This window comes from Pseudomonas sp. F-14 TE3482 (genome assembly GCF_053629455.1).
The window spans coordinates 4,950,748-5,179,152 of sequence record NZ_JBRJII010000001.1; the positions used below are offsets into that span (position 1 = coordinate 4,950,748).

Annotated in this window: 210 protein-coding genes and 2 pseudogenes (1 of these 212 only partly in view); 115 read left to right on the forward strand and 97 right to left on the reverse strand. The window is 58.2% G+C overall.

Translation table 11 applies throughout. From position 1 onward, the window contains the following. Positions 1–81: 81 nt before the first annotated feature. The 8 genes from pnuC to AB7M26_RS22265 all read left to right on the forward strand — a co-directional run bounded on the left by pnuC (position 82) and on the right by AB7M26_RS22265 (position 6,847). Positions 82–645 (forward strand): nicotinamide riboside transporter PnuC, encoded by a 564-nt coding sequence (gene pnuC / locus AB7M26_RS22230; protein WP_123496744.1) that lies wholly within the window; start codon positions 82–84, stop codon positions 643–645. Further along, on the forward strand, positions 642–1,166 hold the full coding sequence (locus tag AB7M26_RS22235) for an AAA family ATPase (protein WP_123496746.1): 525 nt from the start codon (positions 642–644) through the stop codon (positions 1,164–1,166). Before pnuC ends, AB7M26_RS22235 begins: the two co-directional genes overlap by 4 nt. 479 nt (positions 1,167–1,645) lie before the next feature. Then, the gene (locus AB7M26_RS22240; protein ID WP_123496748.1) at positions 1,646–2,086 is read left to right on the forward strand and encodes a hypothetical protein; all 441 of its coding nucleotides are present in this window, start codon (positions 1,646–1,648) and stop codon (positions 2,084–2,086) included. Position 2,087: 1 nt separating this feature from the next. After that, positions 2,088–2,660 (forward strand): adhesin, encoded by a 573-nt coding sequence (locus tag AB7M26_RS22245; protein ID WP_123496751.1) that lies wholly within the window; start codon positions 2,088–2,090, stop codon positions 2,658–2,660. Between the two features lie 51 nt (positions 2,661–2,711). After that, on the forward strand, positions 2,712–4,007 hold the full coding sequence (locus tag AB7M26_RS22250; protein WP_123496753.1) for a heme utilization protein: 1,296 nt from the start codon (positions 2,712–2,714) through the stop codon (positions 4,005–4,007). A 62-nt stretch (positions 4,008–4,069) separates the two neighbouring features. Beyond that, positions 4,070–4,750 carry a C39 family peptidase gene (locus AB7M26_RS22255; protein ID WP_123496755.1) on the forward strand — a complete coding sequence of 227 codons (681 nt, stop codon included), beginning with the start codon at positions 4,070–4,072 and terminating at the stop codon, positions 4,748–4,750. Positions 4,751–4,782: 32 nt separating this feature from the next. Beyond that, a complete protein-coding gene (locus AB7M26_RS22260) occupies positions 4,783–5,520 on the forward strand; it encodes a hypothetical protein (RefSeq protein ID WP_123496757.1) in 738 nt (245 codons plus the stop codon). A 46-nt stretch (positions 5,521–5,566) separates the two neighbouring features. Next, positions 5,567–6,847 (forward strand): transporter, encoded by a 1,281-nt coding sequence (locus tag AB7M26_RS22265; RefSeq protein WP_123496759.1) that lies wholly within the window; start codon positions 5,567–5,569, stop codon positions 6,845–6,847. Between the two features lie 68 nt (positions 6,848–6,915). On the opposite strand, the gene AB7M26_RS22270 is transcribed toward AB7M26_RS22265, so the two are convergent. Continuing rightward, on the reverse strand, positions 6,916–8,241 hold the full coding sequence (locus AB7M26_RS22270) for a sigma-54 dependent transcriptional regulator (protein WP_123496761.1): 1,326 nt from the start codon (positions 8,239–8,241) through the stop codon (positions 6,916–6,918). 342 nt (positions 8,242–8,583) lie between these two features. Here AB7M26_RS22270 and AB7M26_RS22275 point away from each other — a divergent pair, with 342 nt between their 5' ends. The 3 genes from AB7M26_RS22275 to nhaB all read left to right on the forward strand — a co-directional run bounded on the left by AB7M26_RS22275 (position 8,584) and on the right by nhaB (position 11,996). Continuing rightward, complete coding sequence (locus AB7M26_RS22275; protein ID WP_123496763.1) at positions 8,584–8,847, forward strand: hypothetical protein; 264 nt, start codon at positions 8,584–8,586, stop codon at positions 8,845–8,847. Positions 8,848–9,126: 279 nt separating this feature from the next. Beyond that, a complete protein-coding gene (locus tag AB7M26_RS22280; RefSeq protein ID WP_123496765.1) occupies positions 9,127–10,416 on the forward strand; it encodes an NHL repeat-containing protein in 1,290 nt (429 codons plus the stop codon). A 77-nt stretch (positions 10,417–10,493) separates the two neighbouring features. After that, positions 10,494–11,996 carry a sodium/proton antiporter NhaB gene (nhaB, locus tag AB7M26_RS22285; RefSeq protein ID WP_123496766.1) on the forward strand — a complete coding sequence of 501 codons (1,503 nt, stop codon included), beginning with the start codon at positions 10,494–10,496 and terminating at the stop codon, positions 11,994–11,996. 115 nt (positions 11,997–12,111) lie between these two features. Here the strand turns inward: nhaB and AB7M26_RS22290 are convergent, their stop codons facing one another. From AB7M26_RS22290 to gnd, 3 genes are read right to left on the reverse strand one after another with little or no spacing between them, the layout of a single operon-like run. Continuing rightward, on the reverse strand, positions 12,112–12,933 hold the full coding sequence (locus AB7M26_RS22290) for an HAD family hydrolase (protein ID WP_123496768.1): 822 nt from the start codon (positions 12,931–12,933) through the stop codon (positions 12,112–12,114). Next, positions 12,930–14,453 carry a glucose-6-phosphate dehydrogenase gene (gene zwf / locus AB7M26_RS22295; RefSeq protein ID WP_123496770.1) on the reverse strand — a complete coding sequence of 508 codons (1,524 nt, stop codon included), beginning with the start codon at positions 14,451–14,453 and terminating at the stop codon, positions 12,930–12,932. Before zwf ends, AB7M26_RS22290 begins: the two co-directional genes overlap by 4 nt. Next, entirely contained in the window at positions 14,450–15,430 is a 981-nt protein-coding gene (gene gnd, locus AB7M26_RS22300; RefSeq protein WP_123496772.1) for a phosphogluconate dehydrogenase (NAD(+)-dependent, decarboxylating), read from the reverse strand. Before gnd ends, zwf begins: the two co-directional genes overlap by 4 nt. Positions 15,431–15,702: 272 nt before the next feature. Between gnd and AB7M26_RS22305 the strand changes: the two genes are divergently transcribed. After that, the gene (locus AB7M26_RS22305) at positions 15,703–15,885 is read left to right on the forward strand and encodes a DUF6026 family protein (protein ID WP_008069248.1); all 183 of its coding nucleotides are present in this window, start codon (positions 15,703–15,705) and stop codon (positions 15,883–15,885) included. A 197-nt stretch (positions 15,886–16,082) separates the two neighbouring features. Beyond that, entirely contained in the window at positions 16,083–17,828 is a 1,746-nt protein-coding gene (locus AB7M26_RS22310) for a phosphoethanolamine transferase CptA (protein ID WP_123496774.1), read from the forward strand. A 189-nt stretch (positions 17,829–18,017) separates the two neighbouring features. On the opposite strand, the gene AB7M26_RS22315 is transcribed toward AB7M26_RS22310, so the two are convergent. The 7 genes from AB7M26_RS22315 to AB7M26_RS22345 all read right to left on the reverse strand — a co-directional run bounded on the left by AB7M26_RS22315 (position 18,018) and on the right by AB7M26_RS22345 (position 23,916). Further along, the gene (locus AB7M26_RS22315) at positions 18,018–18,509 is read right to left on the reverse strand and encodes a GNAT family N-acetyltransferase (RefSeq protein WP_123496776.1); all 492 of its coding nucleotides are present in this window, start codon (positions 18,507–18,509) and stop codon (positions 18,018–18,020) included. A gap of 116 nt (positions 18,510–18,625) precedes the next feature. Next, entirely contained in the window at positions 18,626–19,207 is a 582-nt protein-coding gene (locus AB7M26_RS22320; protein ID WP_429376675.1) for a DinB family protein, read from the reverse strand. Positions 19,208–19,225: 18 nt separating this feature from the next. Then, complete coding sequence (gene zapE, locus AB7M26_RS22325) at positions 19,226–20,344, reverse strand: cell division protein ZapE (protein ID WP_123496780.1); 1,119 nt, start codon at positions 20,342–20,344, stop codon at positions 19,226–19,228. Between the two features lie 182 nt (positions 20,345–20,526). Then, entirely contained in the window at positions 20,527–20,868 is a 342-nt protein-coding gene (locus AB7M26_RS22330; RefSeq protein ID WP_007897370.1) for a nuclear transport factor 2 family protein, read from the reverse strand. A 53-nt stretch (positions 20,869–20,921) separates the two neighbouring features. Further along, positions 20,922–21,638, reverse strand: a complete 717-nt coding sequence (locus AB7M26_RS22335; protein ID WP_123496782.1) for a helix-turn-helix transcriptional regulator — start codon at positions 21,636–21,638, stop codon at positions 20,922–20,924. Between the two features lie 205 nt (positions 21,639–21,843). Beyond that, positions 21,844–22,803: an agmatinase gene (gene speB, locus AB7M26_RS22340; RefSeq protein WP_123496784.1), complete on the reverse strand. Its 960-nt coding sequence runs from the start codon at positions 22,801–22,803 to the stop codon at positions 21,844–21,846. 21 nt (positions 22,804–22,824) lie between these two features. Further along, positions 22,825–23,916 (reverse strand): polyamine ABC transporter substrate-binding protein, encoded by a 1,092-nt coding sequence (locus AB7M26_RS22345; RefSeq protein ID WP_123496786.1) that lies wholly within the window; start codon positions 23,914–23,916, stop codon positions 22,825–22,827. Positions 23,917–24,017: 101 nt separating this feature from the next. Here AB7M26_RS22345 and AB7M26_RS22350 point away from each other — a divergent pair, with 101 nt between their 5' ends. Continuing rightward, on the forward strand, positions 24,018–24,911 hold the full coding sequence (locus AB7M26_RS22350; RefSeq protein ID WP_123496788.1) for a LysR family transcriptional regulator: 894 nt from the start codon (positions 24,018–24,020) through the stop codon (positions 24,909–24,911). 214 nt (positions 24,912–25,125) lie between these two features. Further along, positions 25,126–25,599 carry an LEA type 2 family protein gene (locus AB7M26_RS22355; protein WP_008069225.1) on the forward strand — a complete coding sequence of 158 codons (474 nt, stop codon included), beginning with the start codon at positions 25,126–25,128 and terminating at the stop codon, positions 25,597–25,599. A gap of 3 nt (positions 25,600–25,602) precedes the next feature. On the opposite strand, the gene AB7M26_RS22360 is transcribed toward AB7M26_RS22355, so the two are convergent. Both AB7M26_RS22360 and AB7M26_RS22365 read right to left on the reverse strand, forming a co-directional pair. Then, positions 25,603–27,180 (reverse strand): alkaline phosphatase D family protein, encoded by a 1,578-nt coding sequence (locus tag AB7M26_RS22360; protein ID WP_123496790.1) that lies wholly within the window; start codon positions 27,178–27,180, stop codon positions 25,603–25,605. Positions 27,181–27,248: 68 nt separating this feature from the next. After that, a complete protein-coding gene (locus tag AB7M26_RS22365) occupies positions 27,249–28,172 on the reverse strand; it encodes a carbon-nitrogen hydrolase family protein (RefSeq protein ID WP_123496792.1) in 924 nt (307 codons plus the stop codon). Between the two features lie 85 nt (positions 28,173–28,257). Here AB7M26_RS22365 and AB7M26_RS22370 point away from each other — a divergent pair, with 85 nt between their 5' ends. Further along, on the forward strand, positions 28,258–29,196 hold the full coding sequence (locus AB7M26_RS22370) for a LysR family transcriptional regulator (RefSeq protein WP_123496794.1): 939 nt from the start codon (positions 28,258–28,260) through the stop codon (positions 29,194–29,196). On the opposite strand, the gene AB7M26_RS22375 is transcribed toward AB7M26_RS22370, so the two are convergent. Next, the gene (locus AB7M26_RS22375) at positions 29,189–29,440 is read right to left on the reverse strand and encodes a hypothetical protein (protein WP_007897387.1); all 252 of its coding nucleotides are present in this window, start codon (positions 29,438–29,440) and stop codon (positions 29,189–29,191) included. The two genes, AB7M26_RS22370 and AB7M26_RS22375, sit on opposite strands and share 8 nt — an antisense overlap. 166 nt (positions 29,441–29,606) lie before the next feature. Here AB7M26_RS22375 and AB7M26_RS22380 point away from each other — a divergent pair, with 166 nt between their 5' ends. Together AB7M26_RS22380 and AB7M26_RS22385 are read left to right on the forward strand one after the other, a co-directional pair. Next, positions 29,607–29,924: a DUF883 family protein gene (locus AB7M26_RS22380; protein ID WP_123496796.1), complete on the forward strand. Its 318-nt coding sequence runs from the start codon at positions 29,607–29,609 to the stop codon at positions 29,922–29,924. A gap of 117 nt (positions 29,925–30,041) precedes the next feature. Beyond that, on the forward strand, positions 30,042–31,220 hold the full coding sequence (locus AB7M26_RS22385) for an integrase core domain-containing protein (RefSeq protein ID WP_123501468.1): 1,179 nt from the start codon (positions 30,042–30,044) through the stop codon (positions 31,218–31,220). A 110-nt stretch (positions 31,221–31,330) separates the two neighbouring features. On the opposite strand, the gene AB7M26_RS22390 is transcribed toward AB7M26_RS22385, so the two are convergent. After that, positions 31,331–32,371, reverse strand: coding sequence for an Ldh family oxidoreductase (locus AB7M26_RS22390; RefSeq protein ID WP_123496798.1), 1,041 nt, complete (start codon positions 32,369–32,371; stop codon positions 31,331–31,333). A 267-nt stretch (positions 32,372–32,638) separates the two neighbouring features. On the opposite strand from AB7M26_RS22390, the gene AB7M26_RS22395 reads away from it, so the two are divergent. Both AB7M26_RS22395 and AB7M26_RS22400 read left to right on the forward strand, forming a co-directional pair. Continuing rightward, the gene (locus tag AB7M26_RS22395; RefSeq protein WP_123496800.1) at positions 32,639–37,465 is read left to right on the forward strand and encodes a dermonecrotic toxin domain-containing protein; all 4,827 of its coding nucleotides are present in this window, start codon (positions 32,639–32,641) and stop codon (positions 37,463–37,465) included. Between the two features lie 272 nt (positions 37,466–37,737). After that, entirely contained in the window at positions 37,738–38,739 is a 1,002-nt protein-coding gene (locus AB7M26_RS22400; RefSeq protein WP_123496802.1) for a FecR family protein, read from the forward strand. A gap of 55 nt (positions 38,740–38,794) precedes the next feature. Here the strand turns inward: AB7M26_RS22400 and pvdQ are convergent, their stop codons facing one another. Next, positions 38,795–41,140, reverse strand: a complete 2,346-nt coding sequence (pvdQ, locus tag AB7M26_RS22405; RefSeq protein ID WP_123496804.1) for a bifunctional acylase PvdQ — start codon at positions 41,138–41,140, stop codon at positions 38,795–38,797. A gap of 234 nt (positions 41,141–41,374) precedes the next feature. Here pvdQ and AB7M26_RS22410 point away from each other — a divergent pair, with 234 nt between their 5' ends. Then, positions 41,375–41,746: a fe2+ zn2+ uptake regulation protein gene (locus AB7M26_RS22410; protein WP_123496806.1), complete on the forward strand. Its 372-nt coding sequence runs from the start codon at positions 41,375–41,377 to the stop codon at positions 41,744–41,746. 19 nt (positions 41,747–41,765) lie between these two features. Here the strand turns inward: AB7M26_RS22410 and AB7M26_RS22415 are convergent, their stop codons facing one another. Beyond that, entirely contained in the window at positions 41,766–41,954 is a 189-nt protein-coding gene (locus tag AB7M26_RS22415; RefSeq protein ID WP_007901365.1) for a hypothetical protein, read from the reverse strand. A 564-nt stretch (positions 41,955–42,518) separates the two neighbouring features. On the opposite strand from AB7M26_RS22415, the gene AB7M26_RS22420 reads away from it, so the two are divergent. The 5 genes from AB7M26_RS22420 to AB7M26_RS22440 all read left to right on the forward strand — a co-directional run bounded on the left by AB7M26_RS22420 (position 42,519) and on the right by AB7M26_RS22440 (position 49,631). Continuing rightward, complete coding sequence (locus AB7M26_RS22420) at positions 42,519–43,760, forward strand: MFS transporter (protein WP_429386222.1); 1,242 nt, start codon at positions 42,519–42,521, stop codon at positions 43,758–43,760. A 21-nt stretch (positions 43,761–43,781) separates the two neighbouring features. Beyond that, complete coding sequence (locus tag AB7M26_RS22425; protein WP_123496810.1) at positions 43,782–44,912, forward strand: LuxE/PaaK family acyltransferase; 1,131 nt, start codon at positions 43,782–43,784, stop codon at positions 44,910–44,912. Position 44,913: 1 nt separating this feature from the next. Beyond that, positions 44,914–47,316, forward strand: a complete 2,403-nt coding sequence (locus tag AB7M26_RS22430; protein ID WP_123496813.1) for an aldehyde dehydrogenase family protein — start codon at positions 44,914–44,916, stop codon at positions 47,314–47,316. Between the two features lie 63 nt (positions 47,317–47,379). Further along, entirely contained in the window at positions 47,380–48,669 is a 1,290-nt protein-coding gene (locus AB7M26_RS22435; RefSeq protein WP_185022124.1) for a phenylacetate--CoA ligase family protein, read from the forward strand. Next, the gene (locus AB7M26_RS22440) at positions 48,669–49,631 is read left to right on the forward strand and encodes a GNAT family N-acetyltransferase (RefSeq protein WP_123496816.1); all 963 of its coding nucleotides are present in this window, start codon (positions 48,669–48,671) and stop codon (positions 49,629–49,631) included. The genes AB7M26_RS22435 and AB7M26_RS22440 overlap by 1 nt, the downstream gene beginning before the upstream one ends. On the opposite strand, the gene AB7M26_RS22445 is transcribed toward AB7M26_RS22440, so the two are convergent. After that, positions 49,620–50,546: a LysR family transcriptional regulator gene (locus tag AB7M26_RS22445; RefSeq protein WP_123496818.1), complete on the reverse strand. Its 927-nt coding sequence runs from the start codon at positions 50,544–50,546 to the stop codon at positions 49,620–49,622. The two genes, AB7M26_RS22440 and AB7M26_RS22445, sit on opposite strands and share 12 nt — an antisense overlap. 117 nt (positions 50,547–50,663) lie before the next feature. Here AB7M26_RS22445 and AB7M26_RS22450 point away from each other — a divergent pair, with 117 nt between their 5' ends. After that, a complete protein-coding gene (locus AB7M26_RS22450) occupies positions 50,664–51,659 on the forward strand; it encodes an aldo/keto reductase (protein ID WP_123496820.1) in 996 nt (331 codons plus the stop codon). Positions 51,660–51,708: 49 nt separating this feature from the next. On the opposite strand, the gene AB7M26_RS22455 is transcribed toward AB7M26_RS22450, so the two are convergent. Then, a complete protein-coding gene (locus AB7M26_RS22455; protein ID WP_008069187.1) occupies positions 51,709–52,239 on the reverse strand; it encodes a hypothetical protein in 531 nt (176 codons plus the stop codon). Positions 52,240–52,691: 452 nt separating this feature from the next. On the opposite strand from AB7M26_RS22455, the gene AB7M26_RS22460 reads away from it, so the two are divergent. The 3 genes from AB7M26_RS22460 (at position 52,692) to AB7M26_RS22470 (ending at position 54,660) form a co-directional block, all read left to right on the forward strand. Then, positions 52,692–53,138, forward strand: a complete 447-nt coding sequence (locus AB7M26_RS22460; protein WP_123496822.1) for a DUF411 domain-containing protein — start codon at positions 52,692–52,694, stop codon at positions 53,136–53,138. Beyond that, complete coding sequence (locus AB7M26_RS22465; RefSeq protein WP_123496824.1) at positions 53,138–53,572, forward strand: YqaA family protein; 435 nt, start codon at positions 53,138–53,140, stop codon at positions 53,570–53,572. The genes AB7M26_RS22460 and AB7M26_RS22465 overlap by 1 nt, the downstream gene beginning before the upstream one ends. Before the next feature lie 122 nt (positions 53,573–53,694). After that, positions 53,695–54,660: an alpha/beta fold hydrolase gene (locus AB7M26_RS22470; RefSeq protein WP_429386230.1), complete on the forward strand. Its 966-nt coding sequence runs from the start codon at positions 53,695–53,697 to the stop codon at positions 54,658–54,660. 8 nt (positions 54,661–54,668) lie between these two features. On the opposite strand, the gene AB7M26_RS22475 is transcribed toward AB7M26_RS22470, so the two are convergent. After that, entirely contained in the window at positions 54,669–55,436 is a 768-nt protein-coding gene (locus AB7M26_RS22475) for a hypothetical protein (RefSeq protein ID WP_429386232.1), read from the reverse strand. Positions 55,437–55,584: 148 nt separating this feature from the next. On the opposite strand from AB7M26_RS22475, the gene AB7M26_RS22480 reads away from it, so the two are divergent. The 11 genes from AB7M26_RS22480 to AB7M26_RS22530 all read left to right on the forward strand — a co-directional run bounded on the left by AB7M26_RS22480 (position 55,585) and on the right by AB7M26_RS22530 (position 62,387). Then, positions 55,585–55,902 (forward strand): hypothetical protein, encoded by a 318-nt coding sequence (locus AB7M26_RS22480; protein WP_429386235.1) that lies wholly within the window; start codon positions 55,585–55,587, stop codon positions 55,900–55,902. 434 nt (positions 55,903–56,336) lie between these two features. Next, positions 56,337–56,723, forward strand: a complete 387-nt coding sequence (locus tag AB7M26_RS22485) for a Rap1a/Tai family immunity protein (RefSeq protein WP_429386237.1) — start codon at positions 56,337–56,339, stop codon at positions 56,721–56,723. Between the two features lie 801 nt (positions 56,724–57,524). After that, positions 57,525–57,677, forward strand: a complete 153-nt coding sequence (locus AB7M26_RS22490; protein ID WP_429386240.1) for a hypothetical protein — start codon at positions 57,525–57,527, stop codon at positions 57,675–57,677. A gap of 83 nt (positions 57,678–57,760) precedes the next feature. Then, entirely contained in the window at positions 57,761–58,270 is a 510-nt protein-coding gene (locus AB7M26_RS22495) for a hypothetical protein (RefSeq protein WP_429386242.1), read from the forward strand. A gap of 54 nt (positions 58,271–58,324) precedes the next feature. Next, positions 58,325–58,531 carry a hypothetical protein gene (locus AB7M26_RS22500; protein ID WP_429386244.1) on the forward strand — a complete coding sequence of 69 codons (207 nt, stop codon included), beginning with the start codon at positions 58,325–58,327 and terminating at the stop codon, positions 58,529–58,531. Beyond that, positions 58,528–58,875 carry a phage baseplate plug family protein gene (locus tag AB7M26_RS22505; protein WP_429386247.1) on the forward strand — a complete coding sequence of 116 codons (348 nt, stop codon included), beginning with the start codon at positions 58,528–58,530 and terminating at the stop codon, positions 58,873–58,875. The genes AB7M26_RS22500 and AB7M26_RS22505 overlap by 4 nt, the downstream gene beginning before the upstream one ends. Further along, on the forward strand, positions 58,875–59,045 hold the full coding sequence (locus AB7M26_RS22510; protein ID WP_429386249.1) for a hypothetical protein: 171 nt from the start codon (positions 58,875–58,877) through the stop codon (positions 59,043–59,045). Before AB7M26_RS22505 ends, AB7M26_RS22510 begins: the two co-directional genes overlap by 1 nt. Positions 59,046–59,062: 17 nt before the next feature. Beyond that, complete coding sequence (locus AB7M26_RS22515; protein ID WP_429386251.1) at positions 59,063–59,272, forward strand: hypothetical protein; 210 nt, start codon at positions 59,063–59,065, stop codon at positions 59,270–59,272. A gap of 107 nt (positions 59,273–59,379) precedes the next feature. Further along, positions 59,380–59,829, forward strand: a complete 450-nt coding sequence (locus tag AB7M26_RS22520; RefSeq protein WP_429386254.1) for a hypothetical protein — start codon at positions 59,380–59,382, stop codon at positions 59,827–59,829. Between the two features lie 98 nt (positions 59,830–59,927). Beyond that, entirely contained in the window at positions 59,928–60,341 is a 414-nt protein-coding gene (locus AB7M26_RS22525) for a hypothetical protein (protein WP_454238992.1), read from the forward strand. A gap of 876 nt (positions 60,342–61,217) precedes the next feature. Beyond that, positions 61,218–62,387: a hypothetical protein gene (locus AB7M26_RS22530; protein ID WP_429386259.1), complete on the forward strand. Its 1,170-nt coding sequence runs from the start codon at positions 61,218–61,220 to the stop codon at positions 62,385–62,387. A gap of 108 nt (positions 62,388–62,495) precedes the next feature. Here the strand turns inward: AB7M26_RS22530 and AB7M26_RS22535 are convergent, their stop codons facing one another. Next, positions 62,496–62,777 carry a hypothetical protein gene (locus AB7M26_RS22535; protein WP_429386262.1) on the reverse strand — a complete coding sequence of 94 codons (282 nt, stop codon included), beginning with the start codon at positions 62,775–62,777 and terminating at the stop codon, positions 62,496–62,498. 841 nt (positions 62,778–63,618) lie between these two features. On the opposite strand from AB7M26_RS22535, the gene AB7M26_RS22540 reads away from it, so the two are divergent. Genes AB7M26_RS22540 through AB7M26_RS22600 form a run of 13 tightly spaced genes read left to right on the forward strand, consistent with a single transcriptional unit; the run spans position 63,619 to position 71,224 of the window. Beyond that, positions 63,619–64,407, forward strand: a complete 789-nt coding sequence (locus tag AB7M26_RS22540; protein WP_429386265.1) for a phage baseplate protein — start codon at positions 63,619–63,621, stop codon at positions 64,405–64,407. Then, complete coding sequence (locus AB7M26_RS22545; RefSeq protein WP_429386267.1) at positions 64,404–65,327, forward strand: hypothetical protein; 924 nt, start codon at positions 64,404–64,406, stop codon at positions 65,325–65,327. The genes AB7M26_RS22540 and AB7M26_RS22545 overlap by 4 nt, the downstream gene beginning before the upstream one ends. A 35-nt stretch (positions 65,328–65,362) precedes the next feature. Beyond that, positions 65,363–66,076 carry a Gp138 family membrane-puncturing spike protein gene (locus AB7M26_RS22550; RefSeq protein ID WP_429386270.1) on the forward strand — a complete coding sequence of 238 codons (714 nt, stop codon included), beginning with the start codon at positions 65,363–65,365 and terminating at the stop codon, positions 66,074–66,076. Positions 66,077–66,136: 60 nt separating this feature from the next. After that, on the forward strand, positions 66,137–66,379 hold the full coding sequence (locus AB7M26_RS22555; RefSeq protein ID WP_429386271.1) for a hypothetical protein: 243 nt from the start codon (positions 66,137–66,139) through the stop codon (positions 66,377–66,379). Continuing rightward, complete coding sequence (locus AB7M26_RS22560) at positions 66,379–66,606, forward strand: hypothetical protein (protein WP_429386274.1); 228 nt, start codon at positions 66,379–66,381, stop codon at positions 66,604–66,606. The genes AB7M26_RS22555 and AB7M26_RS22560 overlap by 1 nt, the downstream gene beginning before the upstream one ends. After that, a complete protein-coding gene (locus AB7M26_RS22565) occupies positions 66,597–66,821 on the forward strand; it encodes a hypothetical protein (protein ID WP_429386277.1) in 225 nt (74 codons plus the stop codon). The genes AB7M26_RS22560 and AB7M26_RS22565 overlap by 10 nt, the downstream gene beginning before the upstream one ends. A 59-nt stretch (positions 66,822–66,880) precedes the next feature. Further along, positions 66,881–67,279, forward strand: a complete 399-nt coding sequence (locus AB7M26_RS22570) for a hypothetical protein (protein WP_429386279.1) — start codon at positions 66,881–66,883, stop codon at positions 67,277–67,279. A 6-nt stretch (positions 67,280–67,285) separates the two neighbouring features. Next, on the forward strand, positions 67,286–69,544 hold the full coding sequence (locus tag AB7M26_RS22575; RefSeq protein WP_429386282.1) for a PspA/IM30 family protein: 2,259 nt from the start codon (positions 67,286–67,288) through the stop codon (positions 69,542–69,544). Between the two features lie 60 nt (positions 69,545–69,604). After that, positions 69,605–69,856: a hypothetical protein gene (locus AB7M26_RS22580; RefSeq protein ID WP_429386285.1), complete on the forward strand. Its 252-nt coding sequence runs from the start codon at positions 69,605–69,607 to the stop codon at positions 69,854–69,856. 4 nt (positions 69,857–69,860) lie between these two features. Further along, positions 69,861–70,163, forward strand: coding sequence for a hypothetical protein (locus AB7M26_RS22585; protein WP_429386288.1), 303 nt, complete (start codon positions 69,861–69,863; stop codon positions 70,161–70,163). Next, on the forward strand, positions 70,156–70,614 hold the full coding sequence (locus AB7M26_RS22590; protein WP_429386290.1) for a hypothetical protein: 459 nt from the start codon (positions 70,156–70,158) through the stop codon (positions 70,612–70,614). The genes AB7M26_RS22585 and AB7M26_RS22590 overlap by 8 nt, the downstream gene beginning before the upstream one ends. 16 nt (positions 70,615–70,630) lie before the next feature. Then, the gene (locus AB7M26_RS22595) at positions 70,631–70,927 is read left to right on the forward strand and encodes a hypothetical protein (RefSeq protein WP_429386292.1); all 297 of its coding nucleotides are present in this window, start codon (positions 70,631–70,633) and stop codon (positions 70,925–70,927) included. Between the two features lie 15 nt (positions 70,928–70,942). After that, positions 70,943–71,224, forward strand: a complete 282-nt coding sequence (locus tag AB7M26_RS22600; protein WP_429386294.1) for a hypothetical protein — start codon at positions 70,943–70,945, stop codon at positions 71,222–71,224. 332 nt (positions 71,225–71,556) lie between these two features. Here the strand turns inward: AB7M26_RS22600 and AB7M26_RS22605 are convergent, their stop codons facing one another. Then, positions 71,557–72,144 carry a hypothetical protein gene (locus tag AB7M26_RS22605; protein WP_429386297.1) on the reverse strand — a complete coding sequence of 196 codons (588 nt, stop codon included), beginning with the start codon at positions 72,142–72,144 and terminating at the stop codon, positions 71,557–71,559. A 1,082-nt stretch (positions 72,145–73,226) separates the two neighbouring features. Here AB7M26_RS22605 and AB7M26_RS22610 point away from each other — a divergent pair. Next, on the forward strand, positions 73,227–73,925 hold the full coding sequence (locus AB7M26_RS22610) for a recombinase family protein (RefSeq protein ID WP_429386299.1): 699 nt from the start codon (positions 73,227–73,229) through the stop codon (positions 73,923–73,925). Between the two features lie 755 nt (positions 73,926–74,680). Here AB7M26_RS22610 and AB7M26_RS22615 read toward each other — a convergent pair. Both AB7M26_RS22615 and AB7M26_RS22620 read right to left on the reverse strand, forming a co-directional pair. Continuing rightward, positions 74,681–75,103 carry a hypothetical protein gene (locus AB7M26_RS22615; protein WP_429386302.1) on the reverse strand — a complete coding sequence of 141 codons (423 nt, stop codon included), beginning with the start codon at positions 75,101–75,103 and terminating at the stop codon, positions 74,681–74,683. Positions 75,104–75,267: 164 nt separating this feature from the next. Next, the gene (locus tag AB7M26_RS22620) at positions 75,268–75,579 is read right to left on the reverse strand and encodes a hypothetical protein (protein WP_429386305.1); all 312 of its coding nucleotides are present in this window, start codon (positions 75,577–75,579) and stop codon (positions 75,268–75,270) included. 560 nt (positions 75,580–76,139) lie between these two features. Here AB7M26_RS22620 and AB7M26_RS22625 point away from each other — a divergent pair. Then, positions 76,140–76,721 carry a hypothetical protein gene (locus AB7M26_RS22625; RefSeq protein ID WP_429386307.1) on the forward strand — a complete coding sequence of 194 codons (582 nt, stop codon included), beginning with the start codon at positions 76,140–76,142 and terminating at the stop codon, positions 76,719–76,721. 95 nt (positions 76,722–76,816) lie between these two features. On the opposite strand, the gene AB7M26_RS22630 is transcribed toward AB7M26_RS22625, so the two are convergent. Beyond that, positions 76,817–78,367, reverse strand: coding sequence for a recombinase family protein (locus tag AB7M26_RS22630; RefSeq protein ID WP_429386310.1), 1,551 nt, complete (start codon positions 78,365–78,367; stop codon positions 76,817–76,819). 44 nt (positions 78,368–78,411) lie between these two features. Here AB7M26_RS22630 and AB7M26_RS22635 point away from each other — a divergent pair. From AB7M26_RS22635 to AB7M26_RS22690, 12 genes and pseudogenes are all read left to right on the forward strand, one after another. Further along, positions 78,412–78,699: pseudogene (locus AB7M26_RS22635) on the forward strand (alpha/beta fold hydrolase); the annotation flags it as partial. 40 nt (positions 78,700–78,739) lie between these two features. Further along, a pseudogene (locus AB7M26_RS22640) lies at positions 78,740–79,051 on the forward strand (alpha/beta fold hydrolase); the annotation flags it as partial. A 13-nt stretch (positions 79,052–79,064) separates the two neighbouring features. Continuing rightward, on the forward strand, positions 79,065–80,018 hold the full coding sequence (locus AB7M26_RS22645; protein ID WP_123496828.1) for a D-2-hydroxyacid dehydrogenase family protein: 954 nt from the start codon (positions 79,065–79,067) through the stop codon (positions 80,016–80,018). Positions 80,019–80,614: 596 nt separating this feature from the next. Then, the gene (glgA, locus tag AB7M26_RS22650) at positions 80,615–82,201 is read left to right on the forward strand and encodes a glycogen synthase GlgA (protein WP_123496830.1); all 1,587 of its coding nucleotides are present in this window, start codon (positions 80,615–80,617) and stop codon (positions 82,199–82,201) included. A 13-nt stretch (positions 82,202–82,214) separates the two neighbouring features. Continuing rightward, a complete protein-coding gene (gene treZ / locus AB7M26_RS22655) occupies positions 82,215–84,011 on the forward strand; it encodes a malto-oligosyltrehalose trehalohydrolase (protein WP_123496832.1) in 1,797 nt (598 codons plus the stop codon). Then, complete coding sequence (gene malQ / locus AB7M26_RS22660) at positions 84,008–86,086, forward strand: 4-alpha-glucanotransferase (RefSeq protein ID WP_123496834.1); 2,079 nt, start codon at positions 84,008–84,010, stop codon at positions 86,084–86,086. The genes treZ and malQ overlap by 4 nt, the downstream gene beginning before the upstream one ends. Then, positions 86,083–88,881 carry a malto-oligosyltrehalose synthase gene (locus AB7M26_RS22665; RefSeq protein WP_123496837.1) on the forward strand — a complete coding sequence of 933 codons (2,799 nt, stop codon included), beginning with the start codon at positions 86,083–86,085 and terminating at the stop codon, positions 88,879–88,881. The genes malQ and AB7M26_RS22665 overlap by 4 nt, the downstream gene beginning before the upstream one ends. Positions 88,882–88,902: 21 nt before the next feature. Beyond that, positions 88,903–89,247, forward strand: coding sequence for a DUF2934 domain-containing protein (locus AB7M26_RS22670; RefSeq protein WP_123496839.1), 345 nt, complete (start codon positions 88,903–88,905; stop codon positions 89,245–89,247). A gap of 128 nt (positions 89,248–89,375) precedes the next feature. Beyond that, a complete protein-coding gene (gene glgX, locus AB7M26_RS22675) occupies positions 89,376–91,535 on the forward strand; it encodes a glycogen debranching protein GlgX (RefSeq protein ID WP_123496841.1) in 2,160 nt (719 codons plus the stop codon). Positions 91,536–91,897: 362 nt separating this feature from the next. Then, positions 91,898–92,656, forward strand: a complete 759-nt coding sequence (locus tag AB7M26_RS22680; RefSeq protein WP_123496843.1) for a PIG-L deacetylase family protein — start codon at positions 91,898–91,900, stop codon at positions 92,654–92,656. 239 nt (positions 92,657–92,895) lie between these two features. Then, positions 92,896–93,696 (forward strand): endonuclease/exonuclease/phosphatase family protein, encoded by an 801-nt coding sequence (locus AB7M26_RS22685; RefSeq protein WP_123496847.1) that lies wholly within the window; start codon positions 92,896–92,898, stop codon positions 93,694–93,696. A 427-nt stretch (positions 93,697–94,123) separates the two neighbouring features. Beyond that, positions 94,124–95,191, forward strand: coding sequence for an autotransporter domain-containing protein (locus AB7M26_RS22690; RefSeq protein WP_123496849.1), 1,068 nt, complete (start codon positions 94,124–94,126; stop codon positions 95,189–95,191). A 134-nt stretch (positions 95,192–95,325) separates the two neighbouring features. On the opposite strand, the gene glgB is transcribed toward AB7M26_RS22690, so the two are convergent. From glgB to AB7M26_RS22705, 3 genes are all read right to left on the reverse strand, one after another. Further along, entirely contained in the window at positions 95,326–97,557 is a 2,232-nt protein-coding gene (gene glgB, locus AB7M26_RS22695; RefSeq protein ID WP_123496854.1) for a 1,4-alpha-glucan branching protein GlgB, read from the reverse strand. A gap of 2 nt (positions 97,558–97,559) precedes the next feature. Next, a complete protein-coding gene (gene treS / locus AB7M26_RS22700; protein WP_123496856.1) occupies positions 97,560–100,901 on the reverse strand; it encodes a maltose alpha-D-glucosyltransferase in 3,342 nt (1,113 codons plus the stop codon). Between the two features lie 204 nt (positions 100,902–101,105). After that, positions 101,106–103,103, reverse strand: a complete 1,998-nt coding sequence (locus tag AB7M26_RS22705) for an alpha-1,4-glucan--maltose-1-phosphate maltosyltransferase (protein ID WP_123496860.1) — start codon at positions 103,101–103,103, stop codon at positions 101,106–101,108. A 216-nt stretch (positions 103,104–103,319) separates the two neighbouring features. On the opposite strand from AB7M26_RS22705, the gene AB7M26_RS22710 reads away from it, so the two are divergent. After that, positions 103,320–103,505, forward strand: coding sequence for a hypothetical protein (locus AB7M26_RS22710; RefSeq protein ID WP_123496862.1), 186 nt, complete (start codon positions 103,320–103,322; stop codon positions 103,503–103,505). Here AB7M26_RS22710 and AB7M26_RS22715 read toward each other — a convergent pair whose 3' ends face one another. Further along, positions 103,506–104,012 (reverse strand): MgtC/SapB family protein, encoded by a 507-nt coding sequence (locus tag AB7M26_RS22715; protein ID WP_123496864.1) that lies wholly within the window; start codon positions 104,010–104,012, stop codon positions 103,506–103,508. It abuts the gene before it with no gap. Positions 104,013–104,140: 128 nt separating this feature from the next. Between AB7M26_RS22715 and AB7M26_RS22720 the strand changes: the two genes are divergently transcribed. From AB7M26_RS22720 to mapR, 3 genes are all read left to right on the forward strand, one after another. Then, positions 104,141–104,374 carry a DUF3203 family protein gene (locus tag AB7M26_RS22720; protein WP_429386318.1) on the forward strand — a complete coding sequence of 78 codons (234 nt, stop codon included), beginning with the start codon at positions 104,141–104,143 and terminating at the stop codon, positions 104,372–104,374. Positions 104,375–104,569: 195 nt separating this feature from the next. After that, positions 104,570–106,000, forward strand: a complete 1,431-nt coding sequence (ccoG, locus tag AB7M26_RS22725; RefSeq protein ID WP_123496868.1) for a cytochrome c oxidase accessory protein CcoG — start codon at positions 104,570–104,572, stop codon at positions 105,998–106,000. A 185-nt stretch (positions 106,001–106,185) separates the two neighbouring features. Then, entirely contained in the window at positions 106,186–107,595 is a 1,410-nt protein-coding gene (gene mapR / locus AB7M26_RS22730) for a GntR family transcriptional regulator MpaR (RefSeq protein WP_123496872.1), read from the forward strand. A gap of 150 nt (positions 107,596–107,745) precedes the next feature. Here the strand turns inward: mapR and AB7M26_RS22735 are convergent, their stop codons facing one another. The 8 genes from AB7M26_RS22735 to AB7M26_RS22770 form a co-directional block, all read right to left on the reverse strand. Then, positions 107,746–108,492 (reverse strand): SDR family oxidoreductase, encoded by a 747-nt coding sequence (locus tag AB7M26_RS22735; RefSeq protein WP_008069154.1) that lies wholly within the window; start codon positions 108,490–108,492, stop codon positions 107,746–107,748. Positions 108,493–108,777: 285 nt separating this feature from the next. Continuing rightward, positions 108,778–110,859: a putative bifunctional diguanylate cyclase/phosphodiesterase gene (locus AB7M26_RS22740; RefSeq protein ID WP_123496874.1), complete on the reverse strand. Its 2,082-nt coding sequence runs from the start codon at positions 110,857–110,859 to the stop codon at positions 108,778–108,780. A 369-nt stretch (positions 110,860–111,228) separates the two neighbouring features. Continuing rightward, positions 111,229–112,722 (reverse strand): efflux transporter outer membrane subunit, encoded by a 1,494-nt coding sequence (locus tag AB7M26_RS22745; RefSeq protein WP_123496876.1) that lies wholly within the window; start codon positions 112,720–112,722, stop codon positions 111,229–111,231. Beyond that, positions 112,719–115,826, reverse strand: a complete 3,108-nt coding sequence (locus AB7M26_RS22750; RefSeq protein ID WP_123496878.1) for an efflux RND transporter permease subunit — start codon at positions 115,824–115,826, stop codon at positions 112,719–112,721. Before AB7M26_RS22750 ends, AB7M26_RS22745 begins: the two co-directional genes overlap by 4 nt. Next, positions 115,823–118,927 (reverse strand): MdtB/MuxB family multidrug efflux RND transporter permease subunit, encoded by a 3,105-nt coding sequence (locus AB7M26_RS22755; protein ID WP_123496880.1) that lies wholly within the window; start codon positions 118,925–118,927, stop codon positions 115,823–115,825. The genes AB7M26_RS22750 and AB7M26_RS22755 overlap by 4 nt, the downstream gene beginning before the upstream one ends. Then, on the reverse strand, positions 118,924–120,240 hold the full coding sequence (locus AB7M26_RS22760) for an MdtA/MuxA family multidrug efflux RND transporter periplasmic adaptor subunit (protein WP_123496882.1): 1,317 nt from the start codon (positions 120,238–120,240) through the stop codon (positions 118,924–118,926). The genes AB7M26_RS22755 and AB7M26_RS22760 overlap by 4 nt, the downstream gene beginning before the upstream one ends. A gap of 441 nt (positions 120,241–120,681) precedes the next feature. Beyond that, a complete protein-coding gene (gene tpx, locus AB7M26_RS22765; RefSeq protein WP_123496883.1) occupies positions 120,682–121,182 on the reverse strand; it encodes a thiol peroxidase in 501 nt (166 codons plus the stop codon). A gap of 230 nt (positions 121,183–121,412) precedes the next feature. Further along, positions 121,413–121,856, reverse strand: a complete 444-nt coding sequence (locus tag AB7M26_RS22770) for an SRPBCC family protein (RefSeq protein WP_123496884.1) — start codon at positions 121,854–121,856, stop codon at positions 121,413–121,415. 181 nt (positions 121,857–122,037) lie between these two features. On the opposite strand from AB7M26_RS22770, the gene AB7M26_RS22775 reads away from it, so the two are divergent. Beyond that, positions 122,038–122,463, forward strand: coding sequence for a YciI family protein (locus AB7M26_RS22775; RefSeq protein ID WP_123496885.1), 426 nt, complete (start codon positions 122,038–122,040; stop codon positions 122,461–122,463). A gap of 75 nt (positions 122,464–122,538) precedes the next feature. Here AB7M26_RS22775 and AB7M26_RS22780 read toward each other — a convergent pair whose 3' ends face one another. The 5 genes from AB7M26_RS22780 to AB7M26_RS22800 form a co-directional block, all read right to left on the reverse strand. After that, the gene (locus AB7M26_RS22780; protein ID WP_123501467.1) at positions 122,539–123,510 is read right to left on the reverse strand and encodes an IS110 family RNA-guided transposase; all 972 of its coding nucleotides are present in this window, start codon (positions 123,508–123,510) and stop codon (positions 122,539–122,541) included. 492 nt (positions 123,511–124,002) lie between these two features. Then, positions 124,003–124,674: a DUF3313 domain-containing protein gene (locus tag AB7M26_RS22785; RefSeq protein ID WP_123494358.1), complete on the reverse strand. Its 672-nt coding sequence runs from the start codon at positions 124,672–124,674 to the stop codon at positions 124,003–124,005. A 263-nt stretch (positions 124,675–124,937) separates the two neighbouring features. After that, complete coding sequence (locus tag AB7M26_RS22790) at positions 124,938–125,906, reverse strand: hypothetical protein (protein WP_123494356.1); 969 nt, start codon at positions 125,904–125,906, stop codon at positions 124,938–124,940. A gap of 225 nt (positions 125,907–126,131) precedes the next feature. After that, entirely contained in the window at positions 126,132–126,626 is a 495-nt protein-coding gene (locus AB7M26_RS22795) for a DUF934 domain-containing protein (protein WP_123494355.1), read from the reverse strand. Further along, on the reverse strand, positions 126,623–128,296 hold the full coding sequence (locus AB7M26_RS22800; protein ID WP_123494354.1) for a nitrite/sulfite reductase: 1,674 nt from the start codon (positions 128,294–128,296) through the stop codon (positions 126,623–126,625). The genes AB7M26_RS22795 and AB7M26_RS22800 overlap by 4 nt, the downstream gene beginning before the upstream one ends. A 378-nt stretch (positions 128,297–128,674) precedes the next feature. On the opposite strand from AB7M26_RS22800, the gene ccoN reads away from it, so the two are divergent. After that, positions 128,675–130,102, forward strand: coding sequence for a cytochrome-c oxidase, cbb3-type subunit I (gene ccoN / locus AB7M26_RS22805; protein ID WP_123494352.1), 1,428 nt, complete (start codon positions 128,675–128,677; stop codon positions 130,100–130,102). 15 nt (positions 130,103–130,117) lie between these two features. Beyond that, positions 130,118–130,339, forward strand: a complete 222-nt coding sequence (locus AB7M26_RS22810; protein ID WP_123494351.1) for a cbb3-type cytochrome c oxidase subunit 3 — start codon at positions 130,118–130,120, stop codon at positions 130,337–130,339. A gap of 174 nt (positions 130,340–130,513) precedes the next feature. Here AB7M26_RS22810 and AB7M26_RS22815 read toward each other — a convergent pair whose 3' ends face one another. After that, positions 130,514–131,008 (reverse strand): hypothetical protein, encoded by a 495-nt coding sequence (locus AB7M26_RS22815; protein WP_123494350.1) that lies wholly within the window; start codon positions 131,006–131,008, stop codon positions 130,514–130,516. Between the two features lie 252 nt (positions 131,009–131,260). Here AB7M26_RS22815 and AB7M26_RS22820 point away from each other — a divergent pair, with 252 nt between their 5' ends. From AB7M26_RS22820 to AB7M26_RS22835, 4 genes are all read left to right on the forward strand, one after another. Further along, positions 131,261–132,769 carry a hypothetical protein gene (locus AB7M26_RS22820; RefSeq protein ID WP_123494348.1) on the forward strand — a complete coding sequence of 503 codons (1,509 nt, stop codon included), beginning with the start codon at positions 131,261–131,263 and terminating at the stop codon, positions 132,767–132,769. 79 nt (positions 132,770–132,848) lie between these two features. Continuing rightward, positions 132,849–133,052 carry a hypothetical protein gene (locus AB7M26_RS22825; protein WP_185022037.1) on the forward strand — a complete coding sequence of 68 codons (204 nt, stop codon included), beginning with the start codon at positions 132,849–132,851 and terminating at the stop codon, positions 133,050–133,052. Then, the gene (locus AB7M26_RS22830; RefSeq protein ID WP_123494347.1) at positions 133,049–133,519 is read left to right on the forward strand and encodes a DUF2599 domain-containing protein; all 471 of its coding nucleotides are present in this window, start codon (positions 133,049–133,051) and stop codon (positions 133,517–133,519) included. Before AB7M26_RS22825 ends, AB7M26_RS22830 begins: the two co-directional genes overlap by 4 nt. A gap of 116 nt (positions 133,520–133,635) precedes the next feature. Further along, positions 133,636–134,328: an aspartate/glutamate racemase family protein gene (locus AB7M26_RS22835; RefSeq protein ID WP_123494345.1), complete on the forward strand. Its 693-nt coding sequence runs from the start codon at positions 133,636–133,638 to the stop codon at positions 134,326–134,328. 145 nt (positions 134,329–134,473) lie between these two features. On the opposite strand, the gene AB7M26_RS22840 is transcribed toward AB7M26_RS22835, so the two are convergent. Then, positions 134,474–135,001, reverse strand: coding sequence for a GNAT family N-acetyltransferase (locus tag AB7M26_RS22840; protein WP_123494343.1), 528 nt, complete (start codon positions 134,999–135,001; stop codon positions 134,474–134,476). A gap of 375 nt (positions 135,002–135,376) precedes the next feature. Between AB7M26_RS22840 and AB7M26_RS22845 the strand changes: the two genes are divergently transcribed. Next, positions 135,377–135,526, forward strand: coding sequence for a hypothetical protein (locus tag AB7M26_RS22845; protein WP_185022035.1), 150 nt, complete (start codon positions 135,377–135,379; stop codon positions 135,524–135,526). Between the two features lie 124 nt (positions 135,527–135,650). On the opposite strand, the gene AB7M26_RS22850 is transcribed toward AB7M26_RS22845, so the two are convergent. Together AB7M26_RS22850 and AB7M26_RS22855 are read right to left on the reverse strand one after the other, a co-directional pair. Beyond that, entirely contained in the window at positions 135,651–136,628 is a 978-nt protein-coding gene (locus AB7M26_RS22850) for a LysR family transcriptional regulator (RefSeq protein WP_123494341.1), read from the reverse strand. Positions 136,629–136,713: 85 nt separating this feature from the next. Beyond that, the gene (locus tag AB7M26_RS22855; RefSeq protein WP_123494339.1) at positions 136,714–137,154 is read right to left on the reverse strand and encodes a carboxymuconolactone decarboxylase family protein; all 441 of its coding nucleotides are present in this window, start codon (positions 137,152–137,154) and stop codon (positions 136,714–136,716) included. Positions 137,155–137,359: 205 nt separating this feature from the next. On the opposite strand from AB7M26_RS22855, the gene pdxR reads away from it, so the two are divergent. Together pdxR and AB7M26_RS22865 are read left to right on the forward strand one after the other, a co-directional pair. Continuing rightward, a complete protein-coding gene (pdxR, locus tag AB7M26_RS22860) occupies positions 137,360–138,793 on the forward strand; it encodes a MocR-like pyridoxine biosynthesis transcription factor PdxR (RefSeq protein WP_123494338.1) in 1,434 nt (477 codons plus the stop codon). 123 nt (positions 138,794–138,916) lie between these two features. Further along, the gene (locus tag AB7M26_RS22865; RefSeq protein WP_063343499.1) at positions 138,917–139,210 is read left to right on the forward strand and encodes a putative quinol monooxygenase; all 294 of its coding nucleotides are present in this window, start codon (positions 138,917–138,919) and stop codon (positions 139,208–139,210) included. Between the two features lie 238 nt (positions 139,211–139,448). Here the strand turns inward: AB7M26_RS22865 and AB7M26_RS22870 are convergent, their stop codons facing one another. Beyond that, positions 139,449–144,356 carry an NAD-glutamate dehydrogenase gene (locus AB7M26_RS22870; protein ID WP_123494336.1) on the reverse strand — a complete coding sequence of 1,636 codons (4,908 nt, stop codon included), beginning with the start codon at positions 144,354–144,356 and terminating at the stop codon, positions 139,449–139,451. Positions 144,357–144,858: 502 nt separating this feature from the next. On the opposite strand from AB7M26_RS22870, the gene AB7M26_RS22875 reads away from it, so the two are divergent. The 10 genes from AB7M26_RS22875 (at position 144,859) to AB7M26_RS22920 (ending at position 158,105) form a co-directional block, all read left to right on the forward strand. Next, positions 144,859–145,212 carry a hypothetical protein gene (locus AB7M26_RS22875; RefSeq protein WP_123494334.1) on the forward strand — a complete coding sequence of 118 codons (354 nt, stop codon included), beginning with the start codon at positions 144,859–144,861 and terminating at the stop codon, positions 145,210–145,212. A gap of 289 nt (positions 145,213–145,501) precedes the next feature. Then, on the forward strand, positions 145,502–146,461 hold the full coding sequence (locus AB7M26_RS22880) for an AAA family ATPase (RefSeq protein WP_008067939.1): 960 nt from the start codon (positions 145,502–145,504) through the stop codon (positions 146,459–146,461). 5 nt (positions 146,462–146,466) lie between these two features. Next, on the forward strand, positions 146,467–147,411 hold the full coding sequence (locus AB7M26_RS22885; RefSeq protein ID WP_123494332.1) for a DUF58 domain-containing protein: 945 nt from the start codon (positions 146,467–146,469) through the stop codon (positions 147,409–147,411). Continuing rightward, complete coding sequence (locus tag AB7M26_RS22890; RefSeq protein WP_123494331.1) at positions 147,408–147,902, forward strand: DUF4381 domain-containing protein; 495 nt, start codon at positions 147,408–147,410, stop codon at positions 147,900–147,902. Before AB7M26_RS22885 ends, AB7M26_RS22890 begins: the two co-directional genes overlap by 4 nt. Then, positions 147,895–148,989: a vWA domain-containing protein gene (locus tag AB7M26_RS22895; protein ID WP_123494329.1), complete on the forward strand. Its 1,095-nt coding sequence runs from the start codon at positions 147,895–147,897 to the stop codon at positions 148,987–148,989. The genes AB7M26_RS22890 and AB7M26_RS22895 overlap by 8 nt, the downstream gene beginning before the upstream one ends. Next, entirely contained in the window at positions 148,986–150,722 is a 1,737-nt protein-coding gene (locus tag AB7M26_RS22900) for a vWA domain-containing protein (RefSeq protein WP_123494327.1), read from the forward strand. Before AB7M26_RS22895 ends, AB7M26_RS22900 begins: the two co-directional genes overlap by 4 nt. Then, positions 150,719–152,368, forward strand: coding sequence for a BatD family protein (locus AB7M26_RS22905; RefSeq protein ID WP_429376773.1), 1,650 nt, complete (start codon positions 150,719–150,721; stop codon positions 152,366–152,368). Before AB7M26_RS22900 ends, AB7M26_RS22905 begins: the two co-directional genes overlap by 4 nt. A gap of 261 nt (positions 152,369–152,629) precedes the next feature. Further along, the gene (locus tag AB7M26_RS22910; RefSeq protein ID WP_123494323.1) at positions 152,630–153,874 is read left to right on the forward strand and encodes an exonuclease SbcCD subunit D C-terminal domain-containing protein; all 1,245 of its coding nucleotides are present in this window, start codon (positions 152,630–152,632) and stop codon (positions 153,872–153,874) included. Continuing rightward, positions 153,871–157,512, forward strand: coding sequence for an AAA family ATPase (locus AB7M26_RS22915; RefSeq protein WP_429386335.1), 3,642 nt, complete (start codon positions 153,871–153,873; stop codon positions 157,510–157,512). The genes AB7M26_RS22910 and AB7M26_RS22915 overlap by 4 nt, the downstream gene beginning before the upstream one ends. Further along, positions 157,509–158,105 (forward strand): glutathione S-transferase, encoded by a 597-nt coding sequence (locus tag AB7M26_RS22920; RefSeq protein WP_429386337.1) that lies wholly within the window; start codon positions 157,509–157,511, stop codon positions 158,103–158,105. Before AB7M26_RS22915 ends, AB7M26_RS22920 begins: the two co-directional genes overlap by 4 nt. A gap of 156 nt (positions 158,106–158,261) precedes the next feature. On the opposite strand, the gene AB7M26_RS22925 is transcribed toward AB7M26_RS22920, so the two are convergent. The 9 genes from AB7M26_RS22925 to AB7M26_RS22965 all read right to left on the reverse strand — a co-directional run bounded on the left by AB7M26_RS22925 (position 158,262) and on the right by AB7M26_RS22965 (position 165,201). After that, positions 158,262–158,519, reverse strand: coding sequence for a hypothetical protein (locus AB7M26_RS22925; protein WP_429386339.1), 258 nt, complete (start codon positions 158,517–158,519; stop codon positions 158,262–158,264). Next, complete coding sequence (locus tag AB7M26_RS22930; protein WP_429386341.1) at positions 158,516–158,728, reverse strand: hypothetical protein; 213 nt, start codon at positions 158,726–158,728, stop codon at positions 158,516–158,518. The genes AB7M26_RS22925 and AB7M26_RS22930 overlap by 4 nt, the downstream gene beginning before the upstream one ends. A 115-nt stretch (positions 158,729–158,843) precedes the next feature. Next, complete coding sequence (locus AB7M26_RS22935; protein ID WP_007901166.1) at positions 158,844–158,969, reverse strand: hypothetical protein; 126 nt, start codon at positions 158,967–158,969, stop codon at positions 158,844–158,846. 205 nt (positions 158,970–159,174) lie between these two features. Beyond that, positions 159,175–159,354: a hypothetical protein gene (locus AB7M26_RS22940; protein WP_123494314.1), complete on the reverse strand. Its 180-nt coding sequence runs from the start codon at positions 159,352–159,354 to the stop codon at positions 159,175–159,177. 156 nt (positions 159,355–159,510) lie between these two features. Next, positions 159,511–160,680, reverse strand: a complete 1,170-nt coding sequence (locus AB7M26_RS22945) for a lactonase family protein (RefSeq protein ID WP_185022042.1) — start codon at positions 160,678–160,680, stop codon at positions 159,511–159,513. Further along, complete coding sequence (locus AB7M26_RS22950; protein WP_123494377.1) at positions 160,673–160,969, reverse strand: DUF5629 family protein; 297 nt, start codon at positions 160,967–160,969, stop codon at positions 160,673–160,675. The genes AB7M26_RS22945 and AB7M26_RS22950 overlap by 8 nt, the downstream gene beginning before the upstream one ends. 165 nt (positions 160,970–161,134) lie before the next feature. Further along, positions 161,135–162,715 carry an aldehyde dehydrogenase (NADP(+)) gene (locus tag AB7M26_RS22955; protein ID WP_429386343.1) on the reverse strand — a complete coding sequence of 527 codons (1,581 nt, stop codon included), beginning with the start codon at positions 162,713–162,715 and terminating at the stop codon, positions 161,135–161,137. A gap of 10 nt (positions 162,716–162,725) precedes the next feature. Beyond that, complete coding sequence (araD1, locus tag AB7M26_RS22960) at positions 162,726–163,718, reverse strand: AraD1 family protein (RefSeq protein ID WP_429386345.1); 993 nt, start codon at positions 163,716–163,718, stop codon at positions 162,726–162,728. Between the two features lie 160 nt (positions 163,719–163,878). Then, on the reverse strand, positions 163,879–165,201 hold the full coding sequence (locus tag AB7M26_RS22965; RefSeq protein ID WP_429386347.1) for an MFS transporter: 1,323 nt from the start codon (positions 165,199–165,201) through the stop codon (positions 163,879–163,881). Positions 165,202–165,394: 193 nt separating this feature from the next. Here AB7M26_RS22965 and AB7M26_RS22970 point away from each other — a divergent pair, with 193 nt between their 5' ends. The 3 genes from AB7M26_RS22970 (at position 165,395) to AB7M26_RS22980 (ending at position 172,990) form a co-directional block, all read left to right on the forward strand. After that, entirely contained in the window at positions 165,395–167,131 is a 1,737-nt protein-coding gene (locus AB7M26_RS22970; RefSeq protein WP_007901147.1) for an IlvD/Edd family dehydratase, read from the forward strand. Positions 167,132–167,335: 204 nt separating this feature from the next. Beyond that, positions 167,336–168,052 (forward strand): FadR/GntR family transcriptional regulator, encoded by a 717-nt coding sequence (locus tag AB7M26_RS22975; RefSeq protein ID WP_032830095.1) that lies wholly within the window; start codon positions 167,336–167,338, stop codon positions 168,050–168,052. A gap of 126 nt (positions 168,053–168,178) precedes the next feature. Next, on the forward strand, positions 168,179–172,990 hold the full coding sequence (locus AB7M26_RS22980; RefSeq protein WP_429386351.1) for a dermonecrotic toxin domain-containing protein: 4,812 nt from the start codon (positions 168,179–168,181) through the stop codon (positions 172,988–172,990). A 79-nt stretch (positions 172,991–173,069) separates the two neighbouring features. Here AB7M26_RS22980 and AB7M26_RS22985 read toward each other — a convergent pair whose 3' ends face one another. The 9 genes from AB7M26_RS22985 to norR all read right to left on the reverse strand — a co-directional run bounded on the left by AB7M26_RS22985 (position 173,070) and on the right by norR (position 183,718). Next, positions 173,070–175,454: an efflux RND transporter permease subunit gene (locus AB7M26_RS22985; protein ID WP_123494299.1), complete on the reverse strand. Its 2,385-nt coding sequence runs from the start codon at positions 175,452–175,454 to the stop codon at positions 173,070–173,072. Between the two features lie 28 nt (positions 175,455–175,482). After that, entirely contained in the window at positions 175,483–176,550 is a 1,068-nt protein-coding gene (locus AB7M26_RS22990; protein ID WP_429386354.1) for a WD40/YVTN/BNR-like repeat-containing protein, read from the reverse strand. A 324-nt stretch (positions 176,551–176,874) separates the two neighbouring features. After that, the gene (ubiT, locus tag AB7M26_RS22995; RefSeq protein ID WP_429386356.1) at positions 176,875–177,345 is read right to left on the reverse strand and encodes a ubiquinone anaerobic biosynthesis accessory factor UbiT; all 471 of its coding nucleotides are present in this window, start codon (positions 177,343–177,345) and stop codon (positions 176,875–176,877) included. Beyond that, positions 177,339–178,229, reverse strand: a complete 891-nt coding sequence (locus AB7M26_RS23000) for a U32 family peptidase (protein WP_429386359.1) — start codon at positions 178,227–178,229, stop codon at positions 177,339–177,341. The genes ubiT and AB7M26_RS23000 overlap by 7 nt, the downstream gene beginning before the upstream one ends. Before the next feature lie 10 nt (positions 178,230–178,239). Next, entirely contained in the window at positions 178,240–179,235 is a 996-nt protein-coding gene (ubiU, locus tag AB7M26_RS23005) for a ubiquinone anaerobic biosynthesis protein UbiU (RefSeq protein ID WP_063340218.1), read from the reverse strand. Positions 179,236–179,449: 214 nt separating this feature from the next. Continuing rightward, entirely contained in the window at positions 179,450–180,685 is a 1,236-nt protein-coding gene (locus AB7M26_RS23010; RefSeq protein WP_123494289.1) for a molybdopterin molybdotransferase MoeA, read from the reverse strand. After that, complete coding sequence (gene moaB, locus AB7M26_RS23015; RefSeq protein WP_123494287.1) at positions 180,682–181,236, reverse strand: molybdenum cofactor biosynthesis protein B; 555 nt, start codon at positions 181,234–181,236, stop codon at positions 180,682–180,684. The genes AB7M26_RS23010 and moaB overlap by 4 nt, the downstream gene beginning before the upstream one ends. Positions 181,237–181,462: 226 nt before the next feature. Continuing rightward, the gene (gene pdxH / locus AB7M26_RS23020) at positions 181,463–182,110 is read right to left on the reverse strand and encodes a pyridoxamine 5'-phosphate oxidase (RefSeq protein WP_030130723.1); all 648 of its coding nucleotides are present in this window, start codon (positions 182,108–182,110) and stop codon (positions 181,463–181,465) included. A 78-nt stretch (positions 182,111–182,188) separates the two neighbouring features. Then, complete coding sequence (gene norR, locus AB7M26_RS23025; protein WP_123494285.1) at positions 182,189–183,718, reverse strand: nitric oxide reductase transcriptional regulator NorR; 1,530 nt, start codon at positions 183,716–183,718, stop codon at positions 182,189–182,191. A gap of 154 nt (positions 183,719–183,872) precedes the next feature. Here norR and ytfE point away from each other — a divergent pair, with 154 nt between their 5' ends. Then, positions 183,873–184,547: an iron-sulfur cluster repair protein YtfE gene (gene ytfE / locus AB7M26_RS23030; RefSeq protein ID WP_008075057.1), complete on the forward strand. Its 675-nt coding sequence runs from the start codon at positions 183,873–183,875 to the stop codon at positions 184,545–184,547. A 75-nt stretch (positions 184,548–184,622) separates the two neighbouring features. Here the strand turns inward: ytfE and AB7M26_RS23035 are convergent, their stop codons facing one another. Then, positions 184,623–185,060 (reverse strand): hypothetical protein, encoded by a 438-nt coding sequence (locus AB7M26_RS23035; protein ID WP_123494283.1) that lies wholly within the window; start codon positions 185,058–185,060, stop codon positions 184,623–184,625. Positions 185,061–185,088: 28 nt separating this feature from the next. Further along, on the reverse strand, positions 185,089–186,279 hold the full coding sequence (locus AB7M26_RS23040) for an NnrS family protein (protein ID WP_123494281.1): 1,191 nt from the start codon (positions 186,277–186,279) through the stop codon (positions 185,089–185,091). Positions 186,280–186,871: 592 nt separating this feature from the next. On the opposite strand from AB7M26_RS23040, the gene AB7M26_RS23045 reads away from it, so the two are divergent. Together AB7M26_RS23045 and AB7M26_RS23050 are read left to right on the forward strand one after the other, a co-directional pair. Then, entirely contained in the window at positions 186,872–187,555 is a 684-nt protein-coding gene (locus AB7M26_RS23045; RefSeq protein WP_008075049.1) for a Crp/Fnr family transcriptional regulator, read from the forward strand. 5 nt (positions 187,556–187,560) lie between these two features. After that, positions 187,561–187,752 carry a protein DnrP gene (locus tag AB7M26_RS23050; protein ID WP_123494376.1) on the forward strand — a complete coding sequence of 64 codons (192 nt, stop codon included), beginning with the start codon at positions 187,561–187,563 and terminating at the stop codon, positions 187,750–187,752. A gap of 23 nt (positions 187,753–187,775) precedes the next feature. On the opposite strand, the gene AB7M26_RS23055 is transcribed toward AB7M26_RS23050, so the two are convergent. The 6 genes from AB7M26_RS23055 to AB7M26_RS23080 form a co-directional block, all read right to left on the reverse strand. Continuing rightward, a complete protein-coding gene (locus AB7M26_RS23055; protein WP_123494277.1) occupies positions 187,776–189,617 on the reverse strand; it encodes a nitric oxide reductase activation protein NorD in 1,842 nt (613 codons plus the stop codon). 78 nt (positions 189,618–189,695) lie between these two features. Then, a complete protein-coding gene (locus tag AB7M26_RS23060) occupies positions 189,696–191,123 on the reverse strand; it encodes a cbb3-type cytochrome c oxidase subunit I (protein ID WP_123494275.1) in 1,428 nt (475 codons plus the stop codon). A gap of 3 nt (positions 191,124–191,126) precedes the next feature. Then, positions 191,127–191,567, reverse strand: a complete 441-nt coding sequence (locus AB7M26_RS23065; RefSeq protein WP_038982840.1) for a c-type cytochrome — start codon at positions 191,565–191,567, stop codon at positions 191,127–191,129. A 315-nt stretch (positions 191,568–191,882) separates the two neighbouring features. Then, the gene (locus tag AB7M26_RS23070) at positions 191,883–192,140 is read right to left on the reverse strand and encodes a cytochrome C oxidase subunit IV family protein (RefSeq protein WP_123494273.1); all 258 of its coding nucleotides are present in this window, start codon (positions 192,138–192,140) and stop codon (positions 191,883–191,885) included. Between the two features lie 11 nt (positions 192,141–192,151). After that, positions 192,152–192,739 carry a cytochrome c oxidase subunit 3 gene (locus AB7M26_RS23075; RefSeq protein ID WP_123494271.1) on the reverse strand — a complete coding sequence of 196 codons (588 nt, stop codon included), beginning with the start codon at positions 192,737–192,739 and terminating at the stop codon, positions 192,152–192,154. After that, positions 192,723–193,505, reverse strand: coding sequence for a CbbQ/NirQ/NorQ/GpvN family protein (locus AB7M26_RS23080; protein WP_412548329.1), 783 nt, complete (start codon positions 193,503–193,505; stop codon positions 192,723–192,725). The genes AB7M26_RS23075 and AB7M26_RS23080 overlap by 17 nt, the downstream gene beginning before the upstream one ends. Before the next feature lie 208 nt (positions 193,506–193,713). Between AB7M26_RS23080 and AB7M26_RS23085 the strand changes: the two genes are divergently transcribed. From AB7M26_RS23085 to AB7M26_RS23135, 11 genes are all read left to right on the forward strand, one after another. Then, positions 193,714–195,405 (forward strand): nitrite reductase, encoded by a 1,692-nt coding sequence (locus AB7M26_RS23085; RefSeq protein WP_123494267.1) that lies wholly within the window; start codon positions 193,714–193,716, stop codon positions 195,403–195,405. 24 nt (positions 195,406–195,429) lie between these two features. Next, positions 195,430–195,744 carry a c-type cytochrome gene (locus tag AB7M26_RS23090; RefSeq protein WP_063340230.1) on the forward strand — a complete coding sequence of 105 codons (315 nt, stop codon included), beginning with the start codon at positions 195,430–195,432 and terminating at the stop codon, positions 195,742–195,744. 16 nt (positions 195,745–195,760) lie between these two features. Beyond that, positions 195,761–196,087 (forward strand): c-type cytochrome, encoded by a 327-nt coding sequence (locus AB7M26_RS23095; protein WP_008075032.1) that lies wholly within the window; start codon positions 195,761–195,763, stop codon positions 196,085–196,087. After that, complete coding sequence (locus AB7M26_RS23100; RefSeq protein ID WP_123494266.1) at positions 196,084–197,262, forward strand: cytochrome D1 domain-containing protein; 1,179 nt, start codon at positions 196,084–196,086, stop codon at positions 197,260–197,262. The genes AB7M26_RS23095 and AB7M26_RS23100 overlap by 4 nt, the downstream gene beginning before the upstream one ends. Position 197,263: 1 nt before the next feature. After that, a complete protein-coding gene (locus AB7M26_RS23105) occupies positions 197,264–197,722 on the forward strand; it encodes an Lrp/AsnC family transcriptional regulator (protein ID WP_123494264.1) in 459 nt (152 codons plus the stop codon). Then, positions 197,719–198,234: a siroheme decarboxylase subunit beta gene (gene ahbB, locus AB7M26_RS23110; RefSeq protein ID WP_123494262.1), complete on the forward strand. Its 516-nt coding sequence runs from the start codon at positions 197,719–197,721 to the stop codon at positions 198,232–198,234. Before AB7M26_RS23105 ends, ahbB (AB7M26_RS23110) begins: the two co-directional genes overlap by 4 nt. Then, a complete protein-coding gene (locus tag AB7M26_RS23115; protein ID WP_123494260.1) occupies positions 198,227–198,670 on the forward strand; it encodes an Lrp/AsnC family transcriptional regulator in 444 nt (147 codons plus the stop codon). The genes ahbB (AB7M26_RS23110) and AB7M26_RS23115 overlap by 8 nt, the downstream gene beginning before the upstream one ends. Then, positions 198,645–199,148, forward strand: coding sequence for a siroheme decarboxylase subunit beta (ahbB, locus tag AB7M26_RS23120; protein WP_123494258.1), 504 nt, complete (start codon positions 198,645–198,647; stop codon positions 199,146–199,148). Before AB7M26_RS23115 ends, ahbB (AB7M26_RS23120) begins: the two co-directional genes overlap by 26 nt. A 24-nt stretch (positions 199,149–199,172) precedes the next feature. After that, entirely contained in the window at positions 199,173–200,351 is a 1,179-nt protein-coding gene (gene nirJ, locus AB7M26_RS23125) for a heme d1 biosynthesis radical SAM protein NirJ (protein WP_123494256.1), read from the forward strand. 70 nt (positions 200,352–200,421) lie between these two features. Beyond that, on the forward strand, positions 200,422–201,261 hold the full coding sequence (gene cobA / locus AB7M26_RS23130) for a uroporphyrinogen-III C-methyltransferase (protein ID WP_123494254.1): 840 nt from the start codon (positions 200,422–200,424) through the stop codon (positions 201,259–201,261). After that, positions 201,258–202,751, forward strand: coding sequence for a cytochrome D1 domain-containing protein (locus AB7M26_RS23135; RefSeq protein WP_123494252.1), 1,494 nt, complete (start codon positions 201,258–201,260; stop codon positions 202,749–202,751). The genes cobA and AB7M26_RS23135 overlap by 4 nt, the downstream gene beginning before the upstream one ends. An 891-nt stretch (positions 202,752–203,642) precedes the next feature. Here the strand turns inward: AB7M26_RS23135 and AB7M26_RS23140 are convergent. The 10 genes from AB7M26_RS23140 to AB7M26_RS23185 all read right to left on the reverse strand — a co-directional run bounded on the left by AB7M26_RS23140 (position 203,643) and on the right by AB7M26_RS23185 (position 215,705). Continuing rightward, positions 203,643–204,386, reverse strand: coding sequence for an SDR family NAD(P)-dependent oxidoreductase (locus AB7M26_RS23140; protein ID WP_123494250.1), 744 nt, complete (start codon positions 204,384–204,386; stop codon positions 203,643–203,645). Between the two features lie 115 nt (positions 204,387–204,501). Beyond that, positions 204,502–205,026, reverse strand: a complete 525-nt coding sequence (locus tag AB7M26_RS23145) for a nitrous oxide reductase accessory protein NosL (protein ID WP_123494248.1) — start codon at positions 205,024–205,026, stop codon at positions 204,502–204,504. Between the two features lie 31 nt (positions 205,027–205,057). After that, positions 205,058–205,888, reverse strand: a complete 831-nt coding sequence (locus tag AB7M26_RS23150; protein ID WP_063340241.1) for an ABC transporter permease — start codon at positions 205,886–205,888, stop codon at positions 205,058–205,060. Continuing rightward, positions 205,885–206,808: an ABC transporter ATP-binding protein gene (locus AB7M26_RS23155; protein ID WP_123494246.1), complete on the reverse strand. Its 924-nt coding sequence runs from the start codon at positions 206,806–206,808 to the stop codon at positions 205,885–205,887. The genes AB7M26_RS23150 and AB7M26_RS23155 overlap by 4 nt, the downstream gene beginning before the upstream one ends. Next, a complete protein-coding gene (locus AB7M26_RS23160; protein WP_123494244.1) occupies positions 206,805–208,094 on the reverse strand; it encodes a nitrous oxide reductase family maturation protein NosD in 1,290 nt (429 codons plus the stop codon). The genes AB7M26_RS23155 and AB7M26_RS23160 overlap by 4 nt, the downstream gene beginning before the upstream one ends. A 27-nt stretch (positions 208,095–208,121) precedes the next feature. Then, positions 208,122–210,041: a TAT-dependent nitrous-oxide reductase gene (gene nosZ / locus AB7M26_RS23165; protein ID WP_123494242.1), complete on the reverse strand. Its 1,920-nt coding sequence runs from the start codon at positions 210,039–210,041 to the stop codon at positions 208,122–208,124. A 55-nt stretch (positions 210,042–210,096) separates the two neighbouring features. Further along, entirely contained in the window at positions 210,097–212,277 is a 2,181-nt protein-coding gene (gene nosR / locus AB7M26_RS23170; RefSeq protein ID WP_185022034.1) for a transcriptional regulator NosR, read from the reverse strand. A gap of 109 nt (positions 212,278–212,386) precedes the next feature. Further along, positions 212,387–213,775 carry an oxygen-independent coproporphyrinogen III oxidase gene (gene hemN / locus AB7M26_RS23175; protein ID WP_123494239.1) on the reverse strand — a complete coding sequence of 463 codons (1,389 nt, stop codon included), beginning with the start codon at positions 213,773–213,775 and terminating at the stop codon, positions 212,387–212,389. 22 nt (positions 213,776–213,797) lie between these two features. Further along, positions 213,798–215,144 (reverse strand): oxygen-independent coproporphyrinogen III oxidase, encoded by a 1,347-nt coding sequence (locus tag AB7M26_RS23180; protein ID WP_123494237.1) that lies wholly within the window; start codon positions 215,142–215,144, stop codon positions 213,798–213,800. A 117-nt stretch (positions 215,145–215,261) separates the two neighbouring features. Beyond that, entirely contained in the window at positions 215,262–215,705 is a 444-nt protein-coding gene (locus tag AB7M26_RS23185) for a CopD family copper resistance protein (RefSeq protein ID WP_038982768.1), read from the reverse strand. Positions 215,706–215,921: 216 nt separating this feature from the next. Between AB7M26_RS23185 and AB7M26_RS23190 the strand changes: the two genes are divergently transcribed. Beyond that, on the forward strand, positions 215,922–216,608 hold the full coding sequence (locus AB7M26_RS23190; RefSeq protein WP_123494374.1) for an SOS response-associated peptidase family protein: 687 nt from the start codon (positions 215,922–215,924) through the stop codon (positions 216,606–216,608). Positions 216,609–216,707: 99 nt separating this feature from the next. Further along, positions 216,708–217,124: a CBS domain-containing protein gene (locus AB7M26_RS23195; RefSeq protein WP_123494235.1), complete on the forward strand. Its 417-nt coding sequence runs from the start codon at positions 216,708–216,710 to the stop codon at positions 217,122–217,124. A gap of 195 nt (positions 217,125–217,319) precedes the next feature. On the opposite strand, the gene AB7M26_RS23200 is transcribed toward AB7M26_RS23195, so the two are convergent. The 3 genes from AB7M26_RS23200 to AB7M26_RS23210 form a co-directional block, all read right to left on the reverse strand. Beyond that, on the reverse strand, positions 217,320–217,574 hold the full coding sequence (locus tag AB7M26_RS23200) for a hypothetical protein (RefSeq protein WP_123494233.1): 255 nt from the start codon (positions 217,572–217,574) through the stop codon (positions 217,320–217,322). 170 nt (positions 217,575–217,744) lie between these two features. Beyond that, on the reverse strand, positions 217,745–218,050 hold the full coding sequence (locus AB7M26_RS23205) for a hypothetical protein (RefSeq protein WP_123494231.1): 306 nt from the start codon (positions 218,048–218,050) through the stop codon (positions 217,745–217,747). Between the two features lie 120 nt (positions 218,051–218,170). After that, entirely contained in the window at positions 218,171–218,365 is a 195-nt protein-coding gene (locus tag AB7M26_RS23210; protein WP_063340250.1) for a hypothetical protein, read from the reverse strand. 188 nt (positions 218,366–218,553) lie between these two features. Here AB7M26_RS23210 and AB7M26_RS23215 point away from each other — a divergent pair, with 188 nt between their 5' ends. Continuing rightward, a complete protein-coding gene (locus AB7M26_RS23215) occupies positions 218,554–218,748 on the forward strand; it encodes a hypothetical protein (RefSeq protein ID WP_123494229.1) in 195 nt (64 codons plus the stop codon). A 263-nt stretch (positions 218,749–219,011) separates the two neighbouring features. Here AB7M26_RS23215 and AB7M26_RS23220 read toward each other — a convergent pair whose 3' ends face one another. From AB7M26_RS23220 to AB7M26_RS23235, 4 genes are all read right to left on the reverse strand, one after another. Further along, positions 219,012–219,242, reverse strand: a complete 231-nt coding sequence (locus tag AB7M26_RS23220; RefSeq protein ID WP_123494227.1) for a hypothetical protein — start codon at positions 219,240–219,242, stop codon at positions 219,012–219,014. 85 nt (positions 219,243–219,327) lie between these two features. Continuing rightward, positions 219,328–219,663 (reverse strand): hypothetical protein, encoded by a 336-nt coding sequence (locus AB7M26_RS23225; RefSeq protein WP_008074995.1) that lies wholly within the window; start codon positions 219,661–219,663, stop codon positions 219,328–219,330. Positions 219,664–219,737: 74 nt separating this feature from the next. Further along, entirely contained in the window at positions 219,738–219,974 is a 237-nt protein-coding gene (locus AB7M26_RS23230; RefSeq protein ID WP_123494225.1) for a hypothetical protein, read from the reverse strand. A 103-nt stretch (positions 219,975–220,077) separates the two neighbouring features. Next, complete coding sequence (locus AB7M26_RS23235) at positions 220,078–221,304, reverse strand: RtcB family protein (RefSeq protein WP_123494223.1); 1,227 nt, start codon at positions 221,302–221,304, stop codon at positions 220,078–220,080. A gap of 91 nt (positions 221,305–221,395) precedes the next feature. Between AB7M26_RS23235 and AB7M26_RS23240 the strand changes: the two genes are divergently transcribed. Both AB7M26_RS23240 and osmE read left to right on the forward strand, forming a co-directional pair. Further along, positions 221,396–221,635 (forward strand): hypothetical protein, encoded by a 240-nt coding sequence (locus AB7M26_RS23240; RefSeq protein ID WP_052964464.1) that lies wholly within the window; start codon positions 221,396–221,398, stop codon positions 221,633–221,635. A gap of 11 nt (positions 221,636–221,646) precedes the next feature. Further along, entirely contained in the window at positions 221,647–222,009 is a 363-nt protein-coding gene (gene osmE, locus AB7M26_RS23245) for an osmotically-inducible lipoprotein OsmE (RefSeq protein WP_123494221.1), read from the forward strand. Positions 222,010–222,062: 53 nt separating this feature from the next. Here osmE and AB7M26_RS23250 read toward each other — a convergent pair whose 3' ends face one another. Further along, positions 222,063–222,266 carry an SPOR domain-containing protein gene (locus tag AB7M26_RS23250; protein ID WP_123494219.1) on the reverse strand — a complete coding sequence of 68 codons (204 nt, stop codon included), beginning with the start codon at positions 222,264–222,266 and terminating at the stop codon, positions 222,063–222,065. Positions 222,267–222,488: 222 nt separating this feature from the next. Between AB7M26_RS23250 and AB7M26_RS23255 the strand changes: the two genes are divergently transcribed. Next, complete coding sequence (locus tag AB7M26_RS23255; RefSeq protein WP_123494217.1) at positions 222,489–222,851, forward strand: NUDIX hydrolase; 363 nt, start codon at positions 222,489–222,491, stop codon at positions 222,849–222,851. A gap of 43 nt (positions 222,852–222,894) precedes the next feature. On the opposite strand, the gene AB7M26_RS23260 is transcribed toward AB7M26_RS23255, so the two are convergent. From AB7M26_RS23260 to catA, 6 genes are all read right to left on the reverse strand, one after another. After that, complete coding sequence (locus AB7M26_RS23260; protein ID WP_123494215.1) at positions 222,895–223,668, reverse strand: 1,6-dihydroxycyclohexa-2,4-diene-1-carboxylate dehydrogenase; 774 nt, start codon at positions 223,666–223,668, stop codon at positions 222,895–222,897. Positions 223,669–223,859: 191 nt separating this feature from the next. After that, entirely contained in the window at positions 223,860–224,873 is a 1,014-nt protein-coding gene (gene benC / locus AB7M26_RS23265) for a benzoate 1,2-dioxygenase electron transfer component BenC (protein WP_008012365.1), read from the reverse strand. A 9-nt stretch (positions 224,874–224,882) separates the two neighbouring features. Further along, positions 224,883–225,371 (reverse strand): benzoate 1,2-dioxygenase small subunit, encoded by a 489-nt coding sequence (benB, locus tag AB7M26_RS23270; RefSeq protein ID WP_007895555.1) that lies wholly within the window; start codon positions 225,369–225,371, stop codon positions 224,883–224,885. After that, on the reverse strand, positions 225,368–226,732 hold the full coding sequence (gene benA / locus AB7M26_RS23275) for a benzoate 1,2-dioxygenase large subunit (protein ID WP_008072149.1): 1,365 nt from the start codon (positions 226,730–226,732) through the stop codon (positions 225,368–225,370). Before benA ends, benB begins: the two co-directional genes overlap by 4 nt. 253 nt (positions 226,733–226,985) lie before the next feature. Next, a complete protein-coding gene (locus AB7M26_RS23280) occupies positions 226,986–227,945 on the reverse strand; it encodes an AraC family transcriptional regulator (protein WP_123494213.1) in 960 nt (319 codons plus the stop codon). Positions 227,946–228,063: 118 nt separating this feature from the next. Beyond that, positions 228,064–228,405 carry the end of a catechol 1,2-dioxygenase gene (gene catA, locus AB7M26_RS23285; protein ID WP_007895548.1) on the reverse strand. The gene runs 588 nt beyond the window's last position, so 342 of the gene's 930 nt are visible here — the last part of the coding sequence; its start codon lies off the right edge, out of view — the gene reads right to left on this strand; the stop codon is at positions 228,064–228,066.

The following is a 228,405-nucleotide window of genomic DNA, read 5'->3' on the forward strand; positions in this document are numbered from 1 at the left end:
CCCCCTTCCCCACAACAAGCCCATTCCCCCGCAATCCGGGTACAATTCGCCCCCTCATTTTTACGACACCAAGGAACCTCCATGTCCGGGCTTGAACTGTTTGCTGCCGCCCTCGGCGTGATTGCCGTCTGGTTGACGGTCAAACAGAACCCTTGGTGCTGGCCGATCGGGCTGGTCATGGTGCTGCTGTATAGCTGGATCTTTTTCGAAGTGAAGCTGTATTCGGACATGCTGCTGCAAGTGATCTACGCCGGTTTGCAGATCTACGGCTGGTGGCAGTGGACCCAGGGGACCGCGACTCATGGCAAGCGGCATGTCAGCCTGCTCGATGGCAAATCCGTTGCGCTCGGACTGGCCGTCGGCGCAGTCGGCAGTTTGCTGCTGGGCTCCGCGATGGCCCACTGGACCGATGCCGCGCAGCCCTGGCTCGATGCGGCACTGACCGGTTTCAGCCTGGTGGCGCAGTTATGGATGGCGCAAAAACGTCTGCAATGCTGGCCGCTGTGGATCGCGCTGGACATCATTTTTGTTGGCCTGTTCATCTACAAAGAGCTGTACCTGACCGCGGGCCTGTATGGGGCGTTCGCACTGCTGGCAGTGCATGGCTGGCGGACATGGCGCACCGATCCGGCGTTGCGCACATGAAAGTTCTGGTACTGACGGGGCCTGAGTCCAGTGGCAAGAGCTGGCTGGCCGCCGAACTGCAACAGCAATTCGGCGGCGCTCTGGTGGGCGAATACGTGCGCTGGTTCATTGACCAGGAGGCGCGCGACACCTGCCCGGCCGATATTCCCGAAATCGCTCGCGGTCAGCTGCAATGGGAGGACGACGCCCGCGCCCTGGGGCCGTCGTTGCTGATTCTCGATACTCACTTGTTGAGCAATATGCTCTGGAGCGAAACCCTGTTTGGCGATTGCCCGGCCTGGCTCGAGCAAGCACTGCTGGCTCGACACTATGACTTGCACTTGCTGCTGTCGCCCGAACAAGTCGACTGGACCGATGACGGTCAACGGTGTCAGCCCGAGTTGGAGGAACGCCGGGCTTTTTTCAACGCGACTCAAGCATGGCTGGAGCAGCATCGACAACCTGTTCAAGTGCTTCAGGGCGATTGGGCCGAACGCCGGCTTCAGGCATTGCAAGCGGTCACGCTGCTGCTCGGGCGCTGAGCCGGACAACACCCAGATCCCTGTGGAGGGCTTGCCTGCGAAGACGGCGGCACAGTCAATATTGATGTCGCCTGACACACCGCTTTCGCGGGCAAGCCCGCTCCCACAGGGATTGCGCTTGACTTGACTGGCTTGCACACGCCTCCAGCATTTGTTGCAGTATTTTTGCAAATACGTCCGCTTCTGAAACACCGTCCCCTCTCGAACAACCCATTTCAACGCCGGTCATCGTCTTGTCATGCGATGTGTTAGAACGCTGATACATCCCGCCATAAAGCTTGGATCCAGTGCTATTGCAATCTCTTATCAATATTGCCCTCCCACTGGCTGTCTCAGACCTGAAACACCCTTTCATCGATCCACTAGCGTTGATCGATAACCCTCTGAATCAAAACGACAATCGAAAACCGGCACAGCTTTCGCTCGCTCCTTCGAAACGTTGATTGGGACCCGCCCACATCAAAGAAGGAATTGCCGCCGTGGGGACATTTGATAACAGCATCTTTAGCCTGCTACTGATCGGATGTGCACTGGGCTCAAGTGTCAGCCTGCCCGTACAGGCTGACAACGGCATCATTATTATCAAACGTGATGTCCAACCGCGCATGGCAACGCGTGCACCGGTGATTCCCGACCCTAGCCCCACGACCGCCAATGCCAACCCGTCCAGACAAGTCCTCAGGCAAACGAACGAGTTGAGCGACGGCGACTTCGCCAACGTCGCCAGCGGTGCCGGTATCTCCCGCCTGGTCACTCAAGGCACCCACAACAACCTGGGCGGCAATATCACCAACCAGACCCAGCTTTCCAACCTCCCCGCTGGACGTTCGGGAAACTCGGGCAACGGTATTGCCAACATGGTCAATTCAAATGTCCAGCAAGGTCTGGGTGCTCTGAGAGTTGTAACGGGAGACCGTTGAGATGAATCGTACGCTGCTGCTGTTGGCCCTGTTTTGCAGTGCATCGACCTTTGCCCAGCCTCCCGTCATCAATAACGCCGAAATCGACGGTTCGGGCATGCAGCACCAGGGCAACCTCTCGGTCAACCAGGCGGCGGGCGATCAGCAGCAACAAGCCAACGCCCGGGCCATCGCCATTGGCAACAACGCCAGTGCTACCACACAGATTCGCCAACGGCTGCGTACGCAGGTCGACCCCAGGATCGATGCTCGATCCAGCATTCAAGGCAACTCCTTCAGCCACGGCAACGGCGTACTGGGCGTCAACCAGAGCGCAGGCGCCAGCAACCAGCAAGCCAATGCCCTGCGGATAAGTATCAGTACACAGCCGCAAAGTATCGACGACAGCGTCCTCATGCAGCAGAACGTGACGCTGATCCACAACTCCGATCCAACTGACTCTGCACCAGGCAATCGCCAGGTCGCTACCAGCGATCAGGCCTTCACCGGTAGCCGTGGGGTGATCCAGTTGAATCAGAGCTCCGGGGTGGGAAACCGAATGGCCAACACCCTGAGCGTACGGGTCACGGATTGATCCAAACAGGTAGACACAACACTTAACCTAAAATAAGTACGGAGAATCACCATGAAACCTTCGATGGCACTCAAGCCTCTGGTTTTCGCAATTGCTGCGGTCATGGCTGTTGCTGTACAAGCTGGGCAGAACGATTGGCGTGACAATGACCACCACCATGGTCATAAACCCCCTCCTCCAACAAAGATCCCTGTCTATGCGACGGCCAATGCGTGGGATAACCAGAGCAGTACCGGCAACCGCATCCGTAATGAAGGGACTATCAACGAAGCCGAGATGAGCAGCTCTGCCACAGGCGCCAGCGGTAACGTCGGCGTCAACGTGGCGGCAGGTAGTGGCAACCAACAAGACAACGCGTCCGCCATCGCCAATGCTGCCTCAAACTCCAGTCAGGACAACAGCTTCGTGTTCGGCACTGCTGAAGCCACCGCCGACGTCACGCAATACAGCAACAACAACAGAGTCAACAACTTCGGTAGTACAGCCTCTGCCGTGATGAACGGATCGGGGAATGGTGGCAGCGGCAATATGGGTATCAACATTGCTGGCGGCGACCTTAACCAACAGAAAAACACCATGGCCATTGCCAACACCAATGCCCCGCTCGGTAACGCAATAGCCACCGCTTCTGCCGATCAACAAGGTCCTGGCCTGGTAGTGAATAACAACGCCGATCGGACAACTCGCCTGGATACGATAACCGTTACCACAACGGCCAGCGGTAGTTCCTCTCGCGACAAGTCTTCCGATTTGAGCGTCAACAAAAGCGCTTCTTCGAGCTTCGATGTGAGTGGTTCCAGGAGCGCTGATGCGAGTGGTTCCAGAAGCTCCGATGCGAGCGGCTTCAGAAGCTCGGACAGCAGCTCCAGCCGCAGTGCTTCTTTGAGCGCTGCTTTGGACGCGTCTGCGAATGCCACCAGAACTGTTACCTGGAACAATGGCAATGGCGATCGCACCCGCACCAGGACTGTCGACGTATCGGTTGACGCATCGATCGATGCAGATTTCGACGCATCGCGTGAAAGATCGAGCGACTCCTCGTTCGAAAGATCGTTCGATAAGTCGTGGGAGAGCTCGTCGGCCTCCTCGTTCGAAAAATCGGGCAGTAAAGAGTCCGAATCTTCGTACGACAAATCGAAAAGCTACAGCGAGAGCAGTTCTTTTGATTTGAGCAACACCTATTCCTATCAAGTGCTGACTCCAACTGGCTGGGCCAACCCTGTAACCAACACCGCAACCCTGAACGGCTCGGTAAATGGTGGCAGTGGCAACCTGGGCGTCAACGTGGCTGCGGGTGTGGGCAACCAACAAAGCAACTCGTTGGCCATTTCCAACAACTCGTTCTAATTGCTGTCTCTGGAGGCCCCCTTACGGGGGCCTGTTTCAACACAACCAGAAGGCGTCCTTCCATGCGCATTATTGCTTTGGCATTTTTGCTGTGCGTGGCCAGTGTGAGCGAGGCTGCACAAATGCCGCTGTCCGTCCTGCCGGGTGGCGCGGTGGTGTACAAGCCGATCCAGAGCATTCGCGAGCGTAAGTTTGCCGACCTGGTGCAACAGAAAACCGACTTCAGTTGCGGCGCAGCTGCGCTGGCAACCATATTGCGCCAAGCCTATTGGCTGGACGTGAATGAAGAACAGATCATCGAAGGCATGCTGGCACATTCCGATCAAGACCTTGTCCGTGTCCAGGGCTTCTCCATGCTCGACATGAAGCGCTACGTGGAAAGTATCGGCATGCGGGCACGTGGCTACCGGGTAGCGCCGCAAACGTTGAGCGACATCAGAATTCCGGTTGTGGTGCTTCTGGATATCCGTGGCTACAAACATTTTGTGGTCATGCAAAGAGTTCACAAGGGCTGGGTCTATATCGGAGATCCGGTACTCGGTCATAAACGCTACAAAGTTGACGACTTTGTAAAAGGCTGGAACGGCATCATCTTTGCGGTCATCGGCCAAGGCTACGACAAAGCCAATGCATTGCTCGACCCACCCATGCCACTGACCGCCAAGAACCGCATCAACGCCTTCACTCCGGTGCGAGACGCAGAATTGATGGATTTCGGCTTCATTCAAAGCGACTTCTTCTGATAACAAGGAGCACGACGCTCCGGGAGCATCACATGAAGACTCCACTCTGGCTGGCCGTGGTTTGCCTGGCCGCCAGCCTCCCGACCCAGGCACAGACGTTCAAACCCATTGAGCTGAAGGATCAGGAATTGGCGACCCTGCGCGGGCGCTATGTCATGCCGGGGCGGATCATCAGTTTCGGCATTGTCATGACCAGCACTTGGCAAAATGCCAACGGTGAAGTGATCGGGGCAACGTCCTCGATGCAAATTCAACAATCGACCATCAAGCCACAGTTCTATGTATCGATGATCAATGAAAAGGGTAATGGCTCAACGACTTCGCAAGGCACCGGCACCGTCACTGGCGGCAATGGCCTCAACAGCACCGAAGGCGTCACTCAAGTCGTGCGTGCTGCCGGCGACCATAACAGTGCCTACAACAACGTTCAGATCAACGTCACAAAGGCGAGCCAGGCGCCAGCAACGCAACAGCAGGGCCAGGCGTTGGCCGCAGGCTCGACGTTGGTCGGCGCCAATGGCGCGGGCGCGTTGAGCGTTTCCTCGACCTCTACGGGTATGCAACTCAACATCGTGGCCAACAACAACCAGGGCAGCACCGAACAACGCCTGGCCCAAGGCGGGCTGATGCAGAACACGACGTTGCTCGGTGGTGGTAACCAGGTCAACAACCTCACGTCACTCAATGTCGTGCTGCGTGACAACGCGGCAGCCGGGTCGCTGAACGGCAACCTGGATCAGCTCAAAGGTCTTCGCACTCAAGGATTCTGATCTACGCTCAGTGTCACCCGATGTAGTCAGAAGGGACGGCTAACCCATGCACCGATCGTTGACGTTCAGAGCTATCGTTTGTTTGAGTAGCCTGGCCCCGGTCCCACTGTTGTACGCAGCACCGGACCCCCAGGTCGAAGCACTAAAACAAGAACTCATGGAGTTGAAACAGCGTTACGAAGCACAACAGAACGCGCTTATGGTACTCGAGCAGCGCATTCGCCAAGTCGAAGAAACACCTGCGACGCCTGCCCCCAAACGCCTGACCAAATCCCCCGCAGAAACGCCCGGCAGTGGTCAGACAGTGGCTGCCGGTGCGCCGGGAACCACGGGCAGTTCATACGGCCAATCGCTCAAGGATGATTCGCAGCCTGCGCAAAGCGTTTCCAACCTGTATGACGAAGCCAGCGGCTTCTTCGGTGGCGGCAAGTTCAGCTTCGAGACCGGTCTGACGTACACGCACTACGATACCCGTGCATTGGTACTCAACGGCTTTCTGGCACTGGACTCGATTTTCCTTGGCAACATCAACCTCGACCGTATCAAGGCGGATAACTGGACCCTGGACCTGACCGCCCGCTACAACGTGGCACAACGTTGGCAGTTCGACATTAACGTCCCCGTGGTGTATCGCGAATCAACGTATTCCTCCGGTGGCGCCGGTGGCGCAGGCCCGGTGACGTCGGACGCAACCGTGACCCGCGACCCGACCATCGGCGATATCAACGTTGGCGTTGCCTACAAGTTTCTGGATGAGTCGGCCAATCTGCCCGACGCGGTCTTTACACTGCGCGTCAAGGCGCCGACCGGTGAAGACCCTTACGGCATCAAGCTGGTCAATGACCCGAACAACGATAACCTCTCGGTACCCGAGGAGTTGCCTACCGGCAATGGTGTCTGGTCGATCACTCCGGGTCTCTCACTGGTCAAGAGCTTCGACCCGGCCGTACTGTTCGGCAGCCTGGCCTACACCTACAACATGGAAGACTCTTTCAGCGACATCAGCCCTCAGGTCAACTCCAAGGTGCCCGGGGATGTGAAACTGGGGGATTCCTGGCAGATCGGCGCCGGTATTGCCTTCGCCTTGAACGAGAAGATGAGCATGTCGTTCTCGTTCACCGATCAGTTTGCCAGCAAGAGCAAGATCAAGCCGGACGGTGGCGACTGGCAATCGATTTCCAACAGCGATTACAACTCGGCCAACTTCAACATCGGCATGACCCTGGCCGCGACCGATAACCTGACGATCGTTCCCAACCTCGCCATCGGCCTGACCGACGACTCGCCGGACTTTTCTTTCAGCCTGAAATTCCCGTACTACTTTTAACCGTTTCACCCCCATGGAAAAGGCCCGCTGCGATGGAAGTCGCAGCGGGCCTTTTCGTTTCACCCGCCCTAGCGGATTTGGTGCTTATGCAGCAATCGGTAAAAAGTCGGCCGCGACACCCCCAGAACTCTGGCGGCGACACTCAGGTTATCGCTGTGCCGGTTCAACACATCGCACAACGCCTGACGCTCGGCGCGGGTCTTGTAGTCTTCAAGGGTGCCCATCGGCGAAGCGGTGGCGTGTTGACTGAGCAACCCCAGGTCTCGCGCCTCGATCTGCCGTCCTTCGGCCAGAACCAGCCCCCGCCGTACCCGGTTGGCTAGCTCGCGGACGTTGCCCGGCCAGTCATGCTTACCCATGGCGATCAGCGCGTCTTCGCTAAAGCTGCGCGGACGACGACCGGTTTCATGGCTGTAGAAATGGGAAAAGTGATTGGCCAACATCGAGAGATCACCATGGCGCTCGCGTAGCGGCACGGTGATGACTTGCAGGACGTTCAAGCGGTAGTAAAGATCTTCGCGAAAGCGTTTCTTCTCGATGGCCGCTTCCAGGTCGACGTGCGTCGCCGCCAATACCCGCACATCCACCGGAATAGGCTGGTGGCCCCCTACACGCTCAATGTGTTTTTCCTGCAGGAAGCGCAGCAGATTGGCTTGCAGTTCCAAGGGCAAATCACCGATTTCATCGAGAAACAGCGTTCCGCCGTTAGCCGCCTCGATCCTCCCGACCTTGCGCTGATGAGCGCCGGTAAAGGCGCCCTTCTCGTGGCCAAACAGTTCGGACTGGATCAAGTGCTCGGGGATCGCCCCGCAGTTGATCGCCACGAACGGTTTGCTGTGACGCTGGGATTGTCGATGCAGCGTGCGAGCGACCAACTCCTTGCCGGTCCCACTTTCACCGCGAATCAGCACCGGGGATTCGGTGGGTGCCAGTTTGCTCAGCAGTTTGCGCAGTTCGCGAATCGGTTTGCTGTCGCCGAGCAGTTCATGTTCAGGCTGATCGATATGAACCGTGCCCTGGCCGCGCAAGCGTGCCATACCGAACGCTCGGCCCAGAGTGACCTGAACCCGTGAGACATCGAACGGCAGGGTATGGAAGTCAAAAAACCATTCACAGACGAAGTCTCCGACATTTTGTAATCGCAGGACTTCTTGATTCAGCACTGCAATCCACTCGGTACCACTACGGGTGATCAATTCCTTGACGGCTTCCGGGCGCTCCAGATGAAAGGGCTGCAAACGCAACAGGCCAACATCGCAGGTTCGTTCAGTGGCGTTTTCCAGCGTACAGCTGTCAACATCCCATCCAACGGCGCGTAAACCCGGCAACAAGCGGTGGCAGTCGTCGCAAGGATCCACTACTAAAAGACGTCGTAAGGCAGGCGCTTCGATCATGACTGTTCCTTGACGCCAAATTTAGGAAATATTAGTAAAAACAGTCATTTGGCGGGCTTCGATGTAACACTAGCAAGAATTTGACGCGAGCTTGTATCGATTGCTTATAGGGTTGTTTGCTTATTAGTTATAAGAAGTCAGTTGGTTAGTTGCCTAACGGGTTAAACCTTTCATTCAGCTTTCAGAAACGGCCTGAATATCGAATCAATCAAAGAAAGTTAAAATTTCTTTCGATTGTGTGTGACCTAAACCCCGGTTGCGGACATCAGTACAAGTAACCAGCCGAACGGTAAGCCCAACCGACGGCACATCACTTGTTTGGGCATATAGAGAGAAGATCCCATGAACGCCCCGCTCCGTATCAACGAAGCACTTTTGATTGCCGACCGCGCATTCCAACCCTTTCAATGCGTGGCCTGGGCTCTACAAGACGGTAGCGAACTAAACCTGGCCATCATTGATCGCACCAACACGCGCATCAGCCGCAAACAAATTCCAAGCAGCGCCTACTCCGATCCGGCGCAACTTGAACATGTGCTGGAAGAAGCCCGTGCCGAGTTGAGCCAGGAAGGTTACACACTGCAATCATGGTCCATGCCGCACTAAATGTTTTCGCGGATTGCCTTCCGGCAATCCGCGCCCCCTTCTTTTTAGTTGACGATTTTCTACAGTCAGCTGCGCAAACCCTCCCCTGTTTCAACTTCTAACCGCCGGTTTACTTGGCAGGCTTTTCAGTGGTTCGAAAAGACACTGTTCTGGCACAAAACGCCCCCCCTCCGGCTCATGAAAACAGTTGTGCGCCGAGTCATTCAGGGATTGAATGTTTTACTCAGGCGGTCACCTTCCGGGCACCCGGATCAGGACGACTGGCAAGGAGATGCATGCATGTCACCCCAGACTGCTTTTGCCTTACCTGCAACCGTGAATGGCGCCGAACGGCTCGATGCGAGTTTCGCTGGCACCGGCAAGACTCAAGTGTATTTTTCCGGCAGTCTCTCCAGCATGGCCAATGACATTGCGATTGACCCTGTCGGCCGGTTGCTGGTGGCGGCAAAAGTCGGTACGCCGGGCGGCCATCGCTTCGGCCTGGCCCGTCTGCTTGCAGATGGTTCGGCGGATCTGGCATTTGGCAAACAAGGCAGCATCAGCGGGCAGTTCGCCCACGGCTTCGAAGCCATGGCCGGCAAAGTGCGGGTGTTGGCCGACGGGCACATTCTGGTGGCCGGCCTGCATTACGAAAATGCTCACCGTACGCTGCCTGCCCTGGCGATGTTCGATCAGCAAGGCTGCCCGGTCCAGGGGTTTGGCGACAATGGATACTGCGTGGTGCGCCTGCCGGGTGATCTTTCCCGGGGCGCTCGCGATGCCTGGTTACCGCGCGGCATGCCGGGCACTGAAGCCTGTGATGTCTGCGTGCAGGACGACGGTCGAATCCTGCTGCTGGCCAATCATCACTTCGACCTGGCCGATCACGCCGGCATGCTGATACGACTCAACGCCGACGGTTCGCTGGACGATAGTTTCAACGGCCGTGGTTTCGTCATGGTCCGGCACCTGTTAATGAACACCTGGCTCTGCAGCTTGATGGTGCAGCGCGATGGTCGGATCCTGGTGAGCGGAACAATCAATGTTCCCGAGGAAGGTCTGCTGGCGCGTTATCACCCGGATGGCCGGCTGGACGACCGCTTCGCCGTGGATGGTTTCATGACCTTCAAGGCACGCGAGCACAGCGCTCGGGTCTGCCAGATCGTCCAGCATGAAAACGGTGACTTGCATTGCTTTGGCAGCAGTCGCGACCCGATGCTCTGCCTGTCTCTGAAAGTTCACAGTAATGGCCGGCCGGATTTTCATTGCCACGGTGGCCAGCCAAAGCTATTGGGAGTCGGCCGCAGCGACTGCCACTGGACCGCCGCCGGGGTTCAGCCGGACGGGCGAGTGCTGACCGTCGGAGCGACAGTCGGCGGGGTCGAAGCTGATCTCGTTTTTGCCCGATATTTACCCAGTGGACAGCTGGATCGCAGTTTTGCCAAGGGCATCGGCTGGTGTCGCACACACCTGAGTCGCGGTTCGCATACTGCCACTTCATTGGCCATTCAGGCCAACGGTTGCATTGTCATAGGCGGCTATTCACTGGACGGCAACTGCCGCGCAGTCGTCGCGCGTTATCGGTGTTAGGCCAACGTCATTTTCCGCACTTGATCTTCTGTTGTTCTTACGGCAACTTGCGCGCTTCTTAATACAAGGAGTAGCCGATGTCTGGTTCAATGGCCCAAGCCTTCGCGCATAATTTTCTCGGGCACTCACCTCGTTGGTACAAGGCGAGCATTGTCGGCTTCCTGATTCTCAACGCTCTGGTGTTGTGGACAGTCGGTCCGGTGGCGGCCGGCTGGTTATTGGTGCTGGAGTTTATTTTCACCCTGGCCATGGCGCTCAAGTGTTATCCGTTGATGCCCGGCGGGTTGCTACTGGTCGAAGCATTGCTGCTGAAAATGACCACGCCCCAGGTGCTCTATGATGAGCTGGTGCACAACTTCCCGGTGATCTTGCTGCTGATGTTTATGGTGGCAGGCATCTATTTCATGAAAGACCTGCTGCTGTTTCTCTTCTCGCGCTTGTTGTTGGGGGTTCGCTCCAAGGCCCTGCTGGCGTTGATGTTCTGTTTCCTGTCCGCGTTTCTCTCGGCGTTTCTCGATGCGTTGACCGTGACTGCGGTGATTATCAGTGCGGCGGTGGGTTTCTATTCGGTGTATCACCGCGTCGCCTCGGGTGGCGATCCGCGTCAGGACAGCGAAATCAGCGATGACCGGCACTTGCCCACGCTCCATCACGCCGATCTCGAACAGTTCCGCGCCTTCCTGCGCAGCCTGCTGATGCACGGTGCGGTTGGCACCGCGTTGGGCGGTGTGTGCACGCTGGTTGGCGAGCCGCAGAACCTGTTGATCGGCCATGAAATGGGTTGGCACTTCGCCGAATTCTTTTTGAAGGTCGCACCGGTGTCGTTGCCGGTATTGGCAGCGGGTCTGGTGACTTGCGTACTGCTGGAGAAACTGCGCTGGTTCGGCTATGGCACGCTGCTGCCGGACAACGTGCGTACGGTGCTGGCCAACTACGCCGCCGAAGACAACGCCGCACGCACTGCACGTCAGCGCGCTGCGTTGATGGTTCAGGGCGCGGCAGCGCTGATTCTGATTGCCGGCCTCGCGTTTCACGTCGCCGAAGTCGGCTTGATCGGTTTGATGGTGATCGTGCTGATCACCGCATTCACGGGCATTACCGATGAGCATCGCCTTGGCAACGCCTTCAAGGATGCCATGCCGTTCACGGCGCTGCTGGTGGTGTTTTTCGCAGTGGTGGCGGTGATTCAAGACCAGCAACTGTTCACACCGCTGATCCAGTGGGTGCTGGCGCTACCGACAAGTCAACAGCCGGGCATGTTGTTTATTGCCAATGGCTTGCTGTCGGCCATTAGCGACAATGTGTTCGTGGCGACCATTTACATCACCGAAGTGAAACAGGCGTTCCTCGCCGGTCACATGAGCCGCGAACAGTTTGAAACCCTGGCGATTGCGATCAATACCGGCACCAACCTGCCGAGCGTGGCGACGCCCAATGGTCAGGCGGCGTTCCTGTTCCTGCTGACCTCGGCGATTGCACCGCTGATTCGCCTGTCGTACGGGCGGATGGTATGGATGGCGCTGCCTTATACCGTGGTGATGGGCGTGTTGGGCTGGTATGCGGTGAGCTACTGGCTGTAACACCGGCCAAATGTGGGAGCGGGCTTGCTCGCGAAGGCGATATGTCATTCAACAACGATGTTGAATGTGACGGCCTCTTCGCGAGCAAGCCCGCTCCCACATTGGTTTTGTGTCGTTATCGAGGGAGGATGTATTGCTCGATCGCCTGGGCCGCGCCGTCTTCGGTATTGGCTCCGGTCACCACGTCGGCCTGACGCTTCACCGCCTCTTCCGCCTGCCCCATGGCGATCGCCAACCCGGCCCGGTGAAACATCGCCGGGTCATTGCCACCGTCACCCAGGGCGGCGGTCTGTTCCAATGACACCCCGAGAAACTCCGCCAGTGTCGCCAATGCCTCGCCCTTGTTAGCCAGCATCGCCGTCACGTCCAGATAGATCGGTTGTGAACGCGAAACCTGCGCCTGCCCTTCGACCTTGGGCAGCAACTGCGCTTCCAGTGCGATCAACAGTTCGGCGTTGTTGCTGGCCGCGACGATTTTGTCGATACGTGCAAGGTAAGGCTCGAAATTCTCGACCACCACCGGCGGATAGCCGAGGCCATGCTGTTCTCGAGGAACCATCGGGCCGTACGGATCTTTCAACAGCCAATCGCCACCACTGAACACCCAGACTTCAATGTCCGGCTGATCGGCAAACAATGTCAGCGCCGTCAGCGCCGCCGTTGCCGGCAAATAATGTGCAACCAGCACACTGCCGTCCGGGTTTACGAGGGTGCCGCCATTGAAGGCCGCCGTCGGCAGATCGACACCCAGGGCCTCGATCTGCTGCAGCATGGCTTTGGGCGGACGCCCGGTGGCCAGGCTGAACAGTACGCCAGCCTCGCGCAAGGCGCGGACCGCTTCGATCGTGCGCTGACTGAGGCTGTGATCAGGGAGCAGTAACGTGCCGTCCATGTCGCTGAGCAGAAAACGGATGGGCTGTTGCGTTATCTCACTCATCCGACGCTGTGCCAGACGCGGCCGTCGCGGGTGAGCAGCTCATCAGCAATCTGAGGTCCGTCTTCGCCGGCCGCGTAGTTCTCCACCGTTGCGTCCTGCTGCCAGGCATCGAGGAATGGCTGCACGGCGCGCCAGCCGTTCTCGATGTTGTCGGCGCGCTGGAACAGCGTCTGATCGCCGGTCAGGCAGTCGTAGATCAGGGTTTCATAGCCGGTCGATGGCTGCATCTCGAAGAAATCCTTGTAGGCAAAACCCAGCTCGATATTGGCCATGTTCAACGCCGGCCCCGGCCGCTTGGCCAGCAGGTCGAACCACATGCCTTCGTTGGGTTGAATCTGGATCCGCAGGTAGGTCGGCTGCAACTCATCGACCTCGGTGTCGCGGAACTGCGCATACGGCGCCGGCTTGAAGCAAATGACAATCTCGGTGTCGCGCGCGCTCATACGCTTGCCGGTGCGCAGGTAGAACGGCACGCCGACCCAGCGCCAGTTGTCGATCATGACTTTGAGCGCGACATAGGTTTCGGTCGTGCTGTCGGGCGCCACATTGGCTTCCTGGCGATAACCGGGCAGCGGCTCGCCACCAATCTCGCCGGCGGTGTATTGGCCGCGCACCGAGTTGGCTCGCGCTTCCTCGGTCGACCAGGGGCGGATCGCGCCGACAACTTTGGCTTTTTCGCCGCGTACCGCATCGGCGCCAAAAGCAGCCGGTGGTTCCATGGCCACCATCGCCAATAATTGGAACAGGTGATTGGGCACCATGTCCCGCAGGGCGCCGGTGACCTCATAAAAACTGCCACGGGTTTCCACGCCGACGGTTTCGGCGGCGGTGATTTGCACGTGGTCGATGTAATGGTTGTTCCAGAAGGCTTCGAACAGGCTGTTGGAGAACCGGCTGACCAGAATGTTCTGCACGGTTTCCTTGCCCAGATAGTGATCGATCCGGTAGATCTGCTTTTCCGTCATCACTTTGAGCAAGCACGCGTTCAAGGCTTCTGCGGTATGCAGATCAGAGCCGAAAGGCTTTTCGATCACCACCCTTCTGAAGGCATCGGGGGTTTCTTGCAGCAATCCGGCAGCACCGAGACGCCGCACCACTTCGCTGAAAAAGCGTGGCGCGGTGGCCAGATAGAAAATCGCATTGCCCGTGCCGCTGTCGGCGATTTTCGCCGCCAGCGCTTCGTAGGTGCGTTCGTCAAGGAAGTCGCCCTGGACATAGCTGATGTGCTTGGCCAGTTTGGCCCACAACGCCGGATCAAGGGCTTGATCGCCCTTGCCAACCTTGGCCGCCACTTCCACCCGAATGAAATCTTCGAGCTTTTTGGCGAAGGCTTCGTCACTGATAGCGTTGTGATCAACGCCGATGATCCGCAGTCCATTCCCCAGCAAACCGTCGCGACTCAGGTTGTACAGCGCCGGCATCAGCAAGCGCTTGACCAGATCACCATGGGCACCGAACAGAAACAGCGTGGTAGGCGGTGCGGGTTCTGCCTTGGATTTCCTGCGGATCACATGGGTCATTTTTTCGGGGTCTCCACATGGCCGCCGAAGCCGAAGCGCTGGGCCGAGAGAATCTTGTCGCCAAAGGTGCCTTGCCCGCGCGAACGGTAGCGCGAGAACAGCGAGTTCGACAGCACCGGTACCGGTACCGATTGCTCCATGGCCGCTTCGATGGTCCAGCGACCTTCACCGCTGTCAGCCACCGAGCCTGAATAGCCGTCGAGCTTCGGATCGCTGGCCAGTGCGTCGGCGGTCAGGTCAAGCAGCCAGGACGACACCACGCTGCCACGACGCCAGACTTCGGCGATGTCGGCAACGTTCAGGTCGAAACGCTGATCTTCCGGCAGGTTGGTGCTGGCTTTGGTCTTGAGGATGTCAAAGCCTTCGGCGAAGGCCTGCATCATTCCGTATTCGATGCCGTTGTGAATCATTTTCACGAAGTGGCCAGAACCAGCCGGGCCTGCATGGATGTAACCGCGCTCGGCGCGATCGTCATCGGACTGGCGATCCTTGGTGCGCGGGATATCGCCCATGCCCGGGGCCAGCGTTTCGAACAGCGGGTCAAGACGCTTAACAGTGTCGGCATCACCGCCGATCATCATGCAGTAGCCACGCTCCAGGCCCCAGACGCCGCCGGAGGTGCCGACGTCAATGTAGTGCAGGCCTTTTTCCGACAAGGTTTTGGCCCGGCGGATGTCATCCTTATAGAAGGTGTTGCCGCCATCGATGATGGTATCGCCCGCTTCAAGCAAGGTACTCAGGGTGTCGATGGTGTCTTCGGTCGGTGCGCCGGCGGGCAGCATGACCCACACCGCGCGTGGTTTGGCCAGGCCAGCGACCAGGGCTGGCAAATCGGCAACACCGGTGGCGCCTTCTTCAGCCAGGGTATCGACAAAGGCGCTATTGCGGTCGTAAACAACGGTGGTATGTCCGTTGAGCATCAGGCGCCGTGCAATATTACCGCCCATGCGGCCCAGTCCAATAATCCCGAGTTGCATGTACTGATGCTCCCTACTACAAATAAAGTGTGTCAAAGGTTATAGCCCAACGCGACTCATTCGAGTTAGTCCAGCGTATGGGGATGAAGTTTCCGGGCATTGTGCCCGATCCAGACTGATAACGTCGGGAATCGTACCGAAGACACAACGACCATGAAAAATAAAAAAGTTCCCTTCGGGGGCAAAAGAAATCAAAATCGGCGCCGATAGTAAGTGAGCACCCGAAATCGGGAGCGAACTTACAGTTGAGACAGCCATTTGCGAGGTGAGCAATGGGCACCGTACACACAGCACTGCCAGCACAAACCCTTTACGTCACGATCCGTCGCGATGAACTGCGCCAGTTGAAAGATGAGCGCGACCAGTTGAAGCGGGAAGTCGCCCAATTGCGCCTGCTGACCCAAGGCAATCAGGCTCAGCCCTTGCCCGTCACCCAACGCGCCCCCCACGCCTGACCCCTCGTTTGGCTCGGAAGCAGCCGCTGCTGTTTCCGACTCGCTGCAACCCTGCCAGCTCTGGCAACTCACAAAGTTTTCACACCTTCTTGTTGATACTCCGGATCATTGTGGCCGCTCGGTATCCACGCGGCGCCCGTTCGTCTGCGACAAGGAGAGTGCCGACGGCCGAAGTAATTATCAGGCTGGAGTGCTGAATGGCTTTGTTTAAACGCAGCAAAACGTCTGCGAAAGGTTTTGATTGGGCAGGATTTCTCTGGTTATTTCTGTTCTTCTGGTATTTTTCGGGCATTACCCAACTGCTGATTCAACTGACAGGTACTTCCGGTTTTGCCGGGTTCCGCCAGGCCTTTGTGATGAGCGCCATCTGGCTCGCGCCGATGCTGCTGTTCCCCAGAAAAACACGGGTGATGGCCGCACTGATCGGCGTGGTGCTGTGGGCCTGTTCGATGGCCAGCCTCGGTTATTTCTTCATCTATCAGCAGGAATTTTCCCAGAGCGTCATCTTCATCATGTTCGAATCGAACGTGTCTGAAGCCGGCGAGTACATGACCCAGTATTTTGCCTGGTGGATGGTACTGGCGTTCCTCGCCCACACCGCGTTCGCGTATTTCCTGTGGACCCGTTTGCGCCCGGTATACCTGCCACGCGGCCAGGCATTGGTCGCGGCGACGGCAATTCTGCTAGCCGTGGTCGGTTACCCGCTAATCAAGCACACCGCACGCAGCGGCAGCCTGGCGGGCGGCTTCGAGAAGTTCGAAACCCGCATCGAGCCCGCCGTGCCTTGGCAGATGGCCGTGGCCTATCACCGTTACCTCGATACCCTGGCCGGCATGCAAGACATGCTTCACAGCGCCAGCAAAATTCCACCGCTCAAGAACCTCACCGATTCGATGGCCAATCAGCCGGCGACCCTGGTACTGGTAATCGGTGAGTCCACCAACCGTCAGCGCATGAGCTTGTACGGCTACCCTCGGCAAACCACGCCGGAGCTGGACAAGCTCAAGGATCAACTGGCGGTTTTCGATAACGTCATTACCCCGCGTCCCTACACCATCGAAGCGTTGCAGCAGGTATTGACGTTCGCCGACGAAGAAAACCCCGACCTCTACCTGTCCACTCCGTCGGTAGTCAGCATGATGAAACAGGCGGGTTACAAGACTTTCTGGATCACCAACCAGCAGACCATGACCAAGCGCAACACCATGCTCACAACGTTCTCCCAGCAGGCCGACGAGCAGGTGTACCTGAACAATAACCGTAACCAGAATGCCGCCCAGTACGATGGCGATGTGATCGAACCGTTCAACAAGGCTTTGGCTGACGCGGCACCACGCAAACTGATCGTTGTGCATTTGCTCGGCACGCACATGAGCTACCAGTACCGTTACCCGCCGACATTCAACAAGTTCACTGACCGCAAAGGCGTTCCGGACGGCGTGCGTGACGATCAGGTGCCAACGTACAACAGCTATGACAACGCAGTGCTGTACAACGACTTCGTGGTGTCGAGCCTGATCAAGGACTACGCCAAGTCTGATCCGAACGGCTTCCTGCTGTACCTCTCCGACCATGGCGAAGACGTCTTCGACTCCGTTGGCCATAAAACCCTGGGCCGCAACGAGAGCAAGCCGACGGCGCCGATGTACACCATTCCGTTCATGGCTTGGGCCTCGCCGAAATGGCGCGAAACCCATGACTGGAGTTTTGCCGGCGATCTGAGCCGGCCGTACAGCAGCTCGCAACTGATTCACACGTGGGCGGATCTGGCCGGCCTGAGTTTCGATGAACTGGACCGCAGCAAAAGCCTGGTCAGCGACAGCTTCAAGCCTCGGCCATTGATGATCGGCAACCCTTATGCACGTAAGCAGAGGCCGTTGATCGACTTCAGCCTGATGAAACCCAAGGGCGCACCTATCACGCCGGAAGTCGTTCAGCAGTAATTGCACATGTGGGAGCGGGCTTGCGTGGCGAGGGAGCTTGCTCCCGCTCGACTGCGAAGCAGTCGTAAACCTTTTATATGCGGTTTAATTTTAAAATGCAGGGGTCGCTGCGCGACCCAACGGGAGCAAGCTCCCTCGCCACAAAAGCCCTCATTCCACAACAAGCTCGCTCCCAAAATGGACTGCGAATTAAAGCGCCTTGGTCCAGAACAGCATCCGGCCATGCGCCGGGTCGAACATGCCTGGCGCAAAACCGAATTTGCCATAAGCCCCCTGAGCCACCGCGTTGCCTTCCAGTACTTCCAGAGTGATTTTGCAGCAGCCGCGCTGGCGCGCGATATCCTCGACTTTGTGCAGCATCTTCTGGCTCAATCCCAACCCGCGAAACTTCGACACCACCGCCACATCGTGCACGTTCACCAATGGCCGGCAGGCGAAGGTCGAAAAACCTTCAAAACAGTTGACCAACCCTGCCGGCTCGCCGCCGACAAACGCCAGTACGCTGAAGGCATGGGGACGTTTGGCCAGTTCCCCCGGCAGTTGTCGCAATCTATCGGCGGGTAACGGGTGACCGCCGCCCATTGGGTCTTCGGCGTAGTGGTTCAATACAAGACAAATCGCCTCGGCATGCACCGGGTTGGTGTAGCTGGCCTGAAGCACAAGAATTTCTGCGGATTCCATTTCCACCCTCAATCACACAAGTTGCCCCAGCTCGCTTCTTGCGCGCTGAAAGGTCTGACGACCTTATCGCGAGTGCCGGGGTGCCGACAACCGGATCCTGTTGTGATCGCTCTCTCTCAAACGCCCCAGATCAATGCCTCGGTCCATCCCAACTCGGCAAAATCCTCAGCCCTCAGTTTTGCCTCACCGGCACAGAAAAACTCGTCCAGTTGCGGCGGCTTGACCGAGGTGCCACTGAGCATCGCGTGAACCTGCCCGCGATGATGAATCTGATGCTCGAACAAATGGGACAGCATGCGCAAACGGCTGTCATGTTGCGGGGTGTCGCGCGCGATGGTCACGAGCCGTCCGAGGTCTGCGTCGCGCAGTTGCTCGCAGTAGGCAATCAGTCGACGGTCCACCAGGGCTTGCTCGCGTTTAAGATCGATGCCATGGGTGAATGGCTCGTCTTCGTTGAAAAACACGTAGCAATCGGGATGCGGTTCGTCACCGCGCAACTCCCGCTCCAGTGCATCCACATAGAACCAGTCACAGGTCAGGATGTGATTCAGGGTCGCGCTGAGGCTGGGAAAGAAACTGACTCGCGGTGCCGCCAGTTCGGCCGGGCTTAGCTGAAGCCAAGCCTTGGCCAGTCGGTGATTGGCCCAGGCGTTCTGATAGGCCATGGTCAGCAAATGGTGGGACAAGGGCTGATTCATGTTCTCTCCTCCCGGATATCAAACCTCGGCGAAACGTTTGAGCTGCATTTCCTGCAGACGACTAAGGGTGCGACGAAACGGAAACTCCAGATAGCCCTCGGTGTACAACGCCTCCATCGGCACCTGCGCCTCGAGGTACAGCGGCACCTTGCGGTCGTAGCATTCGTCCACCAGGGCGATGAACCGCCGCACGCCATCGTCATGCACCGACAACTGCGGCAACTCGCGATCCCCCGCCGCCACCCGTTCGACGCCGTCTTCAGTGCCGCGGGCGATGCGCCCTTCTCGTTTTTGCGCGCTGAGGTTGGGCACGTCACTCAACAGAATAGCGCTGAAGGTGTCGCACAGGGCCATGAAGTCCATGGCGGCAAACGGCTGTTCGCAGAGTTCGGTGTAACGGCACCAGAGCACGGTTTGACTGGCCTTCATGACATTGACCGAACGGTAGCCGATCTTGACCGGATCGCTGGACAGCGACTGGCCGACGGTCAAGGCTTTGAACACCTCGCTCAGCGCGCCGGGCTGACCCGGTACGTTCACCCAGTAACGCTGCAGACCGGCGCCAGGATGCAGACGATGATCTTCCCCACCATCCACCGCAATCACTTGCATGTGTTGTTTGATTGCAGCAATAGCCGGCACGAACCGGTCACGATTGAAGCCATCTGCATACAGCTGATCCGGCGGTTGATTGGAGGTGCAGACCACCACCACACCCTGCTCGAACATCACCTGAAACAAACGTCCGAGAATGATCGCGTCACCGATGTCGTTGACGAACAGTTCATCGAAACACAGCACCCGCACTTCCTGGCTCAGCTCGCGGGCCAGCGCTTTCAATGGGTCGGCGGTGCCGGTCAATTGAAAGGAGCGCTGATGCACCCAGCCCATGAAATGATGAAAGTGCTGACGTCGGGCCGGGACGCGCAGGTTTTGGTAGAACTGATCCATCAACCAGGTCTTGCCCCGCCCGACCGGCCCCCAGAGGTACACACCGGTAATGGACGCGCGGTCTTCATGCAAGGCTTCATGGCATTTTTGCAGCGCCCACACGGCATGTTCCTGAGCTTCGTCCTGGACGAAGCCCTTCTGTTCGATGGCGTGTTGCCAGGCGCTTAAGGGAGAGTCGACATTCATGCGCGGCAGTATACGTCTCTGGGGCTGCTGGTGAAGCCTGATGCCAGTAGGTCAAACACACCCCCTGTGGGAGCGGGCTTGCCGGCGATGAGGCCGTGTCAGTCGCCATGCATGTTGGATGACACACCGCTTTCGCGGGCAAGCCCGCTCCCACAGGTTCCGCGCCGCGACACAACACCGGGTTACAGCGAGATGTCCAGCCGAGCGATCTTGCCCTGTTCATTGAGGCGGAACATGTAGCGCAGTTCCAGCGGGCTGCCAGGGAACGTTCCGGAGATCAGGTTGTGCACCAGCACTTTGCCGGTGCGCAGTTGAACGTCGAGTACCTCGACCCGGGGCTGATAACGTTGTGCGGTGTCTTGCATCCATTGGGCGATGGCTTGTGTGCCGACCTGATGCTGCCCCTCATCGAACACGTTGGCATCCTCAGCGAAAAAACTGGCAACCCTCGACGTGTCACGAGCATTGGCAGCGGCAATGTAGGCGGCGATGGCGGGGGCCAGTGAAGAGGCTGGATTGGACATGTTTACGGCTCCTTTTTGGGTTGATTCTGGTGCCATGCTAAAACAAGCCTGTGTCAATTCTTGTCAGGAGTGAAACGCCCTGCTTCGTCCAGTTGCATCTGCTTGCGCCAGGTGCGCAGCAGGTCGCTGCGCCGCCCCGGATAGCGTTCGCCCTGCTCGCTGGCGGCCGAGATCCGGTCGGTGCGAAACGTGCGATAGGCACTGCGCAACTCACACCAGGCGACGATGATCCGCACCTCGTTGAGAAAGCCCAGGGCCAGTGGCCAGATCAGCCGCTGACTCGGCACCTGATTGGCGTCCGCGTAGTCGATGTGCAGCTTGGCCTGATCGCGGATGGCTTGGCGAAACACGTTCAAAGGCACGGCATTTTGCGGATAGCCATAACCCGGCGGCCCCGGCAGCACCGTCGGGTTGCGCAAGGCCTCCTGGGCCGTGGGGTCGAGTACCGCAGCGATTTTTGCCAGGGCATCGGCCGCGGCTTTGCCCAACACCTCATCGCCACGCTGATCCACGTAACGCAAGCCAAGCACGATGGCTTCGGTTTCGTCGGCATTGAGCATCAAGGGCGGCAGAAACAGACCGCTGCGCAACACATAGCCGATCCCCGCCTCGCCAAAAATCGGTGCGCCGAGCGCGGTGAGTTCAGCGATGTCGCGGTACAGCGTGCGTTCGGAAATCTCCAGTTCGCTGGCCAATGTCGCCGCCGTCACCGGACGACTTTTGCCCCGCAGCACTTGTAACAAAGTCAGTAAACGGCTGGTTCGCGACACGGTCGGCAGGCTCTTTCCTGAAAAGTCGTCGGAGCTTAGCAGAGGCTGTTGTCAGAAACTGGCAGGAGCGATTGGTCGGTCTGAAAAGCTTCGCGGGCAAGCCTCGCTCCTACAGGTACAGCGATTGCCGCGTGATTTGGGCACGACACAAAACCTGTAGGAGCGAGGCTTGCCCGCGAAGGCGCCATACCAGACACCACAAAAACTACCGATCGACCTTATGCCTGGCCGCATACAAACACAGCATCTCCATGGCCAATGTCGCCGCTGCCAGTGAGGTAATGTCCGCGCTGTCGTAGGCCGGCGCCACTTCCACCACGTCCATCCCCACCAGGTTGATCCCGCGCAAACCGCCGAGAATCTCCAGCGCCTGCACCGTGCTCAAACCGCCGCACACCGGCGTTCCGGTGCCCGGCGCAAAGGCCGGGTCGAGGCAGTCGATGTCGAAGGTCAGGTACACCGGATGATCACCGACCCGGGCACGAATCGCCTCGACGATCGCTTCGCACCCTTGCCGATGCACCTGCCGCGCATCCAGTACCTGAAAGCCCTGATGATCGTCATTGGTGGTGCGCAACCCGATCTGTACCGAGCGCGACGGATCCACTAACCCTTCTTTGGCCGCATGCCAGAACATCGTGCCGTGATCGACGCGCTTGCCCTCTTCATCCGGCCAGGTGTCGCTGTGGGCGTCGAAGTGAATCAATGACAACGGGCCATGCTGACGGGCATGGGCCTTGAGCAGCGGATAACTGACGAAGTGATCGCCGCCAAACGTCAGCATCGCGCAACCGCCGCTCAAGATGTGCTCGGCGTGGGCTTCGATGCTGTCCGGCACCGACTGTGGCGTACCGTAATCGAAGGCGCAATCGCCGTAGTCGATCACCGCCAAGTGATCGAACGGGTCGAACGTCCACGGCCAATGGCGTTCCCAGGCGATCCCGGTGGATGCCGCCCGAATGCCGCGCGGTCCGAAACGCGCGCCGGGACGGTTGCTGGTGGCAGTGTCGAACGGTACGCCGCTGACCACCACATCGACGCCACGCAAGTCGCGGCTGTATCGGCGGCGCATGAAACTGGTGATGCCGGCGTAGGTGCTTTCGGCGGCAGTCCCGTAAAGACTGTCGCGGGTCATGGCCTGATCGTTCTGTGCAGGGACGTCCATGGTCTATTCCTTGTTATTGGCTTATTGGCGGCTACGGAAAGTGGTCCACAAGCGGGTGCGCTGACGCATGTCCTTGAGGCTCATGCTGCGGTCGGCGTACAGCCGCTCACGCACCTCGCTCTGCGGGTAGATGTCGGGATCGCTGCGCACTGCCTCATCCACCAACGGCGTCGCCGCCCGATTAGCCGTGGCGAAGAACAGCGTATTGGTCAGCGCTGCAACGGATTCGGGACGCAACATGAATTCGATGAAGGCCCGGGCGGCTTCGGGGTGCGGTGCGTCCTTGGGAATCGCCAGGTTGTCCTGCCACACCAGCGTGCCCTCCCGCGGAATGCGGTAGGCCACTTCGAACGGCTTGTTGGCCTTGCGCGCCTGATCGGCGGCCATGCTCGCGTCACCGTTGTAGGTCAATGCCAGGCAGACGCTCCCATTGGCCAGATCGTTGATCTGCCGCCCGGTGGCGACGTACAGCACCGATGGCTGCAACTGACGCAACAGTGCGTCGGCGGCTGTCAGATCAGCCTTCTCGGTGCTGTAGGGATCTTTACCCAGATAGTGCAGCGCCAGGCCGATCACCTCTTGGGGCGAGTCGAGAATCGCGATGCCGCAATCTTTCAACTTGCTGGCGTATTCGGGTTTGAACAACAGGTCCAGGCTGTTGAGCGGTGCGTTGGGCAAGCGCTGCTGCACTGCTTCGACATTCATCCCCAACCCGAGCGTGCCCCAGGTGTAAGGCACGCCATACCGATTGCCGGGGTCGACCGCCGCCAGCTTTTCCAGCATGTCCGGGTCAAGGTTGGCGTACCCCTTGAGGCCATCGTGAGGAATTTCCTGCAGCGCACCCGCCGCCAGCCCACGAGCCAGAACGCTGGACGACGGCACCACCACGTCGTAGCCACTGCCGCCGGTGAGCAGCTTGGTTTCCAGCACTTGCGGTGTATCGAACGTGTCGTAGCGCACGTGGATGCCGGTTTCCTTTTCGAACCGCCGCAAGGCGTCGGGCGCGACGTAATCGGCCCAACTGTAGAGATTGAGGACTTTTTCCTCGGCCTGGGCCGGCACGGCCATGGCGAGGAACAGTGCGGGTAAACACAGCTTGAAGAGCGGAGCCATGACGAACACCTGACCGGAGGAAGTGGTTGCAGGATGCGTCGTCGGTTACATTGGAAAAATACCAAGTTAATCATCCTGACTTTATTGCGGAGTAATGTTTGATGCTCGGTCAACTTCATGACCTCGACCTGCACCTGCTGCGCCTGTTTGTCAGCGTGGTGGAATGCGGTGGTTTCAGCGCGGCTCAGGGTGAGTTGGGGCTGAGCCAGTCAAGCATCAGTCAGCAGATGGCCAGGCTCGAAACCCGGCTTGGTTATCGGCTGTGCAGTCGCGGCAAGGGCGGGTTCAAAGTCACCCCCAAGGGCGAGCAGCTGCTCCTTGCCATTCGTGCCTTGTTCGAGTCGATCGAAGCGTTCCGTCATCAATCCAACGGCGTGGCCGGACGCTTGATCGGCGAAGTGCGCCTGGGCTTGTCCGAAGCACTTGATCAATCGGTGCTGCAACGGGTTGCCGAGGCGATCCGGCGCTTTCGCGAACGGGATGAATCGGTGCGTATCGAGTTGATCAGCGCCATGCCCGGCGAAATGGAGCGGCTGTTGCTGCAACAACGGCTGGACCTGGCGATCGGCTATTTCTCGCAGGCGCAAAGCGCTTTTGACTACCGCGAACTGTTCACTGAAACCCAGCACCTGTATTGCGCCCCGGGGCATCCGTTGTTCACCGATGAGGCGCCTGACGATCAGGCGCTTCAGGCCTGCGACCGGGTCGATCACCCCTACCGCTTCCTGCGCAGCGACGAGCCGTTTCAGGGGAAAATGTGTTCGGCCCGTTCCGAGCAGGTCGAAGGCACCCTCGCCTTTATTCTTTCCGGCAAGCACGTTGGCTACCTGCCCGATCACTTCGCCCGCAGTTGGGAAGACAAAGGGTTGCTGCGCGCCGTGCGCCAGGGCGACATGAGTTTTGAGGTGGCGTTCCATCTGGCCCGCCATCGCGCACAGGTGCCGGGGGATGCGCAAAAAGCCTTTGAAGAGGATTTGCTTGCGGCGTTTGCTTGAAGATCAAAAGATCGCAGCCTCGTTGCACTCGACAGCTCCTATAGGGTAAACCCATGTAGGCGCTGCCGAAGGCTGCGATCTTTTGACCTTGCTTGGTTCACCGGCGTGGAGAGTGAACCCGCATCACCTGCGGCTGTCGCACAGTTGAACCGTGCGTAATGCTCAAGAGCCGAGCCACGAGCGGCTCGGCCTTTTTCTTTACGAGAACCTGTCCATGCGCAGATTGTTTGCCCTGTCTCTGTCCCTCCTGTTGCTCTCCCTGAGCGCCTGCGCCCTGTTCCCCCAACACGACCCGCTGAACATCAACGTGGTCGGTATCGAGCCACTGCCAAGCCAGGAACTGGAAGTGCGTTTCGCGGTAAAACTGCGCGTGCAGAACCCCAATGAAACGGCGATCGACTACAACGGCGTGGCCCTGGATCTGGAGGTGAACGGTCAATCCCTCGCCTCTGGTGTCAGCGACCAGTCGGGCTCGATCCCGCGCTTTTCCGAGGCGGTGATTGTGGTGCCGGTGAGCGTTTCGGCCTTCTCGGTGCTGCGTCAGACCCTCGGGCTGGGTCAGACGCAGACACTGAACAATCTGCCTTACGTGCTTCGGGGCAAACTGGCTGGTGGCGTGTTCGGCACGATGCGTTTCCTTGATCGCGGCAAACTCCGCCTGCCGGAGCCGACCACCGGCACGTGGTAATGCTCACGGCTCGGCTCGCGGCTTAACCGGATCGATCACCTGGGTCACACAATGTTTGAGGCCTTCTATGTGCCAGTTGGCCCACAGCCGACTTTTGCCGGTGCTGTCTTCGTCCGGCTCTATCGCCAGCCAGTTTCGAGCGGCGATCAGGTAACGTCCCCGTGCACCGATGGGCAACATGGTTCCGGTGATGGCGTAGTCGATCTGTTCCTGGTGCTTGCCAATGGACTCCAGAAACTGCACTGCCAGCACCGGCGGTGCAGGATGCACGACCCCGGTCGAAATCAATTGGTAAATCAATCCCGAACCATCGTTGCGATGCCGGGACAACGTTGATTCGATCACGCAAGCCCCCGCCACATGAACATCACCGGACACCAGCGTGACCTTGCATGACTCGGCATGGGCGAAATCCAGCAGACGCATGATCAGCCGCTTGCGTTCGTCCCGGTGGGGCAGGCTTCGCCAATGATCGCGCAAATCGTCCTCGAGTTCCTGTTGCCCCGAAATCAGGTCCAGTGCCTTTTCCGCCGCCTGCAAATCAAGGTAACCCACGGGAATACTCGACATCAGCAGCAAGTGCTTATGCCCCTTGGCCTTGCCCAGCCAGGCATAAATCGCATCCCAACTGACGGGCGAAATGATCCGGGTTCGCCGGGCCGGCGCAGTCGTCAAATCCGGTGCACGTTCACTGCGCAAGTCGGGAACCAGCAATGCCAATTCACCCAAGCCGGTAAACCCCAGGTGAAAGCCGTCAGCGGTATCGGGAATCGCACAAGGGTGGGTATCAGCGGACGGTTTGAGGTGAGGATGAGTCTGGATCAGTTGTTGCTGGAAAATCCTGAAATAGCGTTTGGCCGTGGCAAACAACCCCTGGAACACCGGGCTTGAATGCAGAATCTCATCGTAGGAACCCCAGCCATCGATGATGTCGTGGTCATCCCACATCATTACCGTCGGAACGGCGCTGAGCAGCTTCGCGACCTCAGGCTGTTTCCAGCGCTCCAGGTAAAGTCTGGCGAAGAACTTGTCCAGATCGGCTTCGATCACCTTGCTGTAGACCGCCTTTCGACGGTCGGCGAAGGGTTTGGCAAACCATGTTTTCATCGACGACACACTGCTACGCATATCGTCGCTGTAAACCTGATCGCCCCCCATCAACAACAGGTGATAGGGCTTGCTTTGATGAGCCCCCCACATGTGCTCCCAGCGCTCATGGTTTCTGTCTACCTTCTCCATGTCCTTGGGGTTCGAAAAGCCGTTGCACGACACATAGGCCATGCGCGGCGACTGCCCCTCGGCCGGAACGACGAAGTTGGCCTGCGCACCCTCTATCTTGATCGTGTAAGTGCTGGCAACGGCCTGGTCTTGCAGCGCTTTTAAATCGATGCGCCAGACGCGGTACTGAGGACTGAGCAACGGGATATCGGCGATGGCCAACGGTTTGCCGGCAGTGACACCGTCGGGGACTTTTACGCTGGGTGATGACCCGCCCAAGGGTAAAACCACTAGGGCAGACACGTTATAGACATTACTGTTGATGCCACGAAATTGCAGAATCGGGCCGAGTAACAAACTCATGGACAGTCCATCCGTTGACAGGGGTGTGAACGCCTGGAGACTAGACGACAATCACACCCCCCGACGGATTATGCGTTGAACCGCACGCCCGGTTTGGCCCGCTCATCCACCGTCAATTCAAATATGTCCGGGCGCGCGTAGTGCCCGACCACGTCGTAGTCATAACGGGCGCGGATCAGATCGTCAGTATCGATTTCGGCGCACAGCAAACCCGCCTCGTCACGCAGCGGCCCGGCGAGAATGTCGCCCATGGGCCCGACAATCACGCTGCCGCCGGCAATCAACGGGCGCTCCGCCGGCCAGTTGGCGATGTCCACGCCCAAGGCTTGCGGTGAGGCCTGGACCTGACAGGCGCTGACGACAAAGCAGCGTCCTTCATGGGCGATGTGGCGCATGCTCACCTGCCACATTTCCCGCTCGTCCACGGTCGGCGCACACCAGACCTCCACGCCTTTGGCGTACATCGCGGTGCGCAGCAGCGGCATCATGTTTTCCCAGCACACCACGGCGCCGATTCGCCCGACCTGGCTGTCGATCACCGGCAAGGTCGAGCCATCGCCCTTGCCCCAGATCAGCCGTTCGGTACCGGTGGGCATCAGTTTGCGATGCTTGGCGACCAGTCCGGCCTGCGGGTCGAAATACAACGCGGTGCAATATAACGTGCTGCCCGCGCGCTCAATCACGCCGATCACCAGATTGGCCCCGGTGCGTGAGGCCAACCCGGCCAAGGCTTCAGTCTCGGCACCGGGCACGTCTATAGCGTTGTCGAAATACCGCGCAAACGCTTCACGACCTTCCGGCAGTCGATAGCCGAGCTGCGTACCGAATCCTTCGCCTTTGGGGTACCCGCCGAGCAACGCCTCCGGCATGACCACCAGCGCGGCACCGGATTCGATAATGGCGGTTTCCCAGGAGAGGATTTGATCGAGGGTTTCAGCCTTGCCGCCGGGCAAGGCGCCGATTTGCAGCGCAGCAACGATGGACTTGGGCATCACGATGACTCCGTCAGTAATGAGGTGTTGCTCATTCTCCGGCGCCACAGGATCATGAATAAAGCCCGACTCACTGCTGAATGATATGAACCAAATGAATATCGCTGCCGTCGATCTCAATCTGCTCAAAGTCTTCGAAGCCCTGCATGAGGAATCCAGCGCCAGCCGTGCCGCACTACGTCTGGGCGTGACGCAATCGGCGGTCAGCGCGGCGTTGCGTCGATTGCGCGAGGTGTATGGCGATCAATTGTTCGTGCGTACCGGCCGAGGTCTTGCGCCGACGCTCAAGGCCAACCAGTTGAAACCGGTGGTCAGCGATGCGCTGAACAAATGCCGCCAGAGTCTGGCGATGGTCGATCCGGCGGCGAATCATTACGACGGACGTTCGGTGACGGTGGGTTTGTCGGATGATTTCGAAATCGCCTACGGGCGACGATTGATTGAAGAGATCGCGGACCGCGCGCCGAAACTGCGGCTGATCTTTCGCCAGACCCACAGCCAGATCGTCGCCCAGGCCTTGATGGAGCGCAGCATCGATCTGGCGATCACGGCAGGCGGGTTTGCCGAGCGTTTGCTCAGTCGTCAGGTGCTGGGTGAAGGGGATTATCTGTGCCTGGTGGACCCCCTCAGTCTGGCCGAGGGACAAGAGACTCTCAGCCTTGAGGCGTTCGTCGCCCGCGAACACATTCTGGTGTCATCGGGCGGTTTTATCGGGATTACCGATGAAGGCTTGGCGGCGTTGGGGCTGAGTCGGCGGGTATGCGCGTCAACCACGCACTTTGCCGCGTTGCCGCATCTGCTCAAGGGCAGTCAGGCGGTTGCGACTATTCCAGCCCATGCGGCTCGAAGTATCGCCGCGCTCAGCGGATTGGCGCTGCTGCCCTGCCCTTTGGCGCTGCCACGCTATCCGATCGAGCTGGGCTGGCGCACCAGCACGCAGCTCGATCCGGTGGTGTTGAAAGTGCGCGAGGCGATAATCGCGACCTTTTCCCAACAGGGGAATCGTGTCTGGACGTTTATTTAGCGGCCATCAGGCGATTGACTTCGCTGCGCACCATGTTCGCGAATTCAGGGGGCGACATGCCGTCGAGTTCGGCGCGGACCCACTCGGCCCATTTGCCTTTGCGCTTGGCACGCTCACCGAACAACCGTGCGGCTTCGCCCTTGGATTTACCCAGGTTGTTTTGCCAGAGTTCGAACAGACGGGATTTTTCATCTTCAAGCGCCGCGCGCTCGGCAAGGGGTTTGTCGGCCAGATTGAAGCTCATGGAAGATTACCTGCTGCGTAAAATAGGCGACATCTTACACTGTAGGAGGAAATGTCCTGTCGTGGATTTTTCTTCAGAGTGGAGTCGCCACGCAAAATGACTGCAACTTTTGCCAGGGCGCCAGACTCCATTGTTCACTGCCCGTTTATCTGCAAGGAGTACTCTAATGGCCCGCAAAATCATCGATCAAGTCGCCGATGATCAAATCAAGGATCAGGTCTTCAGCGAACTTCAGGCCCTGATCGAAGAGTCGGAAAAACTGCTCAAGAGCAGTGCTTCACTGGTCGGTGAAGAAGCGGACACCCTTCGTGGGCAAATCGCCCAGAAGCTCCAACAGGCGCGGGGTTCAGTTTCCAGTATGCGTGACCGGACCAGGCCCGCGGTCGAAGCCAGTGAAATCTACATCGGCGGTCATCCCTGGCAAACCGTGGCCATCTCCGCCGGATTCGGTTTGGTGGTGGGGCTGTTGTTGGGTCGTCGTTAAGCCAAGCGCAACCTATGTGGGAGCGGGCTTGCTCGGGTAGAAACCGGAGACATCCTTTACGTTTTAAACCGGAGACATCGTTTACAGGTATGAAATACGGTCAGGAGGTGCCTGACCATGCCCTGGAATCGAGAGTCCCCAATGGATCAGAGAGTGAAACTCGTAGGCGACTGGATGTCCGGCGCCTATTCCAAATGTGAGCTGGCACGGCATTACGGTGTCAGCCGGCCCACTTTGGACAAGTGGCTAGCGCGCTATGCTGAACGTGGCATCGACGGGCTCAAAGAGCTGTCCAGACGTCCGCACCACAGCCCCCATCAAATCAGTGAGCATGTCCTTGAGTTGCTGATCGCTTATAAGCGCGAGCATCCGAGTTGGGGACCTGAGAAGTTGGTTCACAACCTTAAAAACACGCACGCGGAGCTGCCTTGGCCCGCGTTGAGCACCGCTGGCGAATGGCTCAAGCGTGCAGGTTTGGTGCAAAAACGACGTTTCCTTAATCGCCCACCGACGGGGCCTATTCCATTACGCGAAGCCACAGAGCCCAATCAAACATGGGCGGCGGATTTCAAAGGCGACTTCGCCCTGCAATCAGGTCAGCGCTGCTTTCCTTTGACGATCTCCGATCATGTCAGTCGATTCCTCTTACTTTGTCGGGCGCAAAGCAGTGTGGCTGGGGCGCGCGAAGGATTTGACTGGGCTTTTCGAGAGTATGGGTTGCCCAATGTCATTCGCACGGATAACGGTTCACCTTTTGCCTCGACCGGCGTGTCGCGCATCTCCAGTCTGGCGGCGTGGTTCATACGTTTGGGTATCTATCCCGAGCGTATCCAGCCCGGACGCCCTGACCAGAATGGCCGCCATGAACGAATGCACCGAACCCTCAAGGCTGCGCTGCTTCAGACACCTGAGCATAATTTGGTACAGCAGCAGCTGGCGTTTGAACGGTTTCGCCACGAATACAACTACGAACGCCCTCACAAGGCCCTGGCAATGAAGGTTCCGGCGGATGTTTATGTGCCATCCAGCCGCCTCTACGACGGACGTGTGCCGGAGGTGAATTACCCTTCACAAATGCTGGTCAGAAAAGTCCGGCAAAACGGTTCAATGAAGTGGAAAGGTGGAATGGTATTTGTCAGCGAATCGCTGGTGGGTGAGGCACTAGGGCTGAAGGAGGTGGAAGATGAGGTCTGGGAAGTGTATTTGTGCAATTACCTTTTAGGTCGTTTGAAAAGCGGTGAAAACCGCCTTTCAAACCCACAAAAACGTAAAGGATGTCCCCGGTCTCGATTGTAAAGGATGTATCCGTTTCTACATCGCGAAAGCGGTGTGTCAGGCAACATCAATGTTGACTGTGCCGCCGCCTTCGCGAGCAAGCCCGCTCCCACAGGTTCCGTTTTCAGGGTTCAGAGCCCGGCCAGTTCCCGCAGATCTGCCAGCGTCTGAGCATCGAGCGCAATACCTTCGACCTTGGCCTTGGCGCGCTGTCGGTGACGTCGATCACCCGGTAACCGCTTGAGCCCCACACCGTGCATCTGCCGGACCAGTTCCTGGCTGCGCTCGGCAAAATTCTGCCCCGCCGATTTGCTCGGATCGATCACAATCAGCAGTTGACCGGTCCAGGGTGTTTTCGCCCCCGGATGGTTCGACCAGTCGAACTCAAAAGAAAAATTGCCCCCCGTCAACGCCGCCGCCAACAGCTCCACCATCATCGACAGCGCCGAGCCCTTGTGTCCGCCAAACGGCAGTAAGGCGCCGCCTTCAAGGATTGCTTTTGGATCCTGGGTCGGCTGGCCGAGGCTGTCCACCCCCATGCCTGGCGGCAAACGCTCGCCTTTGCGGGCGGCGATCTGTACATCGCCATGGGCGATGGCGCTGGTCGCCAGGTCGAAGACGATCGGAGCACCGTTGGCCCGAGGGGCGGCGAAGGCTATCGGGTTGGTCCCGAACAACGGACGATCGGCACCGTGCGGCACCACGCAGGTCATGCTGTTGACCACACTCAGCGCCACCAGCCCTTCATCGGCAAACGGCTCGACGTCTGGCCACAAGGCAGCGAAATGGTGGGAATTACGGATGGCCAGTACCGCAATGCCGGCGCTGCGGACTTTTTCGACCAGCAATGGCCGCGCCGCCGCGAGGGCCGGTTGGGCAAAGCCATTACCGGCGTCAACCCGGACAAACCCCGAAGCCACGTCCTCGACCACCGGTACAGCTTGACCATTGACCCAACCACTTTGTAACGTCGATACATAACCGGGAATGCGGAACACACCGTGACTGTGAGCCCCGTCGCGCTCGGCGCCGGCGCAGTTGAGGGCCAGGGTTTTGGCGACATCGGCCGAGGTGCCGTGGCGCAGGAAGATCTGCTCGAGCAACGCCGTCAGCGCTTCGAAGGACAGGTTTTGCGAGATAGCAGTAGACACAGGATCGTGTGGCGCAGACATCTGAAGCTCCAGAATAATTATTGGAGGGGGCAACAGCGTATGAAAACCAACCGATTAACAACGGGCGACGAGCAGCCTGTCAACCTTTCGCTTGAACCGGAGCATCTGATCAGAACCGATTGAGCCGAAAAGACGCTTTGGCGCATGTTTGCACAAACATCGGGCGGCCATGTGGTAACTATCTACCACCTTCGACTCCCCCGCGACTTTTAGTCTTGAGCCTCAACCCACAGGCGCATTCAGCAGCGCCCTGAACGAGACTCGACGATGTCCACACCTCCCGCTCCGCTGTTTTTCCCCCAAGCCCTGCACTCGCCCGGCCACTGGAATGATCTGGGTAAAACCCATGGGCTGACGCGCAAGGATTTCGAATGGTTCAGTCATCTGGAACTGGCCAGCCAAACGTTACGCAGTCAACAGACTCCGCCCATGTTTGCCGAAAAAATCCTGCTCAATGCGCAAGACCTGACCTCCATCCCCTTGGCCGGCAGCTTCGTGTTGAGCCTCACTCCAGATGACAACGGTGAGATTCTCTACACCCCGTACGCCGGCATAAAGAAGTTCCATAGCCGCGAAGCCTTGATCGAACAGCTTGAACGTCAGCTCAAAGGCGCGACCGAAGACGACGACCTGCTGGCTTTCATGTCGTTGTCTGCGCGTAAAACATTGGCGGCTGCGGCCAACATTCAGGTGAGCTTTCAGGCCATCGAGGGCGACATATTCGAAGACCAGCGCACCGTCATCGCCAATAACCAGCGAATGAACGAGCAGGCCATGCTGGACGAGTTGTTCAAGCTGCCAACGCTCACCTCGCTGCTCACTACGCTGCTTGATGAGTTGCTGCAGTCGTCATTCCCGGGCCTTGATCAAAGCCAGACCCGACTCAACTTCTACTCCATTGCACCGGCCCATGACGACAACCAGGAAAGTGCCCCGCCCCGGCGCTGGATCAACTCCATGTCCCTGAGTGACGCGGTACTGTCGTACTACCGCCATCAGCGATGGCCGATCGGGCAGTCTCATGAATTCTCCCATCCGGAAAAAAAGCCGACGAGCACTGACCAACACCAATGGGAAACCGCGGTAAAGACCGCTTCCAGCAAACTGATCAGCCTGCTTTCCGGGAAACTGCAGCGCTACTGGGACAATGCGGCGGCTGATGGGGCATCCCGCCGCGTTTTTTTCAGCCGGGCCATCCGTGAAAAGGCGCGCGCAGAGTTCCTGATCAAGCGTGAGGCCGAGATCATCAGCCCTGAACAAAGCCAGGCCTTGCACTCGTTGATTCAGCCGACGGCGAGTACGTCCTCGGCACTCAGCCTCGAGACGGTGCGCCTTTGGGAACACGCAGCCAATTATGTCGAACTGGCGGGCGCACTAATGATCAGTCACGCCAATTCCAAGGCCTTTCTTTACACCCCTACGCAAGGACTCCAGGTGCTGAAGGACTATCAGGACCTCAAAGATACCTTGCTGAGCAAATTCAGCGCGGTCGGCCACGAAGATGAGCTCTACGGCCTGCTAAGCCTGGAGGAGCGTAACCGGTTCATCGGTTTCAATCAGCCTCAGGTCTCCGGCGAGGTAATTTCAGGCTCGATATTCAAAACGCTGTTTGAGGCGATCATCACCAAGCAACGGCAAAACATGGAATACGTTCTGCAGGTTTTCCGTCACAGCGACGGCACCGTGGACCTCCATGCCTTATTCGACAAGGCACTGGATATCCGCGCCATGATCAGCGATCAATTACTGACGCTGGATGTTCAGGGACGCTGGAGTACCCGGCCGGTGTTGTCTGGCAACCAGTTGCCCTCCATGGTCTTGGCGGATAGAGCCGCGGCTTTCGTAAAAACCTTCAGCGATGTCGATTCGCTGATCAGCGCGGAATTCGCCTCCCAGCCGATCGCCTCTGGGGCCCTGCAGCGCATTTACCTGGAGAATCTGAAACCGCGCCTGGCCCACGCGCTTTCCGTGGGTGTACGGGGAGAAGCCAGCCTTCGAGTGCTCAACGCCACGCTGCGGGACGCCGACCGGGCCATTGTCGATACAGTGTTCAACCCGGATCAACCGGATCGAGAAACGCGCCTTGCCCTCAATGGTTTCAGGCCTGACGCTTATTCACTGCTCCTTGAGTGCTCCAGGCAGAAGAATCCGCTGCCCTTGGCCAATTGCGTACTGTTGACCGAACGTGGCGGGCTCGATGTTCAACATTCCGGCCGGGCAATTCTGTGGACGCCTGCGACCGGACTGGAAGTCTTCGCGACGGTCAGTAGCGCAACGACGGAATTGAACCGGCGCCTGCTCGACGCCAACAAACGCCTGGAATTGCTGGAAAATCTCAACCCCGCCCAGCGCACATTCCACCAGCGCTATACGCTCAACTCGTTGCGACTGATTGAGGGCAACGTCCTGCGGCGCCTTGCGCAATCCTCCATTGACCACTTCCTGGCCCGTTGCGAACACCTGCGCGGCCTGAAGCTGGACGCCGCACAAAAGATCAAAGCGCTTAACGAAATGACGCAACGGGTCATCGACACCAACTTGCAAAGAGCCAGGTTGATCTCGCAGGCCATCACCCGACAGCAGTCCCTGCCTGCATGGCTTGGCATGGCCCCTGTCGAAGAACAGCAGTTACACATTGAACTGCTGGAGCAATACCACAACAGTGTCTCCGACGATAAAGACTACCTGCACGGCGTCCAGACCCTGAAGTCCTATGTGCATGACCGATTGGTGTCATTGCTCGGCAGCCGATTCACAGGAACGCGACTGAACCCCGACCACATCAAAATCACGCCCAACCTGGCCCTGGCCGGGCCGGCGCGTAGCCTGACCGAGTTTGCCCTGAACCCTGTCAACGCAGCTCAAGGCATCGGCTTCAAGATTGCCTCGACAACCTCGACGGCCCTTCCCGATCGCCTGGATCAGAACGCCGTGCGCCAGCTTGTTCAGTCACTGAATATCCACAGCGATTATGCAACGCGGGTGACGGATGCGTTGACTAAAGCCGGCACCGATACCGACAAACGAAAGCAGCGTTTTATTCAGCAACTACCGTGGCAACTGTTGCAACACGCTCATGCACTGAAACTGCAGCAACATCTCAGTGCCAGCGCTTTCGACTTGATCTGGCAGGTTCTCGACATGCCGGACGCCATTGCCCGCGCGGCTGTAACAGGTGCCCACGCCATCGTCAGGCCGCTGGAACTGATCAAGACCACAGGCGCCGCGGCCGTTAAAACCCTGGGTCTGTACCTGATCGGCCCCGGTGTCGGACATCAAGGGCCGCAAATCCTGTATGCGCCCTATCACACAGGCTCCGTATTCACCGAATTCGAGAACGAAGCCAGCGTTATATCTGCGATCAATGCGCCAGGGGCACTGCAGAATCTGATCATTCGTCGGCTTCCCGAGGGTGAGCAAACCTTGTTCGGCAACCTGCTCAAGTCCACCGTCGGACAACAAAGCGAAATCACCCTCGCGTCCACCCCCATTAACGGCAACCTGCTTGCACAACTGTTCAGCGATAATGTCGGCCTTCTATCAAAAATGCTGGGCAGCCAGTCAGAGATCACCGGCCAGGCCGACTGGGAAACCGCCAAAAACCTGTTCAGCGCCGGCATCAAACTGATTTCGGGCCTGTTGCCGGGCAAACTCGCCTATGGGCAGTTACTGTGGCAAAGCTACAAGGACTTCAAGAACTCCGCCGAAGCGCTACAGGATCATCACTGGAAACAGGCATTGCAGGCGTTTATTGCCGGCACCGCGCAAATGGTGACGTTGGGCAAGTTGTCGCTGGAGGCTTCAGCGCCCCCTGCGCAAGCGACCTCCACCGCGCCTGTTGCCAAACCGGTGGCCGCCCTGCAATGGTCAAAAGTGAAACCGACGGCTCTGATGCGCACGGTGTTGCAGCCTTTCGAGACCACAGACGTTGCGTTAAAGGATCTGAAGAAGAGCAGCACCAATGGAACTTACCTGGACTCGACCAGCAATCGTACGTACGCCCCCGTCGAGGGAAAGGTTTACCCCGTGGTCAAAACCGGGCCGGTCTGGCGAATGATCAAAGACCGACAGCAGGGTCCCGCGTTGCTGGCGGCTTCCGGCCAGCAGCTAGTGATCGATCCGGACATCCACACGGTCCATTACGGCAAAGCCCTGTCGAAAATGCACAATCAATTTGTTGTTGATCGCACGGCTCGAGACATTCTGAATATCGAAGCGCGGGGAATGGAAGACATTCGGACAAAACACCCGGAAAAAGCACGCATGATCTTGCAGGCCATAGACTTGGCTCGCTATTACGCGTTTAACAGTCTGCATAATCTGGCGCAGCTCAGACACCTGAATCCGGGGACGCGGCTGGATACCTTTCTTAAAGCCTTTTTTGATGCTGATCACCTCGACGCCAGCCTCCTGGACAAAATCAAAAAGGTCATCGTTCCCATTTGCACAGCGCTGGTGGACCCAAACGAGGACTTGATGAACACCGAACGTTTTGTGGTCGGTTCAAACAAATACGAGACCAATAGCACGATCGCTTTTGTTGTGCATGACGATGCACAGAAGCGTGTGCATTTCACGGAGATGTTTTTTGACCCGCAACTCGATTGGTACAAGTCCTGTTTGACTGAACCTTTCGACGTCGACGGCCATGCCAGGGCCGCAACCCTGATTCATGAGTTCTCCCATATTTTTTCAAACACCGTAGATATTGCAACGCTTGAGGCAAGGCGTCCGTTCACCGATCTGATCGCCACCGTCATTGGTTTCGGTACGCAAACCAAACAGACTCAGCAGGACTTCCAGCGAGAGGCACTGTCCCTGGAGACCCCGAGGGAAGAACTGTTTGCCCGCTGGAACGAAACATTGCAGTCATGGATCAGTCTGGACTCGATTGAGGGGTTGGAGCATGTGGGTAAGGACATCCTCAAAACGACGAGCTGCAAAACGCTGGATGAGGCCCGCAACGCCTTCCTGAATCCACGGAAGGTGGACCTGCGAGCCGACATCATTTTGCGCAACGCCGACTCGATCGCTCACTTGATCTGTGAAATGGGTCGACAACTGGATCCGGTGCCAGCCCCGCCCACTGCCTGACATTCCGGGCGTAGCAGCTGCCGAGCTCCAACGAGGCTGCTACGGCCTGATGCAGCCTCGCTGGGGCTCGACAGCAGCTACAGTCCGGGACGGCGGGATCAGTCCTGGAGGTCTTGACCCTTTTTTCACTCCATTTATGGATACTGGCTGGTGACACCCGGCTTTCAGAGCGTCCATGTGAAAATAAGTTGTTCTTTGATGGGCAAATGCCATGACGGTTGTTCTCGCAGACTTCCCCTCAAGGTTAGAATGCAGGAAATCAGGATGAGTCAATGACCGACCACTCTCTCTCCCAAGCACAATACGACGCCATCACCGATGCCGCTGCGCACTGGTGCATGCGTTTGCATGCCATCGACTGCACAGCCGAAGAGCGTCAGGCGTTCGAGCAATGGCATGATGCCCATCCCCTGCACGCTTTCGAGTACGAAGCCATGCTGGAAATCTGGGAGGTTGCGGGCGATTTGCCTCGTCCCGAATCTCCCGCGCCGGCTGTTCGCGGCAAACCGACAATGCCTTGGCGCACTTTCGGCATTGCCGCCACCGTCTGCGCCTTGGCGTTGCCGCTGGCGGCCTATACCGGATGGAACCTGGGTTGGCTGCCCAATGCCTATCAGCATTTCGAAGCGACCGACAATGTTCGTCAGGTCACGCTGAGCGACGGCAGTCAAGTGGAGCTGAATCTGGGCACTGAACTGACGTTCAGCAATTACAAGGATCAGCGTCGTGTCATGCTGAAAAAAGGCGAAGCCTTCTTCAGCGTCAGTCATGACCTGCAGCATCCATTTATCGTCAAGGCAGCCGATGGCAGAATTCGCGTCACCGGTACCCGATTCAATGTCTGGATGTATGAAGACCAGGTACGCGTGAACCTGATCGAAGGGGCCGTGCTGGTGACCAGCAACGGTGCCTTGCCCGGCGAAGGTTCACGTCTTGAACCTGCCATGCAGGCACGTTATCGACACGGCGACTTCACGCCGCAAATCAGCCAGGTCTCTGCCGATGACCACTCGCTGGCGTGGCGCAGCGGCAAACTGGTGCTCGATGATCTGACGCTGACCGACGCCCTGCCCTTGATCAATCGTTATTTGAACAAGCCCGTCATGATCGCGGACCACAGCACCGGCTCGATTCGCCTCGGTGGTGTCTACAACATCAAAGAGCTCAATAGCCTGGTGGCTTCGTTGCCCAAGGTGCTGCCGGTCTATCTGACCCGCAACAAGGACGGCAATCCGGTCCTCAATTCGATCCCGCAACAAGCCCCAAAAAGCTGAAGGCCGCCACCCTTGCGAGGTGCGGCCTTCATGTTTCATTCGAACGCTATCGCTATTACTGCGCGGCGATCTTCCCTGCCTTCTCATCCTGCTCGCGAATCGTCTGAGCCTGATACTGCGGATCGGACGTGATCTGCTGCTCGGTGAACGGCAACACACTCAACTGCTTCTTCGAAAAGGCCAGTGTCTGGTCCCGGGAGTACTTCGACGCCGGGTCACTGGACAATGAGAATGCCAACAAACCTTGAGCCTGCGGCCCCTCGTCATCGAAAGTCACCACCTGCAAATAGCTGGTGCCACTGACGACTTCGCGCTTGCCGTCGGTTCTCGGCACGCTTTGGATCGCGTTATACACACCCAGCGTGCCCGGTCCGCCGTGAATTGGCGTTTGCTGCCCGCCACTGCTGACCACCTGGATATCGCCCCAGCGGCTATCGGCTTTCAGGCCAAGGGTTTTTACCTGTTCGACCGAGGCCAGCATCGCCGCCCGAATCGCTTTGGCGACGTCTGGCTGTTCAATTGCCAGGCCACGTGGAGTGTGTTGCGGATCCTTCGGATCGAACGCGACACGCCAGATGCCAGGGATTTGCTGCAACGGCCCCATGACATTTTGAAAATGCACAAAGCCCAATCCACTGTCCAGATTCACCCGGCGATCCCAAGCCTTGAGGCTGGCACACAACGGCGTAAGCGTCGGCGCATCGGCGCCAAGATCCGCGGCGCAGAATTGCAGCAGGTCCGGCATCACCTGGGTCGCCTGATACACCTGATCGTCCATCACCATGTGTTGCAGATCTGCCGCAGCGACAGGGCCGGCCTTGCTCAAGGTGCCCAGACGCTCCAGTGCGAAGCGCGAACGCAGCCCCAACGGTTGATTGTCCTGACTGATCAATGGCGAGAAGCCGGTAAGCGGTTGTGCCGGGTTGGCCATCCAGGCCGAATCGTTGGAATGTTGTACAAAGTCTTTGCGCAACAGTTGCGGCAACTTGTCTGCCGCATAAATACCTTTTTGCGCAGCGTGCGGGTCGATGTCCCAGGCACAGGCGCTGTTGGAACCGTCGAGCAGGATCATCTGTAATCCGGCCCGAGGATCGCTGCACTTGGCCAGCTTGTCGGCATTGACGTTCGGCACCACCGACAGGTTCATGTAAAGCGTCTGCCCCTGATCGTCCACCGCCAGGGTATTGACCCACGGAATCCCCTGAATCTTGTGCACCGATGCCTGAAAATCCTTGAGGCTGGCGGCACGGTTCATCGCATACCACTGCTGCAAGACCCGGTCGTTATCCAGATTGGCATCGCGCAGGCTATAGGCGAACTGGTTGTTCCAGTCCAGCTTGCCGGGCCATTGCACAATCGGGCCGAATTGCGAGCTGTAGACCACATGGGAAATCTGCCGGGTCTGACCATCGGCTTGCTTCACGTTCACCGCCAGCGTCTGCTTTTTCATCGGCAAGGACTTGCCATCCAGCAGGTAACGGGTCGGATCCTTGGGATCGAGTTGCAGACGATACAGCGTGAAATGCTTGGACGAATCCACCGTGTGGGTCCATGCCAGGTGCTGGTTGAAACCAATATTGATCATGGGCAGGCCGGGCAACGCGGCGCCCATGACGTCCAGTTTGCCGGGAATAGTCAGGTGCATCTGATAGAAACGCATCCCACCGACCCAAGGAAAGTGCGGATTGGCCAGCAGCATCCCGCGTCCGTTGAACGAACGTTCGCTGCCGACCGCCACGGCGTTACTGCCGCGATCCAGGGCGAAACGTTGCATGCGTGAAGCCGCCAGCTGGAACGATGCCGGATCGCCCACCACCTGCGCGACGGTTTTCGGTGGGGTAGCGCCGGCCAATGCTTCGGCAAACTGCCCCACGCCGCCTTCGACCAGCAGACGTCGGGTCAGCTTGATCACATCCTGCGCAGTGATCGCGCGCACCCATTCGCCCTGGCATTGCTGCGGCAAACCCTGGACCTGGCGCTCTGTCAGCGAACGGTTGTAACCGGCCACATAACCGTCGATGAGCTCACGAACTTCAGGCGTTTGCGCCTGCCAGAAAGCGCCGACTGCCTGCGGGGTGTTCAGCCAGTTGAAAAACAGATCGCTGGCCAGGTTCCCGCGCTCTTCGACGGTAAACTGGTCGGGGCCGAAATACCGGGAGCGCTCGCCATTGACGGTGACAATCTCATTGGCCAGCAAGCACAGATTGTCTTGAGCGTAGGCATAGCCAATGCCATAGCCGAGCCCGCGCTCGTTGTCGGCACGAACATGCGGCACGCCGAAACTGGTTCGACGAATCTCGGCTGTCGCCGGCTCTGGCTGGCTGCGCGCGTTTGCCGCAAGACTCAGCCCCAGAAACACACCCGCAAGGCTCAACCTGGTTAACTGCCTGGAAATAATCACGCTCGCTCCTGATCGAAAAGACGTATGACACGCAATGCGCCTTCCCTTAAAACGAAGCAAACAGCAAAAATTTAAGCCTTTGAGGGTGCCCCCACGCCCGGCTCACGGGCCGCTGACGTACTGGCGACAAATTTTCTACATACGGGTCTTCATTATTTGCCTGGCTCGTTCGTCTTATTGATTGAGAGCACCCATCACATTTTTCCTGATCAGGCTCTGAAAAGGAGTTTTTGCATGTACAACCCGCAACTGCCAACGGACGGTAGCCATGCGCCAAAGGCCAGCACCCTGGGCTCCGGCGTTTTCAATCAACCAGCCGAACGCCACGGCAACGAACGGATCAGGTTTCTGCTCAAGAGCTTTGGCCTGCGAACCAGTCTGATTCGCCTGAAAGTGATCGACGCCTTGCTGACGGCCGCCCAAAGCGACCGCAGCCTGGGTGTGCGTGGCGTGCACAGTCACTTGCTGGACCTGGACATTCCCCTGTCCTTTCTCAGTGTCCGTGAAGTGTTGAAACGCTTATGCGGTGAAGGCGTGATCACCCTCAATCCGGACAAAAGCTACAGCCTGCATCCACAGGCTGCCGCCGTCCTGTTTAACGAGTAATCCGGCCATGGGGCGTCGCTCAAGGCTTGACCTTGCGACGCATCACGCCATTGATCACCACCACGAGCACCGCCACGCCAATGGCGATGTACTGGAACAGCTGCTCTGTGATGATCCCTGCATTTTGCAGCCAGGAAAGGCCGAACATGATCCCCAGTACCACCAGGGAAATCAGTATCGAGTATTTCAAACGTTGCGACTGGGTCATTGCGGGTTCCTGAACCAAAAAATGTATCCGACTTGTATTCGATTGCATGCCAAGCCACTACCGATCTGCGGGAATGAGGGGCTGCAAGCGAGGTCGTATGTTACAGCCGATGACGAAATTTGACTTCATTGCGGCGATAACCATGAGGATTTTGAAATGTTTCGTCGAATCACACAGCCGATTCCCTTGCTTGCTCTCCTGACCCTGAGTGGCTGCATCGTTTTCCCCCACGGCGGCTGGCATGGCGATCGTCATTATGACCATGGCGCGCCGAGTTATAATCAGCCTCGATAACATTGGCTGGCCGGTTATATAACCGACTTATTCGCCAACACCAAAAACTTACCCCTCAAACCTCCGTATAAATGTCTGCTTTATAGCGGGCATTTTTCGTGCAGAGGATTTATTACGAACTTCCAGTCTCTTTTTCCTGAAAACCCCAATCAGACACACAATGAAAAATAGTGAAGCTTTTTGCCTCAAATAAGCACATGAAAATCCTCATGGGCCATGGTTATTCTTGTTCTGCCGTCTTATCAGACTTCCGGCATCAACAGGAACATCATGCACAAACCGTTAATAGATATAAGTTCGCCTCGACTCCTTGGCTTTTGCCTTGCAATCACTCTTTTTGAACTTCTGACTTATATGGCCAGCGATATGATCATGCCGGCCATGTTGACCGTAACCCATCAATTGAATGCCAGTGCGAGTCATGTTCCCTACGCCTTCAATCTTTATTTGGCAGGGGGCATTCTTTTGCAATGGCTTATCGGTCCGCTGTCCGATCATTTCGGTCGTCGCAGAATGCTGCTCATCGGTTGTGCGGTATTCGCTCTAGCCTGTGCTGCGGCGTTTTACGTGCAGAGCATCTTTGTCTTCAATGGTTTGCGCCTGATTCAGGGCATGGGATTGGGATTTGTCATCGCGGTCAGTTATCCAGCCCTGCAAGAAGTCTTCTGTGAAGCCGACGCTGTAAAGATCATGGCATTGCTGGGTAACGTGGCACTGCTCTCGCCGCTGCTGGGTCCTTTGCTCGGCAGCCTGATGTTGGAATGGCTCTCCTGGCGGGAGCTGTTTTTACTGTTAGGGGTCGGCGGTGCGATGGTCTGGTTGGGGCTTTACTGGTACATGCCGGAAACGGTGGGCACCTTGCGTCAGGACGATCAACGACTGGCTGCCGTACCCTTTGAATGGGGCGGCACGGTGCGCCGCTACGCCGCTTTGCTCACCAACACGCAATTCCTGCGCGCCACCGTCGCCTTGGGACTGATGAGCCTGCCGTTGATTGCCTGGATCGGGCTGGCACCTCTCTTGCTGATCCAGAACCAGGGACTTTCCACCCTGCAGTACGGCCTGTGGCAGATCCCGGTATTTGCGGCAGTCATTCTCGGCAATCTGATACTCAACCGATTGATTGCCAACATTGAACTGCCCCAACTGATTCGATACGGGCTCTGGCCGTTTTGCGGTGGGCTCATCGCATTGGCCGCCATCACTTTCACCGGTGCCTCGACGCTCCTGTTGGTCAGTTGCCTGTCGCTTTACGCCATCGGTCTTGGCATGAGCAACGCCGCGCTGTACCGGCTCGCGCTGTTTTCCAGCGATGACAGTAAAGGGCTGGTCTCAGCCGCGATCGGCATGATCTCCATCGCTGTCATGGGTGGTGGTGGCTCGATTATCGCAGCCCTGGGTGCCGGTGACAGCCTTGAGGCCTTCGCTCTGATGGCCTGTCTCATGGGGCTATTGTGCCTGGCGCCCTTGAGACTGTTTCTGCGTCGTTCTCACCTCCCGCTTGCGATCTGACACCAACCAGTAGGTCTTTTGATGATCCATCTACCCCATACCGATGCGCTTTGTGCGTTAACGCAACCCTATTGCCTGGATTCCGTGCCGGACGGTCTGTTCGACCGGGCCATGAGCGAAATCAGCCTGTTTCATTGTCATCACACACCCGGATACGAACGCTGGTTGAATGCTAATGATCTTGATGCCAACGCCCTGGAGACGCTGGATGACTGGTCAAGGTTGCCGCCGATTTTCGCCAATTACTTCAAACGTCATCTGGTGTTCGGTCCCACAGGCGAAGACGCGCTGGAGCTGACATCATCCGGCACCAGCGGCCAAAAGAGTCGCATGCGCTACGACCATCGCAGCATGGCCGCGGCACAAGGCATGGTGAACCACATTTTCCGGCATTACGGCTGGGATACACCGGCCAGCCCCTGCAACTATCTGCTCCTGAGCTATGAGCCCGAGGCCGCCATCACCCTGGGCACTGCCTATACCGATCAGTTTCTTTGCAGCTACGCCCCCGTCAACCGTGTCGCTTACGGCTTGCGCCTCACTGGCAAAGGTCATGAGTTCGATCTTTTTGGTGTGATTCGAGCCTTGCAAGAATTTGCCGAGGAAGGATTGCCCGTTCGCATTCTCGGTTTTCCGGCGTTCCTTTCCCATGCCCTTCAATGCATGGAAGACACCGGCGTGGCTGATTTGCAGTTGCCTGCCCAATCATTGGTGTTTCTGGGGGGAGGCTGGAAAACCCAGGCGGCACAGGAGATTCCCCTGCATCAATTGTATGCCCGAATCCATCGGCAATTGGGTATCGACCTGCCCCGCTGTCGGGACGGCTATGGCGCCGTAGAACATGCAGTGCCTTATATCCAGTGTGCCCACCATCATTTTCATGTACCGATCTATTCGAAGGTTTTCGTGCGTAACCCATCCGATTTCACTGTCCAGCCATACGGCAAGCGCGGCTTGCTGGAATTCGTCTCGCCGTACATTTCGTCAAGCCCTGCCCATGCCGTGGTCATGGGCGATCTGGCAACATTACATCCTGGCGCCAGTTGCGGATGCGGTCTGCCAACCGATTGGTTCGAGCTCCATGGCCGTGCCGGCACCTCCGCCAGTCGCAGTTGTGCCATGGCCGCTTCCGAACTGATCGGAGGCGCTTGATATGTACCTGATCAATGGCCAGTTGCGTGATGACATCACCCCGGAAAGTGCCCTCGAACTCCTTAAGAAACCATTGCCCCGGCTGCTTTCTTCACCGATCGATAGTGAGACCGTTATCGAGTCTGCTGTGCGCTTTGCCACGAAGTTGCAATCTCGTAGCCAGGATCTGTCCCTTGACGATGAGCAGTATCAGGGGCTGATCGATTTCTGCCAGCGCAGCAACCTGAGCACAAAACTTGAGCGAGAGCTGGGCCTGCAACCGCGTTCGCTGCGACGTATCGACTATCGACAGCCATGTTTCGAAAGCTGGCATCCATTAGGCTTGGTGGTGCATATCACCCCAGGCAATGCGCCATTACTGGCGTTCTGCGCAATACTCGAAAGCCTGCTGGCCGGCAATATCAACTGGTTGCGCCCCAGTGCCAGCGATCAGGGGTTGACCGCACAGTTGCTGGCCGCCCTTGTGCAATGCGACAGCAGCGGCAGACTGGCCGAATTCGTAGCAGTACTGCCGGTTGACACCTCACGGATAGCTCAACTTTGCGCCACGGCAGACGGAGTATCGGCCTGGGGTGGTGTCGCAGCGCTCAAGGCGATTCGTCAGCAGATTCCTGTGGGATGCCGCTGGATCGATTGGGGGCACAAGATCAGCTTCGCCTATCTGTCACCTGAAGCGGCAGAGCCCGCCGCGCTCGATGCCTTGGCAGATGAAGTCTGTCGACTGGATCAACAAGCGTGCTCCAGCCCTCAATGGGTGTTGGTGGACAGCAACGATCCGGCGGTCCTGCACGACCTCGGAGAGCGTCTGGCCGAAGCCTTCAAACGTCGCGCCCAACAGTGGCCTGCGCTAATGCCGACAGATCAGGAAGCTTCGGAAATCACCACACGCACTGCCATGGCGCAGCTTGATCAGTGCTTTACCCATCAGACCGGCCAGGTGTGGACCGGCTCCGGGTGGCGTGTCATCTGGGAGCATCATCAGACGCTCGCGCCGTCGCCGCTGTTTCGTACAGTGCTGCTCAAGCCAGTCCCACAGCACTTGCTTGCCGAATCACTGTTGCCCTGGCGAAACGTCCTGCAAAGCTGCGCACTGATAGCTTCCCCGGCAGCGACACCCGAGCTTGTTCGTACACTGGTCAATGCCGGCGTCACGCGCATTGCTCCTTGCCAGACGATTCATGATGGCTACGCCGGCGAGCCTCACGATGGTGTTTATGCGCTGTCGCGTCTGAGTCGCCGCCTCTCCGTGAGCCTGGCCGCTGATGTCTCGATTGGCCGCTCAACGCTCGACCCGGTGCCGCCTGCCCCTGACACAGCCCGTGGCCCGATCATGGACAAAGACACCTTCACGACCCAGCCGATCAGCACCACGGCACAGCTGTATTTTCGCTCCGGCGGTAGCAGCGGCACTCCGGCCCTGGCAGGTTTCAGCTACCGAGACTTCCAACGACAAATGCGCGCCGCGGCTGATGGCATGTTCGCTGTCGGGCTCGATCCGTCACAGGACCGGGTGATGAACCTGTTCTATGGCGGGAACCTGTACGGTGGTTTTTTCAGCTTTTCGAGCATTCTTGAACAGATGGGCGTTGCACATTTGCCTATGGGGGCTCCCCAGGACGACGACTTCAGCGAAATCGCCCGACTGATCGTGGAGCAACGAGTCACCGTGCTGATTGGCATGCCCAGTACGCTGCATCGCCTGTTTTTCAAGGAGCAGGCCCGACTTCGCGACTATGCCGGTATTGGCAAAGTGCTCCTTGGCGGCGAGCATCCGGGCGAGGCCAGTCGACACCTGATGGAAAGTTGTGGAGTGTCGACGATTCGTTCTGCTCTCTATGGATCCGTCGATGCAGGCCCACTGGGTCATGCCTGCCGGGCTACCGCGGACGGCGTGTTCCACTTGATGTGCGAAACCCAGTATCTGGAGATCATCCAGTTCGAACAGGATGTGCCGGTGCAAGCCAATGAGATCGGCCGTCTGCTATTTACCTCCCGCGCCCGGCAAGGTCAGCGCGTTCACCGATATGACATCGGCGACACCGGCCGCTGGCTCCCCGGAGCCTGCCCTTGTGGACTGGAAACGCCGCGATTCGAACTGCTGCAGCGGCACGGCAAGCTGGTGCGGATTGGTACGGAGTTCATCTCGCCTTCGGCGCTGGAACACAGCGTAGGAGTCCCCATTCAAGTTGTTCTGGATTACACCGCCAGTGGCGTCGAACGAATGCAGGTTCGAACGGATGCCGATACCGCCTGGGTACGAGAAAAATTGCTGACCCATGAAGCATTGGCAAATGCCACAGCCGCGGCCCTGTTAATTGTCGAAGTTACCGCCTGCGCTGAACATGAATTCATACGAAACAAACACAGCGGAAAAGTCCCACTGATTGTCGATCGAAGAATATAAAAACAGAACGTTTCAACGACCGTGTTTTTCAAACCAAAACGCCTGATTAGAAAAGAGAATCCAGTGAAATCAATTCATTCGCTCGAACAACTCGTGTCTTTTGTACGACAACACTCAAACTACTACAGCGCGCATCTGAAACATTTACCCACCACAGGTATTACGTTAAAAGATTTACCGTTAACCAATGTGACCAATTATTGGACCGGCAGCAATGATTTGAATCATTGGTCGGTCTTGACGGGAAATGTTGATGACGCGTTGGTGTTTAAAACCGGAGGTTCGACCAGCCAGGGGAAACTTGCGGTTTACTCCTACGAGGAATGGCAAACACTGGTCAGTACATTCGGAAACAGTCTCTCTTCTCAATTGAACAATGGCGACCGCGTCGCCAATCTGTTCTTTTCAGGGGATCTCTACGCCAGTTTTCTGTTTGTCCACGATTCCCTGGCCCATGTCGGACGATCCATCTGTGAGTTTCCGTTTACCGGAGACATCGAACCGGACGTACTGGCGGATGCGATCGCACGACATCGAATCAATGTTCTGGCCGGGGTGCCCGCACAGTTGCTTCGATTCGCGGCCTACCTGACGCAGCATCGGCGTGTGTTGTGCGGGGTCGAGACGCTGCTGTATGGCGGCGAAAGCCTGTTTGCCCCGCAGTTGGCAATCCTCGGCGAAGTATTCCCCAACGCCCGTATTGCCTCTATCGGCTACGCCAGCGTAGACGCGGGGCTAATAGGGGCCAGCACTCGCGACTGCGCATTGGGCGAGCATCGGGTATTCGAACAGCAAACCTTGCTGCAAATCATCGATGAACACACCGGTGAAGTGATTGAAGAATGCGATCGTGTCGGAATGCTAGTGCAGACCAATCTGACACGCCGGCTCATGCCGCTGCTGCGTTACCCGGTGGGCGACCGTGCATGTTGGCGTGAACCGACCGCCACCCCGAGGCGTAAATTCGCCCTCAAGGGGCGTAGCGCCCACAGTCAGCGGGTACGAGTCGGCGTGCTGTCGCTGTTTACCGAAGAAATACACGAGATCATTCAGCGCGTAGCGCACAGCGAGCAATGGCAATTGCTGATCGAACAGACCGGCCCCAAGGATCTGTTGAGCGTGAAGTGGGTGCCCGAACCTCAGTCACAAGCCGTCGAGCCGGTACTCCGCGCATTGCGTGAAGCTTTGCTTGCCCACTACCCTGCCATCGACGACCTGAGCCGCGAGGGGCTGCTGGAGTTTCGAGTACTCTGCTGCGCAACCACAGACCTGCAGCTTCACCCTCGCTCGGGCAAACAATTGCGAGTGCGGGATTTGCGAGTGTATGACGTCTGCTCGCAGGAGCTCGCGTAATGACCCGGTTGATATTTCGCCCCTACCGTTCTTCCGACGCAGATGCCGTGAGCCGGTTGTTTCGAGAGGTCTACGGCGATCTTTACGCTCAGCCGGATGTTTACCTGCCGAACATGATCAGTCAGCACAACGCCGAAGGCCGCTGGCAATCGATACTGGCCGTGGATGGCGCGCGGGTGCTCGGGCATGCCGCGCTGTGCCGCGACTCGCCTTCGAATACCGCGGAATTGGCGCTCACCGTGGTACATCCCATCGCCCAAGGGCAGAATCTCGCGACCCATCTGTGCCTGGAACTACTGAGGCAGTCGCGTTTTCTGGGGCTCAAGAACCTCTCGATCAAGCAAGTGACCCATCATCCCTACACTCAACGCATGGCAGGCAAAATCGGCTTCCACAGTACCGGGCTGCTTCCCGATTATGTCCCTTCGCCATTCGCTGAACCACTTCCGGAAACCATCGTGATGGGCTGTCACCTGATCGATGGACACACGCGCCCGCTCCCCGACATCCCTTGGCCCGCAAGCTGCCGGACGTTTATGCAGCATCTGTGTTCGGTGTTTGGAACCCGGCAAGACAAGGCATCACGACCCGCGATGCCCTTGCAAATAAAGCAACATCAGCATCGGTTCGACATTGTCATCCGGCGTTTGAACAGACGTTTGCTTGAGCAGATCAGCCAATTACCCCAGCACTGGCTGATCTCGGCACGGCTGGAACTGTCCCGGCACTTTGCCCGGGACATGCACAGTTTTTCGGCTCTGGGCTTCGCCTTCACCGGCTTGATGCCCACGCCAGATGATAATGGCTGGTTCGCCCTGTTTCATCGAGGCGTCCAGTCTCGCCCCCTCAACCTGCACTGCGCGCACATGCAACGATTGCATGACGACTTACAGCAAAACGCAAATGCCACGAGAACCCACCGGTACGTCGACGCCCGTACCGGTTCCCGCTCAGCCGCTTGAGTGTTTTCTATAAAAGTCACTGCTCGGCTGCGCGCAAAGCTCCACCAGCCAATCGACAAACACCCTCACCCGTCGAGACAACTGGCGGTGCGGTGGATAGAGCGCCGTCAACGGAAACGCCGGTGGCGGCACTGCCTTCAGGACTTCACACAAACGGCCTTCGTCCAGTTGTCGGGCGACGTGATAATACGGGGTCTGGACCAGACCATAGCCCGCTTCGCAAGCGGCGAGATAGCCATCGGCGCTGTTGACCGAAACCTGTTTGGGCAGATCGATCGGCTGCACCTGACCATCCACCACAAACTCCAGTCCGTAACGCTTGCTGGTGCTGCTGGAGAAATACTCCACCATCTGGTGGCCATCGAGATCGGCCAGACACTGAGGCGTTCCGTGACGTTGCAAATATTGCGGGCTCGCGCAGGTGACCTGGTCCATCATGACCAGCGGCCTTGCCACCAGTGAATCGTCCAGGGCCGAGCCTCCCCGCAACACGCAATCGACACCTTCGCGGATCAGATCCACAGGCCGGTCATTCAACCCGATTTCCAGTTCGATCAAGGGATACCGGGCAGTGAATTGCGGCAATGCCGGAATCACAATCAAACGTCCCACTCCCGCCGGCATATCCACTCGCAGCAGACCTTTGGGGTTTTGGTGAGCAGCGGAAAACACCGCTTCGGTCTCCTCCAGATCCGCCAGCAGCCGCACGCAACGCGGGTAATAGGCGGCGCCATCGAGCGTCAGGCTGATCTGGCGGGTGGTGCGTTGCAGCAGTTGCACGCCCAGATGAGCCTCAAGTTGCTTGATCAGAATGGTCACCGAAGCCCGGGGCAATTGCAGGCTGTCCGCCGCTTTGGCGAAGCCGCCCAGTTCGACGATTCGGGTGAATACGCGCATGGCGTTGAAACGGTCCATTGCTTTGGCTTACCGGCTGATTATTTAGAAATTACAAATAGTGATAGCAGTTTTAGCCGGTTTATCTTGTTTCTGTCGAGGTCAACAATGGGATTCAATTCACAGGGAGCTGATTTCATGCAAACACGTCAACTGGGCAAAAACGGTCCGCAGGTGAGTGCGATCGGTCTGGGCTGCATGGGCATGACCGATTTCTACACCACCGGCGTGGACACCCGCGAAGCCACGGCCACTTTGCACCGCGCGCTGGAACTGGGAATCAACCTGCTCGACACGGCAGACATGTACGGCCCACATACCAATGAAGAGCTGATCGGCAAGGCCATTATCGGCAAGCGTGAGCAGGTGTTTCTGGCCAGCAAGTTCGGCATTGTCCGTGACCCGTCCAACCCCGGTGCACGGGGCGTCAACGGTCGACCGGAATACATTCGCGACGCTATCGACGGCACCCTCAAACGCCTTGGCGTGGAAACCCTGGATTTGTATTACCAGCACCGCATTGATCCGCAGTTGGCCATCGAGGAAACCGTCGGCGCCATGGCAGAACTGGTGAAGGCCGGCAAGGTGCGTTACCTGGGATTGAGTGAAGCATCGGTCACCACGCTGGAGCGAGCGAACAAGGTTCACCCGATCAGCGCACTGCAAAGTGAATACTCGCTATGGAGCCGCGACCAAGAGGAGAACGGCTGCCTGGCAGCTTGCCAGCGTCTGGGTGTTGCTTTTGTGCCTTACAGTCCGTTGGGCCGGGGCTTTTTGACCGGAGCTCTGAGAAGTCCGGATGATTTCGCAGCCGACGACTACCGTCGCTTCAGTCCACGTTTTCAAGGGGAAAACTTCGCAAAAAACCTGTTGCTGGTGCAGCAGGTTCAGGCCCTGGCCGCCGACAAGGGGGTGACGGCGGGCCAGCTGGCGTTGGCATGGGTCTTGGCCCAAGGGGATTACCTGATTCCGATTCCAGGCACCAAACAGCGTAAATACCTGGAAGAAAATGTGGCCGCGCTGGACGTGAAACTGAGCCGCGAAGAATTGCAGGCCCTGGAAGGGATTTTCCCGGCCAATGCCACGGCAGGCCTGCGTTATCCGGAAGAAGTCATGAAGTTGCTTGACCGATAACAGCTGCCCGGCCCGTTCGATGGTTCGAGCGGGCCAACGCGGCCAAACATCACGCCTTGGCGTTAACGCCCTTGTCATTAGGAACCGTCGTACCGTTGCCCTTGCCGTAAGCTTGCAAGTTCTGCAGTACGTAGATCGCCGTCTTGTATTCAGGGATCAGGCCAACGGCGTACTTGTCACCCTTGATACTGTTGTTCTGAATGGTGTCCAGTTGCGTGGCGAAATACTCTAGCGCATTGAACTTCGCATCCGGGTCTTTCTGTACACCAAAACGATCAAACTTGTCACCGGCATTAAGCAAGGTCATCGAAGTAATATCGGAAATCAGGCCTTTGCCTCTCAAGAAAGCACTGAGATTGCCCAGTTGCTTGGCGGATACATTTTCCGGGTCGAAGCCCTTGATGTTCCTGTGCAGTTTCTGTTCATCCATTTTCGCCGTATTCAGCGCATTGGGATTGCTTCCCACCAATGCCAGCATCTGCTTGACCCTGGCGCTGTGGGTGACAGGCTTGCCGCTGCCGGTATCCTTGACCAGTAAACCTGCCTTGCTCGTCCATGCGCCTGTATAGCCGATTGTCATGACCGGGCTCCCGACTGCGTGACGGGATGCCGATCATCCAAAACACACAGACGTCCTTGTGAGGCGACCATAAAAGTTCCTTGTTTAACCGAGATAGGTGCGGGCGAGTATCGATGTGTGCTCTAACGTCACCAACAAATATTTCCATTTTTTACAATTCTCATACATTTACGGTACATACCAGAAAGCGTCTTGTTTCATTGGTCTACATGATCTTTCGATATTGGCGAATATCACTAATCAAGCTCATGTACGCCTTGGTTAGTTATTTGTGCGTGCCGGGCAAACCAATTTGCTGGTGCTTAATGTTCGTTGATCGCAACAGGCTGGCATGGCCCCCTCGCCACAGGGGTTTATCCAACGCTGTATCACTTCGAAACAATCCGCTGTCTCTTTGTTGGGTAAACGGGTCAAAATGCATCTTTTTGGCCACAACCCGAGACGAGATCCCCATGCGAACCCACCTGCGTCTGGCCGCCCTGAGCGCCCTTTTCATCTCTTCCCTGGCCCAGGCTGCCGAGCTGATTCCCATCGAAGTTCATCGCGATGCCAACTGCGGTTGCTGCAAAAAATGGGTCAGCCACCTGGAAGCCAACGGTTTTAAGGTCGCAGACCATGTTGAAGCCGACATGAGCCAATTCAAGCAACAACACAGTGTGCCACCTCGGCTCGCGTCGTGTCACACCGGCCTTATCAACGGCAAATTCGTCGAAGGCCACGTGCCGGCCGATCAAGTACTGGCCTTGAGCAAGCGTGACGATTTGTTGGGGGTTGCAGCCCCTGGCATGCCGATGGGCTCGCCCGGCATGGAAACGGACGGCATGAGCGATGCCTATCAAGTGATCGGTTTGAAAAAGGACGGCACTGACGTGGTGGTGGCGGACTACCCCGCCCATTGATGTTCGGCGCCTACATCGGGCTGTTTCTCGCGGCGTTCGGTGCCGCGACGCTGCTGCCACTGCAATCCGAAGCAGTGCTGGTGGGGTTGTTGCTCAGCAATCAGGATTGGCTCTGGTCGTTGTTGGCCGTCGCAACGCTGGGCAATGTGCTGGGCTCGCTGCTGAACTGGTGGTTGGGGCGCGGCATCGAGCGGTTTCGCGAGCGGCGCTGGTTTCCGGTCAGCCCTCGCCATCTCGAGCAAGCCCAAAAGCACTACCAGCGTTATGGCCATTGGTCGCTGTTACTCAGTTGGGTGCCCATCATTGGCGATCCACTGACGCTGGTGGCTGGCGTCATGCGCGAACCGATGGGGCGTTTCCTGGTGATCGTGACACTCGCCAAGGGCGCCCGCTATGGTGTGTTGGCCATGGCTACGCTGGGATGGATGGGTTGAATGATCAGGGCCATGGCGGCGCTCCCACATGATTTCGCTCGGCACTACAGCCATGACCTAATGTTTAATGTCACCCTAATCATGCCAGTCCAGCATCGGCGGATTTCCTGTGGAGCTTACCCATGTCGCCCATCCTCTCCCGCTGGTTACCCGGCCTGCTGCTGACAGCGGCTCTGCCCGTTCTCGCTCACGCCCAGAACCAGAATCAGAACCAGGCCGAAACGCCGGAATACGGCCCGCAACTTCAGGGTTTCGAGTACCCCTACACGGTCAAGTACTTCGACTTTGAGTCCCAGGGCAAATCCCTGCAGATGGGTTACATGGACGTTGCCGCCCAAGGCAAGGTCAATGGACGCAGCGTGGTGCTGATGCACGGCAAAAATTTCTGCGGCGCGACCTGGGACAGCTCGATCAAGGCGCTGAGCGAGGCCGGTTACCGGGTCATCGCGCCGGACCAGATCGGCTTTTGCACCTCCAGCAAACCGGACCACTATCAATACACTTTCCAGCAACTGGCAGCCAACACCCAGCAACTGCTCAAAACCCTGGGCATCCAGAAGGCCACCCTGCTCGGCCACTCCACCGGCGGCATGCTCGCCACCCGCTATGCGTTGCAATACCCCGATCAAGTCGAACAGTTGGCCCTGGTCAATCCAATCGGCCTGGAAGACTGGAAAGCTCTTGGCGTGCCCTATCTCACGGTTGATCAATGGTATGAGCGCGAGCTGAAAGTCACGGCGCAAGGTATCCACGACTACCAACGCAACACCTATTACGATGGCCGCTGGAAGCCGGAGTTTGATCGTTGGGTGAACATGTACGCGGGCCTGGCCAAAGGGCCAGGCAAAACAGCGGTGGCTTGGAACTCGGCGCTGATTTACGACATGATCTTCACCCAACATGCAGCAATGCTGGGATTATCCTACAGACCACGTAACAGGCAGTCAATTGAGGACATCATCCAAGCTATAGAGGTAGAAAAGCCCGCTTGCGGGGCGGGCTTTCGTTTATCAGTATGGGACGATCTGAGCATTTCAAAGGTCCAGTACATCGTAGATTCACGGTGCTACCAGACTCCCTCGGCCTGACGCCTCGTTCAGAGCGGCAAATAAGACATGTCGAAATCTGGATGAAGTACGTACTCACGACCGTCTGGAGATAAAGAAACAATCCTGTAGCCGTTGACGTAGTACTCCTGAACAAGCTTGCGTTTCACCAGCACATCAACGGCACCATCCGCTTGAACCTTCGTAAATTTGATCCTTTCACTGAGGTCTACCACATAGCACTTCTCGCCGGAATTGTCGTAATACGCGATAGCAGCAAGGGCTCTACGTTGATGCTCGGTAAGCGGTTGCACCTTGGGAGCCTGTAGGTCAGCAATCGTCACTTGGGCAATAACCAGTTCCATATTGGCAGTGTCCAGTTTGTTACGAGTGGCGATCAGTTTTGAATTGGCAGCACTCAACTCTTTGTTGGCCGCGTTCAGCTTTGCATCTACAGAGTTCAGCTCAACGTTGGCGTCTCTCGCTTTCGCATATGCCTTACTCAGTTCCGTCTTGGTGGCTTTCAGTTCTGTGTTCGCTTCGTAGATCCCCCAGATTCCAGTTGCCGCTATGAATCCCATACCGACTGTGACTGCGACAAGCACCCATAGCTGCATCGGGAAGGACTGGCTTAGCCAAGTGCCCACGCTCAGCATCCAGCCCCCAATCGCAGCCATTGATGAGCTGAAAAACGACACGTCGTAATAACTCTCCGCCAGCTTTGTGGCGGGAACCCCCAAGCCGGGTACAAGTGCCCATTTCCCTATCGTTTTGATCAGCTTCAATCCAGAGCCCTGCTTTGCGTTGTCCGTCTGCATGTCTTCACCTGTACCTGCCCAATGTCGCGGATGTTAGCTGAGTCGTTCGTCTGAAAGCCAACCGAAACGGCCCATCTGAAGGACACAACTCTTGAAGCTTGGCGAGCCCAGATATACTGTATGCACATACAGTATTCGGTATGACGCGATGAAAGACGATTTGATAGACGACATGGGCTTTGAACTTGGAATGCCAACGCATGCCGAAATGCTTCAGCACTACAACTGTCTGTTAGAAGCTGAGCTAGAGACGACTCGTCGTGATTTACGCAAGGCGCACAGGAACATTGCCGGGTTGATCGTGATGTACCGAGACAACTCTAAAGAGCTTGCAGCTCTGAAGCTGGAGCACGAGCGTCTACGTTGGACATTGAGCGATATGTATAGACGTGAGAGTGAGAGGAAAACCGCACGCATGGGCTACCAGTACGGCGACCACAGCAAGCGACAGGAACAGCCTAACTGATAGAGGCTAGTCGTATTTCTTCCCGGTAATCACCAGAGCGGATGGCCCCCATTTCTTCAGGAACGCCTCTCCCTCTCTCGTGGTGAGGCATTGAGTCTTAACTTGAATGTTAGATACCCCGATACCAAGGGTTTGTGCCTCCGCATTGAGATTCTCGACAGTCGTCTTCTCAACCGTGCTAGCAGCAGAGTAGCAACTGACCAAACTTGAGTACATTGTGTCGATCAGCCTCTCTGACTCGCATGCCGCTGGCATGCCCATAATCGAAGCACATACACTGAAAACTACGTGATAAAACATCTCGCACCTCTCCTTCTAGTGGCCAAACGATGCCAGCCTGATTCGAGCCTAGCAGAAGAAACTCACCGGGATGGCAGATTGCCGCGATGTGTAGTTGAGCTAACATCAACTGACCAGAATCTGAGGAAACCATCATGAATGCATGGACGGCGTTGTTTGGTGTGCTTGTTGGCGTATGCGTTGTTGAAGCTAGGGCTGATGAAACTAGCGGAAATGAGCAGCTTGAAATGTGTACCAAAGCACTGATGATATATGAGAGAGGTGCAGGTGCTAAGAATGTCCTTGAAGGCATGATGTTTGGAGAATGCTTGGCACACATAGAAGGCGTAAGGGATACGATGATCAACTACAATAATCAGCTCCCCAAAAGTTCTCAAACCTGCTTCCCGAAATCAGGAGGGACCAATGGGCAATCTGTGCGTATTGTGTTGAAGTATCTTAACGAGCACCCAAAAGACTTGCATGAAAATCGAACACTACTAACTATAAACGCACTGCACAGCGCCTACCCATGCAAGTAATATTACAAACTACTCTCATCATTTTATAAATAAATGATTTGCAATTAACACTCAATAGTGTTGACAAGTAAGGGTTTCATGGTACAATAGTCTATAAGGTAGAGTAAAAGATTACATAAAACTCTAACACTAATTTCCCCTTCAATAGTTGTCTCTTCTCGGTTACACACTATTGTCTTCTGTCAGGCTCATTCATGGCCTTCCTTAAGCTCCCCCGGTAGCTAGACAGACACCGGGTTATATTCTCAATTCTGTTGTCACCATTTAGCGATTGTCACAACTGAAAGACCAAAGGTCATTGGCCCGCGAAGCCGTGCAACCTCTTCAACACTTTCTCTGTAGTGTGGTCGAAACAGAGCCTCCTATTCCACGCCAAAACATCAACTCCCTCCATGGGTTGAGGTTTCCTCACGCTTCGCTTGTAGTGTGGCAAATACAAGTAGACTTACATACTAGGTGCGTGGTTGTTCTCTGGTGTGCATAAACTCTCGTCCGGGAGAGAGTCGAACCGGAACTACTTCAGAGCATGGCCCCGATATCGGTAGCGCCAGTTCAACACTAATACCAATGAGAGCGGGTATGAAGGGGCTGAGAAATTGGCCCCTTTGTTTTGTCTCGACTCTCAACCTGCACACTTTTGGTATACCTCGCAACACAATGTGACATCAGTCACGCCCTCTCTCAATATAAGGTAACAAAAACAATGATTACATTCGCTCTAATGCTTGCATGTGCTGTATCCATCGGTCTGTTCGCTTATGGCGCTCCGTCCCTCATCGCTCTATTCAGAGGCACACGTTGATGGATGCTGAAGTAATGGCTTTTATGCAAGCTTACATAAACACTCTCGACGTGCAAAAGTTTCTTGAAGCTGAAGATGTCGAGTGCTTAGGTCTTCTCCCAGATGAAGAAGACGAAAATCCATACGCTGATTTGTATGAGGACATTATCTAATGGAAGCGTTCTTCATGGCTACAGCGTTCATCCTACTAATCTCGTTTTAACAAACCCTACTCTCATATAAGGAATCAAATCAAATGACTATCCAATCCGTTCCAACCAAAGCACAAATCCAAGAAGCTAAAGACGCTGCAACGTTTGCATACCTCAACCGTCTAGACGGTATTAGCGAAGACTATAGTGCTGAGCCAAACGCTCGTGGCGATTACCCACGTAAACGTTTCATGGGCGCTCTTGAAAGCTTCACATATCCTTACGTTGACGCAATGGTTCGTGACCTTGCCGTTAAGCTGTCTGAAGGTTATACGCTGTCTGAAGTGGTTACACAGTCTGTTGGTGTTGTGCAAATCATCGTTCTTACAAAACCTGAAGCTTTAGTCGCCGAAGCACTGAAGATTATTCAAGCAGAGGCTGAAGCTGAGTTGAAATCCAAGATGTTGAAGGCTGCTAACAAGCAAATCGAAGTTGAGATTCAAGCTGCTATCGCTAAACAGATTGCTGAAGAAGAAGCTTCTGAGCAAGCCGCTAAAGCTGCTCAACGTACCCGCATTGAACGTGACATCCGTACAGCTCACGGCCTGAAATAATTAAGTTGAATGGGCTCGCATAGAGCCCTCACAGAACACAAGGAAAATATGAACATGACAATCCAAGACACTCCAGTTATTGAAATCACCGTAACCTCTGCCAGAACTGTAGAAGAGCTTATGAAAGAAATCGGCCCTGTTATTCAGTACGAAGTCAACAAGGCGGCACTCCAAAACATCACCATTGCCCACGGCATGGGTGGTGACATTCGTGTAATCAAGGGTGAGATTACAAATCTCGTTGTTGGTGACGCAGCATGAGTACCGTATTCGTTCAACTGCCTTTGCACTCTGACTTGAGCTATCGCTACAGTGCATCCCTTGAAACCGTTTCTCTTCAGTTCAAATTCTACTGGAACGAACGAGCCACACAGTGGCTTATGGATATCCGCCTAGAAGATCAAACACCAGTTATCTTGGGATACGCTCTAGTGTCTCAATTCCCAATGCTTGCAGATACAACACTAGAGTCTGTCGGCCTGAGTGGGCACTTTGAGCTAATGCCTGTGAACATCGCGGTAGCCTCTTCTATTACACTAGAATCTTCTGTAGTTCCCGAGTTCTTCAAACTCTATTACGTCTACGACGTGGAGGACGCAGCATAATGAAAAACATTTCTGACCTAGCCATTTACATTGCACAGAACGCAGCTCTGTCTGCTCGCGTGCAAGAACTGGCAGATGAAGTAAGCCTGTTGACAGAACAGCGTGACGGTTTACTTGATCTTCTAGAAGCTACAGTGCAATACACTACCAACATTCTCGAAGCAATCTGACATAAGGATATGAACGCGTGAATCACACTTCCCATTCCATCATTTACAAAATCTCGGCAATCCAAAATATTGCTAATGCAGCTGATACTCTGGTGATGGAATACAAGGAAGCTGGTTTCATGCCTGACATCCCCGGAATCAATCCTGAAGAGCTTATGACAGTTGCCCAACACGAGCGTCTAACCGCTCTGGCGATTCGTAATGCTCTCAGAGCTTCAACCATCTAACACAGCAACACGCCCAACTCTATCAAGGCTCAGGGCTTAACAACTCTGAGCCTTTTCTTTTGGTCTGGGAAAAATTTCCCCCACCCCCAAATTCAAGGAGACATTCAATGTCCAAAGCAAGAGCACTACCCGACTACATCAATGCAGTCGCTGACCCAACCCTAGACAAATACGCTGCTTATCGTTTGGTAGGCTGCAAAGACATTTCTGAAATCTTCTACGACCTGAAGAAAGTCCTCAAGATTCGCCTAGGTTCTGAAGCCTACAAGTTCCGCTACTTCTGGCTTAACACATCCATCGGTATCGTTGCCGCTTTCTCTGGTGACGCAAGGGTATTGGAAATCATCGCCAATCGCCTGTGTGATCGTAGTAGCCACTTCACACGAGCTGAACAGCTTCACAGTGGCGGTGGCCCTGTTCGTTTCAAATCCTACATGCAAGAGATTGAAATGATGTACCAGCCAATCCCACGCACACGTTCTTACTCTGGCTCTGCTGTTCAAACGAAAGCTAAGCCCCGCCAAGCTCGTACAAGCTCCGCCTCCCCTAACGTCTAAGGGCTTAGCCGCAAGGCTGGCTCTCACGCCGTACAGGCTCATATAGAGCCTTCAATACAGCCGAAAGGCTCACCCACCACAGAAAGGAACCTAGGACCATGCGAAGTCTGTCAGAGATTCTAGCGGCCTGTATCCGTTGGTTTCGTAAACACTTCGGAATGTTGGTTCTTACATTTCTCATGCTCGTTCAACACTCCTGCACTGCTCAACAGATTGAGACTGTGAGACAAGAGGCTGATTACAAGATTACTCAGCAGGCTTTGCTCATTCGCAAACAGCTTCAAGACTATCAGCAGGAAACAGCAACCGTGCTACGCGATGTAAGTAGGGCTCAAGTGAATATTGGAAAGGTTAGCAACACAACGATCAATGACCATTCCCGTATGGAGATTGGAAACGTCAACGTCAAGGTAGAGGCTCCAAACTTCGGAACTCAGACCAGAACAGAACCAACTTCCATTATCTACAAGCCAAGACCAAACACCGAAAAGCCCAAAGAGGCTAAGCCTTGATTCAAGGTTGAAGAACAACACCAATACACCCCACCACAAGAGGAATCCAAGAAATGAAAAACTGCCAATGTTGCACCCGTCGTCTAGGTGCTAGCGTTATTAAAGGTAAGTTCTGCTCTGCTCCGTGCGTATTCAAGTGGAGTCTTGTGCAGACTCTAAGACCCGACGCACGCCAGACAGTGAGTTAACATGAATAGCCCTTATAGCAACTCTCATAACATCTATGACCCCCATAGCGCTCTACAAGGTGTGCTAGCAGTTCTCGGCATTCACGCTAGTGCAATCACCTTACAGGAGCGTGTACGCATCGCTATGGAGCTTATAGAAGCTCTGAATATAAGCTTTGACGCATCAGAACGCCCGCAAGAAGACACACAAGATGGAATGCCAAGGTTAACTACTCGTGAGCAATGGGCGTTGAACAAACAATCTAGGCCACCAGTTGAACCACGAGCAACACTACGGCGTGATCCTTCAGAGTCTGGATACTCGCAATACTATGACTAACAAGCTTAGCCGACTTACAGCAACCACTACCGTTCGTCGGCATTAGTATATATCTGGCATAGATATTGATTAATTGTCCCTTGGAGGGGTTTACAACTAAGGGGTCCATGGTAATATATACATGTAGGGGAACAGCAATTGTTTCTCTCTCATCGCAATACAAGCAACACCTTCTGCTACACCAAACCCCAAATGAATCAATTCACCATCCCGATGGAGGTATTTCTATGTCCGCCAAAACCTGCACTTGCCGTAATTGCGGCAAAGCTCATGCAAAGGCTCGCCCTTCTGCATTCTGCTCTAGTGCATGCCGTAAATCTTTCAACACAAAAGCCAATCCCCCAGCAATCCTGACAGGAGCTATTCAGCATGACATCCCAAACCCAAACCGTTGTTAAAACATCTGCTACACGTCGCCCGACTTGCAAACACTGTAAAAAACGTTTCACCACTTCTGTAAAGACAGCAAAGTTCTGCTCTCGTGAATGCAAACAGGCTGGCGCCAACGCCAAGGTCAGAGTTGACCCAATGGACAAGGCAATGAAGTGTGCATTCTTCTACTACCTGGCCCGTGAGTGTATGCGTGCTGGTACGCTGGAAATCCTACGGGGTCACACCGTTGAAACCCTCTCTGCTCTACACGAACTCTACAAGGCGAACATGCGTTACAACGGCTACGGCGACCGTAACGACTACGAGCTGTCTCACATTGCCCCGGTTAAAGGTCACGCCTTCATCGGTCTTCTGTTCGCTGACAACCTTATCTCTGCCCCTAAAACCTTGAACCGCTCTCACGGAACAAAATACTTTGGTCACGGTGCCTCTATCAGCCGTGCCACCCTCGACACAAAACACGCAGTGAACAAAGAGATTGAGCAAGAATCTGAAGTTGTTACTCGTGTTCTCGCCTATATCGGCAAGGCAACCATCCTAGAAACAATCAAGGCGTGCAAGATCAAGCCTACCCAACGTTGCCAGCTAACACAGTGGATCGCCAACCACTACGACGAAAGCAACCCTGAACACGTCGCAGCCCTTCCCAACGTTGAAATGATTGAAACCCTCAAGACCAAGGCACTCCAGAACATTAAGACCCTGATGACTGGTAAAGACGCTAGCGGCTACTTCGCTTGTGAAGCTTCTCGTGTTGAAGTTGTGATGTCTCGTGAACTGACCCGCCTCTCTGAAGTTCGTCCTGAACTCGCTGTCTACGCATACGCATTTGAAGACGCTATCACCTCTCAGAAGAATTCCAGTCTGTTTACCGAGCATCATGCACAGATGTTGTTTGACGTGCTGCACGGTAAGTCGATTGCTGTTATGGGCGACACACTAGAAATGGTTATCGCTGAAAACACCGCCTACAAACACATCCACTACACAAACGGTTGGGCTGAAGCCTTTGACACTTCGCTTGCTGCATTCAAAGCGTCTGTTGTTGCTCCTGTTCGTGCTGCTGTAACTATCGAAGACTTCAACATGACTCGTGGTCCTGTTGTTTCTATTCCAATGAATCAATACAGCGACACACCTTTCTGATATTGAAACAAACTAGAAGCCCTGACCTTGCGTCGGGGCTTTCTCGTATGCGAAGCAATCATAGAAAACACTGCTGCTATAGGAGAGATTCTAATCCTCTCCGCATGCCTACAAGTCACGTTTTATAAGGGCTACACCCTGTTTTAACCTGACACATTTAAGTGTGCGACATGCATTGAAAGACATTGCCATCAGAGTCGCTTCACGTTTTGGGAAGATGTACATTGGACGGCTGGTTGAATCCTTCCCAATATAGCTGCCGCAAAAATTTGAGGCGGCTGTTTCACCAAGGGTAGTCACAACTTTCTTCATGAAGTGAGCGTGTTGAATCTCAACATATTTACTGGCTGCGCCACTGGCGTACAGGGCTGCTCGTTCCTTGTTGATCATCTCAACAATTTCCAGTGATGTGGCTCCTGACGGAGCTTATGCATGGTGTTCTGCGGGCTGATCTGGGTATGCAGAAAATTCTGCTGACCCTCTTCTCCCAAAACAGACACCAGAGATTTCTATGCTCTCTCCTATACGCTGACCTGCCTTATGACTTACAGCGACTCACATGCTTTCACAAGAGCTTACATCTTACACTCATGAAACAACTCTACACCTCCTGTATTCACTGACTAAATCACCTAAATTAGTTACACACTTAGTATTGACAATACAGCATATATTCATTGACAGAAGTGCATATGCATGAGACAATAACTTGTAGTAGAGATGAAGCTTTCTAGTACACACTGAGACATTGCTTTACCCTCCTAAGTGCCCTCCCAATCGGGTTTATAGATTGGCTCCCTCATTTAAAGAATTCCATATACTGCTTTATGGAACACTGCCCGTCTGTCTGTGACGCAAACACAACAGCGGGCTCCATTCAAGGGTTGATGAACTAGATTCATCCTCTTAGCTACATATCCTACATCGCTAGAAATTTATACTAAGGGCCAGTATACGACGGCCCTTTTTCATATTCGTTTCGCCTACCTGTACACAACGTTTAATCCCTGCACACATTACATATCCTGATAATTCAAAGGAGTCTTTACCATGCCTGTTCGCCGCACTCGTGCCCGTGTTTGTGAGTGCAAATACTGCTCACGCACATTCAACACATTCTCTACACAAACCCTCTGGTGTTCTGGCTCTTGCAGATTGAGAGCATATCGCCAGAAGAAAGCAACTGAGTAATCCCGCTACAACCCTCCCCTCTCATACAAGGAAAATTTAAATGACTATCGCAATCCGCCGTTTTAACGGGGATATTCTATGGTTCGACGCAGTTGAAGGTTTTGGTGAACAATACCAAGGTCAAACCAGCAAGCACCCTCTGGGTTCTGGGGCATTCGTCACAGACCATTACGTTATTGAAAACCCACGCTTCTCTCTGAAAGCTGTTCTATCTGATGCTGACTTTAACCTTGACCGTCCACAGCTATCCGCAACTACAGAAGAATACGAAGGCTGGCAATCTGTTACTACCAAAAAGCAGTACGTGAATAACACGCCAGTTAGTAGCCCTGTGTCGATCAACAGCAGCAAGAACACATTCAAGAGCTTCCTGCCTGAATCTATTTCTCAATTCGCATCCACCAGCATTCCTGAAGTTGTTGTAACTGAACAGCCTAAAGTAAGGTCTGCTCAAGCCATTAAGATGCAAATGGTGGCAATGCAAGAACAGAAGGAAGTATTTACGCTTGTAGATTTTAATGACAGCTATATCCGTAAGAGCTGGGTGAATTGTATTTTCACTGCATTATCTTTCAATGAAGATGCTGACACAGGTGAAGGTGTATTCCCGCTCATGGAGATTGAGCAAATCACTTTCGCAGAAGTCAGAGCTATTAAAGTCCGAATTAAGAATCAGACATCTAACAAAGGACGTCAACAAACAGACGCTTCTAAGCGTGCCGCCGTCGCTAGTGATAAACCGGACACCAACCCTACCGATTACGCCTCCCAGTCTGCATCGCAACGTGTGAACTCTCAGGGTGCTCAAAGCGGAGCATCCACGCCATGATGCTTTATGAACGTGCATATGTCCTGACAATTGGAAACTATAAGACAGGGGATGGGATTCAGCTTAAGAGCGATGGATGGGACGAAGAGTCGCAGTCTTTCACTCGTGGCCTCAACATTGCCTTCTCTTTCGCTAAAGACTCTGACAACAGTCGTACAACAAACAGTGCTGAAATCTCTGTGTTCAACCTCTCTAGGGATCAACGCAAGCTTATTGATGGAGACTTCACAGAACTAACCTTAAGCGTTGGCTACAAAGACACCGGGGCTCAGCTCATGGTGCAAGGTAATGTAGTTGAAATGTCCCATGAGAAATCTGGCCCTGACTGGATTACAACAATCAAAGTAGGTGAAGCCTACAGCGCCCTTAACCACAGAAAAGTGAAGGCGTTAGTGTCTGCTGGCAAGACTATCGAAGACTGCATTGATGTTGTCCGTGAAGCAATGGGTGGAGCTATTACCAAAGGCACATACAGGGGCGATGGATTGAAGAAGCCTGTTGTCTCTGGAATGTCTCTACACGGAACACCGAAAGAACAGCTCATCCGTCTTTGCAAGGCTAATGACCTTGAATGGAACATCACAGGAAACGTCTTAAATATCACCGGTAAGAATCAGCCATCCAGTAAATCTACAGTTAATGCTACGGTGTTGAATGAGGACACTGGACTAATCAATGTTCCTTACTACACATCTGCCGAAGGCAAGAAGCTACCAAAAGATAAGACTCGTAAACGCGGCGTCAAGTTTGAAGCTCTTTTGAATACCGCTCTTGTTCCCGGCTCAATCGTCAAACTAGAAGACCCTGACATTAGTGGTTTCTTTCGCGTTAACACATCCCATTTCTCGGGTGCGTATCGTGGGGATACATGGCAAGTCGAGTGCTTCTGTTCTGAAGTCAATGCAGAGGAACTAGTCTAATGCGAGCCCCATCTAGCGAAGACACACTAAATAGTATGATCGATCAGAAGCAAGCACGGATGTTTACATCTATGCCTGCTGTTATCACAGGCGTTAACTTGGATAGCATGAGCGTTAACGTGCAACCCGCCATTAATGAACTGTATTCTGATGGTGAAGTTGAAGAGTTTCCAGAAATTCTAAGCGTTCCACTTATCATGCCGGGTAGCCGTAAAGCTCTCGTAAGTTTCCCTGTTGAGGTTGGAGACACAGTAATGCTGATCTTTGCCCAACGCTCTATGGACAACTTCAAGCTAGGCAACGGACGTCCTACGCAGCCTAACGACTATCGCAAGCACGACATGCAAGATGCTATTGCGATCCCCGGCCTATTCACTTTCGGTAACAGTGCTAACAAGCCGTCTAGTCGTAAGTGGTCACACAATACGAAAGACGTTGTGATTGTTGCCAACATCGGCGGCAATGAAGCTGAGATTCGAATTGCTGAATCTGGCGATATCACAATGAACACTGAGTTCAAAGTAAATGTAAACGCCAAAGACATCAACCTGACCGCAACCAACGCTATTGCTATCAAAGCCGCGTCTATGTCTATCGAAGTCCCAACCACTACATGGCTTGGTGATTACTCCCAGACTGGCAATTACGACCTTACAGGCGAAGCAACATTCAACGGTATTGCGTTCTCTACACACCGTCACACAGGCGTTACACCGGGTAGCGGCACATCCGCTGGCCCTATCGCTTAAACCCTCTTATATGGGCTCTCAGGAGCCCGCAACACCCTATTCAATACAAGGAACCACACTATGAACATCCGCAAACAATTGCTCACCAATCACTTCCCTGAAGAAGTAACAGAAGCAATCTTGAAGGCTGCTGAAGAGTTTCCAGCCGATCAGTTCTACGCTACGTACAAGTTCTTGATGGCAGAGAAAGCAAGCCTTACAGAGATTTACAAGAGAGCCTTACAAGAAGAGGCTCAGGCCAATGCCTCTAATAGTTTCGATCTAACAACACAAATCCTTAAAGCAAGATATGGAAAGAAGTAATGGCTAAGCCAGTCCTGACCCTGAAGAAAAAGAAGCAAGAACCAACACAAGCACCAGCTCCCGAACTAAAACAAACAATTGAAGACATTCCGGTCAATCCTCTTACAGCGATTGAAGTGGCTAGCTGGGATTACACACCAGAAGAAGAACACTTCCAACCGCGTCAACGCAAGCGACGAAAAGATAGAGAAGTTGAGCAATACCGTAAAGAGTCTAAATGGCAATGACCGTTACCTACGAATCTGAGCCTAGTCACAACACGTTCCAAGATATGAGCCTTTCCTACTACACCAAGACTTATAACGAAGACCGCCGTGTAATGCAGGCTCGAATCTTTGAGCTTGAAATCCTTCTTTCAAACCAAGCTGAAGCTTTCGACCAAGTGCTAGAGCGAATGGAATCTGTTTACACAGACATTATTCGCTCTCTCATTTCTGAATAATCCTTTGTAACGCAGTTACAGCCCCTCTCTCATATCCCAATATTCTAGGAGTCACCTTAATGGATATCAATCCAAAGACGCTAGCCTATGCTCAAAGCATTCTAGGCAATCGCACCAGCTACTACATTGGCTACCTTATTGGTAGTTGCCCAATCAGTAAGCTGATTCAAGACATTCGTAACACAATCAATAGCAAGACTCGCAACCTTGGTCGATTCAGATACTTCTGGATTCTGACAGACAAGGGCTTAGCGTTTGCTATCGGTGGTGACGCTGCCTCTGTAGCCGCTGCTAAACAATACCTGAATACAAGTGAAAGGTTTGACTGTGCTACAGCCTATGAAGGCAAGCATGGCCGCCCAATGGGCAAGGCTCTAATCAAAGCAGTTGAAACCCACGTCACTCTCCCAACTAAAAGAACTTTCGGCGGTTCTCAAGTCCCGAAAGACAGCGAGTAATCAACCATGAGTAATGAATCTATCGGCAAGTTCTTTGGTGAGCTAGGTTTCAAAGTTGACTTCACTGGCATCAATGCTTTTGAACGTCGCATGAAAGCCCTCACCGGCAAGATCAATGCAATGGGCAATCAGTTGCAAAAGGCTTTGAATGTTAAGCCAGCAATGGCTTCCCAAACTGCACAACTGAAATCTATGCAAGGTATTGCTGCCAAGATGCAGAAGGCACAGCAAGCCGCTGCAAAGTTCAATCTGGCAGCCAACCAACAAGCCGCTAAACTCGGCCTGACACAATCCAAGGTAGCCGCACAGAACGCAAAGACTCAACAGGCGTCTTCAATGCACGCTCTGAAAATGAGTCACCAGCAACTACGCAATCAGAGCGCTAACACGCAACATCTGACACAACAGCAACGGCTACAGAAGGCTACGCATCAAACACAGCTCAGCTCCATGCGTGTAAATCAGGCAATGAACGCGGCTCAAACGAAGCGTGCAATGTCTGGTGGTCTTGGTGGCCTGGCTGGCGCCAAGGCTCACGGTTTCCAGATGCCAGCTCTTGGTGGGTTTGCTGGTGCCGTGAGCGCTGCTGCTGGTGGTGCGATGGCTCTCACGGCGGCTATGGCTGCTGCTGCATTCGCAATGAAGACATTCGTTGATGCTGCTGTAACCGCTGGTCAGACACAGCAAGCCCGGATCGGTAACTTCGCTGCTATCTACGACGATGGCAAGAACAGCAAAGAACAGGTTCAAGCAAAGGGCAAACAGGCCAACTTCAGATTCCTAGGCGTTGCCGATGAACTCGGTTTGAACGCTTCTGATCTGGGTTTGGACTATGCGAAGAACGTAACCACTATGCGTGGTGTTGGTCTGGATGAAAAGCGCTCTGAAACCATGATGCACGGCTTGCTATCTTACGCCAAAGGTACAGGCATTTCTAATGACGCTCTCAAAGGCGTTACGAAGGCAATGTCTCAATCCTTGAGTAAAGGCAAACTGTCTCAAGAAGAACTTAGACAACAACTCGCAGAACACTTGCCGGGTTCTGGTGCAATCGCTGCTGAAGCCTATCAGAAGTCCACAGGCGGTAAACTCACTGGAACGGCTGCAATGGCAGCTCTTGAAGCGGCTATCACTAAAGGCGTCAAAGGTGAAGCGAACGTCAAGTTCTGGGAAGCAATGACCCAAATCATGGAACGAGACGCTAACAAAGGTGGTCGTCTTGATGTTGCTAAGAGCAATGCTGAATCCCAAACTAACCGTCGTGCAAACGTAAGTAGCCAAGTGCTGGCTAATGCCTATACATCCGATAACGGTGCAATGGGTAAAGCTCTTGCTGAAAACAGCAAAGCTCAGATTGATCTTATCTCTAAGTTGGGTCCACTCGCTGACAAACTCGCTGGCTTTGGTACGAAGGGCATTGAAGCTTCTACTGATTTGCTCCGTGGTATTGAAAGGCTCATTCCAGCTATTGAAGGCTGGTTGAATGGTGTAGACGGTGCTGGCGTTAAGCTAGAAGCTGCTATGAAGTCTGTGACCGATGGAATCAAGGTATTCACTGATGGCTTCCAAGAAACTTTCCGCTCCATTGGTATTGATAAATGGATTGAGAAAGTTGGTGGTTTGTGGGATGCAATGGTTAGACTCAATACAGCCCTAGAACCTATCAAAGCGTTGATTGGGCTCATTGCTGGTGTAGCTGCTACGTTGGCATCTATGGGGCTTCAAATCGCTCTAACGACGCTCACAGGAGCTATTAACCTCCTTGCCGATGGCATCAACTACATCGCTGGCAAAATGGGATATGTAACGCAAGCTGAGAAGGCTAATAACGCATATAACGAAGCACACCCTAACCGTCTAGTGGATGGTAGTGGACTCAAGCCTTCTGTTATGGCTCCAGTTGCTAATGATAACGTGGTGCTTTCTCAAATGGCTAACAGCCCAATCATGGGCGGACTATTGAAGCTCCATGAGAGTAAAACCTTTGAGCGTATGCAGAATGCGACCATGCCGCCTGTAGGTGTTATGCCAGCTAGCCCAGCTACTACTGCTCCTGCTGCCCCTTCTGTCACAACAGTTAACAACGACATTAAGCTTGGAGATATGAGCTTCAATATCACATCTACAGCAACTAATGCCGCTGACCTGATGAAAGAAGTAGGGCCATTGATTCAGCAACAAGTCAAAGAGGCTGCCAAGACTGGCGTTAATAATGCTCAGTCTCGCTCTGGCACTGCTGGCATTTTTGTTAACGACGTCCGCTAACAATCCATAGCCCTTGCCCTACTCACGCAGTAGGCAGGGCTTCTATTGGAGACAATTTAAATGCTATCCAAACATACAGGAATGGTGCTGACGTTTCTGTTAACTGTGCTGCTAGGTTATACACCACTTGCACAGAACGCAGCTCAATACACACCCATCCAACAACAAACAGAATTCAGGCTTGCTCTGGTTCATCAATCCCAAGCTATCGACACGAGTATTAGTGATGCTTTGGCTCTTGCAAGAGAAGCCAGAGTATTAGCAGAGCAACTATGCATTAGTTCTGTCGGTGCTGCCAACTGCCAAAGGTGAACCCATGCAACTAACACTCAAACAACTCAAGCAAGTTTTTATCGGCCTAGGTGCCGGCCTAGCTCTACTGTTCGTAGTTCATACCGTCACAGGGCTACAAGACGCACACAATCAAGTGCGTGAGATTCCTGTCCTCATTGCTCGCGTTGAAAAACTAGAGAGCGTTGTCACCGCACTAGCAGAATCTCAGATTGCCACAAAGAAGTCTCAACAAGAAGTTGTAGAGATTACAGGACAACTTCAGGAGGCTGTCTTTCTGCTAACCCGCATTGCTGGCAAGACAGTAGGAGTAGAACAAGATGATTAAACTAGACCTTAAAGGGCTCTACTCTTTGAAGAAGAGGTTGATAGCTCTTGAGAAACGAGACGTGAAAGTTGGGTTCTTTGATGATGTATACGACGATGGTATGTCAGTTGCTCAAGTGGCAATGCTGAACAACTACGGTACACACGACATCCCGGAACGCCCATTCATGGAAGACACATTCTTGAACAAGCTCAACAAGGCACGCATTAAAGCAGCGTTGAAGGACGTATTCAAATCCGTAGCCAAGGCTAACGGTGCTTCCCAGAATGCTCTCAATAAGCTAGGTGACACACTCACTGAAATCATGAAAACAACTATTGATGATTACCCGGGACACAACAGCAAATCCACTATCGCACGCAAAGGCTTTGATGATCCTCTTTACGACACAGGCAAGATGCTTGCTTCTGTCAAGTTTGTCATTGATTCATCCAAACAACTAACGTCATAACACAAGGAACTAAACAGTGAACCGAAATTTCTACCGTGGATACACAGTAAATCCTGACGCAACCCCATTCGGATATATCCCGCCCTTCAGCAACCTGAGCATTGCAATCAACTTCACAGCTTGTCGTTCTCTGCAATCCCGTCAAGGCGACATCATCACACAGCTTGAGAATCATCTAGTCACCACACATCTAAGTGTGCTTGGTGGTGCTGGCTGGTTTGGCCCTCTGGCTATTGAAGCTCAGGCATTCCTAGACACGATTGCCCCCAGTGCAATACTCACTTCCATCTTTAACGATGGCTACGTTAAATAACACAGGAGATTAATAGTGCATTACATCCCAACTCCGGAGAAGGCTGTAGCTTATGAAGCTCTGAGTCTTCAGGAAGATCATATTGAAGCTTGTGGACATTACATCGCCAAGACATACGGCATTGACTACGTGCTAGCGTTTCCTAACACCACACGTAAGTTGTTCGATCTTGTGTTGAGCGGCTTCAATGAAGAGCAATCTCAGATGCAGCTCTATGCCTGCTTTGGTTTCCCACTCCCTGTAAAGGTGGCTGAAGTTGCTCCAGCTCCAAAGCCTAGAGCCAAACGCAAAGCCTAACCAACATCGAACACATCAACGAACATTTTCAAGAGGATTCACATAATGAGAATCAACACATGTGAGCACTGTCTGAAAGTGTTCGCTGCTAACAGATTCAAACGTCTATGCAAGCCTTCATGCATTCCCCTAGAAGCTCTTACAAGCCCGCAGGAGACGCTAGAAGCCTTCCATATAGGCAATGGCAACACTCGCACTTTGAAGCCCGTGCAATCACCTTACAGCAGCTTCTGTGCATATAGAATTCAGACACTTTCATCCTGTCCCTGTCTGAATACGAGAAAGCCCCGACATCTATAACGATGGCCGGGGCTTTGTTGTCTCCGCTGCAATCACTTCACCTCTAAGAACACCCACCCTCCGTTCTCATATCGAGCGGCATTCTCTACAACATACCCCTTTCCCTTCGCGGTAAGTTCAACACTATTACCTAAATAATAGTTTCTATGAATTTGCACAAAATCATTCTCAAAGAGCTGATTGACTGCATGATCCACAGTCAATTTATCAAGCCCGATTGATGCGTGTATCACTTTCAAACTTACAGATTCTTGTACATCATCGGCATTCGCAAGAAAGGCTAACACCTTCTTCTGCTCATCCGTCGTTTCACGAAACGACTCAGGTGCAAGTCTGCTGGATATTGAGAAGGGTAAAGGCTCCGCAGGCGTCACTTTTACTCTCTCAAGCTTCTGATTTGTTGCAATCACGACAGCTCGAAGTACGACGCCAGCGATTACCAATGCAGCGACGATTACCAGCCAAAGCTGAACTCCTACAGGAGCTACCAACATCGCTGGAATATTCGAGAGATATTTGATAACTCCTTGGACAAAAGCAGTCTCCCAATACTTATCTAAAGCTACCGTGAAGACCGCCAGTAACAGCGCCCCGGTAATTTTCCAGAATTTACCGCTCATTACCACCGCCCCGACTCTGCCCGCGTTTGGAGCTGAGTATATCGACTCGCCTGCACAGTGACCACGCAAAGGAATCACCCTCCCTTCTAGGGTACAAAGTAATCCGCTCTAAATCGCTGAGAGCCGTAGCCCGTAAGGGCTAGAGGGTGTTTTCGTCTGACATATTTCACTAGGTAAGCGTGAGCTTACAGCTTGATCCCCTCTGAACTACGTTCAAGGCTTAGCACGGGGTAAGGCGTGAGCCTTGAGAGCATCCGTCTTGAGCTTTTCCCTCTTGAAGTAGGTATCACAATTAATTAATAAATTGGTTATCAGATTCAAAGGGGATTCACTATACGACCGTAGGTCAAGAGGTATTCACTCTGTGTCGGCAACGACACATTAATAGCCATAGAACGATAGATAACAGCTTCTAGAAACTCCTGATTACCATCAATCAACTACCTGTAAACCGTAGGTTTGATAGAACAACCTTGTGACTAAGTAAATCCCAATATATGGGACTCTAATAAGTATCAACATCATATTCCATAAGGGTTTGAATAGGATAAATGCGAGACAACTACTGACATCACTCAGATAGCAAGAATGCATGTAATACAGCTCTCTCTCCTTTTCACCTGTTGTTTACCCTGACTGGTTAAGCAAGTGCTTTTATCACAGTCAACACATATTTTCACTTTTTCATAAAATGTGTATTTGATGTCAAGGCGAGTCGCATAGGTCAAGGGATATTACATACATCCGACAAATGGTTATTGAAGCACGCCAGTAGCCCTTTCAGGTCTTTAGACCAGTCCCTTCAATATGCTGTCTCGCACTCGCTCTAGGGGAGATTCTAATCCCCGCATTTGAGCTACAGCCCTTATGCTACGTGGCGTAGAGGGGTATTCCAGATGACATAATTCGCACCTTACAGTGCTTCAGGCTGGACTTGGTGAAAGTAAAGGTATTGACGGTGTGTGCAATGTCTGAATGTGAATACTCAACACACAACCCATAACATTGTATAGACGGACGTCGCAGTGTGTTATGACTTCATGTAGAATACTTTCACACACAACGTTATGAAGGACTCACTCATGAAGCTTGTAGCCTACTACCGTGTTTCTACTCGTGCTCAAGGTGAGAGTGGTCTAGGTCTTGAAGCACAGAAGGCTTATGTAGAGACAGCCTGCAAGACTCATGGTTGGGAAGTGGTGGCTGAGTACATTGAGACTGTAAGCGGCTCCATCGTTCCCCTAGAGCGTCCTGAGTGTGCTAAGGCACTGGCTCATGGCTTGCCTATCATAGTAGCTAAGCTGGATCGCCTATCTCGTGACGTTGAACACATCGCATCCTTGATGAAACGTGTGTCTCTCAAGGTGGCGACCATGCCCCAAGCTGACAACTTCCAACTTCACTTGTTTGCAGCTCTGGCTGAGCAGGAACGAGCCTTCATTTCCCAGCGTACCAAGGAGGCTCTACAGGCTCTCAAGGAACGTGCTAACGCTGGATGTGAGGTGAGTATTCAGAAGATCGCTAATCGTTCTGCTGTGAAGCCTGAAGGCTCTAAGAACCTGGCCCTAGCTACAGCTCGTGCAGCACGTAGTGATAAGGCCAACGCCTTTGCCGTGACAGTAGAAGCAACCATTGCCCTTGCTCAGTCCAAGGGACATAGCACACTCAATGCACTTGCTCAGTTCATGAATGATCGTAAGGTCTTCACAGCCCAAGGTGGAGAGTGGTCTTCTATGCAGGTGAGCCGCGTTCTGAAGCGTTTAAACGTTGATGCTGCATGAGAGAGCATCTTTGAACTAACACGACTCCTGCAAGCTCTCAGGGCGGCCTAGTGTTATTTCTGTTTCCCGCAGCTTTTATATTTGGCCCCTTCTGTCTTGCTAAGTGAGTGTAGCCAGAAAGCCGTTTCCAGAATGACCCCCACAGTCCAGACGATTCTGAGGATGGGCCACCCCCCCCCCTCTGTGTGAAAGTGTCCATAAAAAATTTGGGCGACTGGGGAATCCTCTCAGGAACGCTCTACAGGCAACGCCATACATTATTTTCCCCAGTCACTGCATAGAACAGTGTCGAGCTGTAAGGTCTGAAAATCCGGCGACTGGGGAATGGCTACGGCGATGGTGATGTAAAAGCTAGGTCACCGGGATGTCGGTGCCCTATATTCCAGACACAAAGAAGCCCGCTCTACTTCTAGGCGGGCTTTAGGCATTCATCGTTTTAAGCTGGTTTTCCGCCACTCTTGAAACCATCAATAATCCATACGACTAATCGGATTAGGAAGTGAATAGATACAAGATAGGCAATAGTACCGCCAACCCACGCATAGACATATTGGAAGTAACGCCAACTATGGAATTCGTATATTGCAAGGTAGGCCACAAATATAGCCATCACCAGCCCAAATACCACTGGCCCTATCCTTAACACCTGGGCCAGACGCCAATAGCCCTCATGCTTGAACCAGTCAGGCCGCTTGAACAGAAAGTTTTTCAACATCGCCTACTACCCCATTCCATTCCATAGATACAGCTCCGCGTTATTCGTCTTGAGCAGCTTCAAGCTTCTGAATCTCACCCTCAATCGCTGAAAGCTGTGTACGCAGATCAGCAGCTTCACTCTTCAGGAAATTCAGGTAAGCAGCAGCTTGAGTAGCTTCGAACTTCTGACGCAGTGTCAGGCCAGTACGAGACGACGCACTAGAAGGCTTGGAGCCTGTCGCTCGTGGTGCATCATCGCCCTCAATCCATTTCTTGAACACTTGATAAGATGGTTTGCCCGGCTGCTTACAGAAGGCTGTCATTGCAGCGCCTGAGAGGTTGTATTCAGCAATCAACGCCTCCCGCTCTTCTGGTGTGTAGCGTTTGCCTTGGATGGCTTGCTTGGGAGTGCTGGCGGTGCTTTCCTTGGTCTTGCGGCGTCCGTGAAGGACTATATCGGGGCCGTTAGCTATGCCAGTCATTGTGAAGCTCCTGTGCGTGGTGATGTGTTGTATGAATGTAGCACAAATAAAGGAACGCCCACATGAGAGACTTAAAACCCTAACAGCCAAGTCACCCTACCTTGAACCTTTAAAACGCCTACAATCGCTTCTCAGGACTTTACAGAGACTTCCATAGCCAATGCTTACGCTCCCTTAGTGATAGCTACACATTCTACATTCGTTGTCACATACCAAGGTGCTGCGAGACGCTCTAACGACTTCTGAGCAATAGCAGCGGTGAACAAGCACGCCTGTAGATTCTCAACGTTGTAATCAACCTTGCGTGAGCAGTTGTAGATGTAAGCCTTGCACGTTGTCACTTGCGACACAGCACCATCACGACCATAGCCCGTTGTAGCTGTAGCAATACTAGATTGCTCTATCTGATAGGCAGCAAACGCAATGACTATAACGCCTGCGACAGCTAGTAGAATTTTCTTGATCCTGTGTTTCATATTTATAACTCCCTGTGTGTTGTTATTGTGTAGCTCATTCTACACAATTGTATACTCAAGGTCAATCAGTTGTTGACATACACGACAGGTGTGCTAGGAGCACGAGGCACGCATAGAAATATTTCTTATCTCACCCATTGACAAAGCAGGATTCTGGGATACCCTAAAAGCTCTTTATGGGTTATTGAGAATCTTTCTCATATTAGTATTACTCTAGAAGTAGTATTCTCTCCAAATAGTATTACTAATATATTATTTAATAAAAATCCTTATAAATTATAGGGTTACTAGCTCAGAAGGTATCACTTTAAAGCTCACGCTTTCCCGCGTAGCAGCTCTGCCCTTCTCACTTCTGTGCCTAGAAGCCCTGTAGTGCGTTCTGAGCGGTGCTAGTCTGATATAGCTATGCTGGCTTGTACTTGTGCTTAAAGCCGCTCCTGCGACATCTCAGATGCCTTGCCGCCTACCTCAACCCCCCCTACCACCCGTGCTAATGCCAGAGTGCCACTTTCCGCGTGCAATGCTGATAAGATCGGTTTCCCACATTGGAGACACGCAGCATGGCAACGGAAGGTAAGCATTCCCCTTTTTCGATTAAGACGATGGTGCTTTCGGGTGGTGGCTTCCTTGTCGCATGGGGCGCCACGAAGCTACTAGACACTTACTTCGATACAACACTCCTGCAAGACGCTAAGGGTTGGCTGTTGCGTGCGTGGAGCTGGCTTCTGTTAGACACACCGATGCCAAATTGGTCGCTGCTAATGATTATCGTGGTTTTAATCAGCACGCTGTCTGTCGCGATTTACTACTACCGCACCACTGACGGTGCCTATGGCGACTTACATGAAGCAGAGCTAGCAGTTTACAAAATGAACAATCCTCAGTCCCCTCAGTTGACTGATGTGCAAACACATCTGGTGGAAGCTTTGGCCTTTCATGCAAATTATGCCAAGACCGCAACTGTGGAATCAGTTTGTAAATTTAGCTCGTTAGGTAAGCTGCAAGCTGAAGCTGGTCTAGAGCAACTCGAAGCTAAAGGTCTGGTGAAGCGGAAAGTGTTCAGAGGTACATTCGCCACTACCACTTTTGAACTCACCTTGGCAGGCAAGGAGTATGCGTTAGAGCAACTTGAGCTGACCTAGCCAATACGCCCAAGTAGGGTAGGAACTAATCCGCATGAAACCGCTACAAGCCACACGGAACGTGGCCTAGAGTCACTTTTTACCTGACATATTTATCAAGATTTACCAGTCTTGATAGTGACCTTTGAAAGATCAAGCTTACCAAGTTGCGAGACATCTACAGGCTTACTCTTTGGAGCCTTCCCTTCCCGCTGGATAGGGAGTTTTACTAATTTCCCATCCGGCAATATTACCTTATGAACGTCTTCAGCTCTGCCCCAACCTTCATACATGAACACTTCATTCTCAAATATCACACGTCCGTCTGCGTGACACACAAGCTGATAGCCGACACTCTGTAGGAGTGCGTTAGCCTTCATTGGGTCTTTGGTGAAGTCAGACATATTCTTCATCTTATCCATAATGCTTGCTGACTCGCTAGTAACAAGCCCGTCTTTCTCTGCTTGTAACACTCTACGTTCATCACGCAATGTAGTCAGCATTTGCAACAGGTCTTCATTGTCGTCGTCAAGAGTTGTAATCGCAGCTACAACACGAGTGATTTTCTTAGACACTTCTCCAATCTCACCTTCAAGCTCCATGTCACGCTTCTGTGAAGCTGTGAGCTGCTGACCTTCAAGAGCCTTCAGGATGTGTTTAGCGTTCGTCAGACGAAAAGCTAGGTCAATGATAGGCTCAGGGATAGAACGATTATTAGAACAGCCTGTAGCCCCACGTCGGGCTCTACTGGAACATTCCATAGACGTCTGTCCACTTGAACGAAAGAACTTTGTGTTGAAGTTTTTCCCGCATTCAGCACACACAACAAGACCAGTAAAGCGGTGTTTGGTTGGCAGCCCTCTAGGACTGAACTTCTCTTCCATGCGCTTCTGTACGCGGTAGAACAGCTCAGGTTCGATTACAGCCGGGTACACGCTGGGAATCCCGTTCCACTCGCCTATAGCTGTGCGGTTGTTCATCCAACGTTTCACGGTGCTAGGTGCCATGCGAGCTAACAGGGGGTTATCGTTCCCTTCGAAGATGCGTTCAAAGATTCTTCTTTCGCCTAGGCCAGCCGCGTAGTCTTCAAATGCTTGTTTTACCAATGGTGCAATCTCTGGAATCAATTCACCTTCAGATGTGAGCCAAACGGGGGTGTTCCTTTTAGGAACCACTCCTTCAGCCGCTGCCTTCTTCCTAGAGGAATAGCTAGCCTTCATGCGACGGCTGAGAGTGTCTGAATATTGGTGAGCCTGTTGAACCTTCGCCACGAGTAGAAACAGATGATTACTGTTTGCAGATTCGCGGTTGTATCTGATGCCATCATCTAGGGTAACGATGTCTACGCCACTGCTCACAATGCGAGACAGGAGCGGCAACATTTCCATAGGTTCAAGACGCCCGATTCGATCCATCGCTTCAATCAGGATGACATCGCCCGGTTGTATGCTTCCATTTTCGATAGCCGCTAGGAGCAAGCCAAAGCCGCTCTTGAGGTGATCCCCGCTGAAACCCGAGATACCCAAGTCCTTAAAGCTCTCACTCGACAGGGTGAAGTCAGGGTTGGCCGTGAGCCAGCTCGCAAGCATGGATTGTTGCCGTTCATGGCTGCTACCCTTCGCCTGCTTACCAGTCGAGAAGCGTATATAGGAAATGGCCTTGGACATCGTGAAACCCCAGTGTTTTATAGCGGGACCGAGCGTAGACGGAGTCTACCACTCTTATATACATTGCCGTATTCTTCACCCAACCAGTGTACTACGAGTTCAAGGACCTGAAAGTGCCGACCCTGCTGCTGATTGGCACCCGCGACACCACGGCCATCAACAAGAACATCGCACCGCCCGAGGTCAAGGCGAAAATCGGTCATTACGACGTACTCGGCAAGCAAGTGGCGAAACTGATTCCACAGTCGACGCTGATTGAATTCCCGGGCCTTGGCCACGCGCCGCAGATGGAGGAGCCAGCCAAGTTCCATCAGGCGTTGCTCGGCTGGCTGAAACCCCAGTGTTTTATAGCGGGACCGAGCGTAGACGGAGTCTACCACTCTTATATACATTGCCGTATTCTTCACCCAACCAGTGTACTACGAGTTCAAGGACCTGAAAGTGCCGACCCTGCTGCTGATTGGCACCCGCGACACCACGGCCATCAACAAGAACATCGCACCGCCCGAGGTCAAGGCGAAAATCGGTCATTACGACGTACTCGGCAAGCAAGTGGCGAAACTGATTCCACAGTCGACGCTGATTGAATTCCCGGGCCTTGGCCACGCGCCGCAGATGGAGGAGCCAGCCAAGTTCCATCAGGCGTTGCTCGGCTGGCTGGACAAACCCAATCCCGTTCGTTGATGAGGTGAGGCTGATGGCGGTGCAGATTGCGGTGATCGATGACTGGCAGGACGTGGCTCGCGACGTGGTGGACTGGTCGGTGCTGGACAGCATCGGCCAAGTGAGTTTTATCCATGACTACCCGGCCGACAACGAAACCCTGGCCGAACGCCTCGGTGCATTCGAAGTGATCTGCGTGATGCGCGAGCGCACCCGGTTCGACGAAGACCTGCTGCGCCGCTTGCCCGCACTCAAACTGCTGGTCACCGGCGGCATGCGCAACGCTGCCCTGGACCTGAAAGCCGCCGCCGCGCTGGGCATTCAGGTGTGCGGCACCGACAGCTACAAACATGCCGCCCCCGAACTGACCTGGGCGCTGATCATGGCCGCGACCCGCAACCTGGTGGCCGAAGCCAACGCCTTGCGCGCCGGTCAATGGCAACAGGGATTGGGCGGCGACCTGCAGGGCAAGACCTTGGCGATTCTCGGTCTGGGCAGCATCGGTCAACGGGTAGCCCGGTTCGGGCAGGTGTTCGGCATGCGGGTGATTGCCTGGAGCGAAAACCTGACCGCCGAACGGGCTGCCGAGGTCGACGTCACCTATGTCAACAAGCAGGAACTGTTCGAGCAGGCCGATGTGCTGTCGGTCCATCTGGTGCTCAGCGAGCGCAGCCGAGGGCTGGTGGACGCTCAGGCACTGGACTGGATGAAACCCACGGCATGGTTGGTCAACACTGCCCGCGGGCCGATTGTCGATGAGTCAGCGTTGATCAAGGCGCTTCAAAAAAAACGCCTGGCGGGCGCGGCGCTGGATGTGTTCGAGCACGAACCGTTGCCCCGCCATCATCCTTTCAGAACACTGGACAATGTGCTGGCCACGCCGCATGTCGGGTATGTCAGCCGGCAGAACTACCAGGTGTTCTTTTCGCAAATGATCGAGGACATACAGGCCTGGGCGGCAGGGGAGCCGGTTCGGATTCTCACCTAAGACCGCGTTATCGTTCATCGCGGGCAAGCCTCGCTCCCACAGGATTTGTATCGACCGTAATACCGTGATCGACACAAATCCTGTGGGAGCGGGCTTGCCCGCGAAGAGGCCCTAAAACTCACCATACTTCCCCCAAATTCTGCGCACCACAATGGCGCACACAACCTCCCATCACGCCCGATTATCGTGACTTCCCGGTCCCGATTTGACCCACACCAGAAAATAAACCTGCCCTTCGTCGGTGCGTCTCCCCGCAAAGCTCTATGCCTGTACCCTCTTTCGACCGATTGTCGAACAATTTCACCCGTTGGCCGCCCCCGCTCTAAGTTCTGGCCTAGACTGATTTTCGCGGAGTAAAACCGGCTGGTCATTCGGTGAAAATAATCGAAACTTTTGGTGCTGGCCTCGTGTCAGGTTAAAGGTAGGGCCACAGCGACTGGTGCATTCCTTGCAACAGCCACTTCACCCATTCTGCTTCAGCGCATGGGCAGCACTTGCTCACCGATGCGTAGCGCGTTTGCGCCCGGCCACAGGATTTGGCCACGAACACCGTTTGTGCCAGGCCTAGAATTAGATCAACAACACGGGAGATTCATATGATCAGTGCGGCTTTAGATATCCAGGGAGAACGTGCTCATCAGCAGGTCGGGGAAACGAGCACCGTCGGTATCCTCAATGCCAAATCGGTCAACATGCCGACCCCCAAGACACTGGCACCGGTAGTCAGTCAGAATCCCAACAAGAAAAGAGTCCTGTTCGTCACCTCGGAGATTGCCGACCTGGTAAAGACCGGAGGTCTTGGCGACGTTTCCGCCGCACTGCCCCGGGCCATGGCGCATCTGCATGATGTGCGTGTGCTGATCCCCGGTTATCCGCAAGTAATGAATAGCGAAAACCCGATTCATATCATCGGTGAACTGGGCGGGCACGCAGCATTGCCGCCCTGCAAGATCGGGCGCATGGACATGCCCGATGGCCTGGTCATTTACGTGTTGATCTGCCCTGAATTGTACGAGCGCGAAGGTTCACCTTACGGCGCCAACAACGGCCGCGACTGGCCGGACAACCACATTCGTTTCGCCCGCCTGGGCCTCGCAGCAGCCGATATCGCCGCCAACCTCGCCCAGATTCACTGGTGCCCGGACCTGGTGCACGCCCACGACTGGCCCGCAGGCCTGGCGCCGGCCTATATGCACTGGCGTGGCCAACGCACCCCGACCCTGTTCACCATTCACAACCTGGCGTACCAAGGTGTCACCAGCCTCGGCTCGTGCCCGGAACTCGGTATCCCCATGCATGCCTTGCAACAGGAAGGCATGGAGTTTTACGGCAAGATGTCGTTCCTCAAGGCCGGCATGGCCTACTCGAGCCACATCACCACTGTCAGCGCGACCTATGCCCAGGAAATCACCACGCCGGCCTTCGGCTGCGGTCTCGACGGTTTTCTCGCCGCCAAGACCCAGCAAGGCTTGCTCAGCGGGATTCCCAATGGCATCGATGAAAGCTGGGATGCAGCGACCGATCCGCACCTGTTCCACCCGTTTGGCATCGGCGACTGGGACGGTAAAGCGGTCAACGCCGCGCATGTTCGCCGGCTGTTCGACCTCGACGACTCCGAAGGTCCGCTGTTCGCCGTGGTCTCGCGGCTGGTCTACCAGAAAGGCCTGGACCTGACCGAAGCAGTGGCCGAATACATTGTCGATAACGGCGGGCAAATCGCGATCATCGGCCGTGGCGAACCGGAAGAAGAACAAGCCATGCGTGAACTGGCGTTGCGCTTCCCCGGGCAAGTCGGCGTGCACATCGGCTTCAATGAAACCGACGCCCGCCGGATGTTTGCCGGCAGTGATTTCCTGCTGATGCCTTCGCGTTACGAACCCTGCGGCCTGAGCCAGATGTACGCCCAGCGTTTCGGTTCATTGCCGGTGGCGCGCAATACCGGCGGCCTGGCCGACACCATTGAAAACGGCGTGACCGGTTTCCTCTTCGACGAATCCACGGTGGAAAGTTATCGCGAAGCCCTGAGCCGCGCGTTCAAGGTGTTCGCCTTCCCCGGCCTGCTCAACGCGATGCGGTGCCGAGCCATGGCGGCGCCGTTCAACTGGTGCAAGGCAGTCGAACCCTACGCCGAACTCTACGAAAAACTGGTGGCTAAAGCGCTGGGAAAATCGGGCAAACAGTAAGAGGCTTTCAACGATGCCGTTACGGACCCTTGAGACCTGGCCCCACGGCGCAATCATGCTGGACGCAGAACACACGCGTTTTGCCTTGTGGGCGCCAGATGCGTTTTTCGTCAGTCTCGAACTGGAAGATGGACAATCCCTGCCACTGCTGCCTCAGGCCGATGGCTGGTTTGTGATCAACACCCGCTGCGCCGCGGGTACCCGCTACCGCTACAACATCGATGGCGAGCTGGAAGTGCCGGACCCGGCCTCCCGCGCCCAGGCGGGCGATATCGACAGCCACAGCGTGGTGGTCGATCCCCTCGCCTATCGTTGGCAACACAGCGCCTGGCAAGGTCGACCGTGGAATGAGGCGGTGATCTACGAACTGCACGTCGGTGCACTCGGCGGCTTCAGCGAGGTTGAGCAATACCTGGCGCACCTGGTTGAGCTGGGTATTACCGCCATCGAACTGATGCCGCTGGCGCAGTTTCCCGGCGAACGTAACTGGGGCTATGACGGGGTTTTGCTTTATGCGCCTCAAGCCTCCTACGGCTCGCCCGAACAACTCAAACACCTGATCGACACGGCCCACGGCCATGGCCTGGCAGTGATTCTCGACGTGGTCTACAACCACTTCGGCCCCGACGGCAATTACCTTCATCGCTACGCCAAAGGCTTTTTCCGCGAAGACAAACACACCCCATGGGGCGCGGCGATCGACTTTCGGCGGCGCGAGGTGCGCGACTTCTTTATCGACAACGCGCTGATGTGGTTGCTGGAGTACCGCTTCGACGGCCTGCGTCTGGACGCGGTGCATGCCATCGAAGACCCGGACTTTCTTCAGGAGCTGGCGCAACGGGTGCGGCGGCAAACCGATCCGGCGCGACACGTGTGGCTCATGGCGGAAAACGAACACAACCAGGCCAGCCTGCTGGAACAAGGTTTCGACGCGCAATGGAACGACGACGGCCATAACGCCCTGCACGTTCTGCTCACGGGTGAAACCGATGCCTATTACGCCGACTATGCCCGGCAGCCCACCGAACAGCTCGCCCGTTGCCTGAGCCAGGGCTTCGTGTTTCAGGGCCACATCACCCGCCACGGTACGGCACGCGGTGAGCCGAGCGGTCACTTGCCGCCCACGGCCTTCGTGCTGTTCCTGCAGAACCACGACCAGATCGGCAATCGCGCCTTTGGCGAGCGCCTGCATCAGTTGGCCCATCCTGATGCCCTTTACGCCGCCACCGCGTTGCTGCTGTTGTCGCCGATGATCCCGCTGATGTTCATGGGCGACGAATTCGCCGTCGAGCAACCGTTTCTATTCTTCACCAGCCACCATGGTGAATTGGCGGAGTTGGTGCGCGAAGGACGACGCAATGAGTTCGCAGCGTTCAGCGCCTTTGCCGATCCGCACAAACGCGAGCAGATTCCCGACCCGAACGCGACGCAGACCTTCGAAGCTTCACGGCCGAAACTGAGCGCCAGCCGCCAATCGCCGGTTTATGAGCTGTATCGCCAACTGTTGAAGATCCGCCATCAACACATCATCCCGCACCTGCCCGGCGCCCAGGCGCTGGGGGCGCAGGTACTGGCCGCGGGCGCGGTGACGGCGCGCTGGCGGTTGGGCGATGGCAGTCAGTTGCGCATTGACCTGAACCTCAGCGATGCACCCGTGGTCCACACCCCACAGGCCGACGCGACATTGCTGTTCGAACACCCGCCACAATCGGCCGGTCTGTTGAATCAGGGCACACTTGCCCCGTATTGCGCGCTAGTCAGCCTCACGGCCGCAGCCCCTTTGCTACCCCCGGATGGAGAGCGCCCATGAGCAATGCGCAACTGGAAATACTGGCCAGCCGAGCAGGCCTGGCCGTCGACTGGATCGATGCCAATGGCCGTCCACAGAAAGTGACCCCGGCGGTGTTGCGCTCGGTGCTCAGCGGGCTTGGCCATCCCGCCAATACTGCCCAGGAGATCGACGCCAGCCTGCTGCAATTGCAGGAAGTGCAACAAACCCGGCACCTGCCACCGCTGTTGACCTGCGATGTGGGCGTCGGCCTGGACCTGGCCCACTACTTCGAACCGCAAACCCCGTGTGAAATCCATCTCGAAGACGGCTCACGGATCCACTTGAAGCTCGATGACAACGCTGTGTTGCCCGGGCTGGTGCCGGTGGGTTATCAGCACGTCAGCATCGACGATCAATCCTTCACCCTGGCGGTGGCACCCCAGCGCTGCTACAGCGTCGGCGACGCGGTTGACAGTCAGAACCCGCGTGCCTGGGGCCTGAGCGTGCAGTTGTATTCGCTGCGTCGCCCCGGTGATGGCGGTTTCGGCGATACCCAGGCCCTCGAAGATCTGGCCCGGGTGGCCGGGGAACGAGGCGCCGAAGCGTTGGCGATCAGCCCGCTGCATGCGATGTTCAGCGGCGATACCCAGCGTTACAGCCCTTACTCGCCGTCCAGCCGCTTGTTCCTCAATAGCCTGTACGCGGCGCCCGGTGCGATTCTCGGTGAGCGTGCCCTGCGCGCCGCGATCGACGCCACCGGCCTTGCCGCTGAGCTCAAGCACCTTGAAGCACTGCCGCTGATCGACTGGCCCACCGCCGCCGAAGCCAAGCATCGCTTGCTTGAAGCCTTGTATGAAGGATTCACCCACGGCGAACACCCCTTGCACCCGGATTTCAGCAGCTTCCGCCATGCCGGTGGCGAAGCGCTGGAAAATCATTGCCGCTTTGAAGCGATCCAGGAAGTCCGTGCGCGGGACGGTGAAAGCCTCGATTGGCGCGAGTGGCCCGAACAATGGCGTGACCCGCGCAGCACCGCTCTGGCGCATTTTGCCGAAGAAAACTCGACCCGCATCGGCTACTACGCGTTCTGCCAATGGCTGATTGCGCGCAGCCTGGAACGCGCCCAAGCCGCCGCCCGCGGTGCCGGCATGGGCATTGGCCTGATCGCGGATCTGGCCGTTGGCGCCGACGGCGGCGGCAGCCAGGCCTGGAGTCGTCAGGACGAATTGCTCGCCTCGCTGACCGTGGGTGCGCCACCGGACATCCTCAATCGTTCCGGCCAGGGCTGGGGCATTTCCGCGTTCTCCCCCGAAGGTCTGGTGCGCAACGGCTTTCGTGCGTTCATCGAAATGCTGAGGGCCAACTTCGCCCATGCCGGCGGCCTGCGTATCGATCACGTCATGGGGCTGCAACGACTGTGGGTGATCCCCAATGACGCTCCGCCCAGCGACGGTGCCTACCTCTATTACCCGGTGGACGACCTGCTGCGCTTGCTGACCCTCGAATCCCATCGACATCAGGCCATCGTCCTCGGCGAAGACCTCGGCACCGTGCCCGAGGGTCTGCGCGAGAAACTCATCGCGCGCTCGATTCTCGGCATGCGCGTGCTGCTGTTCGAACAGGACAATACTCACTTCAAGTCGATTCTCGACTGGCCGGACAACGCCTTGGCAACCACCAGCACCCATGACCTGCCGACGCTCAATGGCTGGTGGCATGGCCGCGATATCGACTGGAGCGCGCGCTTGAATCTGGTCGACGCCCCGGGTGAAATCGAATGGCGCCAACACCGTGAGCGCGAGCGTGAAGGTTTGCGTCGGGTGCTGAGCGAGGACCCGCAGAATTTCCGCGAGGAGTCCCACGAAACCGATCAGGTGCTCGACGCCGCGATCCGCTTCCTCGGCCATACCCGCGCGCCGCTGGTACTGTTGCCAATGGAAGATGCCTTGGGGATCGAACAGCAGGCCAACCTGCCCGGCACCACCGACACTCATCCCAACTGGTCCCGCAGGCTACCCGGCGACAGCGAAGCCCTGCTCGATGATCCGGACGCCGCCCGACGCCTGGAACTGCTCGCCTGTGCGCGACTTCAGGCGGCCGAGCGTGACCAATGAATCAACCGTTCAACCAACCGCTGCGGGCGACTCTGCGGCTGCAATTTCATAAAGGTTTCACTCTGGATCAGGCGGTGCCGCTGGTGCCGTACTTCGCCAGCCTGGGCATCAGCCACGTCTATGCCTCGCCGCTGCTCGCCGCCCGCGCGGGGTCCATGCATGGCTATGACGTGGTAGACCCGACCACGGTCAACCCTGAGCTGGGTGGCGAAGCTGCGTTGCGCCGTTTAGTCGCTGCATTGCGCGTACAGAACATGGGGCTGATCCTCGACATCGTCTCCAATCACATGGCCGTCGGCGGCGGCGATAACCCCTGGTGGCTCGACTTGCTGGAATGGGGGCGACTGAGCCCTTACGGCGAGTTCTTCGACATTCAATGGCACTCGCCCGACCCGTTGATGGAAGGCCAATTGCTGCTGCCTTTTTTGGGCAGCGATTACGGCATCGCCTTGCAGGACGGTACCCTGCCCTTGCGTTTCGATGCCCGGCGCGGCGCTTTTTATGTCGAGCACTACGAACATCACTTCCCGATTTGCCCCACCAACTACGGCGAATTGCTCAAGGCCGATGATCAATTGAATGCCGGGCAGGTCGAGCAGCTCAAATCCCTGGCAGACCGCTTCAGTACCTTGAGTTACCAGACCGACGCGTACAGCCTGGCAATTGCGCTGAAAACCGAGCTGCATGAACTCGCCAGCGATCCGGCGATTCTTCATGCCATCCAGCACACGCTCGGCACCTACGACTCGCTCACCCCCGAGGGTTTCCAGCGCCTGCATAATTTGCTCGAACGCCAGAGTTATCGCCTGGCCAGCTGGCGCACCGCGGCGGACGACATCAACTGGCGGCGCTTTTTCGATATCAATGAACTGGGCGGCCTGCGTGTCGAACGTCCGGCGGTGTTCGAAGCGACTCATGCAAAAATCTTCGAGCTGGTGGCCGAAGGTCTTGTCGACGGGCTGCGCATCGATCACATCGATGGCCTCGCCGACCCGCGTGGTTACTGCCGCAAACTGCGGCGCCGAGTCGATCGCCTGGCACCGGATCGGCACCTGCCGATCTACGTCGAAAAGATCCTTGGCGAGGGCGAAACCCTGCATCGCGACTGGTCCGTCGATGGCAGCACCGGTTACGAATTCATGAATCAGTTGTCGTTGCTGCAACACGACCCCGAAGGCGCCCAGACCTTGGGTGAACTCTGGAGCCGGCACAGCGAACGGCCCGCCGATTTCCGTCAGGAAGCGCAACTGGCGCGCCAGCAGATTCTCAACGGCTCCCTCGCCGGGGATTTCGAAAGTGTCGCCCACGCCCTGTTGCAAGTGGCCCGGGACGATCTGATGACCCGGGACCTGACCCTCGGCGCGATTCGTCGGGCCTTGCAGGAACTGATCGTGCACTTCCCGGTGTATCGCACTTATATCAGCCCGCTGGGCCGAAACTGCGCCCAGGACGAGGTGTTTTTCCAGCAGGCCATGGACGGTGCAAGGCAAACCCTCGGCGAGGCCGACTGGCCGGTGCTCGATTGCCTGTCCGGCTGGCTCGGCGGTCAACCCTGGCGCAAACACCCGGTGGGCCGCCCACGCAAACTGCTCAAGCATGCCTGCGTGCGCTTCCAGCAACTGACCTCACCGGCGGCGGCCAAGGCAGTGGAAGACACCGCGCTTTATCGCTCGGCGGTGCTGCTGTCGCGCAACGATGTCGGCTACAACACCGAGCAATTCAGCGCTCCGGTGGCTGACTTCCATGCTGCCTGCATCAATCGCCTCGCCGAGTTCCCCGACAACCTGCTGGCCACCGCGACCCACGACCACAAACGCGGCGAAGACACCCGCGCGCGACTGGCGGTATTGAGCGAGCGCAGCGCCTGGTATGCCGAACAGGTCGAACACTGGCGAACCCTGGCCGACAAATTGCGCATTGAACCCGGCGCGCCTTCGGCGGGTGACGAGCTGATTCTTTATCAAGCGATCCTCGGCAGTTGGCCGCTGGAGCTGCGCAGCGATGATCAGATGGCGCTCGAGAACTACGCCCAGCGCCTCTGGCAGTGGCAACAGAAAGCCCTGCGCGAAGCCAAGTTACAAAGCAGCTGGAGCGCGCCAAACGAGGGGTATGAACAGGCCACCCATGGGTTTCTCGAACGCCTGCTGCTCAGCCCCGAAGGCCAGCCACTGCGCACGGCCATCGGTGCGGCGACGCAGAGCATCGCCGCTCCGGGTGCATTGAATGGCTTGGCGCAAACCTTGCTGCGAATGACCGTGCCGGGGGTACCGGACCTCTATCAGGGCAACGAGTTCTGGGATTTCACGCTGGTCGATCCGGACAACCGCCGGCCGGTGGAATACATCAGTCGTCAGCAGGCCATGCACCTACGGTTGGCCCTGCCCGATCTGTTGGTGAGCTGGCGTGACGGGGGCATCAAGCAAACCCTGATCGCCCGGACGTTACATCAACGTGCCGAACATGCCGGGCTGTTTCAAAAAGGGACGTATCAAGCCCTGGAAGTCCTCGGCAGCCAGGCTCACCGGATACTGGCGTTTGCTCGTGAATGGCAGGGAAAACGGGCTATCGTGATAGTACCGATACGCTGTGCCGAACTGCTGGAAAACAGTGCCGTACCACAGATTGACGCGCCGCTCTGGGGCGATACACGCGTCACATTGCCGTTCGCCGTCCCTGAAGAAAATCTGAAGGGACTTTTTGCAAGCGTCACAGTCACAAAACACAGGGAGCTGATGGTCAGCGCCGCGCTGGGGGATTTCCCGGTCAATCTCTTTATCCAAACTACCCAAGCTTGAGTTCAGTTCAGGAGCATTGCGATGAGTACCGACGATAAACGCATCCGCGAATTTGCCTATCAAATCTGGGAATCCGAAGGAAAACCCGAGGGCCAGGAAGAGCGCCATTGGGAGATGGCCCGCAAACTGGCCGACGCTGAAGCCCAAGCCAAAGCGCTGGCGCCCGGCAAGTCATCGAAAACGACTGGCAGCAAAAGCCTCGGCGCCAAGTCCTCGACCGGCAAGCCCGACGGCAAGCTCAATGCCAAAGGCGTCGACCCCAAAACCAAGGCCAAAGCCAAACCCTCTGCTTCGACAGTGACCCCGCTTGGCGAAAAAAACGTCGAGAAAAAGCCACGCGCTGCGCGCAAACCGCCAACGACCTGACGCGTTTATCGCCTTGCCTCGCTTGATTTGTGGCGTGTCTCTCGCCACCGAGGGCGCGCTCGCCCTCGAAAAAAACCAGAGCCACGGTTCATCGCAGTCGAGTACCGTCACCCCATGCAGGAGCAACTATGAGCAGTCCAAAGAAAACCGCGCCCGAACCTCGTGCCGAGGCTTCGCGAATCCGTGAAGGCTTGCCCTTCCCGCTAGGCGCGACCTGGGATGGCCTGGGGGTCAATTTCGCGCTGTTTTCGGCTAACGCGACCAAGGTCGAACTGTGCATCTTCGACGATTCCGGCGAGGTGGAACTCGAGCGTATCGAGTTACCGGAATACACCGACGAGATCTACCACGGCTACTTGCCTGATGCCCACCCGGGGTTGATCTACGGCTATCGCGTGTACGGTCCTTACGACCCGGCCAATGGTCATCGTTTCAACCCCAACAAGCTGCTGATCGATCCCTACGCCAAGCAATTGGTCGGTCGATTGAAATGGTCCGAAGCGTTGTTCGGCTACACCATCGGCCACCCTGACGCCGACCTCAGTTTCGATGAGCGGGACAGCGCGCCCTTCGTGCCCAAATGCAAAGTGATCGACCCGGCTCACACCTGGGGTCATGACCATCGCGTCAGCGTGCCGTGGGACAAAACGATCATTTATGAAACACACGTACGCGGCTTCAGCATGCGTCACCCCTCCGTCCCCGAAAACCTGCGTGGCACCTTCGCCGGGTTGATGGTCGATGACGTGCTCGAACACATCCGCAAGCTCGGCGTGTCGACCGTGGAATTGCTGCCGATTCATGCCTTCGTCAATGACCAGCATCTGCTGCACAAAGGCATGACCAACTACTGGGGTTACAACAGCATCGCATTCTTTGCCCCGGACCCGCGCTACCTGGCCAGCGGCAAGATCGCCGAGTTCAAGGAGATGGTCGCGCACCTGCACGAGGCCAATCTGGAAGTGATCCTCGACGTGGTCTACAACCACACCGCCGAGGGCAACGAACAAGGCCCGACCCTGTCGATGCGCGGCATCGACAACGCCTCTTACTACCGCTTGATGCCTGACGACAAGCGCTACTACATCAACGATTCCGGGACCGGCAACACCCTGGACCTGAGTCACCCGTGCGTGCTGCAAATGGTCACCGACTCCCTGCGTTACTGGGCCACGGAAATGCATGTGGACGGTTTCCGTTTCGACCTGGCGACCATCCTCGGCCGTTACCACGACGGTTTCGACGAGCGTCACAGCTTTCTCGTGGCCTGCCGCCAGGACCCGGTGCTGCGCCAGGTGAAGATGATCGCAGAAGCCTGGGATTGCGGCCCCGGGGGCTATCAAGTCGGGAACTTTCCGCCGGGTTGGGTTGAGTGGAATGACAAATTCCGCGACACCGTGCGCGCGTTCTGGAAAGGCGACGACGGCCAACTGGCGGACTTCGCCAGTCGCATGACCGCCTCCGGCGAGATGTTCAATCAGCGTGGCCGGCGGCCGTATGCCTCGGTGAACTTCGTCACCGCCCACGACGGTTTCACCCTGAACGACCTGGTGTCGTACAACGACAAACACAATGAAGCCAACGACGAGAATAATCAGGACGGCAGCAACAACAACCTGTCCTGGAACCACGGAGTCGAAGGCCCCACCGACGATCCCGAGATCAATGAGCTGCGCCAGCGGCAAATGCGCAACTTCTTCGCCACGTTGCTGCTGTCCCAGGGCACGCCAATGCTGGTGGCTGGCGATGAATTCGCTCGCACCCAGAACGGTAATAACAATGCCTATTGCCAGGACAGCGAGATCGGTTGGGTCAATTGGGACCTGAGCGAAGACGGCAAGGCCTTGCTCAAGTTCGTCAAACGCCTGATCAAATTGCGCCTGGCCTATCCGATCCTGCGTCGCGGGCGCTTCCTGGTGGGCAACTACAACGAAGACATCGGCGTCAAGGACGTGACCTGGCTGGCCCCGGACGGCAGCGAAATGTCCATCGAACAATGGGAAGAAGGCCACGGTCGTTGCCTGGGTATGTTGCTCGATGGCCGCGCCCAGGAAACCGGCATTCGCCGCAAGGGCGGCGACGCGACCCTGCTGCTGGTGGTTAACGCCCACCATGACATCGTCAACTTCCTGCTCCCGGAAGTGCCCGACGGCGGTTTCTGGACCTGCATGATCGACACTAATCAACCCTCGATTCGTGGCCAGGAACGCTTCGAGTTCGGTCACGAATATTCAGTCACCGGCCGCTCGCTGCTGCTGTTCGAATTGCAGCGCGAAGAAGAAGAGTAACCCCCCCTGTGGGAGCGAGGCTTGCCCGCGAAGGCGGTGTATCAAGCAACAATGATGTCGACTGACACACCGTGTTCGCGAGCAAGCTTCGCTCCTACAGGCAATACCCCCGCCCGAATGGATGGCCGGTACAGTTTCTCCGAGTATTTGCGACATCTGACACAGCCCGGATTAAAAAAACCGTATCCGACCAAAGACTGAGGCGACGAATAGCGATCCATGAGCAATACTCTGCCCGCAGCAATCCAGGGTTCGGAGCGCTGCATATTGCTATCTACCCCGCCTTCACGGGTCTGCCAGGCTTGCACCCTCGCAAGCATTGCGCACGACTGAGGGCCAGACAGAACAAGGACGTAGCGCCTATGAAAACGGTTTCCATCAGCGAAAGTGGTCTGCCCGTGCAGATCTGGAACAGCGCCCAGCAACTGGACAACATCCCTGTCATCAATACCGAAACCCTGGTCCCGGCCGGCGCTCGCGCAGTGGTGATCGCGCCGCATCCTGGCGATGAAGTGGTGACCTGCGGCGGCCTCCTGCAACAGCTGTGCGCCCTTGGCCATCCTCTGCAATTGATCTCGATCACCGACGGTAGCTACAGTCATTTTGGTTCGCGACAGTGGTCACAGAAACGCCTGAGCGTATTCCGCCCCCAGGAAAGCGTCGAAGCCTTGCGCCGGCTCGGAGTGCCGATGCACAGCCTGAAGTGGATTCGCGCCGGCTTCACCGACAGCGGGCTGGCCGAACGGGAGTCTGAACTGACCCAATTCATCGTTCGCTACCTGCGCCCCGGCGATGTGGTGTTCACCACTTGGCGCGAAGACGGCAACCTCGACCACAACGCCGTCGGCCGCGCCAGCGCCAGGGCCGCAGCGCTGGTCGGTGCGACGCTCAACGAAATACCGGTTTGGGCCTGGCACTGGCCGACACGTGAGCATGGGCTGATCCCCTGGCATCGCGCGCGCAAGGTACGCCTCGACACCTGGACCGTCGCGCGTAAAAGCCATGCCACCTACGCCTACGCCAGCCAACTCGACGGTGAGCCGATGATCGGCGCCTCCCCGTCAGTGCCCCAGGTGCTTCTGGAGCGCATGCGTTTGCCGTATGAAATTGTGTTTGTCTAAGTCATTCGAGGAATGTTTTGGCGAGAGCGCCTTTGTGGCGAGGGAGCTTGCTCCCGCTGGGGCGCGAAGCGGCCCCAAAAGCTTTGCGACTGCTTCGCAGCCGAACGGGAGCAAGCTCCCTCGCCACAAAAGCCTCGCCACAGTCGCCTGCTCCCACATTGGATTGGCGTCGCTCAAACTGAACTGCACGCCCATGCACCAGTCGCATGCATACATCAGCCTGATTCAGAGGAGTGAACGTGACCAGCGATGCCGAACGACAAGCCGTCGAATCAATACCACCGAACACGCCTGCGGCGGTTCATCGACTCAGAGTGCTGACGGTCAACACCCATAAAGGCTTCACTGCCCTCAACCGGCGTTTCATCCTCCCGGAGTTGCGTGAAGCGGTACGCAGCACGTCGGCAGACCTGGTGTTTCTGCAGGAAGTGGTCGGTGAGCACGACCGGCATTCTTCCCGCTACAACGACTGGCCACAGACCTCGCAATACGAGTTCCTGGCCGACAGCATGTGGAGCGATTTCGCTTACGGTCGCAACGCGGTCTACCCCGACGGCCACCACGGCAATGCCCTGCTGTCGAAATACCCGATCCGCGAATTTCGCAACCTCGACGTCTCGATCACCGGCCCCGAGCGGCGCGGGTTGTTGCATTGCGTACTGGATGTGCCAGGGCATGCCGAAGTACATGCCATTTGCGTGCACCTGAGCCTGTTGGAAAGCCATCGACAACTGCAGCTGCAGTTGCTCTGCCTGTTGCTCGAATCGTTGCCCGATAACGCCCCGGTGATTATTGCCGGCGACTTCAACGACTGGCAGTTGCAAGGCAATGCCGCCCTCGCCCGGCGCGACTACCTGCATGAAGCCTTCGAACGCCATCATGGCCGACCGGCGAAAACTTACCCGGCACGTTTTCCCCTCCTGCGCCTGGACCGGATCTACCTGCGTAATGCCAGCAGTCATGAACCGCGAATACTTGGCCACAAACCCTGGACGCATCTGTCGGACCATTTGCCGCTGGCGGTGGAAGTGCGCCTGTAACACCGTCAAATGACAGTCGCCAAGGATGCCACCGCTGACAGAAAAAATGACAGCAATGGCGCGCCGACGCCGTTTGTTTATCCTGCACTGGATCAGCCGCCGAACAACCGATAGCCCCCTACCAAACGCGTCTGGCCCGCGCCTTTCTGGATGATTTTTCGCACAAACAACAACTTATATACGCGCCAAAAATCAGTCACTTACAACACCTAAAATAGCCATACCGCTTATCGGCCACTTTCTTGACGCAGCGTCAGCAGTCTTCTTAGCTAGTGCTTACTACCCCCGGAAATCCATCAGGGGCAAGCCACCAGACTCCTGTAAAAAAAGGCGGGTCTGACCCTGCCCCAATCCATTCGGTCGCCCCTCATTCGGGGTAGGAGAGACGCCAAAGCGAGATACGCATGCCATTGCAAGGTAGACCTCCATGAAAACTTCATTCACCCCACAAGAGATCAAAATCACTTTTTGCACCGTCACGAGTTCACTCCTGCTGTGCTCATCCATGGAGGTGCAGGCCTCGTCTGCCGAGGATGAACCAACGCTTTGGTATAACCAGGCACTGCCGACCCTTACCTTGCCCACCGGCTCCGCCACGTATCCCGGCCATTCACGTGCCAATCCAGACTTACAAAGCTCACGCCTGACGGTCGAAGACGCCGCGCCTTCGGCTTGGGACCACGTCTATGGAAAGACCTCGCGGCAGGCCCAAACCGACTATCTGGCCCAAGGCTCTTCCATCCCTGGCGCCAGCGAATTCAAAAGCCCGGCGCTGCTGACCGTCCAAAGCAACAGCGGCCATACCCAGCGGGTCGGACTGATCGGCGGCACCACCCAATTCCAGGGCAATGACAACGGTCTGCTGACCAGTCGCGCCCTCGCCGACCCCGGTCATGACACGCTCAACCTTCAAGGCCAGAGTCTCGGCGCCTACTGGAGCCTGACCGGCCCACAAGGCTGGCACGTAGACTTGAGCGCCAGCGGCGGCCGGGTCAACGGCTACAGCCGCAATGACCAGGGCGCGCGACAAGCCGCCGAAGGCAGCGCGGTGACGCTGTCGGTGGAAGGTGGTTTCCCGATTGGCCTGGGTAATAACTGGGTGATCGAACCCCAGGCGCAGTTGATCAATCAACGCATTACGCTGGATACGCCCTATGCCGGCTCCGGCAACGGCTCCTCCAGCGACATGTCGTCCTGGAGCGGTCGGGTCGGTGCACGCTTGAAAGGCAGTTACGATATCAACGGCCTGCCGGTCGAACCCTATGTGCGAACCAACGTGTGGCACACGGTATACACCGGTAATACCGTGAGCCTGGATCAGGTCGACAAAATCAGCAGCAGCCGCAAATCCTCAACGGTGGATGTGGGTTTGGGGCTGGTCGCCAGAGTGACGCCTTTGGTCAGCCTGTACGTCAGCGCCGATTACAGCAGCGATGTGGATGACAATGATTTGAACGGGTTGATTGGCAGTTTGGGGGTGCGGATGCGGTGGTGAAGCCTGGCCGATGATCGTTCCCACGCTCCGCATGGGAATGCCTCAATGGACGCTTTGCGTCCGCTCTTGGGACGCGGAGCGTCCCGGCTGCATTCCCACGCAGAGCGTGGGAACGATCAGGACGCGATTTTAGATCAACCCTCCGGCCGCAAAATCAACACCCCCAACGGCGGCAAATTCAACTCCAGTGAGAGGGCCTGGCCATGGCTCGGTTCTTCGTCGGTGAACACCCCGCCGCCATTGCCGTAATTGGACCCGGCATAGGTGTCGGCATCGCTGTTGATCAACTCGACCCAGCGCCCGGCAAACGGAACGCCTACACGGTAGGACTGACGCGGCACCGGGGTAAAGTTGGCCACCACCAATACCGGCCTGCCCTCCTTGCTCCAGCGCAGCCAGGCGTAAACGCTGTTGACCGCATCGTCGCCGATCAACCACTGGAAGCCTTGCGGGGCATCGTCCTGATCGTGCAGCGCCGGTTCTTCGCGATACAACCGATTCAGGTCACCGACCAGTTTGCGCACCCCCTGGTGTTCCGGGTATTGCAGTAAATACCAGTCCAGTTGCTGATCGTGATTCCACTCACGCCATTGGCCGAATTCGCAGCCCATGAACAACAATTTCTTGCCGGGATGCGTCCACATGAAACTCAGATAAGCCCGCAAATTGGCAAACTTCTGCCAGCGATCCCCCGGCATCTTGTCGATCAGCGAATGCTTGCCATGCACCACTTCATCGTGAGAAATCGGCAGGATGAAGCGTTCGGACCAGGCATACACCAGGCCGAAACTCAGCTCATTGTGATGATGGGCGCGGTACACCGGATCCTGCTGAATGTAATGCAGCGAGTCGTGCATCCAGCCCATGTTCCACTTATAGGCAAAACCCAGCCCACCCTGTTGCGTGCTCTGGCTGACACCCGGCCACGCCGTGGATTCTTCGGCAATCACCAGCGCCCCCGGTGCTTCCAGGGCCACCACATCGTTGAGATGGCGGACGAAATCAATGGCCTCCAGATTCTCCCGACCGCCGTGACGGTTGGGCACCCACTCGCCGGCCTTGCGCGAGTAATCGCGATACAGCATCGACGCCACTGCGTCCACGCGCAGGCCATCGACGTGGAAATGCTTGAGCCAGTGCAGCGCCGAGGCCAGCATGTAGCCGTGCACCTCGGTGCGGCCCAGGTTGTAGATCAGCGTGTCCCAGTCCTGGTGAAAACCTTCCTGCGGGTTGCCGTACTCGTACAACGCCGTGCCGTCGAACTGCGCCAGCCCGTGGGTATCGGTGGGGAAATGCGCCGGCACCCAATCGAGGATCACGCCAATCTCGGCCTGGTGACAGGCATTGACGAACGCGGCGAAGTCATCCGGCGTGCCGTAACGGGCGCTCGGGGCGAATTGCGACAGCAGTTGATAACCCCAGGAACCACCGAACGGATGCTCCATGATCGGCATCAGTTCGATGTGGGTGAAACCCAGCTCCTTTACATAAGGAATCAGCCGCTCGGCCAACTCGGGCCAGGTGTACTGACGGGCGACCTCGCCCAGATCATCCAGCTCGCATTGCCAGGAACCGGCGTGCAACTCGTAAATCGACAGCGGTGCGCTGGTTCGCTGACGTTCGCCCCGCGACTGCATCCAGTCGTGGTCCTTCCAGTCGATTTTCAGCGGCGCGGCGACTTTCGATGCGGTGTCCGGTGGCAAAGCGGTGGCCAGGGCCATCGGGTCGGCCTTGAGCGGCAGAATGCCGTGGGCGCCGAGAATTTCGTATTTGTAGGCTTCCCCCGCTTGCAGGCGCGGAATGAACAACTCCCAGACACCGGAAGGATGGCGCAGACGCATCGGATGACGACGACCGTCCCAGACGTTGAAATCACCAACCACCGAGACCCTTTTGGCATTCGGCGCCCATACGGCGAAGCGCACACCCTCCACGCCATCGACCGTCTTCAGTTGCGCGCCGAGGCAACTGCTCAAGTCCCGGTGATTACCCTCGGCGAACAGGTACAAATCCATCTCGCCGAGTAACGGGCCAAAGCTGTAAGGATCCTCGGCGAGTTGCTCGCCACCGGCCCAACGGGTTCGCAACAGATAGGGTCGGGCCCGCTCGAAGTGCCCGACGAACAGCCCCGGGGTTTGGGTGGTCTCAAGGCTGCCGAGCTCTTCCCCGGATTCCTTGTCCACCACCTGCACACTCAAGGCGTCCGGTAGATAGGCGCGAATGAATTGCCCGCCAGCGCCATCGCCGTGCGGGCCGAGAATTGCGAAGGGATCCCGATGCTCAGCGCGTACCAACGCATCGATATCCCGTGCCCTGGGCAGCAGCGCCTGTTCCACGTGCCCCTGTTCCTTGTTCGAGATACTCATGACTACTCTCCACCAAGATCGGAAAAGGGTTTGAGCCCACTCAATAACCCGTACAGACCGTGCAACGGCACGGGCAGCCAGGTGGGGCGATTTTCAGCCTCATAGGCCACTTCATAAGCCGCCTTCTCCAGACCGAACAACGCCAGCGCGGCGTCCTCGCCTTCAGGATCTTGCCATGCATGAGCAAGACTAGCTGCCGCCAGCCGATAAGCGTCGACAAATGCTTGCCGCGCCTCTTTCAGATAACGATCGGCGACCCGTTGACGCGCCGCTTGGGCGTCGGCAGTGTTATCGACGTTGTGCACGTTGATCGTCATCGCCGCCGCATAATCGAAGGAGCGCAACACGCCGCTGACATCTTTATAAGGGCTGTGTTTGCCTCGGCGCTCATGCAGCGGCCGCGCCGGTTCGCCCTCGAAATCGATCAGGTAGGCATCGCCCTTGATCACCAGCACCTGCCCCAGGTGCAAGTCGCCATGGACGCGAATACGTAACCCGCCAGCAGCCTTTTTACCCAGTTCCTGGACATGGCTGAGGATGGCTTTTTTGTTGTCCAGCAAACGATTGACCAATGCCTGATCCGCGGTGTTCAGTTCAGTTTGATGCTGCTTGAGCAGCTTCAGGGCATGCTCCAGTTGCGCCGCCACGTCCTTGGCCGAGGCCAGGGCATCTTTCTGGGTGGTGATCTGTGGGGCGAAGTCCGGGTTAGCGCTCGGGGCCGCCAACACCTGATGCATTTCCCCCAGGCGCTGGCCGAGCATGCCGGCAAAATCCTTCAGCTCGCCGAGGGCGTTGTAGTGCTGCTCCTGCTCCGACACGGCATCAGCGAGTTCGTCGCGAAGTGCCCGTTCGAGGTTGTTCTGGGTCCACTCCCACGCGTCGCCCTGATTGCTCAAGTAGCCTTGGGCGATCATCAACAGCGTGTCCTCGCCCGCTGCATCGCGACGAATCACCGCGCCCAGCAACGGCGAAATATTCTGGAAACCGGCATGGGTCAGGTACGCGCTCATTTCCAGTTCCGGGTGCACGCCTGACGCGACCTTGCGAATCAATTTCAGCACCAGGCTGCTGCCGATCACCACCGAACTGTTGGACTGCTCGGCGGACAGGTACCGCACCTCCGACTCGGCCGTCAGGCCAAGCCTGGTCAGTTCGTCGGTCGGCTCGAAACAGATCTCGCCACCGTCTGACGGCAACACCATGCCGGCCTGCATGCTCTGCAACACGGCATGAACAAAGCTGTCGAGGCTGAAGGCATCGGTGATCAAGCCGACCTGACGACCGCGCCGGACCCGGGCCAGTGCCAATTGCTGCGGCAACGCCGCGCCGACCTGTTCCTCGGAGATAAAACCGAATGGCAACTGGTAACGGCTGGTCTGACCGCCGCTGGTGACGTCGATCTCACCCAGCAGCACGGGATGCTGTGGGTCGCCGAAACGCACGCCGTAAGCGAGGTTGACGTTATCGATGATGCCGTCCTTGCCGGCGTACCAGCGGCGGTTCTGCAACCAGCTCGGCAGAATGCCCTGCTCCAGGGTGTGGCGGGATGGCGCTTCGAGCAGCTCTTCCATGCGTTTCTTCAGCACCAGGGTGGTGAAGTCCGGCAGGCTTTGCGCCGGCTCCACGTGCCAGCTCGGCATTTGGTTTTCCGCCGCCAGCCCGAACCAATAGAAGCCATAAGGCGCCAGCGTCAGCAGGAAATTCAACTGGCCGATGGGCGGGAACGCATTGCCGCCGAGCATCTCCACCGGAACCATGCCGACATAAGCCGACAGATCCAGCTCCGCCGCCTGCGCGCTGCGGGACACGTTGGCCACGCACAGAATAATCTCGTGCTTACCGTCCGGGCCGGTGAATTCGCGGGTATATGCCAGAATCCGTCGATTGCTCGGTGAGAGCATCTTCAGCGTCCCACGACCGAAGGCCTTGGACTGCTTGCGCACCGCGAGCAGACGCCGGTTCCAGTTCAATAACGAATGAGGGTCACCGGCCTGGGTTTCGACGTTGACCGACAGGTAGCCATAGAGCGGGTCCATGATCGGCGGCAACACCAGACTGGCCGGGTCGGCGCGGGAGAAACCGCCATTACGGTCGATCGACCATTGCATCGGCGTGCGCACACCGTCGCGGTCGCCGAGGTAGATGTTATCGCCCATGCCGATTTCATCGCCGTAATACAGGGTCGGCGTGCCGGGCATCGACAGCAGCAGGCTGTTAAGCAGCTCCACGCGACGACGATCACGTTCCATCAACGGCGCCAGACGCCGGCGAATCCCCAGATTGATCCGCGCCCGACGGTCGGCGGCGTAGTAATTCCACAGGTAATCGCGCTCCCGGTCGGTGACCATTTCCAGGGTCAGCTCATCGTGGTTGCGCAGGAAAATCGCCCACTGGCAGTTGGCGGGAATTTCCGGGGTCTGGCGCAGAATGTCGGTGATCGGGAAACGATCTTCCTGAGCCAGCGCCATGTACATGCGCGGCATCAGCGGGAAGTGAAAGGCCATGTGGCATTCGTCGCCGTTCTGGCCGTCGGCAGAGGTGTTGCCAAAGTACAACTGAGTGTCTTCCGGCCACTGATTGGCCTCGGCCAGCAGCATGCGATCGGGGTAATTGGCGTCGATCTCGGCGCGGATCTGCTTGAGGACATCGTGGGTCTCGGGCAGGTTTTCGTTGTTGGTGCCGTCGCGCTCGATCAGGTACGGGATCGCGTCCAGCCGCAGACCGTCGATGCCCATGTCGAGCCAGTAACGCATCACCGACAGCACCGCTTTCATCACTTGCGGGTTGTCGAAGTTCAGGTCCGGCTGGTGGGAATAGAAACGGTGCCAGAAGTACTGACCGGCCACCGGGTCCCACGTCCAGTTGGACTTTTCGGTGTCGAGAAAGATGATGCGGGTGCCATCGTATTTTTGATCGTTATCAGACCAGACATAGAAGTCGCGGGCCGCCGAACCGGGCTTGGCCTTGCGCGCGCGCTGGAACCACGCGTGCTGGTCCGAGGTGTGGTTGATGACCAGTTCGGTAATCACCCGCAGGCCGCGTTTATGGGCCTCGGCAATGAAGCGCTTGGCATCGGCCATGGTGCCGTAGTCAGGATGCACGCCACGGTATTCGGCGATGTCATAGCCATCGTCGCGTCGTGGCGAGGGGTAGAACGGCAACAGCCAGATGGTGTTGACACCCAGATCGGCAATGTAATCGAGTTTGGCGATAAGGCCGGGAAAGTCGCCGATCCCGTCATTGTTGGAGTCGAAAAAAGACTTAACGTGAACCTGGTAGATCACCGCATCCTTGTACCAGAGCGGGTCCTTGATAAAGGTGGCTGACCTGGGTTTCTTCGCCATTTGTAACTCCTGTTCAATTCAATAAAGCCACTAAGGCGAAACACTCTGCTGCCGAGGGCGGCTCTTTGTGGCGAGGGAGCTTGCTCCCGCTGGGTTGCGCAGCAACCCCATTGCAGTTCATCAGTTGCACCGTATTCACCGGGTTTGCGACTGCTTCGCAGCCGAGCGGGAGCAAGCTCCCTCGCCACAGGAAGCGCGGTGTATTCAAAAGGCGGATATCCTCCAAATCCCGAACGGCAGATGCCACGGTTCGATCCGCATGAACTGGTACTTGCCGTGCCAGGTCCAGCGGTGGCCGTTCATCAAGTCTTCGCCCTGAGTGACGGCATCATCGGGCAGGCCCATTTCCCACAGCGGCAATTCGAAGTTTGCCTCCTGGGCGTGATGCGGATCGAGGCTGACCGCCACCAGAATGAAATTGCTGCCGTCGACGCTGCGTTTGCCGAAGTACAAAATATTGTCGTTCCACGCGTTGTAGACCTTCAGGCCCAAGTGCGTGTGCAGCGCCGGGTTCTGCCGGCGGATGCGGTTAAGCTGGGCGATTTCGGCAATGATGTTGCCCGGCGCATTGAAGTCTCGTGGGCGGATTTCGTACTTCTCGGAATTGAGGTATTCCTCCCGGCCCGGTACCGGTGCCGCTTCACATAGCTCAAACCCCGAATACATGCCCCACAGCCCGGAACCCATGGTCGCCAGCGCGGCACGGATGAGAAAACCGGCGCGCCCGGATTCATGCAGGAACGCCGGGTTGATGTCCGGCGTGTTGACGAAAAAATTCGGCCGGTAGCATTCACGCCACGGCGACTCATTGAGTTCGGTGAAATAGGTCGCCAGCTCGGTCTTGGTGTTGCGCCAGGTGAAATAGGTGTAGCTCTGGGAGTAACCGACCTTGCCCAAACGCGCCATCATCGCCGGGGTGGTAAAGGCTTCGGCCAGGAAGATCACCTCGGGGTACAGCGCCCGCACATCGGCGATCATCCACTGCCAGAATGGCAACGGTTTGGTGTGAGGGTTATCCACGCGAAACAGCTTCACGCCCTCCTCGACCCAACCCACCACAATGTCACGCAACTCGATCCACAGGCCGGGAATCGCGTCCACGGCATAGAAATCGACGTTGACGATGTCCTGGTATTTCTTCGGCGGGTTCTCGGCGTATTTGATCGTGCCGTCCGGCCGCCAGTTGAACCAGCCCGGATGCTGTTTGAGCCACGGGTGGTCCTGGGAACACTGAATCGCAAAGTCGAGGGCGACTTCCAGCCCGTGCTCGGCGGCGGCCGCGACGAGCCGGCGAAAATCTTCGCGAGTACCCAGTTCCGAGTGAATCGCCTCATGCCCACCCTCTTCGCTGCCAATAGCGTAGGGGCTACCCGGGTCGTCCGGGCCGGCGATCAACGAATTGTTCGGGCCTTTGCGGTAGCTGCGGCCGATCGGGTGGATCGGCGTGAAATACAGCACGTCGAAGCCCATGTCCTGGATCATCGCCAGCCGCGAATGCACGTCGTTGAAAGTGCCATGACGAGCCGGATCATCGGTGATCGAGCGCGGAAACAATTCATACCAGCTGGCGAACTGCGCAAGCGTGCGCTCCACGTCCACCGGGTATTCAGGGCTCAGGCTCAGGAAGGGACGATGGTCAGCCTGGGCCATCAAGTCCGCGCTGCGTTGGTGCAGAAACAAGGCGACCTGCTCGGTTTCGAGCAGACCGGACAGCTTATGGTGTAACGCCGCCAGTTGTTCACTGAGCGGGCCTTCAGAGCGTTCGGCGGCCTGTTGGACATGGGTGCGCCCTTCCTGCAACTCCAGGCTGACCGAGACGCCGGCGTCGTGCTTTTTTTTCAGCTCATAACAAAAGCTGGCGAACTGATCGATCCAGGCTTCGAGGCAGAACACATAACGCCCCTGCTTGTTGACACGAAACTGGCCCTGCCAGCCGTTATTGCCCAGCTCGGCCATCACCTCGCTCTGCCAGTCTTCGTCGCCATCGGCACGCCAGCGGATGCGCACGGCCAGTTTGTCGTGACCGTCGGCAAACACTTTGCTGGTCACCACCACGTCCTGATCAATCACGGCTTTAACGGCGAATTGCCCGCCATCGAGGGTCGGCATGGTGTTTTCGATCACGATCCGCGGTAGCAGTAACGCCTGCGACAGCGGTATATGCGGGTTGTAGCTCAACTCTGTGGGTTTCTCAGCGGTCATCGAGCATCTCTCCTTAACGCCCCAAGGACGCTCTTGTGCCTGGTCGTCGTTCACACGAAGCGGTCTGCCCCGACATGAACTCACTTAAGTTCCGAACAGCAGGCGTCGGTAAAAGTTCAGAGGGATTTGCCAAGTCTTTCGGGGAATCAAATTCCCTGTGTACGGGTCAACCAACTTAAGCACGACTCACGCCATCTGCCACTGGAGACTGTATCGATGAGTATTCCAATCCCGGCCGAGACACCCGATCCGAACATTGATGAGCCGACGGTACCGCCGATACAGCCAACACCGCCGACCGAACCCGCCCCCGTCCCTGAACAGGAACCGCCAGGCACTCACCCACCACCGCGCGAAGAGCCACCGACTGTGCAGCCACCGGAAATCGTCACCCCTGAGTGATCAGTCGCGCGGGGGGCGTTCCTTTTCCAGCTGGCGCACCACGACCGGCATCACACCGAGAATCACCAACGCCAGCAACGTACTGAGCACCGCCGTCGCCTCGCGGCCCATTCCGGCCGAAACACCAATGGCCGCCGTCATCCACAAACCGGCGGCGGTGGTCAGGCCTTTGACATGACCCTCGTCGCCATCGGTGTTTTTCAGGATAGTCCCGGCACCGAGAAAGCCGATGCCGGCGATCACGCCCTGCACCACCCGGCTCATGGCGTCGGCCTGGGATCCTGACATCTGCGGCACCAGCACAAACAATGCCGCACCGAGCGCCACCAGCATGTGGGTGCGAACCCCGGCGGCCTTGCCCTTCTGTTCACGTTCGAAACCGAGAATGCCGCCCAGCACGGCGGCCATCAGCAATCGCACCGTAATGCGCGTCAGTTGCGAAGCATCGCCGATGTCGGCGAACTCCGCTTGCAACGTCACCCAAACCTCGTGCCACCAGGCATCCATGGCGCACTCCTTGTGATGATGTAATGACTCGATAGAGGATGGACCGCCCCACCATTAATCGGTTGCACAGAACGATGACCGGCAGATGCGCCCTAACACTTCAGAATCCGCCGAAAAAGGACGCCTCCATGACCGTGCGCATCGAAAACCAGACCTGCTTCTTCATCACCCAAAACGGCGAAGAAATCCGTCTTTGCCCCGACGTGACCATCATCACCGACGGGGAAAAATCCATGTCGGCGGTCGACCTCAACGGCCAGCGCATCTACATCACCGAAGCAGAAGCCGATGCATTGACCGTAGCAGGCGCAGTGGACAGTCGCCGACATTTGAAGGCCACGGACAGTGATTCGGTGATTTGACTGACCCGCATCAACACACACCACAAACAACTGGCACAGGTGTTTGTGGCCAACCATTGCGGGTGCATCAAGTTGTCGCAGGCGGGTGCGGACAACCCATCTGATCCGCTTTTTATTGCTTTAGCTGAGTCTGTTATGCAAACAGATCGCTGGTCATAGTGCTCAGGCCTGATGGAGGCTGATGAGCGAAAGACCATGAGCGATAGAATCCCCGTCCGAACCGTTGAAAATGCCTCATTTTTAAAAAGCAATGAGCCATTGCGTCCAAAGATAAAGGCCAAATCCAGCGACAACCTGATCCATACCCGCAGCTTCACGGGTGTGTTCCGCACCCTGCGCATGAGTGGCGCGGGGGTTCTGTTTCTGCTGTTCTTCGGTACGGTGTGGCTGAACTGGGGCGGCCGTCAGGCAGTGCTCTGGGACCTTTCCGAAAGCAAATTCCACATCTTCGGCGCGACCTTCTGGCCACAGGATTTCATCCTGCTTTCGGCGCTGCTGATCATCGCTGCGTTCGGCCTGTTTGCGATCACCGTGTTCGCCGGCAGGGTCTGGTGCGGTTACACCTGCCCGCAGAGTTCATGGACCTGGATCTTCATGTGGTGCGAGAAAATCACCGAAGGCGAGCGCAACCAGCGAATCAAGCTGCAAGCCGCCCCCTGGGGCCTGAACAAACTGATCCGCCGCTCGGCCAAACACACCCTGTGGCTGGCGATCAGCCTGCTCACCGGCCTGACCTTCGTCGGCTACTTCACGCCGATCCGTCCGCTGGCCGAAGAATTGCTGACCTTGCAAATCGGCGGTGTCAGCCTGTTCTGGGTGCTGTTCTTTACCGGGGCTACTTACATCAATGCCGGTTGGTTGCGCGAAGCAGTGTGCATGCACATGTGCCCGTATGCGCGGTTCCAGAGCGTGATGTTCGACAAGGACACCCTGACCATTTCCTACGACGTGGCCCGCGGCGAAAACCGTGGCCCGCGTAAACGTGACGTCAAACCCACCGAGGTCGGGCTGGGTGATTGCATCGATTGCCAGCTGTGCGTGCAGGTCTGCCCGACCGGCATCGACATTCGCGATGGTTTGCAGATGGAATGTATCGGTTGCGCCGCGTGCATCGACGCCTGCGATTCGATCATGGACAAAATGGGCTACGCCCGTGGGCTGATCAGCTACACCTCGGAGCATGAACTGCAGGGCGGAAAAACCCACCTTTTGAGGCCGCGACTGATCGGTTATACCGCCGTGCTACTGGTAATGATCGGCGCCCTCGCCCTGGCGCTGGTGGAACGGCCGATGGTGTCGCTGGACGTGAGCAAGGACCGTGGCCTGTTCCGCGAGAACAGTGAAGGCCAGATCGAAAACATCTACAGCTTGAAGGTCATCAACAAGACCCAGCAACGTCAGGATTATCGATTGACGCTGGTCGATGGCGATGGCTTCCAGCTGCAAGGCAAGACTGAACTGAGCCTGGCACCGGGCGAGATTGTGGATGTGCCGGTGTCGGTGGCGATGACCACGGAACGGCCGAGCAGCAGCTCGCAGACGATCAGTTTCAAGATTGTCGACAGTGATGAGCCTGAGATTCATAGCGTGGCGAAGAGCCGGTTTGTTGCGCCGATGAACCGTTGAGCCATTAAGATGCAATCCTTTGTCAGATGCAGTCCTTTGTCAGATGCGATCCTCTGTGGCGAGGGAGCTTGCTCCCGCTCGGCTGCGTAGCAGTCGTAAATTTTTGGGGGCGCTACGCACCCCAGCGGGAGCAAGCTCCCTCGCCACAAAAGGGCACCACATGAATAACTTCAACCGGGCACTCGATGAAACGCTACGAAAAATTCGCCGACGACATCGCTGAACTGATCCGCTCCGGCGTCCTCGGTCCCGGCCAGCGGGTGCCGTCGGTGCGCTACGCCAGCCAGACTTACGGGGTCAGCCCGTCCACGGTGTTCCAGGCCTATTACCTGCTTGAGCGCCGTGGCCTGATCCGCGCCCGGCCGCGCTCCGGCTACTTCGTCAATACCCATGCACCGAGCCCGTTTTCGGAGCCGGTGATCAGCAGCCAGGTCAACGAGTCCACCGAAGTCGACGTCAGCGAACTGGTGTTCTCGGTGCTGGACTCGATCAAGGACCCGAACACCGTGCCCTTCGGCTCGGCGTTTCCCAGCCCCACGCTGTTTCCGCTGCAACGCCTGTCTCGCTCACTGACCAGTGCCGCCCGGGAGATGGACCCGCGCATGGTGGTCACCGACATGTCGCCGGGTAACCCGCAACTGCGTCGACAAATCGCCCTGCGCTACATGGTCGGCGGGCTGATGCTGCCCATGGAAGAGTTGCTGATCACCAACGGCGCCCTCGAAGCCTTGAACCTGTGCCTGCAAGCGGTCACCGAACCCGGCGATCTAGTGGCCATCGAAGCCCCGGCGTTCTACGCCAGCCTGCAAGTGCTGGAACGGCTGAAGCTCAAAGCAGTGGAAATTCCCGTGCACCCGCGCGACGGCATCGACCTCGGCGTGCTGGCCCAGACGCTGGAACGGCATCCGATCAAAGCCTGCTGGTGCATGACCAGTTTCCAAAACCCCATGGGCGCGACCATGCCCGAGGCGAAGAAGCAGGAACTCGTGGAGTTATTGCGCAGTCACCAGGTTCCGCTGATCGAGGACGACGTCTACGCCGAGCTCTACTATGGGCAACAGGCGCCAAAACCGGCCAAGGCTTTCGATACTGAGGGTCTGGTGATGCACTGCGGTTCGTTCGCCAAGAGCCTGGCCCCCGGTTATCGCATCGGCTGGGTCGCGGCCGGGCGATATGCGCAAAAGATCGAGCGCCTGAAACTGATGACCTCACTCTGCGCCTCGATGCCCGCCCAGGCCGCCATCGCCGACTACCTGCAACACGGCGGCTACGACCGGCACCTGCGCAAACTGCGCTACGCCCTGGAAGAACAGCAAAGCGCCATGCTCGCCGCCATCGCCCGCTACTTCCCGGCCCAGACGCGCGTCAGTCAGCCGGCGGGAGGGTACTTTCTGTGGCTGGAACTGCCGGCGCAGATGGATTCGTTGAAGTTGTTTCAGATGGCGCTGGCGCAAGGGATCAGCATCGCCCCGGGACCGATCTTTTCACCGACCCAGCGGTTCAGGAATTGTATTCGGCTGAATTACGGGAGCCCGTGGACTGAGGATTCAGAGAAGGCGATGGAGACGTTGGGGCGGATTGTGCGGTCGTTCTGAAAGTTCGATGTTGCCGCCCCCGGCCTCATCGCGGGCAAGCCGCGCTCCCACAGGATCTGCGTCGTTCACAAGCTTTTTGACCAACACAGTTCATTGTGGGAGCGTGGCTTGCCCGCGAAGAGGCCAGCCGGGACAACACAAATTCGGAAATTAACGCCCACCACCCAGATCGACGAAAGTCCCGGTCGCATAAGAAGCCTTATCCGACAACAACCACACAATCGCCTCCGCCACTTCATCCGGCCGCCCACCCCGGGCCATCGGGATTGCCGACTCCAGCTTGCTGACCCGGTCCGGGTCGCCGCTCAATGCATGGAAATCGGTGTAGATGTAACCCGGCCGCACGGCGTTGACGCGAATACCCTCGCCCGCCACTTCCTTGGACAGACCGATGGTGAAGGTGTCCAGCGCGCCTTTGGACGCGGCGTAGTCGACATATTCGCTGGGGGCGCCCAAGCGGGCAGCGACCGACGACACATTGACGATGCTGCCGCCCTGCCCGCCATGTTTGGGTGACATGCGCAGGATCGCGTGTTTGGCGCAGAGGATCGGCGCCAGGACGTTGGTCTTGAGGATTTTCAGAATACGGAATTCGGACATTTCGTCGATCCGCGACTTTTGCCCGACAGTGCCGGCGTTGTTCACCAGCGCCGTGACCCGACCGAGTTCGGTGTCTACACGGTGGAACAGGCCGATCACCTCGTCTTCGATGCTGACATCGGCGCGTACCGCAATGGCTTGGGCGCCGAGTGCGCGGACTTGTTCCAGCACACTGTGCGCCGCCTGTTCGTCGGACTGATAGTTGATACAGATCCGATAGCCCTGCTCTGCGGCCAACAGGGCCGTGGCGGCGCCAATTCCGCGGCTGCCGCCGGTGATGACGATGACTTTGTCCATGCTGGCATTCCCCCGTTTCAAGCGTAAGCAGTCGGGGCCAAGAATAACCGCCATTGCGCGGTTTTGCATGAACCTGCGTCAATGGCTGCACTGATGGCAATCTGAAGTGAACCTATTCCTGTGGCTGAAGATGCTTCTGTGGCGAGGGAGCTTGCTCCCGCTGGGGCGCGCAGCGGCCCCCTCATTTTTTCAGACCCACCAGGCCGACTGGTTTTGCGACTGCTTCGCAGCCGAGCGGGAGCAAGCTCCCTCGCCACAGGTCTGCCCCCAATAAGCTGCCCGGTTTCAGCCAGCCGCCAATTGCTCCCCTCGGTGAATATCGGCCATGAAGCGATCGGCCGGCAGCGGATGCCCCAGCAGGTAACCCTGCAACGAGTCGCAGCCCAACTGGGTCAGGAAGTCTTGCTGGACACCGGTTTCAACCCCTTCGGCGACAATCCGCAAGCCCAAGGCCTGGCCGAGGGCGACGATGGCCGAGACGATGGCCGCGTCGTCGCTGTCGTGTTCCAGATCGCGGACGAAACCCCGGTCGATCTTCAGTTCATTGGCCGGCAGGCGCTTGAGGTACATCAAGCTCGAATAGCCGGTACCAAAGTCATCGATAGACAGGTCGACGCCCATCTCCGAGAGTTCCTGCAGCACCGTCATGCTCGCGTCGGCATCGCTCATCGCGGTGGTTTCGGTGATTTCCAGGGTCAGGCTGTTGGCCGGAAGATGATGAGTGGCCAGGGCCTTGGCGACGCTCTGGACCAACCCGGCGTGGCAGAACTGCAAGGCCGAGAGGTTCACCGCGATGCGCCAGTCGGTGTAACCGAGCACGTACCACTCGCGCATCTGACGGCAGGCTTCATTGAGCACCCACTCGCCGATCGGAATGATCAGCCCGGTCTTCTCCGCAAGATCGATGAAGCTGTCCGGCTGAAGCATGCCCTGGGTCGGGTGTTCCCAGCGCAGCAACGCCTCGGCACCCACCGGTCGGCCATGGCCGGCGTCGAACTTGGGCTGGTAATAGAGGCTGAATTGCTGCTGATCCAGGGCGTTGCGCAAGTCCTGAAGCAATTGCAGCTGTTTGCGCGCGTTGCTGTTCATCGAGGCGTCGAAGAAGCTGTGGCCATTTTTCCCGGCGCCCTTGGCGTGGTACATCGCCGCGTCGGCGTTCATCAGCAACTCTTCGGCGGTCTGACCGTTGCCCGGATAGAGCGCGATGCCGACGCTGGCGGAAATCTGCAAGTCATGTTCCGCGACACGGAACGAGCGCGCGATCAGCCCCACCTGTCGCGCCGCCAGGTTCAGCGCGTCATTGGGCTCGGCGAGTTGCACCAGCAACACAAACTCATCGCCGCCGATCCGCGCCAGAGTGTCCTGGCTACGCAAATCTTCACGCAAGCGCAGGCCGACCTCACGCAGCAACTGGTCGCCCATGTGGTGCCCAAAAGCATCGTTGACCGGTTTGAAACCATCCAGATCAATGAACATCAACGCAAAACAGCCACCCTGCTCCTGCACCCTCGACATCGCCTGATCGATACGGTCGGCCAGCAACACACGGTTTGGCAGCCCGGTCAGGGTGTCGTGCAGCGCCAATTGGGTGAGTTCGCGATTGGCCTCGGTCAGCGAGTGAGCCAGATCCGCAGTGCGAGCCTCCAGGCGTGCATCGAGGATCGAGGTCAGCAAGGCAATGCTCAATACGGCAAGGGTGGTGATCAGAACAAGATTGTCCAGGCCTTCGCCGTTCAGGCCATCGGCCGCCGCGCCACAGAAACTGCCGTCGGCAAAGCGTGCCGCGGCCATGCCGGTGTAGTGCATGCCGACGATGGCGATGCCCATGATCACCGCAGCACCGCCGCGGATCAGGCGAACATAAGGCGCCTGGCGACGCAGGCGGAAAGCGATCCACAATGCCGCGCCCGACGCGACGACGGCGATCAGCAATGAGGCGCTAAACAGTGCAGGGTCGTAATCAATACCCGGCTGCATGCGCATGGCGGCCATGCCGGTGTAATGCATCGCACTGATGCCAGCGCCCATCACCAGCGCACCGAACGCCAGTTGCCAGGCCGGCAGTTGTGGCTGGCTGACCAGCCACAGAGCAAAACCGCAGGACAGGACCGCAATCAATAGGGACAGCGCCGTAAGGGAAACGTCATAGCCCAGGTCGATCGGCAATGTGAATGCGAGCATGCCGATGAAATGCATCGACCACACGCCAACCCCCATTGCAAAAGCGCCGCCCGCCGTCCACAGATGCACCGCCCGGCCTGTCGCCGTGGCGATGCGACCGGTGAGGTCGAGCGCGGTATAAGAGGCAAGTATCGCCACACAAAGCGATATGAAAACCAGCGTAAGGGAATAACTACCAATGAGCATGGGACTTCTCGCGACCGCCCCCGCTGTGCTGTGTTCATTCTCGGGGAGCAAAGTCGGCGATTGTACTGATTCCGCGGACGAACGCACTCACAAAGTCATCAAAAGGCCATCAAGGTGATGAAACGTTTATGTGGTCGTTGCTCACGACTCGATGGCCAACAAATCATTGTGGCGAGGGAGCTTGCTCCCGCTCGGCTGCGTAGCAGTCGCAAACCGGAGATGCGTTTTGTCTGAACGTACGCGTCAGCACTTTTGGGACGGCTTCGCCGTCCAGCGGGAGCAAGCTCCCTCGCCACAACAGCCCTCACCACAAAAGCGCTCGCCACTGCTTCCCTCATCACAGCAAGCCCCCTCACCACAGGGGCTGTGCTATTGCTTGTCGCTCACCTGAAGCTGCCCGTCCCACCCGCCGCCCAGTGCGGCGATCAATTGCACGCTGGCGATCAAGCGGCTCTGCAGCAAGCTCAGCACGTTGCGCTCGTTGCTCAACGCCGTGGCCTGAACCACCACCACATCCAGATAGGCAATCAGCCCGGCCCGGTACTGATTCCGGGTCAAACGCAAGGATTCGCGCGCCGCTTCAAGGGCTTCCTGACGCACCTTGGCTTCGTCTTCCAGCACCTTGAGCTGCACCAGATAGTTTTCCACTTCACGGAAGCCGTCGAGCACGGTCTGGCGGTACTTAGCGACGGTTTCGTCATAGGCCGCTTCGCTGCGATCGACTTCCGCCGAGCGCTGCCCACCGTCGAACAGGGTCATGGCCAGTTGCGGGCCGACTGACCAGAAGCGGTTCGGCACGCTGATCCAGTTGTTAGAGGTGCTGCTGCTATAACCGCCGTTCAGGCTCAGGGTCAGGTCTGGGTAGTAGGCGGCTTTGGCCACGCCGATATTGGCGTTGGCGGCCATCACCGAGCGCTCGGCGGAGGCGATGTCCGGGCGGCGTTCCAGCAACTGCGAAGGCAGGCTCAACGGCACCTGCGGCAATGCCGGGATATCTTTGGTTTCAGCCAGCCTGAACTCGGCCGGCGGCAGACCAATCAGTACAGCGATGGCGTTCTCGAACTGCGCGCGCTGCCAGATCAGGTCGACCATCTCTGCCTGGGTGCTTTTGAGCTGCGTGGTGGCCTGCGCCACAGCGTCCTTGCCGGAGACACCGGCGCGGTACTGGTTTTCGGTCATGGTCAGCGAGCGCTGATAAGCCTCGACCGTCGCTTCCAGCAGGCGTTTCTGTTCGTCGATCACCCGCAGTTGCAGGTAGTTCTGCACCAGCTCCGATTGCTGGCTCAGGCGCATCGCCGCCAGATCGGCAAAACTCGCCTCGGCGTTGGCCGTATCGGCCTCCAGGCCTCGGCGCAATTTGCCCCAGACGTCCGCTTCCCAACTGACCCCGGCCTGCGCGGTGTAGGTGTCGCGAATACCGCTGGAAGAACTGCTCAGGCTCGAACTGCTGCTACCGGTGCCCTGGCTGGAACGGGTTTTCCCCACGGTCAGGTCCACCGTCGGGAAAAACGCCCCCCGGGCGCTGCGCACCAAGGCCTGGGCCTGGCGGTACTGGGCTTCGGACTGGGCGACGGTCTGGTTGGCGTTGTTGAGTTGTTCGATCAGGCCGTTGAGCTGCTGATCGCCATACAGTTCCCACCAGGCACCACGGGCCAGAGAATCGCTGGGATTGGCCTGACGCCAGCCAGCCGCTTCCTTGTACTGTGCCGGCGCGGAGGCTTGCGGGCGCTGGTAATCCGGGCCGATGGCGCAGGCACTGAGCATCGCCACGCACAGCGACAGGCTCAGCAAACGCGAGCGCTGCGCCTTGAACAGCGCTGTGATCAGCGGTGCAGCCAGGTTGATAAGCGAACGGTCAGTCATAGCGGAGTTTCCAGAGCAGCATCGGTACGCACCCCACGCCAGCGGTTGAAGCGATGGCGCAGATTGTCGAGATAGAGGTAAACCACCGGGGTGGTGTAAAGCGTCAGCACCTGGCTGAAGACCAGCCCGCCGATGATGGTCAGGCCCAGCGGCTGACGCATTTCCGCCCCTTCGGCACGGCTCAGCAACAACGGCAAGGCGCCGAGGATTGCCGCCAGGGTGGTCATCAGAATCGGTCGCAGCCGTTGCAGACAAGCGCTGCGGATCGATTCCAGCGGCTCCATGCCTTGATGCCGTTCCAGTTGCAGCGCCAGATCGATCATCAGAATCGCATTCTTCTTCACCACGCCAATCAGCAGGAACAGCCCGAGCAAGGAGATCAGGCTGAACTCGCCGCCCAGCACATAGATCGACAGCAACGCTCCGACCCCGGCCGACGGCAAGGTCGAGAGAATGGTCAGCGGGTGGATGTAGCTTTCATACAGCACGCCCAGCACCAGATACACCGCCACCAGCGCGCCGAGAATCATCCACGGCTGGCTCTTCTGTGTCGCGGCGAACGCATCGGCGGTGCCGGCCATTTTCGCGATGACGTCTTCCGGCAAACCAACCTTGGCAATCGCCCGCTCAATGGCCGCCGAGCCCTGCTCCACCGTCACGCCTTCGGCCATGTCGAACGCGATGCTTTCCGAAGCGAACTGGCCTTCGTGACTGACCCGGTCGTCTTCCAGGCTGTTTTCATAGTGCGCGATGGTGGACAACGGAATCCGCGCACCATCGGCTGTGATCACCTGCACCTGCTTGAGCGTGATCGGGTCCTGGGCGTATTTCGGGTTGACCTCCATCACCACCTGATACTGGTTGAGGCTGTCGTAGATCGTCGAAATCTGCCGCTGGCTGTAGGCGTTGTTCAACACCGAAGTGACCATGTCCATGTCCACGCCCAGACGCTTGGCCTGATCGCGATCGACGATCAGGGTCACTTGCTGGGCGCCACGGCCTTCGCGTGCGTCGATTGCCGTCAGTTCCGGCAGCGCCTTGAGGGCGGTGACGACTTTCGGATACCACTCGCGCAACGCGCCGAGATCGCCGCTTTGCAGGATGTAGGAATATTGCGAGGAGGTTTGCTCGCGGCCGCCGCCGAATTGCAGGTCCTGATCCGCCATCAGCATCAATTGCGCACCCGGCACCTTGGGCATTTCCTTGCGCAGGCGTTCGATGACTTTCTGCGCGGACAGGTTGCGTTCCTTGATGGGCTTGAGCCGCACCAGCATGAAGGCATTGTTGGTGCCGTTGCTGCCACCGATGAACCCGGCGACGCTCTCCACTGCCTCATCCTTGAGCACGGCGCGGCGGAAGATTTCCATTTTCGGCTGCATCACGCTGAACGACAGCCCGTCGTCGCCGCGCACGAAACCGATCAACTGGCCGGTGTCTTGCTGAGGCAAGAAGGTTTTAGGAACAACGACATACAGCGCGATGTTCACGCCAATCGTCACGAACAGGCTGAGCAGGGTCAGCCGACGGTGACGCAATACCCAGTCAAGGCTGGTGGCGTATTTGCCGACCATCCATTCGTTGGTCTGCTGGCTCCAGCGCTGCAGGCGGTTTTCCTGCCCCGGCGTGTGCGGCTTGAGCCAGCGCGCGCAGAGCATCGGCGTCAGCGTCAGTGACACCAGCAACGACACCACAATGGCCGCCGCCAGGGTGATGGAAAACTCGCGGAACAGGCTTTCGATGATCCCGCCCATGAACAGGATCGACAGGAACACCGCCACCAGCGAGACGTTCATCGACAGCAGCGTAAAGCCGACTTCCTGGGCCCCGAGGTAGGCCGCCTTCATCGGCGGCACGCCCTTGTCGATGTGCCGGGAAATGTTCTCCAGCACCACGATGGCGTCGTCCACCACCAGCCCGGTGGCCAGGATCAGCGCCATCAGCGACAGGTTGTTCAGGGAGAACCCGTAGAGGTACATCACCGCAAACGTGCCCACCAGCGATACCGGTACCGCCAGGGTCGGAATCAGCGAGGCACGCAAGTTACCGAGGAACAGGAACACCACCAGAATCACCAGCGCCACGGCAATCAGCAGGGTCATTTCAGCTTCATGCAGGGTGGCCTTGATCACCGGCGAACGGTCCATCGCCAGGTTCAGCTTGACGCTGGCCGGCAGCACCGCTTGCAACGCTGGCAACTGAGCCTTGATCTCGCTGACCGTCTCGATGATGTTGGCGCCGGCCTGGCGGTTGATCACCAGCAACACCGCCGCGTCGTCATTGAAGAACCCGCTGTTGTAGCGGTCCTCGACGCCGTCGCTGACCTTGGCCACATCCTTCAGGCGCAGGGCCGCGCCGTCCGCGTAGTGGATGATCAGCGACTCGTAATCCTTGGCTTTTTCCAGCTGATCGTTGGCCTGCACCTGCCACAGCCGCTGGCTGTCTTCGACCGAGCCCTTGGGCCGGCGCACGTTGGCGTTGGCGATGGTGTTACGCACGTCGTCCAGCGCCACGCCGTATTGGTTCAGTGCCTGGGGTTCGAGTTCGATGCGCACCGCCGGCAACGAACTGCCGCCGATCTGCACTTCCCCCACGCCCTGCACCTGGGACAGGCTCTGGGACAGGATCGTCGAGGCGAGGTCGTAGAGCTGGCCTTTTTCCAGCACATCCGAGGTCAGCGACAGCACCATGATCGGCGCCTGGGACGGGTTGACCTTCTTGTAGGTCGGCATGCTGCGCATCCCGCTCGGCAGCAGGTTGCGCGAGGCGTTGATCGCCGCCTGCACTTCCCGCGCCGCGCCGTTGATGTCGCGGTCCAGGTCGAATTGCAGAATCACTCGCGTCGAACCCTGGCTGGAACGACTGCTCATGGTGTTGACCCCGGCGATGGCGCCGAAGGAACGCTCCAGTGGCGTGGCCACCGTCGAGGCCATGACCTCCGGGCTTGCGCCGGGCAAACTGGCCTGAACCACAATCACCGGGAAGTCCATCTGCGGCAGCGGCGATACCGGCAACAGGCCGAAGCTCACGCCGCCCAGCAGCATGATCGCCAGGCTTAACAACATCGTTGCGACCGGGCGCTTGATAAAAGGTCCGGACAGGTTCATGGCTGTTCTACCGGTTCCACAGACTCGGACTTACTTCCCCAGCGCCGCCCGAGGCGATCGAAGTACAAGTAGATGACAGGCGTGGTAAACAGCGTCAGCACCTGACTCACCAGCAAGCCACCGACCATCACCAGACCCAAAGGCTGGCGCAGTTCCGCGCCGGAACCGGTGGCCAGCATCAGTGGCACCGCGCCGAACAACGCCGCCAGGGTGGTCATCAGAATCGGCCGGAAGCGCAGCAGCGCGGCCTGATAGATTGCCGTTTCCGGGTCCATGCCCTGATTGCGTTCCGCCTCGAGGGCGAAGTCGATCATCATGATCGCGTTCTTTTTCACGATACCGATCAGCAAAATGATGCCGATGATCGCGATCATCCCCAGGTCATTGCCGCTCAACAGCAACGCCAGCAAGGCGCCGACCGCCGCCGAGGGCAAGGTCGAGAGAATGGTGATCGGGTGAATGTAGCTCTCGTAGAGCACGCCAAGCACGATGTACATGGTTACCACCGCCGCCAGAATCAGCAGCAAGGTGCTCGACAGCGACGCCTGGAACGCTTCGGCCGCTCCCTGGAACTGGGTCTGCACGCCAATCGGCATCCCGATGTCTTTCTGCACCTGATCGATGATCTCCACCGCATGCCCCAGTGCCACGCCGGGCGCCAGGTTGAAGGACATCATCACCGCCGGAAACTGGCCGATGTGAGTGATCGCCAGTTGCGCCTGACGTTCCTCGACATGCGCCAGGCTGGACAGCCGCACCTGACCGCCATCGGTGGTCTTGACGTGAATCTGGTTCAGCGCATCCGGGCCGATCTTCTCGCCGGACTGCGATTGCAGCACCACGCGGTATTGGCTGGCCTGGGTGTAAATGGTGGAAATCTGCCGCTGACCGAAGGCGTCGTACAGTGCGTCGGTGATGTTCGACACCGATACGCCGACCCGCGATGCCGCATCACGGTCGATCACCAGATACACCTGCAAGCCCTTGTCTTGCAGGTCACTGGCGACGTCGGTCAGCTCCGGCCGTTGCGCCAGCGCTTCCACCAGACGCCCGCTCCACAGGCTGAGCAACTCGGAATCCGGCGAGGACATGCTGAACTGGTACTGCGTGCGGCTGACCCGGTCTTCGATGGTCAGGTCCTGCACCGGCTGCATGAACAGACGAATGCCGATCAGCTTGTCCAGTTCCGGTTGCAGACGCGCAATCACTTCGGTGGCACTCAGGTCGCGATTGCTGTGGGATTTGAGGTTGATCAGCAGCCGGCCACTGTTCAACGTCGAATTGTCGCCATCGACCCCGATATAGGACGACAGGCTCTCCACCGCCGGATCCGCCAGGATCACTTTGGCCAATTCCTGCTGGCGCTCGCTCATCGCCGCAAAGGAAATCGACTGCGGCGCCTCGGAAATACCCTGGATCACCCCGGTGTCTTGCACCGGGAAGAAGCCCTTGGGCACCACCATGTACAGGAACACAGTCAACGCCAGCGTGCCGATGGCCACTATCAGTGTCAGCGGCTGGTGCTTGAGAACCCACTTTAACTTGCGCCCGTAAGCCGCAATCATCCAATCAATTGCGGCGCCACTGGAGCGGTAGAACCGGCCCTGTTCTGCTTCCTTGGGCTCACGCTTGAGCAGCCGCGCGCACATCATCGGCGTCAGGGTCAGGGAGACGACAAGGGAAATCAGGATCGCCACCGCCAAGGTGATCGCGAACTCGCGGAACAAGCGCCCCACCACGTCGGCCATGAACAGCAGCGGAATCAGTACCGCGATCAGCGACAGGGTCAGGGAAATCAGAGTGAAGCCGATCTGTTTGGCACCCTTGAGCGCGGCTTGCAGTGGGCTGTCACCCTCCTCGATGAAGCGGGAAATGTTCTCCAGCATCACGATCGCATCGTCCACCACGAAACCCGTGGCGATGGTCAGCGCCATCAGAGTCAGGTTATTGACCGAAAAGCCGGCGAGGTACATCACGCCGAAGGTGCCGATCAACGACAGCGGCACGGCCACCGATGGAATGATCGTGGCGCTGGCCCGCCGCAGGAACAGGAATGTGACCATCACCACCAGCGCGATGGCAATCAGCAGTTCGTGTTGCACGTCGGTGACCGAGGCGCGAATGGTCTGGGTACGGTCGGTCAACACGGTGACTTCAAGGCCGGCCGGCAGGTTGTCGGTGATGCTCGGCAGCAAGGCCTTGATCCGGTCGACCACTTCGATGACGTTGGCGCCGGGTTGGCGCTGGATGTTCAGCAGCACGGCCTGGTTTTCATTGGCCCATGCCGCCAGACGTTCGTTCTCGGCACCGTCGACGATCTCTGCCACGTCCTTGAGCCGCAATGGCGCGCCGTTGCTGTAGGCGAGGATCAGGTTGGCGTAGTCCTTGGGTGACGTCAGTTGGTCGTTGGCGTCGAGCATCGACACCCGGGTCGGGCCGTCGAAGTTGCCCTTGGGCTGATTGACGTTGGAGGCGCCGATCAACGTGCGCACGTCCGACAGGTTCAGGCCGTTGGCCGCCAGGGCCTCGGGGTTGACCTTGATGCGCACGGCCTGACGCTGGCCGCCGGCAATGCTGACCATGCCGACGCCGCTGATCTGGGCAATTTTCTGCGCCATGCGGGTGTCGACCAGATCATTGAGTTTGGGCAACAGCATGGTTTTTGAGGTAATGGCGAGGGTCAGCACCGGGGTGTCCGCCGGGTTGACCTTGTTGTACACCGGCGGTGCCGGCAAATCCTTGGGCAGCAAGTTGGTCGCGGCGTTGATCGCGGCCTGCACCTGCTGCTCGGCGACGTCCATGTTGATGTCGAGGCTGAACCGCAGGGTCAGCACCGAGGCGCCGCCGGAACTGGTGGATGCCATTTGGGTCAGCCCGGGCATCTGCCCGAACTGACGCTCCAGCGGCGCCGTCACGGCGCTGGTCATGACATCCGGGCTGGCGCCGGGATAGAGCGTCATGACGCGAATGGTCGGGTAATCCACCTGGGGCAATGCCGACACCGGCAGCAGCCGATAAGCGATCACACCGGCCAGAATAATGGCCAGCATGCTCAGGGTCGTGGCGACCGGGCGAAGGATGAACAGCCGCGAGATGTTCATGCGCCGCCCTTTTTCGCCTTGTCGGTGGTCGCGGGTTCAGTCGCATCGGCCGCCGATTTGCCTTGCAGGTGCTCGGTCGGAGTGGTCGGCACATCCTTGCTGTCGTTGACGACCTCCACTTCGCTGCCTTCTTTCAGGCGGTCGGTGCCTTCCAGCACCACCCGATCACCAGCGGCCAGGCCCTCGGTAATCACCGTGTTGTCACCGTCACTGGCGCCGACTTTCAACGGGCGGATGGTGACCTTCTTGTCGCCATCCATGGCATAGACGAACGTGCCGTTGGTGCCGAACTGGATCGCCGCCGAAGGCGCAAGCACCACGCCTTTGAGGGTGTCGGCCAGCAAGTGGACGTTGACGAACTGATTGGGGAACAGTGCTTGATCACGGTTCTCGTAACGGGCCTTGAATTTCAGGGTGCCGGTGGTGACGTCGATCTGGTTGTCCAGGCTCTGCAACACCCCAGTGGCCTGCAATTGGGTATCGCCACGGTCCCAGGCTTCGGCGGGCAGTTTGGCGCCGGTGCGATAGCGGGCCAGCACGACGTCGAGGCTGTTTTCCGGCAGAGTGAAGGCAACGCTGATCGGTTGAGTCTGGGTGATGATCGCCAGTGCCGTGGTGTCATTGGCTGCAACAAGGTTACCGACGTCCAGTTGACGCAAGCCCACACGCCCGGCGATCGGCGCGCGAATTTTAGTGAATTCCAGATTGAGCTTGGCGTCATTGACCGCCGCCTGATTGGTCTTGACCGTGCCCAGGTACTGGCCGACCAAGGCTTCGGCGGTGTCCAGGGTTTGCTTGGCGATGCTGTCTTCGCGGTACAGGCCGCGATAGCGCTCGACATCGACTTGGGCATTCTTCAGTTGTGCCTGATTCTGCAGCAAGGTGCCTTCAGCCTGGAGCAAGGCGTTCTGGTAAGGACGCGGATCGATCTCGGCCAGCAGGTCGCCCGCCTTGACCATTTGCCCTTCTTCGAACGAAATCTTGATCAGTTCGCCGCCCACCCGGCTGCGCACATTGATGGTGTTCAGCGCGGTCACGGTGCCCAGCGCCTTGTAATACAGCGGGAAATCGCCTTTGACCGCTGGCGCCACGCGCACCGGGACCGGACCGGTCGACCCGCCGAACCCCGGACGCATCCCTCCCGACCTGCCGGTGTGTCCGGCAACGGCTTTCTGCCCTGCACCCTCCTTCGGACTGCTGCCTGCGGGCCAGAACTTCCAGCACAGGCCAGCGATGACCAACAGGACAAGCAGGCCAAACAGCCAGCGACGGGGATTACGGGAAGCGGAAGATTGCATTGAGTGATCAACCATTGGGCGCGTGGGCTTTTTTACATGAGGCTGAACGATAAGCACTGGCGGGTATTAAGCAAAGCGCCTTTACCGGCAATTTACCTTTGGCTTACGTAACAGAAGATTTATCTAAGACACTGAAGCACAAATGAAAACGGCCTGGACAGAGGGGGCGTTCTCAATTAATTACCCCGCCGCGCCGGGTCTGCTGTTGTGCAGGGCAAGGCGCGAGAAGCGTGGTTTGGTCATTCCAAATAAGCTTTGAGCAACGCAGCCCTGCACAACAGCAGGCCCGGCCCTTCGGGTTGTGCCTTAAAGCGGGCCAGGCTGCGTTGCAGGCCTTGGAAAGGGAACAACCATTCCCAGCGGCCTGCGCCTTGCCTGGCCCGCTTTAAGGCGACAACGCGGCGGGGGAATTAACTGAGAACGCCCCCTAGGCCGTTAACAATTGTAAAAGTATGCTTATTTCAGAGCTGCGAGAGCAGCTTCGTAGTTCGGTTCTTCAGCGATTTCCTTGACCAGTTCGCTGTGCAGAACCTTGTCGTTCTCGTCCAGCACCACGACGGCACGGGCGGTCAGGCCTTTGAGTGGGCCATCGGCAATCGCCACGCCGTAGTTCTCGATGAACTCGGCACCGCGCAGGGTCGACAGGTTTTGCACGTTTTCCAGGCCTTCGGCGCCGCAGAAACGGGCTTGGGCGAACGGCAGGTCAGCGGAGATGCACAGCACGACGGTGTTGGCGACGTCGTTGGCCTGGGCGTTGAACTTGCGAACCGAAGTGGCGCAGGTCGGGGTGTCGATGCTTGGGAAAATGTTCAGCACTTTGCGCTTGCCGGCGAAGCTCGCCAGGGTCACGTCCGACAGATTGCCGGCAACCAGGGAAAAGGCTGGCGCCTTGGAACCGGCTTGTGGCAGTTGGCCGTTGACTTGAACCGGGTTGCCTTTAAGAGTGACTTGAGCCATGAACGGAGTCCTTCTGAACGTTGATGTAGAGAATTTTGACGAGGCCGAAGTTAACCACGAAATGGTCTGGCGACCTATGCCCAAATACAAAGCAAATTGTGTTGCAGAACCTCACAAACTACACAACCCCCTGTAGGAGCGAGGCTTGCCCGCGAAGAGGGGCTGTCAGTTGCATCAATGTTGCCTGACACACCGTCTTCGCGGGCAAGCCTCGCTCCTACAGATAAATGTCAGCCCAGCAATCCAAGCATATTACGATGCCGCGCTTCGAAAATCCGCCGCATGTAGGCATTGACCACCAGCCACTCCAACGGCGCGCCACCCATGGCTGCATAGGCCACACGGTCGGTGTACAGCGTACCGCCCTCACCCGCCGCCACCCGATGTTCATGACGAAAGGCAGCCATTGGCCCCTCGAGCATTTCATCGATGAAATGGTGCTCTCCCACCTCGCGGATCACCACCGTCCAGCTCGACGGGATCAAGTTGAACATCCAGTGCCGAAAGCGAAACTGGCGACCGGCTTCGATGCGCAAGTTGTTCAGGTCGATATCACCCTGCGGCGTGACCCGTTCGGGGAAGATCTTCGGGAAGTTGACGCCTTCCAGGCAAAAGTCGAGTACTTGCTTGGGTGTGCGGTTGGGGATCAGGGTGGTGAGTTCCAGAACGGGCATGAATGATGGCATCCCATCGGCCAGGGGATTGGCAGACTACCATCACGCTAAAATCCTACCTATCCCCCGTAGGAGATAGGGGCAGAAGGTTTGTAGTGATTTTCCTTGGGCCGCATTGTCGATTTGGCCCATGGCCATTCGACTAAACAGTGAGTCACTCACATCCAGCGGAGACAAAACCATGCGATTCATGATCATTGTGAAAGCCAGCCCGGATTCCGAGGCTGGTGTGATGCCCAGCGAAGAACTGATGGCCGCGATGGGCAATTTCAACGAGGAACTGGCCAAGGCCGGCATCCTCATCGATTGCGACGGCCTGCAGCCCAGCAGTAAAGGCGCCCGCGTACGTTTTTCGGGTGACGAGCGTACGGTGATCGACGGCCCGTTCGCCGAAACCAAGGAGCTGATCGCTGGCTACTGGTTGTGGCAGGTGAAGTCGAAAGAGGAAGCGATCGAGTGGGTCAAGCGCTGCCCCAACCCGATGCCGGGTACAGAGGCCGAGATCGAGATTCGCCAGGTGTACGAGGCCGAAGACTTCGGGGCCGAGTTCACACCGCAGTTGCGCGAGCAGGAAGAACGAGTACGTGCGCAGGCGAAGAAGCACTGAAGCAAAACTGATGCACCTGATGCACCTGATGCACCTGATGCACCTGATGCCGCTTCGTAGATACCGTCTTGAACCTCACCGAGCAAGCGCAAGTTTCGGGTCATAAGGCTGGCCCGATTTGAGCACGCCATAAACGAAGTGCAGCAGCTTGCGCATCGCTGCACAAATGATCTGCTTGGGGGCCTTGCCGTTGGCCTTCAGGCGGTCTTTCATGGCTTTGATCGCCTCATTGTGTTGCAAGGCCACCAGGCCTGGCATGTAGAGGCCCGCGCGCACACGCACTGAGCCGATTTTTGAAATCGTAGTGCGCCCCTTGAGCAGGCCCGAGTCGTGAAGCTTCGGGTTCAGCCCTGCGGCAGCAACCAGTTTGCGAGGATCGTCATACTTGCGCAGGTCGCCCAGTTCGGCCAGCAGCCGCTCAATCGTTTTTTCCCCGATACCATCAATGGTCACGATCAAATTACGCATCTCGCGCATATCCGGGTCGTCGTCGATATGTTTTTTGATCGCCTTGTGGGTTTCGGCGATTTCCTTTTCGATATGGTGCAGCACCGAGTTGATCGAGGCTTTAACCTTTTCATCGGACACGTCCAGACGATTACGCTCCATTTGCTCCATCTCTTGGAGATCGTCCAGGCGGCGCACCAAGGCTTTCAACTGGCGATACTTGAGCGGCTCCGGAGCCCAAAGCTGAAGCTTCTCACTCTTTTCGCGGGCGAAGTCAGCGATCAGTTTGGCATCGCTTTTATCGGTTTTGATCCGACGCAATTCACTGCCAGCGTAGGCATGGGTCGTGGCCGGATTGACCACACAAACCCGATAACCTTTGTTGTAGACGAACTCGGCTAACTCCAGGTGATAAACGCTGGTGGCTTCCATCACGATCAGCGCCGAAGGTTCGACCTGCTTCTGCAACCAGGCTTCAAATTCCTTGAAACCCTTGGGGTCGTTGGCCAGTTTGGCCTTGGTTTTGTGTTTGCCGTTTGGCAGATGAGTGGCGATATCAAAGGTGTTTTTAGCGACATCGACACCGACAAAACTGGACATAAGCGTCTCTCCATTGATCCGTTTTCGATCATCACTGCACTCTGTCCAACCTTGTGAATGCGGGCTCTCGCCAAAGACGGGCCCAAGATACCGTTCGAACTGTACGAGTGAGTGTGGAGGGTTGGAGCACAATCTACATCACAGGCAAAAAGCCTAAGGAGCTGCACGGCTTCCAGGTCCCTCCCTCGATGATCAGTCGAGAACTATCGCTCCTGACGGAGCGATAGTCGAGATACAAGGAGCTGCCGAAGGCTGCGATCTTTTGATTTTGTTTTTGCGGCCCTCGAAAAGAGCAAGATCAAAAGATCGCAGCCTTCGGCAGCTCCTACGCGGGGTATCGGGATTGCGGGGGGGAATTAGTGGTACCCGGAGACCGCTTTCGCGAGCAAGCTCGCTCCCACATTTGATCTCTGGTGTACACAACATCTGTGATCGAAACAGAATCAATGTGTGAGCGGGCTTGCTCGCGAAGAGGCTCTCAGCCCCGCCGCATTACTTGGACTTGAGTTTCAGATACGACTGATGCATATCCGATGCCCAGCCATCGATCACGTTTTTCACGTCACCGGCCTTCATCACCTGATCTGAGTTTTCCAGCGGTTTGCCAATGCCCTTGCGCACCACTTGGGCCACGACTTTGTTGTTGCCACCATCGAGAAATACCGCTTCGGTGGCCAGATTGGTTTCCTGGTCGCGAATGCCGCTGGCTGTACTGACTGCCGCCGCTACCAGGGCGATCGGGATCACTTCATAAGGCTGGAGGCTTTCGGTCTTGCTGGTAACAGAGGTGATCGCCGCACGCACCACCATAACGCCTGGGCCGGGACCATTGGCCAGTGGCAGGGATCTGCCTATTTCGCGTTTAAGTGCTTGATCGTAGTAACTGGTGATGCCGTTCAGTGTGGTCTGAGGAATTTTCACCGTCGGTTGCGGTTTGGGGTAGAGCTGCGTCGGCTCGATGTAGACACTGGTGAATTTGTTGATATCGAGCTTGGGGTCCATCCAGCGCATTACCACAGCGCCCGATGGCGACTTGGCCTCCTTCAGCTGACTGTAGTTCTTGAGAAAACCGGAATACTGGTCCGGCTCGACGACTTTGCTCGAGCAACCTACCACCCCGATCGAGGCGATGCACAGTGTGCTCATCAGTAACGCAAGCTTCATGCTGTAACTCCTGTCAGAAGGCCGGGCAACAATATTGAATACGGGAATTACAGGTATAGCCAATGCTCGGCACTTTGTTATCAAAAAGCACAATATTCATCTATTGCTGAGGTGATCGCGGCCATATTCAAAGGCCTCTTCGCGGGCAAGCCTCGCTCCTACAGGTCCGGGTTGTATGAACCAAAACCCTTGCAGGAGCGAGGCTTGCCCGCGAAGACATCAACTCGAACAACACAAAACCTCATCTGGAAAAACCTGGCCGATCACCACGAAGATCCGCTTTCCGCCGCCAGTTCCCGCCGACCATTGGCGCGCATCGCCTTGATCAGCGACACCGTGCCCACCAGGATGATCACCGCCGCGAACAGGAAGTCGATGCTGTACAGCTGAAAGTCGTTCAACGGCCCCACCAGAAACACCCGGATCGCACCAATACTCACCAGCGTCGCGAGAAAATCGATGCCCGGCTCATCGCGATAAAACACGTGCAGCAGCGGCAGGCACATCACCAGCAACAACAACAGCACAATCACCTTGAACGAGCCCTTGCGCTCGACACTGAACGCGCATTCGTTGGCGCCGTAGGGCTTGTAATCCTCCTCGCGAATCAACGAATTTTTCTCGTTGATGTACTCGACACGGTTGTACTTCTGGATTGGCGTAAAGGTGTTCGACATCTCCATGCCAGTGGTGATGTGCCTGAATTTCAGGTCAATGCGCTCATTGCCCTTGAGGATGTACAGCACCGGTTTGTAGCCGTAGCGATAGGTGTCGAACGGAAAGTCCGTCGACCGCCCCAAGACCCCGATGGGTCTGGACTCAAGTTCCGCGTAGGCACTTTTATCGGTCGAAGACAGGTTGCGGCTCAGGGGCTTGATCCTGACCTGCTCCATGAGAATCGGCGCAATGCCGTAGGACCACTGCAGGGGTTCCATGCGCAGCCGCAGTTCGTTGCGGCCCAGGTCATAGCGATCAAAGGTTCGCTCGGAGACAATCACCGCGCCCGAGAGCATGAACTCGCCATGAACGTTGTTGGTGATGTGCAGCGACATTCGATCCCTGCCCGAGCCTGTGGCATCGCTGGCCGGTGGCGTGCCACACCAGGCGTAGCTGCTGAAGGTCTCCCCGAGCTGGCCGGTACGGTTCTCTTTGAACACATAAAAGTAACTGCCCCACAGGGCCGCCATCAGCAGCAACGCGAAAAGCCCTAAAATCTTCTTGCCCACGCTCAAACCAGACTCCTTTCTTTGCTGACTCCCTATGAGGCGCGGACTCTATCAAAATGCCATCATTGGCCCAAGCAAAAATACCCAGACAAGAGAGATCCCTGTAGGAGCGTGGCTTGCCCGCGAAGAACGATGACGCGTAATACCTGAAAAACCGCGATGCATTCTTCGCGGGCAAGCCACGCTCCCACAGGATTTTCGTCGCTCAAAATTCTTGACTTGCCACAGGCTTCAGCGCCGCCTGAACAGCGGTCGCGGCTCAATCACCGAGCGTCCGTACAACACGCTCATCCCCGCCAATCCCTTCAGCGCATCTTCAGCGGATTTATCTTCACGCACGGCGAAACTGTCGAAACCGCATTGGCGCATGTGGCTGAGTTGATCGCGCAGCACATCACCAATCGCGCGCAATTCGCCTTGCCAACCGAAACGCGTACGCAGCAAATAGGCCTGGCTGTAGGCGCGGCCGTCGCGAAAACTCGGGAAGTCGAGGGCAATCAGCGGCAGGTCGGGAAACCACGGGGTCAGGTTTGTCACTTCCTCGTTAGGCCCCAGCCAGACGCCTTCGAGCGCTGATGTCCTGTCGGCATTAAGTGCCAGCCACTGGGGTAACGGCAGTATCAGCGGTCCGGCCGGCAACTCATCCGTTGCTTCACGAATCAACTGCCACGGATCATCGCGCACCCACTCGGCACCGCCCTCTTGCAAACGCAGCAGATTATTCATGCCGACACCTCCAGCATTTTCGGGTAAACCCGTTCCTTGAACGGCTCCAGACCGATGCGCGCCAAGGTATCGACGAACAGTTCCTCGCTCTCGCGGTAGCGGACAAATGTAGCGATGATCCGCTCGATCACCGCGGGCACTTCAGCGGCGCTGAAGGACGGGCCGATGACTTTGCCCAACGCGCTGCTCTTGCCCTGGGCGCCGCCAAGGGTGATCTGGTACCACTCGCTGCCGTTCTTATCGACGCCAAGAATGCCGATGTTGCCGATGTGGTGGTGGCCGCAGGCGTTCATGCAACCGGAGATATTCAGACTGATGTCGCCCAGGTCATGCAGGTAATCCAGGTTCTCGAATCGCGCCTGTATCGCTTGTGCGACGGGAATGGATTTGGCGTTGGCCAACGCGCAGAAGTCGCCGCCGGGGCAGGCGATGATGTCGGTCAACAAGCCGATGTTGGCGCATCCCAGGCCTTGCTCGCAGGCCAGGCACCACAGCGGGTAAAGATCGGTCTTGGGCACGTCCGGCAGGACGACGTTCTGTTCATGGGCGATGCGAATTTCGCCGAAGCCGAACTGTTCGGACCACTGGGCCACCGCCTCCATTTGCTCGGCCGTGACATCCCCCGGTGGCGCGGCGATGCCCGGTTTGGTCGACAGCACCACGCTGGCGTAACCCGGCACCTTGTGCGGTTGAACGTTGCGCGTCACCCAACGGGCGAAGGCCGGGTTCTCGGCCAGACGCGTGCCGAAATCCAGGTCGGTGCCGGCCAGTGAACGGTAATCGGGCGGCACGAAGGCACTGGCGACACGCTCATACTCGACGTCGGTCAACTGCGCCGGACCGTCCTTGAGGTATTGCCACTCCTCCTCCACTTCCTTGGCGAACGCTTCGATACCCAAAGCCTTTACCAGAATCTTGATCCGCGCCTTGTATTTGTTATCGCGCCGCCCGTGGCGGTTATAGACCCGCAGCACCGCCTCGACATAGGACAGCAGGTGCTGCCACGGCAAGCCATCGCGAATCTGCAAACCGAGGATCGGCGTGCGCCCCAACCCGCCACCCACGATCACCCGCAAGAGCATTTGCCCGCTGTCATCGCGATAAAGATAGAGGCCGATGTCATGCATCATGATCGCCGCGCGGTCCTGCTTCGCCGAGCAGATGGCGATCTTGAACTTGCGCGGCAGGAACAGGAATTCCGGGTTGATGGTCGACCATTGCCGCAGGATCTCTGCCAGTGGGCGCGGGTCCATCAACTCGTCCGCCGCGACGCCGGCGAAGGCTTCGGTGGTGATGTTGCGCACGCAGTTGCCGGAGGTCTGGATCGCGTGCATTTCCACTTCGGCCAGACGTTCGAGAATGTCCGGCACCTGGGCCAGTTCGATCCAGTTGAACTGCATGTTCTGCCGGGTGGTGAAGTGGCCGTAGCCACGATCGTAGTCCCGCGCAATGCTCGCCAGAATGCACATTTGCTTGGCGCTCAGCGTGCCGTAAGGAATTGCCACGCGCAGCATGTAGGCATGTTTTTGCATGTACAGGCCGTTCTGCAGGCGCAGGGGCAGGAACTCTTCTTCACTCAACTCCCCGGCCATGAAACGTTCGACCTGATCGCGAAACTGCGCAACACGCTCGAACACCAGGGCCCGGTCATAGTCATCGTATTGATACATGTGGCTGCCTCATCAGGAATTTTGCACAGAACCTGTGGGAGCGGGCTTGCCCGCGATGACGGCGGCACAGTCAATATGGACTTTGACTGACACTCCGCAATCGCGGGCAAGCCCGCTCCCACAGGAACTGCGGTGTATCGAACTCTGCGGTTCGCTCTTGGGGTGCAACTATGCGACAGCAGCGCAGCACGTTACAGATTCAGCTAGACACTAAAAAACCGTATCAGGGCGCGGCCTATGGCCGCAGACCCGCATCGCATCTGATCCGCATAAACCCGGTTTTTCTGAGTCTGTTTTGTTTGCGGCAGGGTTTCTACAGTTCATGGCATGCCAGACCGGGTGGCCTGGCAAGACTTTGCAACCGTGGAAGAATTGACCATGAGCACAGCAACAATCGGGCAGGCCTATAACTACAAGGTCGTTCGCCAATTCGTCGTGGCAACCATTGTGTGGGGTGTCGTCGGGATGGCGATGGGGGTGTGGATCGCCTCGCAACTGGTGTGGCCGGAGATGAACCTCGACCTGCCGTGGACCACCTTCGGCCGCTTGCGTCCGCTGCACACCAGCCTGGTGATTTTCGGCTTTGCCGGTAGCGCCCAATTCGCCGCCAGTTACTACGCGGTGCAACGCACCTGCCAAGTGCGGCTGTGTTCCGACAAGCTCGCCGCCTTCACCTTCTGGGGCTGGCAATCGGTGATCGTGGTGATGCTGATTACTCTGCCGCTGGGCTACACCACCACCAAGGAATACGCCGAGATCGAATTCTCCGGCGCGGTGTGGATGACGGTGGTCTGGGTCGCTTACGCCATCGTGTTCTTCACCACTGTGGTGCAACGCAAGACCAAACACATCTACGTCGGCAACTGGTTTTTCGGCGCGTTCATTGTGGTGATCGCCATGCTGCACGTGGTCAATCACCTGTCGATTCCGGTGGACTGGTTCAAGTCGTATCCGGTGTATTCCGGGGCCACCGACGCCATGGTGCAATGGTGGTACGGGCACAACGCGGTGGGGTTCTTCCTGACTACCGGCTTCCTCGGAATGATGTATTACTTCGTGCCAAAACAGGTGGGTCGGCCGGTGTATTCCTATCGCTTGTCGATCGTGCATTTCTGGGCGCTGATCACCCTGTACATCTGGGCAGGTCCCCACCACTTGCACTACACCGCGTTGCCAGACTGGGCACAGTCGCTGGGCATGGCGATGTCGCTGATCCTGTTGGCGCCGAGTTGGGGCGGCATGATCAACGGCATGATGACCCTGTCGGGCGCCTGGCATAAGTTGCGCACCGACCCGATCCTGCGCTTTCTGGTGCTGTCCCTGGCCTTCTACGGCATGTCGACGTTTGAAGGGCCGATGATGGCGATCAAGACGGTGAACGCCCTCTCCCACTACACCGACTGGACCATCGGCCACGTTCACGCCGGAGCCCTGGGCTGGGTGGCTATGATCACCTTCGGCGCCATCTACCACATGGTCCCGAAAGTCTTCGGCCGCCCGCAGATGCACAGCATCGGCCTGATCAACGCGCACTTCTGGCTGGCGACCATCGGCACCGTGCTGTACATCGCCTCGATGTGGGTCAACGGCATCACCCAGGGTTTGATGTGGCGCGCGATCAACGACGACGGCACGCTGACCTACTCCTTCGTCGAAGCCTTGCAGGCCAGTCATCCGGGGTTTGTAGTGCGCTTTGTCGGTGGGGTGTTCTTCCTCAGCGGCATGTTGCTGATGGCCTACAACACCTGGCGCACGGTGCGGGTGTCGGACGTGAGGATGGCTGAACTTGAAGCGCAGATTGCCTGAGGCAAGGAGCCTGACATGATCGAGATGGCGCTGAATCTATTGGGTGTTTTGGGGCTTTGGCTGGCGGTCGAATACTGCCTGAAACACCAGACGGCCGAGAGCCTGGAGGATGCCAGCCTGATTCCGTTCGCCGATGACCCCGAGGTGGCGCGGCGGGTGGAATTGGCGACGGGTAAGACTGTGAAAGCGGTGGCGCCGGAAGAGGTGAAGCCGGGTTGGGGCAACCTCGAAATTTGATACATCCCGCTCCCACAGGTATCTGCTTCGGCCAAAGATTTGGTGAACGACACCGATCATTGTGGGAGCGTGGCTTGCCCGCGATAGCGGTGTCTCAGGCGCAGAAAATGTTGAATGGGCTGACGCCATCGCGGGCAAGCCCGCTCCCACAGGGTTAGGTGTCGATTACTCCGGTCAGCCGCGCTCGCGGGGAATCAGGCTCTGCAGTTGCTGCGCCAGGAAGTTCGCATCGAAGCCAAAGGTATCCGGGTCTTTCAAACCATTGGTCTTGCGCCATTGCCAATTGCTGGAGGGCGGCAGGCACACCAGCGAAATGCTGCCATAACGCGCGGCGGTCAAGCCCATCACGGCAAGGGAAATCTGCCCACCCGCGCCCATCACGTCCGGCACGAACTCCACCGGTTTACCGGCAATCACAATAGACAGTTTCTCGGTCTTGAACGGCGACGTCTCGAGCGGCACGCTCGGCCCGGACGCGACATACGCCTCGCGGCTCACTTCCAACAGATTCGGCGTCAGGACCGGAGCCAGCCACTGCTGGATCTGATCGAACAACTCACCAATGCGCGTCGCCCACACGGCCGATTGCGACTCAAACAGTTGCTTCTTGTGCGCTTCGCTATCTGCATAGTGGCGAAGCATCTCGCCCAGTTGCTGTACATCGTCCATTGCGGTGTTCCTTTTGGTTGAAGCGATGTTGCGAATGTCGATCATGGCAGATGCCGACAGCTCGCGTACGGCAAAGGTGCGAACGGCTACAGAGCCTGGGCAGATGAACGCGACGAATGGTCGTGTTTTACCTGCTTTTCAGGGGAGCACCTGTCAGATCTGACAGTAGCCAACATCCATATCCGGGGTGTTTGATAACACTGCCCAACGCGGGAGTAAAACATTCAATCCGTACAGTCAGGAGCACACATCATGAACAGTGGGAACGATCGCACCAAATGCCGGGTAACCAATTATGTGACCATCAAAAAAATGATCGTTTACGGATTGACTCCTCCGTTTACCCAGCCTGCGAATCCCATAGGCGGAATGAACAGTGCGAGCGTTGATAACAGTCTTTTCGCAATCGACAAAGTGATCATCCCCGGCTGGAAACAACCGGTTATCCATCCCGAAAACCCTGAAGGCGGCATCGGACTAGCGCTCATCGTAAATGGACTGATGCCCGTCTGGATCGACCCCTGGTTTAATTTTTCGGAAGGTGACAGGGCGGATTTACTGCTGAATGAATCAGAGACGGCGATAGACGGCAAAACCATTCAGCCGGATGAAGATGATGATCCGCAACGATTCATTCTGAACGTACCCGGCGGACTTCTGCGCAATGGCATTAACCGTCTGCGCCTGAGGGTGAAGCGGATCAGCCAGCCAGAAGAAACCTCTCTGCCACGCGTCGTACTCTTCAATACCCCGCGTCCTGGCGGCGAGGTGACAGGCTCGGGAGACAACCCCTATCTGCTGATGACGCTTCCGGCAGATGTCATCGCCAATGGAGTGGATGCCGCTCGCGCCGCGCAAGGGGTAGATGTCACGTTGACCTATAGCTACATGCGCGAACACGACGTCATTACCCTCGATTGTGACGGCCACGAAATCCCCCACACCGTCACGGCAGCCCAGGCCACGGCCGGCATCGTACAGCTGAAGCTGTTCGCCGATGCGTTTCAGAAAGGTGACAATCCCCGATTTGCCATGCGCTTTCGAGTGAGAGACCAGATCGGCAACAACTCAGGCCCACTCGCAATCTGGTCAAAAACCACTTATATCAATGTGCACATCCAAAAACCCGTTCTGGATCTAAAAGCGCCCGAAGTCTTGGAAGCGTTGGAACTCAACGGCACTCGATTGAACTTTGAACGGGATTTTTATGAGACCAAGTTCGCCACGGTAAAGGTCGCCTACACCGGCTCCGCCCCCGGGCAAACTGTCAAAGTCTATTGGCTCGGGCGCAATTCGACTTATGGCAGCGAGATTCGAACCGTTGCCTATGCCGGAGAGGTATTGAGATTTCTGGTGCCCAGGCAGGAAGTGGTTGATTGCATCGGTAGCGGTGCGCAGATCAGTTACACCGTGAGGCTACCAGGTACCACCGAGAATCTACCCTCCGAAAACCTGCGTATCACGGTCACCGCGCAAAAACATCATCTACCGGAACCGACGCTTAATTCGGACAAAACCAATCTCAGGGCTTACTACCCAACGCTGGAAGCTACTTACTCTGTGCGTATGGCCCTGTTCGGTATCACCACTCGCTATGGCGATGAAGTCACTATCACACAACCCGACTTCACCAATCTGCCTGTGCCGCCGGCATGGATAACAGAAAATCGGGGTAGATCCGTCATGTTCAATTACACCCTGCATAGAACAGACACTACCGAAAAACTGATTTTTTCATGGTTCCTGAGACTGACCCTGTAGCGGGCTCACCTTTGGCAACACCACTGCGTAACCCGATCACCCAAAACTGTTTGGCGTTTATATGGACGAGGGATTTGTCATGCACAAAATAATCGGTGTTCTGTTAATCGCGCTAATGGTGGGTTGCACTCAGGTCGATATAAAACCATCGAGTGAAGTAGGGACGATCAATAATGTCCAGCCCCTGAATGGCCCCGCCGTCGCCACTCAACTGAACACGCTTTACAACCGAAAATCAGCCACTTTCACCTATGTCGCCGCAGATCAGGGGGTGGCTCAATGAACACCCTACTGTGGCGCACGCTCGGCAATGCTCCGCGCATTCTCTTTCATTCGCTAACGGGGGTCGGTTTGATGCTGAGTATCAACTCGCCCCTTTATGCGCAAACAGCAACAGAAACCCCTGACAGCTACATCCTTACCGTGGAACGTTGTGTGAAATATGTCGAAAGTGCGCAATGGGTGTATCGGGACTATCAGTGGTCGTTTTCCATCACGCCCACACCCTGTGCGCGGCGGACACAACCGGAAGGGACACCCTTCCTTTGGGACGAACTTTCCCGTGACTATTCCAATAGCAGCTACTGGCAAAATACCCATGGCCTGCGCCACCAACTGATTTGTCATCTGGCGATTGCGAGGGACAAACCGCAGTGGAACCTGGAACCGTGGCGGCCAGATGTGGGGTATGCACAAACGTTGGCTGCCGGCTGCAATCATGTCGTCCCCTTGCCTGAAAAAGCACCATGACACTTCAATGAAAGATGAGCATTACAGTTGATTTATCGCTGGTGTCCGCCATCGAACAAATGGAAACTCCCTTCAGGCTTGGCTCATCGACCCAGGCCATAGCCTGAGGAAATCCAATGCGCACCATCGGCCTTATCGGCGGCATGAGCTGGGAGTCCAGCGCCGAATATTACCGTCTTATCAACCAGCAGGTACGTGATCGCCTCGGGCCGTTGCGCTCGGCGAAACTGTTGATGTACAGCGTCGACTTCGGCCCGGTCGAACAGGCCCAGCATGCCGGGCGCTGGGACGACGCCGCGGCGATTCTGGTGGATGCAGCCCAGCGTCTGCGGGCGGGTGGCGCCGAGTGCGTGGTGCTGTGTACCAACACCATGCACAAAGTGGCCGGGCAGATTCAGGCAGCGATCGATATTCCGTTCCTGCACATTGCCGATCCGGCGGGTCAAGCGGCATTGGACGTCGGTGCGCTGCGCGTGGGTTTGCTGGGGACTGCGTTCACCATGGAGCAAGACTTTATCAAGGCACGTCTGACGGCCAAGGGCCTGACGGTGTTGGTACCGGAGGCTGAGGAGCGCCAGGCCGTTCACCGGATCATCTATGACGAGTTGTGCGTCGGGGTGATCAGCGAGGCGTCACGCCAGGTCTATCAACGGGTGATCAAGTCGCTGACCGAACGCGGCGCCCAGGCGATCATCCTCGGCTGTACCGAAATCGGCATGCTGATCAAACCCGAGCACAGCGCCCTGCCCTTGCTCGATACCACCGAACTGCATGCGCAGGCGGCGGTGGCGTTCGCGTTGGGCGACTGACTCGCGCAGAACCTGTAGGAGCGAGCGGTGCGGCGATCCGACTTGCCCGCGAAGAATGCACCGCGGTTTTTCAGGTATTACGCGTCATCGTTCTTCGCGGGCAAGCCACGCTCCCACAGGATGTTCGTCGCTCACATTTCTTGACTTACCGGCGTTGGGCCTCGGGCGTGCGACGCAGGCGCGCCATGCTCAGGGTATCGACCAGCCGACCGTCACGCACGGCGTAATCGCGGAACAGGCCTTCGGTCTCGAAACCGAATTTCTGGTACAGGCCGATGGCCGCTTCGTTGTCGGCGTACACCGAAAGTTCTACCCGTTGCAGGTTCATCCAGTTGTCGGCGACGTCCAGCGCTGCTGCCAGCAATTTCGAACCGACACCCCTGCCCTGCCACGCCACGGCGACACCCATGCCGAAGCTGCCGGCGTGGCTGCGGCGGATCCGCGAAAACTGTTCCAGGCCAATGTTGCCGATGACCGATCCCTGGTGCAGCGCCACCAGTTTCACCGCCCGCTCGTTGTCCGCCATCAGGCGTTGGCGCCAGACCTCGGTGGACTGAAACGGCATTTGCAGCACCTGCCGGGCCACGGCGGGGTCGTTGTAGAGCGCGGTGATGCCCTCGATGTGGGATTCGCTGAAGCGTTCGAGGTGAATGGCGGGGTCGTGGTCAGGCATGGCGGTGTTCGTCCTTGATCGGTGTGTGACCGGTCACTCTAAACCGCGATCCCCATGAGTGGCGAGATCAAAATGTTGCTCCCACATGGATCTGTGTCAACTCTGGATCGCGTCTGTCGCTTGTTGAAGGCTGCGATCTTTTGCTCTTGATGGCAGGCTGTGGCGGTGTTTTGTGTCCCTTGGCGGTTGCCGAGATGCGTGCTGCATGCAGAGCGGCATGGCTAGACCGTTGACGCGACAACCACCTGCTAGAGTAAAAAGCATACCCATCGACTATCCAGCACCGGAGTTGTGCACCGCCACCTGGACGTTCGACTAGAGAAACGACGTTATTCGCCGGACTGAATGTCACCTTTGGAAAATGAGGAAATTTCTATGAAAGGTTTGCTTCGCGCCGCAGGATTCAGCCTGATGGCGTTTTTCGCAAGTTGTGGTGTTGGTGCTCAGACAGTGCACAGTCATGCTGCGCCGCCTGCCTTCACCGCCACACCGGCCGATATCCAAGCGGATAGCCAAAGAAATTGATCGTTCCCATGTTCCACGGAGGGCATGGGGACGGTCTTGCTCGCGAAGGCGGTGTGTCAGTCGACATCAATGTTGCCTGACGCACCGCCTTCGCGAGCAAGACCGCTCCCACATTAGTTAGTCATCAACTCTCGAACCACTCCCGCCGCGCGTTGAAGGTGTTGTGGATCAGCTCGACGATGCTCTGCACCTCACCTTCATCCCGGGAATCGGCATTGACCGCCATCCACACCTGGCGCTGCATCGGTTGCTTGAAGAGCCCGGGCAACGCCACCAGCCCCCGGTCGAATTGGCTCATGTAATGCGGCAATAAACCGATGCAGGCGCTGCAGCGGATCATCTCCAGCATCAGCTCATAGGCATGCAGTTGCACCACGCCGGCCAGGCGCTGCTCCACCAGACTGTTCCACGGGCCCAAAGCGGCGATATGGCGGTCGTGCTGCCATTGCACCAGCATGAAATCGGCCAGGTCACCCAGGCTGTCCGGCCGCGCCGCGACCCGTGAATAGCGTTTGGCGATGTGCGGCAGATAGTCCAGCCGTGCCAGTCGCTGGGGCTCGCTGATGGCAAAACTGGGGCCTGGCGACGGCGAATCTGTGCCCGCGAGCCATACCACCACATCGGCGCTGATCGCTCGCAGGGACAGTTCGCTGTCCAGGGAAATGATGTCCAGGCGCACACTGGCGTTGCGCCGCAGCAGCGAGACCAGATCACGACCGAGGATGTCGTGCAGGATCGACTCGGCGACGGCCAGGCGAATCAAGGGCTGCTCGATCACGGGCAAGTCGCGTTCACGGGCCAGGGCAATCAACTGCGCCTGAAGCTGCAAGCCGTCACGACTGAGTGCAAAGCCATTGCCGGAGTGGCTGAACAGCGAACGCCGCAGTTGCGCTTCAAGTTGTGCCAGTTGTTTACGCAATTGGGTCGATTTGATGTTGAGACTGCGGGCCGCTTGCATGAAACAACCGCAACGGGCACAGACCCGGAAAGACTGCACCAGCACCGGATCGATTCCGGCCAGTGAGTGTAAGGATTGGTTTTGTTCTACGGGCCAACGGTACGCGGTCACATCCTGACGATCAGTGGGTTCCATGAATGCCATTGATGACTCCCTGTCGATCTGTCCTTGAGCGTTTTATCCTGCTGACTGTTTATGAACTTGATGTGACGGCCGCACAAAAAGCGAATTAACCACCGGGCGTTTGCCGAAAGCTCACCGCCAGGCGATTCCAGCTGTTGATGGTGCTGACGGCCATGGTCAGGTCGACCAGTTCACCTTCGCTGAACTGCTCCCGGGCCAGGGCGTAAACGTCGTCCGGCACGTGGCTTTGCGAGAGCAGGGTCACCGCTTCGGTCCAGGCCAGGGCGGCTCGCTCCCGAGGGTTGAAGAAATTGCTGTCGCGCCAGACCACGATCGCATACAGCCGGCGATCGCTCTCACCGAAGCGGCGCGCGTCCACCGAGTGCATGTCGGTGCAGAAGGCGCAGCCATTGAGCTGCGAGGCGCGGATTTTGATCAGGTTCAGCAACGCCTGTTCGATGCTCAGGTTGCTGGTCAAGGCCTCCATCGCGATCATGGCTTTCATCGCTTTGGGCGATGCGTTGTAGTAATCCAGGCGGGCGTTCATGGCGGTGCCTCATGGCGCTGATCAATGCCTCCACGGTAGGCGCCGATGCACGAGGGTTACAGACCCAATTTGGCGAAAAAACCATGGACCGCCCGGCAGCAGGCCAATCGCAGGTTTTTCGGCGACACAACTTCTGCGCAGCCGTTCATGCGGGTAATCTGGCGCGACGCACTGTCGCCTCAACCGCCCCAGGAGCCCCGCCGGTATGGAACTTCATGTTGTCATCAACGGCCGCAAGGACCTGGCAGGCCAGTTGTACCGGCAACTGCGCGACGCCATTGAATCCGGTCGCCTGACAGCCGGGACGCAACTGCCGCCCAGCCGCTTGCTGGCCGAACAACTGGGGATCTCGCGCAAGACCATTTCCGACACGTATGCGCAACTGACCTACGAGAACTTCCTCACCGGAGTGATCGGCAAAGGCACTTACGTCAATGCCCGGGCGGCGAAAATCGTCCACAAGCAGAGCCATTCGGAGCTGGCCAGCTTTGATGTGATCGAACGCTGGCGCAACCTGCCGACGTTCTTGCGCCACCCGACACTGGAAGGCTCGCTGCGTTACGAGTTCATCGGTGGCGCCACCAGCAAGGGCCAGTTTCCGCAGGACGATTGGCGCCGCTGCACTTCCCATGCCTTGCGCCAGATGGCCGGTTCCAAAGGTTTCTATAGCCTGCCCGAAGGCCTGCCGGCACTGCGCAATGCCATCGCACGGCACATTGCGTTTTCACGTGGGGTCAATTGTCAGGACGAAGACGTGGTGGTGTGCAACGGCGCGCAACAGGCGCTGGACCTGATTTCCCGGGTGTTGACCCAACCGGGCAGCCTCGTCGCCATGGAAGACCCCGGTTACCCGCCGGCGCGTCTGTTGTTCGGGAGCCATGGCGCAACGGTGGTTGGCGTGCCGGTGGATGCGCAAGGCATTCAGGTCGAGCACATTCCCGATGGCACCCGGCTGATTTACGTCACCCCGTCCCACCAGTTCCCCTTGGGCATGCCCATGAGCCAGGCCCGGCGCGAAGCCCTGCTCGCAAGGGCCTATGAGCTGGGCGCGATCATCATCGAAGACGATTACGACAGCGAATTCCGCTACGAAGGCCGGCCCACCGACTCGCTGCAAAGCCTGGATGAGCGAGGCATCGTCGCCTACGTCGGCACTTTTTCGAAGACCTTGCTGCCGGAACTGCGGCTCGGGTACGCGATATTGCCGCCGGCGATTCTCGAAGCGGTGATCCGCGCCAAGCAGCTCACCGACCTGCATACCTCCACCCTGCCCCAATGGGCGCTCGCCAAGTTCATCGCCGAGGGCTGTCTGCTCAAGCACATCAGGCGCTGCCATACGATTTACGCCGGGCGCCGTGAACGGATCCTGGCGCGCATGGCCGGCGACCTTTCACCGTGGTTCGAAGCGGTGCCAACCACGGCCGGGTTCCACATGGCGGTGCTGTGCAAGGTGCCGGTCGATATGCCATTGGTGATCGAATTGGCAAAAAAAGTCGAAGTGGGGCTCTATGCCCTGGACAGCTTTTTTTACCAGCAAGCGCCGCGGGCCGGGCTTTTCCTGGGGTTCGGCGCGATCGAAACCCTGGACATCGACATCGCCCTGGACCGGTTAAGGGATATCTTGCAGCAGCTCGACTGAGGGATTGGTCTGCGGCTTTATCCGGTGATTGGCTATTGGCGGTCTGGGGGTGCAGGCCTATCCTGATTGGGCGTTATCCCTCAATGAGCAGGATTCGTCCGGCCTGATTCAGGAGTGTGAGCAATGTCCAACGAAGTGATTACCACCGTAAAGGTGCAGGCGGCCGCCGGCCGCTCGGACGAACTGGGTAAGCAACTGCAAAAGATTGTCGACACCCTGCGCGAACTTCCGGGCTGTGACTCCTATATGGTCGACCGCTGCCCCGAGGACGACACCCGCTGGACAGTCAGCGCCCGCTGGCAATCGGAAGCGGCCATGCAATCGCATTTCAACTGCCCCGAAGTGCAAGGCTTTATCGGCCTGATCGACAGCCGGTTGGCCAATGCAGTCGACTTCAACAGCTTTCCAATCGTTTAAAAGCAAGATCAAAAGATCGCAGCCCCGTAGCAGCTGTTGAGCTTGCGAGGCTGCTGCTACAACTCAATTGATGGCCTCTTCGCGGACAGGTTTTGTGTTGAACGCCGATTTTGTGGACACCCGCAATCCCTGTAGGAGCGAGGCTTGCCCGCGAAGAGGCCCGACCAGACACAACAAAACCTTCAGATAAAAAAAAGCCCCATCTCTTTCGAGACAGGGCTTTTTCATTCAACGCTTATCAGGCAGCCGGTTCCAGCTCGGTGCTGACAGCGACAGCCGCAGTGGCAGGCACCACCGCTTGACCGCTCAACGCCAGGTCCAGCAGTTCGCGGTTGGCCACCGCGTACATGGCATAGTCGGTGCCGCTGGCGGCACGGATTTCCACCAGCATGGCGCGCCAGCGTTCGATCATGCCTTCGTGCTCTTCCATCCACAGCGCCAGGCGTGTTTCCACGTCCTGGGTGCCGTCGCCCTGTTGCAGGACCGAGATGGTGATCGCACGTTGTTGCCAGTCGACGTCATCACGGAACGCTTCACGGGCCAGGGCCTGCCAGTTGTTTTCAACCGGCAGAGCGCTGATCTGTTGCAGGTACCAGGTGATGTCCAGCGCGCTGCCCACGGCGAAGTAGGCCTTGGCCACGTCCGCTGCGTTCTGGCCGGTCACATCCGAAGCTTCGATGATCGGCAGCAAGGTGTACAGGTGAGTGGTGCCTGCAACCATGCGCGCCAGCAACTCAGGCACGCCAGCAGCGACGTAAGCCTGGTAGCGGGTCTGCCAGCCTTCGCGGGTCGGGCCTTCCAGCAGTTCGTCGAGCTTGAGGCCCAACGCCGCCAGGTGCGGACCGAAGTGCGCGACGTCACGGGCAGCGTTCTGCTCGTTGCGACGGCTGCGCAGGAACCAGCGCGTAGCGCGGCGACCCAGGCGCATCAGCTCGTCCATCAGCTCCAGTTGTACGTCGGCCGACACCTGATAATCCAGGGCTTCTATCTGCCGGAACCAGTGCGGGAGGTGGAAGATATCCCGAACTATTACATAGGCCCCCGCAACATTCGCCGGGCTCATGCCGGTCGACTCTTTGAGTCGTTGAACGAAGGTGATGCCCATGTGGTTCACCAGATCGTTGGCGATCTGGGTGCTGACGATTTCGCGCTTCAGACGGTGACGGCGCATGGCAGCGGAGAACTTGCTCACCAGCGTCGGTGGGAAAGCGGTTTCCATGTCGCGGGTCAGGTAGTCGTCGTCCGGCACCAGGGAGTTGAGCAGCGCTTCCTTGAGGTCGATCTTGCTGTAGGAGATCAGCACCGACAGCTCGGCACGGGTCAGGCCATGGCCTTCCGCGAGGCGTTCGTTGATCGCTTCTTCAGCCGGCAGGAACTCGATGGCGCGATCCAGCTTGCCGCGGCTTTCCAGATCGTTCATCAGACGTTTGTATTCGGCAATCCGCACGAAGGCACGACGTGCCGCCAGGGACAGGGCCTGAGTCTGCTTGTAGTTGTTACCAAGCACAAGGTTGCCGACTTCGTCGGTCATGCTCGCCAGCAACTGGTTACGTTGCTTGTCGGTCATGTCGCCGGCGTGCACGACTTCGTTCAGCAGGATCTTGATGTTCACTTCGTGGTCGGAGCAGTCCACACCACCGGCGTTGTCGATGAAGTCGGTGTTGGAACCGCCGCCATTGAGGCCGAATTCGACACGACCCAGCTGAGTCATACCGAGGTTACCGCCCTCGCCCACGACTTTGCAGCGCAGTTCGTTGCCGTTCACGCGCAGTGCATCGTTGGCCTTGTCGCCGACATCGGCGTGGCTTTCGGTGCTGGCTTTCACGTAGGTGCCGATACCGCCGTTCCACAACAGGTCTACCGGTGCCTTGAGCAAGGCATTCAGCAGTTCGGTCGGGGTCAGCTTGTCAGCCTGAATGTCGAAACGCTCTTTCATCTGCGGGGAAATCGCGATGCTTTTTGCGCTGCGCGAGAAGATCCCGCCGCCTTCGGACATGATGCTGGTGTCGTAGTCCGACCACGCCGAACGCGGCAAGTCGAACAGACGCTGACGCTCGGCGAAGCTGTTGGCAGGCTCCGGGTTCGGGTCGATGAAGATGTGCAGGTGGTTGAAAGCAGCGACCAGTTGCAACTTGTCGGACATCAGCAAGCCGTTACCGAACACGTCACCGGCCATGTCGCCGACGCCCACCACAGTGATGCTGTCTTCCTGAACATTGATGCCGCGCTCGCGGAAGTGGCGTTGTACGCCGACCCACGCGCCCTTGGCGGTAATGCCCATTTTCTTGTGGTCGTAACCAGCCGAGCCACCGGACGCAAAGGCGTCGCCGAGCCAGAAGCCGTAGTCGATGGCGATGCCGTTGGCGATGTCGGAGAAGGTCGCAGTGCCCTTGTCTGCCGCCACTACCAGGTACGGGTCATCGTCGTCATGACGCACGACGTTGGCCGGCGGTACCAGCGCGCCGTCTTTCAGGTTGTCGGTGATGTCCAACAGGCCCGAGATGAAGATGCGGTAGCAGGCGATGCCCTCGGCCGCGATCTCGTCACGACTGCCGCCCAGCGGCAGGCGACGCGGCAGGAAGCCTCCCTTCGCCCCCACCGGCACGATGACCGAGTTCTTCACTTGCTGGGCTTTTACCAGGCCCAGGACTTCGGTGCGGAAGTCTTCTTCACGGTCGGACCAGCGCAGACCACCGCGAGCAACGTTGCCGAAGCGCAGGTGCACACCTTCGACGCGAGGCGAGTAAACGAAGATTTCGAACTTCGGTACCGGCTTGGGCAGCTCTGGAATCTGGTGCGGGTTGAACTTGAAGCTGAAGTAGGACTTGTTCTGACCGTGGGCATCGGTCTGGTAGAAGTTGGTCCGCAGGGTCGCTTTGATCAGGTCCAGGTAACGACGCAGGATGCGGTCTTCGTTCAGCACCTGAACATCGTCCAGTGCTGCCAGAATCGCGTGTTCCAGGCGTTGCTGCTTGTCTTCCAGATCGTCGCTGGCAAGCTTGCGCGCCAGGTAGAAACGGGTCTTGAACAACCGGGTCAACTCGCGAGCGATGTCGGTGTGGTTGTTCAGGGTGCTGGCGATGTAACCCAGGTCGAAGCCCAGGCGGATCTGCTTCATGTAACGAGCGTAGGCACGCAGCAGCGCCACATCGCGCCATGGCAGGCCGGCGGTCAGCACCAGGCGGTTGAAGGCATCGTTCTCGGCATCGCCACGCACGATGTGGACGAAAGCGTCCTGCAAGGTGTCGTTGAGTTGCTGGATGTCGAGTTCCAGGCCTTCGGCGGCGGTGAACGCGAAGTCGTGAATCCAGAATTCGCGGCCGCTGTTGTGGCGCAGGCGATACGGGAACTCACCCAGCACGCGCAGGCCGAGGTTTTCCAGGATCGGCAACACGTCGGACAACGCCAGCGGGGTGTCGGCGTGATACAGCTTGCAGTGCAGCATGCGCTGACCGGAGACCTGGGCCAGCGGCTGATAGAAGCTCATGACCAGCGGATTTTTTTCGCTCAGGCTCAGCAGGTGCTGCATGTCGACCACAGCTGAGTGGGCGGCGAAACGCTCGCGGTAACCAGCCGGGAAGCCTTTCGGGAAGTCGGCCAGCACGTTGGTGCCCTGGGCTTCGCCGAAGCTCTCGACCACCAGGCTCGCGTAGTCGTCCTGCCAGCTGCGGCAGGCCTGTACCACTTCTTTTTCCAGCAGAACCGGGTCGATGTCCAGACGGTTCTTCGGATCGACCCGCAGAATCAGTTGCACACGGGCCAGCACAGACTCGGAGAAGAAGGTCCAGAACTCGCAGTCCGAGGCTTTCAGGCGATCCATCAGCACTTGCTGGATCTTCTGGCGCACTTCGGTGGAGTAGATGTCGCGCGGCACGTAGGCCAGGCAGTAGCAGAAACGGCCGTACGGGTCTTTGCGCAGGAACACACGGATCTTGTTGCGTTCCTGGATCTGTACGATCGACATCACGGTGGTGAACAGCTCGTCCACCGGGGTCTGGAACAAGTCATCGCGGGGCAGTACTTCGAGTACCTGGGCCAGTTCCTTGCCCAAGTGAGCCTTGGCCTGGAAGCCCGAACGCTGTTCGATGATCTCGACCTTACGACGGATGTAAGGAATGACCCGCACGCTTTCGCCATACACCGACGAGGTGTACAGGCCCATGAAGCGGCATTCCTTGATGACCTTGCCATCGGCATCGATCTGGCGGATCGACACGTAATCCGGGTAAGCCGGACGGTGGACACGGCTTGGGTGTGCAGCCTTGGCGAACGACAGCGGTGTCGGTTCGCGCAGGTAGTTCACGGCGTAGTCTTCGATGCGCAGATCGTCGACGGTCAGGCCGGCACGCAGCAGTTTGGTCAGGCCGAGGAACGAGTTCTGGTCATATTCGATGTGACCGCCGTTCTGATCCTCGCCCACCACGAATTCTTCGTAGCCCAGGAAAGTGAAGTGGTTGCCCACCAGCCATTCCAGGAAGCTCTTGATTTCGGACTTTTCGTCGGCGTCGATGATGAATTGGCTGTTGTCGATGCCTTCGATCAGCTCCTGGACCTTGGCTTTCATCGGTTCGAAATCGGCGACCGCGACGCGGACTTCACCGAGAACCTGCTCCAGCTCTTTGGTCAGGACGTTCAGTTCGGCCGTGTTGGCGCAACGGTCGATTTCCAGGTACATCAGCGATTCTTGCAGAATGCCTTCGCCCTGGGTGCCTTTGGGCAGGATTTCCAGCAGCTCGCCCTTGCTGCCGCGACGCACGCTCAGCACAGTGGTTTGCAGGGTATGAATGCTGTAGCCGCGACGGTTCAGCTCGGTGCGCACCGAGTCCACCAGGAATGGCAGGTCGTGGTGCAGCACTTCGACCGCGGTGTGGGTCGACTGCCAGCCGTGGCGTTCGTAATCGGGGTTGTAGACGCGCACTTGCGGATGCGCGTGATCGAAGCGCTCAAGCAGGCGCCACGCAGAAAGGGTGCAGCCGGCGAGGTCGGACAACCGACGCTGGGTCAGCTCGTCCAGGGAAATGATGCCGAAGAATTGTTCAGCGAACAGCGCCACTTGTGGCAGTGCCTGTTCACTGATGTGCTGCGCCAGTGCCGCTTGCAGTTGGTGCTGGAAGTCGGCTTTGCTGGCTGCGGTGAAGAACGCCATCTGTGGTACTCCGCTTGGGCTTGTTATTGATGGAAGCGTCGCGTGCAAACCCCTTTCGGGGCAATCCGTCACCCTGTTCCTGATTCTCGGGCAGAGGAAACAGGATGACAGGTGGATGAAGCTGGACGAGACACTCAGGTCACATTCACCTTCCAAGAATGGGCATCTGCAAAAACGACTGCCAAGGCAACAGGCAATGCCTTTACGGGTGCTCATCCGTTGCGCAGCTTAACGACTGCGGCAAGGGCCATGCTTGCAGCGCTGCGACATATTCGGTCAACGGTACGCAGCGCGCGGCAGGTGCCTCGAACAACATTAGCAGCCGTGTCGCAAAACGGGCGTTTTATGCCCGGTTTTACGGTACATGCGTGCCAATAATGACCAGTAACACCCCGAATGTTCACGACACATCTTCTGACACTCAGCCGAGCAGAAATTCCCCAGGGCTGGCAGAATTGCTTTTTGTAACGTTCACCACGCTCGCCGAGCCAGGATTTTCCCCATGCAAATGACAACTGACCTCTTGATCGTCAACCCGTGCGACGAAGAAGAAGACAACTTGGCCATGCTCTGCTGCACCAGCGCCGAGGGCGAAATGTTCCTGATGAGCCGCTTTCCGGACGAGGATGAGCTGGAGATCATCTTCCACGACAAGCCTTCGGCCCTCAACGGAGTGAAAGTCACCCTCAGCCCTGACCGTCTGCTGATCGAAATCGCCGCCGCGGACGCCGATGTGCTCGATGGCGAAGATTCGCTGGAAATCCTGCACAGCACCGACGCGCAGGATCTGGCGGAAGTGGAAGAGACCTTGCAGAACATCCTTAAAGGCACCGGCACTTACATCAGCCAGCTCTGATGGTATTCGGGCGGGCCTCATCGCGGGCAAGCCCGCTCCCACAGGGCCTGATGTGTTGCATAGATTGCAAGCACACCACTGAAACTTGTGGGAGCCGGGCTTGCCCGCGATGAGGCCAGAACAGCCACCGCCCGGCCCACCCTACAAATTTCCAACAATTTTGCCCATCAATTCCCGCACTTTGCACAAAATGCCGTTAGTCGCCGCACCCCGCGATGGATTAAAGTAACGCCCCCAGCCCTGGCGTTATTCGAACGTCTTCGGTCACCCTTTCCAGGAACAGTCATCGATGGAACATCGTGAAGCGCTGCTCGCGCTGCGAACCTTTCTTTCAACGCAGATTCTCGGCCAGGAAAAACTCATCGAGCGCTTGCTCATCGCCTTGCTCGCCGACGGCCACATGCTGGTCGAAGGCGCCCCGGGCCTGGCCAAGACCAAGGCCATCAAAGAGCTCGCCGAAGGCATCGAAGCACAGTTCCATCGCATCCAGTTCACCCCCGACCTGCTGCCAGCCGACATCACCGGCACGGAAATCTATCGCCCGGAAACCGGCAGTTTCGTATTCCAGCAAGGCCCGATCTTCCACAATCTGGTACTGGCGGACGAAATCAACCGTGCCCCGGCCAAGGTTCAGTCGGCCCTGCTTGAAGCCATGGGCGAACGCCAGGTCAGCGTCGGGCGCAGCACCTACGACCTGTCGCCGCTGTTTCTGGTCATGGCCACGCAAAACCCCATCGAGCAGGAAGGCACCTACCCGCTGCCCGAAGCCCAGCTCGACCGTTTCCTGATGCACGTGAAAATCGGCTTCCCTGATGCCACCGTCGAGCGCCGGATTCTGCAACAGGCCCGCGGTGAAGCGCTGCACGGCGAAACCAAACCCGAGCGCCGGGTCAGCCAGCAGGCGATTTTCGCCGCGCGCAAGGAAATCCTCGGGTTGTACATGGCCGACGCCGTGGAGGAATACCTGGTGCAACTGGTCATGGCCACGCGCATCCCCGCCAAGTTCGACCCGGAAATGGCCGAATGGATCGCCTATGGCGCCAGTCCGCGCGGCTCCATCGCCCTGGACCGTTGCGCCCGGGCCCACGCCTGGCTGGCCGGTCGCGATTTCGTCAGCCCGGAAGACATTCAGGCGGTGCTGTTCGATGTGTTGCGCCACCGCATCATTCTTTCCTTCGAAGCCGAAGCCGCTGGCATCGACCAGGACCGGGTGGTCCAGCGGATTCTCGACGTCGTAGCCGTCGCTTGACCCCGATGAACGCCCTCCTGCCGCCCGAGCCGGGCATCCGTGTCAGCCTTTCCGAGCTGATCCAGATGCGTCATCGCGTGCGCGAAGTGCAGTTGTTTTCCACGCCGAGCCAGCGCAGCCCGCTGATCGGCCTGCACCATTCCAAACTGCGCGGGCGCGGAGTGGACTTCGATCAGGTGCGGGTGTATCAGGCCGGCGATGACGTGCGAAGCATCGACTGGCGCGTCACCGCCCGGACCCAGGAGCCCCACACCAAGCTGTTCCACGAAGAACGCGAGCGACCGATTTTCATCATGGTCGAACAGAGCCGCCGGCTGTTTTTCGGCTCCGGACTGATGTTCAAATCAGTGCTGGCCGCCCAGGCGGCGAGCCTGATTGGCTGGGCCGCGCTGGGCCATAACGACCGGGTCGGCGGGCTGGTGTTCGGCGACGACGAGCACTACGAGATCAAACCGCGACGCAGCAAACAGAGCCTGCTGCAATTGCTCAACCGACTGGTGCGGGTCAATCAGTCGCTGCACACTGAACGCGAGCCAGACCGCGACGCCTTCGGCATTGCCCTGCGCCGCGCCCGGGAAGTGTTGCGTCCCGGGAGCCTGGTAATCGTGATCTGCGACGAACGCGCCTTGTCCGACGGTGCCGAGCAACAGTTGAGCCTGTTGTCACGTCATTGCGACCTGTTGCTGCTACCCGTGTCCGACCCGCTGGATCACGCCCTGCCCGCTGCCGGGCTTTTACGCTTTGCGGAACGGGGAGCGCAACTGGAACTCGACACATTGAATTTCGACTTGCGCCAGGCCTATCGCGCACAAGCGGAAGCGCGCATCGCCCGGTGGGAGCTGCTGGCGCAAAAGTTGCGGGTATTGCTGATGCCTTTGAGCACCCAGAGCGAAATGGTCGAGCAACTGCGCGAATACCTGAACCCGCAGCGTCCGGGAAAAAGTCGATGAGCAGCCTCGACCAACTGCAACCGCTGATTTCCCCGCCACCGATCGGCTTCTGGCCACCGGCACCAGGCTGGTGGCTGCTGCTGTTATTGCTGCCATTGATCGGTTTCGGCCTGTGGCAGTTGCGCCGTTTCATTGTGAACAAACGTCCTGTCGTGCGCGCCGAACAACCGCTGGACCCGGTGCGTCTCGCGGCCTTGGCCGAACTCGCTCTGATGCCCAAACCTTACGACGGCGCCCCGGCCGGTGCCTGGCTGCAGCAACTCAATGGCTTGCTCAAACGCCTGTGTCGCAACCATTACCCCTACAGCCAGAGCCACACCCTTAACGGGCGCAAGTGGCTGGCGTTCCTTGACAACCGCTGTCCGGCCGCCGGCCTTACGCGCTGGATGGTGCTGGTGGAAGGCGCCTACAAACCCGAATGCAAACTCGACGACAAGGCCATCGCTGGCCTGACTCAAGCGGTCGACACCTGGATTCGCAAACATGTTTGAGTTCGCCTGGCCGTGGATCTTCGCCCTGCTGCCACTGCCCTGGCTGATGCGGGTGCTGCTGCCGGTGGCCGACAGTGGCGAACCAGCGCTCAAGGTCAGCTTCCTCAACGAACTGGAAGGCCTCGCTCGCCGCCGCGCCCGGGCGAATCTGCCGGCGTGGCGCCAGCAAGCCCCATTCATTCTGCTATGGCTGTTATTGCTGATCGCTGCCGCACGCCCGCAATGGCTCGGCGAGCCCCTGCCGATTGCCGCCAGCGGCCGCGACTTGCTGGTGGCGGTGGACGTGTCCGGCTCCATGGATTTCCCCGACATGCAGTGGCAGAACGAAGACGTCAGCCGACTGACACTGGTGCAACATCTGCTCGGTGATTTTCTTGAAAGCCGCGACGGCGACCGGGTCGGCTTGATCCTGTTCGGCAGTCAGGCCTACCTTCAAGCGCCGCTGACTTTCGACCGGCACACCGTGCGCGTGTGGCTCGACGAAGCGCGGATCGGTATCGCCGGCAAAAACACGGCCATCGGCGATGCCATCGGCCTGGCCCTCAAACGCCTGCGGCAACGCCCGGCCCAAAGCCGTGTGCTGATTCTGGTCACCGACGGCGCCAACAATGGCGGCGAGATCGACCCGCTGACCGCCGCCCGACTGGCGGCCAACGAAGGGGTGAAAATCTACCCGATCGGTATCGGCGCCGACCCGGAACAAAGCGGCACCCTGGGATTCCTGGGCATCAACCCGAGCCTGGACCTCGACGAACCGGCCTTGAAAGCCATCGCCCAAGCCACCGGCGGCCAGTACTTCCGCGCCCACGACGGCGAGGAATTGCAGGCGATCAAGCGCACCCTCGACAAACTGGAACCGGTGACCCAGCAACCCACTCAGGCCCGCCCGGCCCAAGCGTTGTATCACTGGCCTTTGGCAATGGCGCTGCTGTTGAGCATGCTGCTGGTGATCCGCGAGCGCTGGCCGGACAATCCGTTGCAACGGCTGCTTACCAAGAAGCTGTTTAACAAAGAGCGGTTTCTGCAAACCCAACTGCCCGACTGGCGTCAGCGGCTTAAACGCCTGCGTCTGCGGAGGCGCCGATGATTGCGCTCTGGCCGCACTGGTTCCGCCCCTGGTGGCTGCTGTTGCTGCCGTTGCTGGGCTGGTTGCTCTGGCAACTCTGGCACCGGCAAAAACGCGCCGGGCGCTGGCAAATGATTCTGCCACCGGCCTTCCATGCCGCGTTGCTCAGCGGTGGCAGCGGTCGCGAAAGCAGACTGCCATGGGTCGCCCTGGGTCTGGCCTGGGTGCTGACCGTGCTGGCCCTGCTGGGGCCGAGCTGGCAGCGCGTCGAACAAACCAGCCAGAAACCCGCCGACCCGCTGGTGGTGTTGCTTGAGCTGACCCCGGAAATGCTCGCCACCGACAGTGCGCCGAACAGGCTGGAACATGCCCGGCGCAAACTGTTCGACCTGCTGCAAAACCGCAGCGACGCGCAGACAGCAATCATCGTCTACGCCGGCAGCGCCCACACCTTGGTACCGCTGTCGGATGATCTGTCGACCAGCCGCAACCTGGTGGATGCACTCAAGCCGTCGCTGATGCCCCTGGCCGGTCATCGTGCCGATCTGGCGGTGACCAAGGCCCTTGCGCTGCTGGATCAGGGCGCCCTCGGCCAGGGTCGGATCCTGCTGATCGGTTCGTCGCTGACGGAACAGGAGCGCCAAGGGATTCGTCAGGCGCTGGACGACAGGTCCACGCAATTTCTGATGCTCGGTATCGGCACCGCCGAAGGGGCGCCGGTCGCGCAGGATGACGGCAGTTTCCTCAAGGATGACCTGGGCGCCATTCTGGTGCCCCGCCTGGACGGCCCCAGCCTCAAAGCCTTTGCCAACGGCCTGGGCGGACGTTATCGCCAGGCGCGTCTGGACGATGCCGACCTGCGCGGCCTCGGCCTGCTTGATGGCCCACGGGATCTGCGCAACGACGGTCAGACGTTGCGCCTCGACACTTGGGCCGATCAGGGCTATTGGCTGCTGCTGCCGCTGTTATTGCTGGCCGCCTGCGCCGGGCGCCGTGGCTGGCTGTTCTGCCTGCCGCTGCTGTTCCTGCTGCCGCAACCGAGCTACGCCTTCGATTTCGAGGACTTGTGGCTGCGTCCCGATCAGCAGGGCCTGCATTTGCTCAAACAAAAGCGCCCGGCCGAGGCCGCGCAGCATTTCGAAGACCCGCAGTGGCAAGGCGTGGCGCTCTATGAGGCCGGCGACTACAGTGGCGCCGCCCAGCGGTTTACCCAAGGCACCGATGCCCACGCCCACTACAATCGGGGTAACGCCCTGGCCAAAAGCGGTGAGCTGGAAGCGGCGCTGGATGCTTACGATCAAGCACTGGAACGTCAACCGGATCTGCGCCCGGCCCTGACCAATAAGACACTGGTGGAAAGCCTGCTCAAGCAGAAAACCTCAGCGCCGCCCGTCGAGCCGGACAAAACCGCCGATGGCAAAACCGAAACCATCACCCAGGAACCGCCGCCGGGCAGCGCCACCCAACCCAGCAATGGCGAGCCGAAAACCGACGCCGAGCAGAGCACGCCGGACGCCGGGCAGCCGCCCACGACGCCACCGCAACCGGGCGCCAATGAAGTCCCGGGCAGCGAGTTGGGCGATGAGCAAAGCACCACGCCACCGCGACGCCCGGCCAGCGACACGATTGAAGGCGAACAGCGCCAGGCGCTGGAGCAATGGCTGCGCAAGATCCCGGATGACCCCGGCGAATTGCTCAGACGCAAATTCTGGTACGAACAGCAACAACATCAGGATCAGGAAAAAACTCGATGACCCGCTTCACCGCCTTCTTGCTCGCATTGTTGCCCGCCCTGTTGCTCTGCACCGTTCAGGCCCAGGCTGCGGAGCTGGTCGCCAGCGTCGATCGCAGCCGCCTGAATTCCGGCGAGACGGTCGAACTGACCCTGGAGACCAGCGACGTGACCCAGTTCGGTAAACCCGACCTGACCCCACTGGAGCCGCTGTTCGAAGTGCGCGGCACCCGCCAGGTCAACCAACTGAACACCCTCAACGGCGACACTCAGGCAACCACCCGCTGGATCATCACCCTGCTGCCCCGGCAAAACGGCAGCGTGGTGATTCCATCGCTGCAACTGGGCGACGTTCAGAGCCAGCCGATTACCGTGCAGGTGATCGAGAGCGAAACCCAGGACAGCAGCAACACACTGGCGCCGGTGTTCATCGAGGCCAGCCTCGACCAGAACAGCGTCTATGTACAGGCTCAGGCGATCCTGACCTTGCGCATCTACCATTCGGTGTCGCTGTACGACGACAGCAGCCTGACCCCGTTGCAGATTCCCGATGCGCGCATCGAACAGCTGGGCGAGTCGCGCACCTACGAAAAAGTCATCAACGGATTGCGCCATGGCGTGATCGAAATGCGCTACGCGATCTACCCGCAGCACAGCGGTGAATTGACCATTCCGGCGCAGATGTTCAGTGCCACGCCGGTCGATACCCGGCCGTCCCAGGACGCAACACCTCAAGGGCCGAAACCGGGCAAGCAGATGCGCGTCAAATCCGCCGAGATCCCGCTGACGGTCAAGGCCAAACCCGGCACGTATCCGGCCGATGTGCCCTGGCTGCCGGCCCGCAGCCTGAGCCTCGGCGAAAGCTGGAGCCCGGAACCGGATCATTTGCAGGTCGGCGACTCGCTGACCCGCAGCTTGACTCTGAACGCCGAAGGCCTCGCCAGTTCGCAATTGCCACCGTTGCCCGCCACCGAGATCAACGGCCTGCGGCGCTACCCGGATCAACCGGTGCTGGGCAACCAGAGCAGCGAGCGCGGCTTGATCGGCAGTCGCGAGGACCGTGAAGCCCTGGTGCCGACCCGCACCGGCAACATTGACTTGCCCAGCGTTGAAGTGGTCTGGTGGAACACCTTCGAGGATCACCTGGAACACAGCAGCCTGCCGGCCCGTACGCTGCAAGTGGCGAGCAATCCAAGCCTGATTGTCGATACCCCGGCGGGCAGCCCGCAGGTGATGTCCGGTGCCAACAACGAAGCCCTCTGGTGGAAACTCAGCACCGTGATCCTGGCCTGCACCACCCTGCTGGGCTTCGGCCTCTGGTGGCGCGCCCGCTGGCAACCGGCGATCCTGCGGGCGGCGCAGACCGGCCCGAGCCCACGCACTCTGCTCGACGACCTCAAGCGCGCCTGCCAGGCCAACGACTCCCACGCCACTCGCCAGGCCCTCGACGCCTGGGCCCGACAACAACCGGAAACCCTGGCCGACATGGCGGCGCGTTTTGTACCGCTGTCCGATGCACTGGACGGCTTGAACGGCGCGCTGTACAGCGAAACCGGCCAGTACTGGCAGGGCGAGGATCTCTGGCGCGCGATTCGTGCGATCCCGACGGCCGAAGGGGTTCAAGACCTGGTTGGCGATACCGGGTTGCCGCCGCTTTATCCGAAATAATCATTGTCCCCTGTGGCGAGGGAGCTTGCTCCCGCTGGGCTGCGAAGCGGCCCCAAAACCACATCACTCGTTTCTTCTGGCATAACGCTTCAGCCATTTTGCGCCTGCTGCGCTGCCGAACGGGAGCAAGCTCCCTCGCCACAGGTCTTCGGTTCGATCAGATCCATCGCGCCATCCCATGTGTTTGCCAGTAAACTCTCCCCTCTTTAGCCGCCATCATTTTCCTCGCGGCCATCACCTTATTTTGTTGCGGAGTACGCCTTGCGCCTGTTTCACACCTCCGACTGGCACCTTGGGCAGAACCTGCACGGCCAGGAGCGCGATTTCGAGCACGCCTGTTTCCTTGACTGGCTGCTGCGTCAGCTGAAGCTGGATCAGCCTGATGTGCTGCTGATCGCCGGCGATATCTTTGACACGGTCAACCCGCCGGTCAAAGCCCAGGAACGCCTCTACGATTTCATCGTCAGCGCCCACGAGCAGCAGCCGTTGCTGACCATCGTGATGATCGCCGGCAACCACGACTCCGGCTCGCGCATCGAACTGCCCGCGCCGTTGATGCGGCGCTTGCGCACTCACGCCCTCGGTCGCGTGCTGTGGCTCGATGACGGGCAACTGGATGCCGAACGTTTGTTGTTGCCGTTGCCGGATGCCAGCGGCGAAATTGCCGCCTGGTGCCTGGCGTTGCCGTTCCTGCGCCCGGCCGAAGTGACCGGCGCGCATTTGGGTGATAACTACTTGCGCGGCATCGGCCAGGTTCATGAATGGCTGATCGAAGCGGCCAACGCCAAGCGCAAGCCGGGCCAGGCGCTGATCGCCATCAGCCATGCGCACATGGCTGGCGGTTCGGTCTCGGAAGACTCCGAACGCAGTTTGATCATCGGCAACGCCGAAGCCCTGCCCGCCAGTCTGTTCGGGCCGAGCATCAGTTATGTCGCCCTCGGGCATTTGCACAAGCCGCAGAAGGTCAACGGTGAAGAGCGCATTCGCTACTGCGGCTCGCCGATTCCCTTGTCGTTCTCCGAGATCAATTACCCGCATCAGATCCTCGACATTCAGCTCGATGGCGAAACATTGGTCAGTGTCGAACCGCGCCTGATTCCGCGCTCTGTCCACTTGCAACGCCTCGGCTCCGCGCCGTTGGCAGAAATCCTGTTGCAACTGGCCGACCTTCCCAACATCGACCTGCTCGCCGATATCCAGCGCCAGCCGTGGCTGGAAGTGCGGGTCCGTCTCGACGAACCGCAACCGGACCTGCGTCACCAAGTGGAAACCGCCCTGCAAGGCAAAGCCGTGCGGCTGGTGCGGATTGCCGCCGAGTACGCCGGCAACGGCAGCCGCGACGGCGTCGATGACGGCACAACGTTGATCGAACTGGATCAGCTTTCGCCCCAGGAACTGTTCAGCCGCGCCTGGCAGGACAACTATGGCAGCGAGGTCGACGAGCAAACGCTCAAGGACTTCGCCGAGCTGTTGCAAGACGTGCAGATGGAGAGCGAACAGCCATGAAAATTCTCGCGATCCGCCTGAAAAACCTCGCCTCCCTGGCTGGGCCGTTTGAAATCGACTTCACTGCGGAGCCCTTGGCCAGTGCCGGCCTGTTCGCGATTACCGGGCCGACCGGTGCGGGCAAAAGCACACTGCTCGACGCCCTGTGCCTGGCGCTGTTTGGCGCCGTGCCGCGCCTCAGCAACACGGGCCGGGACGCCAAAGTCCCGGATGCCGATGGCGAAATCGGCACCGGCGACCCGCGCACCCTGCTGCGTCGCGGCACCGGCGAAGGCTATGCAGAAGTGGATTTCGTCGGCATCGACGGTCGCCGCTATCGCGCTCGCTGGGAGGCCAATCGCGCCCGGGAAAAGGCCGGCGGCAAACTGCAAGCCAGTCGCCAGAGCCTGCGTGACATCGATCAGGATCAACTGCTGGCCAGCCAGAAAGGCGAATACAAAGCACAGCTCGAAGCCGCGCTGGGCCTGAACTTCGAACAGTTCACCCGCGCTGTAATGCTGGCTCAGAGCGAGTTCAGCGCCTTCCTCAAGGCTGACGACAACGACCGCAGCGAGCTGCTGGAAAAGCTCACCGACACCGCGCTCTACACCCGTCTCGGTCGCCGCGCCTTCGACAAGACCAAGGAAGCTCGCGAAGCCCACAAGCTGTTGCAGGATCAGGCCACCGGGGTGACGCCTCTGTCGCCAGAAGCCCGGGCCGAACTCGATGAGCGCTTCAACGAGGCTCAGCAGCAACTCAAGACCCAGCAGGCGCAGCTCAAACAGTTGGAGTTGCAACACACCTGGCTCAAGGACCTGCGCCAGTTGCAAGACTCGCAACAGAGCGCCACCGAGCAACTGCAATCTGCCCAGCAACACTGGAACAGCCTGGCCGGCGAGCGCTTGAAGCTGACTCGCCTGGAGCAATTGGCCCCGCAGCGGCATCAGTTCGCGCGCAAGACCGAACTTACCGCCCAGCTCACGCCGTTGGCGGCGCAGATTCAGCAACACACGCAACAGCAAAGCGAGCTGAGCGAGCGACAGGCTCAACTCGAACAGAGCCTGAGCGCTGCGCAAACGGCGCTGACCCAAGCGCAAAGCCAACACACCTCCAGTGCACCCCTGCTGCGTCAGGCCTTCGAGGAGCAAAGTACCCTCGCCCGCCTGGTCAAGGACGCCAGCCTCAGTGCCGACCTCAAGCAGCAGGCAGAACAGGCCTGCACTCAGGGCCAGGGCACGATTCAGGGTTTGCTCGACCAACAGAAACAGGTCGCCGAACGGTTGCAACGGATTGCCGGGGAGCTTGAGCAGAGCACCCATCTGGCGCCATTGAGCGATGCCTGGAACGCCTACCGCGATCGCCTGCAACAACTGATGCTGATCGGCAATCGCCTGAACAAGGGCCAGGCCGAACTGGCCGCCCTCGAGCAAAGCGCCGCTCGTGCCGCCGACGAACTGGCCACCCAGCGCCAGAGCCTTGAGGTGCTGTACAAAGAAGCCGGCGCCGAGCCTGAAGCGGTGGCCGAGCAGATTCAGATCCTCGGCAGTCTGCTGCAGGACAACCGCAAGCAACTGCGGGCCTTTGAAGAGTTGACGCGGCTATGGGCCAGCCAGCAGGAACTGGACAAGCGCGGTGCCGAGCTTCAGCAGCGGCAACTCGCCGCTCAGCAAGACCGCGATCGTCTGACCCAGGACGGGGTGAAGACCAAGGCCGAACTGAGCGTCGCCGAACAGACCCTGACCGTTACCCGCGAACTGCTGGAGCGTCAGCGTCTGGCGCGCAGTGCCAGTGTCGAAGAACTGCGCGCGCAGTTGCAGGACGATCAGCCGTGCCCGGTTTGTGGCAGCCCGGACCATCCTTATCATCAGCCTGAAGCCTTGCTGCAAAGCCTCGGCCGCCATGATGAAAGCGAACAGGCCAACGCTCAGAAAACGGTGGATCTGCTCAAGGAAAAACTCACCGATCTGCGTGCCGAAGTCGGCGGTTTGATTGCTCAGCAAAAAGAACTGCTGCAACAGCAGGAACAGCTCGCGAGTCAGCAACAAGGCCTGACGCCGAGCCTGGAAGCGCACCCACTGTCCGCGCAACTGTTGGCCCAGGACGCAAGTAAACGTGATGCCTGGCTAACGCAACAAAGCAGCCAGTTGAACCAGAGCATCACGCAGGACGAACAACGGCAAACCGCCCTGCTCACCCTGCAACAGGATGCCGCACGCCTTGCGCAACAACTGCGCAGCGCGGAAACGGCGAGTCAGCAAGCCACACAACACCTGATCAACCAACAACGTGAATTGAGCAGTGATCGCCATCGTCTGGATGAAGAACTGAAGGCGTTCAGCACCCTGCTCCCGGCTGACACGCTGGAGGCCTTGCGCAACGAACCCGCCGCGACCTTCATGCAGCTCGACCGGCAGATCGCCCAGCGCCTGCAACAACTCGACCAGCAGCGCGAAGAACTCGGCGAACAGCAACAGCGCCAGCAGACGCTAGAGAAAGAACAGTACCAACAGCAGACCCGCATCCAGCAACAGGAAGCTGCGCAGCAGCAGTTCACGGCGCTGACCGGGCAGCAACAGGCTTGCCAGGAAAAACTGACGCAACTGCTGGGCGAACATGCCAGCGCCGAACAGTGGCAGCAGCAACTGGATCAGGCCGTCGAGCAGGCGCGCACTGCCGAAGCGACGGCCAATCAGGAACTGCAAACCGTGCGCACGCGGCTTGTGCAACTGGCCGCTGAGCTGAAGGCTCAGCAAGAACGACTGCTAGCGCTGGAAACCGAAGACCGCGAGCTGAGCGCCAAGATCGCCGACTGGCGCGCACAACATCCAGAACTGGACGACGGCGGACTGGAAGATTTGCTCGGCATCGACGACCAACAGGTCAGCGAACTGCGTCAACGATTGCAGCAGAGCGAAAAGGCCATCGAGCAAGCCAAAGTGCTGTTGCAGGAGCGCGATCAACGCTTGCTCGATCATCAGGCGCAGCACAACGGCAATCTCGACGCCGAACAACTGGCCACGACGCTGGTCGAGCTGCAAAACCTGTTCGCTGCCAGCGAGCACCGATGCGCCGAATTGCGCGCCGAACAGGCCGAGGATCAACGTCGACAGAATGCCAATCAGGCGCTGGCGCAGCAGGTTGCCGACGCCTACGCCGAGTACCAGCGTTGGGCACGTTTGAGTGCGCTGATCGGTTCGGCCACCGGCGACACCTTCCGCAAAATCGCCCAGGCCTACAACCTCGATTTGCTGGTGCATCACGCCAACGTCCAGCTGCGCCAACTGGTGCGGCGCTATCGCTTGAAACGCGGCGGCAGCATGCTCGGGTTATTGGTGATGGACACCGAGATGGGCGATGAACTGCGTTCAGTGCATTCGCTGTCCGGCGGCGAGACGTTCCTGGTGTCGCTGGCCCTGGCGCTTGGTTTGGCGTCGATGGCTTCGAGCACGCTGAAAATCGAATCGCTGTTCATCGACGAAGGCTTCGGCAGTCTCGATCCTGAATCCCTGCAACTGGCCATGGACGCTCTCGACGGTCTGCAAGCGCAAGGACGCAAGGTCGCGGTGATTTCCCACGTGCAGGAAATGCATGAACGGATCCCGGTGCAAATCCAGGTTCACCGTCAAGGCAACGGCCTGAGTACGCTGGAGGTGAAATGAATACGCTGTATTCGTTCCGCCGCTGCCCCTACGCCATGCGCGCCCGCATGGCCCTGCGCTATTCGGGGGTTGCGGTGCAGATCGTCGAGGTCAGCCTCAAGGCCAAACCTGACGAAATGCTTGCACTGTCGGGCAAAGGCACGGTACCGGTGCTGAGTGTGGATGGGCGGGTGATCGATGAGAGCCTGGACATCATGCGCTGGGCGCTGGCGCAAAACGATCCGCAGGACTGGTTACTCAAGGATGACCCGCAAGGACAGCAACACAGCGCCGCGTTGATCGAAGAGAACGATCAAGTGTTCAAGGTGCATCTGAATCACTACAAGTACGCCGAGCGTTATCCCGAGCAGCCGATGGCTGTTTATCGCGCCGAGGGCGAGGTGTTCTTGGGCAAGCTGGATGAATTGCTGGAGGGGCGTGACTACTTGCTGGCCGATCACCCGAGCCTGGCGGATATCGCCCTGATGCCGTTCGTGCGGCAGTTCGCCCACGTGGATCGCGAGTGGTTCGGGCAGACGCCTTATGTGCGGTTGCAGGCGTGGTTGCAGCGCTTCATCGACTCAGATCTGTTCACTGGTGTGATGCAGAAATAACACCGCGCACTTGTGGCGAGGGAGCTTGCTCCCGCTCGGCTGCGTAGCAGTCGTAGATCAGCTGATGAAGACTGTCTGAAACAATGAAGTGGCAGGTTTTGGGGCTGCTGCGCAGCCCAGCGGGAGCAAGCTCCCTCGCCACATTAGACTGGGGACTCAGGTCAACACCGCGCACATCCCCAACGCCGAGCAATCCACCTGGAACGGCCCGAAGAATTCACTATTGGACTTGATCGGCGGATTGCCCACCAACAGCTCCAGAGCCTTGGCGGTCTGAATGTTGTGGGCGATGTTGTGGTTGCATTCGATAGCCCGCGCCACCGACCCCGCCGAGCCCTGCCCGATCCCAAGCAAAGAAGCGCCATTGGTCATGAACGCCAGGAAGGCGATGACCCAGAGCTTGCGTCCTTTCATGCCCCCACCACTCCCGCCATGTCGGCATGATCGACCACTACGTTTGGCTCGCGGTGTTCGAATTGAATGGCGGGATAAGCGACCTGAATCGGTGCTTGAACGCTTTGTTGCGATTGAGCCGAAAGGCTGACGACCAACACCATGGCCACGTAAAAACCGATGGCCAGGTAGGCGCCGTATTTGGCAGAAGTAATGATTGCGCTGGCCATGGTGTTCTCCGTGGGCATGTTTCAGTGCCCACAGAATCGATCAAAAAACAGAAGATAACTAGCGAGCTTTATGCATAGTAGCTATCAGTTTTATTGATCATGAACCCAGCGTGTTTCAGTCCTCGATAAAACTCATCAAGCGTTCGCGGGCCGCATCCGGCTCGTTGGGAACGGGCTGGGCAGCCGACAGAATCGGGGTGGAATAGAGAAACAGGAGAACCACTGCCAGACGCATCGCCATGCTGTCGATCCTTTTAGGGAAGGAGTCAAAAAATCAGCGTCAAATTTAAACTCATGGCCATATGATATCAAGCAATACATTGATAGCAATATGATGCTGTCGTAAACGCGTTATGCAGGAGCGACATCACTTCAACGCTCTTCGATGCTTACAGCTCGATCGGCAAGTGACTTCGCTCCTGCATAAAAGGTGCAGGGTTCAGATTTCAGTGTTGGGATTTGTGATCCAGTGCGGCGTAGAAGTTGGCGCTCTGTTGCAGGTATTTCTGGGTATAGCTTTGGGCGTGGGATTTTCTGTCGCTGATTTCAACGTTGGCGCTGGCAGGCAGTGCAACAGTGGCAGAGATAGCGGAAGCGGCGATGACAGAGAAGACATTGAAGTTCATGGCGGTATTCCTCGGGTTCAGTTGGCTTGCTTGCCCGGTGGGGCCGTGAAGCAAACTTAACTCCCGAGGGTCGGCGCCTTGAAATGCTTTGCAACATTAGCCGATATCAGTCTCATTAATAGAAGGTTGCAGACCCCATCAACCGGGGCCTGCGGTCTATTGACGCACCAGGAACTTGAGATCGCTGGGGGCATCCATCGGCAGTTTCTGCACGGTTTTACCCAACAGCCCAGTCTTGGCATCGCGCTCGACGACGACAATCTGGTTGCTCTTCTGGTTGGCAATCAGCACAAACTTGCCACTCGGATCGAGGCTGAACTCGCGCGGGTGATCACCGTCTACGGAACGGCGCTGAAGCTCCTTGAGATGCCCGGTCGCCGGGTCGATGGCGAACACCAGCAACTGATTAGTGGTGCCACGGTTGCTGACATAAAGGAACTTGCCATCGGCGGAGGCGTGAAGCGCAGCCGCAGCCTTGCCCGATGTCGGCAGGCCCGCCGCCAGATCGACCAACTGCGTTTGCTCAAGCTTGCCGTCGCGGTAATCGAACACTGCGACCTGCGCGCTCATTTCCATGGTCAGCCAGGCGTGCTTGCCATCGGCACTGAACAGCAAGTGTCGCGGCCCGCTACCAGGTGGCAACTGGACGGACGCAGGTTTGGCGGCGGTCAACGGTCGTTCCGGATTGGCCTTGGGATCGAAGCGATAGACGAAAATCTTGTCCGCTCCCAAGTCGTTGGAAAACACGTATTGACCATCTGGCGATGAAACCACCGAATGCACGTGCGCCGACTTCTGCCGCTCGGGGTTGACCCGGCTGGACGGATGACTGCTCATCTGCACCACGGGTTTTAGCTTGCCATCGGTGCCCACCGGTAACACCGCCAGGGTGCCGCCCGGGTCTTCAGCCACCGAGTAGTTGCTGACAAACACGTGACTGGCATCGCCGCTGACGCTCGAGTGCGTCGGCTCGTTGCCCAGGGTTTGCACCTGACTGATCAGGTTCAATTCATTGGTCTTCGGGTCAATTGCATAACTGCTGATACGCCCTACCGGATCCGCCTGGCCCGGGCCGTTTTCGTTGACCGCGAACAGGCGCTGTTGATCCTTGGATACGGCGAGCCAGGACGGGTTGGCGCTCTTCACCACCTGCAGGGGTGTGGCGTCGATCTGCCCGGTGCGACTGTCGAAACCCAGACGATAAATCCCCTGGCTCTGGCCGGCGGTGTAGGAGCCCACCAGCAATTCGTAACTGTCGACCGGGGCCGCTTGCACGCCCATTGCGCCGACGCTGCCAGCCATCAACAGTGGCCAGAAGTTACGCATCCTCATTCGTTCCGTCCTCATCATCACCACCGCCGTACGCTTCCATAGGCACCAGCCGGTGCTCGCCGGAATCGCCGGTAATGATCCAGCTCTTCAAGTCGGGATCGAACGTCGCCGCCGCGATCTGCGCCATGCTGAACTCCCAGCGCTTGAGCGCCCGACCGTCCATGCATTCGATGTGCAGGTTATCGTCTTCATCGAGGGAGAAGTCGAACGCGTGCAGCCCGTCGATTTCAAGCATGTCGCAGTGTTCGAGGGCGCTGAGCAAGGTGTTGGTTACGGCAGTCATGGTAGTCATGTCTTTCAGGGGGAAAGCGGCAATGATAGCTCATTGTTGCAGCAGAACCCTGTGGGAGCGGGCTTGCCCGCGATAGCGATCTGTCTGGCACATCAATGGTGAATGTGCCGCCGTCATCGCGGGCAAGCCCGCTCCCACAGGGACTGCGTACAACCGTTAGAGAGCTTCGCGCGATGGCTTGCCGTCGACCAGGCGCTGGATGCGCAGCGGATTGCCATTCTTCAGCGCTTCCGGCAGCAGGCTGTCGGGGTAGTTCTGGAAACACACCGGGCGCAGGAAACGGTCGATGGCCAGGGTGCCCACCGAGGTGCCGCGCGCATCGGACGTCGCCGGATACGGCCCGCCATGAACCATCGAGTCGCAGACTTCCACGCCGGTCGGATAGCCGTTAAGCAGGATTCGTCCGACCTTCTGCTCCAGCAATGGTGTCAGTTCGCCGAATTGTTCAAAGTCTGCCGGCTCACCGATGATCGTTGCCGTCAGTTGCCCATGCAGACCGTTCAACGCGGCATTGAGTTGCGCCTGATCCGCCACTTCGACGAACACCGTGGTCGGGCCGAATACTTCCTCTTGCAGCACTTCATCTCCATCGAGCAACAGGCTCACATCGGCCTTGAACAGTTGCGGTTGCGCCTGATTACCTTGTTGCGGACTGCCCGCCAAATGCTCGATCTTCGGATGCGCGAGAAGGTTCTGCAGGCCCTTGCCATAGCTGCTCAAGGTGCTGGCATTGAGCATGGTTTGCGCCGGTTGATCGCCCATCAGCCCCGCCACCTGCTGCACGAACGCGCTGAACTGCGGCGAACGAATACCGATCACCAACCCCGGATTGGTACAGAACTGCCCACAACCCTGCACCACCGACGCCGTGAGGTCTCGGGCGACGCTTTCAGCACGAGCTTCCAGCGCTTGAGGCAGCACGATCACCGGGTTGATGCTCGACATCTCGGCGAACACCGGAATCGGCTGCGCACGTGCCGCGGCCATGTCGCACAGCGCACGGCCACCTTTGAGCGAACCGGTAAAACCGACCGCCTGAATGGCCGGGTGCTTGACCAGCGCTTCACCCACCCCGCCGCCGTAGATCATGTTGAACACACCGGCAGGCATCGACGTTTTCTCGGCAGCGCGGATCACGGCCTCGGCCACCCACTCAGCAGTTGCCATGTGGCCGCTGTGGGCCTTGAACACTACCGGACAGCCAGCGGCCAATGCCGAAGCGGTATCGCCGCCCGCCGTGGAAAACGCCAGCGGAAAGTTGCTCGCACCAAACACCGCGACCGGCCCGAGGCCGATGCGGTACTGACGCAAATCCGGACGCGGCAATGGTGTGCGCTCAGGCAGCGCCCGATCAATCCGCGCCCCATAGAAATCACCACGCCGCAGCACCTTGGCGAACAGACGCATCTGGCCGCTGGTGCGACCGCGCTCTCCTTGAATACGACCGGCCGGCAACGCAGTTTCGCTACAGACCACGGCGACAAAGTCATCACCCAACGCGTCCAGTTCATCGGCAATCGCATCGAGAAATTGCGCACGTCGTTCGGCGCTCAGGCTGCGATAGGCCGGGTAAGCGGCGGCGGCAGCCTTTGCGGCGGCGTCGACTTCTTCAAGGGTGGCCTGATAGAAATCGTGAGGCAAAGCCTCGCCAGTGCTGGCGTCGATGCTCTGGAGTTTGACGGTGCCGGTAGCGCTGCGCTGACCGCCAATGTAGTTGTGACCAAGAATCCGGGTCATGGGTATCTCCTTAAAGTGTGCCGACGGTGCCGGGCTCGAACGCCGCTTCAACGGGCTCAATGCCGTTGATCAAGGGTGCGCCGAACTCGGCCTGGCTGATCTCGAACACGTCACCCGATTGGGTGCGAATGCCATCGGCGAAGGACAGGGTCGCGGTGCCGAAGAAGTGAATGTGTACGTCGCCGGGGCGCAGGAACTGGCTGTACTTGAAATGGTGGTACTCGAGGTTTTCCAGGCTGTGGCACATGTTCGCTTCGCCACTGAGGAATTCGTTCTGCCACAGCACTTCACCATCGCGCAGGATGCGGCTGGTGCCGGCCAGATGCGGGGGCAATTCGCCGACCCGAAGCTCCGGGCCATAACTGCAACTGCGCAGTTTCGAATGGGCCAGGTAGAGGTAATTCTTGCGCTCCATCACGTGATCGGAGAACTCGTTGCCCACCGCGAAACCGAGGCGATAGGGTTTGCCGTCGTGGCCGATCACATAGAGGCCGCTGAGTTCAGGCTCCTCCCCGGCATCTTCGGCAAACGGCGGCAGCGGAAATGGTTTGCCCGGACGCACGACAATGCTGCCGTCGCCCTTGTAGAACCATTCCGGTTGCACGCCGGCCTGGCCGGTCGCGGGTTTACCACCCTCCACGCCCCACTTGAAGATGCGCATGGTGTCGGTCATGGCGGTTTCGTCGCCGGCCTGCTGATGCATTTTGTCCCGGGCCGAAGCGCTGCCCAGATGGGTCAGGCCAGTGCCGCTGACCAGCATGTGCGCCGGGTCCGGGTGATCCAGCGGCGGCAGGATTTGCAGATTGGCGAGCAGCGCTGAATAGTCATGGCTGATGCCCAGCCCCAGGGTTTGAACCTGTTGCTCAAGATTGACCCCCGCCTCGATCGCCGCCAACGCCAGATCCCGCACCGAGCGCGCATCCTGCACTTCGCGCACCTGGCCGTCCTCGACCACGCCGACGCGGCGTTCGCCGTGACTCAATTCGAACTGAACTAAACGCATGATTTTCTCCCGTTAATGCAGAACTTCAAAACACCACCGGCCAATGTGGGAGCGGGCTTGCCCGCGATGACGGCGGCAACTTCACCATTGATGCGTCAGGTAGATTGCTATCGCGGGCAAGCCCGCTCCCACAGGATCGGTAGTGATCGCCTATTTCGTGTCAGGTGCGGGTAGCCCCACGCGCACTGGCCGCAAACTGGTCGGCCGGCAGCACATGCTTACGCTCCAGCAACCGATAAACCACACCCGTCAACACCAGGCCGAACACCATCACGCAGGACAGGAAATACAATCCCGACGCCAGATTGCCCGTGTATTCCTTCAACGCACCAATCACGAACGGACCGATGTAGCCGCCGAGGTTGCCCACCGAGTTGATCAACGCGATCCCCGCCGCCGCACTGGCGCCGGCAAAGAAGCGCCCCGGCAAGGTCCAGAACACCGCCGTGCAGGAAAACAGCGCGAACGCCACCAGGCACAGCGCCGCCAATTGCAGCACCGGCACGGTCAGCCAGGCGCTGAGGAACAGGCCGATGGCGCCCAATACATACAGCACCGCCAGATGGCCATAGCGATCATTCAAGCGATCGGAACTGCGCGGAATGATCAGCAAACCGACGATCCCGAAGATGTACGGCACCGACGACACGAACCCGGTCACCAGGTCAGTGCCACCGAACTGCTTGATCAACGTCGGCAGCCACAAACCAAGACCGTAGATGCTCAGCGTCACCGGCAGATAGAACAGCGCCAACAGCAACACGCGCTTGTCCTTCAGTGCATGCAGCGGATTGCCGTGGCGAGTCTGGCCGTACACCTCCAGGTCCTTTTTCAGTTCGCCGGTCAGCCAGTCTTTCTCAGACTGGTCCATCCATTTCACCTGTTGCGGGCCGTCCGGCAGGTAACGCAGCACCGGCCAGGTCAGCAGGATCGCGGGTGTGCCGATGACGATGAACAGCCACTGCCAACCGTGCAGGCCAAGAATGCCGTCCATGCCCAGCAAGCCGCCGGACACCGGGCCGGTGATCATCATCGCGATGGGTTGGGAAAGGATGAACAACCCGAGAATCTTGCCGCGATGGCGAATCGGGAACCATTGGGTGATGTAGTACAGAACGCCCGGGAAGAAACCGGCTTCGGCCGCGCCGAGCAGAAAGCGCATCACATAGAAGCTGTTCGGTCCCTGGACGAACGCCATGCCGATGGTGATGGCACCCCAGGTGACCATGATCCGCGCAAACCAGCGTCTTGCGCCGAAGCGGTCGAGCATCAGGTTGCTGGGGATTTCCAGCAGGAAGTAGCCAATGAAGAACAGCCCGGCACCCAGGCCATAAGCCGCGTCCCCCAGACCGATGTCGGCGCCCATGTGCAGCTTGGCGAAACCTACCGCGGAGCGATCCACATAGGCGATCAGGTACAGCAGGATCAGGAAGGGAATCAGTTTCAGCGTGATGCGACGGATAAGCCGCAGTTCCTGGCTCATGAGTTCGGTCTCCGATTGTTGTTGTTATAGAACCTCGGGGGACGCCTCTCGCAGAAAACTGCCAGGGCCATCCCTCCGTTGAAAATGACTATATAGTAATACTATTTAACCAACAACCCTTCCAAACAGACGAAATTGCGCTTATGTTACGCCAGAGCTCGAACAATATAGTCATACAATAAGAGAACCGATCATGTCTGATAAGAAACCCACCCTGCGCTCCGCCCAATGGTTTGGCACCGCCGACAAGAACGGCTTCATGTACCGCAGCTGGATGAAGAATCAGGGCATCGCCGACCACCAGTTCCACGGCAAGCCGATCATCGGCATTTGCAACACCTGGTCGGAACTGACCCCGTGCAACGCGCATTTCCGGCAAATCGCCGAGCACGTCAAACGCGGGGTGATCGAAGCCGGCGGCTTTCCAGTGGAATTCCCGGTGTTCTCCAATGGCGAATCGAACCTGCGCCCCACCGCCATGCTCACTCGCAACCTGGCGAGCATGGACGTCGAGGAAGCGATTCGCGGTAACCCGATCGATGGCGTGGTGCTGCTCACCGGCTGCGACAAAACCACCCCGGCGCTGCTGATGGGCGCGGCCAGTTGCGACGTGCCGGCGATCGTTGTCACCGGTGGGCCGATGCTCAACGGCAAGCACAAGGGCCAGGACATCGGCTCGGGCACGGTGGTCTGGCAGCTCAGCGAACAGGTCAAGGCGGGCACCATCACCCTTGACGATTTCCTCGCGGCCGAGGGCGGCATGTCACGCTCGGCCGGTACCTGCAACACCATGGGCACGGCCTCGACCATGGCCTGCATGGCCGAAGCACTCGGCACTTCCCTGCCCCACAACGCGGCGATTCCGGCGGTCGATGCACGCCGTTATGTGTTGGCGCACATGTCCGGCATGCGCGCGGTGGAGATGGTCCGCGAAGATTTGAAACTGTCAAAAATCCTCACCAAGGAAGCCTTCGAAAACGCCATTCGGGTGAACGCCGCCATCGGCGGTTCGACCAACGCGGTGATCCACTTGAAAGCCATCGCCGGGCGCATCGGCGTCGAGCTGGACCTGGATGACTGGACCCGCATCGGTCGCGGCATGCCGACCATTGTCGACCTGCAACCCTCCGGGCGCTTCCTGATGGAAGAGTTCTACTACGCCGGCGGCTTGCCCGCGGTGCTGCGTCGCCTCGGCGAAGCGAACCTGATTCCGAACCCGAATGCCCTCACCGTCAACGGCAAAACCATCGGCGAAAACACCAAGGACGCGCCGATCTACGGCCAGGACGAAGTGATTCGCACCCTCGACAACCCGATCCGCGCCGACGGCGGCATCTGCGTGTTGCGCGGCAATCTGGCGCCACTCGGTGCGGTGCTCAAGCCCTCTGCCGCGAGCGCCGAATTGATGCAACATCGCGGGCGTGCGGTGGTGTTCGAGAACTTCGACATGTACAAGGCACGGATCAACGACCCGGAACTGGACGTGGATGCCAACTCGATTCTGGTGATGAAGAACTGCGGACCGAAGGGTTACCCGGGCATGGCCGAAGTCGGCAACATGGGGTTGCCGGCCAAGCTGCTGGCCCAGGGCGTGACTGACATGGTGCGGATTTCCGACGCACGCATGAGCGGCACCGCTTACGGCACCGTTGTTCTGCATGTGGCACCTGAAGCCGCAGCGGGTGGACCTTTGGCGACCGTGAAGGAAGGTGACTGGATCGAGCTTGATTGCGCCAACGGGCGTTTGCACCTGGACATTCCGGATGCGGAGCTGGCAGCGCGCATGGCGGATCTGCAACCACCGCAACAGTTAATCGTGGGCGGTTATCGTCAGCTGTACATCGACCATGTGCTGCAGGCGGATCAGGGTTGCGACTTCGACTTCCTCGTCGGGTGCCGAGGGGCCGAGGTGCCGCGCCATTCTCACTAATCACCCCCTCCTGTGGGAGCGGGCTTGCCCGCGATAGCGGTGGATCAGTCGCCATCAATGTTGAATGTGATGGCCCCATCGCGGGCAAGCCCGCTCCCACATTTAATCCTCATCCGCTTCAGGACTGTGCTTGCTCTGGCGACCGTCCTCGCCGCGCCTGCTATCATGCGCGGCACCCCATCGCACAGGATCGCGCCGTTCCCCATGGATTACCGCAAACCCTCCGACCGCAAAAGCATGCACTCGCGCATCGTCCAGGAATTGGGCATGCAGATCGTCTCGGGACGGTTCAAGCCGGACGACAAACTGCCCGCCGAAGCCCTGCTGTGCGAGGAATACGCGGTCAGCCGACCGGTGCTGCGCGAAGCCACTCGCGTATTGGTGGCCAAGGGCCTGGTGTATTCCCGTCCGCGGGTCGGCACGGTGGTCAAGCCGCGCAAGGAATGGCACATGCTCGACCCGGACGTGCTGCACTGGCTGATGCAAAGCAGTCCGCAAAATGAATTCTTTGATCTGCTGACCAGCGTGCGCAGCATCATTGAGCCGGCCGCCGCCGCGTTGGCCGCGCAGTTCGCCACCGACGAAGACATCGCCTCCATCGGTGAAGCCTACCAACGCATGGAAGCGGCACCGACGCCTGAAGCCTTGCTGCAACCGGACCTGGATTTCCACAGCCGGATCGCCGACGCAACCCATAACGACTTATTGGCGAACCTGTGCAACATGTTGTCGGTGGCCATTGCCGAAGCCTTGAAGCATTCCAACCAACGGCCGAATCTGCATGAACTGGCGCTGCCACGGCACAAGGCGATCCTGACCGCTATCGAAAACCGTGACGCCCTCGGTGCCCGGCATGCAACGCTGGTACAACTGGATGATGCGCGCAGTGCGCTAAGCACGGTGCTCGGTCAAGTCTTGTAACCACACGCCATAACCCATTCCGCACGGGCGGTGACAGAATGAGATTTCCTGCTCAGGGCCGATGATCCGGCCCAGAGGGACGGACGCTATGACAGCGCCGACCTATAACACGAAAAGGATTTCGTCATGCTCACCCCTGTTGCACCGGTATCTCCTCCATTCAGCCAATTGCCCGCCCGGGCGGTTCAGCAGCGATTCGCCAGTCGACCGACACTGCTTTCTGTGATTATCAATGCATTACGCGACAGGTTGCTGGAGCATTACCCCACACTGGATTTCGATCCGATAAAGATCAAGCTGGCCAGCCCCGCTGTCGGTGGCCATTGGGATCTGAAGCCGTTGAGCCAAGTGGTTATCGACCATCTGGTCAACCCGCAGATGCTGGACTTCACCCCACAGGACTCAAGGGCGTTTTTCCTCACGCAAGTACCACCCAAACGCCTGGACACCGCAGCCAGGCCACACGTGGACATGCAAATCATTGCCAGCATCATTGCCGAGTTGCCATCGACGCTTTACCTCGATTACCAGCAGGCATTGGCTGACTACTGGAGCCTGACCGACGACAGCGGCATCAGTCGCTGGCAATGGTTCAGCGAGTTCCTCCATGACCAGTTGAAAGCCGCAGCCTTATACGCCTCGAATCTGAATGACGAACAGCGAGACATGGTGCGGCAGGTCACGGACTGGCCCGACAGAGTCGAGCGCTCGCCCAAGACCAGCAAAACCGTTTACGCCTGCTTTCTGGAAACGACACTCGGCAAAGACGATAACGAAATACTTCTGCTCGGGCCTGAAATTCTGCTGATGCGTGAGAAACAAGTATTGCTGTGCAGCGTTGACGGCCACGTCCAACCTTTCGATTCCCTGAATGACTTCGGCAGCGCCTGGGGGAAGAAGATGCAAAGCGAGTTTTTGATCGACCGTCTGACCTGGAAACGCTATGAGCCCAATGGCAACCTGTTCGAGCTCCAGGCGGGCCTGATCCTTAATCGGCAGCTCGAAAACCTGGCCGCATTGTCATTTTCCAGTTACCCGAGCGAGCAGGACCTGGCGCAACGTCTGGACACCCTCACGGATCCGGCAACGCTGTTCATCCGGCAATCGACAGCGCCACCAACGATGCTGGCACAGCTGCACTCGCAACTCCCCGACTGGTTGAAACAGGCTTCGGCCACTGATCGCTTCGCCTATCGACAGCACTTGCTCGACCTCGCAAACGTCACCGCTCAAAGCCATGGACAGTCATTTAATGAAGGCATCGAAGATATCCGAAGCTTCAGCCGCGAGGCGCTGCGAGCGCAGATAAAGCAGGATCACGACGTCGACTACAACTCCGACGATCTGGTGCTGGACTTCGCCGTCGCTGCTGGCTATCCGGGAGGTGCCGGTTTTATCGAACATGTGCGCATGTCCCTGACTGATCTGGCCCTGAAGAATCTCGCCGGCAAGCCCCGTGGCCGCCTGCGGGTTTTGCGCAAGGACGGACAGACTCCAGAAGACTGGTTGAACGAGGACTATATACTCGGCAGCAAAGGCCTTATCCAGCGCGTCGACATCGGTACGGTCTATCCGCAAAGGATCAAGACGTTATTACTATCGGACACCGTGGATGCCCGGCGCCGAGAAGCCCTGTTTACCCGCGAACTGCGAGTCCAGTTACCGATGCGCGCGCTGGAGTACAAGGTCAGAAAACAATGTGGCTTGACCGACAAGGGTTATCGCTACGTCAAGGCGCTGATGGGGCAGACACCTTCGGAGCGCAAAGTCGACGAACAGGACATCGTCATCCGCCCGCTGGCGTTTCACAGAAAGTCCGGTGCCAAACCCGATACGGTGGACAACATGTTCCTGATCGAACCCCTTGATCCGAACGTTGGCCCACATCTTCTTTATCGTCCGTTGTACGCCGAAGCCCTGCTGGAGTACCCGTCGCGCCAGGCCGTCCTCGATGCCATCGCCGAATCCGGCGCATTGCAAACCAGCGTGCTTACATGGATGGCGGACAACGTACGAGGCATTTACGACAATGACGGGTTCAAGGAACCGCACATTGTTCGCTTTCACTTGGCCGACGAATTCGAACGTCCACGAAAACCTGCCCCCACAACCTTGGCCAGCAATGAGGGTGCAGAAGTATTGCGCCAGTCGCTGCACGACGGTCGACTGCTCAACGACCTATTCACCAGCACCGCTCGCACCTTGGTCGATCTGGCCGAGCGTGAGTCGGTGTCCAACAGTGAAAGCCGTTGGGCCGTTCTCATGGAGGGTGCATGGTTACTCTTCAATACGCTGCTGCTACCGCTGACGCGAGGGCCGCTGATGCTTGCCGGATGGATGACGGTACTGATCACCAGCCTCAAACAGGACCTGCCCGCCCTCGACAGCGACGATCCGAAAGCCAAAGAGTTAGCGCTGATTGATCTGCTACTCAATACCGCGATGGTGCTGTTGCACCTGGGAGCCAGCTCGGAGAGCGCCCATCAGCAGCCATTGCCATCGAAACTCCCTGAACAAACCGCCCCGCGCCTGAAACCCTGGCGCAGACTGGCAAAGCACGTAGAACCGATGCCTGCCGCTCTCGTTCATCAAGGTTCGCCGGGCATCCCACAGGAACCGGTAGGTGGCAGCCATACGGTGCTGGATTTCACCAGCTCCATTGCCACCTCTAAAGCGGCCGACAAGCTGCTCAATGCCTTGTTGGACTTTCACGTGCCATGGCCGCAGAAGTTGCCACCGGCCGAGAAAAACGGGTCTCTGAAGGGACTTTTCCGGATCGACGATACCTGGCACACCAGCATTGGCGGACTTTTTTTCCAGGTCAGCGTCGTGCCGGGCTTCGCAGAGGTCTACCTGGCAGATCCGGCCCATTCCGATCGCCCCGGTTTCAAACTCGCCAGCGACGGCAAGGGGAACTGGCGACTGGATCGGGGATTGAAGCTTGAAGGCGGCATGAGGGGGCGACTCCAGGCGGTGCGCGATGAAAACCGGCTCCGGCTACATGAACTGACCACTCATAAGGATCGTCTGAAGCAGGCACTCGCGCCATTGGTACTCTCTCAATCAGAGGCGAGGAGATCATTATTTTCAGCGAGGGAAATGCTCGACGCACAAAAGAAAAAGCTCAGGATCGTATGGGAGTTGCTCGGCAAGGCTACACCAGAGCAGAAGGTCCAGCTGACCTCGCGTCATAGCCAGGAAGTGCTCAAGACAGCAGAAGCCGCCGCTATACATGACAGAGAACTCAATATTTACAAGGAGCGCATTGACACGTTGAACGCCGAGATGCCGAAGTTGACCGACGCGTACAACGCCTTGATCGAAGTCGACAGAACCAGGCCTTATGAGAGCGAACGTGATAATGGGCTTTTACTCATCTGGGACGCTCTGGATATCGTTCATGAGCAAATAAAGCTGTTGGGGCGCGATCTCCTTCAGGCCAGGAACGGGGAATACCTCAATGAACTCGTCGCCCGTTTTCCTGAAGAATTGGGCCAGGAAATAACGACAGCCTATTTCGAATTTGTCGACAACCGGCGGGCAGAAATCGAGATAACCAACAGGCTCATCGAGTCCGCCAAAACACTTGAAACGACCCAGGAACAGGCAGGTGAAAAACTGCGCAGTCGAAAAATAGTGAAGCACTTGTTCAATGCCGAAAACTACCTCCCCGCTTCCATCAAGTTACATCAATTGCTGTCGCTTAAAGAACTGGTTCTGGAACGCAGTTGCCGCTCCAGAGACCCGGCAGAGTATCCCTTTGTAATGCGACTCGTCGGCTCTTCAATGGACAGCACAGTGCTGTCCCACATGGAGATCTGCAGCAGCTCCGGCTACGCAACCGCCGAGCAGATAGCCGTCCTTGAAAACATCCTCAAGCACTACGAGGAAATCGACAATGCTGTCCGTTCGTTGAATGAAATGGCATCTGGCTTTGTGCGCACTGAATATCAAACACCGTTTCTGAGCCAACTCAATGAAGCGCACGTCAGCGCCGAAGAACAACTGGCTGCACTGATTCGAGAAAACGAAGGGGTCGCGCCCCAGTCCGCACATATCAAACCGATCAGGGCCAAGCCGTCCACCAAAAGGGTATTCAAGTCCCGCAACAAAGGCACCCTGATCGGCGACATCAGACCCTCCCGGGAAAACCATCAAGGTCGTTTCATCGATGTTCAAGATCCGATTACCGAACAGAAGATTGCCAGCTACATGGAACACCCCGAGGAAGGTGTCTGGGTTGAAGTCGTGCAGGGCACGCCCACTCAACCAACATTACCGCCAGGGTCGCGACCTTTATCGGCAATAAAAAAGGAAATGCATGCGCTGATTGGCCAACGGGCGGGAATCGAAAACTCGATACGCTTCCAACAGAAAAAGCTACAGGACCCTGGTCGGCTCGAAAGCCTCAACCCCTTGGACTGGAATGACATGCTGGTCCAGTACGCCGACAAGCTCAATGCCTTGGCCCATGAAATTGATAACACCCATTCTGCTGCGCCGCAGGCCCCCCAACTGAGTGAAACCCTTCGTAACGAGGCACTCGAAGCAACTCGCCAGGCACGCCTGTATTGCAGCGAGGGCTACAAAAAACAGCTGCCCAAGGCAGAAAACATCCACTACTTATGGAAGAACGGTTTCGTTGACATCAATCTGGTGGGGCGTTTGATACCGACGGCTGCCGGAGACTATCTCACCGAATATGCGGTCCGCGAAAAGAACACATTTAACGTTTTATGGTATGCGCACTTTCATTACGCCAGCCTTGATATGCCTCGACCGGACTACAGCATTGGCCATTTAAAACTACCGGAGCAGCGCTTTCTGACACGCAAGGATCTTATCCGGCAAGCCGCCGCCGACAACCGTGCCGTGGCCAATCTGGAGAAATCGCTGATCAAACCGCCACTGGATGAAACACTGTTCTTAAAACTCTGAATCCAGTTTCCAGCCCCGAACAACACGCGATAAAAAAAGCCGCAACCCATGATTGCGGCTTTTCTGTTTCAGCCAGGGATCAGTGAGCAAACAGCGAGTTGCCCTTCTGCCCTGCCAGTTTCTCCGGTTTGATCAGGAACCGCGCCAGCGCTGGCAGCAGCCACAACGCGCCGAACATGTTCCAGAGCAACATGAAGGTCAGCATCAGGCCCATGTCGGCCTGGAACTTGATCGCCGAGAAGATCCAGGTGCATACACCGATCGCCAGGCACAGGCCGGTGAACAGCACGGCTTTACCGGTGGACTTCAGCGTCTGGTAGTACGCCTCTTGCAACGGCAGGCCGGCACGCAGGAAGCTTTCCAGACGGCTGTAGATGTAGATCCCGTAGTCCACGCCAATCCCCACCCCGAGCGCCACTACCGGCAAGGTCGCCACTTTCACGCCGATGCCCATGAACGCCATCAATGCGTTGCCGAGGACCGAGGTCAGTACCAGCGGCAGCACGATGCACAAGGTCGCCGCCCAGGAACGGAAGGTGATCATGCACATGGTTGCGACGCAGATGTACACCAGGACCAGAATGGTCAATTCGGAGCGTTTGATCACCTCGTTGGTGGCCGCCTCGATCCCGGCGTTACCGGCGGCGAGGATGAATTCCAGGCCTTCCTTGTTGTTCTCTTTGGCGAAGTCCTGCACCGCATGCACCGCCCGGTCCAGGGTTTCGGCCTTGTGGTCGTTGAGGAACACCAGCACCGGCGCCAGGGAGCAATTGTTGTTGTACAGGCCATCGGCACGGGCGATGGAGTTGTTCAGCACGTCCGGGTTGCGCGACAGGGTTTCCCATTTCAGGTTGCCCTCGTTCATGCCCTTGATCATCTGCTTGGACACGGTCACCAGGGAAATGGCCGACTGCACGCCCTCGGTGTTCTGCATCTTCCACATCAGCTCGTCGATCGGCGCCATGGCCTCGTAGCGCGAGCAACCTTCAGACTTGGTCTTGACCATCACCACCAGCACGTCGGAACTGGTGGAGTAGTTATTGATGATGAAGCTGTTGTCCTTGTTGTAGCGCGAGTCCGGACGCAGTTCCGGCGCGCCCTGGTCGAGGTCACCGATTTTCAGGTTCTGGCTGTACCAGAGGCCACCACCGAAAGCGATCAGCGCCAGGGCAATAGAGATCGGGGCGACTTTGGGGCTGGCAAAATTCGACAGCAGGCGCCAGAAAGGATGCTCGCGGTGCGCGTCTTTCTTGCTGCGTTCGACGGCGCGCTTGCTGATACCGACGTAGGAAATCGCCACCGGCAGCAGGATCAGGTTGGTGAACACGATCACCGCCACGCCGATGGACGCGCCGATGGCCAGTTCACGAATCACCCCGATGTCGATGATCAACAGCGTGATGAAGCCCACCGCATCCGCAAGGATCGCGATCATACCCGGCAGAAACAGCTGACGGAATGTGCGCCGCGCTGCGGTCAGAGCGTTTTCCGCCTCGCTGGACTGCAAGGCGATACCGTTGATTTTCTGCACGCCGTGGGAAATCCCGATGGCGAAGATCAGGAACGGCACCAGCATCGAGTACGGATCAAGCCCGAAACCGAAGAAGTGCATCAAACCCAGCTGCCAGACCACCGCCACCAGCGTCGTGCTCAATACCGCAATGGTGCTGCGCATGCAGTTAGTGAACCAGTACAGCAGGATCAGGGTAATGACGAAGGCTACGCCGAAGAACATCACCACCATAACCAACCCATCGATCAAGTCGCCGACTTTCTTGGCGAACCCGACAATATGGATCTTCACATTGGGGTTTTGGGCTTCGAACTTGTTGCGGATCTTGTCTTCAAGTTCGTGGGAGAACTTGCGGTAGTCCAGCGCCAGCAACTTGCCCTGATCCTGTGGGTCCGGGTAGGACTCCAGCAGCGGGATGTCGACGATGCTCGACTTGAAGTCGTTGGCCACCAGGCGCCCGACTTGCCCGGACTTGAGCACGTTATTACGCAGCAGGTCGAGGCTTTGCTGGGAGCCGTTATAGCTCTGGGGAATCACTTCACCACCGGCGAAGCCCTCCTCCGTCACCTCGGTCCAGCGCACGCTCGGGCTCCACAACGATTTGAGGCCGGAACGGTCGACGCCGGAAATGTAGAACACCTCGTCGTTGATCTGACGCAGGGTCTCCATGTATTCCTTGGAGAAGATGTCGCCGTCGGTGGCTTCCACGGAAATCCGCACCGTGTTGCCCAGGTTCGCCAGATCGTTGCGGTGCTCCATCATTTTTTCAATGAACGGATGCTCGAGCGGGATCATTTTTTCGAAACTGGTGGACGGCCGGATCAACGTTGCCTGCCAGAACAGGAAAACACTGACCAGCAGGCAGATGACGATGACTGCCGGGCGGTTGTTGAAAATCAGGCGTTCAAGAAACGTCGCCTTATCCTGATGAGGAGTGCTTAAGGATGTCATAGACCCGCCTTCTTGTTATTTGCCCGGCTCATTTGGACGACCCGTTTTTTCCATTCTCTGCGCCGGTGGGCGAAGTGACGCGAACGCCACCCTGTCCTGCCAGAATCAGATTGCCGTTGCCTGCCGCAGTCACCGCCGAGACGGAAATGCGATCCGGACGGTTGAACACGCTGAAGGTTTCGCCGTCGTCGGTGCTGCGAATCACGCTGCCGCCATTGCCGACGATCACGATGGAACCGTCATCGAGCAGCGTGGCGCCAGACAAGCCGAATTCCAGTGTGCCACGTGCAGCCTTGAGCTCGACCTGCTCCCACGTGCTGCCGAAATCCGTGGAACGGTAAAGATTGCCGCGCAACCCGTAGGCCAGCAGCGTGGCCGGTTGCGCGGTGCCAATCACACCGAACAGCGAGCCTTCGTAAGGGCCCTCAAGCTTTTCCCAGGTCTGCCCATCATCGGCGGAGCGGAACATGCTGCCCTGTTCACCGACGATGAAAATGCCGGAATCCTTGACCGCGGCAATCGCGTTGAGGTGGAACTGGTCTTCGTTGTCGAGGCGATCGCTGACGTTTTCCCAGTTTTTACCGCCGTCGGTGGTTTCCAGCAAGGCACCGTAAGCGCCCACGGCAAAGCCGCTGTTAACGTCCTTGAACCAGACGTCGAGCAGCGGCGATTCGCGTGTCAGGTCTTCGAATTGTTTGCTCCAGGTGACGCCGCCGTCTTCGCTGGCGAGGATCTGCGCGTCATGGCCAACGGCCCAGCCGTGTTTGTCATCGACAAAAAACACCGCCGTCAGCAGTTGCCGGGTCGGCACCTTGGCCTGGATCCAAGTCGCGCCCTGGTCGTCGGAATACAGAATGTGCCCGCGATCGCCAACCGCCACCAGGCGTTTGCCCGCGTGTACGACATCGAGCATCAGGCCTTTGCTGGCCTTGGCGGATTCAACGGAATAAACCACATCGGAGGCCGACGCGGCAGCGGCCAGCGCAGGCGCCGACAGCACGGTACAGCCCAACAGCGAGAGCGCTGTAGCCAGCAACGCGAACCGGCGTAACGCTGGCGGGCGGCAAATACTCACACCCATGACAGGCTCACTCATAGACCTTCCCCCACATTATTATTGTTAGGTCGTTCAACCCTTCAGGGCGCCGTAAGGGATGCGCATCGGGATTGACCTATTCAGGAGCATAGTCCTGAAACCCGCAATCCAGAGCCCCTTCGGAAGCTGGCTTATCCTATCGGGGTTTGGAAAGGTCTGACAATCGACGCCACGTTATGTTTTGTTAACTGGAGGGGATATGGGTTGTGGGTGAATGAGGAGGTATTCGGAGGGGTGATGGGGGTTTGGTGTACATCAAAAATCCCGGTCGGCTATCAGGCCGCCATCGCAGGCAAGCCAGCTCCCACAATTGAACGACGTCGATTACGCCGCCGCCAACCCCTTCCCCGCCCGCTCCAGATTGCGCCACAACCAAACAGGCAACACATCAGGATCCAGACTGTCGATCAGATTCTTCAACGCCAGCCCAAGTTCGGTATCACCCTCAATCACCAAACGCCGGCGAAAGAACAGCGTATCTGGATCCTCCTGACGACTCGCCAACAGTAAAAACTCCCGCCAGTTGCCACTGATCGTCACATGCGCCACGGCCTGCTCGGCAATCCGCAACCCTTTACCGCTAAGGGTCAGGTACCAGGACAACCCCAGATCGGGAATCCGCAAGCACAACCAACGCCCACGCAAAACCTCGAACTCACCATCGCGCAACGGCCCGGCGAGGCAGCGATTCAGCGCCTGTTGCAACGCCAGACGCTGCACGGCAAAAGGCACCCGGCGCACCAGCGGCAGTAACCGGTCGGCACCTTTCAATAACCACTTTTTTCGATTCAACACAGGCCGACCTCCTCGACGCGCAGCATGCCGGCCTGGCCATGCCAGTAACCATTGCACCCTTCGACAAACAGCGGCGGTGTCTCGCCCAGACGAACCCGTTGATAGGCGGCAATCACTTCGGCCATGCCCTGAGCGCGAGGGCTCAAGCGCAACAGATCGGCACCGCAGGCCACCAGCCCGGAATAATCGGCCAGCAGATTGGTCACCTCGGCCGACATTGTCTGAATACCGTTGATGGTGAACAGCGCCTGCCCTTCCTGGCTGGTCAGCGCCAGGCCGTCGGGGTAGTTGATGCAGCAAAACTGGCAGTCATCCTTGGGCCGGTTTTCCGCTCGGGCCGTAAAGCAGCGGGCGGAATAGGCCAATGGCAAATGCCCATAGGCGAAGATTTCAACTTCCGGCACTGCACGACCCAGTTCGCGTACCTGTTCGATCACATCACCAATCAGCGCCGCCGAACATTCCACGGGGGGCACCCAGCGGGTCATGCCGCTGTCGAGCAGTTGCGCCAATGAGTAACCGTTGTACAGATTGAGGGCCGGGCCGCCCACGAACGGCAACTTGCGTTCGGCCAAAAACTGCACTGCGCCCATGTCGTTGGCTTCCACCAACAATTGGCCGTTGTCGCACAGCCGACGCAGGCTGGAGAGTTCAGACGCCGCTTCGATCAGCGTCAGGCTGGAAAGCACCAACTGCGCCTGGCTGCATTCCTGCAACTCACGGCCCAGCCCCAGCCATTGATCCAGCGAAAAGGCTCGGCGTTTCGAGCACACGGTTTCCCCCAGGTAAATCACATCCAGGGGCAAGGCCGACATCTCGGCGTAAAAGTGGCTGAGTTGTTCCTTGTTCCAATAGAACAGGACCGGTCCCAGGCTGAGTTTCATGTCGAATCCCTCATTGCCATGATCGATGATAAGCACCCAGGGTGGTCTGGCTGCCTTCGGACAAACCGGCCAGCACCTGACGCCATTCCTCCTTGACCCGAAAACTGCCCGGCGCGCCGCGATGGGCGTCCAGTGCCGCGCGCCAGACACGGGTGACTTGTTCGACATAGGCCGGGCTGCGTTGGCGGCCCTCGATTTTTACTGCTTCGACGCCGATGGCCGTCAGTTCCGGCAGTAAGTCCAGGGTGTCGAGGCTGGTGGGCTCCTCCAGCGCATGAAAGCGTTTGCCGCCGACCAGGAAACGGCCCTTGCACAAGGTCGGGTAACCGGCCGGTTCGTCAGGGGTGTAGCGATCGATCAGCACTTCGCTGAGGCGCGCGCTCAAGCCTTCGGCGTCCTCGCTCCAGCGCACCGCCTTGGCTGGCGAACAGACACCGCACAGGTTCGGCGACTCGCCGGTAATGTAGGAAGACAGATGGCAACGCCCTTCTGCCATGATGCACAAGCTGCCGAAGCCAAAGACTTCGATGGGAACCGGGCTGCTGGCGGCGACCTGGCGTACTTGCGCCAACGACAACACCCGCGGCAGCACCGCGCGCCGAATGCCGTAGCGCTGCGCATAAAACTCCAGCGCGGCGGCATGGGTCGCTGAGCCCTGGACTGACAGGTGCAACGCCAGTTTCGGGTGGCGCTGACTGGCGTAGTTGAGCACTCCGGGGTCGGCGGCGATCAGTGCATCGACGCCGAAATCGGCGGCACGATCCACCGCCCGCTGCCAGCGCTCCCAGCCCTTGGGTTGGGGATACGTGTTGACCGCGACGTAGAGTTTGCGTTGATGCTGGCGGATGTGGGCGACCGCGGCGTCGAACTGTTTGTCGTCCATGTTCAGCCCCGCGAAATGCCGGGCGTTGGTGTCATCGCGAAAGCCGACATAGACGGCATCGGCGCCTTGGCGCACCGCCGCTTTAAGCGCAGGCAGATTCCCTGCCGGGCAGACCAGTTGCATGGGTAATCCTCACGAAAAAACGCAGTCCGAGGCCTAATCAGTCATGGTTGGAATGCGCTTGTGGCGAGCGAGCTTGCTCCGGGCGGCGTTCCGACGCTGGACTGCGCAGCAGGCCTAAATAACAGGGCCGCTTCGCGACCCAGCGGGAGCAAGCTCCCTCGCCACACAGTCTAGCGAGACCGGCAGGCACGGCCTTGACGGCAATCAAATGCCATCAATGCATCAGGTCGGCGAAGGACAGGAACATCACGTTGTCGTGCTTGAGCACTTGCTGCTCGCACTCGATCACCGCCAGCCCATCGGCCCAGCACGCGGCGGTCAACATCGCCGAGCTTTGCTGAGGGTGCAGTTCCACGCTCAACTGGCCGTCGGCGCCGGGCGTCAATCGGGCCCGCAGGTACTGCCGACGCTTGTTACGCTGCAACCAGTCGAACCCGGCTGGCACGGCCAACGGCACCGGCAGTACGTCAGTCACGCCTTGGGCCCTGAGCAGGAACGGACGCACCACCACCAACGCGGTAATCAGCGCCGCCGAAGGATTTCCCGGCATGCCGATCCAGGGTTTGCCGGCCACTTCACCAAAGGCCAGTGGCTTGCCCGGCTGAATGGCCAGCCGCCAGAAATCGACGTTGCCCAGTTCCTCGATCGCCTGTTTGAGGTGGTCTTCCTCGCCCACCGACACGCCGCCGGAACTCAACAGCAAGTCGCATTCCGAAGACGCCAGGCTCAAGGCATGCCGGCTGGCCGCCAACTCATCGACCATGACGCCGTAGTCATGCACCTCAACGCCCCAGCCGCGCAACAACGCGGCGAGGCAATACCGGTTGCTGTTGTAAATCTGTCCCGGCGCCAAGGGATCGCCCGGCTCACGCAGTTCATTACCGCTGCTGAGCAGGCACACCTGCAACGGCCGATAGACCTCGACCCGCGCGATACCAGCGCCAGCCAGCAACCCCAGTTCTTGTGCGCGCAGGCGTTTACCGGCCTTGAGCAACAGATGCCCGCGACGAACTTCCTCACCCTCCTTGCGCACGTGATCGCCCACGGACACGGACGGGAACCAGACGCGCTCGCCCTCGACCCGGCAGCGCTCTTGCGGCACCACGGTATCGGCGCCCGGTGGCAATGGCGCGCCGGTAAAGATCTGCACCGCCTGCTGCGCGAGCAAGGGCGAGCACGCTTGATCCCCCGCCGCAATGCGCCCGCCAATCGATAAACAGCCACCCGCCTGGGGCAGGTCAGCCGCCCTGAGGGCATAACCGTCCATGGCACTGTTGTCCCAAGCCGGCAGGTTCACCGGGGAATGAATGTCCACCGCCAGCACCCGCCCCATGGCTTGATCCAGAGGAATCATGTGCGACAAGGGCGGCGGCGGTGCCTGATCCAGCAGACGGCTGATGGCCTCGTCCACGGGTATCAGGTGGCCAAGGTCACACACCCGGCCAGTCATGAGCGAGTCCCACAGGCGTCGATGACCCGCTGCGCTTGCGGTTTCAAATGCGGGGCGAAATTGCACGGGCCGGTGCGACTGTCCAGTTGTTCGATCAGGATCTTGTTCCAGGCCGTCCGGCAGGCACCCGGCGAGCCGGGAACGCAGCACACCAGCACGCCGTTACTCATGCCGGCCAGTGCCCGGGACTGCAGGCTGGACATGCCGATTTCCTCCAGAGACACCTGGCGGAACAATTCGCCGAAGCCTTCCACATGCTTGTCCAGCAATGGCAAGACTGCTTGCGGCGTGTTGTCGCGAGCGGTGAAACCGGTGCCGCCGGTCATCAACACCACTTGCACCTTGGGGTCGGCGATCCACCGGGAAACGGTGGCGCGGATCTGATAAATGTCGTCCTTGACCAGATCACGATCGATCAACACATGCCCGGCTGTTTGCAGCAAATCCGTCAGGGTCTGTCCTGAGGTGTCGGTGTCAAAAGTGCGCGTATCGCTGATGGTCAGCACGGCGATGTTCAGGGGTTCAAACGTGCGTTGCGCCAGATGGGCCATATCCAGGTCTTCCCGTAGATGAGGGTATGGCCCGAAGCCTGAACCGGAATGGTGAGCGAGCCTATTCCTCCAAGGAGGTACCTCGTCGGGGACATAGAGAGAATGTGCCGGACACAAAACCTGTGGGAGCGGGCTTGCCCGCGATGGCGATACTCGACTCAACACATGTATTGACTGAAATGACGCCTTCGCGGGCAAGCCCGCTCCTACACTGTCCCCATCGCCTTCAAGGCGCCAACCGGCTTCGCTTCCACAGACCATCGCGCAACCGGTAATCGAGTCGATCATGCAAGCGGTCGGCCCGCCCCTGCCAGAACTCCAGACGTTCAGGGTGCAGGCAGTAGCCGCCCCAATGCTCGGGACGCGAGACGGTCTGGCCAACGAAGCGTTTGATGGTTTCAGCCAGCATGGATTCCAGGGCTGCACGACTGGCCAGCGGACGGCTTTGCGGTGAAGCCCAGGCCCCCAGGCGACTGGCCATGGAACGGGAATCGAAGTACGCATCCGACAACGCCGGATCGAGTCTGGACACCTGCCCTTCGATTCGCACCTGACGCTCCAGCCCCGGCCAGAAAAACGTCATCGCGGCATAGGGATTGGCGGCCAGTTGCTGACCCTTGTCGCTCTGGTAATTGCCGAAAAAAGTAAAACCTTCATCGCTCAACCCCTTGAGCAGCAGAACCCGACAGTGCGGCCGTCCTTCAGGGTCGACCGTCGCCAGCACCATGCTATTGGCCTCGACAGGCGCGCACTCGGTGTCGCGGGCCTGTTGCAACCACTGCCGGAACATCGCCAGCGGATCATCCAGCGCAGCCTCATCTTGCAGGCCATTAAGGGTGTAGTTACGGCGCATCTGAGCCAGGGAAAGCGGCATGACGGTGATCTCCGGAAGGTTTTACGCAGTGTGCGAGGCACTGCGCAAAGCCACCTTGACCGCCATCAACACTGTCGCCTACTTGAGGCGCAGCCGCCGCGCCAGTTTGTGCAGGTTGCTGGGGTCGACTTCGAGGATTCGCGCGGCGCTGGCCCAGTTTTCCCCCGACAGGCTCAGGGCCTGGAGGATTTTCTTGCGCTGGTAATCGTCGACGGCTTCGCCCAAGGGCTGGAACGGCAAATCAGCCGTAACGTCCGGGGATGGCTCGACCACCGCCCCCGATGCCGCCATCGCGCTGTCGAGATCGAGAATTTCAGGCTCCAGCGTCATGATCAACGCGCGACTCGTACCGCGACTGAGCTGCTTCAACGCGGCCCGACTGATCACGTGTTCCAGTTCACGCACATTGCCCGGCCAGGTATAAAGCAGCAGCGCGCGTTCGGCCGCCGGCGACAGGCGCAAACCACGCAGGCCGAGCCGCGCCCGATTGAGTTCAAGGAAATGCCCGGCCAGCATCAACACATCGTTACCGCGCTCGCGCAGGGGCGGAATCGGCACCGGGTACACCGAGAGCCGGTGATACAGATCGGCGCGAAACAAGCCGTCGCGGATGCTGTCCGGCAGATGCCGGTTGGTGGCGGCGATGATCCGCACATCCACGTGCAGCGGCTTGTCGGCGCCTAGGCGCTGGATCTCGCCGTTCTGCAGGGTGCGCAGTAACTTCGCTTGCACGCTCAAGGGCAACTCCCCGACTTCATCGAGAAACAGCGTGCCACCGTTGGCGGCATCGAAGCGTCCGGCACGGTCACTGGTGGCGCCGGAAAAGGCGCCTTTGATATGCCCGAACAACTCACTCTCTGCCAGCGACTCCGGCAAAGCGGCGCAGTTAACGTGTATCAGCGGTTTGTGATGGCGCCTTGAAAGACGATGCAAGCGCCGGGCGAACAGCTCTTTGCCGACGCCGGTCTCGCCCAACAGCAACACCGGCAGATCGGAGTCGGCCAGTACATCCAGCTCATTGAGCAACTGATGCAACACCTCACTCTGCCCGAGGATCTCGCCCTCCTCGACCGGCATTCGCAAATCCTGGGGATCGCTGCGGGACAGACGCAAGCTGCGGTTCTCCTGTTCCAGACGGGTGACCCGCACGGCGGCTTCGATTTGCAAGGTACAGCGCTTGAGCTCTTCCCGCGCCCGGCTGTCGAAGGTCCCGGCGTGCAGCGCATCGAGGGTGATCGCGCCCCAGATCCGCCCTTCGACATACAGGCTCACGCCCATGCAGTCATGCACCGGCAGCGGTTCGCCGACGTGGTTGTCGAGCAAGCCGTCGTAAGGGTCCGGCAGGCGACTGTCGGGTTCGAACCAGGTCGGCTCGCGCGACGCCATGATTGCCGCCAGCCGGGGATGCTGGGCGATGACGAACCGGCGCCCCAACGCTTCATGAACCAGCCCCACCGTCGCAACGGGCCTGAGGCTGTCGTCATCCAGACGCAACAAGCCCACGGCACCACTGTTGAAGTATTCGCGCAGGGTCTGGACCAATCGTTGCAACCGCACGGCATTGGGCAACTCGACGATCAGGTCGGCTGCCAGGCTTTCTCGCAGCATGGTAGTAATCACCCTCTATGGTTGGATTCACCCTAAAGCGTCAGGGTGTCTATCACCACAACTAAAAATAAATCCATGTTTTTCAATCATTTAAATATGGCATGCCGGATGCAATGAGCCTGGGGAACCGTTGAAACCCAAACAAGGAACCCTGATGAGCCAGACCCTATTGGAACAAAGCCTCGGCCAACTGGCCTGCGACATTCCCGGTGCCACCCGGATCTTCCATACCTTCAAACTGGACTTCTGTTGCGGCGGGCATAAAAGCCTGCGTGAAGCGGCCCTTGGCAAAAACCTCGATCCGGTCCTCATTGCCGACGCCCTGAACATTCTGCAAGACGCCGGCGAAACCCAGCACGACTGGCGCAACGAACCTTTGGAACTGTTGATCGCCCACCTTCTGGCGCGCTACCACGCCCGCCACCGCGAGCAACTGCCGGAACTGATCCGTCTGGCTCGTCGCGTCGAGCAGGTCCATGGCGCGCGCAGCAGCTGCCCCAATGGCCTGGCCGATCTCCTGACCGACATGCAGCAAGAACTCGAAGGCCACATGCTCAAGGAAGAACAGGTGCTGTTCCCGATGCTGCAACAAGGCATCGGTGCTCAAGCGGCTCCGCCGATCCAGGTGCTGCGTTTCGAACATGATCAACATGGTGAAGCACTGGAGAAAATGCTCGCCCTGACCAATCACATCATCCCGCCTGCCGATGCCTGTAACACCTGGCGCGCCCTCTATCGCGGGCTGCTGGAATTCAAAGACGACCTGATGCAACACATCCATCTGGAAAACAACGTGCTGTTCATCAATGCCCTGAACCCTCGTCACTGATCGATCGCCAGTCACACCCAACCCGCGTCAGCCCATCGGTTGGCGCGGGTTTTGTTTATCCTGGACTGCTTGTGATCAACCGTGCCAATAGAACATCGCCTTGGCCAGGATCACGATCAACACCATGTGCCCGAGGATGCTGCGGCGAATCCAGCTGGCGCGAGTCGCGGTCAGGCGCGCATGGGTCAGCCAATAGGCCAGCAGCAAGTAATGGCCGATGATGCTCAGGGCCAGCAGGATCTTGAGGCTCAGCAACAGGCCAAAACTGCTGGCCAGCGGCTGACCCAATGCGCCCCGGTACTGCCACGCCAGGCCGATGCCGGCGCCATACAACAGCAACACCACGCCATGCAGTACCTTGCGCGAACGCACGGCAATCGCCTGATCTGCCGTCACTTGCGATACGTCCGCCAACTGCTGGCGTGCGCGATGCCAGATGACCACCTCGAAAAACAGTGTGCCGATGAAGGCAATCGCTGCCAGCAAATGCGTGACCAGTAAAAAGGGATACATCAGCGCCAGCCTCTGTCCGTTCGCGTGCTCATCCCGGATGACCGTCCACCCGGGCCCGCAGCAGCATCGGCCCATAGCGCCAGGCATATAGCGCAAACGCCAGCGCCCAGCACAGACCAGCCAACCACAATGCCGGCAAGGGAAAGAACTCGATCAACACGACCCGACTCAGGCACGCCAGATTGAGCAAGATGAACGCCAGGGTCATCCCCGACGGCGGCTCCAGCGCACGGCCGGTATGCCCAAGGCTGACCCGCGCGATCATCGCCAGCACCAGGCCGCCCATGGCCCCGATGGTCAGGCAATGCACCGCCAGACTCGGGTTAATCGGCGCGCCGAAATGCCACAGCGCCATCCCGAGACAGGCCACCGCCAACCAGCCATAAGCCAGGTACAACGACCATAACAACGGCACGTGCCAGAGGGCGCGATCATGCCAGCGAACCAGGCGCACCAGATGCCCTACGGCCAACACGGCGAACAACAGGCCCACCCAGAAATTGGGGGCAAGCGCAGGTCCGGCGGCATATAACAACGCCACGAGGGGCGAGCCAATCAGCAGCAGCCAATCCAGCCAGGGCCAAGGGGCAACGCCATCGACCTTACCGAGGCCACGCTGGATGAAGAACGGAATCACCCGCCCACCGATCAACCCCATCATCGCCGCCACCAGCCAGATGCCGGTCAGCACGCCCTGGCGCTGCCAGCCTTCATGCCCCTCGACCAGGCCGTACAAGGACAAACCGTCGGCCACGGCCAACAACAGCAAGACCACCACAATCGGATAGTTACGTTTCTGCCGCACCTTCCACAAGGTAAAGCCCATGAGCACTGCCACCGCCAACGGGAACGCCATTTCCAGCACCGCGAGCAACGGCCACGACACGTTGGCCAGCCAGGCCACTCGCGCCAATAACCACAGTAACGCCAGAGCGGCCAACGGCTTGCCGCTGAGGCCGGGGCGACCGGTCCAGGTCTGCACGGCCGTCAGCAAAAAGCCCGCGATAATCGCCAAGCCGAACCCGAACAACAATTCATGCCGATGCCAGCCCAGCCAACCGCCTGCCGGCTGCCAGTCGGACATCGAACCACTAAAAGCCGCCAGCCACAGCGCAATGGCCAGCACCGCCAACAGGCATCCAGCAAGGAAAAACGGCCGAAAGGCCAGCCGTAACAGCGGCGCGATGGCCATCGCTTTACGGCGGTCAAGCACTTGCATAAAGCCACTCCTCTACCTGTTTGCTGACCTGGCGCCAACCCGCACGCGCCGAGGTAAATCCAGGGGCAATCATCGGGTATTACCGATTCATTGCCTTTGTCGCAGATCAAGTGTGCAAGTGGCGTGCCCCGATGCCGAGCGCGCGTCCTTTGTGGCGAGGGAGCTTGCTCCCGCTCGGGTGCGCAGCAGCCGTAAACCGGCTGATGCGCTGTATCTGAAGAATTGCGATGGCCGGTGTTGGGAGTGCTTCGCACTCCAGCGGGAGCAAGCTCCCTCGCCACAAGGTGCTCCCGACCAGGGTAAAAATGACCATTTCAGGGTTATTTAAACCTTATACAGCATAGTCTTTTTTACCCTCATGCTTGAGAACCCCCATAAACAAGGCCCTCCAAGCCTGGCCCGCGTCTTGCTCTGCATGGGCAACCTTTTAGAAATCCTGGATCCCTTTCGATTACCCGGAGTCGTCATGAAAAAAGTCATCCAGCCACTGGCCTGGTTTGTTGTGTTGACCTCAATCCTGGCCCTGGCCAGCGGCGTTTCTCTAGGTCTCGTCTGACCTGATCCTCCTTCTCTCTCTTCAGGATGAATTCTCATGGTGCTTCATCGCGTCCATCACCAGATTCTGCGCAGTCATCACTTGTTCGAGCCGTTGAACGAAGAACAGCTGGATGAACTGATGAGTACCAGCCACTTGCTGAGCATCGACAAAGGCGAGCCGTTGTTCCGTCAAGGTGAGCCGGCCGATTCGTTCTATTTCATCATTGCCGGCGCGGTGAAAATCTACCGGCTGACACCCGATGGGCAGGAGAAAGTGTTCGAGGTCATCAGCGATCGGCAAACCTTCGCCGAGGCGATGATGCTGATGGACACCCCGAACTACGTGGCCTCGGCCGAAGCGATCTGCCCCACCCAGCTCTACCGGTTATCCAACAGCACCTACATGCGCCTGCTGCAGAGCAACAGTCGGCTGACCTTTGCACTGCTGGGCAAGCTCTGCGTTCGCTTGCATCAACGGGTCAATGAAATCGAAACCCTGTCATTGAAAAACGCCACCCACCGCGTCGTGCGTTATCTGCTAACGCAACTGGTGCGCCAGCAAACCGTTGACAGCCAATTCGAGCTGCCGATGGCCAAGCAGCTGATTGCCGGTCATCTGTCGATCCAGCCGGAAACCTTTTCGCGGATCATTCGCCGCTTGATCGATGAAAACATCATCACTCAGGACGGCCGTCAGATCGCCATTCTTGATCGTCTGCGCCTGGAACAGTTCGAGTGAGTGCCATGCCCGTCTGCCTCTATTGCCAACATGCCAACCCACCACAAGAAGTCGAGTGCCGCCAATGCGGCATGCCCCTGCCGGCACTGGCTGAACGCGCCGGAGAACGTCGGCAGCGCCGATTCATGTGGTTCTGCGTTGGCCTCACGATCTTCTGCGTGACGATGTTTTTCTGGCTGCCGCGCAGCATCAGTTGATGCTGTGTTGATCAAACCGGGGTTCAAGGTTGAGTCAGCTGGCGATACAACTGCGGCAAGCGCAGCGGTAACTGCTCAGGCTGGCGGATCAAGGTGTAGCCATTGGCGCCGAACATGTACGGCAGGTAATCCCCGGCTTCGCGATCGATCGTGATACAGAACGGCGTCAACCCCTGACGCCGCGCCTCCAGCACCGCCTCGCGGGTGTCTTCAACACCGTATCGCCCTTCATACAGATCCAGATCATTCGGTTTGCCATCCGTGAGCAGCAGCAACAGTTTGCTGCGCCGCTTGCTGGTGCCCAATAGTTGCGTGGCCTGGCGAATGGCGGCGCCCATGCGCGTGTAATACCCCGGCTTGAGACCTTGAATGCGACCTCGGGTGGTGTCGTCATAACGCTGGGTGAACGCCTTGAGTTCCTGCATGCGCACTTGCTGACGGCGCAGCGAGGAAAACCCGTACAGGGCGAAATCATCGCCCAGCACCGACAAGGTTTCGCCGAACAGCAGCAGACTGTCGCGGATGACGTCGATGACGCGGTGCTCATCGTTAAGGTGGGCGTCGGTGGACATCGACACATCGGCCAGTAACAGGCACGCGAGATCGCGGCGGGTCTGCCGCTGCTCCATGAACAGACCGCGTTCGGCACACTGGCCATGCTCGCGCTCAACGTAAAAATCCAGCCAGGCCTGCATGTCCAGCTCAGAGCCCTGGGGTTGCTGGCGTAACCATTGGCGGTCATTACGCAGGTGCTCGAACTGACGCCGCAAGCGGTGCGCCGAGGCCTTCAACCGTAATGGCAACGGCTGCGCCTCGCAGTCGCGGGGCACCATCATTTGCAGATTGACGAAGCTGTCCTGCATTTGTTGTTTGCGGTAGTCCCACTCCGGCAACTTGATGCCCTCGCCCAGGGGAATATCGTCGACATCGGCCGGTGGCAAATCCAGGTGCAGCTTGAGCCCGCCGCCCTTGCGCAGACGGGTGCGAGATAGCGTCAGTTCATCCAGGTCATCGGCAACCCGGGCGGCGTCCGGGTCTTCGCTGTCGTCCGACCAGCGATCCAGGTCCACGTGTTCGGTCCAGCTGAACAGGTTCTCCAGACGCACCACCAACAGCCCGCCTTCACGGGTGCTTTCATCGATCCGCGTTGCGCGTTTACGCCCGCTTTTCTGTTCGCCGGGCGGCGTGGTCAACGACTCTTCGGATTCATCGCCCAGATCGGCCGCCTGCGGGCTGGCAAGGTTTTGCGGCGGGTACAACCACAGCGGCAGCGGCCAGGCGGCCCGTTCGCTGCGGGGAAAATGTTCGACACTGCCGGGTTCGCGCAGCGCCTGGCATAGCGCCCGTTCCAGTGCCGCTTCGCTGGCGTTCAACGAGGCCGGATCGGGGCGCAATTGCAGATGGGCATCGACCAGTCGTTTGTAACGAGCACGCAGCGCGGGATAGCGCCGCAACAGCTGTTGCGTCCAGCGTTGATTGTCCCGCCCCCAGTGCCGCATCTGCCCGGCCTGGGCCGCCAGCAACGCGAGCCAGCGATAGAGTTCCTCGTTCAGTGCGACTTCAGGGAAGACCGCCAGGCTCGATGGCAGCCGCAAATTACTCGCGTCACACCACGCCAACGGCACTTGTTTGCAGGTGCCGGCGATCTGCTGCAACACGTTTCGGCGCAGCAGCAGATCGCGGTCGCTGGCGGCCTCCACACCGATGCCATTGGCACCGCCCATGGCGCGAAACAACAGCGCCAGCGGGCGTTGCTGGCTGGCCAGTTCAACCCGTGCTTCAGGGAAGTCCGGGCTGGCACGCCGGGTGATGAAACGATGCCAGACACTGCCTACCCACTCTTCCAGTTCGACGGTAAACGCCATGATGCTTGCCCTTCCCGGAAACCAAAAAAACGGCCCGCTGTATCAGCCGGGCCGACCTTTTCTAGCCATTGCACTCGTTCATGAAGGTACAACCGCAGCCGGGGCGCGCAAGGCGGCGCGGCTGCGTTGCTTGAAGCTGAACAGGTAACAGAGCAAGCCGGCGAAGAAGCCGAGACCGGCGCCCAGACGCGCCCAGAACAGCACCTGCAGATGTTCGACCGTGGCCATGAATGGCAACGCGATCCCGTCGGCCTGCCAGCGTTGCAGGTAAACCTGGACGACACCGGCAGCGGTGAGGAACAGCGTGATCATCACCATCGACAGGGTCATCAACCAGAAGCCCCAGATTTCCAAGGTCTGCGAACGCTCGTCAGCGGCTTCACCCAGCCCGCGCAAACGCGGCATGGCGTAGCTGATCAAGGTCATCACGATCATCGCGTAAGCACCGTAGAAGGCCAGGTGACCGTGCGCCGCCGTCAGTTGCGAACCGTGGGTGTAGAAGTTGACCGGTGCCAGGGTGTGTAGAAAACCCCAGACGCCCGCACCGAAGAACGCGGTGACCGTGGTGCCTTTGGCCCACAGCGTGGCGGCGCGATTCGGGTGTTGCCGGCGACGGTTCTTCACCATGCTGAAGGCGAAGATCACCATGGCCAGGAACGGTAGCGGTTCGAGTGCCGAGAAGATCGAGCCGACCCACAACCAGACCTCAGGCGCACCGATCCAGAAGAAGTGGTGACCGGTGCCGATGATCCCGGTAATCAGCGCCATGGCGATGATCACGTACAGCCATTTCTCCACGACTTCCCGGTCGACACCGGTGATCTTGATCAGGACAAAAGCGAGCATCGAACCCATGATCAGTTCCCACACGCCTTCCACCCAAAGATGCACCACCCACCACCAGTAGAACTTGTCGCGGGCCAGGTTGCCGGGGTTATAGAAGGAGAACAGGAAGAACACCGCAAGGCCGATCAGCCCGGTCATCATCACCATGCTGACGGTGGTCTTGCGACCTTTGAGCAAGGTCATGCCGATGTTGTAAAGGAAGCCCAGGCACACCACCACAATGCCCATCTTGGTGATGGTCGGCTGCTCCAGGAACTCCCGGCCCATGGTCGGCAGCAACTCGTTGTGGGTCAGCTTGGCCAGGCCGGCATACGGCACCAGCAGGTAGCCCAGGATCGTCAGCACGCCCGCGGCGGCGAATACCCAGAACAGAATGATCGCCAACTTCGGACTGTGCAGTTCGCGGTCGGCCTCTTCCGGAATCAGGTAGTAGGCAGCGCCCATGAAGCCGAACAGCAGCCAGACGATCAGCAGGTTGGTGTGCACCATCCGCGCCACGTTGAAGGGAATGATCGGGAACAGAAAGTCCCCCACCACGTATTGCACACCCATGATCAAACCGAACAGCACCTGACCGAGAAACAGCATCAGGGCGAACACGAAGTACGGTTTGGCCACGGCTTGCGAGGCGAATTTCAGATGCGGATTAGCCATGCTCATCTCTTAGCCCTCCTTGTTTGGCGGCCAGCCATTGGTGTTGATGTTCGAGCTCCATTTGAGGAACTCGGCGATGTCATCCACCTCTTGCTCGCTCAACTTGAACTGCGGCATCGCGCGCCGGCCCGGTACGCCCAGCGGCTGCATTTTCATCCAGGCATGTAGAAAGGGTTTGAAACCCGCCTCCCCGCCGCGCCGCTGGAACACGTTGCCCAGCTCAGGCGCAAAGTAGGCGCCCTCGCCCAGCAGCGTGTGGCAGCCGATGCAGTTGTTTTGCTCCCAGACCGTCTTGCCGCGGATCACTGATTCAGTTAACTGCGCCTCATTGCTGCGCTCTGGAAAGGTCTGTTCCGTGTGATAGGTCAAGGCCAGGAATATCAGGAAGAAGAAAATGCTTCCCCCGAAGTAGATATTCCTGGCCATGCCTTTGGTGAAGGTCTCTGACATGGTCGCTTCCTCTTTGCTTGGCGTGCCCATGATAGGAAGCGAAGGGTTGAAACCTGCTTGATGGCGATCAAGAAAGGCAGATGGTTTTGGTCGGGTATAGGCACCAGGACGCCAGGCACCAACCTGTGGCGAGGGAGCTTGCTCCCGCTGGGGCGCGCAGCGGCCCTAAAACCAGTCACCGCGCATATTCAGATAGCGCGATTATTCAGATAGAAAGCAGGCACAGGTTTTACGGCTGCTTCGCAACCGAGCGGGAGCAAGCTCCCTCGCCACAGTTCGCAGCCTAACGGGAGCAAGCTCCCTCGCCACAGGTAATTAACCAATTGAAACCAGCGTCATCCCCACAACCACCGCCAACACCACCGCCCAGCTCACCATCAACAGGCGCCACAATCGCGGGGCATGGCGCATTTCCATAAAGCCATCGGCAATCAGCCAGGCCTTGCCGACCGCCACCAGCAAAATGGCCACCGACAGCAGCCATGTCGCGCCCATCTGTGCCAGCACCACCGTGCACACGCTTAACGTGGCCAGCGCTGCCCAGCAGACCAGCAAAAACCTGGAAGCCGACATCAGAACCCCCGTCAATTCAGAACGTAGACCAGCGGAAACAGCACCACCCAGATCAGATCGACCATGTGCCAATACAGCACACCCGATTCAAGCCCGCTGCGGTTGGCGGCGTTGTACAAACCACGACGGCAGCGCTCGGCGAGCCACCCGAGGATGACCATGCCGAGCAGTACATGGAGAAAATGAAAACCGGTGAGGATCCAGTAGAGGGTGAAAAACGTGTTGTGCTCCATGCCCAGCCCCGAGGCCAGCAAGTGCCGGTATTCCGTGATCTTCAACACCACGTAGACACTGGCGGCGAGCAACGCTGCCAGCAGGTAGACAGCGCCGTGGCGAGACCGGGAGCGCTTGACTTGCTCTTGAGCCAGCGCGGCGAACAGCCCGGCGGTGAGCAGGCTCAGGGTCATCGCCAGGCCGGTAGAGGTGTTGAGCAACTGACGGCTTTCACCGAACAGCTGCGGCTTGAGTGCCTGGGTCACGGCGAACGCCAGAATCAGAATGGCGAACACCGACAGCTCGGCCAGAATGAAAAACCACATCGCCAGATCGCCTGGCAAGTGCCCCGGCGCAACGCGTCTGGCCTCAGCCGAAGTGGACATCAACCACGCCCATCAGCGCCGCAACCGTCAGCGGATCATCGCTCAGCGGCTCGGCCAGGCAGGCCATGCACGCTTCACGCGGGCTCATGCCGGAGCGGATCATTCGCGCGGTGAAAATCAGCAGCCGCGTCGAGGCGACTTCCTCCAAATCATGTTGATCCAGCCGGCGCAGTGCCTGCCCCAGCCTCACCACTTGCGCCGCCAGCGCGCTGTCCACCTGCGCTTCCCGGGCGACAATGCGCTCTTCATCGGCCACCGGCGGATAGCCGAAACGCATCGCCACGAAGCGTTGTCGGGTGCTGGGCTTCATGCCTTTGAGCAGGTTCTGGTAGCCGGGGTTGTAAGACACCACCAGCATGAATGACGACGGTGCCTGCAGCACTTCGCCGGTGCGCTCCAGGAACAGCTCGCGACGATCATCGGCCAGCGGATGCAACACCACCACCGTGTCCTGGCGCGCCTCGACCACTTCGTCCAGATAACAAATGCCGCCTTCACGCACCGCGCGGGTCAGTGGCCCGTCCTGCCACCAGGTGCCTTGGGCACCGATCAAATGACGGCCAATCAAGTCGGCGGCGCTCAAATCATCATGGCAGGCCACGGTGTACAGCGGCAGTTTCAACCGATGGGCCATGTGCTGGACAAAGCGGGTCTTGCCGCATCCGGTCGGGCCTTTGATCAGTACCGGCATGCCGTGTCGCCAGGCTTGCTCGAACAGCACCTCCTCATTATTGAGCGGTTGATAGAAGGGTTCGCAAGACTGGATTCGGTCCATGGGCTGTCTGTTCCAAAAGCGGATTCAAGCCACACGCTACGGGCCCCTGCGACAACCTGGCAAGTGACATGGCCGGCAAACTTGATCGCGGTCAAGCGAGCATTGGCCTGCTCGGGCATAGCCTTGCACGGCACTAAGAACCTGCGTTCTGCGCTGCCGTTTCAGCACATCGCAAAGGTCTTGCCTGAGGAGAAATGGAATGCTGATCAGCAATAGAAAAACGTTTGCTCTGACTGTCGCCACATTGTGTTCGACGCTGGCCCTTGCGGTGACTCATGCGGCCCGGGCCGACGAGCCCGCTGCCGCTGCGGCCAGCCCACTGATGGTCAAAGCCACCGGGGCGCCCGACATGAGTCAGGCCGAGTTCGACTCATCCAAGGAAATTTACTTCCAGCGTTGCGCCGGCTGCCACGGCGTTCTGCGCAAAGGCGCCACCGGCAAGCCACTGACACCGGACATCACCCAGTCTCGCGGGCAACCGTTTCTGGAGGCGTTGATTACCTACGGTTCACCGGCGGGCATGCCGAACTGGGGGACGTCCAATGCGCTGACCAAGGATCAGATCACGTCAATGGCCAAGTTCATTCAGCACACGCCGCCGACGCCGCCGGAATGGGGCATGGCCGAGACGCTGAAAACCTGGAAAGTGCTGGTCAAGCCTGAGGATCGTCCGAAGAAGCAACTGAGCAAACTCAACCTGCCCAATCTGTTTTCGGTGACGTTGCGCGATGACGGCAAGATTGCCCTGATCGACGGTGACAGCAAGAAAATCGTCAAGCTGATCGAGACCGGTTACGCGGTACACATCTCGAGGATTTCTGCCTCCGGTCGCTACCTGCTGGTGATTGGTCGAGACGCGCGGATCGACATGATCGACCTGTGGCCGGTGGAGCCGACCAAGGTCGCCGAAGTCAAAGTGGGCATCGAGGCGCGCTCGGTGGAGACCTCCAAGTTCAAGGGCTACGAAGACAAATACACCGTCGCCGGCTCCTACTGGCCGCCGCAATTCACGATCATGGATGGCGAAACCCTGGAGCCCAAACAGATCGTCTCGACCCGTGGCATGACCGTCGACAAGCAGGAATATCACCCTGAACCCCGGGTCGCGGCGATCATCGCCTCCCACGAATGGCCGGAGTTCATCGTCAACGTCAAGGAGACCGGCAAGGTCATGCTGGTCAATTACCAGGACATCAAAAACCTCACCATCACCTACATCGATGCCGCGCCCTTCCTGCATGACGGCGGTTGGGACAGCACCCACCGCTACTTCATGACCGCCGCCAACAACTCCAACAAAGTCGCGGTGATCGACTCCAAAGATCGCAAGCTGGCAGCGTTGGTGGAGGTCGGCAAAACCCCTCACCCGGGGCGCGGCGCCAACTTCAACCACCCGACCTACGGCCCGGTCTGGGCCACCAGCCATCTGGGTGATGACGGCATTTCCTTGATTGGCACCGACCCGGTCAAGCACCCGCAATTCGCCTGGAAACAGGTCGCCTCACTCAAGGGCCAGGGCGGCGGATCGCTGTTTATCAAAACCCACCCTGATTCCCGTCACCTGTATGTCGACACCACCCTCAACCCCGACGCCAAGCTGAGCCAGTCGGTGGCGGTGTTCAACATCGACAAACTCGACGCCGGCTACACCGTGCTGCCCATCGCCGAGTACGCCGGCATCAAGCAAGGCGCGATGCGGGTGGTACAGCCGGAATACAACAAGGCCGGCGATGAAGTCTGGTTCTCCGTGTGGAGCGGTCAGTCAGAGGAATCGGCGCTGGTAGTGATCGACGACAAAACGCTGAAGCTCAAATCAGTCATAAAGGACAAGCGACTGATCACACCCACCGGGAAATTCAACGTCTACAACACCCAACACGACATCTATTGAGCTCCATCAATGCAAGGAATCCCCATGAAAAATACTCTGTTTTCACTGTTCGCCCTGACCGCTGCGCTGAGTGTGCAGCCGGCCATGGCCCAAGACGGCCAGGAGCTGTTCAAAAGCAAACCCTGCGCCGCCTGCCATTCCATCGACACCAAGCTGGTCGGCCCGGCGCTCAAGGATGTCGCGGCCAAGAATGCGGGCGTGGCCGGGGCCGTGGACACCCTGGCCAGCCACATCAAGAACGGCACGCAAGGCAACTGGGGCCCGATGCCAATGCCGGCCAACCCGGTGACAGATGAAGAAGCGAAGACACTTGCAACCTGGGTCCTGAGTCTCAAATAGCCAACTGGAGGGCGTCATGAAGGTTTATCGACACGCTGCGATTCTGGCGGCCCTCCTCCTCATTTGCGCAACCACGGTTGCCGCGCCCGATGCCAAGCGTCAGGCACAACTCGAACACCTGCTGGCCCAGGACTGCGGCGCCTGCCATGGACTGCACATGACCGGCGGGCTGGGTCCCGACCTGACCCGCGCAACGCTGGCGGGCAAGTCCAGGGACAGCCTGATAGCCACCGTCAGCCAAGGCCGGCCCGGCACCGCGATGCCCGGTTGGGCCCCGCTGCTCAGCCCGGATGACATCCGTTGGCTGGTCGATCTTCTTCTCCAGGGATACCCCGCACCATGATCCGTTCAACCCTGCTTTTAGCGGCGACCGGGCTGTTGTTGTCCGCGTGTGCTCAGCCACCGTTGCGTGGTACCGGCGATCTGGGGGTGGTGGTGGAGCGCGCCACCGGTAGCGTGCAAATCATCGAAAGCGACACCCGCACGGCACTGGTCCGACTCAAGGGTTTGGGCGATCTGTCCCATGCCTCGGTGGTGTTTTCCCGCGACCAGCGTTATGCCTATGTGTTCGGCCGCGACGGCGGGCTGAGCAAGATCGACCTGCTGACCCAACGCATCGATCAACGGCTGATACAGGGCGGCAACAGCATCGGCGGCGCGATCAGTCAGGACGGCAAACTCATCGCCGTGTCCAACTACGTGCCCGGCGGGGTCAAGGTATTCGATGCCGAAACCCTGCAACTGGTGGCCGATATTCCGGCGACGCCCCTGGCCGATGGCAGCAAGCGCTCACGGGTGGTCGGCCTGGTCGACGCGCCGGGGCAACGTTTTGTGTTCAGCCTGTTCGATACCGGCGAGATCTGGACCGCCGATTTCAGTCAGGGCAACACGCCGCAAATCAGCCGCTTCACCGACATCGGCCAGCAACCCTACGACGCGATGGTGACCCCGGATGGTCGCTATTACATGGCGGGACTGTTTGGCGAAGACGGCATGGCGCAACTCGACCTCTGGCACCCCGAGCGCGGGGTGCAGCGAGTGCTCGGTGATTACGGACGCGGCCAGGCGAAATTGCCCGTCTACAAAATGCCGCATCTGGAGGGCTGGGCCGTCGCCGATCACCAGGCCTTCGTGCCCGCCGTCGGCCGGCATCAGGTGCTGGTGATGGACTCGCACACGTGGAAGCAGACCGCTGCCATCCCGGTGGCCGGCCAACCGGTGTTCGTCACGTCGCGGCCGGATGGTCGGCAGCTGTGGGTCAATTTCGCCTACCCGGACAACGATCGGGTACAGGTCATCGACAGCGAAACCCATGCCGTGGTCGCCGATCTGCGACCAGGACCGGCGGTGCTGCACATGGAATTCACCGCTCGCGGCGATCAGTTGTGGCTGTCGTTACGCGATGGCGATCAGGTTCAGGTTTGGGACCCGTACAGCCTGAAGCAGCTGAGCACCCTTCCCGCCACCGCGCCGAGCGGCATCTTCTTCAGCAGTCGCGCGCAAAAAATGGGCTATTGAAATGAACCTCGACCTGCTCAGCCGCCAACTGATCGACCGCTTCCAGCACGGCATGCCGCTGTGCGCGGAACCGTACAAGGAGATGGCGCGGATGCTCGGTTGTTGCGAGGCCCAGGTGATGGCTTGCCTGGAAACAATGGATCAGGCCGGCACCCTCTCACGGATCGGTCCGGTGTTCGAACACCGTCGTGCCGGGGCCAGCACCCTCGCCGCCCTCGCCGTGCCCGCCGAACGCTTGCAACAGGTCGCCGAACACGTCAGCCAGTATCCCGAGGTCAACCATAACTACGCGCGGGAGCATTTCTACAACCTGTGGTTTGTGCTGACCGGCCCTGATCGCCAACACATCGAACGCGTTCTCGAACAACTTGAGAAAGACACCGGCCTCATGCCGCTGGATCTGCCGATGCTGACCGCTTACCGCATCGACCTCGGTTTTGCCCTGGGAGAAAGCTCATGACACCGGGGTTGAATCCCAAACAGGCACTGGCGCTGCGTCGGCATCTGGAAGGCGGATTGCCGCGGGTATCGCGCCCCTATCAGGCCCTCGCCGAACGGATAGACGCCGACGAAAACCAGGTGCTCGCGCAAATGCATCAGTGGCACGAGCAAGGACTGTTTCGCCGGATCGGCCTGGTGCTCAACCATCGCGCGCTGGGCTTTACCGCCAACGCCATGCTGGTGCTGGATGTTCCGGACGCGCTGATCGACGAAGTCGGCCAACGCCTGGGCCGGGCGCACGGCATCACCCTCTGCTACCAACGGCCGCGGCGCCTGCCGCAGTGGCGCTACAACCTGTTCTGCATGGTTCACGGGCGCCAACGCGCGCAGGTCGAGGCGCAGATCCAGGCGTTGCTGGAAGAACACCTGCTGAGCGACCTGCCCCACCAACTGCTGTTCAGCACTCACGCATTCAAACAGTGCGGCGGACGCTTTACCCCCTCACCAACCGGAGCCCCCACCCATGGATGACCTCGACCGTCGGCTGATCAACCGCCTGCAACTGGGCCTGCCGCTGGTGCGCCACCCGTGGCAGGCACTGGCCGCCGAACTGGAGAGCAGCAGTACCGAACTGCTCGACCGCCTTCATGAACTGCTGGAAGACGGCATGCTCACGCGCTTCGGCCCGATGTTCGACATCGAACGTCTCGGTGGCGCCTTCACCCTTGCCGCATTGGCGGTGCCGGAGGAGCGTTTCGAAGACGTCGCCGAGCAACTGCATGCACTGCCTGAAGTGGCGCACAACTACCGACGCGAACACGCCTGGAACATGTGGTTCGTGCTCGGCTGCCCGACCGAACAAGGTATCGCCGAGACCCTGCAGCACATCGAAACCCTGACCGGCCTGCCGCTGCTCAACTTGCCCAAAGAGGAGACCTACCATGTCGGTCTGTACTTCCCGGTCTGAAGACACCCTGGCTCAGCGTCTGATCGAGCTGACCCAGGCCGGCCTGCCGTTGCTGGACGACCCGTGGGCCTGGCTCGCCGAACAGCTGGAGCTGAGCATCGAATCCACCCTGGACTTGCTCAAACGCTTGCAGGCCGAGGGCGCCATCCGGCGTATCGCCGCCGTCCCCAACCACTATCGCCTGGGCTATCGCCACAACGGCATGACGGTCTGGGATGTGCGCGACACGGACATGCCGCGCCTCGGCGCACTGATCGGTGCGCAGCCCTTCGTCAGCCACTGCTATCGACGCCCGCGCCAAACCACGTGGCGCTACAACCTGTTCGCCATGGTCCACGGTCGCAGCCGCGAGGAAATCGACAGCTACCGCGAACACCTGCGCTACTTGCTGGGCGACGCCTGCGTCGCCGACGAGATGCTGGTGAGCAGCCGCATCCTGAAGAAAACCGGTTTGCGGCTGCCGTCAGTGCCACGCTGAACACGCGCTTATAAGGAGATTTGCATGTTGAGGATCAGCCAATACCTACGTGCCCTGACCGGCCAGGCGCCTGCCCCCAGAACCAGCCCACCGGGCAGCAACCGGCCGCCGGTGGTGATCTGGAACCTGCTCAGGCGCTGCAACCTGACCTGCAAACACTGCTACGCCACGTCCGCCGACAGTGTCTTTCGCGACGAACTGGATACGCCCGCCGCACTGACCGTGATCGACGACCTGCACGACGCCGGGGTGAAGGTGCTGATTCTTTCCGGCGGTGAACCGCTGTTGCGCGACGATCTGTTTGTGCTCAGCGCCCACGCCCGCACCAAGGGTTTGTTTGTCGCGTTGTCCACCAACGGCACACTGATCAATGAGCAGAACATCACGCAGATCCGCGCGGCGAATTTCGACTATGTCGGGATCAGCATCGATGGCCTGGAAGCCACCCATGATGCGTTCCGCCAACTCAAGGGCAGCTTCGCCAGCTCCATGCGGGCGATCCGCCTCTGTCGTGAACAAGGCATTCGCGTCGGCCTGCGCACCACCCTGACCCAAGACAACCATCAACAATTGCCGCAATTACTGGCGCTGATGCGCGAGTACGACGTGCAGAAGTTTTATCTGTCGCACCTCAATTACAGCGGTCGCGGCAAACGCAGCCGCAAGCTCGACGCCCGGCAGCAGATGAGCCGCGAAGCGATGACGTTGATCTTCGAACAGGCCTGGGAAGACATCGAGCACGGTCGCGACAGCGATTTTGTCAGCGGCAACAACGACGCCGACGCGATTCTCTTGCTGCAATGGGTGGGCCTGCGTCTGCCCGAACATTACCCGCGCCTGGAACACCTGCTCCGGGCCTGGGGCGGCAACGCCTCGGGCAGCGGCATCGCCAACATCGACAACACCGGCGAAGTGCACCCCGACACCTATTGGTGGCAGCACTCGGTGGGCAACGTCCGGCACACGCCGTTCCGCACGCTCTGGCTGGACCAGCCGGACGCCTTGTTGCAGCAGTTGCGTGTGCATCCGCGCGTCGTCGGTGGCCGTTGCGGCCAATGCCGCTGGTTGAACATCTGCAACGGCAATACCCGCACCCGTGCCTGGGCCGAAGGCGACCTCTGGGGCCAGGACCCCGGTTGCCACCTCAGCGATGAAGAAATCGGCATACAGCCATTACCGACCATCCCTTGCGTCATGCACTGAAGCACCCGCCTGGCGAGCCATCTGGCAAAGGATGGGGCCGGCCCACCTGATGAAGAACCAAGGACGTCCCATGCACCCATCGATTGTTTTACCGGCCGCACTTGCGTCCCCGTTCAGACCGGGCGAAGTGGCCCTGGTCGGCGCGGGCCCCGGCGATCCACGCTTGCTGACCCTGCGTGCCTGGAGCCTGTTGATGCAGGCCGACGCCGTGGTTTACGACCGCCTGATCAGCCCCGAGCTGCTGACGTTGATCCCCCTCACCTGCGCCCGGCATTACGTCGGCAAGGCCAGCGGCTGCCACAGCCTGCCCCAGGAACAGATCAACGAACTGCTCGCCGACCTCGCCGATTCGGGGCAGCGCGTGGTCCGGCTCAAGGGCGGCGACCCGTTCATATTCGGCCGTGGCGCCGAGGAGCTGGAGTATCTGCTGCAACGCGACATTGACTGCCAGGTAGTCCCGGGCATCACCGCCGCCTCCGGGTGCAGCGCTTATGCGGGCATTCCGCTGACCCACCGGGACCTGGTCAACTCCTGCCGCTTCATTACCGGGCATTTGCAGCGCGATGGTGAGTTGCAATTGCCCTGGGGCAGCCTCGCCGACAGCAGCCAGACCCTGGTGTTTTACATGGGGTTATCGAACCTCGGAATTATCGCCCAGCGCTTGATCGAAGCCGGAATGGCCGCCGATACACCGGCAGCGCTGATCAGCAATGGCACGCGTCCCGACCAGCACGTCGCCCGAGGCATGCTGCACCAGTTGCCGACCCTGGCGCTGGATTGCCCACCGGGTATTCCGACGCTGACGGTGATCGGCAAAGTGGTCGATCTGTTCGCTACCCAACAGCAGGAATACCCGGCGCGCTTTTACTCCGTTCCCGTGTTGCAACGCCACGGTAAGGTGGCGATATGAGGCGCATGCTGCTTGCCCCATTGTTATGGATCGGTGCAGCCCATGCCGGTGCAGCGCTTCCATCCTCCGACGCGGCCGCCGACCTCTACCAACAACATTGCCAGCGCTGCCATGGCGCCAACCGTTTCGGCGGTACGGGGCCGGCCTTGCTGCCGGAGAGTCTGAGCCGGATCAAACCCGATGAAATCCGCAGTGTCATCCAGAATGGTCGCCCCGCGAGTCAGATGACCGGGTATGCCAATGTGTTCAGTCCAGCACAGATCGACGCGCTGGTGGATTACCTTCAACAACCACCCGCCACCCCACCCACCTGGAGTAACGACGACATTCGCGGCAGTCATTCCATCCTCGCCGATATCAGCAAACTGCCCGACACGCCACAACATGGCGCCGATCCGCTGAACCTGTTTGTGGTAGTGGAAGCCGGCGACCATCACATCAACATCCTCGACGGCGATCGCTTCGAAGTGCTGGCGCGGTTTGCTTCGCACTTTGCGGTGCATGGCGGGCCGAAGTTCTCGCCGGATGGACGCTTCGTCTACGTCGCCTCACGGGATGGCTGGGTCAGCCTGTACGACCTGCACAACCTGAAGCTGATCGCCGAGGTCCGCGCCGGGCTCAATACCCGCAACCTGGCGGTGAGCAAGGATGGCCGATGGGTGCTGGTGGGCAACTATCTGCCGGGCAATCTGGTGGTGCTCGATGCCCGCGATCTGTCGCTGGTCAAAACTATCCCCGCAATCGGCCAGGACGGCACCGCGTCACGGGTCAGCGCGGTCTACACCGCCCCGCCACGGGACAGTTTCATCGTGGCGCTCAAGGATGTGAAGGAAGTCTGGGAGCTGTCGAGTGCCGGCACACCGGACTTCGAACCACGACGGATCCAGGCCGAGGATGTGCTGGACGACTTTTCCTTTTCACCGGACTACAAGCAACTGCTGGCCACGTCGCGCAAGGCCAAGGGCGGCCAAGTGATCGACCTCGACAGTGGCAAGGTGGTCACCGACATACCGCTGCCGGGCATGCCGCATCTTGGGTCGGGGACCTACTGGAAACGTAACGGTGAATGGGTGTTCGCCACGCCGAACATCAGCAAGGGACTGATCTCGGTCATCGATTTCAAGACCTGGAAACTGATCAAGGAAATTCCGACCCTGGGGCCGGGGTTCTTCATGCGCAGCCACGTCAACTCGCGGTATGCCTGGACCGACGTGTTCTTCGGGCCGGACAATGATGCGATCCACCTGATCGACAAACAGACTCTGGAAATCGCCCACACCTTGCGCCCGATGCCAGGCAAGACCGCCGCCCATGTCGAGTTCACTCGCGATGGGCGCTACCTGCTTTTGAGTATTTGGGCCAACGATGGCGCGTTGATTGTGTACGACAGCAGTACCCTTAAAGAGATCAAGCGACTGCCGATGAATAAGCCGTCGGGTAAATATAACGTGGGTAACAAGATTGAGTTTGTGGAGGGGACTTCGCATTAGGGCTTGGGCTTGGGCTTGGGTGTATATCCGTTTCTGCGGTAACGGCTGCTATTGGTTCCGCTCTTACAGCGGGTTACTTGGAAAAGCGCCAAGTAACCAAGCGCTTTTGCCCCTTTCGTTCGGTGCCTCGCCCAGGCTCGCCATGCCCTCGCTCCGGTCCTGCTCCGTGGGCCCGCCGCGATCGGCCATCCATGGCCGTGCGCGGCTAACCCGGCATCCATGCCGGGTTGCCCACTGCACAGAACCTCCGCTCGGCCTCTCGAGGGGGCGAGTACCGCAAAAGCACCGCGAGGCGGCCTACCGGCCGGCCTTTCTCTTCAAGCGCACGCGCTCCCACAGTTGGATTTATTGATCGTTCCCACGCTCCGCGTGGGAATGCATCCCGTGACGCTCCGCGTCACCAGTGCGCAGGACTCAAGCCTTGCGTCCCAGAGCGTCCCCGGCGGCATTCCCACGCGGAGCATGGGAACGATCAGTGGGTAGGCGCTGACTGCTGTTGATCTTGCTTTGCTTTGGCTTTGGCTTTTGATCTTGATCTTGATCTGCCCCGTCGGAAGGCCGAGCGCAGGTTCTGCGCAGTGGGCACCGCGGCAAGGATGCCGCGGTAGCCGCCCCCGGCCATGGATGGCCGATGGCGGCGGGCCCACGGAGCAGGACCGGAGTGAGGGTACCCTGAGCCTAGGCGAAGGGCCGTACGTCAGGGGCGAAAGCGTTTTGGTTACTTTGGCGCTTTTCCAAAGTGACCCGCCGTAAGGGCGGAACCAATAGTAGTCGTTACCGCAGCAACGGATATGTACACCATCAAAACCTATGTCACCGACACGCCGCTTTCGCAGGCAAGCCAGCTCCCACAAGGGTCCGGGAACATCCGCAAAATTGTGTGTTCACCCATCACCCCAAGGTATAACCGTTATCAACCTTCCAATCCTGCCCATAGACACCCCGGGCGCCTTGGGACAGTTGAAAAATAATCACATTGGCCACCGCCGACGCATCCAGAAAATGCCCCGGCAGCAGACGTTTGCCCAAGGTGTCAGCGACGTCATCGAGCTCACCATCGCTCAACCCCAGGTTGTCCCACATCGAGGTCGCGGTCGGCCCCGGCGAGACCAGATTGATGCGCACATCGTAACGCGCAAACTCCACCGCCAATGTGCGTACCTGAGCCGCCAGCGCGGCCTTGCTGGCGATACAGGCGGCCAGACCGGGAAAGCTCGAACCGGTCAGGAAACTACCGACAAACACCACCGAAGCCGGGCTCGCCAACTCACCGCGCAACGCCGCCAGGGTGTTCAACGCCCCGGCACCGTTGACCGCCCATTGGCGCTGGAAGGCCGGCATGTCCAGGCTGTCGGCCATTTCGGCAATGCCCGCGTTGGGCACCAGATAATCCACCCGCCCCAGCGCCGCTGCCCGCCGGGCCAGCCCTTGCAAGTCTTCCTCGCGCGTGACGTCCCCGGCACACCATTGCAGCCGTTCACCGTAGATCTGCTGCAAGGCTGGCAAATCACCGGCAGTGCGTGACATCGCCAGCACCTTGACCCCACGCGGCAACAGCGCGGCGCACAACGCCAGGCCAATCCCGGAACTGGCACCGGTGATCACCGCCAGACGATCCTGAAACTCGGTTTGCATCATGTTCTCCTGGGCATCGTTAATGCCAAGCACTGGGGACGTTGTGAGCCCCTATCTTTGAACAGACGCAGAAATACTGACTTGACGGCGATCACTTTTCTCGATGGCGCGCCGATCAATGAGTCGCGTGCGACATCGCTGGCTGCTGAAGCACCGCCTGATCGATTTCGCTGAACCGCAGCACACGACCGCCCTGGTCGGCGGCCAGTTTTTCCGCAGCCTGTTGGCTGGAGAAGGACGCCAACACCACACCCATTGCCCCCTTGAGCTGGGTGCCGACCACGTAAAACGCATCCTTGGCATCGATCAGATGGGAGTCATTGGGTGCGTTCCACGGGCTACGGCCCATGTCGTGGACATACAACCGGGCCTCGCCATGATGATTCTCCGGTTGCAGCCACCAACCGATCATCTCCGCCGTGGAGCAGAATTTCTTGATGCCGCTGCGCTCGACCAATTCGCCCTTGGGCCCGGGGAAGCCGTCGATGATCATGCCGCAAACATGGCATTCATCACTGGGATGGAAGGCAGTGGCGGCGTCGCTGTAGGTGGCTTGCACGGGTTTGTCACAGGCCGCCAGCAGCAGACAGACCATCAGGCCCGCCGCGGCGCGTACCGTCGTCGAATACAGATTACTCATCGTCAGGTGCTCCAAAAACCAAGGTGTGAATTCATGTCGCCCGTCGACGGAACAGCAACCAGGCCAAGCCCAAAGGCACTGCCACCCACAGCAACAGGCACAACCAGAGCATCGAGCCCGGTACAGGCAAATCACTGCCCAAGGTCAGCACACCAGCACTACCGGCACCGGGCTCGAAACCGGAGAGATTGATCAGGCGATAGACATCGGCGGGGTTGAGCAGCAGCAACCACGGCAACACCTTCGGGTTGAACTGCCCTTCGCTGAGCACCAGCAGTGCCAACAGTGCCAGGTCGAACACCAGCACGAAGAAGAACCACACCCCCAGCGCCAGACCGGCGGCGGTGGATTTCTCGGCAGACACACTGCTCAGCACATAGGCCAGCCCTAGAAAGCCCCAACCCAGTAACGTCGACGACAGCATGAATCGTCCAAACGCCCAGAGCAGCAGGTTCAGTTCAACGTCCTCCACCAGCACCGCAATCGCGAGCATCGCGCAGCCGAAACCGATGAGGGTCGCCAGCGCCAGGATCAATCCGTGGCCGACGAACTTGCCGAGCAGAATGTGCCCGCGCCCCAGCGGATAGGTCAGCAACAGCAGCAACGTGCCGCTTTCGTCTTCGCCGACGATGGCGTCATAGGCCAGCAGCAAGGCAATCAGCGGCATCAGGAACGTCGCCAGGCTGGCCAGGCTGGCGATGGTGGCGGGCACCGAAGTGAAGCCCAATTGCCCGGAAGCCGCCGCCCCCAACCAGGCGATGCCGGTCGCCAACACGGCGAACAACAGGCTGATCGCCAACAACCAGCGGTTGCGCAAACCGTCATTGAATTCCTTGCGGGCCATGTTCCAGATCGGGTTCATATGGTCTCTCCACTGGGGGTCGCACCGGCCCGGCCCATGTAATAGCGGTAGATGTCCTCCAGGGACGGTGGGTCGATTTCCACGTCGGCCGGCTCGTGTTCATTGAGCAGTTGGCGCAACAGGTCCAATTTGTTGCCATTGAGCGCAGCCACTTCAAGGCCCTCCACGCCCCAGCGCTGAGTGACATGCCCGGCGTTGTTCCAGGATCGCTGCAACGGCCCGGCGTGCTTGAGCCCGTTGGCGCGAATCAGCGTCGGCAATCCGGCTTCCTCGCGCAAACTGCGCAGACTGCCGAGGGCCAGCAGGCGCCCCTGGGTCAGAATCGCGGCACGGTTGATATGCGCCTCGACCCCCGGCAATACGTGGGAACAGAGAATGATGCTGGTGCCTTGGCTGCGCAGCCGGTCGAGTAACCGATAGAGGTCTTGAGTGGCAATGGGATCGAGGCCGACGGTCGGTTCGTCGAGCAGCAGTAAACGCGGCTCGCCGAGCAAGGCTTGCGCCAGTCCCAGGCGTTGGCGCATGCCTTTGGAATAGGTCTTGACCCGTCGATGCGCCGCGCCCGCCAGGCCGACCTCCTCCAGCAGCACGTCCACCTGCGCGGGCGCTGCGCCTTTGAGTCGGGCGAAATGCCGCAAGGTCTCCAGGCCGCTCATCTGCGGATAGAAGGTCACGTTCTCCGGTAAATAGCCGAGCAAACGCCGAACCTGCGGATCACTGGGCGTGCGGCCGAACACCCTGACCTGCCCTTCACTGGCCTGAAGCAGGCCGAGCACCAGTTTCATGCTGGTGGTTTTGCCCGCGCCGTTGTGCCCGAACAAGCCGAGCACTTCGCCTTCGCCCAGGCTTAGGTTCAATTGATGCAACACGGTGGTGTACCCATAGCGCTGGCTGACGCCTTCCATGTCGATGACGTTCATGCGGTGGGCTCCTGGGTCAGGGGTTGGGTGGTGGGATTCATCAGCGGATGGCTGTCCAGGACGCCCGGCGACTTCATCACCGGAAAGGCCCGTTGCACCCAGCGCAGCAATTCGATCCCGGGGCTGTTCATCAACAGCCGCACCTGCGGGTACAGCCACAGCAGGCGGTCGACGTTATCGTTGGGTTCATAGGCGATATCGCCCAGGCCATCGTTGTTGCGATCCCAGCCCAGGTAATCGCTCCAGTAATTGCCCCGACCATCCGCCGACCATTCCTGCAAGCGGGTGGCGACGTATTTGACCTGCCGTTGATTGCCGACAAAGGCGTTGTCGGCGATGCGGTTGTCTTCGGAACCGGCGGTGAGGTGAATGCCCACGGCGCTGTGCTCGAAGTGGTTGTGTTCGATGCTGTTGAACAACGAGTTGTAGATGAACAACGCCTTGCCCTCGGCGCCGCTGATCATGCTGTCGCCGGTCGAGCCGTCGCGCACGTCCGTGACGAAGTTATCGCGCAAGGTTGAATAGGTGATGTAGTTCATCAGGATGCCGTAGTTCTGATCCTGTTCGGAGCGGTTGCCGATCACCGTGAGCTTGCGGCTTTGCATCAAGGCGTAGCCGGTACGGGTACGGCGGGTGGTATTGCCGATCAACCGGTTGTCGTTGGCGAACATGTAATGCACGCCGTAACGCAGGTCTTCCAGGGTGTTGCCCTGCAGCAGGTTGCCGTTGGAGGTGTCGATGTAGATGCCATCGCGGGTGTCGCGCACCTGGTTGCCGATGACCCGGGCGCCATGCACCGCATACAAGTGGATACCGTTGCCGCGATCCTGGGAGCGCAGCGCCGGATCCCCCTGGATACGGTTGTCGATCAGGCTCGCATCCTGCGTCCCGTCGACCCAGATACCGAAACCCTGGCCTTGCAGGCGATTGCCTTTGATCACCGCGCCACGGGCCGTGGGCTGGAGGAACACCGCCGAATTCATGGCCGTGAGGTCGTGCCCCCAGTCCAGAAAGGTACAGCCCTCGATGCCGACATCCGGCGCACTGATGATCAAGCCATTGCCCTGCCCCTCGCCCTGAAATACCGCGCCCGGCTCGCAGACAATCTGCATCGGCTGATCGACGCTGAACGAGCCACGGTATTCCCCGGCCGGCAGGTGCCAGCGTTGATCGGCGTCCACCGTCAACGGCAACGTGGTGATGGGTTGCACCGCCAGCGCGCCGCCGGACATCAGCAGGAGCGCAAGCGCAATGACCTTCACCGGGTTTCCCTTGCTATCAGTCATTGCTTCGCTCCTGTCGATGGACAACGGTCAGGCCTTCTCGACCTTCATGCGACCGACCATTTCCATGTGCAGTGCATGGCAGAACCAGCTGCAGTAGTACCAATGCAGGCCAGCCTTGTCGGCGATGAAGGTGATCGATGAGGTCTGCTGCGGGCTGATCTCCATGCTCACGCCATGGTTGGTCATCACGAAGCCGTGGGTCACGTCTTCAATCTGGTCGATGTTGGTGATGGTCACCGTGACCTCGTTGCCCTGCTTGACCGTGAACTCGGTCAGCCCATAGGCCGGGGCCATGGAGGTCATGTAGACCCGCACATGATTGCCGTCGCGGATGACCTTGTTGTCGGTCTCCAGGTTGATCCCGTCTTTCTTGGCCAGCTCCACGGTGGCGGCGAAGAACGGGTCGTTGCGTTTCCAGATCTTTTGGGTCTTGATCTGGTCCCGACGCGCCAGGATGCAATCGTGGGGTTCGGCAAACGCAGGGCCGTCATGCACCAGCTTCATCTCTTCGCCGGAAATATCGATCAACTGGTCGTTCTCCGGGTGCAGCGGCCCGGTCGGCAGGAAGCGGTCCTTGGAGAATTTGCACAACACCACCAGCCACTTGCCGTCCGCTTCACTGGTTTCGGTCAGCGAGGCGTGGTTGTGGCCGGGCTGGTAATGCACGTCGAGCTTCTGCTTGATGTAATTGACCTTCTCGCCCTTGTAGGCACGTATCGCTTCCTCCATGTTCCACTTCACCACCTGACTGTCGATAAACAGCGTGGTGTAGGCGTTGCCGCGACCGTCGAAGGTGGTGTGCAACGGGCCCAGGCCCAGTTCCGGCTCGGCGACGATAACCTCGCGCGGGTCCTTGAATTTATCAGCGAACAGGTCGTCCAGCCGGTCGATGGCAATCATCGATACCGTTGGCGACAGCTTGCCGTTGGCAATGAAGTACTTGCCATCGGATGAGGTGTTGAGGCCGTGGGGGTTCTTCGGCACCGGGATGTAGCGAGTGAACTCGGAGTCCTTGCCATCGGTTTTACGACCGTCGACCACCGGCACTTTCGAGTCTTCCAGGGTGATGAATTTGCCAGCCTTGATCGCAGCCTCGATGCGCGGGATGTTGAACACCACGACCCAGTCGCGCTCGTTGCGCATCATGCCGCCAAGGTCGTAAGCCTTCTCCGAGTTGTAGCAGGTGGACGCGGCGTACTTGCCGGTGTAATCGGCGTCGGAGTTGTCCAGGTTGCCGTCGACAATGACCTGGAAGGCCATCTCCATTTTCTCGGCATCGATGGCGTTGAACATGGTGAAGCTGTTCTTGTCTTGCAGGTCGAAGGTGCGGCCATCATTGGGGTGCGGGATGACGAATTCAGCATTGGCGAACACGTACTTGGTGTAAGGCACTTTTTGCAGACGCAGGCCGTGGATGGCCTGGACGTTCGGCACGGTGAGGATCTTGTCGCACTTCATGATGTCCAGGCGGATACGCGCGACCCGGGAGTTGGCCTTGTCGTTGATGAACAGGTATTTGCCGTCGTACTTGCCATCGGTCATGGAGATATGCGGGTGATGGCAATCGCCGTTCTGGAACTTTGCACTGTCGCCCAGGATCCGTTTGCTTTCGTTGGTCAGGCCCCAACCGGTGGCCGAGTCGACGTTGAACACCGGAATACGCATCAACTCACGCATCGACGGCACGCCGAGCACCCGCACTTCGCCCTGATGACCGCCGCTCCAGAAGCCGTAGTATTCGTCCAGCTCACCGGGGCCGACATGGATTTTCGCCTGCGCATCCTTGACCGCCGCGGCCCACGACTCGCGGCTGAACACTGCGCCGCCCAACGTCGTCGCACCCGCCAGCACCGCACCGGTGACGGCGCTGCTGCCCAGAAAACCGCGACGGCTGAGTCCCGCGTGTTCTTCTTCCTGCACGGGTTTTGTGGATTCTGTGTCAGTCATGTTGCGTACTCCTTGAAGGGATAAAACGGTCACTGCGCAGGTGCGCTCGCGAGCTTCATTCAGCCGCCTGCAATTCCACGACGGGTATCAGCTGCACCGCCACGGGTGCCGCTTTGCCGCGCTTCTTGCGCTTGTTGATCAGCGGCGGGCATTTGTCTTCGTTGTGGTAGGTCATCTGGCAATCGAGGCAGTAGTGACACTCGTTGGCATTGATCCGGCCATCAGGGTGAATCGCCTGGATCTCGCATTCCTTGGCGCACAACTGGCAGGGGCTGCCGCATTCCTGGCGGCGCTTGAGCCAATCGAACAAGCGCAATTTGGTCGGGATCGCCAGCGCTGCACCCAACGGGCAGATGTAGCGGCAATAGACTTTGCGCGTGAAAATGTTGATCACGAGCAGCGCCACCGCGTAGAGCACGAACCACCACTGGCGGTCGAACTTGAGGGTGATGGCGGTTTTGAAGGGTTCCACCTCGGCGAACAGCTCGGCGGTGGACATCGATTCCAGGGAGATGCCGAAAAGCAGCAGCAAGATGATGTATTTGATCGCCCACAGCCGCTCATGCACCGCAAAGGGCAATTCGTACTGGGGGATTTTCAACTTGCGCGCGGCTTCGTTGATCAGCTCTTGCAAGGCGCCGAACGGGCACAGCCAGCCGCAGAACACGCCACGGCCCCACAGCAGAATGCTCCCGGCGGTAAAGACCCAGAGCATGAAGATCAGCGGATCGGTGAGAAACAGCTCCCAGCGAAAGTGCTCGAACAGCGCATGCACAAAGGTCAGGACATTGACCACCGACAACTGCCCCAAGGCATACCAGCCCAGAAAGACCACGGTAAAGAGCAAGTAACCACGACGCAGCCAGTGCAGAAAGCGTGGCCGGCGAGTGAGCTTGTCTTGCAGGAACAGGATGGCCGTGAGCAGCAACAACGCGCTCGCGAGGACGGCGATCTGGAAGTGTTTCTGGTACCAGATGTTCAACCACATCGGCCGGCTGGCTTCCTCGATGGCCGCCCGTTCTTCGGCACTGGGCGCAGGTCGCTCAAGGTAGGGTTCGGGCAGTTGATAAGGCAGTTCGAAGCTGCTGAAGGTGCCGCTGACCGGTCCCGTCTGACGCCGCACCAGGAGTTCCAGGGACCAGGGTGATCCCGGATCGAACCCCGCCGGTTTGCGCACAATGAACACCGACATTTCAGTGAACTCGGGCATGCCCTTGGCAAATACGTCAGAGAGCCGCTGATGGTCCATGTCGCGAAAGCTGATAACGTTGCCGAACTGGCGCAATTGCACCCGATCGAAAATCCCTCCGCGCACATAACCCGAGCCTTTATAGGAAAACAGCCCACGCCCCAGCACCACGATGGCCTGTTCGCCGGGTTTGAGTTCCTGCATGAGGAAGCGATATTGATTGTCGCCCAGTAGCGCACGGCCAATGGTCGGTGGGTTCAAGTCGGCGGTGTACAGCTCGATAAAGGTGTCATCGACTTGATCCGGGCCGGCGTTGTCGACGCCTTCGGCGTCGGTGCCCTTGAAGGCGGCATCGACCTGCCCACGGGTCAGGTTCAACCGGCGAATGGCGCCGTTACCGGTCAGTTGCTCCCAGGTGGCAGGCTCGTAAAAATCCTGGCGCACGGTGGCAGGTTTGTTTACCACCCCGCCCTTGTCCTCGATCAGCTTCAGCGATACGGCCACTTCATGGGCGGCACGCATGATGACCTCATTGACCACCATGGCGGTGACGGTTGCACCGGCGATGGCATCCACGGTGACCGCGCTCGGGTCGCTGGAATGCCCGACGACTACCCGCTGGCTGACCTTGATCCCTTTGTATCGGGCGCTGAAGCCGTGGAGTTTTTCTTCGGGGATGCCGATCAGTAGAATCGGTTCGTGGTGCTCCAGCACATAGGCGTCCTGAATCACCCCGGCGGTGTCGAGGATCACCTGGGTGTTGATGGGTTTGCCCGAGTAGGCCGGAATATCCACCACATCCAGGCTCTGGAACACATACCCGATAACCTTGCCGGCGGCGGACAGCGTGCGCACCTTGAACGTGCCTTCGGCGGCGGACACCGAATCGGTTTGCGGGAAAACCTTCTCGATGCGCTGCTGCTCAATGTCGCCGTATGACTTGGCCTGCACCGTCGCGAACGCGGCGATCATCAGCAAGACCATCACCGCCAGCCCGACGCTCCAGATGCGCAGGTTGCCAGGTGTCGAAGGCTGATGGCTTGTCATGAGCACGCTGATTTCAAAGGGGCTTGCGGCCATGTTAGGGAGCGCTGTGTGCCTCGCCCTTGATTGAAATCAACTCGATAAAATTCCTCGAGCCAAGCGTCCCGACGCCTCAAACGGTGCGGGAAAACCGGCCTTTTTGCTCCCCTCCCAGATAGGCGTCAAATGCCATCGCGGCACTGCGCATCATCAAATGCCCTTGCGGCAACAGCACCAATTCGTCGCTGTGAATCTGCAACAGTCCGTCGCGCACCTGCTCGTCCAGTTGCGCCAGCGCATCGGCAAAATACTCGGTGAAGCAAATACCATGACCCGCTTCGAACTTGGCGAAATCGATCCTGCCGTGGCACATCAGGTCGCTGATCACCTCACGGCGCAGCAAGTCGTCGGCGCTCAAGCGGTAACCTCGATGCACCGGCAACAAGCCTTGATCGATACGGGCGTAGTACTGCGAAAGCTCCTTGACGCTCTGGCTGTAGCTGTCGCCGACCTTACCGATCGAAGACACCCCAAGGCCGATCAGGTCGCAGTCGGCATGGGTCGAGTAGCCCTGAAAATTGCGTTGCAACGTGCCATGGGTGCGGGCCAGCGCCAGTTCGTCGTCCGGCAAGGCGAAATGATCCATGCCGATATAGACATAACCGGCTTCGGTCAGCCGGCGGATGGTCAGCTCGAGCAACTCCAGCTTGCGCTCCGGTGGCGGCATGTCAGCCGGGCGAATCAGCCGTTGCGCGCGCACCAGCTCGGGTAAATGGGCGTAGCTGTAGGCGGCAATCCGGTCCGGGCGCAGGGCGATGATCTTGTTGAGGGTGATGTCGAAACTCTGCACCGTTTGCAGTGGCAGGCCGTAAATCAGATCGACGCTGATCGACTTGAATTGCGCCTCACGCGCCGCCGCGACCAGCGCGTAAATCTGTTCTTCACTTTGCTGGCGATTGACCGCCGCCTGCACGTCGGGATCGAAGTCCTGCACGCCGAAACTCAAGCGGTTAAAGCCCAATTGACGCAGCGACTGGATCTGCTCGGTGTTGATGGTGCGCGGATCGACCTCGATGGAAAACTCATGGTCATCGCTGTCGTCCATGTCGAATGCCTGGTGCAGGCAGTCCATCAGATCCGCCAGCTGCTCACTGGTCAAATACGTCGGCGTGCCACCGCCCAGGTGCAGTTGCGTGAGTTTGCGCGTGCTGTCGAACAACGCCGCCTGCATGACGATTTCACGTTTGAGGTACGTCAGGTATTCGACGGCCCGATGGGTTTTCCGGGTAATGATTTTGTTACAGGCGCAGTAGTAGCAAAGGCTCTTGCAGAACGGAATATGGATATACACCGACAACGGCTTGGGCACCGACGCCAGGTTGCTGTCGGAGGCGGCACGCTGATAGTCGTCGACGGCAAACGCCTGATGAAACTGCGGCGCCGTGGGGTAAGAGGTATAACGTGGCCCTGGGCGGTCATATTTTTCGACCAGGGCTCGATCGAAATCGAATGCAGGTTTCATGATCAATCAACTCGCAGGTGGGTTAATGCCTTGCACTGCCCGAATCCTTTTCAAACAGGTTGCAGATGGCATCCACTTCCGGCCGGCCGGCGGGAAGAATGCTGATGAAACGGTCCGACAATTCAATCAACCCCTCACGACTCAATTGCTCCAGCAATGGCCAGACAGATGAAAAATACTGATGGAAAATCAGCCCATAGCGCCGCTCGATGGCGCGGATATCCAGCTCTTGATCACACGCCAGACGCTCCATGACCATGTGCCGTATCTGATCCCCCGCCTCGAAACGCCAGCCACGAGACGTCGGCAATTGGCCCCGGTCCAGTTGCTGCTGATAGCGCTCGATTGCGTCGGTGTTTTGCGTGTACAAATCGTCGATCTGACTGATAGCCCCCAAACCGAAGCCGATATGGTCGCAATAGCCGTGACGGGTAAAACCGTCACACGTGCGACGTAACCGGCCGCGCTCCTGAGCGATCGCCAGATCATCGTCGGGCCGCACAAACTGCCCCATACCGATGTAGTGATAGCCCACGGCGATCAACTGTTCGAAGGCGATCTGGCGCATCGCGCCTTTATCGTCCTGGCTGCACAGTTCCCTGACCTTGTCGCCGAGCCTTGGCCGATAGCGGCGTGGTGGTCGGGCATAGTCGAACACCATCAGCCTGTCCGGCTCCAGCTCAATGATCGCCGCCAGCTTCAGCGCGAAGCTTTCTGGCGTTTGCCAGGCATGGCCAAAACCCAGATCGACATTGATCGATCGATAACCAAAGGTGCGGGCGGCATCGATCAGTGAATGAATGGGGGCCGGATTCTGATAGCAGGCCACCGACATGTCACAGTCGGTGTCGATATCCGGAATGCCAATGCTGACATGATTGAATCCCTGGTTGCGCAGCGCGCCCATGGTCGTCCAATCGGTATGGTGAAGGTCGACGTCAACGCTGTAGTCGCCGCACTCATGTTCGAGAAAGTTGAACCGGCCACGCAGATGATTCATCAGCCGCTCGAGATCAGCGCTGGTGGGTGTTCCGCCGCTCAGATGAAATTGTTCGACCCGCTGCTCCGAACTCAGGTGACAACCGACGAGGTCGATCTCGTGTTCCAGGCGCTGGAGGTACTGTTCGATGTCGCCATGCTCGCAGGAGGCATCGTGCGGGGAACAAAAGGATGGCTTGAGCCGGGAAGGCAGCTGCACGTTCAGGGCGATCGGGCGTCGTTTCTGGCGGCTGACGCGCAAGGCACGGAGCAAATCCAGAGAGCCGATACCGTCATGAAACTTTTGCGTGTCGGCATGGCAGTTGGGGTCGAGTACGCCCTGATCGCACCGAGCGATCAGCTCGCCGGGGGCGTGAGAAAAATCGAGCATGACAGGTCTCCGAGACTGGCTGCGGATCAACAGTGTCCGGGATTGGCGATCCATGCTCCTTGACTTGTATCAAGCGCAAGCCAAGTGCTTGCAGGACAGACCTTGGGGCAAGGCCGCTCACCACGTCAGGTAAAACATCCCCTTGGCCAGCAGCACAATGACGACCATATGGCAGAACACACTGCCATGGATGAAATGCAGGTATCGAGCGTTCATTCGGCCGCTTTTGAACAGAAACATGGCGGCCAGGAAATGCAGCAGCACGCTCACAGCGACCATGATTTTCAACAGCAACAAGGTGCTGAACGATGAGGCCATTGGCGTTGCAAGAACGGGCAAATAGCGCAGCCAGACCATGCCCAGCCCCGCACCGAACAGTACCAGCAGCACCCACGGCATCAGGGTGCGGGCGCGGCGGCCAATACCCTCCTCGACCAGCAGCATCACTTTGGCGGGCAACTGTTTGCGGATGCTTTCCAGGAACAGGACTTCGAAGAACACCGTGCCGATAAAGATCAGGGCGGCAAACAGATGAAAGGTCAGAAACAGCGGATAGAGCATGATTTTTCGCCCTCGATTCAGCTGTCGGTTTCTGCGCAGAGTACAGAGCAGGTCGACTCAGGCGATTGACATCAATCAAGAAACCCGCGAATCCCCGATGTGGGCTGGGCCGCGAGCGGCGACTCTGTTTTTTTGAAGGCGTTGCTGGTTAAACAGCCTCAACGCTTCACCTTGAAACTATTGTCTAAACTTAAGCTTCAGCATGAGGGCTCAGCCATGTGCGGACGACTTTCGCAGTATCGAGGTGTTCACGAGTTCGTGGCGGCGCTGAGCATGCCCAACGCCCTGGTCAACAATGCTGGCGACCAGCCGCTCGAGCTCTACAACGCCGCGCCGTCGACTCAGCTCGCCCTCTTCCACGAGGAAAGCGGCATGTTGCACGCCGACAGGGTTCGTTGGGGCTGGCGACCGCATTGGGCCAGGGATCACGCGACACCGATCAACGCCCGGGTTGAGAAAGTCGCCCACGACCCGTTCTTCAAGGAGATATGGCCGCACCGGGCAATTATTGCCATCGACAACTGGTTTGAATGGGTTTACGAGGGCGGTCCGAAGAAACAGCCGTACCTGATCCGTCGCAAGGATCACGCGCCGATCCTGTGCGCCGCCATTGGTCAGTATCCAAGGTACGAAAAGGAGCCGGAAGAGCATGACGGCTTCGTAATCATCACCGCGGACAGTGAAGGCGGCATGGTGGATATTCATGACCGTCGGCCTGTGACGCTCAGTCCCGAACTGGCTCGGGAATGGATTGACCCCTACACGCCCAAGGAGCGCGCCGAACAGATAATCCTGCAGGAACGCGAACCCTGCGACGTCTTCGAATGGTTCAAAGTGGACATGGCCGTGGGCAACGTGAGGAACCAGGGCTCGGAACTGATAGAGCCGATCTCGCCACCATGACGAGTGGAGACAAAACAATCTGAACCCGCCCTTCCCCTCCAAAGTCGAAAACATTGGCAGCCCTTAATCACTGAAGCATCACTTTAAAGGAGTCTTTTCATGAAGATTTCGGAAGTCATGACGAAAGATGTTTTAACAGCCAAACCAAGCCAGACGATCCAGGAGGCCGCGAACATGATGGCCAGGATCGATAGCGGCGCCATCATGGTTGAGGAGCAAGAGCGTTTGGTTGGCATGATCACGGACCGGGATATAGCCATTAGGGCCGTAGCCGAAGGACTCCCCGGCAAAACCCCTATCAGTAAAGTAATGACTGGCGGCATCCGCTATTGCTTTGAGGATGAAGACATCGAGCACGTGGCTAAAAACATGGCGGACGTGCAACTGCGCCGTCTGCCCGTGCTTAACCGGGACAAGCGTCTGGTGGGCGTCGTATCGCTGGGAAACATTGCCAGCACTCGATCTCAATCCGCCGCTGCGACGGTTTTGCGCGGAGTGGCACAGGCTCATCATTAACCGGGCCGCTAAGCGTTCATCAGGATTAAAACTCGCATGGATCTGGCACGCTCGCCTGGTCTGGAATCCGGTTCGAAACCCGTCTTCAGAGTCAGGCGAGTCCTTGTGCACACATCCACCGCAACCGTCTCGCAGAGATAACCTTCCCACACCCGGTGCGTCGTTGGCTGGGTCGCATGCTTATTGCACGACACATCAGTTGGGCTCGACTAGCAGGTCTTCGTCCTCCGCGCCTAGCGCCGGCTCTTGATCTTCCAATTCGTCGGTTTCACGCTTCTTTTTCAAGCGGGCTCGAGCGCGCTCGGTGTCATAGATCTTTCCCTCGGCCAAGCCGCTCAGGGTTGTTGAAATTCGATAGAAACCACCGCACGGCTCGCAATGAATGCGCAAGCCACTCCCGTACGAAGAATCTTCCAGCGCATAAGTATTTCCACAAAGCGGACAGTTCATAGCCACCTCCTGATCATTCAGCCATAGCCGCTTCAGCCCGCCATCAACGCTGACAACCTGGATAGGGAGAGTGACAAATAGCGGGGATGCTCTTCTGAAACTTGTTCCTCATCGACCTCTCGTCCGAAAGATCGAGCAAATGCCCGCGCTGACGGTGTTACAGCCAGGACCTAATCCGAAGTCAGCGGCTGCCTGGAGCGAATCGGCGCGATGACCGACCTCACCTCGGTGTCGCGATGCAATAAGGAAACGTGGTAGTCATAGGTGGATATCAACGGCACCGGCTCATCGATGCGTGACATCTCAAGCCATCGTCTTGTGCGTTCGATGTCAAAGAACTCGTTCTTGAGTTTCATTTTCTCCACTAGGTTCGCAGAGACCTTGTAGCGTCCACATCCGGCCGGGCATTTGATTTCTGACCAGTCGTCAGCCGCATGAACAGTATTAGAGGCAGCCTGACAAATTAGGCACTTCATGTTCGATCTCCGTATCCATGAACTACCAACTGTAGACGATCCGCGACCAAGGAGCGTTCACTTCGCAGAAAGATAAAAGCATCAAAAAGCGAAGAGCCCAGCGCAATGGCTGGGCTGCGGTTATCTTCTGTTTTCCAGCATCTTATCGGCGAGTGCTTTGGCCCTTTGGATTAACAGATTCTGCCTGTCTTCGTGGGTGGCTTCTCCTACCACCGGTGCCGTCAGATGGCTTTCGGCAATCAACGCGGCACAGAAGTATTGATCCCAAACAGCGCCTTGCTCCGACTCCTGTCTGTTCATTTGATCGGCGATCATATGCGGCTCCTTTTGATGAGGTAGCCTTTTAAGTTTACTCCCGAATCGTGGACTACCCGCGTCGCGAAGGATGACCGGCACTTCATTGCCATCCGCTCACTGGCGACAAGTCGTTTCCTCAACTAGGATTTTTAGCGCACAGGACTTCGCCCACTGTATTGTCGGGCGACTCATCAAAGGAGAGATAGATGACATCTACTCGAATTTCCGAGCAAACCTATCGTGGATGGTCCAACCCCATCTTGCTCGAACTCAAGGAGAGAGAACATCAGCTAAGCCCTTCGGCACGCCAGGCCCTGCAAAATGTCCTGGTGGAAAGAAGGCTTCTTGACACTGGCAATCCATCCGGCAGCGATCGGCGCAAGGCTGATCCAGTCGGGTAACGACAGGCATCAATAACGTTTGTCCATCATGCTCATCATCGACGCTGCTGGCTCTCTGCCGGCAGCGCGCTCATAAGCCATTCCAAATTCCAGACAAAAAAAAGCCCAGGCAGCTGATGGACGCCTGGGCTTTAAAAATGCATAAACCGTGGTGGTGAACGCGAGGCAATATTACCCAATCGCGGGACTTGTAACAAGATATTCTGACTCACCATCCAGTTACTAAATCTCCTAACTCATTAAATATCCACACTATTTTTAAGTCATCTACTGACTGTTCCGCTCCCGACACCATCGCTTGCAGCGGAAAAAGCTCCCCTTGCATCGCGCACCAGCTCACGCCATTCGGCGTTGTTGATGAGCCCGGCCCCTTCCATTTCATCCGCCGCCTTCAGCAGTTTGTCGTAGTGTTCTTCACAATCCATCCCGGCCTCCGGTTCTCTCAAGAGCCGGTACCAGGCATCGAGGGCTGCCTTTTTCCGATCATCATTCATAGCCAAACTCCCTGGGACTGTCAGCTCTTGGAAGTTGATTCAGGAATGACCGTTCCTCAGTTCCGACATACGGCAGCTGCGGGCGTTATAAACAATCCCGGACAGCCTGGCGCAGCGCCCCTGACTTGGCCCACGGAGGCCCTTGGTAAAGCGATACCCGGCTGCCATCCTTCGATTTCACGATAACCAGAATTTCGTCAGCTGTAATGACACTGGGTGCGGTGATCCGATAGCCATTGGAAATCGGCGATTGCGTCGATCCCGGAATGTCCTGACGCCATAACGGCAATACACACGCGGCATATTCCTTGGGCGCCTTATCGCTGTATTTGCTGATATTGGGCTCGCCGGGCACCACGGATGCGGGTAATGAACAGCCCGCCAACACAGCCACCGCTATTCCCGCTATCAACATGCGCATAAACGCTTCCCTTCCTGAAAAACGGGAAATGTAGCCTGTACTTGTGCAGACATCCAGCGGACACCCGACGCTCTCTATACAGGGGCTTCGCCCTGCCCCGGCTCGGCCCCCGAGCCGGACTCGGGATACGATCTCGCATTGAGGTACGTCATCCATCGCTCGTACGCTTCATGCTGCCATTTCATGACCCGCTCCCATTCCGGACCGCTCATCTGATGGGCCGAGATCAGTTTCATCATTTCCGTGGTGGCCGCATCCAGGTCAACGATCAGCTCATGTGCATGGTGTTTGAAATCATCGGTAGTCGTCATTTTCGAGATAGCCTCGCCCCAGCGAATAAATCACTACCTCAATACGACAGCAGAGCTGTTATCTCACGTTAATGTTCCCGACCAATGGAAGCACCTTCCATCACTATCCCTTCACGCAGACCACCTGCCGCAAAGTGTGCAGCACTTCCACCAGATCACGCTGTGCGTACATGACTTTATCGATGTCCTTGTAGGCCATCGGAATCTCATCGATGACCGCCGCATCCTTGCGGCACTCCACATGAGCGGTCGCGCGAATCTGGTCCGCGACAGTGAAGGTATTTTTGGCTTTGGTGCGGCTCATGGTCCGACCGGCACCATGGCTGCAGGAGCAGAATGATTGCTCGTTGCCAAGCCCGCGAACGATGAAGCTTTTGGCGCCCATGGAGCCGGGAATAATCCCCAGTTCGCCCTTCTTCGCCGACACCGCGCCCTTGCGGGTGACCAGGACGTCTTCACCGAAGTGCCGCTCTTTCTGCACGTAATTGTGGTGGCAGTTCACAGCCTCCAGCGCGACCTCGAAAGGTTTGCGGATCACTTGCCGCGCTGCCTGAATCACCGCCTGCATCATCAATGCCCGGTTCTGCCGAGCAAAGTCCTGAGCCCAGCCCACCGCTTCGACGTAGTCATCGAAGTGCCGGCTGCCCTCCTTGAAATAGGCCAGATCGCGGTCCGGCAGATTGGCGATGTGCTGGCGCATGTCCGCCTGGGCCAATTGAATGAACAGGGTTCCGATAGCATTGCCAACGCCGCGAGAACCGCTGTGCAGCATGAACCAGACGCGGTTGGCCTCATCCAGGCAGACCTCGATGAAGTGATTACCGGTACCGAGGGTGCCCAGGTGCTGACGGTTGTTGGTGCTGGCGAGTTTCGGGTATTTGTCGGTGATCGCCTTGAACCGTGAGCTCAGAGCCGCCCAGGCTTGATCGGCCTGGTGTGGAACGTGGTTCCAGGCGCCTTCATCACGGCGGCCACGGCTCAACGTGCGGCCATGTGGCACGGCTTTTTCGATGGCACTACGCAGGCCGTGCAGGTTGTCTGGCAAGTCGTCGGCGGTCAGTGAAGTGCATGCGGCAATCATGCCGCAGCCGATATCCACGCCCACGGCTGCCGGAATGATCGCGCCCACAGTGGGGATCACACTGCCGATGGTGGACCCTTTGCCCAGATGCACGTCCGGCATCACCGCCAGGTGCCTGAAGATAAATGGCATCTTCGCGATATTGATCAATTGCTGCCGGGCTTCGCTTTCAACCGGCACTCCCTCGGCCCAGAGTTTGATCGGCTTGCCGTTGGCGACTTCCAGCAATTGGTAGACAGGTTTTTGCATGATTTCGACTCTCTTGCGATCAGACGAACATAACGCTCCAGACAGGTAAATAGGACTACTATTTCGTAGCGGGGAATTGCAGGAGGTCATCATGTGGCTTAACGAATATGAACAGCAACTTCGGCGCGACCTGCAAGGTGTAGCCTCGGACCTGAGGTGGTCGGCGGTAGAGCTTTTGCGCATCGCAGAGCAGTTGCGCCTGGCCGGCAATGATGTGGACGCAGAGGCAACACTAAGGCTGTGCGCGTTGTTCCAGGGCGATGAAGAGCGACTGGCGGGCTATGCTGAAGAAGTAAAGGCAAAATCCATCAGTCGAACGAAAGCTCACTAGAGAGCGCTGCCATGAACAAGCGTCTATGCGCGCTGATCGCCGTGCTGGCGGCGTCAGGTGGCTGCAACACGGAATCACATATTTATCGAGACCAACCGCTGGTCGCCAAGGTCGAGACTGGCATGAGCAAGGAACAAGTCCAGCAGATTGGCGGCCAGCCTTTATCGATCACCAAGCGTACGGTGGAACCTGGTACCTGCTTTGACTACAAGCTGACCCAGGCCGGCCATCAGCAGCCGTACAACGTCAGTTTCGACAAGCTGGGCAAGGTCGACCACAAAAGCTTCATGACCTGTGCGCAATGGAGTCGTGCCCAACAAAAAGCCAGAGAATATTCCCCTTCCACAGGCGGGATGGGTGGCGGCGGCTACTGATTCCACCGTGTAGCAGCTGCCTCGCAGGCAGGCTCGGCAGCTGCTATAGCGCACTATTTGTCTGGTTTGTGGCTGCGCGACGCTTTACTCGACCGCGGTCTGTAGGCAGGAAGCGAAGCCGCATAAGCCAATGCTTCCTCTCTGCTGCCAAAGGCTCCAAGCCGGTCACCTTTGGTGCATACCCGCCAGGGGCCGTTGTTCACGCTGAGTACGTCATAGCCGTTCATGTGCATTTTGTTCAGCATCGGAACGCTCATAGTCACCTCCATTTCGGCAGTGATAGTCCTGGATCGACTCAATTACCTTACACCCGACCTTCACTGAAGTGCCAACCAGACGTCGCGTCGGTATTCCGGCATTCCAATCGCACTTTCAGCGACCCTGTCGACTCCAACCCTTCAAACAGATACTTCTGCGGACTTCGGCCTGAATATTGCATTTTTATGACTGTTTTATGACAAATAGCAGTCGGGTAACTCATGAAAGTACGTGCCACGGTCATTTGCGAACAGGATCGACATATCCTCCTGGTGCGCAAGCCCAAGTCTCCCTGGACCTTGCCCGGCGGAAAAGTCGAGCCTGGCGAAACCGCTGCGGACGCGGCCATGCGAGAGCTTTACGAAGAAACAGGACTTGGGGTCGACGGCCTGCTGTACCTCATGGAGCTGGAAACAACCAGCACTCGGCACCATGTGTACGAAGCGTCGGTCGTAAATCTGGCGGTGGCTCGTCCACAGAATGAAATCTTCGACTGCATCTGGTATCCGCTGGAGGCCGTCCACAACCTGAAAATAAGCGACGCCGCGCTCAGAATCGTCAAAGCGTTTCAGCGTCGCTTGTAGATCGCAGGTATTCAGGCCTTAGCCGATGTCATCTGCAAGCTTTTCAGCCCAGATCGCCGCCTCCGACCGGCATGATCATCCCGGTGATGTAAGAGGCTTCGTCGCTGGCCAGAAACAGGATAGCGCTCGCCTGCTCATCCAGCGTGCCGTAGCGCTTCATCAAACTGCTGTCGAGGGTCTGGTCGACAATCTGCTGATACCAGAGCTTTTCCTGCGCGCTCTGTTGCGCGGTGTTGCGTGGGATCAGTCGCGGTGGCGCCTCGGTGCCACCGGGGGCGGTCGCGTTGACCCGCACGCCACGACCGGCCGTTTCGAACGCCAGGCAAGCGGTCAGCGCATTGACCCCGCCCTTCGCCGCACCGTACGGCACGCGATTGACGCTACGGGTGGCAATGGACGAGACGTTGACGATGGCACCGCTGCCTTGTTCGAGCATGAACGGCAGCGCGGCATGGCAACACCATAATGTCGGAAACAATGATCGGCGAACTTCGGCTTCGATCTGCGCCTCTTCATAGTGCTCGAAAGGCTTGGCCCAGATCGTGCCGCCAACGTTATTGACCAGCACGTCGAGGCGACCAAAGCGTTCGACAGCGGTGCGCATCACGCGCAAGCATTCGCTGTATTGCTCAAGGTCGGCGGTCAGGGCAAGTACCTGGCTGCTCTGCCCCAGTTGTTTCTGGAGCTCGAACACCAGATCAGAGCGGTCGACCAAAATCAGTCGCGCACCTTCGGCGGCCATGCGTTCAGCCACACGCCGGCCGATGCCTTGGGCGGCACCGGTAATCAGCGCGACTTTTTCGTGGAATCTGTTCATGTGTACCTCGTGATGAAGGATGCCGGCCAGTTAGTTCTGTGGGAGCGAACCAGGTAAGTTAAAACGCAGAACCTGTGGCAGCGTGGCTTGCCCGCGAAGAACGATGACGCGTAATGCCTGAAAAACCGCGGTGCATTCTTCGCGGGCAAGCCACGCTCCCACAGGATTTTCATCGCTCCCTCCAGCCCGGCTCAGGCCGCGCTGGCGGCAAATTTCTCGTAGTAGAAGTTCGCAGGCGCAATGCCTTGTTCGCGGATGAACTGGCTGACCGCTTCGACCATCGGCGGCGGGCCGCACAGGTAGACGTCGACATCGCCATCGTTCAAATGCCGTGGCTCGATGTGTTGGGTCACGTAACCCTTGAGCGGGTGCCGGCTGTCGGGATTGGCCACGCAGGCACTGAAGCTGAAGTTCGCAATTCGTGCGGCGAAGGCTTCGAGTCGATCGAGTTCCACCAAGTCGAAATCGTTGGTCACGCCGTAGATCAAATGCAGTGGATGCTCGCTGCCCTGTTCGGCGATTTTTTCCAGCATCGCGGTGAACGGCGCCAGGCCGGTGCCACCGGCCAGCAACAACAATGGACGGCGGATGTCGCGCAGATAGAAACTGCCCAACGGTCCGGCCAGGCTCATGCTGTCACCGGCCTTGGCCATGCCGGTGAGGAAACTGCTCATCAAGCCGCCGGGTACGTTGCGAATCAGAAAACTGACTTCGCCGTCCCGCTGCAACGAGCTGAACGAGTAAGCCCGAGTCTGCTCGCTGCCGGGCACCCCGAGGTTCACATACTGCCCCGGCAGGAACGCCAGCTTGCTCAGGGCTTCGCCCTTGATCGACAGCGCGATGGTGCTGTCGGACAACTGACGCACGGCGCTGATGGTGGCGTCGTAACTGGCCTGACGGGTGCGGCAGACATCCGATGAAACCGGCACCCGCACCACGCAATCGCTCTGCGCCCGCATCTGGCAGGTCAGGACAAAACCCTGTTGCGCTTCGTCGGCGCTGAGGGCGTCTTCGATGTAGTCCTCGCCCAAATCATAGCGGCCAGCCTCGGCGAAGCACTTGCAGGTTCCGCAAGCGCCGTCGCGGCAGTCCAGTGGAATATTGATGCCCTGGCGATACGCGGCATCGGCCACGGTTTCGCCGGCGTTGGCATCGATGAATCGGGTGACGCCGTCTTCGAAATTGAATGCAATGGAATGAGTCATGACGCCGCCTCAGAGGTGGTAGACATCGATGACCTGGCGAACGTAGTCGTTCTTCAGGATCACTTTCTTGGCCTTGATCAACGGGTTCTCACCGCGCACATCCAGGGTGTAGAAACTGCTGCCGAAATAGCTGTCGACGGTCTTGTAGCGAAAGCTCAGGGTGTGCCAGTTGAAGCGCACCTTGCATAGCCCGTCGGCCTGTTCGAGCAGCTCGATATTGCTGAGGTTGTGCGAGGTGCGGGTGTCCGGCACGCTGGCACTGGAACGCTCGGTCTTGATGCGGAAGATGCGGTCTTCCAGGCCGGTGCGGTTGCCGTACCAGATCAGCGAGATTTCCCGCTGCGGGTCTTCTGTCAGCTCGTCGTTGTCATCCCAGGACGGCATCCAGAATGTCGCGTCCGGCGCGTACAACTCCAGCCAGTCGTCCCATTGTTTGTCGTCGAGGTAGCGTGCTTCGCGGTAGAGAAAATCGCGCACCGCGTCATAGGTAATGGTCATTGCACGGCCTCCACTGCAATCAGTTCGGACTGCTCCGCGGCCAACGCCTTGAGCATCGTTTGCTGCCAATACTTGTGTTGCAACACGAACAGGCCTTCGTCCTCGGTACGCACGCCGCTGAGTAGCGGATGCAGGTCGATTTCCTTCGCCGCGTCATCAGCGCCTTCGACCCAATGTTCGGCGCCACGGGACATGTCGTTCCACGTGGTGACGCTGCCCTGGTAACCCGTCTGGCAGGAGCGAAACTCTTCCAGATCATCCGGGGTCGCCATCCCGCTGACGTTGAAGAAGTCCTCGTACTGACGAATCCGGCTCGAACGGGCGTGGTCGCTTTCGCCTTTGGGGGCGATGCAGTAAATGGTGATTTCGGTGCGGTTGACCGAGATCGGCCGAGCGATGCGGATCTGCGAGCTGAACTGGTCCATCAGGTACACGTTCGGGTACAGGCACAGGTTGCGCGAGTTCTCGATCATCCAGTCGGCGCGAGCCTTGCCGAAATCCCGGGCCAACTCGTCGCGACGCTCGTACAGCGGACGGTCCTCGGGGTTGGACCAACGGGTCCAGAGCAGCATGTGGCCCTTGTCGAAGGAATAGAAACCGCCGCCCTGCTTGGCCCAGGTGCCGGCGCTCATGGTCGGATTGCAATCGCCGGCTTCGCGCTGTTTGCGCTGGTTCTGGGTCGCCGCGTAGTTCCAGTGCACCGAGCTGACGTGATAACCGTCGGCACCGTTTTCGGCGGTGAGTTTCCAGTTGCCTTCGTAGATGTAGCTGGAGGAACCGCGCAGCACTTCCAGGCCATCAGCGGACTGGTCGACGATCATGTCGATGATCTTCGCCGACTCGCCCAGGTGCTCAACCAGCGGCACGACATCGGCCTTGAGGCTGCCAAAGAGGAAGCCGCGATAGGATTCGAAACGCGCGACTTTGGTCAGGTCGTGGGAACCTTCGCAATTGAAGCTCGCCGGGTAGCCAGCCGCTGCCGGGTCCTTGACCTTGAGCAGCTTGCCGGAGTTGTTGAAGGTCCAGCCGTGGAATGGGCAGGTGTACGAACTCTTGTTGCCGGTCTTGTGCCGGCAGAGCATCGCGCCACGGTGGCTGCACGCATTGATAAAGGCGTTCAGTTCACCGTCCTTGTTGCGCGCGATGAAGATCGACTGACGCCCCATGGTGGTGGTGTAGAAATCGTTATTGTTGGGGATCTGGCTTTCGTGGGCGAGGTACAGCCAATTGCCTTCAAAGATGTGTTCCATCTCGAGGTCGAACAGCCGCGGATCGGTGAACATCTCGCGCTTGCAGCGATAGATGCCCTGCTCAGGGTCTTCTTCAAGCAGGGAGTGAAGGTATTCGGGTCGCAGGGACATGGCCGCCGCCTCCATTGTTTTTATTCAGGCAGGGCCATGCTAGGACGCGGGGATGGGGCGGACTATCCGCCGGGTGCAGACCTGTATCCGTTTTGTGCAGAGAGCGGTCGGTGGTTGACGCTTGCCAATGTGGCGAGGGAGCTTGCTCCCGCTGGGCTGCGAAGCGGCCCCACTCTCTTCCTGAAAGAATGGGACTGCTGCGCAGTCCAGCGGGAGCAAGCTCCCTCGCCACAGGTTACTTATCGCAACCTATTCAATGACGGCGCTTGAGGGTGTCGGAAGGCAATTCGCCGAACTGTTTGCGGTAGCTGTCGGAGAACCGGCCCAGGTGCAGAAAGCCGTAATCCATGGCCACTTGCGTGACGTTGCGCACGTTGCAGGTCGGGTCGCTCAGGTTGGCGTGAATGCGTTCGAGCTTTTTCTGCCGGATGTAGTTTTTCGGCGTGTCCCCTGCGTTGCGCTCGAACAACCCATACAGCGAACGCAGGCTCATCCGCGCCTGGCGCGCCAGTTCTTCGCTGTCGATGTCCTGCTTGAGGTTGCACGCGATGTAATCGACCAGCGCCTCGAACGTGGCCGAGGGTGAGCCGGGATCGGTGCGCATGACGTTGGTCTTCATCAGGCCAAGCATTTTGCTGACCACGATTTGCGCATAGTGCTCCTGCACCCTGGGAATCTGTTCGGTGGCTTCCGCCTCCTGGCAAATCATCGCCAGCAGACCGACGAAACCTTCCAGTTCATTGAGTTGATAACGGTTTTCCAGAAACCGTACGCCCTGCCCCGGATACCGCCAGCGCTGCTCTTCGCACACCGACTCCAGCAGCCGCGAGGGGACTTTCAGGATGAATTTTTCGCAATCACTGGAATAGGTCAGATCCACTGGATCGTCAGGGTTGATCAGCAGCAACTCGCCGGGAGCGAAGTAATGTTCCTGACCATGGCCACGCCACAGGCAGTTGCCGCGCAGCAGCACTTGCAAGTGATAGATGCTGTCCAGCGCATGGGACATAACCCGCACGCTGGCGCCGTAACTGATGCGGCACAGGTCGAGGCTGGCGAATTTGCGATGATCGAGGCTGGCCAGCGGCCGGCCGGCCCTGGGCATCCGCAGGCAATGATTGCCGACATGCTGATTGACGTAGCCCGACACCGCGTAGGGGTCGGCATGGTCGAAGACTCTGCTGCGATGACTCAACAATTGCGCTTGCATCATCGGTTCACTCTCATTGTTGTTATCGGTGGCGCCGACATTCTAGGGTACTGGCTGTGATGCAGAAGGCCACGAGATAAACGGTCGGTTATCTCGTGGCCCGGATCAGCTCGCAGTGGCGTCAGTCCTCGAGCGCACGAACCCGTTCGTGGCGTTGCTGCTCCTCAGGCTGGGCAGACGACTGCAGGGTGAAGTCAAAATCGATTTCGGCAAAACGCCCGCTCACGCCATGAGCCGCCGCTCGCTGCGGATCGTCACTGAAGGTGATTTTGGCAATCAACTCATCACGGGTGGCATAGGCGAAATCGTCATGCAGGTACTGATCGCCGTCGAGGTTGATCTGGGTGGTCAGGTGACGATGATCCGGCGCGGAGATGAAGAAGTGAATGTGCGCCGGACGCTGGCCATGACGGCCCAGTTGATCGAGCAATTGCTGGGTCGGACCGTCCGGCGGGCAGCCGTA

What these genes read in the sequence shown, in the direction of transcription:
- pnuC (WP_123496744.1), top strand. Translation starts at nt 82, where the DNA reads ATGTCCGGGCTTGAACTGTTTGCTGCCGCCCTCGGCGTGATTGCCGTC.
- AB7M26_RS22235 (WP_123496746.1), top strand. Translation starts at nt 642, where the DNA reads ATGAAAGTTCTGGTACTGACGGGGCCTGAGTCCAGTGGCAAGAGCTGG.
- AB7M26_RS22245 (WP_123496751.1), top strand. Translation starts at nt 2,088, where the DNA reads ATGAATCGTACGCTGCTGCTGTTGGCCCTGTTTTGCAGTGCATCGACC.
- AB7M26_RS22250 (WP_123496753.1), top strand. Translation starts at nt 2,712, where the DNA reads ATGAAACCTTCGATGGCACTCAAGCCTCTGGTTTTCGCAATTGCTGCG.
- AB7M26_RS22255 (WP_123496755.1), top strand. Translation starts at nt 4,070, where the DNA reads ATGCGCATTATTGCTTTGGCATTTTTGCTGTGCGTGGCCAGTGTGAGC.
- AB7M26_RS22260 (WP_123496757.1), top strand. Translation starts at nt 4,783, where the DNA reads ATGAAGACTCCACTCTGGCTGGCCGTGGTTTGCCTGGCCGCCAGCCTC.
- AB7M26_RS22265 (WP_123496759.1), top strand. Translation starts at nt 5,567, where the DNA reads ATGCACCGATCGTTGACGTTCAGAGCTATCGTTTGTTTGAGTAGCCTG.
- AB7M26_RS22270 (WP_123496761.1), bottom strand. Translation starts at nt 8,241, where the DNA reads ATGATCGAAGCGCCTGCCTTACGACGTCTTTTAGTAGTGGATCCTTGC.
- AB7M26_RS22275 (WP_123496763.1), top strand. Translation starts at nt 8,584, where the DNA reads ATGAACGCCCCGCTCCGTATCAACGAAGCACTTTTGATTGCCGACCGC.
- AB7M26_RS22280 (WP_123496765.1), top strand. Translation starts at nt 9,127, where the DNA reads ATGTCACCCCAGACTGCTTTTGCCTTACCTGCAACCGTGAATGGCGCC.
- nhaB (WP_123496766.1), top strand. Translation starts at nt 10,494, where the DNA reads ATGTCTGGTTCAATGGCCCAAGCCTTCGCGCATAATTTTCTCGGGCAC.
- AB7M26_RS22290 (WP_123496768.1), bottom strand. Translation starts at nt 12,933, where the DNA reads ATGAGTGAGATAACGCAACAGCCCATCCGTTTTCTGCTCAGCGACATG.
- zwf (WP_123496770.1), bottom strand. Translation starts at nt 14,453, where the DNA reads ATGACCCATGTGATCCGCAGGAAATCCAAGGCAGAACCCGCACCGCCT.
- gnd (WP_123496772.1), bottom strand. Translation starts at nt 15,430, where the DNA reads ATGCAACTCGGGATTATTGGACTGGGCCGCATGGGCGGTAATATTGCA.
- AB7M26_RS22305 (WP_008069248.1), top strand. Translation starts at nt 15,703, where the DNA reads ATGGGCACCGTACACACAGCACTGCCAGCACAAACCCTTTACGTCACG.
- AB7M26_RS22310 (WP_123496774.1), top strand. Translation starts at nt 16,083, where the DNA reads ATGGCTTTGTTTAAACGCAGCAAAACGTCTGCGAAAGGTTTTGATTGG.
- AB7M26_RS22315 (WP_123496776.1), bottom strand. Translation starts at nt 18,509, where the DNA reads ATGGAATCCGCAGAAATTCTTGTGCTTCAGGCCAGCTACACCAACCCG.
- AB7M26_RS22320 (WP_429376675.1), bottom strand. Translation starts at nt 19,207, where the DNA reads ATGAATCAGCCCTTGTCCCACCATTTGCTGACCATGGCCTATCAGAAC.
- zapE (WP_123496780.1), bottom strand. Translation starts at nt 20,344, where the DNA reads ATGAATGTCGACTCTCCCTTAAGCGCCTGGCAACACGCCATCGAACAG.
- AB7M26_RS22330 (WP_007897370.1), bottom strand. Translation starts at nt 20,868, where the DNA reads ATGTCCAATCCAGCCTCTTCACTGGCCCCCGCCATCGCCGCCTACATT.
- speB (WP_123496784.1), bottom strand. Translation starts at nt 22,803, where the DNA reads ATGGACGTCCCTGCACAGAACGATCAGGCCATGACCCGCGACAGTCTT.
- AB7M26_RS22345 (WP_123496786.1), bottom strand. Translation starts at nt 23,916, where the DNA reads ATGGCTCCGCTCTTCAAGCTGTGTTTACCCGCACTGTTCCTCGCCATG.
- AB7M26_RS22350 (WP_123496788.1), top strand. Translation starts at nt 24,018, where the DNA reads ATGCTCGGTCAACTTCATGACCTCGACCTGCACCTGCTGCGCCTGTTT.
- AB7M26_RS22355 (WP_008069225.1), top strand. Translation starts at nt 25,126, where the DNA reads ATGCGCAGATTGTTTGCCCTGTCTCTGTCCCTCCTGTTGCTCTCCCTG.
- AB7M26_RS22360 (WP_123496790.1), bottom strand. Translation starts at nt 27,180, where the DNA reads ATGAGTTTGTTACTCGGCCCGATTCTGCAATTTCGTGGCATCAACAGT.
- AB7M26_RS22365 (WP_123496792.1), bottom strand. Translation starts at nt 28,172, where the DNA reads ATGCCCAAGTCCATCGTTGCTGCGCTGCAAATCGGCGCCTTGCCCGGC.
- AB7M26_RS22370 (WP_123496794.1), top strand. Translation starts at nt 28,258, where the DNA reads ATGAACCAAATGAATATCGCTGCCGTCGATCTCAATCTGCTCAAAGTC.
- AB7M26_RS22375 (WP_007897387.1), bottom strand. Translation starts at nt 29,440, where the DNA reads ATGAGCTTCAATCTGGCCGACAAACCCCTTGCCGAGCGCGCGGCGCTT.
- AB7M26_RS22380 (WP_123496796.1), top strand. Translation starts at nt 29,607, where the DNA reads ATGGCCCGCAAAATCATCGATCAAGTCGCCGATGATCAAATCAAGGAT.
- AB7M26_RS22385 (WP_123501468.1), top strand. Translation starts at nt 30,042, where the DNA reads ATGCCCTGGAATCGAGAGTCCCCAATGGATCAGAGAGTGAAACTCGTA.
- AB7M26_RS22390 (WP_123496798.1), bottom strand. Translation starts at nt 32,371, where the DNA reads ATGTCTGCGCCACACGATCCTGTGTCTACTGCTATCTCGCAAAACCTG.
- AB7M26_RS22395 (WP_123496800.1), top strand. Translation starts at nt 32,639, where the DNA reads ATGTCCACACCTCCCGCTCCGCTGTTTTTCCCCCAAGCCCTGCACTCG.
- AB7M26_RS22400 (WP_123496802.1), top strand. Translation starts at nt 37,738, where the DNA reads ATGACCGACCACTCTCTCTCCCAAGCACAATACGACGCCATCACCGAT.
- AB7M26_RS22410 (WP_123496806.1), top strand. Translation starts at nt 41,375, where the DNA reads ATGTACAACCCGCAACTGCCAACGGACGGTAGCCATGCGCCAAAGGCC.
- AB7M26_RS22415 (WP_007901365.1), bottom strand. Translation starts at nt 41,954, where the DNA reads ATGACCCAGTCGCAACGTTTGAAATACTCGATACTGATTTCCCTGGTG.
- AB7M26_RS22420 (WP_429386222.1), top strand. Translation starts at nt 42,519, where the DNA reads ATGCACAAACCGTTAATAGATATAAGTTCGCCTCGACTCCTTGGCTTT.
- AB7M26_RS22425 (WP_123496810.1), top strand. Translation starts at nt 43,782, where the DNA reads ATGATCCATCTACCCCATACCGATGCGCTTTGTGCGTTAACGCAACCC.
- AB7M26_RS22430 (WP_123496813.1), top strand. Translation starts at nt 44,914, where the DNA reads ATGTACCTGATCAATGGCCAGTTGCGTGATGACATCACCCCGGAAAGT.
- AB7M26_RS22440 (WP_123496816.1), top strand. Translation starts at nt 48,669, where the DNA reads ATGACCCGGTTGATATTTCGCCCCTACCGTTCTTCCGACGCAGATGCC.
- AB7M26_RS22445 (WP_123496818.1), bottom strand. Translation starts at nt 50,546, where the DNA reads ATGGACCGTTTCAACGCCATGCGCGTATTCACCCGAATCGTCGAACTG.
- AB7M26_RS22450 (WP_123496820.1), top strand. Translation starts at nt 50,664, where the DNA reads ATGCAAACACGTCAACTGGGCAAAAACGGTCCGCAGGTGAGTGCGATC.
- AB7M26_RS22455 (WP_008069187.1), bottom strand. Translation starts at nt 52,239, where the DNA reads ATGACAATCGGCTATACAGGCGCATGGACGAGCAAGGCAGGTTTACTG.
- AB7M26_RS22460 (WP_123496822.1), top strand. Translation starts at nt 52,692, where the DNA reads ATGCGAACCCACCTGCGTCTGGCCGCCCTGAGCGCCCTTTTCATCTCT.
- AB7M26_RS22465 (WP_123496824.1), top strand. Translation starts at nt 53,138, where the DNA reads ATGTTCGGCGCCTACATCGGGCTGTTTCTCGCGGCGTTCGGTGCCGCG.
- AB7M26_RS22470 (WP_429386230.1), top strand. Translation starts at nt 53,695, where the DNA reads ATGTCGCCCATCCTCTCCCGCTGGTTACCCGGCCTGCTGCTGACAGCG.
- AB7M26_RS22475 (WP_429386232.1), bottom strand. Translation starts at nt 55,436, where the DNA reads ATGCAGACGGACAACGCAAAGCAGGGCTCTGGATTGAAGCTGATCAAA.
- AB7M26_RS22480 (WP_429386235.1), top strand. Translation starts at nt 55,585, where the DNA reads ATGAAAGACGATTTGATAGACGACATGGGCTTTGAACTTGGAATGCCA.
- AB7M26_RS22485 (WP_429386237.1), top strand. Translation starts at nt 56,337, where the DNA reads ATGAATGCATGGACGGCGTTGTTTGGTGTGCTTGTTGGCGTATGCGTT.
- AB7M26_RS22490 (WP_429386240.1), top strand. Translation starts at nt 57,525, where the DNA reads ATGGATGCTGAAGTAATGGCTTTTATGCAAGCTTACATAAACACTCTC.
- AB7M26_RS22495 (WP_429386242.1), top strand. Translation starts at nt 57,761, where the DNA reads ATGACTATCCAATCCGTTCCAACCAAAGCACAAATCCAAGAAGCTAAA.
- AB7M26_RS22500 (WP_429386244.1), top strand. Translation starts at nt 58,325, where the DNA reads ATGACAATCCAAGACACTCCAGTTATTGAAATCACCGTAACCTCTGCC.
- AB7M26_RS22505 (WP_429386247.1), top strand. Translation starts at nt 58,528, where the DNA reads ATGAGTACCGTATTCGTTCAACTGCCTTTGCACTCTGACTTGAGCTAT.
- AB7M26_RS22510 (WP_429386249.1), top strand. Translation starts at nt 58,875, where the DNA reads ATGAAAAACATTTCTGACCTAGCCATTTACATTGCACAGAACGCAGCT.
- AB7M26_RS22520 (WP_429386254.1), top strand. Translation starts at nt 59,380, where the DNA reads ATGTCCAAAGCAAGAGCACTACCCGACTACATCAATGCAGTCGCTGAC.
- AB7M26_RS22525 (WP_454238992.1), top strand. Translation starts at nt 59,928, where the DNA reads ATGCGAAGTCTGTCAGAGATTCTAGCGGCCTGTATCCGTTGGTTTCGT.
- AB7M26_RS22530 (WP_429386259.1), top strand. Translation starts at nt 61,218, where the DNA reads ATGACATCCCAAACCCAAACCGTTGTTAAAACATCTGCTACACGTCGC.
- AB7M26_RS22535 (WP_429386262.1), bottom strand. Translation starts at nt 62,777, where the DNA reads ATGATCAACAAGGAACGAGCAGCCCTGTACGCCAGTGGCGCAGCCAGT.
- AB7M26_RS22540 (WP_429386265.1), top strand. Translation starts at nt 63,619, where the DNA reads ATGACTATCGCAATCCGCCGTTTTAACGGGGATATTCTATGGTTCGAC.
- AB7M26_RS22545 (WP_429386267.1), top strand. Translation starts at nt 64,404, where the DNA reads ATGATGCTTTATGAACGTGCATATGTCCTGACAATTGGAAACTATAAG.
- AB7M26_RS22550 (WP_429386270.1), top strand. Translation starts at nt 65,363, where the DNA reads ATGATCGATCAGAAGCAAGCACGGATGTTTACATCTATGCCTGCTGTT.
- AB7M26_RS22555 (WP_429386271.1), top strand. Translation starts at nt 66,137, where the DNA reads ATGAACATCCGCAAACAATTGCTCACCAATCACTTCCCTGAAGAAGTA.
- AB7M26_RS22560 (WP_429386274.1), top strand. Translation starts at nt 66,379, where the DNA reads ATGGCTAAGCCAGTCCTGACCCTGAAGAAAAAGAAGCAAGAACCAACA.
- AB7M26_RS22565 (WP_429386277.1), top strand. Translation starts at nt 66,597, where the DNA reads ATGGCAATGACCGTTACCTACGAATCTGAGCCTAGTCACAACACGTTC.
- AB7M26_RS22570 (WP_429386279.1), top strand. Translation starts at nt 66,881, where the DNA reads ATGGATATCAATCCAAAGACGCTAGCCTATGCTCAAAGCATTCTAGGC.
- AB7M26_RS22575 (WP_429386282.1), top strand. Translation starts at nt 67,286, where the DNA reads ATGAGTAATGAATCTATCGGCAAGTTCTTTGGTGAGCTAGGTTTCAAA.
- AB7M26_RS22580 (WP_429386285.1), top strand. Translation starts at nt 69,605, where the DNA reads ATGCTATCCAAACATACAGGAATGGTGCTGACGTTTCTGTTAACTGTG.
- AB7M26_RS22585 (WP_429386288.1), top strand. Translation starts at nt 69,861, where the DNA reads ATGCAACTAACACTCAAACAACTCAAGCAAGTTTTTATCGGCCTAGGT.
- AB7M26_RS22590 (WP_429386290.1), top strand. Translation starts at nt 70,156, where the DNA reads ATGATTAAACTAGACCTTAAAGGGCTCTACTCTTTGAAGAAGAGGTTG.
- AB7M26_RS22605 (WP_429386297.1), bottom strand. Translation starts at nt 72,144, where the DNA reads ATGAGCGGTAAATTCTGGAAAATTACCGGGGCGCTGTTACTGGCGGTC.
- AB7M26_RS22610 (WP_429386299.1), top strand. Translation starts at nt 73,227, where the DNA reads ATGAAGCTTGTAGCCTACTACCGTGTTTCTACTCGTGCTCAAGGTGAG.
- AB7M26_RS22615 (WP_429386302.1), bottom strand. Translation starts at nt 75,103, where the DNA reads ATGACTGGCATAGCTAACGGCCCCGATATAGTCCTTCACGGACGCCGC.
- AB7M26_RS22620 (WP_429386305.1), bottom strand. Translation starts at nt 75,579, where the DNA reads ATGAAACACAGGATCAAGAAAATTCTACTAGCTGTCGCAGGCGTTATA.
- AB7M26_RS22625 (WP_429386307.1), top strand. Translation starts at nt 76,140, where the DNA reads ATGGCAACGGAAGGTAAGCATTCCCCTTTTTCGATTAAGACGATGGTG.
- AB7M26_RS22630 (WP_429386310.1), bottom strand. Translation starts at nt 78,367, where the DNA reads ATGTCCAAGGCCATTTCCTATATACGCTTCTCGACTGGTAAGCAGGCG.
- AB7M26_RS22645 (WP_123496828.1), top strand. Translation starts at nt 79,065, where the DNA reads ATGGCGGTGCAGATTGCGGTGATCGATGACTGGCAGGACGTGGCTCGC.
- glgA (WP_123496830.1), top strand. Translation starts at nt 80,615, where the DNA reads ATGATCAGTGCGGCTTTAGATATCCAGGGAGAACGTGCTCATCAGCAG.
- treZ (WP_123496832.1), top strand. Translation starts at nt 82,215, where the DNA reads ATGCCGTTACGGACCCTTGAGACCTGGCCCCACGGCGCAATCATGCTG.
- malQ (WP_123496834.1), top strand. Translation starts at nt 84,008, where the DNA reads ATGAGCAATGCGCAACTGGAAATACTGGCCAGCCGAGCAGGCCTGGCC.
- AB7M26_RS22665 (WP_123496837.1), top strand. Translation starts at nt 86,083, where the DNA reads ATGAATCAACCGTTCAACCAACCGCTGCGGGCGACTCTGCGGCTGCAA.
- AB7M26_RS22670 (WP_123496839.1), top strand. Translation starts at nt 88,903, where the DNA reads ATGAGTACCGACGATAAACGCATCCGCGAATTTGCCTATCAAATCTGG.
- glgX (WP_123496841.1), top strand. Translation starts at nt 89,376, where the DNA reads ATGAGCAGTCCAAAGAAAACCGCGCCCGAACCTCGTGCCGAGGCTTCG.
- AB7M26_RS22680 (WP_123496843.1), top strand. Translation starts at nt 91,898, where the DNA reads ATGAAAACGGTTTCCATCAGCGAAAGTGGTCTGCCCGTGCAGATCTGG.
- AB7M26_RS22690 (WP_123496849.1), top strand. Translation starts at nt 94,124, where the DNA reads ATGAAAACTTCATTCACCCCACAAGAGATCAAAATCACTTTTTGCACC.
- glgB (WP_123496854.1), bottom strand. Translation starts at nt 97,557, where the DNA reads ATGAGTATCTCGAACAAGGAACAGGGGCACGTGGAACAGGCGCTGCTG.
- treS (WP_123496856.1), bottom strand. Translation starts at nt 100,901, where the DNA reads ATGGCGAAGAAACCCAGGTCAGCCACCTTTATCAAGGACCCGCTCTGG.
- AB7M26_RS22705 (WP_123496860.1), bottom strand. Translation starts at nt 103,103, where the DNA reads ATGACCGCTGAGAAACCCACAGAGTTGAGCTACAACCCGCATATACCG.
- AB7M26_RS22710 (WP_123496862.1), top strand. Translation starts at nt 103,320, where the DNA reads ATGAGTATTCCAATCCCGGCCGAGACACCCGATCCGAACATTGATGAG.
- AB7M26_RS22715 (WP_123496864.1), bottom strand. Translation starts at nt 104,012, where the DNA reads ATGGATGCCTGGTGGCACGAGGTTTGGGTGACGTTGCAAGCGGAGTTC.
- AB7M26_RS22720 (WP_429386318.1), top strand. Translation starts at nt 104,141, where the DNA reads ATGACCGTGCGCATCGAAAACCAGACCTGCTTCTTCATCACCCAAAAC.
- ccoG (WP_123496868.1), top strand. Translation starts at nt 104,570, where the DNA reads ATGAGCGATAGAATCCCCGTCCGAACCGTTGAAAATGCCTCATTTTTA.
- mapR (WP_123496872.1), top strand. Translation starts at nt 106,186, where the DNA reads ATGAAACGCTACGAAAAATTCGCCGACGACATCGCTGAACTGATCCGC.
- AB7M26_RS22735 (WP_008069154.1), bottom strand. Translation starts at nt 108,492, where the DNA reads ATGGACAAAGTCATCGTCATCACCGGCGGCAGCCGCGGAATTGGCGCC.
- AB7M26_RS22740 (WP_123496874.1), bottom strand. Translation starts at nt 110,859, where the DNA reads ATGCTCATTGGTAGTTATTCCCTTACGCTGGTTTTCATATCGCTTTGT.
- AB7M26_RS22745 (WP_123496876.1), bottom strand. Translation starts at nt 112,722, where the DNA reads ATGACTGACCGTTCGCTTATCAACCTGGCTGCACCGCTGATCACAGCG.
- AB7M26_RS22750 (WP_123496878.1), bottom strand. Translation starts at nt 115,826, where the DNA reads ATGAACCTGTCCGGACCTTTTATCAAGCGCCCGGTCGCAACGATGTTG.
- AB7M26_RS22755 (WP_123496880.1), bottom strand. Translation starts at nt 118,927, where the DNA reads ATGAACATCTCGCGGCTGTTCATCCTTCGCCCGGTCGCCACGACCCTG.
- AB7M26_RS22760 (WP_123496882.1), bottom strand. Translation starts at nt 120,240, where the DNA reads ATGGTTGATCACTCAATGCAATCTTCCGCTTCCCGTAATCCCCGTCGC.
- tpx (WP_123496883.1), bottom strand. Translation starts at nt 121,182, where the DNA reads ATGGCTCAAGTCACTCTTAAAGGCAACCCGGTTCAAGTCAACGGCCAA.
- AB7M26_RS22770 (WP_123496884.1), bottom strand. Translation starts at nt 121,856, where the DNA reads ATGCCCGTTCTGGAACTCACCACCCTGATCCCCAACCGCACACCCAAG.
- AB7M26_RS22775 (WP_123496885.1), top strand. Translation starts at nt 122,038, where the DNA reads ATGCGATTCATGATCATTGTGAAAGCCAGCCCGGATTCCGAGGCTGGT.
- AB7M26_RS22780 (WP_123501467.1), bottom strand. Translation starts at nt 123,510, where the DNA reads ATGTCCAGTTTTGTCGGTGTCGATGTCGCTAAAAACACCTTTGATATC.
- AB7M26_RS22785 (WP_123494358.1), bottom strand. Translation starts at nt 124,674, where the DNA reads ATGAAGCTTGCGTTACTGATGAGCACACTGTGCATCGCCTCGATCGGG.
- AB7M26_RS22795 (WP_123494355.1), bottom strand. Translation starts at nt 126,626, where the DNA reads ATGAATAATCTGCTGCGTTTGCAAGAGGGCGGTGCCGAGTGGGTGCGC.
- AB7M26_RS22800 (WP_123494354.1), bottom strand. Translation starts at nt 128,296, where the DNA reads ATGTATCAATACGATGACTATGACCGGGCCCTGGTGTTCGAGCGTGTT.
- ccoN (WP_123494352.1), top strand. Translation starts at nt 128,675, where the DNA reads ATGAGCACAGCAACAATCGGGCAGGCCTATAACTACAAGGTCGTTCGC.
- AB7M26_RS22810 (WP_123494351.1), top strand. Translation starts at nt 130,118, where the DNA reads ATGATCGAGATGGCGCTGAATCTATTGGGTGTTTTGGGGCTTTGGCTG.
- AB7M26_RS22815 (WP_123494350.1), bottom strand. Translation starts at nt 131,008, where the DNA reads ATGGACGATGTACAGCAACTGGGCGAGATGCTTCGCCACTATGCAGAT.
- AB7M26_RS22820 (WP_123494348.1), top strand. Translation starts at nt 131,261, where the DNA reads ATGAACAGTGGGAACGATCGCACCAAATGCCGGGTAACCAATTATGTG.
- AB7M26_RS22825 (WP_185022037.1), top strand. Translation starts at nt 132,849, where the DNA reads ATGCACAAAATAATCGGTGTTCTGTTAATCGCGCTAATGGTGGGTTGC.
- AB7M26_RS22830 (WP_123494347.1), top strand. Translation starts at nt 133,049, where the DNA reads ATGAACACCCTACTGTGGCGCACGCTCGGCAATGCTCCGCGCATTCTC.
- AB7M26_RS22835 (WP_123494345.1), top strand. Translation starts at nt 133,636, where the DNA reads ATGCGCACCATCGGCCTTATCGGCGGCATGAGCTGGGAGTCCAGCGCC.
- AB7M26_RS22840 (WP_123494343.1), bottom strand. Translation starts at nt 135,001, where the DNA reads ATGCCTGACCACGACCCCGCCATTCACCTCGAACGCTTCAGCGAATCC.
- AB7M26_RS22845 (WP_185022035.1), top strand. Translation starts at nt 135,377, where the DNA reads ATGAAAGGTTTGCTTCGCGCCGCAGGATTCAGCCTGATGGCGTTTTTC.
- AB7M26_RS22850 (WP_123494341.1), bottom strand. Translation starts at nt 136,628, where the DNA reads ATGGCATTCATGGAACCCACTGATCGTCAGGATGTGACCGCGTACCGT.
- AB7M26_RS22855 (WP_123494339.1), bottom strand. Translation starts at nt 137,154, where the DNA reads ATGAACGCCCGCCTGGATTACTACAACGCATCGCCCAAAGCGATGAAA.
- pdxR (WP_123494338.1), top strand. Translation starts at nt 137,360, where the DNA reads ATGGAACTTCATGTTGTCATCAACGGCCGCAAGGACCTGGCAGGCCAG.
- AB7M26_RS22865 (WP_063343499.1), top strand. Translation starts at nt 138,917, where the DNA reads ATGTCCAACGAAGTGATTACCACCGTAAAGGTGCAGGCGGCCGCCGGC.
- AB7M26_RS22870 (WP_123494336.1), bottom strand. Translation starts at nt 144,356, where the DNA reads ATGGCGTTCTTCACCGCAGCCAGCAAAGCCGACTTCCAGCACCAACTG.
- AB7M26_RS22875 (WP_123494334.1), top strand. Translation starts at nt 144,859, where the DNA reads ATGCAAATGACAACTGACCTCTTGATCGTCAACCCGTGCGACGAAGAA.
- AB7M26_RS22880 (WP_008067939.1), top strand. Translation starts at nt 145,502, where the DNA reads ATGGAACATCGTGAAGCGCTGCTCGCGCTGCGAACCTTTCTTTCAACG.
- AB7M26_RS22885 (WP_123494332.1), top strand. Translation starts at nt 146,467, where the DNA reads ATGAACGCCCTCCTGCCGCCCGAGCCGGGCATCCGTGTCAGCCTTTCC.
- AB7M26_RS22890 (WP_123494331.1), top strand. Translation starts at nt 147,408, where the DNA reads ATGAGCAGCCTCGACCAACTGCAACCGCTGATTTCCCCGCCACCGATC.
- AB7M26_RS22895 (WP_123494329.1), top strand. Translation starts at nt 147,895, where the DNA reads ATGTTTGAGTTCGCCTGGCCGTGGATCTTCGCCCTGCTGCCACTGCCC.
- AB7M26_RS22900 (WP_123494327.1), top strand. Translation starts at nt 148,986, where the DNA reads ATGATTGCGCTCTGGCCGCACTGGTTCCGCCCCTGGTGGCTGCTGTTG.
- AB7M26_RS22905 (WP_429376773.1), top strand. Translation starts at nt 150,719, where the DNA reads ATGACCCGCTTCACCGCCTTCTTGCTCGCATTGTTGCCCGCCCTGTTG.
- AB7M26_RS22915 (WP_429386335.1), top strand. Translation starts at nt 153,871, where the DNA reads ATGAAAATTCTCGCGATCCGCCTGAAAAACCTCGCCTCCCTGGCTGGG.
- AB7M26_RS22920 (WP_429386337.1), top strand. Translation starts at nt 157,509, where the DNA reads ATGAATACGCTGTATTCGTTCCGCCGCTGCCCCTACGCCATGCGCGCC.
- AB7M26_RS22925 (WP_429386339.1), bottom strand. Translation starts at nt 158,519, where the DNA reads ATGAAAGGACGCAAGCTCTGGGTCATCGCCTTCCTGGCGTTCATGACC.
- AB7M26_RS22930 (WP_429386341.1), bottom strand. Translation starts at nt 158,728, where the DNA reads ATGGCCAGCGCAATCATTACTTCTGCCAAATACGGCGCCTACCTGGCC.
- AB7M26_RS22935 (WP_007901166.1), bottom strand. Translation starts at nt 158,969, where the DNA reads ATGGCGATGCGTCTGGCAGTGGTTCTCCTGTTTCTCTATTCCACCCCG.
- AB7M26_RS22940 (WP_123494314.1), bottom strand. Translation starts at nt 159,354, where the DNA reads ATGAACTTCAATGTCTTCTCTGTCATCGCCGCTTCCGCTATCTCTGCC.
- AB7M26_RS22945 (WP_185022042.1), bottom strand. Translation starts at nt 160,680, where the DNA reads ATGCGTAACTTCTGGCCACTGTTGATGGCTGGCAGCGTCGGCGCAATG.
- AB7M26_RS22950 (WP_123494377.1), bottom strand. Translation starts at nt 160,969, where the DNA reads ATGACTGCCGTAACCAACACCTTGCTCAGCGCCCTCGAACACTGCGAC.
- AB7M26_RS22955 (WP_429386343.1), bottom strand. Translation starts at nt 162,715, where the DNA reads ATGACCCGGATTCTTGGTCACAACTACATTGGCGGTCAGCGCAGCGCT.
- araD1 (WP_429386345.1), bottom strand. Translation starts at nt 163,718, where the DNA reads ATGCGTTTAGTTCAGTTCGAATTGAGTCACGGCGAACGCCGCGTCGGC.
- AB7M26_RS22965 (WP_429386347.1), bottom strand. Translation starts at nt 165,201, where the DNA reads ATGAGCCAGGAACTGCGGCTTATCCGTCGCATCACGCTGAAACTGATT.
- AB7M26_RS22970 (WP_007901147.1), top strand. Translation starts at nt 165,395, where the DNA reads ATGTCTGATAAGAAACCCACCCTGCGCTCCGCCCAATGGTTTGGCACC.
- AB7M26_RS22975 (WP_032830095.1), top strand. Translation starts at nt 167,336, where the DNA reads ATGGATTACCGCAAACCCTCCGACCGCAAAAGCATGCACTCGCGCATC.
- AB7M26_RS22980 (WP_429386351.1), top strand. Translation starts at nt 168,179, where the DNA reads ATGCTCACCCCTGTTGCACCGGTATCTCCTCCATTCAGCCAATTGCCC.
- AB7M26_RS22985 (WP_123494299.1), bottom strand. Translation starts at nt 175,454, where the DNA reads ATGACATCCTTAAGCACTCCTCATCAGGATAAGGCGACGTTTCTTGAA.
- AB7M26_RS22990 (WP_429386354.1), bottom strand. Translation starts at nt 176,550, where the DNA reads ATGAGTGAGCCTGTCATGGGTGTGAGTATTTGCCGCCCGCCAGCGTTA.
- AB7M26_RS23000 (WP_429386359.1), bottom strand. Translation starts at nt 178,229, where the DNA reads ATGAAACTCAGCCTGGGACCGGTCCTGTTCTATTGGAACAAGGAACAA.
- ubiU (WP_063340218.1), bottom strand. Translation starts at nt 179,235, where the DNA reads ATGCAACTGGTCTGCCCGGCAGGGAATCTGCCTGCGCTTAAAGCGGCG.
- AB7M26_RS23010 (WP_123494289.1), bottom strand. Translation starts at nt 180,685, where the DNA reads ATGACTGGCCGGGTGTGTGACCTTGGCCACCTGATACCCGTGGACGAG.
- moaB (WP_123494287.1), bottom strand. Translation starts at nt 181,236, where the DNA reads ATGGCCCATCTGGCGCAACGCACGTTTGAACCCCTGAACATCGCCGTG.
- pdxH (WP_030130723.1), bottom strand. Translation starts at nt 182,110, where the DNA reads ATGCCGCTTTCCCTGGCTCAGATGCGCCGTAACTACACCCTTAATGGC.
- norR (WP_123494285.1), bottom strand. Translation starts at nt 183,718, where the DNA reads ATGCTGCGAGAAAGCCTGGCAGCCGACCTGATCGTCGAGTTGCCCAAT.
- ytfE (WP_008075057.1), top strand. Translation starts at nt 183,873, where the DNA reads ATGAGCCAGACCCTATTGGAACAAAGCCTCGGCCAACTGGCCTGCGAC.
- AB7M26_RS23035 (WP_123494283.1), bottom strand. Translation starts at nt 185,060, where the DNA reads ATGTATCCCTTTTTACTGGTCACGCATTTGCTGGCAGCGATTGCCTTC.
- AB7M26_RS23040 (WP_123494281.1), bottom strand. Translation starts at nt 186,279, where the DNA reads ATGCAAGTGCTTGACCGCCGTAAAGCGATGGCCATCGCGCCGCTGTTA.
- AB7M26_RS23045 (WP_008075049.1), top strand. Translation starts at nt 186,872, where the DNA reads ATGGTGCTTCATCGCGTCCATCACCAGATTCTGCGCAGTCATCACTTG.
- AB7M26_RS23050 (WP_123494376.1), top strand. Translation starts at nt 187,561, where the DNA reads ATGCCCGTCTGCCTCTATTGCCAACATGCCAACCCACCACAAGAAGTC.
- AB7M26_RS23055 (WP_123494277.1), bottom strand. Translation starts at nt 189,617, where the DNA reads ATGGCGTTTACCGTCGAACTGGAAGAGTGGGTAGGCAGTGTCTGGCAT.
- AB7M26_RS23060 (WP_123494275.1), bottom strand. Translation starts at nt 191,123, where the DNA reads ATGAGCATGGCTAATCCGCATCTGAAATTCGCCTCGCAAGCCGTGGCC.
- AB7M26_RS23065 (WP_038982840.1), bottom strand. Translation starts at nt 191,567, where the DNA reads ATGTCAGAGACCTTCACCAAAGGCATGGCCAGGAATATCTACTTCGGG.
- AB7M26_RS23070 (WP_123494273.1), bottom strand. Translation starts at nt 192,140, where the DNA reads ATGTCGGCTTCCAGGTTTTTGCTGGTCTGCTGGGCAGCGCTGGCCACG.
- AB7M26_RS23075 (WP_123494271.1), bottom strand. Translation starts at nt 192,739, where the DNA reads ATGTCCACTTCGGCTGAGGCCAGACGCGTTGCGCCGGGGCACTTGCCA.
- AB7M26_RS23085 (WP_123494267.1), top strand. Translation starts at nt 193,714, where the DNA reads ATGCTGATCAGCAATAGAAAAACGTTTGCTCTGACTGTCGCCACATTG.
- AB7M26_RS23090 (WP_063340230.1), top strand. Translation starts at nt 195,430, where the DNA reads ATGAAAAATACTCTGTTTTCACTGTTCGCCCTGACCGCTGCGCTGAGT.
- AB7M26_RS23095 (WP_008075032.1), top strand. Translation starts at nt 195,761, where the DNA reads ATGAAGGTTTATCGACACGCTGCGATTCTGGCGGCCCTCCTCCTCATT.
- AB7M26_RS23100 (WP_123494266.1), top strand. Translation starts at nt 196,084, where the DNA reads ATGATCCGTTCAACCCTGCTTTTAGCGGCGACCGGGCTGTTGTTGTCC.
- AB7M26_RS23105 (WP_123494264.1), top strand. Translation starts at nt 197,264, where the DNA reads ATGAACCTCGACCTGCTCAGCCGCCAACTGATCGACCGCTTCCAGCAC.
- ahbB (WP_123494262.1), top strand. Translation starts at nt 197,719, where the DNA reads ATGACACCGGGGTTGAATCCCAAACAGGCACTGGCGCTGCGTCGGCAT.
- AB7M26_RS23115 (WP_123494260.1), top strand. Translation starts at nt 198,227, where the DNA reads ATGGATGACCTCGACCGTCGGCTGATCAACCGCCTGCAACTGGGCCTG.
- ahbB (WP_123494258.1), top strand. Translation starts at nt 198,645, where the DNA reads ATGTCGGTCTGTACTTCCCGGTCTGAAGACACCCTGGCTCAGCGTCTG.
- nirJ (WP_123494256.1), top strand. Translation starts at nt 199,173, where the DNA reads ATGTTGAGGATCAGCCAATACCTACGTGCCCTGACCGGCCAGGCGCCT.
- cobA (WP_123494254.1), top strand. Translation starts at nt 200,422, where the DNA reads ATGCACCCATCGATTGTTTTACCGGCCGCACTTGCGTCCCCGTTCAGA.
- AB7M26_RS23135 (WP_123494252.1), top strand. Translation starts at nt 201,258, where the DNA reads ATGAGGCGCATGCTGCTTGCCCCATTGTTATGGATCGGTGCAGCCCAT.
- AB7M26_RS23140 (WP_123494250.1), bottom strand. Translation starts at nt 204,386, where the DNA reads ATGCAAACCGAGTTTCAGGATCGTCTGGCGGTGATCACCGGTGCCAGT.
- AB7M26_RS23145 (WP_123494248.1), bottom strand. Translation starts at nt 205,026, where the DNA reads ATGAGTAATCTGTATTCGACGACGGTACGCGCCGCGGCGGGCCTGATG.
- AB7M26_RS23150 (WP_063340241.1), bottom strand. Translation starts at nt 205,888, where the DNA reads ATGAACCCGATCTGGAACATGGCCCGCAAGGAATTCAATGACGGTTTG.
- AB7M26_RS23155 (WP_123494246.1), bottom strand. Translation starts at nt 206,808, where the DNA reads ATGAACGTCATCGACATGGAAGGCGTCAGCCAGCGCTATGGGTACACC.
- AB7M26_RS23160 (WP_123494244.1), bottom strand. Translation starts at nt 208,094, where the DNA reads ATGACTGATAGCAAGGGAAACCCGGTGAAGGTCATTGCGCTTGCGCTC.
- nosZ (WP_123494242.1), bottom strand. Translation starts at nt 210,041, where the DNA reads ATGACTGACACAGAATCCACAAAACCCGTGCAGGAAGAAGAACACGCG.
- nosR (WP_185022034.1), bottom strand. Translation starts at nt 212,277, where the DNA reads ATGACAAGCCATCAGCCTTCGACACCTGGCAACCTGCGCATCTGGAGC.
- hemN (WP_123494239.1), bottom strand. Translation starts at nt 213,775, where the DNA reads ATGAAACCTGCATTCGATTTCGATCGAGCCCTGGTCGAAAAATATGAC.
- AB7M26_RS23180 (WP_123494237.1), bottom strand. Translation starts at nt 215,144, where the DNA reads ATGCTCGATTTTTCTCACGCCCCCGGCGAGCTGATCGCTCGGTGCGAT.
- AB7M26_RS23185 (WP_038982768.1), bottom strand. Translation starts at nt 215,705, where the DNA reads ATGCTCTATCCGCTGTTTCTGACCTTTCATCTGTTTGCCGCCCTGATC.
- AB7M26_RS23190 (WP_123494374.1), top strand. Translation starts at nt 215,922, where the DNA reads ATGTGCGGACGACTTTCGCAGTATCGAGGTGTTCACGAGTTCGTGGCG.
- AB7M26_RS23195 (WP_123494235.1), top strand. Translation starts at nt 216,708, where the DNA reads ATGAAGATTTCGGAAGTCATGACGAAAGATGTTTTAACAGCCAAACCA.
- AB7M26_RS23200 (WP_123494233.1), bottom strand. Translation starts at nt 217,574, where the DNA reads ATGAACTGTCCGCTTTGTGGAAATACTTATGCGCTGGAAGATTCTTCG.
- AB7M26_RS23205 (WP_123494231.1), bottom strand. Translation starts at nt 218,050, where the DNA reads ATGAAGTGCCTAATTTGTCAGGCTGCCTCTAATACTGTTCATGCGGCT.
- AB7M26_RS23210 (WP_063340250.1), bottom strand. Translation starts at nt 218,365, where the DNA reads ATGATCGCCGATCAAATGAACAGACAGGAGTCGGAGCAAGGCGCTGTT.
- AB7M26_RS23215 (WP_123494229.1), top strand. Translation starts at nt 218,554, where the DNA reads ATGACATCTACTCGAATTTCCGAGCAAACCTATCGTGGATGGTCCAAC.
- AB7M26_RS23220 (WP_123494227.1), bottom strand. Translation starts at nt 219,242, where the DNA reads ATGAATGATGATCGGAAAAAGGCAGCCCTCGATGCCTGGTACCGGCTC.
- AB7M26_RS23225 (WP_008074995.1), bottom strand. Translation starts at nt 219,663, where the DNA reads ATGCGCATGTTGATAGCGGGAATAGCGGTGGCTGTGTTGGCGGGCTGT.
- AB7M26_RS23230 (WP_123494225.1), bottom strand. Translation starts at nt 219,974, where the DNA reads ATGACGACTACCGATGATTTCAAACACCATGCACATGAGCTGATCGTT.
- AB7M26_RS23235 (WP_123494223.1), bottom strand. Translation starts at nt 221,304, where the DNA reads ATGCAAAAACCTGTCTACCAATTGCTGGAAGTCGCCAACGGCAAGCCG.
- AB7M26_RS23240 (WP_052964464.1), top strand. Translation starts at nt 221,396, where the DNA reads ATGTGGCTTAACGAATATGAACAGCAACTTCGGCGCGACCTGCAAGGT.
- osmE (WP_123494221.1), top strand. Translation starts at nt 221,647, where the DNA reads ATGAACAAGCGTCTATGCGCGCTGATCGCCGTGCTGGCGGCGTCAGGT.
- AB7M26_RS23250 (WP_123494219.1), bottom strand. Translation starts at nt 222,266, where the DNA reads ATGAGCGTTCCGATGCTGAACAAAATGCACATGAACGGCTATGACGTA.
- AB7M26_RS23255 (WP_123494217.1), top strand. Translation starts at nt 222,489, where the DNA reads ATGAAAGTACGTGCCACGGTCATTTGCGAACAGGATCGACATATCCTC.
- AB7M26_RS23260 (WP_123494215.1), bottom strand. Translation starts at nt 223,668, where the DNA reads ATGAACAGATTCCACGAAAAAGTCGCGCTGATTACCGGTGCCGCCCAA.
- benC (WP_008012365.1), bottom strand. Translation starts at nt 224,873, where the DNA reads ATGACTCATTCCATTGCATTCAATTTCGAAGACGGCGTCACCCGATTC.
- benB (WP_007895555.1), bottom strand. Translation starts at nt 225,371, where the DNA reads ATGACCATTACCTATGACGCGGTGCGCGATTTTCTCTACCGCGAAGCA.
- benA (WP_008072149.1), bottom strand. Translation starts at nt 226,732, where the DNA reads ATGTCCCTGCGACCCGAATACCTTCACTCCCTGCTTGAAGAAGACCCT.
- AB7M26_RS23280 (WP_123494213.1), bottom strand. Translation starts at nt 227,945, where the DNA reads ATGATGCAAGCGCAATTGTTGAGTCATCGCAGCAGAGTCTTCGACCAT.